This is a genomic window from Gymnodinialimonas ulvae (genome assembly GCF_037543845.1).
Taxonomy (GTDB): domain Bacteria; phylum Pseudomonadota; class Alphaproteobacteria; order Rhodobacterales; family Rhodobacteraceae; genus Gymnodinialimonas; species Gymnodinialimonas ulvae.
In genome coordinates this window covers 1-228,628 of the sequence record NZ_JBBIFX010000002.1, presented here as the reverse complement: position 1 = coordinate 228,628, position 228,628 = coordinate 1, and the positions used below count along the sequence as shown (strand labels likewise).

General features: G+C 60.3%; 210 protein-coding genes, 2 tRNA genes and 1 pseudogene (1 of these 213 cut by a window edge). 95 read left to right on the top strand and 118 right to left on the bottom strand.

Features of this window, described 5'->3' with window-relative positions:
• Both V8J83_RS10875 and V8J83_RS10870 read right to left on the bottom strand, forming a co-directional pair.
• Window positions 1–987 carry the 5' portion of a mucoidy inhibitor MuiA family protein gene (locus V8J83_RS10875; RefSeq protein WP_339986321.1) on the bottom strand. Its footprint begins 711 nt before the window's first position, so the window shows 987 of its 1,698 coding nt (coding positions 1–987); its start codon is at window positions 985–987; the stop codon falls past the left edge of the window.
• A 170-nt stretch (window positions 988–1,157) separates the two neighbouring features.
• Window positions 1,158–2,180, bottom strand: a complete 1,023-nt coding sequence (locus tag V8J83_RS10870) for an aspartate-semialdehyde dehydrogenase (protein WP_339986319.1) — start codon at window positions 2,178–2,180, stop codon at window positions 1,158–1,160.
• A 349-nt stretch (window positions 2,181–2,529) separates the two neighbouring features.
• On the opposite strand from V8J83_RS10870, the gene V8J83_RS10865 reads away from it, so the two are divergent.
• The gene (locus tag V8J83_RS10865) at window positions 2,530–3,834 is read left to right on the top strand and encodes a DEAD/DEAH box helicase (protein ID WP_339986318.1); all 1,305 of its coding nucleotides are present in this window, start codon (window positions 2,530–2,532) and stop codon (window positions 3,832–3,834) included.
• Here V8J83_RS10865 and V8J83_RS10860 read toward each other — a convergent pair.
• Window positions 3,831–4,999 (bottom strand): annotated as a pseudogene (locus tag V8J83_RS10860) (MFS transporter). The gene V8J83_RS10865 and the pseudogene V8J83_RS10860 overlap by 4 nt on opposite strands.
• Before the next feature lie 167 nt (window positions 5,000–5,166).
• Here V8J83_RS10860 and V8J83_RS10855 point away from each other — a divergent pair.
• The gene (locus tag V8J83_RS10855; protein ID WP_339986317.1) at window positions 5,167–6,186 is read left to right on the top strand and encodes an extracellular solute-binding protein; all 1,020 of its coding nucleotides are present in this window, start codon (window positions 5,167–5,169) and stop codon (window positions 6,184–6,186) included.
• An 18-nt stretch (window positions 6,187–6,204) separates the two neighbouring features.
• Here the strand turns inward: V8J83_RS10855 and V8J83_RS10850 are convergent, their stop codons facing one another.
• Both V8J83_RS10850 and V8J83_RS10845 read right to left on the bottom strand, forming a co-directional pair.
• A complete protein-coding gene (locus tag V8J83_RS10850) occupies window positions 6,205–7,443 on the bottom strand; it encodes an MFS transporter (protein ID WP_339986316.1) in 1,239 nt (412 codons plus the stop codon).
• Window positions 7,440–8,534, bottom strand: a complete 1,095-nt coding sequence (locus V8J83_RS10845; RefSeq protein WP_339986315.1) for a HupE/UreJ family protein — start codon at window positions 8,532–8,534, stop codon at window positions 7,440–7,442. Before V8J83_RS10845 ends, V8J83_RS10850 begins: the two co-directional genes overlap by 4 nt.
• A gap of 46 nt (window positions 8,535–8,580) precedes the next feature.
• Here V8J83_RS10845 and V8J83_RS10840 point away from each other — a divergent pair, with 46 nt between their 5' ends.
• Window positions 8,581–9,387, top strand: a complete 807-nt coding sequence (locus tag V8J83_RS10840; protein WP_339986313.1) for a DUF4198 domain-containing protein — start codon at window positions 8,581–8,583, stop codon at window positions 9,385–9,387.
• Between the two features lie 69 nt (window positions 9,388–9,456).
• Window positions 9,457–10,062, top strand: coding sequence for a 3-isopropylmalate dehydratase small subunit (leuD, locus tag V8J83_RS10835; protein ID WP_339986312.1), 606 nt, complete (start codon window positions 9,457–9,459; stop codon window positions 10,060–10,062).
• A gap of 45 nt (window positions 10,063–10,107) precedes the next feature.
• Here leuD and V8J83_RS10830 read toward each other — a convergent pair whose 3' ends face one another.
• The gene (locus V8J83_RS10830) at window positions 10,108–10,371 is read right to left on the bottom strand and encodes a hypothetical protein (RefSeq protein ID WP_339986311.1); all 264 of its coding nucleotides are present in this window, start codon (window positions 10,369–10,371) and stop codon (window positions 10,108–10,110) included.
• Here V8J83_RS10830 and V8J83_RS10825 point away from each other — a divergent pair.
• Both V8J83_RS10825 and V8J83_RS10820 read left to right on the top strand, forming a co-directional pair.
• A complete protein-coding gene (locus tag V8J83_RS10825; RefSeq protein WP_339986310.1) occupies window positions 10,355–11,164 on the top strand; it encodes a hypothetical protein in 810 nt (269 codons plus the stop codon). The genes V8J83_RS10830 and V8J83_RS10825 overlap by 17 nt on opposite strands.
• A gap of 41 nt (window positions 11,165–11,205) precedes the next feature.
• On the top strand, window positions 11,206–12,168 hold the full coding sequence (locus V8J83_RS10820) for an endonuclease/exonuclease/phosphatase family protein (protein ID WP_339986309.1): 963 nt from the start codon (window positions 11,206–11,208) through the stop codon (window positions 12,166–12,168).
• 70 nt (window positions 12,169–12,238) lie between these two features.
• On the opposite strand, the gene V8J83_RS10815 is transcribed toward V8J83_RS10820, so the two are convergent.
• The 5 genes from V8J83_RS10815 to leuB all read right to left on the bottom strand — a co-directional run bounded on the left by V8J83_RS10815 (window position 12,239) and on the right by leuB (window position 15,303).
• Window positions 12,239–12,505, bottom strand: a complete 267-nt coding sequence (locus V8J83_RS10815) for a DUF6525 family protein (RefSeq protein WP_339986308.1) — start codon at window positions 12,503–12,505, stop codon at window positions 12,239–12,241.
• Between the two features lie 142 nt (window positions 12,506–12,647).
• Window positions 12,648–12,724: transfer RNA gene (locus V8J83_RS10810), tRNA-Pro, on the bottom strand.
• A gap of 56 nt (window positions 12,725–12,780) precedes the next feature.
• On the bottom strand, window positions 12,781–13,755 hold the full coding sequence (locus tag V8J83_RS10805) for a DMT family transporter (protein WP_339986307.1): 975 nt from the start codon (window positions 13,753–13,755) through the stop codon (window positions 12,781–12,783).
• A gap of 25 nt (window positions 13,756–13,780) precedes the next feature.
• Window positions 13,781–14,140 (bottom strand): hypothetical protein, encoded by a 360-nt coding sequence (locus V8J83_RS10800; protein WP_339986306.1) that lies wholly within the window; start codon window positions 14,138–14,140, stop codon window positions 13,781–13,783.
• Between the two features lie 62 nt (window positions 14,141–14,202).
• Window positions 14,203–15,303: a 3-isopropylmalate dehydrogenase gene (gene leuB / locus V8J83_RS10795; RefSeq protein ID WP_339986305.1), complete on the bottom strand. Its 1,101-nt coding sequence runs from the start codon at window positions 15,301–15,303 to the stop codon at window positions 14,203–14,205.
• Window positions 15,304–15,640: 337 nt separating this feature from the next.
• Here leuB and V8J83_RS10790 point away from each other — a divergent pair, with 337 nt between their 5' ends.
• Window positions 15,641–16,447, top strand: coding sequence for a sulfotransferase family 2 domain-containing protein (locus V8J83_RS10790; RefSeq protein ID WP_339986304.1), 807 nt, complete (start codon window positions 15,641–15,643; stop codon window positions 16,445–16,447).
• 150 nt (window positions 16,448–16,597) lie between these two features.
• Here V8J83_RS10790 and V8J83_RS10785 read toward each other — a convergent pair whose 3' ends face one another.
• Window positions 16,598–17,485, bottom strand: coding sequence for a LysR family transcriptional regulator (locus V8J83_RS10785; protein WP_339986303.1), 888 nt, complete (start codon window positions 17,483–17,485; stop codon window positions 16,598–16,600).
• A 94-nt stretch (window positions 17,486–17,579) separates the two neighbouring features.
• Here V8J83_RS10785 and V8J83_RS10780 point away from each other — a divergent pair, with 94 nt between their 5' ends.
• The 3 genes from V8J83_RS10780 to V8J83_RS10770 all read left to right on the top strand — a co-directional run bounded on the left by V8J83_RS10780 (window position 17,580) and on the right by V8J83_RS10770 (window position 21,118).
• The gene (locus tag V8J83_RS10780) at window positions 17,580–18,479 is read left to right on the top strand and encodes a Rossmann-fold NAD(P)-binding domain-containing protein (protein ID WP_339986302.1); all 900 of its coding nucleotides are present in this window, start codon (window positions 17,580–17,582) and stop codon (window positions 18,477–18,479) included.
• A 70-nt stretch (window positions 18,480–18,549) separates the two neighbouring features.
• Window positions 18,550–19,368, top strand: coding sequence for a phytanoyl-CoA dioxygenase family protein (locus V8J83_RS10775; RefSeq protein WP_339986301.1), 819 nt, complete (start codon window positions 18,550–18,552; stop codon window positions 19,366–19,368).
• Window positions 19,369–19,438: 70 nt separating this feature from the next.
• Complete coding sequence (locus V8J83_RS10770) at window positions 19,439–21,118, top strand: ABC transporter permease (RefSeq protein WP_339986300.1); 1,680 nt, start codon at window positions 19,439–19,441, stop codon at window positions 21,116–21,118.
• An 18-nt stretch (window positions 21,119–21,136) separates the two neighbouring features.
• On the opposite strand, the gene V8J83_RS10765 is transcribed toward V8J83_RS10770, so the two are convergent.
• Entirely contained in the window at window positions 21,137–21,502 is a 366-nt protein-coding gene (locus V8J83_RS10765; protein ID WP_339986299.1) for a hypothetical protein, read from the bottom strand.
• On the bottom strand, window positions 21,503–22,906 hold the full coding sequence (gene leuC, locus V8J83_RS10760) for a 3-isopropylmalate dehydratase large subunit (protein WP_339986298.1): 1,404 nt from the start codon (window positions 22,904–22,906) through the stop codon (window positions 21,503–21,505). It lies immediately after the preceding gene.
• Window positions 22,907–23,152: 246 nt separating this feature from the next.
• Here leuC and V8J83_RS10755 point away from each other — a divergent pair, with 246 nt between their 5' ends.
• On the top strand, window positions 23,153–24,493 hold the full coding sequence (locus tag V8J83_RS10755) for a mechanosensitive ion channel family protein (RefSeq protein ID WP_339986297.1): 1,341 nt from the start codon (window positions 23,153–23,155) through the stop codon (window positions 24,491–24,493).
• Here the strand turns inward: V8J83_RS10755 and V8J83_RS10750 are convergent.
• Window positions 24,490–26,109 (bottom strand): thiamine pyrophosphate-binding protein, encoded by a 1,620-nt coding sequence (locus tag V8J83_RS10750; protein WP_339986296.1) that lies wholly within the window; start codon window positions 26,107–26,109, stop codon window positions 24,490–24,492. The two genes, V8J83_RS10755 and V8J83_RS10750, sit on opposite strands and share 4 nt — an antisense overlap.
• Window positions 26,110–26,163: 54 nt before the next feature.
• Between V8J83_RS10750 and V8J83_RS10745 the strand changes: the two genes are divergently transcribed.
• The gene (locus V8J83_RS10745; protein ID WP_339986295.1) at window positions 26,164–26,703 is read left to right on the top strand and encodes an NADPH-dependent FMN reductase; all 540 of its coding nucleotides are present in this window, start codon (window positions 26,164–26,166) and stop codon (window positions 26,701–26,703) included.
• Here V8J83_RS10745 and V8J83_RS10740 read toward each other — a convergent pair.
• Window positions 26,700–27,731: an NAD(P)/FAD-dependent oxidoreductase gene (locus V8J83_RS10740; protein WP_339986294.1), complete on the bottom strand. Its 1,032-nt coding sequence runs from the start codon at window positions 27,729–27,731 to the stop codon at window positions 26,700–26,702. The two genes, V8J83_RS10745 and V8J83_RS10740, sit on opposite strands and share 4 nt — an antisense overlap.
• Before the next feature lie 54 nt (window positions 27,732–27,785).
• On the opposite strand from V8J83_RS10740, the gene mnmC2 reads away from it, so the two are divergent.
• Both mnmC2 and V8J83_RS10730 read left to right on the top strand, forming a co-directional pair.
• On the top strand, window positions 27,786–28,451 hold the full coding sequence (gene mnmC2, locus V8J83_RS10735) for a tRNA (5-methylaminomethyl-2-thiouridine)(34)-methyltransferase MnmC2 (protein ID WP_339986293.1): 666 nt from the start codon (window positions 27,786–27,788) through the stop codon (window positions 28,449–28,451).
• Window positions 28,448–29,317, top strand: coding sequence for a DMT family transporter (locus V8J83_RS10730; RefSeq protein WP_339986292.1), 870 nt, complete (start codon window positions 28,448–28,450; stop codon window positions 29,315–29,317). The genes mnmC2 and V8J83_RS10730 overlap by 4 nt, the downstream gene beginning before the upstream one ends.
• Here the strand turns inward: V8J83_RS10730 and crtB are convergent, their stop codons facing one another.
• Entirely contained in the window at window positions 29,318–30,331 is a 1,014-nt protein-coding gene (crtB, locus tag V8J83_RS10725) for a 15-cis-phytoene synthase (RefSeq protein ID WP_339986291.1), read from the bottom strand.
• Between the two features lie 3 nt (window positions 30,332–30,334).
• Window positions 30,335–31,876 (bottom strand): phytoene desaturase, encoded by a 1,542-nt coding sequence (locus tag V8J83_RS10720; protein ID WP_339986290.1) that lies wholly within the window; start codon window positions 31,874–31,876, stop codon window positions 30,335–30,337.
• A gap of 133 nt (window positions 31,877–32,009) precedes the next feature.
• Here V8J83_RS10720 and crtA point away from each other — a divergent pair, with 133 nt between their 5' ends.
• Genes crtA through bchO form a run of 4 tightly spaced genes read left to right on the top strand, consistent with a single transcriptional unit; the run spans window position 32,010 to window position 36,314 of the window.
• A complete protein-coding gene (crtA, locus tag V8J83_RS10715; RefSeq protein WP_339986289.1) occupies window positions 32,010–32,744 on the top strand; it encodes a spheroidene monooxygenase in 735 nt (244 codons plus the stop codon).
• Window positions 32,741–33,760 carry a magnesium chelatase ATPase subunit I gene (gene bchI, locus V8J83_RS10710; RefSeq protein ID WP_439649782.1) on the top strand — a complete coding sequence of 340 codons (1,020 nt, stop codon included), beginning with the start codon at window positions 32,741–32,743 and terminating at the stop codon, window positions 33,758–33,760. Before crtA ends, bchI begins: the two co-directional genes overlap by 4 nt.
• Window positions 33,757–35,451, top strand: coding sequence for a magnesium chelatase subunit D (locus V8J83_RS10705; protein ID WP_339986288.1), 1,695 nt, complete (start codon window positions 33,757–33,759; stop codon window positions 35,449–35,451). Before bchI ends, V8J83_RS10705 begins: the two co-directional genes overlap by 4 nt.
• A complete protein-coding gene (bchO, locus tag V8J83_RS10700; protein ID WP_339986287.1) occupies window positions 35,448–36,314 on the top strand; it encodes an alpha/beta fold hydrolase BchO in 867 nt (288 codons plus the stop codon). The genes V8J83_RS10705 and bchO overlap by 4 nt, the downstream gene beginning before the upstream one ends.
• A gap of 63 nt (window positions 36,315–36,377) precedes the next feature.
• On the opposite strand, the gene V8J83_RS10695 is transcribed toward bchO, so the two are convergent.
• The 15 genes from V8J83_RS10695 to bchF all read right to left on the bottom strand — a co-directional run bounded on the left by V8J83_RS10695 (window position 36,378) and on the right by bchF (window position 52,478).
• Window positions 36,378–36,836, bottom strand: a complete 459-nt coding sequence (locus V8J83_RS10695) for a c-type cytochrome (RefSeq protein WP_339986286.1) — start codon at window positions 36,834–36,836, stop codon at window positions 36,378–36,380.
• Window positions 36,837–36,921: 85 nt separating this feature from the next.
• Complete coding sequence (gene hemA / locus V8J83_RS10690) at window positions 36,922–38,136, bottom strand: 5-aminolevulinate synthase (RefSeq protein ID WP_339986285.1); 1,215 nt, start codon at window positions 38,134–38,136, stop codon at window positions 36,922–36,924.
• The gene (gene puhE, locus V8J83_RS10685) at window positions 38,133–38,945 is read right to left on the bottom strand and encodes a putative photosynthetic complex assembly protein PuhE (RefSeq protein ID WP_339986284.1); all 813 of its coding nucleotides are present in this window, start codon (window positions 38,943–38,945) and stop codon (window positions 38,133–38,135) included. Before puhE ends, hemA begins: the two co-directional genes overlap by 4 nt.
• Window positions 38,945–40,072 (bottom strand): magnesium-protoporphyrin IX monomethyl ester (oxidative) cyclase, encoded by a 1,128-nt coding sequence (acsF, locus tag V8J83_RS10680; RefSeq protein ID WP_339986283.1) that lies wholly within the window; start codon window positions 40,070–40,072, stop codon window positions 38,945–38,947. The genes puhE and acsF overlap by 1 nt, the downstream gene beginning before the upstream one ends.
• Window positions 40,069–40,365: an O2-dependent cyclase accessory protein gene (locus V8J83_RS10675; RefSeq protein WP_339986282.1), complete on the bottom strand. Its 297-nt coding sequence runs from the start codon at window positions 40,363–40,365 to the stop codon at window positions 40,069–40,071. The genes acsF and V8J83_RS10675 overlap by 4 nt, the downstream gene beginning before the upstream one ends.
• Window positions 40,366–40,368: 3 nt before the next feature.
• Window positions 40,369–40,878 carry a photosynthetic complex assembly protein PuhC gene (gene puhC, locus V8J83_RS10670; RefSeq protein ID WP_339986281.1) on the bottom strand — a complete coding sequence of 170 codons (510 nt, stop codon included), beginning with the start codon at window positions 40,876–40,878 and terminating at the stop codon, window positions 40,369–40,371.
• 16 nt (window positions 40,879–40,894) lie between these two features.
• Window positions 40,895–41,548: a photosynthetic complex putative assembly protein PuhB gene (gene puhB / locus V8J83_RS10665; protein WP_339986280.1), complete on the bottom strand. Its 654-nt coding sequence runs from the start codon at window positions 41,546–41,548 to the stop codon at window positions 40,895–40,897.
• Between the two features lie 37 nt (window positions 41,549–41,585).
• Window positions 41,586–42,368: a photosynthetic reaction center subunit H gene (puhA, locus tag V8J83_RS10660; protein ID WP_339986279.1), complete on the bottom strand. Its 783-nt coding sequence runs from the start codon at window positions 42,366–42,368 to the stop codon at window positions 41,586–41,588.
• A gap of 27 nt (window positions 42,369–42,395) precedes the next feature.
• On the bottom strand, window positions 42,396–43,826 hold the full coding sequence (locus V8J83_RS10655; RefSeq protein ID WP_339986278.1) for a PucC family protein: 1,431 nt from the start codon (window positions 43,824–43,826) through the stop codon (window positions 42,396–42,398).
• Window positions 43,823–44,512 (bottom strand): magnesium protoporphyrin IX methyltransferase, encoded by a 690-nt coding sequence (gene bchM, locus V8J83_RS10650; RefSeq protein WP_339986277.1) that lies wholly within the window; start codon window positions 44,510–44,512, stop codon window positions 43,823–43,825. The genes V8J83_RS10655 and bchM overlap by 4 nt, the downstream gene beginning before the upstream one ends.
• Before the next feature lies 1 nt (window position 44,513).
• Window positions 44,514–45,434, bottom strand: coding sequence for a ferredoxin:protochlorophyllide reductase (ATP-dependent) iron-sulfur ATP-binding protein (gene bchL, locus V8J83_RS10645; RefSeq protein WP_339987003.1), 921 nt, complete (start codon window positions 45,432–45,434; stop codon window positions 44,514–44,516).
• A gap of 50 nt (window positions 45,435–45,484) precedes the next feature.
• Entirely contained in the window at window positions 45,485–49,063 is a 3,579-nt protein-coding gene (locus tag V8J83_RS10640) for a magnesium chelatase subunit H (protein WP_339986275.1), read from the bottom strand.
• Window positions 49,035–50,615: a ferredoxin:protochlorophyllide reductase (ATP-dependent) subunit B gene (gene bchB / locus V8J83_RS10635; RefSeq protein WP_339986273.1), complete on the bottom strand. Its 1,581-nt coding sequence runs from the start codon at window positions 50,613–50,615 to the stop codon at window positions 49,035–49,037. The genes V8J83_RS10640 and bchB overlap by 29 nt, the downstream gene beginning before the upstream one ends.
• Before the next feature lie 97 nt (window positions 50,616–50,712).
• Window positions 50,713–51,996, bottom strand: coding sequence for a ferredoxin:protochlorophyllide reductase (ATP-dependent) subunit N (locus V8J83_RS10630; RefSeq protein ID WP_339986272.1), 1,284 nt, complete (start codon window positions 51,994–51,996; stop codon window positions 50,713–50,715).
• Window positions 51,993–52,478 (bottom strand): 2-vinyl bacteriochlorophyllide hydratase, encoded by a 486-nt coding sequence (bchF, locus tag V8J83_RS10625; protein WP_339986271.1) that lies wholly within the window; start codon window positions 52,476–52,478, stop codon window positions 51,993–51,995. Before bchF ends, V8J83_RS10630 begins: the two co-directional genes overlap by 4 nt.
• Before the next feature lie 253 nt (window positions 52,479–52,731).
• Here bchF and V8J83_RS10620 point away from each other — a divergent pair, with 253 nt between their 5' ends.
• The 6 genes from V8J83_RS10620 to idi are packed head-to-tail and all read left to right on the top strand — an operon-like array spanning window position 52,732 to window position 59,027.
• Window positions 52,732–53,616, top strand: a complete 885-nt coding sequence (locus V8J83_RS10620; protein ID WP_339986270.1) for a cobalamin B12-binding domain-containing protein — start codon at window positions 52,732–52,734, stop codon at window positions 53,614–53,616.
• A gap of 27 nt (window positions 53,617–53,643) precedes the next feature.
• Window positions 53,644–55,113 (top strand): transcriptional regulator PpsR, encoded by a 1,470-nt coding sequence (gene ppsR, locus V8J83_RS10615; protein WP_339986269.1) that lies wholly within the window; start codon window positions 53,644–53,646, stop codon window positions 55,111–55,113.
• A gap of 50 nt (window positions 55,114–55,163) precedes the next feature.
• Window positions 55,164–56,075 carry a chlorophyll synthase ChlG gene (gene chlG / locus V8J83_RS10610; protein ID WP_339986267.1) on the top strand — a complete coding sequence of 304 codons (912 nt, stop codon included), beginning with the start codon at window positions 55,164–55,166 and terminating at the stop codon, window positions 56,073–56,075.
• Complete coding sequence (locus V8J83_RS10605; RefSeq protein WP_339986266.1) at window positions 56,072–57,322, top strand: BCD family MFS transporter; 1,251 nt, start codon at window positions 56,072–56,074, stop codon at window positions 57,320–57,322. The genes chlG and V8J83_RS10605 overlap by 4 nt, the downstream gene beginning before the upstream one ends.
• Window positions 57,323–57,324: 2 nt before the next feature.
• Window positions 57,325–58,506: a geranylgeranyl diphosphate reductase gene (locus tag V8J83_RS10600; RefSeq protein ID WP_339986265.1), complete on the top strand. Its 1,182-nt coding sequence runs from the start codon at window positions 57,325–57,327 to the stop codon at window positions 58,504–58,506.
• Entirely contained in the window at window positions 58,503–59,027 is a 525-nt protein-coding gene (idi, locus tag V8J83_RS10595; RefSeq protein ID WP_339986264.1) for an isopentenyl-diphosphate Delta-isomerase, read from the top strand. The genes V8J83_RS10600 and idi overlap by 4 nt, the downstream gene beginning before the upstream one ends.
• A 19-nt stretch (window positions 59,028–59,046) precedes the next feature.
• On the opposite strand, the gene dxs is transcribed toward idi, so the two are convergent.
• The 14 genes from dxs to V8J83_RS10525 form a co-directional block, all read right to left on the bottom strand.
• Window positions 59,047–60,963, bottom strand: a complete 1,917-nt coding sequence (gene dxs, locus V8J83_RS10590; RefSeq protein WP_339986263.1) for a 1-deoxy-D-xylulose-5-phosphate synthase — start codon at window positions 60,961–60,963, stop codon at window positions 59,047–59,049.
• Between the two features lie 106 nt (window positions 60,964–61,069).
• The gene (gene pufC / locus V8J83_RS10585) at window positions 61,070–62,218 is read right to left on the bottom strand and encodes a photosynthetic reaction center cytochrome PufC (protein ID WP_339986262.1); all 1,149 of its coding nucleotides are present in this window, start codon (window positions 62,216–62,218) and stop codon (window positions 61,070–61,072) included.
• Between the two features lie 3 nt (window positions 62,219–62,221).
• On the bottom strand, window positions 62,222–63,229 hold the full coding sequence (gene pufM, locus V8J83_RS10580; RefSeq protein WP_339986261.1) for a photosynthetic reaction center subunit M: 1,008 nt from the start codon (window positions 63,227–63,229) through the stop codon (window positions 62,222–62,224).
• Window positions 63,229–64,146 carry a photosynthetic reaction center subunit L gene (pufL, locus tag V8J83_RS10575; protein ID WP_339986260.1) on the bottom strand — a complete coding sequence of 306 codons (918 nt, stop codon included), beginning with the start codon at window positions 64,144–64,146 and terminating at the stop codon, window positions 63,229–63,231. The genes pufM and pufL overlap by 1 nt, the downstream gene beginning before the upstream one ends.
• A gap of 145 nt (window positions 64,147–64,291) precedes the next feature.
• The gene (gene pufA / locus V8J83_RS10570; protein ID WP_068361690.1) at window positions 64,292–64,459 is read right to left on the bottom strand and encodes a light-harvesting antenna LH1, alpha subunit; all 168 of its coding nucleotides are present in this window, start codon (window positions 64,457–64,459) and stop codon (window positions 64,292–64,294) included.
• A 12-nt stretch (window positions 64,460–64,471) separates the two neighbouring features.
• On the bottom strand, window positions 64,472–64,624 hold the full coding sequence (gene pufB, locus V8J83_RS10565; RefSeq protein ID WP_339986259.1) for a light-harvesting antenna LH1, beta subunit: 153 nt from the start codon (window positions 64,622–64,624) through the stop codon (window positions 64,472–64,474).
• Window positions 64,625–64,833: 209 nt separating this feature from the next.
• Window positions 64,834–65,055: a cytochrome PufQ gene (pufQ, locus tag V8J83_RS10560; RefSeq protein ID WP_339986258.1), complete on the bottom strand. Its 222-nt coding sequence runs from the start codon at window positions 65,053–65,055 to the stop codon at window positions 64,834–64,836.
• The gene (gene bchZ / locus V8J83_RS10555; protein ID WP_339986257.1) at window positions 65,048–66,529 is read right to left on the bottom strand and encodes a chlorophyllide a reductase subunit Z; all 1,482 of its coding nucleotides are present in this window, start codon (window positions 66,527–66,529) and stop codon (window positions 65,048–65,050) included. Before bchZ ends, pufQ begins: the two co-directional genes overlap by 8 nt.
• Window positions 66,523–68,091, bottom strand: a complete 1,569-nt coding sequence (bchY, locus tag V8J83_RS10550) for a chlorophyllide a reductase subunit Y (RefSeq protein WP_339986256.1) — start codon at window positions 68,089–68,091, stop codon at window positions 66,523–66,525. Before bchY ends, bchZ begins: the two co-directional genes overlap by 7 nt.
• Window positions 68,088–68,246, bottom strand: coding sequence for a hypothetical protein (locus V8J83_RS10545; protein WP_339986255.1), 159 nt, complete (start codon window positions 68,244–68,246; stop codon window positions 68,088–68,090). Before V8J83_RS10545 ends, bchY begins: the two co-directional genes overlap by 4 nt.
• On the bottom strand, window positions 68,236–69,234 hold the full coding sequence (locus tag V8J83_RS10540; protein ID WP_339986254.1) for a chlorophyllide a reductase iron protein subunit X: 999 nt from the start codon (window positions 69,232–69,234) through the stop codon (window positions 68,236–68,238). Before V8J83_RS10540 ends, V8J83_RS10545 begins: the two co-directional genes overlap by 11 nt.
• Window positions 69,231–70,172 carry a chlorophyll synthesis pathway protein BchC gene (gene bchC, locus V8J83_RS10535; RefSeq protein ID WP_339986252.1) on the bottom strand — a complete coding sequence of 314 codons (942 nt, stop codon included), beginning with the start codon at window positions 70,170–70,172 and terminating at the stop codon, window positions 69,231–69,233. The genes V8J83_RS10540 and bchC overlap by 4 nt, the downstream gene beginning before the upstream one ends.
• A 144-nt stretch (window positions 70,173–70,316) precedes the next feature.
• Entirely contained in the window at window positions 70,317–71,453 is a 1,137-nt protein-coding gene (locus V8J83_RS10530) for a methyltransferase (protein ID WP_339986250.1), read from the bottom strand.
• A complete protein-coding gene (locus tag V8J83_RS10525; protein WP_339986249.1) occupies window positions 71,454–72,326 on the bottom strand; it encodes a polyprenyl synthetase family protein in 873 nt (290 codons plus the stop codon).
• A gap of 202 nt (window positions 72,327–72,528) precedes the next feature.
• On the opposite strand from V8J83_RS10525, the gene crtD reads away from it, so the two are divergent.
• The 5 genes from crtD (at window position 72,529) to hslU (ending at window position 77,921) form a co-directional block, all read left to right on the top strand.
• A complete protein-coding gene (crtD, locus tag V8J83_RS10520) occupies window positions 72,529–74,088 on the top strand; it encodes a 1-hydroxycarotenoid 3,4-desaturase CrtD (RefSeq protein ID WP_339986248.1) in 1,560 nt (519 codons plus the stop codon).
• Window positions 73,998–74,906: a carotenoid 1,2-hydratase gene (crtC, locus tag V8J83_RS10515; protein WP_500796467.1), complete on the top strand. Its 909-nt coding sequence runs from the start codon at window positions 73,998–74,000 to the stop codon at window positions 74,904–74,906. Before crtD ends, crtC begins: the two co-directional genes overlap by 91 nt.
• Before the next feature lie 65 nt (window positions 74,907–74,971).
• Entirely contained in the window at window positions 74,972–75,529 is a 558-nt protein-coding gene (gene hslV / locus V8J83_RS10510) for an ATP-dependent protease subunit HslV (RefSeq protein ID WP_339986246.1), read from the top strand.
• Entirely contained in the window at window positions 75,526–76,614 is a 1,089-nt protein-coding gene (locus V8J83_RS10505; RefSeq protein WP_339986244.1) for a hypothetical protein, read from the top strand. Before hslV ends, V8J83_RS10505 begins: the two co-directional genes overlap by 4 nt.
• Window positions 76,611–77,921, top strand: coding sequence for an ATP-dependent protease ATPase subunit HslU (hslU, locus tag V8J83_RS10500; protein ID WP_339986243.1), 1,311 nt, complete (start codon window positions 76,611–76,613; stop codon window positions 77,919–77,921). Before V8J83_RS10505 ends, hslU begins: the two co-directional genes overlap by 4 nt.
• 123 nt (window positions 77,922–78,044) lie before the next feature.
• On the opposite strand, the gene V8J83_RS10495 is transcribed toward hslU, so the two are convergent.
• The 3 genes from V8J83_RS10495 to V8J83_RS10485 are packed head-to-tail and all read right to left on the bottom strand — an operon-like array spanning window position 78,045 to window position 80,327.
• The gene (locus V8J83_RS10495; RefSeq protein ID WP_339986242.1) at window positions 78,045–78,653 is read right to left on the bottom strand and encodes a Smr/MutS family protein; all 609 of its coding nucleotides are present in this window, start codon (window positions 78,651–78,653) and stop codon (window positions 78,045–78,047) included.
• Window positions 78,654–78,656: 3 nt separating this feature from the next.
• Window positions 78,657–79,673, bottom strand: coding sequence for a murein transglycosylase A (mltA, locus tag V8J83_RS10490; protein WP_339986241.1), 1,017 nt, complete (start codon window positions 79,671–79,673; stop codon window positions 78,657–78,659).
• Window positions 79,674–79,676: 3 nt separating this feature from the next.
• Window positions 79,677–80,327, bottom strand: coding sequence for a Tim44/TimA family putative adaptor protein (locus tag V8J83_RS10485; RefSeq protein ID WP_339986240.1), 651 nt, complete (start codon window positions 80,325–80,327; stop codon window positions 79,677–79,679).
• A gap of 123 nt (window positions 80,328–80,450) precedes the next feature.
• Here V8J83_RS10485 and V8J83_RS10480 point away from each other — a divergent pair, with 123 nt between their 5' ends.
• Window positions 80,451–80,915, top strand: a complete 465-nt coding sequence (locus V8J83_RS10480; RefSeq protein WP_339986239.1) for an FxsA family protein — start codon at window positions 80,451–80,453, stop codon at window positions 80,913–80,915.
• Between the two features lie 56 nt (window positions 80,916–80,971).
• Window positions 80,972–81,487, top strand: coding sequence for a protein-export chaperone SecB (gene secB / locus V8J83_RS10475; RefSeq protein WP_339986238.1), 516 nt, complete (start codon window positions 80,972–80,974; stop codon window positions 81,485–81,487).
• A 1-nt stretch (window position 81,488) separates the two neighbouring features.
• Here secB and dnaQ read toward each other — a convergent pair whose 3' ends face one another.
• From dnaQ to V8J83_RS10455, 4 genes are read right to left on the bottom strand one after another with little or no spacing between them, the layout of a single operon-like run.
• Complete coding sequence (gene dnaQ / locus V8J83_RS10470; RefSeq protein WP_339986237.1) at window positions 81,489–82,187, bottom strand: DNA polymerase III subunit epsilon; 699 nt, start codon at window positions 82,185–82,187, stop codon at window positions 81,489–81,491.
• Window positions 82,184–82,759, bottom strand: coding sequence for a dephospho-CoA kinase (gene coaE, locus V8J83_RS10465; RefSeq protein ID WP_339986235.1), 576 nt, complete (start codon window positions 82,757–82,759; stop codon window positions 82,184–82,186). Before coaE ends, dnaQ begins: the two co-directional genes overlap by 4 nt.
• Entirely contained in the window at window positions 82,756–83,592 is an 837-nt protein-coding gene (locus V8J83_RS10460) for a shikimate dehydrogenase (RefSeq protein WP_339986233.1), read from the bottom strand. The genes coaE and V8J83_RS10460 overlap by 4 nt, the downstream gene beginning before the upstream one ends.
• Window positions 83,589–84,188, bottom strand: a complete 600-nt coding sequence (locus V8J83_RS10455) for a Maf family protein (RefSeq protein WP_339986232.1) — start codon at window positions 84,186–84,188, stop codon at window positions 83,589–83,591. Before V8J83_RS10455 ends, V8J83_RS10460 begins: the two co-directional genes overlap by 4 nt.
• Window positions 84,189–84,722: 534 nt before the next feature.
• On the opposite strand from V8J83_RS10455, the gene rho reads away from it, so the two are divergent.
• The 6 genes from rho to V8J83_RS10425 are packed head-to-tail and all read left to right on the top strand — an operon-like array spanning window position 84,723 to window position 91,486.
• The gene (gene rho / locus V8J83_RS10450; protein ID WP_339986231.1) at window positions 84,723–85,994 is read left to right on the top strand and encodes a transcription termination factor Rho; all 1,272 of its coding nucleotides are present in this window, start codon (window positions 84,723–84,725) and stop codon (window positions 85,992–85,994) included.
• Window positions 85,995–86,010: 16 nt separating this feature from the next.
• Window positions 86,011–87,291, top strand: coding sequence for a tRNA uridine-5-carboxymethylaminomethyl(34) synthesis GTPase MnmE (mnmE, locus tag V8J83_RS10445; RefSeq protein ID WP_339986230.1), 1,281 nt, complete (start codon window positions 86,011–86,013; stop codon window positions 87,289–87,291).
• Window positions 87,292–87,293: 2 nt separating this feature from the next.
• Entirely contained in the window at window positions 87,294–89,168 is a 1,875-nt protein-coding gene (gene mnmG, locus V8J83_RS10440; protein ID WP_339986229.1) for a tRNA uridine-5-carboxymethylaminomethyl(34) synthesis enzyme MnmG, read from the top strand.
• The gene (gene rsmG / locus V8J83_RS10435; protein WP_339986228.1) at window positions 89,165–89,800 is read left to right on the top strand and encodes a 16S rRNA (guanine(527)-N(7))-methyltransferase RsmG; all 636 of its coding nucleotides are present in this window, start codon (window positions 89,165–89,167) and stop codon (window positions 89,798–89,800) included. The genes mnmG and rsmG overlap by 4 nt, the downstream gene beginning before the upstream one ends.
• Window position 89,801: 1 nt before the next feature.
• Window positions 89,802–90,578, top strand: a complete 777-nt coding sequence (locus tag V8J83_RS10430) for a ParA family protein (RefSeq protein ID WP_339986227.1) — start codon at window positions 89,802–89,804, stop codon at window positions 90,576–90,578.
• Window positions 90,578–91,486, top strand: a complete 909-nt coding sequence (locus V8J83_RS10425; protein ID WP_339986226.1) for a ParB/RepB/Spo0J family partition protein — start codon at window positions 90,578–90,580, stop codon at window positions 91,484–91,486. The genes V8J83_RS10430 and V8J83_RS10425 overlap by 1 nt, the downstream gene beginning before the upstream one ends.
• Before the next feature lie 3 nt (window positions 91,487–91,489).
• Here the strand turns inward: V8J83_RS10425 and hemW are convergent, their stop codons facing one another.
• Genes hemW through rph form a run of 3 tightly spaced genes read right to left on the bottom strand, consistent with a single transcriptional unit; the run spans window position 91,490 to window position 93,961 of the window.
• Window positions 91,490–92,644, bottom strand: a complete 1,155-nt coding sequence (hemW, locus tag V8J83_RS10420) for a radical SAM family heme chaperone HemW (RefSeq protein ID WP_339986225.1) — start codon at window positions 92,642–92,644, stop codon at window positions 91,490–91,492.
• Entirely contained in the window at window positions 92,637–93,248 is a 612-nt protein-coding gene (gene rdgB, locus V8J83_RS10415) for an RdgB/HAM1 family non-canonical purine NTP pyrophosphatase (protein ID WP_339986224.1), read from the bottom strand. The genes hemW and rdgB overlap by 8 nt, the downstream gene beginning before the upstream one ends.
• Window positions 93,248–93,961, bottom strand: a complete 714-nt coding sequence (gene rph, locus V8J83_RS10410; RefSeq protein WP_339987001.1) for a ribonuclease PH — start codon at window positions 93,959–93,961, stop codon at window positions 93,248–93,250. Before rph ends, rdgB begins: the two co-directional genes overlap by 1 nt.
• A 97-nt stretch (window positions 93,962–94,058) precedes the next feature.
• Here rph and hrcA point away from each other — a divergent pair, with 97 nt between their 5' ends.
• Together hrcA and V8J83_RS10400 are read left to right on the top strand one after the other, a co-directional pair.
• Window positions 94,059–95,123, top strand: coding sequence for a heat-inducible transcriptional repressor HrcA (gene hrcA / locus V8J83_RS10405; protein WP_339986223.1), 1,065 nt, complete (start codon window positions 94,059–94,061; stop codon window positions 95,121–95,123).
• Between the two features lie 9 nt (window positions 95,124–95,132).
• Window positions 95,133–95,720, top strand: a complete 588-nt coding sequence (locus V8J83_RS10400) for a nucleotide exchange factor GrpE (protein WP_339986222.1) — start codon at window positions 95,133–95,135, stop codon at window positions 95,718–95,720.
• On the opposite strand, the gene mutS is transcribed toward V8J83_RS10400, so the two are convergent.
• A complete protein-coding gene (gene mutS / locus V8J83_RS10395) occupies window positions 95,704–98,343 on the bottom strand; it encodes a DNA mismatch repair protein MutS (protein ID WP_339986221.1) in 2,640 nt (879 codons plus the stop codon). The two genes, V8J83_RS10400 and mutS, sit on opposite strands and share 17 nt — an antisense overlap.
• A gap of 118 nt (window positions 98,344–98,461) precedes the next feature.
• On the opposite strand from mutS, the gene V8J83_RS10390 reads away from it, so the two are divergent.
• A complete protein-coding gene (locus V8J83_RS10390; RefSeq protein ID WP_339986220.1) occupies window positions 98,462–100,726 on the top strand; it encodes an NADP-dependent malic enzyme in 2,265 nt (754 codons plus the stop codon).
• Between the two features lie 164 nt (window positions 100,727–100,890).
• Here V8J83_RS10390 and dnaJ read toward each other — a convergent pair whose 3' ends face one another.
• Both dnaJ and dnaK read right to left on the bottom strand, forming a co-directional pair.
• Window positions 100,891–102,045, bottom strand: a complete 1,155-nt coding sequence (gene dnaJ, locus V8J83_RS10385; RefSeq protein ID WP_339986219.1) for a molecular chaperone DnaJ — start codon at window positions 102,043–102,045, stop codon at window positions 100,891–100,893.
• 71 nt (window positions 102,046–102,116) lie between these two features.
• Complete coding sequence (dnaK, locus tag V8J83_RS10380; protein WP_339986218.1) at window positions 102,117–104,045, bottom strand: molecular chaperone DnaK; 1,929 nt, start codon at window positions 104,043–104,045, stop codon at window positions 102,117–102,119.
• 170 nt (window positions 104,046–104,215) lie between these two features.
• Between dnaK and V8J83_RS10375 the strand changes: the two genes are divergently transcribed.
• Window positions 104,216–104,815 carry an alpha-ketoglutarate-dependent dioxygenase AlkB family protein gene (locus V8J83_RS10375; RefSeq protein WP_339986217.1) on the top strand — a complete coding sequence of 200 codons (600 nt, stop codon included), beginning with the start codon at window positions 104,216–104,218 and terminating at the stop codon, window positions 104,813–104,815.
• Window positions 104,816–104,818: 3 nt separating this feature from the next.
• On the opposite strand, the gene V8J83_RS10370 is transcribed toward V8J83_RS10375, so the two are convergent.
• Window positions 104,819–105,643: an ABC transporter permease gene (locus V8J83_RS10370; protein WP_339986216.1), complete on the bottom strand. Its 825-nt coding sequence runs from the start codon at window positions 105,641–105,643 to the stop codon at window positions 104,819–104,821.
• A 134-nt stretch (window positions 105,644–105,777) separates the two neighbouring features.
• On the opposite strand from V8J83_RS10370, the gene cysQ reads away from it, so the two are divergent.
• The 8 genes from cysQ (at window position 105,778) to V8J83_RS10330 (ending at window position 115,010) form a co-directional block, all read left to right on the top strand.
• Window positions 105,778–106,575 (top strand): 3'(2'),5'-bisphosphate nucleotidase CysQ, encoded by a 798-nt coding sequence (cysQ, locus tag V8J83_RS10365; RefSeq protein ID WP_339986215.1) that lies wholly within the window; start codon window positions 105,778–105,780, stop codon window positions 106,573–106,575.
• On the top strand, window positions 106,572–107,405 hold the full coding sequence (locus tag V8J83_RS10360) for a 3-deoxy-manno-octulosonate cytidylyltransferase (protein WP_339986214.1): 834 nt from the start codon (window positions 106,572–106,574) through the stop codon (window positions 107,403–107,405). The genes cysQ and V8J83_RS10360 overlap by 4 nt, the downstream gene beginning before the upstream one ends.
• Window positions 107,303–108,604, top strand: a complete 1,302-nt coding sequence (locus tag V8J83_RS10355) for a glycosyltransferase family 2 protein (RefSeq protein ID WP_339986213.1) — start codon at window positions 107,303–107,305, stop codon at window positions 108,602–108,604. The genes V8J83_RS10360 and V8J83_RS10355 overlap by 103 nt, the downstream gene beginning before the upstream one ends.
• Window positions 108,605–108,716: 112 nt before the next feature.
• Entirely contained in the window at window positions 108,717–109,610 is an 894-nt protein-coding gene (gene galU, locus V8J83_RS10350; protein WP_339986212.1) for a UTP--glucose-1-phosphate uridylyltransferase GalU, read from the top strand.
• Between the two features lie 358 nt (window positions 109,611–109,968).
• Entirely contained in the window at window positions 109,969–110,865 is an 897-nt protein-coding gene (locus V8J83_RS10345) for a glycosyltransferase (protein ID WP_339986211.1), read from the top strand.
• Window positions 110,862–111,872, top strand: coding sequence for a glycosyltransferase family 2 protein (locus V8J83_RS10340; protein WP_339986210.1), 1,011 nt, complete (start codon window positions 110,862–110,864; stop codon window positions 111,870–111,872). The genes V8J83_RS10345 and V8J83_RS10340 overlap by 4 nt, the downstream gene beginning before the upstream one ends.
• On the top strand, window positions 111,869–113,569 hold the full coding sequence (locus V8J83_RS10335; protein ID WP_339986209.1) for a DUF5927 domain-containing protein: 1,701 nt from the start codon (window positions 111,869–111,871) through the stop codon (window positions 113,567–113,569). Before V8J83_RS10340 ends, V8J83_RS10335 begins: the two co-directional genes overlap by 4 nt.
• Before the next feature lie 4 nt (window positions 113,570–113,573).
• Window positions 113,574–115,010, top strand: a complete 1,437-nt coding sequence (locus V8J83_RS10330) for a nodulation protein NodH (protein WP_339986207.1) — start codon at window positions 113,574–113,576, stop codon at window positions 115,008–115,010.
• Window positions 115,011–115,050: 40 nt separating this feature from the next.
• On the opposite strand, the gene V8J83_RS10325 is transcribed toward V8J83_RS10330, so the two are convergent.
• The 9 genes from V8J83_RS10325 to V8J83_RS10285 form a co-directional block, all read right to left on the bottom strand.
• Window positions 115,051–115,515: a PTS sugar transporter subunit IIA gene (locus V8J83_RS10325; RefSeq protein ID WP_339986206.1), complete on the bottom strand. Its 465-nt coding sequence runs from the start codon at window positions 115,513–115,515 to the stop codon at window positions 115,051–115,053.
• A 51-nt stretch (window positions 115,516–115,566) separates the two neighbouring features.
• Window positions 115,567–116,142, bottom strand: coding sequence for a ribosome hibernation-promoting factor, HPF/YfiA family (gene hpf, locus V8J83_RS10320; protein WP_339986205.1), 576 nt, complete (start codon window positions 116,140–116,142; stop codon window positions 115,567–115,569).
• Window positions 116,143–116,339: 197 nt separating this feature from the next.
• Complete coding sequence (lptB, locus tag V8J83_RS10315) at window positions 116,340–117,089, bottom strand: LPS export ABC transporter ATP-binding protein (protein ID WP_339987000.1); 750 nt, start codon at window positions 117,087–117,089, stop codon at window positions 116,340–116,342.
• 1 nt (window position 117,090) lies between these two features.
• Complete coding sequence (locus tag V8J83_RS10310) at window positions 117,091–117,576, bottom strand: LptA/OstA family protein (protein ID WP_339986204.1); 486 nt, start codon at window positions 117,574–117,576, stop codon at window positions 117,091–117,093.
• A 9-nt stretch (window positions 117,577–117,585) separates the two neighbouring features.
• Window positions 117,586–118,182 (bottom strand): LPS export ABC transporter periplasmic protein LptC, encoded by a 597-nt coding sequence (gene lptC, locus V8J83_RS10305; RefSeq protein WP_339986203.1) that lies wholly within the window; start codon window positions 118,180–118,182, stop codon window positions 117,586–117,588.
• A 21-nt stretch (window positions 118,183–118,203) separates the two neighbouring features.
• Complete coding sequence (locus V8J83_RS10300; protein WP_339986202.1) at window positions 118,204–118,815, bottom strand: ribonuclease D; 612 nt, start codon at window positions 118,813–118,815, stop codon at window positions 118,204–118,206.
• Window positions 118,816–118,872: 57 nt separating this feature from the next.
• Window positions 118,873–118,959 (bottom strand) — tRNA-Leu (locus tag V8J83_RS10295).
• Window positions 118,960–119,001: 42 nt separating this feature from the next.
• Window positions 119,002–122,628, bottom strand: a complete 3,627-nt coding sequence (locus V8J83_RS10290) for a translocation/assembly module TamB domain-containing protein (protein WP_339986200.1) — start codon at window positions 122,626–122,628, stop codon at window positions 119,002–119,004.
• Window positions 122,628–124,406 (bottom strand): autotransporter assembly complex protein TamA, encoded by a 1,779-nt coding sequence (locus tag V8J83_RS10285; RefSeq protein ID WP_339986199.1) that lies wholly within the window; start codon window positions 124,404–124,406, stop codon window positions 122,628–122,630. The genes V8J83_RS10290 and V8J83_RS10285 overlap by 1 nt, the downstream gene beginning before the upstream one ends.
• Before the next feature lie 166 nt (window positions 124,407–124,572).
• Here V8J83_RS10285 and V8J83_RS10280 point away from each other — a divergent pair, with 166 nt between their 5' ends.
• Window positions 124,573–125,556, top strand: a complete 984-nt coding sequence (locus tag V8J83_RS10280; RefSeq protein ID WP_339986198.1) for a complex I NDUFA9 subunit family protein — start codon at window positions 124,573–124,575, stop codon at window positions 125,554–125,556.
• Here V8J83_RS10280 and V8J83_RS10275 read toward each other — a convergent pair.
• Window positions 125,553–126,356 carry an undecaprenyl-diphosphate phosphatase gene (locus tag V8J83_RS10275; RefSeq protein ID WP_339986197.1) on the bottom strand — a complete coding sequence of 268 codons (804 nt, stop codon included), beginning with the start codon at window positions 126,354–126,356 and terminating at the stop codon, window positions 125,553–125,555. The two genes, V8J83_RS10280 and V8J83_RS10275, sit on opposite strands and share 4 nt — an antisense overlap.
• Window positions 126,357–126,559: 203 nt before the next feature.
• Between V8J83_RS10275 and V8J83_RS10270 the strand changes: the two genes are divergently transcribed.
• The 4 genes from V8J83_RS10270 to gltB all read left to right on the top strand — a co-directional run bounded on the left by V8J83_RS10270 (window position 126,560) and on the right by gltB (window position 133,915).
• Complete coding sequence (locus tag V8J83_RS10270) at window positions 126,560–128,059, top strand: NAD(P)-dependent oxidoreductase (RefSeq protein ID WP_339986196.1); 1,500 nt, start codon at window positions 126,560–126,562, stop codon at window positions 128,057–128,059.
• Window positions 128,060–128,211: 152 nt separating this feature from the next.
• The gene (locus V8J83_RS10265) at window positions 128,212–128,925 is read left to right on the top strand and encodes a hypothetical protein (protein ID WP_339986195.1); all 714 of its coding nucleotides are present in this window, start codon (window positions 128,212–128,214) and stop codon (window positions 128,923–128,925) included.
• On the top strand, window positions 128,922–129,377 hold the full coding sequence (locus tag V8J83_RS10260; protein ID WP_339986194.1) for a GFA family protein: 456 nt from the start codon (window positions 128,922–128,924) through the stop codon (window positions 129,375–129,377). The genes V8J83_RS10265 and V8J83_RS10260 overlap by 4 nt, the downstream gene beginning before the upstream one ends.
• Complete coding sequence (gltB, locus tag V8J83_RS10255) at window positions 129,377–133,915, top strand: glutamate synthase large subunit (RefSeq protein WP_339986193.1); 4,539 nt, start codon at window positions 129,377–129,379, stop codon at window positions 133,913–133,915. The genes V8J83_RS10260 and gltB overlap by 1 nt, the downstream gene beginning before the upstream one ends.
• Before the next feature lie 33 nt (window positions 133,916–133,948).
• Here gltB and V8J83_RS10250 read toward each other — a convergent pair whose 3' ends face one another.
• Window positions 133,949–134,173 (bottom strand): hypothetical protein, encoded by a 225-nt coding sequence (locus V8J83_RS10250; RefSeq protein WP_339986192.1) that lies wholly within the window; start codon window positions 134,171–134,173, stop codon window positions 133,949–133,951.
• 231 nt (window positions 134,174–134,404) lie between these two features.
• Window positions 134,405–135,286 carry a phosphoserine phosphatase SerB gene (serB, locus tag V8J83_RS10245; protein WP_339986191.1) on the bottom strand — a complete coding sequence of 294 codons (882 nt, stop codon included), beginning with the start codon at window positions 135,284–135,286 and terminating at the stop codon, window positions 134,405–134,407.
• A 106-nt stretch (window positions 135,287–135,392) separates the two neighbouring features.
• Here serB and V8J83_RS10240 point away from each other — a divergent pair, with 106 nt between their 5' ends.
• Complete coding sequence (locus V8J83_RS10240; RefSeq protein WP_339986190.1) at window positions 135,393–136,880, top strand: alpha/beta hydrolase; 1,488 nt, start codon at window positions 135,393–135,395, stop codon at window positions 136,878–136,880.
• Window positions 136,881–137,018: 138 nt separating this feature from the next.
• Here V8J83_RS10240 and V8J83_RS10235 read toward each other — a convergent pair whose 3' ends face one another.
• Genes V8J83_RS10235 through V8J83_RS10220 form a run of 4 tightly spaced genes read right to left on the bottom strand, consistent with a single transcriptional unit; the run spans window position 137,019 to window position 141,643 of the window.
• Window positions 137,019–137,546, bottom strand: a complete 528-nt coding sequence (locus V8J83_RS10235) for a pyridoxamine 5'-phosphate oxidase family protein (RefSeq protein WP_339986189.1) — start codon at window positions 137,544–137,546, stop codon at window positions 137,019–137,021.
• Complete coding sequence (locus tag V8J83_RS10230; protein ID WP_339986188.1) at window positions 137,539–138,594, bottom strand: lipocalin-like domain-containing protein; 1,056 nt, start codon at window positions 138,592–138,594, stop codon at window positions 137,539–137,541. The genes V8J83_RS10235 and V8J83_RS10230 overlap by 8 nt, the downstream gene beginning before the upstream one ends.
• Window positions 138,591–140,981, bottom strand: coding sequence for an FtsX-like permease family protein (locus tag V8J83_RS10225; protein WP_339986187.1), 2,391 nt, complete (start codon window positions 140,979–140,981; stop codon window positions 138,591–138,593). The genes V8J83_RS10230 and V8J83_RS10225 overlap by 4 nt, the downstream gene beginning before the upstream one ends.
• A 2-nt stretch (window positions 140,982–140,983) precedes the next feature.
• Window positions 140,984–141,643 (bottom strand): ABC transporter ATP-binding protein, encoded by a 660-nt coding sequence (locus V8J83_RS10220; RefSeq protein WP_339986186.1) that lies wholly within the window; start codon window positions 141,641–141,643, stop codon window positions 140,984–140,986.
• A 94-nt stretch (window positions 141,644–141,737) separates the two neighbouring features.
• Between V8J83_RS10220 and V8J83_RS10215 the strand changes: the two genes are divergently transcribed.
• Window positions 141,738–142,535: a hormone-sensitive lipase gene (locus tag V8J83_RS10215; protein ID WP_339986185.1), complete on the top strand. Its 798-nt coding sequence runs from the start codon at window positions 141,738–141,740 to the stop codon at window positions 142,533–142,535.
• 108 nt (window positions 142,536–142,643) lie between these two features.
• On the opposite strand, the gene V8J83_RS10210 is transcribed toward V8J83_RS10215, so the two are convergent.
• Window positions 142,644–143,078: a MarR family winged helix-turn-helix transcriptional regulator gene (locus tag V8J83_RS10210; RefSeq protein WP_339986183.1), complete on the bottom strand. Its 435-nt coding sequence runs from the start codon at window positions 143,076–143,078 to the stop codon at window positions 142,644–142,646.
• Window positions 143,079–143,370: 292 nt separating this feature from the next.
• Here V8J83_RS10210 and V8J83_RS10205 point away from each other — a divergent pair, with 292 nt between their 5' ends.
• From V8J83_RS10205 to V8J83_RS10185, 5 genes are all read left to right on the top strand, one after another.
• Complete coding sequence (locus V8J83_RS10205; RefSeq protein ID WP_339986181.1) at window positions 143,371–144,537, top strand: phosphoserine transaminase; 1,167 nt, start codon at window positions 143,371–143,373, stop codon at window positions 144,535–144,537.
• 75 nt (window positions 144,538–144,612) lie between these two features.
• Window positions 144,613–146,208, top strand: a complete 1,596-nt coding sequence (gene serA, locus V8J83_RS10200) for a phosphoglycerate dehydrogenase (RefSeq protein WP_339986180.1) — start codon at window positions 144,613–144,615, stop codon at window positions 146,206–146,208.
• A gap of 39 nt (window positions 146,209–146,247) precedes the next feature.
• Window positions 146,248–147,024 (top strand): metallophosphoesterase, encoded by a 777-nt coding sequence (locus V8J83_RS10195; protein WP_339986179.1) that lies wholly within the window; start codon window positions 146,248–146,250, stop codon window positions 147,022–147,024.
• 11 nt (window positions 147,025–147,035) lie between these two features.
• On the top strand, window positions 147,036–148,211 hold the full coding sequence (locus tag V8J83_RS10190) for an acetyl-CoA C-acyltransferase family protein (protein WP_339986178.1): 1,176 nt from the start codon (window positions 147,036–147,038) through the stop codon (window positions 148,209–148,211).
• Between the two features lie 212 nt (window positions 148,212–148,423).
• A complete protein-coding gene (locus V8J83_RS10185; RefSeq protein WP_339986177.1) occupies window positions 148,424–150,583 on the top strand; it encodes an ATP-binding protein in 2,160 nt (719 codons plus the stop codon).
• Here the strand turns inward: V8J83_RS10185 and V8J83_RS10180 are convergent.
• Window positions 150,580–151,593: an asparaginase gene (locus V8J83_RS10180; protein ID WP_339986176.1), complete on the bottom strand. Its 1,014-nt coding sequence runs from the start codon at window positions 151,591–151,593 to the stop codon at window positions 150,580–150,582. The two genes, V8J83_RS10185 and V8J83_RS10180, sit on opposite strands and share 4 nt — an antisense overlap.
• A gap of 173 nt (window positions 151,594–151,766) precedes the next feature.
• On the opposite strand from V8J83_RS10180, the gene V8J83_RS10175 reads away from it, so the two are divergent.
• The 3 genes from V8J83_RS10175 to rlmN are packed head-to-tail and all read left to right on the top strand — an operon-like array spanning window position 151,767 to window position 154,047.
• Window positions 151,767–152,300, top strand: coding sequence for an invasion associated locus B family protein (locus V8J83_RS10175; RefSeq protein ID WP_339986175.1), 534 nt, complete (start codon window positions 151,767–151,769; stop codon window positions 152,298–152,300).
• The gene (locus V8J83_RS10170; RefSeq protein ID WP_339986174.1) at window positions 152,275–152,808 is read left to right on the top strand and encodes an invasion associated locus B family protein; all 534 of its coding nucleotides are present in this window, start codon (window positions 152,275–152,277) and stop codon (window positions 152,806–152,808) included. The genes V8J83_RS10175 and V8J83_RS10170 overlap by 26 nt, the downstream gene beginning before the upstream one ends.
• Before the next feature lie 60 nt (window positions 152,809–152,868).
• Window positions 152,869–154,047: a dual-specificity RNA methyltransferase RlmN gene (gene rlmN / locus V8J83_RS10165; protein ID WP_339986172.1), complete on the top strand. Its 1,179-nt coding sequence runs from the start codon at window positions 152,869–152,871 to the stop codon at window positions 154,045–154,047.
• A gap of 102 nt (window positions 154,048–154,149) precedes the next feature.
• On the opposite strand, the gene V8J83_RS10160 is transcribed toward rlmN, so the two are convergent.
• Window positions 154,150–154,347, bottom strand: a complete 198-nt coding sequence (locus tag V8J83_RS10160; protein WP_439649781.1) for a hypothetical protein — start codon at window positions 154,345–154,347, stop codon at window positions 154,150–154,152.
• A gap of 54 nt (window positions 154,348–154,401) precedes the next feature.
• On the opposite strand from V8J83_RS10160, the gene V8J83_RS10155 reads away from it, so the two are divergent.
• Window positions 154,402–154,569, top strand: coding sequence for a hypothetical protein (locus V8J83_RS10155; protein ID WP_339986171.1), 168 nt, complete (start codon window positions 154,402–154,404; stop codon window positions 154,567–154,569).
• A 55-nt stretch (window positions 154,570–154,624) separates the two neighbouring features.
• Here the strand turns inward: V8J83_RS10155 and V8J83_RS10150 are convergent, their stop codons facing one another.
• The 5 genes from V8J83_RS10150 to mtgA are packed head-to-tail and all read right to left on the bottom strand — an operon-like array spanning window position 154,625 to window position 158,495.
• Window positions 154,625–155,110, bottom strand: a complete 486-nt coding sequence (locus V8J83_RS10150; RefSeq protein ID WP_339986169.1) for a L,D-transpeptidase family protein — start codon at window positions 155,108–155,110, stop codon at window positions 154,625–154,627.
• A 60-nt stretch (window positions 155,111–155,170) separates the two neighbouring features.
• Entirely contained in the window at window positions 155,171–156,028 is an 858-nt protein-coding gene (locus V8J83_RS10145; protein WP_339986168.1) for an SDR family oxidoreductase, read from the bottom strand.
• Window positions 156,016–157,056 (bottom strand): tRNA epoxyqueuosine(34) reductase QueG, encoded by a 1,041-nt coding sequence (gene queG, locus V8J83_RS10140; RefSeq protein WP_339986167.1) that lies wholly within the window; start codon window positions 157,054–157,056, stop codon window positions 156,016–156,018. The genes V8J83_RS10145 and queG overlap by 13 nt, the downstream gene beginning before the upstream one ends.
• Window positions 157,053–157,718: an FtsZ-binding protein FzlA gene (gene fzlA / locus V8J83_RS10135; RefSeq protein WP_339986166.1), complete on the bottom strand. Its 666-nt coding sequence runs from the start codon at window positions 157,716–157,718 to the stop codon at window positions 157,053–157,055. Before fzlA ends, queG begins: the two co-directional genes overlap by 4 nt.
• Window positions 157,719–157,769: 51 nt before the next feature.
• Window positions 157,770–158,495: a monofunctional biosynthetic peptidoglycan transglycosylase gene (mtgA, locus tag V8J83_RS10130; protein ID WP_339986165.1), complete on the bottom strand. Its 726-nt coding sequence runs from the start codon at window positions 158,493–158,495 to the stop codon at window positions 157,770–157,772.
• 117 nt (window positions 158,496–158,612) lie between these two features.
• Between mtgA and speB the strand changes: the two genes are divergently transcribed.
• Window positions 158,613–159,563 carry an agmatinase gene (gene speB / locus V8J83_RS10125; RefSeq protein WP_339986164.1) on the top strand — a complete coding sequence of 317 codons (951 nt, stop codon included), beginning with the start codon at window positions 158,613–158,615 and terminating at the stop codon, window positions 159,561–159,563.
• A 9-nt stretch (window positions 159,564–159,572) separates the two neighbouring features.
• Here speB and V8J83_RS10120 read toward each other — a convergent pair whose 3' ends face one another.
• Window positions 159,573–160,298, bottom strand: coding sequence for a class II aldolase/adducin family protein (locus V8J83_RS10120; protein WP_339986163.1), 726 nt, complete (start codon window positions 160,296–160,298; stop codon window positions 159,573–159,575).
• Window positions 160,299–160,509: 211 nt separating this feature from the next.
• Between V8J83_RS10120 and V8J83_RS10115 the strand changes: the two genes are divergently transcribed.
• Window positions 160,510–161,415 (top strand): LysR family transcriptional regulator, encoded by a 906-nt coding sequence (locus tag V8J83_RS10115; RefSeq protein WP_339986162.1) that lies wholly within the window; start codon window positions 160,510–160,512, stop codon window positions 161,413–161,415.
• A gap of 143 nt (window positions 161,416–161,558) precedes the next feature.
• Here V8J83_RS10115 and V8J83_RS10110 read toward each other — a convergent pair whose 3' ends face one another.
• Genes V8J83_RS10110 through V8J83_RS10100 form a run of 3 tightly spaced genes read right to left on the bottom strand, consistent with a single transcriptional unit; the run spans window position 161,559 to window position 164,001 of the window.
• Window positions 161,559–162,542, bottom strand: coding sequence for an OmpA family protein (locus tag V8J83_RS10110; RefSeq protein ID WP_339986161.1), 984 nt, complete (start codon window positions 162,540–162,542; stop codon window positions 161,559–161,561).
• Window positions 162,539–163,276: a GNAT family N-acetyltransferase gene (locus tag V8J83_RS10105; RefSeq protein ID WP_339986160.1), complete on the bottom strand. Its 738-nt coding sequence runs from the start codon at window positions 163,274–163,276 to the stop codon at window positions 162,539–162,541. The genes V8J83_RS10110 and V8J83_RS10105 overlap by 4 nt, the downstream gene beginning before the upstream one ends.
• A complete protein-coding gene (locus V8J83_RS10100) occupies window positions 163,273–164,001 on the bottom strand; it encodes a competence/damage-inducible protein A (RefSeq protein ID WP_339986159.1) in 729 nt (242 codons plus the stop codon). Before V8J83_RS10100 ends, V8J83_RS10105 begins: the two co-directional genes overlap by 4 nt.
• Window positions 164,002–164,047: 46 nt before the next feature.
• On the opposite strand from V8J83_RS10100, the gene sfsA reads away from it, so the two are divergent.
• Together sfsA and map are read left to right on the top strand one after the other, a co-directional pair.
• The gene (gene sfsA / locus V8J83_RS10095; protein WP_339986158.1) at window positions 164,048–164,770 is read left to right on the top strand and encodes a DNA/RNA nuclease SfsA; all 723 of its coding nucleotides are present in this window, start codon (window positions 164,048–164,050) and stop codon (window positions 164,768–164,770) included.
• Window positions 164,771–164,867: 97 nt separating this feature from the next.
• The gene (gene map / locus V8J83_RS10090; RefSeq protein ID WP_339986157.1) at window positions 164,868–165,677 is read left to right on the top strand and encodes a type I methionyl aminopeptidase; all 810 of its coding nucleotides are present in this window, start codon (window positions 164,868–164,870) and stop codon (window positions 165,675–165,677) included.
• Between the two features lie 46 nt (window positions 165,678–165,723).
• On the opposite strand, the gene V8J83_RS10085 is transcribed toward map, so the two are convergent.
• From V8J83_RS10085 to secA, 3 genes are all read right to left on the bottom strand, one after another.
• The gene (locus V8J83_RS10085) at window positions 165,724–167,274 is read right to left on the bottom strand and encodes a phosphate ABC transporter substrate-binding/OmpA family protein (RefSeq protein WP_339986156.1); all 1,551 of its coding nucleotides are present in this window, start codon (window positions 167,272–167,274) and stop codon (window positions 165,724–165,726) included.
• A gap of 21 nt (window positions 167,275–167,295) precedes the next feature.
• Window positions 167,296–168,291: a hypothetical protein gene (locus tag V8J83_RS10080; RefSeq protein ID WP_339986155.1), complete on the bottom strand. Its 996-nt coding sequence runs from the start codon at window positions 168,289–168,291 to the stop codon at window positions 167,296–167,298.
• 130 nt (window positions 168,292–168,421) lie between these two features.
• Complete coding sequence (gene secA, locus V8J83_RS10075; protein WP_339986154.1) at window positions 168,422–171,127, bottom strand: preprotein translocase subunit SecA; 2,706 nt, start codon at window positions 171,125–171,127, stop codon at window positions 168,422–168,424.
• Between the two features lie 218 nt (window positions 171,128–171,345).
• Here secA and V8J83_RS10070 point away from each other — a divergent pair, with 218 nt between their 5' ends.
• The 3 genes from V8J83_RS10070 to mutT are packed head-to-tail and all read left to right on the top strand — an operon-like array spanning window position 171,346 to window position 173,885.
• The gene (locus V8J83_RS10070) at window positions 171,346–172,188 is read left to right on the top strand and encodes a peptidylprolyl isomerase (protein ID WP_339986153.1); all 843 of its coding nucleotides are present in this window, start codon (window positions 171,346–171,348) and stop codon (window positions 172,186–172,188) included.
• A gap of 21 nt (window positions 172,189–172,209) precedes the next feature.
• A complete protein-coding gene (gene argJ / locus V8J83_RS10065; RefSeq protein WP_339986152.1) occupies window positions 172,210–173,481 on the top strand; it encodes a bifunctional glutamate N-acetyltransferase/amino-acid acetyltransferase ArgJ in 1,272 nt (423 codons plus the stop codon).
• Window positions 173,478–173,885: an 8-oxo-dGTP diphosphatase MutT gene (gene mutT / locus V8J83_RS10060; RefSeq protein ID WP_339986150.1), complete on the top strand. Its 408-nt coding sequence runs from the start codon at window positions 173,478–173,480 to the stop codon at window positions 173,883–173,885. The genes argJ and mutT overlap by 4 nt, the downstream gene beginning before the upstream one ends.
• 389 nt (window positions 173,886–174,274) lie before the next feature.
• Here the strand turns inward: mutT and hemH are convergent, their stop codons facing one another.
• Window positions 174,275–175,333 carry a ferrochelatase gene (gene hemH / locus V8J83_RS10055; RefSeq protein WP_339986998.1) on the bottom strand — a complete coding sequence of 353 codons (1,059 nt, stop codon included), beginning with the start codon at window positions 175,331–175,333 and terminating at the stop codon, window positions 174,275–174,277.
• 10 nt (window positions 175,334–175,343) lie between these two features.
• A complete protein-coding gene (locus V8J83_RS10050; protein WP_339986149.1) occupies window positions 175,344–176,213 on the bottom strand; it encodes a methyltransferase domain-containing protein in 870 nt (289 codons plus the stop codon).
• Window positions 176,214–176,251: 38 nt separating this feature from the next.
• Between V8J83_RS10050 and V8J83_RS10045 the strand changes: the two genes are divergently transcribed.
• The 3 genes from V8J83_RS10045 to V8J83_RS10035 are packed head-to-tail and all read left to right on the top strand — an operon-like array spanning window position 176,252 to window position 177,785.
• Window positions 176,252–176,986, top strand: a complete 735-nt coding sequence (locus V8J83_RS10045) for a double zinc ribbon domain-containing protein (protein WP_339986148.1) — start codon at window positions 176,252–176,254, stop codon at window positions 176,984–176,986.
• A 38-nt stretch (window positions 176,987–177,024) separates the two neighbouring features.
• Window positions 177,025–177,285: a glutaredoxin 3 gene (gene grxC, locus V8J83_RS10040; protein WP_339986147.1), complete on the top strand. Its 261-nt coding sequence runs from the start codon at window positions 177,025–177,027 to the stop codon at window positions 177,283–177,285.
• A 56-nt stretch (window positions 177,286–177,341) separates the two neighbouring features.
• A complete protein-coding gene (locus V8J83_RS10035; RefSeq protein WP_339986146.1) occupies window positions 177,342–177,785 on the top strand; it encodes a MarR family winged helix-turn-helix transcriptional regulator in 444 nt (147 codons plus the stop codon).
• Between the two features lie 27 nt (window positions 177,786–177,812).
• On the opposite strand, the gene ubiG is transcribed toward V8J83_RS10035, so the two are convergent.
• Window positions 177,813–178,559 (bottom strand): bifunctional 2-polyprenyl-6-hydroxyphenol methylase/3-demethylubiquinol 3-O-methyltransferase UbiG, encoded by a 747-nt coding sequence (gene ubiG, locus V8J83_RS10030; RefSeq protein ID WP_339986145.1) that lies wholly within the window; start codon window positions 178,557–178,559, stop codon window positions 177,813–177,815.
• A 58-nt stretch (window positions 178,560–178,617) separates the two neighbouring features.
• Here ubiG and pip point away from each other — a divergent pair, with 58 nt between their 5' ends.
• Complete coding sequence (gene pip / locus V8J83_RS10025) at window positions 178,618–179,607, top strand: prolyl aminopeptidase (RefSeq protein ID WP_339986144.1); 990 nt, start codon at window positions 178,618–178,620, stop codon at window positions 179,605–179,607.
• A 3-nt stretch (window positions 179,608–179,610) separates the two neighbouring features.
• On the opposite strand, the gene V8J83_RS10020 is transcribed toward pip, so the two are convergent.
• Window positions 179,611–182,634, bottom strand: coding sequence for an error-prone DNA polymerase (locus V8J83_RS10020; protein ID WP_339986143.1), 3,024 nt, complete (start codon window positions 182,632–182,634; stop codon window positions 179,611–179,613).
• 239 nt (window positions 182,635–182,873) lie between these two features.
• Here V8J83_RS10020 and V8J83_RS10015 point away from each other — a divergent pair, with 239 nt between their 5' ends.
• Window positions 182,874–183,197 (top strand): BrnA antitoxin family protein, encoded by a 324-nt coding sequence (locus tag V8J83_RS10015; RefSeq protein ID WP_339986142.1) that lies wholly within the window; start codon window positions 182,874–182,876, stop codon window positions 183,195–183,197.
• Between the two features lie 21 nt (window positions 183,198–183,218).
• On the opposite strand, the gene V8J83_RS10010 is transcribed toward V8J83_RS10015, so the two are convergent.
• A complete protein-coding gene (locus V8J83_RS10010; RefSeq protein WP_439649780.1) occupies window positions 183,219–184,442 on the bottom strand; it encodes a Coenzyme F420 hydrogenase/dehydrogenase, beta subunit C-terminal domain in 1,224 nt (407 codons plus the stop codon).
• A gap of 325 nt (window positions 184,443–184,767) precedes the next feature.
• On the opposite strand from V8J83_RS10010, the gene V8J83_RS10005 reads away from it, so the two are divergent.
• From V8J83_RS10005 to V8J83_RS09985, 5 genes are all read left to right on the top strand, one after another.
• Window positions 184,768–185,868: a helix-turn-helix domain-containing protein gene (locus tag V8J83_RS10005; protein ID WP_339986141.1), complete on the top strand. Its 1,101-nt coding sequence runs from the start codon at window positions 184,768–184,770 to the stop codon at window positions 185,866–185,868.
• 237 nt (window positions 185,869–186,105) lie between these two features.
• Complete coding sequence (locus V8J83_RS10000) at window positions 186,106–187,458, top strand: plasmid recombination protein (RefSeq protein ID WP_339986140.1); 1,353 nt, start codon at window positions 186,106–186,108, stop codon at window positions 187,456–187,458.
• Window positions 187,455–188,129 (top strand): hypothetical protein, encoded by a 675-nt coding sequence (locus V8J83_RS09995; RefSeq protein ID WP_339986139.1) that lies wholly within the window; start codon window positions 187,455–187,457, stop codon window positions 188,127–188,129. Before V8J83_RS10000 ends, V8J83_RS09995 begins: the two co-directional genes overlap by 4 nt.
• Window positions 188,130–188,221: 92 nt before the next feature.
• On the top strand, window positions 188,222–188,470 hold the full coding sequence (locus tag V8J83_RS09990; RefSeq protein WP_339986138.1) for a helix-turn-helix domain-containing protein: 249 nt from the start codon (window positions 188,222–188,224) through the stop codon (window positions 188,468–188,470).
• The gene (locus tag V8J83_RS09985; RefSeq protein WP_339986137.1) at window positions 188,470–189,753 is read left to right on the top strand and encodes a type II toxin-antitoxin system HipA family toxin; all 1,284 of its coding nucleotides are present in this window, start codon (window positions 188,470–188,472) and stop codon (window positions 189,751–189,753) included. Before V8J83_RS09990 ends, V8J83_RS09985 begins: the two co-directional genes overlap by 1 nt.
• Here V8J83_RS09985 and V8J83_RS09980 read toward each other — a convergent pair.
• Window positions 189,750–189,995: a helix-turn-helix domain-containing protein gene (locus V8J83_RS09980; RefSeq protein WP_339986136.1), complete on the bottom strand. Its 246-nt coding sequence runs from the start codon at window positions 189,993–189,995 to the stop codon at window positions 189,750–189,752. The two genes, V8J83_RS09985 and V8J83_RS09980, sit on opposite strands and share 4 nt — an antisense overlap.
• An 82-nt stretch (window positions 189,996–190,077) precedes the next feature.
• Here V8J83_RS09980 and V8J83_RS09975 point away from each other — a divergent pair, with 82 nt between their 5' ends.
• Window positions 190,078–190,710 (top strand): hypothetical protein, encoded by a 633-nt coding sequence (locus V8J83_RS09975; RefSeq protein ID WP_339986135.1) that lies wholly within the window; start codon window positions 190,078–190,080, stop codon window positions 190,708–190,710.
• Window positions 190,711–190,779: 69 nt separating this feature from the next.
• On the top strand, window positions 190,780–191,343 hold the full coding sequence (locus tag V8J83_RS09970; protein ID WP_339986134.1) for a metallophosphoesterase: 564 nt from the start codon (window positions 190,780–190,782) through the stop codon (window positions 191,341–191,343).
• A 31-nt stretch (window positions 191,344–191,374) separates the two neighbouring features.
• Here the strand turns inward: V8J83_RS09970 and V8J83_RS09965 are convergent, their stop codons facing one another.
• From V8J83_RS09965 to V8J83_RS09930, 8 genes are all read right to left on the bottom strand, one after another.
• The gene (locus tag V8J83_RS09965; RefSeq protein ID WP_339986133.1) at window positions 191,375–192,091 is read right to left on the bottom strand and encodes a M48 family metallopeptidase; all 717 of its coding nucleotides are present in this window, start codon (window positions 192,089–192,091) and stop codon (window positions 191,375–191,377) included.
• The gene (locus V8J83_RS09960) at window positions 192,088–195,318 is read right to left on the bottom strand and encodes a type I restriction endonuclease subunit R (RefSeq protein ID WP_339986131.1); all 3,231 of its coding nucleotides are present in this window, start codon (window positions 195,316–195,318) and stop codon (window positions 192,088–192,090) included. Before V8J83_RS09960 ends, V8J83_RS09965 begins: the two co-directional genes overlap by 4 nt.
• A complete protein-coding gene (locus V8J83_RS09955) occupies window positions 195,315–197,015 on the bottom strand; it encodes a DUF6119 family protein (protein WP_339986130.1) in 1,701 nt (566 codons plus the stop codon). Before V8J83_RS09955 ends, V8J83_RS09960 begins: the two co-directional genes overlap by 4 nt.
• Complete coding sequence (locus V8J83_RS09950) at window positions 197,012–198,241, bottom strand: restriction endonuclease subunit S (protein WP_339986129.1); 1,230 nt, start codon at window positions 198,239–198,241, stop codon at window positions 197,012–197,014. Before V8J83_RS09950 ends, V8J83_RS09955 begins: the two co-directional genes overlap by 4 nt.
• Entirely contained in the window at window positions 198,234–199,754 is a 1,521-nt protein-coding gene (locus V8J83_RS09945; RefSeq protein WP_339986128.1) for a type I restriction-modification system subunit M, read from the bottom strand. The genes V8J83_RS09950 and V8J83_RS09945 overlap by 8 nt, the downstream gene beginning before the upstream one ends.
• A 56-nt stretch (window positions 199,755–199,810) precedes the next feature.
• Window positions 199,811–200,116, bottom strand: coding sequence for a hypothetical protein (locus V8J83_RS09940; protein WP_339986127.1), 306 nt, complete (start codon window positions 200,114–200,116; stop codon window positions 199,811–199,813).
• A 7-nt stretch (window positions 200,117–200,123) separates the two neighbouring features.
• Window positions 200,124–200,795 (bottom strand): restriction endonuclease subunit S domain-containing protein, encoded by a 672-nt coding sequence (locus V8J83_RS09935; protein WP_339986126.1) that lies wholly within the window; start codon window positions 200,793–200,795, stop codon window positions 200,124–200,126.
• Between the two features lie 89 nt (window positions 200,796–200,884).
• A complete protein-coding gene (locus V8J83_RS09930; protein ID WP_339986125.1) occupies window positions 200,885–201,532 on the bottom strand; it encodes a helix-turn-helix domain-containing protein in 648 nt (215 codons plus the stop codon).
• 680 nt (window positions 201,533–202,212) lie between these two features.
• Here V8J83_RS09930 and V8J83_RS09925 point away from each other — a divergent pair.
• Window positions 202,213–203,226 (top strand): tyrosine-type recombinase/integrase, encoded by a 1,014-nt coding sequence (locus V8J83_RS09925; protein ID WP_339986124.1) that lies wholly within the window; start codon window positions 202,213–202,215, stop codon window positions 203,224–203,226.
• A 69-nt stretch (window positions 203,227–203,295) separates the two neighbouring features.
• Here the strand turns inward: V8J83_RS09925 and V8J83_RS09920 are convergent, their stop codons facing one another.
• The 3 genes from V8J83_RS09920 to V8J83_RS09910 form a co-directional block, all read right to left on the bottom strand.
• On the bottom strand, window positions 203,296–204,003 hold the full coding sequence (locus V8J83_RS09920) for a tyrosine-type recombinase/integrase (protein WP_339986123.1): 708 nt from the start codon (window positions 204,001–204,003) through the stop codon (window positions 203,296–203,298).
• A gap of 27 nt (window positions 204,004–204,030) precedes the next feature.
• Window positions 204,031–204,390, bottom strand: a complete 360-nt coding sequence (locus V8J83_RS09915) for a hypothetical protein (RefSeq protein WP_339986121.1) — start codon at window positions 204,388–204,390, stop codon at window positions 204,031–204,033.
• Window positions 204,391–204,655: 265 nt separating this feature from the next.
• The gene (locus V8J83_RS09910; protein WP_339986120.1) at window positions 204,656–207,787 is read right to left on the bottom strand and encodes a P-loop NTPase; all 3,132 of its coding nucleotides are present in this window, start codon (window positions 207,785–207,787) and stop codon (window positions 204,656–204,658) included.
• A 261-nt stretch (window positions 207,788–208,048) separates the two neighbouring features.
• Here V8J83_RS09910 and V8J83_RS09905 point away from each other — a divergent pair, with 261 nt between their 5' ends.
• From V8J83_RS09905 to V8J83_RS09890, 4 genes are all read left to right on the top strand, one after another.
• Complete coding sequence (locus V8J83_RS09905) at window positions 208,049–208,330, top strand: type II toxin-antitoxin system RelE/ParE family toxin (RefSeq protein ID WP_339986119.1); 282 nt, start codon at window positions 208,049–208,051, stop codon at window positions 208,328–208,330.
• 12 nt (window positions 208,331–208,342) lie between these two features.
• A complete protein-coding gene (locus tag V8J83_RS09900) occupies window positions 208,343–208,633 on the top strand; it encodes a HigA family addiction module antitoxin (protein ID WP_339986117.1) in 291 nt (96 codons plus the stop codon).
• Window positions 208,634–208,874: 241 nt separating this feature from the next.
• Window positions 208,875–209,300, top strand: coding sequence for a hypothetical protein (locus V8J83_RS09895; protein ID WP_339986116.1), 426 nt, complete (start codon window positions 208,875–208,877; stop codon window positions 209,298–209,300).
• Window positions 209,284–210,099 carry a hypothetical protein gene (locus tag V8J83_RS09890; RefSeq protein WP_339986115.1) on the top strand — a complete coding sequence of 272 codons (816 nt, stop codon included), beginning with the start codon at window positions 209,284–209,286 and terminating at the stop codon, window positions 210,097–210,099. The genes V8J83_RS09895 and V8J83_RS09890 overlap by 17 nt, the downstream gene beginning before the upstream one ends.
• A 61-nt stretch (window positions 210,100–210,160) precedes the next feature.
• Here the strand turns inward: V8J83_RS09890 and V8J83_RS09885 are convergent, their stop codons facing one another.
• The 6 genes from V8J83_RS09885 to V8J83_RS09860 all read right to left on the bottom strand — a co-directional run bounded on the left by V8J83_RS09885 (window position 210,161) and on the right by V8J83_RS09860 (window position 216,567).
• Window positions 210,161–210,460: a hypothetical protein gene (locus V8J83_RS09885; RefSeq protein ID WP_339986114.1), complete on the bottom strand. Its 300-nt coding sequence runs from the start codon at window positions 210,458–210,460 to the stop codon at window positions 210,161–210,163.
• Complete coding sequence (locus tag V8J83_RS09880; protein WP_339986113.1) at window positions 210,461–210,733, bottom strand: hypothetical protein; 273 nt, start codon at window positions 210,731–210,733, stop codon at window positions 210,461–210,463.
• A 905-nt stretch (window positions 210,734–211,638) separates the two neighbouring features.
• Complete coding sequence (locus tag V8J83_RS09875; protein ID WP_339986112.1) at window positions 211,639–212,604, bottom strand: ATP-binding protein; 966 nt, start codon at window positions 212,602–212,604, stop codon at window positions 211,639–211,641.
• Window positions 212,601–214,820 (bottom strand): Mu transposase C-terminal domain-containing protein, encoded by a 2,220-nt coding sequence (locus tag V8J83_RS09870; RefSeq protein ID WP_339986111.1) that lies wholly within the window; start codon window positions 214,818–214,820, stop codon window positions 212,601–212,603. The genes V8J83_RS09875 and V8J83_RS09870 overlap by 4 nt, the downstream gene beginning before the upstream one ends.
• Window positions 214,820–215,551: a hypothetical protein gene (locus V8J83_RS09865; RefSeq protein ID WP_339986110.1), complete on the bottom strand. Its 732-nt coding sequence runs from the start codon at window positions 215,549–215,551 to the stop codon at window positions 214,820–214,822. The genes V8J83_RS09870 and V8J83_RS09865 overlap by 1 nt, the downstream gene beginning before the upstream one ends.
• A gap of 446 nt (window positions 215,552–215,997) precedes the next feature.
• Window positions 215,998–216,567 (bottom strand): transposase, encoded by a 570-nt coding sequence (locus V8J83_RS09860; protein ID WP_339986109.1) that lies wholly within the window; start codon window positions 216,565–216,567, stop codon window positions 215,998–216,000.
• 684 nt (window positions 216,568–217,251) lie between these two features.
• On the opposite strand from V8J83_RS09860, the gene V8J83_RS09855 reads away from it, so the two are divergent.
• The 5 genes from V8J83_RS09855 to V8J83_RS09835 all read left to right on the top strand — a co-directional run bounded on the left by V8J83_RS09855 (window position 217,252) and on the right by V8J83_RS09835 (window position 223,895).
• Window positions 217,252–218,211, top strand: coding sequence for a DNA cytosine methyltransferase (locus tag V8J83_RS09855; RefSeq protein WP_339986108.1), 960 nt, complete (start codon window positions 217,252–217,254; stop codon window positions 218,209–218,211).
• 66 nt (window positions 218,212–218,277) lie between these two features.
• Window positions 218,278–219,183: a NaeI family type II restriction endonuclease gene (locus V8J83_RS09850; RefSeq protein WP_339986107.1), complete on the top strand. Its 906-nt coding sequence runs from the start codon at window positions 218,278–218,280 to the stop codon at window positions 219,181–219,183.
• A gap of 60 nt (window positions 219,184–219,243) precedes the next feature.
• On the top strand, window positions 219,244–220,476 hold the full coding sequence (locus V8J83_RS09845; protein WP_339986106.1) for a DUF3644 domain-containing protein: 1,233 nt from the start codon (window positions 219,244–219,246) through the stop codon (window positions 220,474–220,476).
• A gap of 513 nt (window positions 220,477–220,989) precedes the next feature.
• Window positions 220,990–221,805: a HamA C-terminal domain-containing protein gene (locus V8J83_RS09840; protein ID WP_339986105.1), complete on the top strand. Its 816-nt coding sequence runs from the start codon at window positions 220,990–220,992 to the stop codon at window positions 221,803–221,805.
• Window positions 221,802–223,895, top strand: coding sequence for a DEAD/DEAH box helicase (locus V8J83_RS09835; RefSeq protein ID WP_339986103.1), 2,094 nt, complete (start codon window positions 221,802–221,804; stop codon window positions 223,893–223,895). The genes V8J83_RS09840 and V8J83_RS09835 overlap by 4 nt, the downstream gene beginning before the upstream one ends.
• A 161-nt stretch (window positions 223,896–224,056) precedes the next feature.
• Here the strand turns inward: V8J83_RS09835 and V8J83_RS09830 are convergent, their stop codons facing one another.
• Window positions 224,057–224,977 (bottom strand): hypothetical protein, encoded by a 921-nt coding sequence (locus V8J83_RS09830; RefSeq protein ID WP_339986101.1) that lies wholly within the window; start codon window positions 224,975–224,977, stop codon window positions 224,057–224,059.
• Between the two features lie 159 nt (window positions 224,978–225,136).
• Between V8J83_RS09830 and V8J83_RS09825 the strand changes: the two genes are divergently transcribed.
• A complete protein-coding gene (locus tag V8J83_RS09825) occupies window positions 225,137–227,071 on the top strand; it encodes a TniQ family protein (RefSeq protein ID WP_339986099.1) in 1,935 nt (644 codons plus the stop codon).
• 337 nt (window positions 227,072–227,408) lie between these two features.
• On the opposite strand, the gene V8J83_RS09820 is transcribed toward V8J83_RS09825, so the two are convergent.
• A complete protein-coding gene (locus V8J83_RS09820; RefSeq protein WP_339986097.1) occupies window positions 227,409–228,197 on the bottom strand; it encodes a MauE/DoxX family redox-associated membrane protein in 789 nt (262 codons plus the stop codon).
• 17 nt (window positions 228,198–228,214) lie between these two features.
• Window positions 228,215–228,628 (bottom strand): DUF305 domain-containing protein (locus tag V8J83_RS09815; protein WP_339986095.1); only part of this gene is annotated, 414 nt, incomplete at its 5' end.

Below are 228,628 nucleotides of genomic sequence, written 5' to 3'. Positions count from 1 at the left end.
CGCGATCCCGACCCCGCTGTCCGCGTCCTGCATACCCATGAGACCGCCCCCGCGGGCCTCCGGACGCAGGTCGACCGGGTCCATGATCCGCGCCGGGATCGAGGTCAGCGTGGACGGGCGTCGTTCGCGCCCGGGCGTTGCGGTCGAGAATGTGACCGACACGTCATCCCACGTTGCAGCCCCCCGGTTGCGCAAGACAACGAAGCGCTCCATCTGCAGATCGCCGGTTTCGGAATTCAGCTCCAGCTCGTAGGTCGGCGTCCATCCTGCCGCATAGGACAGGTAATCCAGCTCAAAGCTCAACTCACCCGCCTCGGCCACTTCCACATCAATGCCATAGGCCATGATCTGCGTCCCAAGCGGGCGCAGCGCCTGTAACCCCTGCGCGGCCAGCTCCAGCTCCGCCTGCGCCTCCGTCACCGCTTCTGCCAGCGCGCGGCGCGCCACCGTGGCGGCCTGCCGTTCCTGCGACAGCCGCTCGGTCTCGGCCCCCAGGGTTGCAAGGAATTGCGGCACAAGCGTCGGATCTTCGGGCATGGCCACCCCGTCGTCACCGCCCCGCAGGATCGCGGCAACATAGGACTGCTGCGCATCGATCGCTCGGATCGCGGCATCGGCCTCCGCCAGCGCGTCCCCTGCGGCCAATAGCGCCTCTTCCGCCGATTCTACGCCCGCACGCGCCGTGGCCTGCGCCGGAGTGTCCAGCACGCCTTCCGAAATCGGGTGATCAAACAAACGCTGCGGTACCCCCAGGCGGGTGCCGTCAGGGCCCGTTATCTGCGGCAAACCCGCTTCGTTCAGGTCGGGCATCGCGACGATCAAACGGTGTTCACCGGCAGGCAGCGACACCGTCCCGCTGCGCGTCAGTTCGGCCCCGTCGGCAAAGACCAAGGCTTGGGTCAGGTCGGCGCGGATCAGGATATCGTCGGCATGGACCGCAAAGGGCAGGGTGGCGCAAATCGCCGTGGTCAAAAGAAAGCGTTTCATCTCAAGGGTGGTCCTTCACATAAATACAGCGCCAGAATCGGCCGGTTTCCGCCAGTAGACAAGCGGCGGAACTCCGGCTTCCAGGCGGGTCATATGTATAGGACGGCAGCGCGCCCCCGATCCTTGGGTGGGACGCGCAGTTTTTTTTGATGGCCGGGAAAAAACGCCGGCTACCCCTTCTTGAGCACTCGCTTGCCAAGGGTTTCGGCGATCTGCACCGCGTTCAATGCGGCCCCCTTGCGCAGGTTGTCGGACACGCACCACAGGTTCAGGCCGTTTTCGATCGTGCTGTCCTGCCGGATCCGGCTGATGAACGTGGCGTAATCGCCGACGCATTCCACCGGCGTCGTGTATCCACCGTCTTCGCGCTTATCGACGACCAGAATACCGGGCGCTTCGCGTAGGATATCGCGGGCCTCATCTTCATCGAGAAACTCTTCAAATTCGATGTTGATCGCCTCGGAATGGCCCACGAACACCGGAACCCGTACGCAGGTTGCCGTGACCTTGATCGACGGGTCGACAATCTTTTTCGTCTCGACCACCATCTTCCATTCTTCCTTGGTGGTGCCGTCTTCCATGAACACGTCGATTTGCGGGATCACGTTGAACGCGATTTGGCGCTGGAACTTCGACGGGGCCTTTTCCTGACCGGGAACATACATGCCCTTGGTCTGGTCCCACAGCTCATCCATGCCCTCTTTGCCCGCGCCCGACACCGATTGATAAGTGCTCACCACGACGCGCTTGATCCGCGCGCGATCGTGCAGCGGCTTGAGCGCGACGACCATCTGCGCGGTCGAACAATTCGGGTTCGCAATGATATTCTTCTTGGCATAGCCGTCCACCGCCTCGGGGTTCACCTCAGGCACGACAAGCGGGATCTCGGGGTCGTAGCGGTAAAGCGACGAGTTATCGATCACGATGCAGCCCGCCTTCGCAGCCTTGGGCGCATATTTCTTGGTCGCCTCCGAGCCGATTGCAAACAGCGCGATATCCCAACCCTCGAAATCGAAGGTATCAAGGTCCTTGGTCTTCAGGGTCTTGTCGCCAAAGCTGCATTCGGACCCCAGCGAGCGACGCGACGCCAGCGCCACGATCTCATCGACGGGGAACTGGCGCTCGGCCAGAATGTTCAGCATTTCGCGGCCCACGTTGCCCGTGGCGCCCGCGACGACGATCCGGTAACCCATGACGGTGTCCTTTCTAATGGGATGGCGGGCGTGTACGCCAAGGGCTGCGCCATGAAAAGGGGGGCGACGACACATCTTCGGATGGGTGTCATTCCGAACCCGAATGACCGGTTTCCCTTGACTTGTGGTCCGGGCTACTCCATCTGCCTCTCATCGGATGCTGCACTGCCGCGTGAGCAGTCGCCCCTAACACCGGGCCTACAGCGCCGATAAAATTCCCAAGACCCCCATCACGCAGGGTTCTGACGATCGGCGGATGAGCCGCCCGGTCGCACCCTAGCTTCGCCGCACCTCGATGTGCGGCCCCCTCGGCTCGTGCCCTTTTGGCGCGATCCCGAAAGGATACGTATTGTTTGATTTTGACATGCTCGGCCTGAAGCCAAGCCTTTCCAAAGCCCTCAAGGAAAATGGGTTCACCGAACCCACTCCGATCCAGAACCAGGCCATTCCGCTCGCTCTGGAAGGCCATGACATCATGGGCCTCGCCCAAACCGGCACCGGCAAGACGCTCGCCTTCGGCCTGCCCCTGCTGGAACATCTGTTGGGCCTGCACGGCAAGCCCGAGCCCAAGACGGCGCGCGCGCTGATCCTGGCGCCGACCCGCGAATTGGTGAACCAGATCGCCGAAAGCCTGCGCGTTTTCACGCAGAAAACCCCGATCAAGGTTGCCACCGTTGTGGGCGGGCAAAGCATCGGGCGGCAGATCTCGACGCTGGCCAAAGGCATCGACATTCTCGTCGCCACGCCGGGCCGCCTGATCGACCTGATGGACCGCAAGGCGATCCGCCTCGACACCGTGCAGCACCTGGTTCTGGACGAGGCCGATCAGATGCTCGACCTCGGCTTCATCCACGCACTGCGCAAGATCGCCCCGCAACTGGGCACCCCGCGTCAGACAATGCTGTTCTCGGCCACCATGCCCAAGCAGATGGAAGAGCTGTCGCAGGCCTACCTCAACAATCCCAAGAAGGTGCAGGTTTCGCCCCCCGGCAAAGCCGCCGACAAGATCACCCAAAGCGTGCGCTTCATGTCCAAGCCCGAAAAGGGCGACGCGCTGCGCAAGATCCTCAGCCAGGATCCCGAAGCTCTGGTTCTGGTCTTTGGCCGCACCAAGCACGGTTGCGAGAAGCTGATGAAAAGCCTTGTCGCGGATGGCTTCAACGCCGCCTCCATCCACGGAAACAAATCGCAAGGCCAGCGGGATCGCGCCATCAAGGCGTTCCGCGACGGCGCGGTGAAGATCCTCGTGGCGACCGATGTGGCCGCGCGTGGCATCGACATCCCCGGCGTGTCTTACGTGATCAATTATGAGCTTCCCGATACGCCCGACAATTATGTGCACCGCATTGGCCGCACCGCCCGCGCCGGGCGCGAAGGCGAGGCGATTGCCCTCGTCTCCGCAGAAGAGGTCGACCTGCTCAAGGACATCGAAAAGCTGATGAAGATCAGCATCCCCGTGGCTTACGGCGAACGGCCCGCGCCGGTGAAGGTCGAAAAGCCCTCGCGTGGGGGTGGTCGGCGTCGCAGCTCCGGTGGAGGTGGCGGCGGTGGCGGTGGCGGTGGCGGCCATCGCAACCGCTCGGCCAAGCCTGCAAATGCCGATGGCAAACCGCGTCGTCCCCGGCGCAACCGGCGGCGCAAGCCCGCGGCCTAAGCGTCCCTCGACCGCGCGTAGACGGTGAGCCCGACAAGGATCACCACCGCGAAGATCGCAAACAGCACCCCATACGCAGCCTCTGCGCCCATCGACCCCGCCAACCCGGCGTGGGTGGGGCCGGAGGCGAACTGCATCACCCCGGCGCCCCCCATCCCAAACAGGTTCAACAGCGTCACACCGCGCCCCGTCAGATGCGGCGGCAGGAAGGTGCGGCCATGGGCCATGACGGCCGGGTAGGACGCCCCGAACAGGCCGATCGCCGCAAAGATCCCGACCGCCATCGCAAAGCTGACCGGTGGCCAGATCCACAGCGACAGGCACAGCAGGGCCACCATCAGGTTGCCACCCAGAATCGCGCGTTTGTGCCCCCCCATCAGCTTGTCGACCGGCCCATACACGAAATTTCCCAGCACCATCGCAACGCCCATGATCAATGTCGCAAGACCCACCTGATCCAACGGCGCCGCGAAACGATCCGTCACGTAGGGGCTGATCCAAAGGCCGCGGATGCCCGCCATCGGTGCGTAGCAGATGAACATGCCCGCAAGGATCGGCCATAGCGCGCGGATGCGAAGAAGCTCCGCAAACGAGCCTTGGCCTTCGTCCTTGGGCTTTTCGGGATTGCGCACGCACAGGCCGATCCCTGCGGCAATCACCCCGGTAAAGGCGCTTGTCGCCCACAGTGTCTCGCGCCAGCCGTAGGCCTCCACCGCGGCGGCAAGCGGGGCGGCGGACAACAGGTTGCCAAGCGAACTGACGCCAACCGTAACCCCCGCGAGCGTCCCGAACAGGCCAGGGAAAACTGCCGCGCGAAGATGAAATAGGCAGACATCAGGATCGGTGCGCAACCGATGCCGATCATCGCCATGGCCAGCGATATGGCGCCGGGCGTGGTGGCCGTGGCAAAGACCACGCAGCCCCCCACCGCACCAATGGTGAACAAGGTAAAGGCTGTGCGCCGCGGCCCAATGGTGTCGAGCGCCCACCCGACCGGCAATTGCATCATCGCAAACGCAGCAAACCAAAGCCCCGACGCCTGTGCCATGTCGGCGGTCGTGGTGCCAATCTCGGCCTCCAGAACCGGGCTCAGCACCGCTAGGAAGGCGCGGAAAAACTGACTCAGGCAATAGGCGATGATCAGAAAGATCAGACCCGCACGCATCGGGACCTCCCTTCCGCTCCGCCGCTCCTGGCGACCCTGCCGCTCCCTCTTCGCATCTGCAAGCGCGCGCTTATCCGATGATTTTTGTCGGAAACATCTTGACGATGCGGTCCGCATCCGCTTCAAGGTTCCCGACGAAATCAGTCAGGTAATAAGAGGGACCCATCATGACCCGTACACTCGCCGCGCTTCTGGGCACCACAATCGCCGTTTCCGCCGCCACCGCTGCGCAGGCCCAGGAGCTTAACCTTTACTCCTCCCGCCACTATGACACCGACGAGCGGCTCTATTCCGATTTCACTGACGCCACCGGCATCACGATCAACCGCATCGAAGGCAATGCCGACGAACTGATCGCGCGGATGGAGGCCGAGGGCGCCAATAGCCCTGCCGACGTCTTCCTGACCGTCGACACCAGCCGCCTGCAACGCGCCGCCGATCTGGGCCTGCTACAGCCCGTCGAAAGCGACGTTCTCGCCGACCGTATCCCCGCGAACCTGCGCGATGACGACAACCTGTGGTTCGGCTTCAGCCAGCGCGCGCGGATCATCTTCTACGACACCGCCGATGTCGAAAACCCGCCGCAGACCTACGTCGATCTGGCCGATCCCGCCTATGAGGGCATGGTGTGCCACCGCTCGTCCGGCAACGTCTATTCGCAGACCCTGCTGAGCGCGGTGATCGAGCATTACGGCGAAGAGGCCGCCCGCGATTGGGCCGCCGGTGTCGTCAACAACTTCGCCCGCGATCCGCAGGGCGGCGACACCGATCAGCTGCGCGGCCTGGTGTCGGGCGAATGCGATATCTCGATCTCCAACACCTACTACATGGCCCGCGCCATCCGCACCGAGGTCGACGGCCTCAGCGCCGAGCAGCGTGAAAACATCGGCTGGGTGTTCCCCGATCAGGGCGGCAATGGCGCGCATATGAACCTGTCGGGCGGCGGCATCGCCGTGAATGCGCCCAATGCCGACGCGGCGGTGGCGTTCCTTGAATACCTCGCCTCCGATCAGGCGCAGGAGTATTTCTCGGCCGGCAATGACGAATATCCGGCCGTTGTCGGGGTTCCCGTGGCCGACGCGCCCGCGTCGCTTGGGGAATTCGAAGGCGATGACGTCGATCTGGCCGCCGTGGCGGAAAACGTCGCGCTGGCGCAGGAAATCTTCAACGACGTCGGCTGGGAATAAATCCCGTTCGATCCAAGATCAAAAGGGGCGCTCGGAAACGGGCGCCCCTTCGCGTTGCAGGCGCAAGGTCCACCGCATCACCGGAATAAACGCGGCACTCAACGCCACGCACCACAGGGCCTGCGCCATGCCCTGCTCGGGGTAGGTCACGCCCTGATCAATGAACCACCCCGTGATCCCCGGCCCGATGGCCGTTGCAAAGACCATCAACGCCGTCGCGATCGACCGGACGGAGCCCAAATGGTTCGTCCCGAAAAGCGTCGGCAACAACGTCCCCGCCAAAGCCGCGGCACAACCTTGCGTCACCCCCACAAGCGCCAGTGCCGCCGCCCATTGCCACGGCGCCTCTGCCGGGCCGATCAACGCCATGCCCGCCGCCATCGGCAAAAGCACAAAGGGCAGCAATCGCGGCGGTCCGAACCGGTCCACCGCCCATCCCGCCAAAAGCCCCGTGGTCACGCTGGCTAAGGCATAGGTCGCGTAGCTTGGGGCCATTTGCGACAGGCTCCACCCCTTCACCTCGCCGACATGCACGGCGTGAAAGAACACCACCGTTCCAATGAACCCCGGTGTCAGAAGAAGCGGCACAAACGCGTAGAACAACGGGTGGCCCAAGACCTCGGCGCGGGTCCAATGCTTGCCGTAGAGGCCCGGCGCGCCCTGGCCACCGTTCGATCCCTTCGGCGCGCGATCTTGCGCCAGCAACAAGATCAACGCCGGGATCAGGGCAAAGGCAATCACCGCCGCCGCCACGCCCCATGTCGCGCGCCACCCGACAAGGGATATCACCGCGATGGCCACCACCGGCAAGATCGCCTCTCCCATCGGGTGGCCCAGATTGGTGATCGACATCGCGCGGCCCCGGGTCGCCACAAACCACCGCGCCATGGCCGTCATCTTCATGTGGGTCATCATGCCCTGCCCGCAGAACCGCAAAAGGAACACCGCAAGGAGCAGCGTCCAAACCGCCTGCCCCACCGCCATCAGCACCGCCGCCAACGCAAAGAACGCGGCCACGATCACCGCAAGGCGCGACAGGCGCATCGTGTCAGCGCGGCCTCCGAAGCCAATCAGCAGAGCGGCCGAAGCGACAGTTGCGATCGTGTATATACCGCCCCATTGCCCATCGGTCAGGCCATAATGCACCCGGATTTCACCGGCAAAGAGGGAAATGAAATAGGTCTGTCCGAACGACGACCCGAACGCCAGAAGCAGGCCGGTGGCCAGCCACCGGGCGTTCTCTTGCAGAAACCTCACAGAAGCGTCCGCTCAACCACCCAAAACGCACCAATCGCCGCGATGATCAACGACGCGGGGATCGCGATCACCTTGCGATACCATGTGGCATGCAGGAACCACCCCACCAGCGCGAAGGCGATGGCGATGACGGCCAACTGGCCAAACTCCACCCCGATGTTGAACCCGATCAACGCCACCGCGAAACGCTCGGACGCGATGCCGTAGTCGCCCAGAACGCTCGCGAAGCCGAGCCCATGCAACAAGCCGAACACAAAGACCAACGCCGTGCGGCCCCGCGTGCTGCCCCAGCCGAACGTGTTCTCGATGCCCACATAAACGATGGACGCCGCAATCATCGGCTCCACGATGCTGGCCGGGATGGTGACAACCCCCGTGGCCGCCAGCGCCAGTGTGATCGTATGTGCCACCGTGAAGGCGGTGATCTGGAACAGAAGCGGGCGCAATTGCGTGGCAAAGAAGAACAGGCCAAGCACGAACAGGATGTGATCAAGGCCCAGGGGAATGATATGTTCGAACCCCGCCCCGATGTATCGCACGAACACATCCAGCCAGCCTTCGGTCAGAACGTCCGCGCGCGGCAGTTCCGGGGTCAGCTCACCCCCATCCAGAAAGCCCTCATAGGCATCCTCTCCACCGCCGATCTGGCGCGGGATGAACGTGCCGAATTGCGGCGCGAGGCCGATCTGCACACCCGCCTCGCCCTCGGGCAAAGCCGCCGTGACGGTCAAAAGGCTATCCCGCGGCAGTTCGACATTGCCCACCGGCGGGATCTGCACCGCCGCGATCTCGGGCGACAGGGCCGCGCCGCCGGATTGCAGGATGAAGCCCGCGCTGATCCGGGGCCATGCCTCACGCAACGCGGCCTCCAACGCATCGGGATCCAACGCGCGCAATCGGTCATAGACCGCCGCCTCGGGCGCGTCGTTGGTGTTTTCCACCGCGCTCAGGTCAATGCCCGCAATCAGCGTCTCAAGCGTGACCCGCAGGCTCAGGGTGACGGCGGTCTCTCCAACCTCGATATCCGCGATGGTCGGGCGGATTTCATGGGCGGTTGCTGGCAAAACCGTGAAGACAACGGCGATTGACATCAGGACGCGCCGAAGCATCGTTGCAACACCCATTGGAGGACCTTTCATGAAACCCGTGTTTCTGGCCGCGACACTTGCGCTTCTGGCGCTGACTGACAAGGGCGTGGCCCATGAATTCTGGATCGATCCGGGCACTTACACGATTGCGCCGGACGCGGTCCTGTCCGGCAACCTGCGCGTCGGTCAGGAGTTCGTCGGCGCCTCCATGAGCTATCTGCCCCGCAATTTCGAGACCTTCGTCGTGATCAACGGGGGGCAAACGCGCGAGGTCGAGGGCCGCCTTGGCGATATCCCCGCGCTCAACATCGACGCATTGACCGATGGGCTCGCCGTTGTCGTGCACCAGACCGGCGTCAGCGACCTGACATGGTCGACATGGGAAAGGTTCCTGAATTTCGCCAATCACAAGGATCTCGGCGATGTGACCGCGATGCACGACGCCCGCGGCCTCAGCCAGGAGAACGTTCAGGAAGATTACATCCGCTACGCCAAGTCGCTGGTCGCTGTTGGTGAAGGCGCGGGCACGGACGCGCGCTTCGGGATGCGTGCGGAACTGGTCGCGCTCGACAATCCCTATACCGACGATCTCGGCGGCGCGGTCACCATGGAGCTGTGGTACGACGACGCCCTGCAACCCGATTACCAGGTCGAGCTGTTCGCGCAGGACCCCGACGGCAATGTCGAGATCACGCTGCACCGCACCGATGCCGAGGGTGTGGTCACCCTGCCGGTCGAGGCGGGGATGATCTACATGGCAGATGCCGTCTTTCTCGAACCGGTGGAACCCGCCGCCGAGGGCGATGCGATCTGGGTCACCCATTGGGCCAACATGACCTTCGCCGTGCCCCAATGAATTAAACTGGGATGACCTTGTAGCGCTCCGCCCCGCGCGCTACTCCACCCCCGACCGAAGGAGACGCCCATGGACAAGTTCACCAAACTCACCGGCATTGCCGCCCCGATGCCCCTGATCAACGTCGACACCGACATGATCATCCCCAAGCAATTCCTCAAGACGATCAAACGCTCGGGCCTTGGCGTGAACCTGTTTGACGAGATGCGCTTTGACGATGACGGCAACGAGGTCGCGGATTTCGTGCTCAACAAACCCGCCTATCGCGACGCGCAGATCCTTGTTGCGGGCGACAATTTCGGCTGCGGCTCGTCGCGTGAACACGCGCCTTGGGCGCTGCTGGATTTCGGCATCCGCTGCGTGATCTCCACCAGCTTTGCGGACATTTTCTACAACAACTGCTTCAAGAACGGCATTCTGCCCATCGTCCTGCCACAGGAAGACGTGGACAAGCTGATGGATGACGCCGAACGCGGCGCAAACGCCGTGATCACCGTCGATCTGGAAAGCCAGACGATCACCGGCCCGGATGGTGGCACAGTCACGTTCGAAGTCGACGCGTTCCGCAAGCATTGCCTGCTCAACGGACTCGACGATATCGGGCTGACGCTGGAAAAGTCCGCCTCCATCGAAGCCTTCGAAGCCAAGGCGTCGCAGGAGCGTCCCTGGGTCTGACCCCCTCCTAATCCCCCTCTCGCGGTGGTGCAAAACTGCGACAGGTCAGCCACTTAACCGGCGCGTCTCAGTCCGGGGCGCGCCGTTTGTATTGCCAGCTTCGGCCAACTTGGGCACAAATGTGTCAAAATCGTGCCAGCAATGGGTGCATTTGAACCAATTCTCACGAAATTGGACAGATCGCACCACGAAGCGGGCCAAAAGGCAGAACAAGGTGTCAGCATGAACTGGCATCAGCATTGAGGTAGTACCGGTGGTTTCCAGGTTGGTCGGCGCAATTTTGCGGGCGGTTATGATTGTCGTCGTCATTTTGACGCCGTCCCTGCTCGCCCCAGGGTCGACTGCGGAAAATGCGCAGGTCATTACCCTCGTTTCCCTCGCATTCGCCCTTGTGGTGGCCTTCGAATACGGCGCGAAATATCCCGGGCTGATCGAATTCCGGGATGCTCCTCCGCTCAACAGAATAAGGGTTATCGCCCTGTTCCTGATGCTGTTTGGCCTGTCCGTCATCATGGGCGTGGACCGCGAAGGCTCGACCCTCGCCGTGGTCGTCACCGCGCTTGGCTATCTGGTCGGACACGCGCTGGATTTCCCGTCCAGCCCGCTGCGTCTGGTGCTGGATCATCTGCCTGACGACGTGAACCCGGCCATCGCGGGCCAGGTGCAGGCCATGGCCGGGTTGGCCGTCCTGATCACCATCATCTCGCTGTTCATTTTCTCGGCCCTGATCCGGACCGAGAACTGGCCCAACCGCGGCACCGCCTTCAATGTCTGGGTCAACCTGCCCACTTTTGACCCCACGGCGGGCGGAGATGTTATCAAAAGGTTAGTTCGCGACGCCCGCGTTAACGTAATCTTTGGAATTTGCAGCCCATTCATTATCCCAGTGGTGGCGGTCATGGCGGCGAACCAGCTTCAGATCCCCGTGCTTGGCTCACCGCAGACCATGGTTTGGGCAGTGGCGATATGGATGTTCCTCCCCCTCAGCCTCGTGATGCGCGGGCTGGCAATGTTGCGCATCGCGCGGATGATCCGCGCCCGGCGCGCACGCCTTGTGGCCAGCGTCGACGCAGACGCGCCGGGATCGGCTGTGCCCTCCTGATCGCATCCGGCCTCGGGGCCACCGGCGCCTTCGCCGAAACCTTGCGCCTTGCCACCTTTCACACCGACCTCTCTGGGCGCGGCCCCGGTGTTGTGCTGCGCGATATCCTGCGGCTCGACGATATCCCCGCCGCCAGCATCGAGGTCATTCTCGCCGCGGGGGCCGATATCCTCGCGCTTCAGGACATCGATTATGACGGTGGCGGCGCGGCCATCACTGCACTGCGCGACGCGCTGGCAGACCGTGGCCTCGATTACCCCCATATCGTCTCGCTCAGGCCCAACGCCGGCTGGCCGACCGGCTTTGATCTCGATGGTGACGGATCGACCCTTGGGGCCCGCGATGCGCATGGCTATGGGCGGTTCAATGGCGCGGGCGGCCTTGCGCTATTGTCTCGCCATCCCGTTGGCGAGATACGCAATTTCTCGGATCTGCTCTGGCGGGATCTGCCGGACAACAACGCCGCTGGCGTCACGCCCGACGCCGCCATGCCGGTGCTGCGTCTACATCCGGTTGCGGCCTGGGATGTCGAAATCTTGCTGCCCGACGGCCCGTTCCATATCCTGACTTCGCATGCATCGGCCCCGGTGTTTGACGGACCCGAAGACCGAAACGGTCTGCGCAACGCCGATGAGCTGCGGTTTTGGGAGCTTTACCTGCATGGCGAGTGGAGCCCCGATGGTCCGCCCTTCGCCGCCGACACCTTCGCCTATCTCGGCACCCTCAACCTTGATCCCGAGCGTGGCGAAGGGCGGCGTGGCGCGCTTCATGCCCTCTTGTCCCATGACGCACTGCAAGACCCGGTCCCGCAAAGTCCGCACGGTGTCGCGACCGCCGATTGGCGCGATCCCGTTCCGGGCGACTTGCGCGTCGATTATATCCTGCCATCGGCCACGCTTTCCGTAACCGGCTCGGGTGTTATCTGGCCCGAGGACGGCGACCTGGCCGATGCGGTTGAGCAGGCGTCGGCCCATCGATTGGTCTGGGTGGATATCGCTTATTAAGCAATTCGAGACAAAGCCGAGACATCAGCATGCCCCGGAACGCGCGCAACATCCAATTGTCCTGGGCGCTTCAGGCACGTGAACGCCTGAGCACACCGCCATCGCGCGCAAGGGTGCGATGCTCCAGCTCCGTCAAATGATGCAGCACGTCCTCAGGAGCTTGCCCGTCCGCAATCGACTGTGTCCAGATCCGCCGGACCGACCGCGGCGACCATGGCAAAGCCGCTTCCGCCAGCCAATGGCGCAGAGGTTTGGGCAATGTGTCATAGGCCTTCATCGGATCGCCCGGCCGCCGCCGTCGGCGCAGGCTGGTGCTGCCAAGGTTCTGGTTCGTCATGCGCTGCTCGGTCCGTCGGATCGCAAGAATGCCGTTACAGACTGCTATGATATAACATTCTTTTCTATGTGCAAGATGCAGCTCGCACAGTCCCAAATCCCGTCAATCCGGGGCGGATCAGTGATCAGAAAAGGTGGTTAACTGGTCGGGCTGAGAGGATTCGAACCTCCGACCCCCTGCTCCCGAAGCAGGTGCGCTACCAGGCTGCGCCACAGCCCGACCGTGTCGCGCGGCATAGCCTTGGCCGACGCGGATGGCAAGGGGTCTCGCAAGGCTCACTCGGGGTTGGACGGCCCACGCGGTCCACGGGCGTCCGGGTCAAGGAACGGCGCCACCCGCGTTGACGACGGCGTGCCCAACCGCATGCGCGTGCGCAGAACCGGCGTCGTACTCGACCCGCCGCCCTTGCCCTCGCGCAAGACGATGTAGATGCCCGAGGCGATGATGATCCCCGACCCCACCAACGTCGGTAACGTCAGCCCCTCGTCGAACAGAACCACACCGAAAAGGCTCGCCCACAGGATCTGCGAATATTGCATCGGGGCGACCGTCACCGCCGGCGCCGTTCGATACGCCAGGATCAGGCAGAACGTCGCCACAAGCGCCAGCGCCGCGATCACCGCCAACGCCAGGGCATCTACCCCCGCGATCGGCACGTAAACGAACGGCATCGCGGCGCCCATCAACACGAAATTCGCCACCATCGGATACAGGATCAGCACGACAGAGCGTTCTTCCCGACCGATCTTGCGCACCACCAGCGACGCGAACGCCCCCGTACACGCCGCCACCATCGCCGCCGCATGCCCCAGCGACAGGTCCGTGGTGCCCGGCTGCAGCACCACAAGCACCCCCGCCAGCCCGACCATGACCGCAAGGCCCCGCCGCCAGCCCACCGTTTCGCCCAGCATCGGAATCGCCAACAACGTGATCAGCAACGGCGCCGCAAACAGGATCGCGTAGGTCTGCGCCAACGGCAGCACCGAGAAGGCGTAAAACGCGCAAAACCCAGTCACCACCGAAGCCAACGTCCGCGCTGCGACCCAGCCCGGATGCCGCGGGATCAGGTTCGCCTCCTTCGCGTCTCTCAGCAGAAGGATCGTGACGATCGGAAAACCGAACAAGACCGAGAAAAAAACGATCTGGAACGGCGAATAGGTGCCGCCGAGATATTTGATCAGGACGTCATGGGTGGCGAAAATCGCAAACGCGACAAGCGCCAGGATCGATCCGCGAAGCGATGCTGACATGGAACCTCCAATAGGCGCTGTAAGCTCAAGGGCAAAGGTCGGTCTGCCAGGTTACGGTGTTGGCCCCACGACGGCAGAGGTATTGCGTCAGGGTGAATGTCATCGTCCAGACACCGTTGAGCTGGCTCAGAACATATTGATCCCGCTGCCCGGCCACCGAATCATCCGCGAACCCGGCCTGCGCCACCAGAATGGTCATCTGCCCGAAGAAATCCGTACTGACCTCGACCGCAACGCCCGGACGCCCCTCCTCACCCGGCGGGAAGCCCGCAAAGGCCTCCTGCGCGATGAGCATCGGGTCATCAAACGTGTCCCCGACAGCATAACCCTCGGCGTGGATCGGGCTGGTCAGCAAGGCGGCGGCAACGGCAATACGGCAAATCATCAAATGCTCCTTCGGGTTGGAATGCCCCAACCCTGCCACGCCGCGCGCCCCGACGCGAGGGGTCAGGCGGCGAGCTTCGCGATGATCGCGTCGCCCATCTGCGCCGTGGACATCGCCGTGCCCCCCTCCGGCCCCATCAGATCCGCGGTCCGCGCGCCATCGGCCAGAACCGCCTCCACCGCACGCTCCAGCCGCGTCGCCTCCTCGCCCAGATCGAACGAATACCGCAACGCCATCGCAAAGCTCAGGATGCAGGCAATCGGGTTCGCCTTGCCCTGCCCGGTGATGTCGGGCGCCGACCCATGGACCGGCTCATAGAGCGCTTTCGGCCGCCCGTTCTCCATCGGCGCGCCAAGGCTTGCGGACGGCAGCATCCCCAACGACCCCGTCAACATCGCCGCACAATCGCTCAGGATATCGCCAAACAGGTTATCGGTCAGGATCACGTCGAACTGCTTGGGCGCCCGCACCAACTGCATCGCGCCGTTGTCGGCATACATATGCGACAACTCCACATCCCCGTATTCCGCCGCGTGGACCTCATTGACGACATCGCGCCACAGGATGCCGCTCTCCATCACGTTGGCCTTTTCCATGGAACACACCTTGTTGTTCCTCCGCCGCGCCAGCTCGAACGCCGACCGGGCCGCCCGCGCAATCTCGCTCTCGGTGTAACGCTGCGTGTTCACGCCCACGCGCTCGTTGCCTTCCTTGTGGATGCCGCGCGGCTCGCCGAAATACACTCCGCTCGTCAATTCCCGCAGGATCATGATGTCGAGGCCTGACACGATATCCTTCTTCAAGGATGAAAAATCCGCCAAAGCGTCAAAACACTGCGCAGGCCGCAGGTTCGCGTAAAGGTCCATCTCCTTGCGCAACCGCAACAACCCCCGCTCGGGCTTCACTGAGAAATCCAGATCGTCGTATTTCGGCCCACCGACCGCGCCGAGCAACACCGCATCCACACCCTGCGCCTGCGCCATTGTCTCGTCCGTCAGAGGCGTGCCATGCGCGTCGTAAGAGGCCCCGCCGACGAGGCCCTCCGACACCGTAAACCCGATCCCGCGCGCCGCGCCGAACCAGTCAATCACCTTGCGGACCTCGGCCATGACTTCGGGGCCGATCCCGTCACCTGGAAGTATAAGCAAGCTGCGGTCGGACATGGTCTGGGTTCCCTTATAGCGGAGTTGCCGTTCGGGTAGCGTGGCGGGAGGGGAAGTTCAAGCAAGGGCGGGCAATGCCCGCTTATCGCCCCAACAGAGTTTTTTCACGGCATTACGGTCTCGAGAGGGGATCCAATGCGGGCTGAGCGGACCCCAAAAGCATCGCATACACGAACGCAAGGCAGCATAAATGTCGCGCCGGGATCTGCCAACTGAACACGTGTTCCACGATAAGGCCCGAGATAAGCATACACACCCGATAGGCGAGCGTCTTTGCCCTCTGAATCTTACTTTACGGCATCATAAAGACCGCTTACGTCTATTGTCGGCATAAACCATGCAGAATAGGTGCACTTTGATTATTAGCCATCGCCACAAGTTCATCTTCCTTCATTGCCGGAAAGTAGCAGGCAGTTCTATTACAGCACTCCTGAATAGGTTTCTTGGTCCTGATGATCTTCAAATTGGGGCTTGGCACGACAGTATTCGGTTGGGCGGTGCGTATAATCGAAAGGCAATTCGCACGTTGGCATTCGAAAACTCTGCACGATCAAATTTGATAAAATCAATTGGAAGATCCTTTTTATCTGGGAAGAAAGTAGATTTGGCCGCGTCCATAAACTTGGCACTCAAAAAGCCCTATCGAAAGGTCCTATCAAATAACCCGCCTCATGCACCAGCTGAGCTCGTACGCGATTTCGCGCCTGATGCATGGCGAGATTATTATAAGTTCTGTTTCGTTAGAAACCCGTATGAGCATGCAGTTTCGGACTTTTTTTGGCGACAATCCTTGGCAAAAGGCGTCGATTTCGTGGAATTCCTGAAGCGAAAACAAGATACCACTCGCCCCGACCCAGAGAGCGTTTTAGCCAGACCTGTTACAAATTGGCCAATTTATACAATACATGATGAAATTGCAGTCGACTTTATTGGCCGCTTTGAAAATCTGAGCGAGGACTTGGACAAGGCGCTCCAAGATATTGGTTTGGATTTGGGAGAGTCGCACCTTCCGGTTGCAAAAGGTAATACTCGAAGGCAGAATTTTTCTGAGATTTATAATGATGAAACGCGAGCGCTCGTAGCAGATATCTATAAGAACGAATTGGCTGAATTCCAATATAAATTCTCGGATCTGCCTACCTAGACTCTATTTCGGCAATCGAATTTATCTCGCCAGACAAAGAGCCTGGTGAACGTTTCGTTTTCCAGTATTCGAATAAAGAAACCGCATCGCAGACCCCCACTTCCTAAAGACATATCATCGGGACGTAATGGACGCGAACGATAAGCGGTTTCACCCACACACCCCACCAACCCCGTCCGCCAGCACCTCCCACACCGCCGCCACCCGCGGCTGGTGCCGCAACCTCTGATGCGCCGTCAGCCACACCGGCAGCGCGGGCAGTTCCAACTCCGGCAGCACCCGCACGATCCCCTCTGTCCGCTCGGCCACCGCCACTTGGCCCACGCCGATCCCACACCCGGCCAAAACAAAATTCCAATAGGCCACCTGATCGTCTGTGCAGGTCTGGAACCAGCGCGGCGTCGCCAAAAACCCCATCTCGCGCATCGCGCGGATGATGCGGTCGTCGCGGTCATAGCCCACCATTGCGTGCGCGCGTAACTCGTCCGCGTGCTCCGGCACGCCATGGGCCGCCGCATAGCCAGCCGAGGCGTAAAGCCCCAGCGGCAAATCCCCCAGATGTTTCGTCACCGTATCGAGCTGCGTGGGCCGGTACATGCGCAGGGCGATATCGGCCTCGTGGAACAGCAGATTGTCCGTCGCATCGCTGGCCACCACGTCCAGCGCGATAGACGGATACTTCGCCCGGATATCGGCAAGGATCGGCGGCAGGATATGCGTCGTCACGAAGACCGACGCCGTGATCCGCACGCGCCCCTCCAGCCCCGGCTGCTCCCCCGCCACGGTCAGCGAGACACGGCGCAGCGCATCGCGGATCTCGCGCGCTTCGGGCAGCAGGCTTGCGCATATCCCGGTCGGCTCGAATCCGCGTTCGTTGCGCGCAAAGAGGTAGTCGCCCACCTCTTCCTCGGCGGCGCGGATCAGGCGGCTGATCGTGGGTTGGCTTTGCCCCAAAACCCGCGCCGCCCCACTCATGGAACCCTCTTCCGCCACGGCTAAAACGGCCCGCAGCATGGGCCAGTCGATCACGTTGCTCATTCATAAATGAATAGCAGAGCTCAGGATTTTGGCAATTTCTATTCATCGATGAATGAGCAACATGAGATGGGAGACATCAACGAAGGAGGCTCCCATGCAAAAAACCGCCCTCATCCTCGGCCATACAGGCCGCTTCGGCCGCCACATGATGGCCGCCCTGAAGCGTCACGGCTGGCAAACCCGCCCCTTCAACCGCGCCACCGATACGCTGCAAGACGCGGCGCGCGGAACGCAGCTTATCGTCAACGGGTGGAACCCAATCTATTCCGATTGGGCCGCTCAGATCCCCGGCCTCACGGCCCAAGTCATCGCCGCCGCCAAAACCTCCGGCGCCGCTGTGATGATCCCCGGAAACGTCTACGTCTTTGGTGAGGACATCCCGGCGATCATCGGCCCCGACACACCCCATCGCGCCACGAACCCTCTCGGCCAGATCCGTCGCCGCATGGAAGCCGCCTACCGCGACGCGGGCGTGAAAGCCGTGATCCTGCGCGCCGGCGACTACATCGATACGGAAGCTTCGGGAAACTGGTTCGACATGATCATCGTCGCCAAGCTCGCCAAAGGCCGCGTCACCTACCCCGGCCCGATGGACCAACCCCATTCATGGGCGTACCTGCCCAACCTGGCAGAGGCCGGTGCGCGGCTGGCGGAAAAGCTCGATGATCTGCCGATCTTCAGCGATTTCATGTTCGACGGCTACACCCTGACCGGCGCCGAGCTGGCCCAGGCCGTGGAAGCCGCCACCGGCCAGCGCCTCAAGGCCAAGACGATGTCGTGGCTCCCGATCCATCTGGCGCGTCCGTTCTGGGCAGAGGCGAAACACCTCGTCGAGATGCGCTACCTCTGGAACCAGCCCCATCGGGCGGATGGGACAAAGCTGGCTCAGGTCATTCCAAACCTATGCCAGACAACAGTGCCGGATGCATTGGCCGTCGCGTGCGCACCGCTGTCTCCGGCCGCAAGGGATAGGCTCGAACACGTTCATCCGTAATTTTCCGACTTGCGCCGGAGCGCGGGTTCTCTTTCAAGGGATCGTATCCCATACGCAGAGATTGAAAGACATGTCCGACATCGCACCCCACCTGTCCCAGCAAGACGTCGAGGCGTTTCAACGCGACGGCGTGATCGTGATCCGGGGCCTGTTCGCCGATCATATCGAGACGATGCGCGCGGGCATCCAGCGCAACATGGACACACCCGGACCCTACGCGGCAGAAAACCTCAAACCCGGGGATCAGGGCCGCTTTTTCGACGATTATTGCAACTGGTCCCGCATTCCCGAGATCGAGCACGTGATCCGCACCTCCCCCGCGGCCCAGGTCGCGGCGGATTTGATGCGCTCCAGAACCGCACAGCTGTTCCACGACCATGTGTTGGTGAAAGAACCCGGCACTTCGAAACCCACGCCCTGGCATCAGGACGGGCCCTATTATTTCGTTGGCGGACAACAGACGGTCAGCTTCTGGGCCCCCGTCGATCCGGTCGCGGAGGCATCCCTACGCTGTGTTGCAGGCTCTCACTTATGGGCCAAACCCGTGCTTCCGACCCGGTGGTTGAACGAAGACAACTTCTACCCCGACGATAACACCTACATGCCGGTGCCCGATCCCGACGCGGAGGGTATGGATATTCGCGAATGGTCCCTGCAGCCCGGCGATGCAGTGGCGTTCAACTTCTGGATCCTGCACGGCGCGCGGGGCAATACCTCGGAGCAACGGCGTCGCGCTTTGTCGGTGCGATTTGTCGGTGACGATGCGCGCTATGTTGAGCGGCCCGGCCCGACGTCGCCACCGTTTCCGGGGCACGGAATGCAGGCCGGAGAGCGTCTGCGCGAGGATTGGTTTCCGGTGATCTTCAATCGAAGCGACGCACAGGTGTAACCCGTTTGTCCCCTTCATACGGTGAACGGGGTTGCATTGCGGCCTGATCCCGACAAAAACGCTTGCGATCATGGCCAAAACGTATCGCGTCCCTTCTGCCTTCCACCTCGGCAGCCTGTCATGGCTGGTTGCTGGAATGTGCCTGTTGCCGATGGTGGCCGCCGTTCTGGCCGCCTTTTCCGGTGGGTTCGACACGTTCCGCAGCCTTTGGACCAGCGTTCTGGGCGAGTTTGCCCTGACGACCGCGATCCTGATCGTCGCGGTCGGAACGGGCACAGCGGTAATCGGAACTGGCGCGGCGTGGTTGGTGACGGCCACGCGCTTTCCCGGACAACGCGTGTTGGAAATCGCACTGGCGCTGCCGCTGGCCTTTCCGGCCTATGTCCTGGCCTACGCTTACACCGATTTTCTCGATCACCCCGGCTGGGTGCAGACCACGTTGCGCGACCTGACCGGGTGGGGCCCGCGCGAGTACTGGTTTCCCGAGATCCGGTCACTTGGCGGCGCGGCCGCGATGTTGACGCTGGTTTTGTATCCGTACGTTTACCTTCTGACGCGGGCGGCGTTTCTGCAGCAATCGGCGACCGCCTATATCGCGGCACGCACCCTTGGTGACGGCGCATGGCGCGCGTTCTTCCGTGTAAGCTTGCCCATCGCGCGCCCCGCGATCGCCGGGGGCGTTCTGTTGGCGTTGATGGAGACGCTGGCGGATTACGGCACGGTGTCCTATTTCGGCGTCCGCACGTTCGCGACCGGCATCTATCAGGCTTGGTATTCCTTCTTCGACCGCAGCGCAGCAGCGCAGCTTGCCTTGTGCCTTCTGGTCGTGGCCCTTGTCATCGCGGCGCTGGAGCGGCGGCAAAGGCGTGATCAGCGGCACCACGGCGCGGGTCGTCGGTTCGAGGCGATGCAGACAGTGCAACTACACGGTTGGCAGGCCCTTGGAGCATTCACGTTTTGCGCCCTGCCAGTGCTGCTTGGCTTCGGGTTGCCGGTTGTGTTGTTGTTGGACCTCGGCTGGACCTCGTTCGACAACCTTCTGACCGAACGGTATCTGGGTTTCTTGCGAAACTCCGTGACGCTTGCGGTGATTGCGGCGGTGCTTACGGTTGGTGCGGCGGTTCTTCTGGGCTTCAATGCGCGTCTGCATCCGACGCCTGCGGCGCGGGCCAGTATTCGGATCGCGAGCCTTGGCTATGCGGTGCCGGGTGGTGTGATCGCGGTTGGGCTTCTGGTGCCATTTGCCGCCTTCGACAACGCACTCGACGCGTTCATGGAAGCACGGTTCGGGATTGATACCGGTCTTCTGATCACCGGGTCGATCTGGCTGCTGGTGGCGGCCTACGCGGTGCGGTTCATGGCGGCAGCGTTAAGTGCCTATGACGCCGGTTTGAGTACGATCAACCCCAACGTGGACGCCGTTGCGCGGACCCTCGGACGCACGCCGAGATCAATGTTGCGCGGGGTGCATTTGCCGATCCTGCGGCCGTCGATCCTGACCGGGTTGTTGATCGTGTTCGTTGACGTGATGAAAGAATTGCCGGCGACCTTGATCATGCGACCGTTCAACTTCGACACGCTGGCGGTGCAGGCGCACCGGCTGGCGGCGGATGAGCGGTTGGGGGAGGCGGCGGTGCCATCGCTGGTGATTGCGGTGGTCGGGTTGCTGCCGGTGGTGATCCTGTGCATGGGGTTGGGCCGCGAACGGACGGCGCGTCGGTTCGTGCCGGAGCCAGCCGAGGCGGGTTAGGCCGCTTTGGTCGATCCGCTATTCGCGCGTTTCGATCAGGAAGCAGCCGTATTGTTCGTCGATCTGACGGGCCAAGGCCTCCCCCGTATTTGTCGAGAGGCGGACCAAGTCAGTGGAACTGAACCGCTCGCCGCCCGAAGCCGCGGCATCGAAACGACGACCGATTTCCTCTTCTAGCGCGTCGAACCCCTCATCGAGAACACGCCCCGAACTGGTGGCGCGGGATCCGGCGTCCGGCCCGTCTTCGCAGGCCAGCACATAGACATCGCCGTTGTTTGCGGCACGCTCAAAGGGAACCAACCCGGCGGCGCCGAGGTCGGCGCTGGTCGGCGTGCAGGCGGAGATGCCGAACACGCAAAGGAGGGCAAGAGTGGACCGCAACATCTACATCATCTCCCGTACATCGGTCAGCTTGCCGGTCACAGCAGCCGCTGCCGCCATGGCGGGCGACATCAGGTGGGTGCGTCCGCCGCGGCCTTGCCGCCCCTCGAAGTTGCGGTTGGAGGTGGCAGCACACCGTTCGCCGGGCTGAAGCTGATCGGGGTTCATCGCAAGACACATGGAACAGCCCGCGAGGCGCCATTCGAAACCGGCGTCCTTGAAGATATCGGCGAGACCTTCCTCTTCGGCCTGCGCGCGGACGAGGCCAGAGCCGGGCACGACCATGGCGCGCTTCACGGCGATCTTCTTGCCCTTGAGAATCTCTGCCGCAGCGCGGAGGTCTTCGATGCGGCCATTTGTGCAGGAGCCGATGAAAACGGTGTCGATTTCAACATCGCGCAGCGCAGTGCCGGGGGTCAGACCCATGTAATCGAGCGACCGGGCGGCTGCGTCGACTTTGCCACCAGTGAAGGCGTCGGGCGCGGGAATGTCAGCGGTGATCGGAAGCACGTCTTCGGGTGAGGTGCCCCAGGTGACGACCGGCGCGATGTCTTCACCGCGAATGGTCACGACCTCGTCCCAATGAGCGTCATCGTCGGAATAGAGTGTCTTCCACCACGCAAGTGCGGCCTCCCACTGCGCGCCTTTGGGCGCGTGGGGGCGACCCATGCAGTACTTGAACGTCTTCTCGTCCGGCGCAATGATGCCAGCCCGCGCGCCGCCCTCGATGGCCATGTTGCAGACGGTCATGCGGCCTTCCATGGAAAGATCGCGGATCGCTTCGCCCATGTATTCAATGACGTAGCCGGTGCCACCCGCGGTGCCAGTCTTGCCGATCACGGACAAGGTGATGTCCTTGGCCGTCACACCTGGCGCAAGCTTGCCCGTGATCTCGACCTTCATGTTCTTGGATTTCTTCTGGATCAGCGTCTGCGTGGCCAGAACATGCTCGACCTCCGACGTGCCGATACCGTGGGCCAGTGCACCGAACGCACCATGGGTCGCGGTATGGCTGTCGCCGCACACGACGGTCATACCCGGAAGCGTCCAGCCCTGTTCCGGGCCAACGATATGCACGATGCCCTGACGAACGTCAGAGACGGGATAATAATGGATGCCGAAATCCTTGGCGTTCTTGTCGAGGGCTGCGACTTGAATTGCGCTGTCCTCGGTCATGTTCTCGGGGTTTTCGCGGCCCGGTGTCGTCGGCACGTTGTGATCGGGCACGGCGATGGTCTTGTCGGGCGCGTGCACCGAGCGTCCCGCCATGCGCAGCCCCTCGAAGGCCTGCGGCGAGGTCACTTCGTGCACCAGGTGACGGTCGATATAAAGCAGGCAGGTGCCGTCGTCGGCCTCGTGGGCGAGATGGGCATCCCAGATTTTGTCGTAAAGTGTCTTGCCGGTCATGGGTGTGATCCTCGGTTCCCCGGGCAGATGTCCCGGGTTTGTCTGGCAGGTCGAAATCGGTGCGGAGACAGGGCCTATAACCCGCCCAGACGCGAGGCGCGGACACCATGGAACCGCCAAGGCAGGCGCGCGCGGTCGCCGATATCGAAAAAGCTGGTCATGGCGGAGGGATTACACCGCCCCAACAGGCTTGCCAAGGTGGCCGTGTCCGCGCGTAAGGTGGGACAACCGACGTACGGAGCGCAGATGGAACCAGAGATCGAACCACCCCCTGACGGACAGGCGGTCGACGCCGCCCTGGGTGAGATCACAAGCCTTTGGGAACAGGCGCTCACCTTTGCGGAAAGCCTGCTGCGGCCCTGGAATGCCTATCAGGTCGGGATCGCCTTGGCCGTCTTGCTTGCCGCGTTTGTCTTGCGGCGGACACTAGGGCCGCGCATTCGGGCTTGGATGGCATCACGCGAAGGGTGGCCGACCTGGCGCATGCGCATTCTGGTGGTCGTCCACATCCGCTTGCAGATGATCTTTTTCGTCGCGCTGATGTGGCTTGTCGTCCTGATCATGCGGGAGGTGACATGGCCGTCGCGGTCTTTCCTTTTGATGGTGATCGCGGAATTGGCGACCGCGTGGCTTGTGGTTGCCTTCGCGACGCGGCTGATCCGGTCGGCACTGTTGCGTGCGATTGTGCGCTATGGCGCCTGGATTTACGTCACCCTGGCGATCCTGGACCTGCGGGATGAAACGGCTGCGATCCTCGATTCGGTAGGCTTCAACCTCGGTGACGCGCGACTGTCGCTTCTGACGTTGCTGCAGGCGGTGCTGGTTGTCGCAACCCTTGTAATCATCGCGCGGTTCCTGACCGGGACGGCGACCACCCGCATCCAACGCAATGAAGAGATGTCGCCATCCATGCGGGTGCTGGCGATCAAGTTCCTGCAAGTCGCATTCTACGGGGTCGCGATCTATGTCGGCCTGCGCCTGACCGGGGTGGATTTGACGGGGCTTGCGGTCTTGTCGGGCGCGATCGGCGTGGGCCTTGGTTTTGGCCTGCAAAAAGTTGTCTCAAACCTCGTGTCGGGCGTGATTATCCTGCTGGACAAGTCGATCAAGCCGGGCGACGTAATCTCATTGGGCGAAACCTTTGGATGGATCAATTCGCTCGGCGCACGATACGTCAGCGTGGTCACGCGCGACGGCAAGGAATACCTGATCCCCAACGAGGACCTGATCACCAATCAGGTGGTCAACTGGTCCCATTCGAACGATTTCGTGCGCCTCGATATCTATTTCGGCACTGCCTATGGAGATGACCCGCATAAGGTCAGGCAGCTTGCAATCGAAGCGGCCGAGGGTGTGGATAGGGTTCTGAATGACCGGCCCCCGGTCTGCCATATCGTGGGCTTTGGTGACAGTTCGGTGGATTATATCCTGCGGTTCTGGATCAAGGATCCGACCGGTGGCCTGACCAATATCCGCGGCAAGGTGTACCTTGCACTATGGGACGCGTTTCAGCACCACGGGATCAACATTCCCTTCCCGCAACGCGAGGTTCGGATGTTGGATGATCGACCCGAACCCGCGGATTAAAGGCTTTTCGTGGTGGCCAGCATCCTTGGGTCGAGCTTGAGTTCGATGATGTGCAGCCCGCCATCTAGGGTCATTTTGTAAGCATCGGGGAATTCGGAATTGGTGGTAATCGTGTGGCCGGTTCCGCCATAGGCCTTGGCCAGCGTCGCATAATCGGGGTTGTACAGATCGGTGCCCGAGACGCGGCCGGGATAGGTCTTTTCCTGATGCATGCGGATCGTGCCGTAGCGCCCGTTATTGGCCACGATCACGGTGATATCGGCCCCGTGCTGTCGCGCGGTCGAAAGCTCTTGCAGGGTCATCTGCAGGCAGCCGTCACCGGCAAGACAGATGACCGGGCTTTGCGGGTTTTGCAGCTTGGCCGAGATCGCAGCAGGCAAGCCGTATCCCATTGAGCCCGACGTTGGCGCGACCTGCGTCCCATAGCGACGGAAGCGGTGATAGCGATGCAGGAACGCCGCATAGTTCCCGGCCCCGTTGGTGATGATGGTTTCGGGGGCCACGTTGTCGCGGAGCCAGGAGATCACCCATTCCATCTGCACCGTGCCGGGGGTTTCCTGCGGCCTCTGCCAGCCCTCGTATTCAGTGCGTGCCGACGCGGCACCACGGTCGCCCGCTACAGGGTCGACCGCTTCGAGCAGATCCTGCAAAATCGCGCCCGGAATGGCCGAGACGGCGTGGGTTGCGGGGTAGACCTTGCCGATCGCCTCGGCTTCGGGGTGCACCTGAAGGAGCGTCGGCGTTTGTGCGGGATCGAGCAGGGTGAAATCGGCGGTTGTGATATCGTTCAGTTCGGCCCCCAGAAGCAGGATGCAATCCGATGCCCCCAACCGTTTGGCCAGGGCCGGGTTCATGCCAACCCCGAAATCGCCCGCGTAATGGGGATGGTCATTGTCGATGTAATCCTGCCTGCGGAAGGTTACAGCGATAGGCGCGCCAGTGCGCGCGGCGAGGGCCTCGGCTTGCTGGCGCGCAGTGTCGGACCATTGCGATCCGCCGCAGATGATCAGCGGATGCTTGGCATCGTTCAGGCAAGTGGCGAAGGCGTGGATCGTATCGGGTGCCGCGCCGAGCATAGCCAGGGATCCGGGGCGCATTTTGGGCGGCTCCGCCATTGCGGATAGAATGTCTTCGGGCAAGGCAAGAACAACCGGCCCGGGACGGCCCGACTGGGCAACCGCAAAGGCGCGGTCGATGTATTCGGCCAGTCGATCCGTGCGCTCGACCTCAGCCACCCATTTGACCAGCGGCCCGAAGAAAGCACGGTAATCAACCTCCTGGAACACGCCACGGTCGCGGTGTTTGAGCGGCACCTGACCGACAAAGCAGACCAACGGCGTGGCGTCATGCATAGCGATATGTAGACCCGCGCTGGCATTCGTGGCGCCCGGTCCGCGCGTCACGAAAACGACACCTGGCTGGCCGGTCATCTTTCCATGGGCGTCGGCCATCATGGCGGCCCCGCCCTCTTGTCGGCAGACGATGTTGGGGATGTTCGCGTCGTGCAGACCGTCCAGCGCCGCAAGGAAGCTTTCCCCCGGCACCGAAAAGACCCGTGTCACGCCATGCAAGGCCAATCGCTCTGCGAGAATTTTTCCGCCGTGTTGCTTGGCCATCGGCATCCCCAACCTAACTGCACACGGGTCGATTAGTGTGACGGAGAGATGGATATGTCCAGCGGAAGACTTTTGGGGATTTGTGGTTCCCTGCGTGCGGGATCGTTGAACCGCAAGCTGCTGATGGAGGCAAAGGCGGCGTTTGATCCGGCAACGTTTGACGACGCCGATCTTCGGTTTCCGCTTTATGACGGCGATCTGGAGTCCCGCGACGGCATCCCGGAGGCCGTTCAGACGCTCTCCGACCAAATCGCGCAGGCCGACGCCGTCGTGATCGCCAGCCCGGAGTACAACAAGTCGATTTCGGGTGCCTTGAAGAATGCGCTGGATTGGGTGAGCCGGACCGAAGGCAACCCATGGGGTGACAAACCACTGGCGATCATGTCGGCCACCGCCGGGCGCGCCGGCGGTGAGCGTGGGCAGTTGATGATGCGCGAAAGCCTTGTTGCGTTTCGCCCACGATTGGTGACCGGGCCCGAAGTTCTGGTCGGCGCGGCACAGGATCAGTTCGAGGGCGAGGTTTTGACCAACGAGATCAATCGCAAGGCGTTGAATGGGCTGATGGACGCACTTCGGACCGCCGCCGGGCTCTAGAGGCTTGCCTCGGGGCGGAAGCCGTCGGGGATGCGATCGTTGGTGTCGAGGATCAGATCGGCCAGCATTTCGGCCACGACGGGGGCCATGGCGAGGCCGATCTTGAAACCGCCGTTCGCGATGTAAGCCTCGGCGCGCGTCGGATGTGCGCCGACCATGGGCGCACGGCTGCGCGCGCGAGGGCGCAGACCGGCCCATCGCTGGATCACGGGCGCATCGGCCAAAACGGGAAGGGCACGGCGGGCGCGATTGATAAGCGGATCAAGCTGTTCGTCGGTGGCCGTTGGGCTTTCGAACTCCCGTTCCGTAGTGGAACCAACCGCAACGGTGCCGTCTGCGTGGGGCACGATATGCAGCCCATCTACAAACACCTGCGGCACATTCGGCAAGGCGCAGCGCAGCAGAGCGGCCTGACCCTTGATCGGCGCACCGATGGATCTGCCAAGGGCTTGCGAGATTTCTGATAAGTCCGCGGCACCCGTGGCCAAGACTTCTATGCCGCGAGCTTCGCCATCTGAGGTGATATTGACGCCCCTTGCAATGAGGGCCGCAGAAAGGCTCAAACATGCCTGTTTGGGATGAATACGGGCTGTCAGTGTGTCGTGAATGACGAGGCCTGTGGGGCTATTAACTTCAACAGCGGCGCAGGCGGCTTCGATCACCTCCCACCTATGACGACCCTGCCAGAGATCTTGCGATGTCACCGCGCGCGCGCGGGCCAATTCCACGGCGCGGGCATCGAGCAAGGGTTGCAGACGACCGGTGCGGCCATAGCCGGGATCCTGGCCACCTGCTTCAGCGATGGTGGCCCAAAGCGCGTTCGCCTTGTCGAGCGCTTCGAACTGCATCGCCTTCTTCGGGTTCCAGTTCTCAGGGACATGCGGCGCCAAGGCGCCGACGATACCGCCAGATGCCCCGGCGCCGACACCATGCGGGTCGATCACCTGAACCGCAGCACCCCGCGTGCGCAACATCCATGCGCACATCAGCCCCATGATACCAGCGCCGCGTATCGTGATGTCGACCATTGAAACTTCACCCACCTTGGCAGATCGTCCGCCGGTCAGGTGATAGGACGCGGCATGGCTCAGGACCAGCACAAGATCGAATGGAACGGGGATGTGCCGGTCTCCACTCAATTTGATGATCCTTTTTATTCTTTCGATAACGGTTTGGCGGAAAGCCAGTACGTTTTCTTACAGGGAAATGACCTTCCCGACCGGTTCCAGGACGGGTTTCATGTCGGCGAATTGGGTTTTGGAACAGGGTTGAATTTCCTCACCACCTTGCGCGCGTTTCGGGAGGCTGGCGGGCCCGGCACGCTGCGGTTCACGTCATTCGAGGCCTTCCCCATGCCGCTTGCGGATTTGAAGCGTGCCTTGGGCGCGTTTCGCGGTCTGCCGTCCGACATTTTCACGAGCCTGACGGACGAAACATTGCCTTTACGGATGGAAGGGAATGATTTCGATCTGCGGATCATTCCCGGGCAGGCAGGGCGGACGTTGCCACCGTGGGAGGGGGTGGTGGATGCCTGGTATCTCGACGGGTTTGCTCCGGCGAAGAACCCGGGAATGTGGACAGCCGAAATGATGGCAGAGGTCGCGAAACACACCGCGCCAGGGGGCACGTTTGCGACCTATACTGCCGTTGGGGATGTGCGGCGCGCGTTGGAGGCTGCAGGCTTCGCGGTCACACGCTGCGCAGGGTTCGGACGCAAACGCCACATGACCAGGGGGCGCCTGAGATGACCGAAAACCCTCGGCTCGGCATCTTATTGATGATCGCCACCACGTTTGTCTTTGCCATGCAAGACGGGATCAGTCGCCATCTGGCGGGGGAATACAACGTTCTGATGATCGTGATGATCCGGTACTGGTTCTTTGCGGCCTTCGTGATCACGGTGGCGTCGCGGCAAGCCGGCGGGATCGCTGCCGCCGCACGCACCAAGCAGCCTGTGTTGCAGGCGTTTCGGGGCCTGCTTTTGGCGACGGAAATCTGCGTCATGGTCGGCGGGTTCGTGTTGCTGGGGCTGGTGGAGGCACATGCTATCTTCACCTGCTATCCGCTTCTAGTGGCCGCGTTGTCCGGCCCTATTCTCGGCGAAAAAGTCGGCTGGCGGCGGTGGACCGCGATCGGGATTGGGTTTGTTGGTGTCCTGGTGATCCTGCAGCCGGGCATCGCTGTGTTTTCGGTCGAGGCTTTGGTGCCGCTCTGCGCCGCGTTTCTGTTTGCGCTCTACAACTTGCTGACACGGTATGCTGCGCGGGAAGATCGTGCCGCAACAAGCTTCTTTTGGACCGGAACCGTAGGCGCCGTGATGATGACCTGTGTTGGCATCTGGTTTTGGGAGCCGATGATCGGGCGAGATTGGGTCTGGATGGGGGCGTTGTGCATCACCGGGGCCAGCGGGCATTTCCTGCTGATCAAGACGTATGAATATGCGGAGGCCTCTACCGTGCAACCCTTCGCCTATCTGCAACTGGTGTTTGCGGCGACGCTCGGGTTGGTCGTGTTCAACGAAGAGCTTGCGACCAATGTGGTCATCGGCGCGTTTATCGTGGTCTGCGCGGGGCTGTTCACGCTGTGGCGAACAAGGGCCCGCGCGCAGGATTGATCATTCTGCGGCGGTCATGTGGTCTTGTGACTTCAACTGTCCAAGCATGGCGATGACGGAGTCGCTCCAAACCGGCGCATTGGGCTTTGGATGCGCGGCGGCCTGCACCAGATAGGCCGTCTCGGGCAGGGGTTTTGCGAAGATCACCGGGCTTTCGGGTGTGACGGTGGCCCAACCGGCCCGCAGCACCGACAGGGCCAGAAGACCCATCTTGTGCCGACCGGTCGTCGTCGCGCGGCGCGAAATGCTGTCGTAGCCGGACCGCGCCAGGTTGCGCCCGATGGCGTCATAGCAATGCCGCGCGGCGAAGATGCCGGGGCGCGCGGCGAACGGCAAACGCCCGATCCCCGCCTCGCTGCGCAGGTAAAGCCGGTGCGCCTCGGCCAGAAGTCGCTTGGTCAGCCGTTGAAGATCACGCGACGGTATTGGGTCGGCGAACAGCGTCTCAGCCTCAAGCCCGATCTCATCAAGCCAATCGGTCGGCAGGTAAAGCCGCCCGGCGCGCGCATCCTCACCGACATCGCGAGCGATATTGGTCAACTGCATGGCGACACCAAGGTCACAGGCACGCGCGAGCGCCTGTTCATCGCGCACCCGCATCAGGACGCACATCATCGTCCCGACGGCGGATGCGACGCGGGCAGAATAGCCGCGCAGCTCCGACAAAGTTGCGTAACGCCGCTCCATCCCATCCCAGGCAAGGCCTTCCAGAAGCGCCTCGGGCAAGGCGCGGGGCATATCGAATTCCTCGATCATCGCGGTGAAGGCCCGATCTGTCGGAGTGTTCCGGGGCGTGCCGCGATAGGCCGCTTCCAAACGCTCGGACAGGGCGAGGACGGCGGCGGGTTTGTCTGTGCCGAAATCAACCTCATCATCGGCGCAGCGGCAAAACGCGTACAGCGCCAGGGCCGGATCGCGCACCGACGCCGGAAGAAGCCGCGAGGCGGCATGAAAGGAGTAAGAGCCTTCGCGGATCGCGGCGCGGCAATGCTCCATATCGTTTGGGTCAATCATATTTCACTCGGCTGCAAGACGTTGGTCGGGGCGCGTCATCGGATGCGGGGCGTCGGGAACGAGGTGCGTCAAAACCTCGGACGAAGTGACGACGGAAGGGATACCGGCGCCCGGATGGGTGCCCGCCCCGACAAGGAACAGGCCCGGCACCTCCTCGGAGATATTGTGCGGACGGAACCAAGCGGATTGAAAAATGCGCGGCTCAAGCGAAAAGCCGGCCCCATGCGGAGAACGGTAGCGCGACACGAAGGTGTCGGGTGTGAAGACATGCGACGCGCTCAGGTGGTCCTCGAAGCCGGGCAGGAGATGGTCGTTGAGAACACCGGCAAGCCGCGCGCGGTAGGTCTGCTGCATCTCTTCCCAATTGACAGCACCCGCACCATGAAGGTTCGGCACAGGAGACAGGGCATAGAACGTATCATCGCCGTCTGGTGCGGCGCTGGGGTCGGTGATCGAGGGGCGGTGCAGGTATACGGACATGTCCTGCGCGAGCTTGCGGCGGATGAAGATGTCATCGAGCAATCCGTTGTAGCGCGGCCCGTTCAGGATCGTGTGATGCCCGACATCGGACCATTTCCCACGCGTACCCTTGGTTCCGAAATACCAGACGAACAGCCCCATCGACCAACGCGACCGGTTCAGGCGCTTGGGTGTCCACCGCTTTTTGGTATGCTTGGACAGGAGGTGTTCATAGGTCGTGCCGGGATCGGCGTTGGACACGACAATATCCGAGGTGAGGCGTTCACCGCCTGCCGTGACCACGCCGGAGGCCCGCCCGTTATGCACGGTGATCTCGGCGATATCTTCGTTCAGCCGCACCTCGCCACCCTGATCCTCGATCACACGGACCATGGCATCAGCCATCGCCTGCACGCCACCCATGGCGTAATGGACGCCGAATTCCTTTTCGAGGTGACTGACGAGGATATACATGCTGGTGACACGGGTCGGATCGCCGCCGATGAACAGCGGATGGAACGATAACGCCATGCGAAGGCGCTCGTCCTTCACCCGGCGCGCGGCGTGGCGGTAAACCGACCGATCCGCGCGAAGACGGACGAACCCGGGAAGCTCCTTCACAAGGTCCATAAGCTTGTTCATCGGACGCCGGCCAAGGCCTTCGAATCCAAATTCGTAGCGCGCCTCGCTGTCGGCTAGGAACCTGCGATAACCGGGAAGATCATCGGGCGAGAGACGCGCAACCTCGGCCTCCATCGCGGTTTCGTCCTGCTGCACGCGCAAGGCCGAGCCATCACGCCACCGGATTTCGTAATACGGATTGACGGGCCGCAGATCGACATCGGCGTCAAAATCGCGGCCGCACTCGGCCCAAAGCTGACGAAAAACCTGCGGGACCGTCACGATGGTCGGGCCAAGATCGAATCGGTGGCCGTTCTGGGTGATCGACGAACCACGCCCCCCGGCCCGGTCCAGCCGGTCGAGCAGCGTGACACGATATCCTTTGGCACCGAGGCGCATCGCGGCAGACAGGCCGCCCAAACCGGCGCCAATGACAATCGCGCGGGAGGGATCAGGGGAGGGCATTTGGATCGCTCGCTTCCATAAAGTGTCCACTCTTCTTTACACTATGTGGAGCGTTCGCACATTGCAAAGGCGATTTGACTTTCAAACCTGCGACCAATGTGTCAGACTAAGTTGACACATGGAAAGACCGGCCATGAAATCGACAACCCTTAGTTTGTTCCGCTTCGGCGCGCTGAACGCGCGCCTTTGGGCATTTGCGCAAATGGGGCTGGCCCGGCGTGGCCTGGCCCAGATCCGTGATATCGGCGCGTGGAAGCTTTGCGGTTCCGGCACGGGAGAGGGCTTTACCCCGATTCCCAACACCGCCGTCTACGCGATACTGGCCACCTGGCCTGACCACGATTCGGCGAGGCGCGCGATGCATGGAAGCCCCGTTTTCCGCCGCTATCAAGCGCGCGCCACCGAAGCGCGAACCCTGTTTCTAAGCGCGACATCGGCGCGCGGCACCTGGTCCGGAACAGAACCGTTCGCAGCCGACGCTAATCCAAGTGGCGGCCCTATCGCGGCGCTGACGCGCGCGACGGTGAAGCCAAGGCTGGCCGCGAAATTCTGGAAACGCGTCCCCGATATTTCCACCGTGATTGGGCAAGACCCGAACGTCCTGTTCAAGATCGGAATTGGTGAGGTGCCATGGCTCCACCAGGTGACTTTTTCCATCTGGCCCGATTCGGAGTCGATGGCGGCTTTCGCACGCCATGACGGTCCCCATGCACAGGCCATTCGCGCCGTACGCACCGAACAATGGTTCAAGGAAGAGCTTTACGCGCGGTTCAACATAGATGCCGTCGACGGCATTTGGGACGGCCAGCAACTGAACCTGAACCTGACTGAGACCCTACAGAGAAGCACAAGGATGGCCGCCGAATGAAAGATATGAAGCGCCCCGGCCCGTTCCCGTTTTCCGCAATCGTGGGTCAGGAAGAAATGAAACGCGCGATGGTGTTGACCGCAATCGACGGTGGTATCGGCGGCGTTCTGGTGTTCGGCGATCGGGGCACTGGCAAGTCCACCGCCGTGCGCGGATTGGCGGCGCTGCTGCCCGAAATCGACGCGGTCGCCGGGTGCCCCGTGAACTCGGAAACCGTCTCTGATGTGCCGGATTGGGTCGCATTGAAGGACGGCACGGTGATCGCCAAGCCGACTCCGGTGATCGACCTGCCGCTCGGGGCAACCGAAGATCGGGTGGTCGGTGCGCTTGATATCGAAAAGGCCCTGACCAAAGGCGAAAAGGCGTTTGAACCCGGCCTACTGGCGCGTGCGAACCGGGGCTACCTTTACATCGACGAGGTCAATCTGCTGGAGGACCATATCGTCGATCTTCTGCTCGACGTCGCCCAATCGGGTCAGAACGTGGTGGAACGCGAGGGGCTTTCGATCCGTCACGCGGCGCGGTTCGTGCTGGTCGGGTCGGGGAATCCCGAAGAGGGAGAGCTTCGGCCTCAATTACTCGACCGGTTTGGCCTGTCGGTGGAAGTCGAGAGCCCCAAGGATCTTGATGTGCGTATCGATGTGATCCGCAGACGCGATGCCTATGACCGCGATGCCATGACCTTTTGCACGGAATGGGAAGCCTCGGACGCCGATCTCCGGGCGCAGATCGTGGCCGCGCGCAAACGGCTGGCATCGGTCGATGCGAGTGACGCGATCATTCGCGATTGTGCCGCGCTGTGCGTGGCGCTTGGATCGGACGGGTTGCGGGGCGAATTGACATTGCTGCGCGCCGCCCGCGCCCTGGCCGCGTTCAACGGGGACACAGCCGTAGACCGCCGCCATCTCCGGATGGTCGCCGCAAGTGCCCTGCGCCATCGCCTGCGCCGCGATCCACTGGATGAAGCGGGGTCCACGACCCGCGTGACGCGTGTGGTCGACGAGGTCCTGGGGTGAGCGCGCATGAAGCCCGGTGGCATTCGGTCAATCTGGCCGTTGCCTGCTTCGCACTTGATCCAACATCGCTTGGTGGCATGCAGGTCCGCGCGCGCGTGGGCCCGGTGCGCGATCGGTTCGAAGCCGGATTAAGGGTTGCACTGGCGGGGCAGGCGTTGTCGCGCATGGCACCTACGATGGGCGATGAAGCGTTGTACGGGGGGCTCGACCTCGCCGCTACGCTGCAGGCGGGGGCGCTGCACCGGACGCAGGGCATCCTGAACCGCGGTGGGACGTTGCTTTTGCCGATGGCAGAACGGGTTGAACCGCGATTGGCCGGACGCTTGGCGACCGCGCTCGATACGCGGCGTGAACTGGCCATCGTGGCGTTTGACGAAGGGGCGGAGCCGGGTGAACACACGCCGGACGCCCTGCTCGACCGGTTGGCCTTACATATCGACTTGTCCGACCATCCACTCTCCGCGGCCCCGGATCTGCAATTCGACATCGACGCCCTTGCCGAGGCGCGGAATGCCCTGCCGCAGATCATAGTCCCGGAAGATGCGATCACCGAATTGGTCTTCGTTGCCGCGCGCCTTGGCGTGCAGTCGCTCCGCGCACCATCGCAGGCGCTTGCCATGGCCCGCGCCTCCGCCGCTTTGTCTGGTGCAGAGCAGGTGGACGAAGCCGATTTGCTGTTGGCCGTGGAACTGGTCCTGGCTCCAAGGGCGACGCAAATCCCTGAGATGGAAACACTTCAGGACGACGTGCCACCCCCGCCACCCCCCGCCCCCGAAAATCAGCCGGACGATGCAGCCGAGCCCGACGCGCAGGCCAATCAACCGCCTGCCGAGGTCCTTCTGGACGCCGCGCGCGCGATGCTACCCCCCGATCTCCTGGCGCGGTTGGCGGCCGCAAAGGCCAGGCGCGCCGCATGTGGAAGCGGCTCGGGCGCCAAGCAAACCGGCAACCGGCGAGGCCGTCCCTTGCCGCCGCGACCCGGACGTTTGGGCGGCGGCGCTCGTATTGACCTGGTCGCCACCTTACGCGCCGCAGCGCCTTGGCAAACCATTCGACGCAAGGTCTCGGGCGACGAAGGGCGTATCCATGTGCGGACGTCCGACCTTCGCATTCGGCGTTACCAAGAAACCTCCGACCGCGCGATCATCTTCGTGGTGGATGCCTCGGGCTCGGCCGCAATGGCACGACTGGCCGAAGCGAAGGGCGCAGTCGAGCTGTTGTTGGCCGAAGCCTATGCGCGGCGCGACCACGTGGCGCTGATTGCGTTTCGCGGGGATGGATCAGACGTGCTTTTGCCGCCAACGCGCTCGTTGGTGCAAACGAAGCGGCGTTTGTCGAGTTTGCCGGGCGGCGGCGGGACACCTCTTGCCGCGGGCCTCAAATCGGCGTTGGATCTGGTCGGCCTGGCGCGCGGCAAAGGCATGACACCGTCGGTCGCGCTTCTGACGGATGGGCGTGCGAATGTGGACCTGAGTGGGGCCGCAAATCGCGCTCAGGCCTCTGAAGACGCAAACCTCATGGCGCGGTTCCTGCGCTCGGAAGGTGTCCCTGGGCTGGTGATCGACACCGGCTTGCGGCCGACCCGTGGACTGGACGGTCTGGCCCGCGAAATGGGCGCGCCGTACCTGCCGCTGCCCCGTGCCGATGGCCGCAGCCTTTCACGCGCCGTGGACGCGGCGCTGACCCCGTGACAGCCCACCTTCCTCCGCCGAATTGGCCCAATCGCGCGGCCAGCCAAAGCATACCCGTTGCACCGCATCGTTGGCATGTTCAACGCACGGGCGGCGGCCCTACGGCGTTGCTTCTGCATGGCGCCGGAGCATCCGCCCATACGTGGGCACCCTTGTTGCAGGCGGGGAATGATGGCTGGGATGCCATTATGCCTGACCTTCCGGGTCACGGCTTTACGCAAAGCCCCCGTGGGCGGGCGCGTTTGCCGGACGTTGCAGCGGACATCGCGGCGCTTTTGACGCATCTGGGTGCAGAGCCAGAGCTGATCATCGGGCATTCCGCGGGCGGAGCCGTGGCGTTGGAGATGATCAGAAGTGGCCTATCCAATCCACGCAAGCTGGTCATCCTGAACGGAGCGTTGGAGGATTTTCGCGGCGCCGCCGGTTTGCTGTTTCCGGTCATGGCAAGGGTTCTGGCCCTCAATCCGCTGACCTCGTTCTTCCTGCCTTCGGGCGCACAGGCGATGAAGCAAGCGCGATCCGTCATCTCCTCGACCGGCTCGGACCTTCCGGACCCCCTGCTTGCGCCCTATGCGAAGTTGATCAGCCAGAAGTCTCACGTCGACGGCACCTTGGCGATGATGGCGCAATGGTCGCTTGCGGATCTGAGCCGCGCTTTGCCGCAGATCGACACACCCACGCTGTTCATTCACGGTGCCAAAGACGAAGCGGTTGGCGTTGCTTCCGCCCGGCGCGTGGCCGACCGAATGCCGAATGCGGATCTGGTGTTGCTTGAGGGCGCCGGTCATCTGGCCCACGAAGAAGCGCCAGATCAGGTCGCGTTCGAGGTACGGCGCTTTTGCGAGATGACCGAGGCAAACTGAAACGGGCGACCCTTGGGCCGCCCGTTTGCACATCCTGAAAAAGCGCGCCGTCCGCGCCGGGTCTTATTCCGCTTCCGGCCCGCCGAGGGACACGAGATACGCATAGAGGTTCACTGCGTCCTCTTCCGAACGAACGCGGAAGCTCATCGCACCACGCAGGCTGTCATCGCCCGTAGTCTCGCGGATCCAGCCGGTCGGGTCCTGCACATAGGCCACGAAGGACGCTTCGTCCCAGACCGTTCCCGCTTCCATCAGGGCGGTCAGGCCGTTGGAGTAGCGGAAGTCTTCGACACCGCCAACAGTGCGACCGTGGATACCCCAGAGGTTCGGGCCAGTGCGTGCGTTGCGACCGGCCAGTGTTTCGCCTTCTGCATCGACGACGACGTGGCAGGAAATGCACTGGCGGAACGCGCGTTCGCCCGCTTCGGCGTCACCCGTTGCATGGCCGTCCGCAAGGGCCGGCACGGCCATCGGAACGGTGAAAAGTGTGGCTGCCGCTGCAAGAACGGAAAGTCGTTTCATAGGTAGCTCCCTTCGAGTGTGCTCACATGAGTATACCTAGCTGTATACAAATTGCGTCCACACCTTTTTGTGACGTTTTGATAACTTAGGCAACAGCATGCGCAATGGCGCACTGCTTCCAGAGGGTCTTGAGGGCCATCACGAGGTATTCGATATCCTCATCGGTGTGAAGCGGGCCGGGAGTGAATCGCAGCCGTTCGGTGCCTTTGGGGACCGTCGGATAGTTGATCGGCTGCACATAGATCCCGAATTGATCCATCAGAATATCGGCCAGCATCCGGCATTTCACCGGGTCTTTCACCATTACCGGGATGATGTGTGATGGGTTATGTTCATGGGGGATGCCCTCGGCGTCCAGACGGGCGCGCAGGCGTTCGACCTGCCGGCGCTGCATGGCGCGCTCCCAACCGCTTTGCTTGAGATGACGGATCGATTCGGTTGCCGCCGCTGCAACTGCGGGCGGCAGGGCCGTGGTGAAGATGAACCCGCTGGCAAAGGACCGGATGAAATCCACCAAAGCCGCAGAGCCGGTGATATACCCGCCGACGCACCCATAGGCCTTGCCAAGCGTGCCTTCGATCAGGGTGATGCGGTCCATCAACCCCTCACGTTCCGCCACACCACCGCCACGCGGGCCATACATGCCAACGGCATGGACTTCGTCGATGTAGCTCATTGCGCCGTGCTTTTCGCAAACGTCGAGAATTTCGGCGATTGGAGCGATATCACCGTCCATGGAATAGACCGACTCAAACGCCACGATGGGCGTTGCATTGGCAGGCAGCGCGGCCAATTTGCGATCGAGGTCCTTGGGGTCGTTGTGTTTCCAGATCACCTTGTCGCATTTCGCGTGGCGGATACCCTCGATCATCGACGCATGGTTCAGCGCGTCCGACAGGATCACCGCGTTGGGCAAGCGCGAGCCCAATGTAGACAGCGAGGCCCAGTTCGACACGTAGCCCGAGGTGAACAGAAGCGCTGCTTCCTTGCCGTGAAGGTCGGCGAGTTCGGCCTCCAACAACTTGTGATGATGCGCGTTGCCCGAAATATTGCGCGTCCCGCCAGCGCCCGTGCCGCAGGTAGCGACCGTGTCCATCATCACCTGCATGACTTTCGGGTTCTGACCCATCCCGAGGTAGTCGTTCGAGCACCAGACAGTGACCTTGTCCTGTTCGCCGTTACCGTGGTTCTTCACCCGTGGGAAATCCCCGGTTTCGCGTTCAAGTTCCGCGAAAATGCGATAGTTCCCCTCTTCCTTGAGTTGGTCGAGCTGGGATTGGAACAGCTGGTCAAAGTTCATTGGACTTCCTCGCTTAGTCTTGTCGCTTGGGCAGGCTGGGGCCTTTCGGGCAGCATCCATCGCCATAGTTTCTCATCGGGCAGCGGGAGCACCATGAACCAGTGTTCCAGCAGGGCGAGCGCGCTCAGCGCGCTCAGGAGGGCAAAACCGACGACATCGGCTTGGGCCTCGGACACCAAAAGCCGTTCCAGCCAACAGGCGGCTGTGAACGACAGGGCAGTGATCGACATCGGGAACAGCCAGTTCATCCGCGCGGTGCGGAAATGGCTGGGAAGATGTTCAAGGGTTTCGGGAATGAACTCAACATTCACCTTCCGTACCCCGAGGTAGAGGTTCAGCTTGGCGCTGATCCGGGCCGCAAACAGCACGGCGAAGGTCCACATGCCATAGTGGTTTTCGGCCCCCCAGGCCAGGACAACCATGGCCACAAACACCGCAGCCAGAAGCATCTCATGGTAAGCGATTGTGCCCCAGGCGCGAATGAAACGCTCCCACTCCGGGACACCTTCGCGTGCATCACTGCGCACGGGGCCGGTGATCGTACCGGTCAGGAACGTCAATTCGATCCACCCCCACAGCGCCAGCGCCGACAAGAAGGCCACGTAGACGCCCGCGATTGTGCCGTTGCCCAAAGTGTCCAGAAAACCGGCCGCCCCCAAAACCAGGAACGGCAGGGTCATCAGGCACGCCCAAAGCCGCGCCTGTGGGCCGCCCTGATCCGCCCGGCGCACAGCCAGCAGGATCGCTCCGGTGGAGAACCACCAGACGAACAGGGCCGCGAGGGCCGCGATCCAGGGCGAGCTGAGCATCAGTAGGCGGGCTCCAGTCGGACATTTTCCAAAGTGTCCCGCCGGATTGCAGGGATGGACATCAGGCTGGCGAACGCCAAGCCGGCACGCATCTGCGCCTCGATCTTGCGCAGGAAACGCCCCTGTTCGGTGGCCTTCGCCAGGTCCTCGTTGGCCTTCTGCAGACGCTCCAGGGCGGGCTGCCAACGCGGATGGTCGATATCGAGCGTGATCGGATAGACTTGCCGGGCAATCTCGAACGTCTTGCGAAACACCTCGTGCGCGTATTCATCCGGGTCGACGCCAAGCGCTGCGTGGAAGGCTGGACGCTGGTGATCACGGACATACATCGTAGCGCAGAACGCAACGAGGAAGAACTTGATCCAATAGACGTTCAGTCCCTGTGTCAGCTTCGGGTCCGTCTTCATCAGAAGGGCAAAGGCTTCCCCGTGGGAGAACTCGTCGTTGCACCATTCCTTGAACCACTTGAAGATCGGGTGGAACCGATGTTCGGGGTGTTTCTCGAGATGGCGGAAGATGGTGATGTAGCGGGCATAGCCGATCTTCTCGGACAGATACGTCGCGTAGTAGATGAACTTTGGGCGGAAGTAGGTGTACTTCTTGTTCTGCGTGAGGAACCCAAGATTCACGCGCAGACCAGCCTCCCGCAGCGCGTCGTTGATAAAGCCCGCATGGCGCGCCTCGTCCCGGGCCATAAGCTGAAAGAGCTGCGTGATGTCCTCGTTATTGCCGCGGCGCTTCATCTCCTTGTAGAGAACGCAACCCGAGAATTCGGCCGTGCAGCTTGAAATCAGGAAATCGATGAACTCCTTCTTCAACTGCGGCTCCATCCCGTCCCAGTCGACGTCGTCCCAATCTTCGTTTTTCTTGAAGTGACCCTTGTTCGGGTCCGAGACCATTTGCGCGATCAGGGCATCCCATTCTGCGCGCACGGGCGATACGTCGATCGAATCCAGCGCCTCGAAATCGGTGGTGTAGAAGCGCGGCGTCAGAAGCGTATCGCTCATCGCCGTGGTGGTGGCGAAATCGTCGTCGTATTTCGCCTGCTCTTCCTGGATCGCCAGACCTTCTTCGACGGTCGTGGCATCGGCAGTGTGCAGGGCGGATTCGTTGGCAAGATCTTTCATAGCTTCACCTCCTCGGAGAATGAAAATTCACACAGTTCCATGAACTCGAAATCGCCGGTCATTCGGGTCCAGAGCTGTTCCAGTTTCGAGGCGCGGGTGATGCGGGCGACGCGTTCTTCCCGCACAACTTCGCCGTAAGGGGCCATCACGGGCGGCCCTTTCACCTGCACTTCGTCACCTGGATTGATGGTTGTGCCATCCAGGAACTTCACATGCGCATGGAGGCTGTCGAAGCAGTGGCTGACCTCGACTTCGCAGGGATGCGTTTCGAATTCACGTGTCAGAAGACCCATAATTTATTCCTCCAAGATGCGCGCGAACGCGGCTTCGTTGGTAGCGCCGAAGCCAACAAGCTCGGCACGGAAATCAGTGAATGCATCGCGTAGGCTGATGCGCCCATCGGCGTAGCGGACCACGCGGATCGGATCGGAGGCCTCAAGGCCAACGGCCCCGCGCTCCCGTTCCAGAACGCGGTAGATCCCGGCGACAAAGCCGCCTTCATCCGCCGCGAAATCGGCAACAACAGTGCCATCGAGCGCCATAACGCGGGCGGACCCGTCAAGCTCGGCAAATATGCGCACGGTGCGCTCGGTCACGATGGGCACTTCGGCTTCGCTTGGCGGCATGGCCGACAAGGGTCGGTCGGTCAGGCGCGCGTAGCTAACGATGATCAAGATACAAAGGCAGAGGATGAACATCGCGCGGATCAGAACCGTCGGGATCATCTCCTTGTCGCGTTCAACCAGTTTCTGCTCCGCACTGGTGCGGATCATCTGGCTTTGGGCGGGTGTGGAATCGAGGGTCATTGGTCGTTCTCCTCCTTCATTCCGCGGGTTGTGCGGCCATTTCAGGCACGCGGGTGATCTGGATATCGGGCACGGAAACGGCGGTTTCGGCCGCATCCGACAGCATCATGGCCACGCGCTTTGCATCGGGAATGCACCGCAACGCGGGCTGGGTGTGCTTCATTTTCCACGGCCGGACATGGGGCCATGTCATGATGTAGGAAAAGCCCATGCCGCCTTCCGGGCTCATCTCAAGCGCGATGGTGCCATGGCCGGATTTGCGCAGGCCGAGGGTGGCGTTCATCACATGTTTGAACGGCAGGTTCAGCGTCATGGTCAGTGCGGCGCCAATGCGCATGGCAACGCGCCTGTTGGTGATCGTGTAGACGGTGGCCTTGGCCTGAACCAAAGCCACCAGAATCAGGAGGACGCAGACGATCGCACCCAGAACCAGGAAGAACGACGCGGCCGTGGCGCTTTGTACCCACGTCTCGGTCGCTGCCCCGCCCGTGGTACGCCACGCGAAGAGGAAGACAAAGTAGCCTGCGACCCACCACAGGCTGAGGGCCTCTTTCGCCAGCGTCCACCAATGGGGCTGACCCTGCCAGAGGATGTGTTCCCCCTCCGGCAGCATCTCGGGAAGGCCACGGACAGGCTCGGTCTGAAAGTCGTCGTGGTGGTCGTGGGGCATCGGTCATTGCTCCTTGGTTACGGTCGGGCTGCTTCGGTCAGAGCAGCGGTTCGGCCCGATTTTCATCGGCGTAGAGAATGCCCGCACCGTAGTAGGCGGAGATCTTCTCTTCCTCGAGTTTGGTGATCTGGGTGGCGGATCTGGTCACCGGAACATCGGCAAAATGCCTGCCGTGGATCGAATTGATCGTCACCCGTGTCCAGATCTGGCAGAAGTGAATCGGCACAAGTCGCTTGCCGCCGCCATGGGCCGCGTCCAGTTCGATCTCGAGGTAACGGACAAGCTGTTCGGGCGCGTCGATCCACATGTCGGAAATCGTGCCAACCTCTTCGCCGTCGCCGCCGCGCACAACCTTGCCACGCGGGTCTTTCCCGGCACTGACGCGGTAGGCCTCGGTTGCACCCATCGGCACGATCTTGGCATGGCCATGGCCATCAAGTTCGGGCTCATCGCGGCGCGGAGTCCAGGCGCCGGAGCCGACACCGGCCTTCATCGGATCGCCAGTCACATCCCAGGGGTAGCCAGTGGACGGACGCTCGCGCTCCATCACATCGTCAAGGTCGGTGCGCCTATGCTCATCCTCGTTCTCGACAGAGGGCACCACGACCTTGCCGCGCCCGTGGGGCAGCTCGAAGGTCTTGGGGTTCGGCACGGGGAACGGACCTTGGTTGGCCGCTTCACCGCCTTCTTCGCTTTCCAGCGGGTAGCCTTCACGCATGTTTTCCGTCTGCAGGTAATAGATCAGCAGGGCGAAAAAGATCCAAAACAGCCAGATCGAGAGGCTTGCGAGGTCAAAGTTACCAAAGAATGCATTTTCCATGGCGTGGGTCCTTTCAGGTGGGCCCGATCAGGTGGGCAAATCGGCGAGGCCGATCTTCGCCCCCCCATCTTGGGTTTTGGTCGTTCGAGTGCGCACCAGCGGCCCGAGGGCCACCAATGTTGTGAAAAGCAGAAAGATTTCGAGGTGGTAGACGACGGAATACCCCGTCGCCGCGGTCCCGAGTGCTTCGCCAAGTTGTCCAGACATGGCGATGGAATTGACGCCATCGCGGATCGCGCCGCCCATGGCGATAGAGAGACCGGCGGCTGTGGCTTGCGCAGCACCCCATGCGCCGAGGGCAAGGCCCTTACCCGCGCGGTTGCTGGTCGGCATGGTCATGGCGGCGGTAAGCGTCGCGACAGAGAACAGACCACCACCAAAGCCGATGAAGCAGGCGCCGACAAAGAACAGCTCGGACGACGCCCAGGGGTTGGAGAAGATCACCGCCGAGAACGCCAGAACCCCTGCCAGAAGACCGCGCGCCGCCATGCGGTAGGGGTTGATACCCTGGCTCAACCAGCGTGCGGCCAGTGCGAATCCGGCCAGCGCGCCCGCGGCCCAGGTGGCCGTCAGAAGTGTGGTCGAGGAAACAGACAGCCCGAGGATTTCGCCGCCGTAGGGTTCAAGGAGGACGTCTTGCATGTTGAAAGCCATGGTGCCGAGGAACACGACGACCAGCAAACGCCCGGCGCTGCCACCGTTGGCGTAATCGGCCCATGCCTCGCGAAAGGTCGGGCTGGCCTCGGCGCGCTGCGCCTTGGTCATGGGTTGCACGCGCTCTTGCTTCCACAACGCAGCTACGTTCAGCACGAGGGTCAGGACGGCGCAGGATTGGATGACCTGGATCAGTTCGAGCGGCGTGAATTCCCGCAAGAACCAGCCGATCACAACGGCGCTGACGCCCATGCCGACAAGGAACATGACATAAAGCAGTGCAACCACGCGGGGGCGGGTTTCGTCGGTGGCGCGGTCGGCGGCCAACGCGAGGCCGGCGGTCTGCGTCATGTGCATGCCGATACCGGTCATCACGAAGGCGAGCGCGGCGAGGATCTCACCGGCAAAGGGGATATCGTAGGTGGTTTGCGTGACCTCTCCGCCGAGGACCAGAAGGCAGGCGGGCATGATGGCGAGGCCACCGAATTGCCAGAGCGTTCCAAACCAAAGGTAGGGCAAACGCTTCCAACCGATGGCGGATTTGTAGGTGTCGGACTTGAAGCCAAGAAGGGCGCGGAAGGGCGCGATCAGGACCGGCAGCGCGACCATGCAGGCGACGAGGAAGGCGGGGACCTGAAGCTCCACGATCATGACGCGGTTGAGCGTGCCCAACAGAAGGACAGCGGCCATGCCGACGGAGACCTGAAACAGCGAAAGGCGCAGGAGCTGGCCGAGGGGGAGATCATCGGACGCGGCATCTGCGAAGGGCAGATAGCGGATGGATATGCGTTTCAGCATACTCATGCACGGATCTCCATGCATTTGGAGATGTAGAAGCCGGATGAGACGGTTGCAAGGTTGCAACCAGGGGTTAAGCAATTGTTTTTCAACAACTCTCGCCGGATTGCTTTTTCCGAATGCGGGATCATTACGGGCGAGCGGTCGCTGCGCGGGAAGAGTTTTCCAAGACCAAAGAAAGCCATCAGGAAGGGCGTCTTGGGGGCGACGGTAAAGACGATATGGGGGCAGCGTTCGGCCAGACCCGCCAACGCGCGGCCCAGATCGGGCGCAGCGTAGTAGATCATCGAATCCATCGCCATGACATGATCGAAATCACCCAGATCGGCGCTCAGCATATCGCCCGAACGGAAGGTCACGCGATGGGCAAGATCTTCGGGCAGGCGCTTGGCGGCGATGTCGATGAGTTGCGGCGAGATGTCGATGGCCACGACCTCGGCCCCGCGTTTGGCGAGTTCTTCGGTCATCGCCCCGGTGCCACAGCCTGCGTCCAACACACGGCGACCGGTCAGATCCTCGGGCAGAGCGGCCAGCATCGTCGCACGCATCCGGTCCCGGCCCGCGCGCACGGTCGCCCGCACGCGAGACACCGGCGCGTCAGAGGTCAACCGCTCCCACGTTTTGGTCGCGGTGCGGTCGAAATAGGCCTCTACCCGGTTGCGGGTGGCGTCATATGTGGGCGTGTCCACCAAGTCAGTCGAACCCCAGCAATTCAAAGATATCGCGATCTTCCAGCGGCGCGGGCGCAAGCGGATCGGTGCCCGCGTAAAGCGTCTGGGCCAGACGGATGTATTCGGCGCGGCATTGCACGATGTCTTCTTCATCGGGCATCTCGAACAGGGTCTTCTTTTTGAGCCTGGAACGCCGAATAGCGTCGACATCGGGCATGTGGCCGATGCGTTTGAAGCCCACCACATCGCAATAGCGATCCACCTCATCGGTGTTCTTGGAGCGGTTGGCGACGCAGCCTGCGAGGCGCACGTTGTAGTTCTTGGACTTGGCCTGCACCGCGGCAATGATCCGGTTCATCGCATAGATGCTGTCGAAGTCATTGGCAGTGACAATCAGCGCACGGTCGGCATGTTGCAGAGGGGCCGCAAAGCCACCGCAGACGACATCGCCCAACACGTCGAACAGCACCACATCGGTGTCTTCCAGAAGGTGGTGCTGCTTGAGGAGCTTGACCGTTTGGCCGACGACATAACCGCCGCAGCCGGTCCCGGCGGGGGGGCCACCGGCCTCGATGCATTGCACACCGTTGTAGCCTTGGGTGACGAAATCTTCGGGGCGCAGTTCTTCGGCATGGAAATCGACGTCCTTGAGGATGTCGATGACCGTGGGCTGAAGCATGCCCGTCAAGGTAAACGTGCTGTCGTGCTTGGGATCGCAGCCGATTTGCAGGACCTTCTTGCCGAGCTTGGAGAAGGCGGCGGAGAGGTTCGACGAGGTCGTCGATTTGCCGATCCCGCCCTTGCCGTAGACGGCGAAGACCTTGGCGCCTTCGATCTTCATGTCATCGGATTGATGCACCTGAAGCGAGCCTTCACCATCCTGACCCTTCAGGATTGGCGGCGATTTTAGACCGCGCGCCTCTAGCCCGGCGGCTTCGCGCATCGCGGCGCGCGCGGCGGGGGGATTCTTTTCGTCCAGCATCGGGTCGTCTCCTATTCCGCAGCCACGTTGAGGCCTTCGAGGGTGTCCTCGAGTTCGTCCGCGCCAGCCTGAAGCGCGGCCAACGTGGCCTCATCGGGTTGCCAGTAATTCCGTTCGTGTGCCTCGAGCAGGCGGTTCGCCATGCGGGCCGAGGCCTGTGGGTTGAGCGCGGCCAAGCGGCGGCGCATCTCTTCGTCGAGAACAAAGGTCTCGCTGAGGCGCTGGTAGACCCAGGGGTCGACCTGTCCGGTGGTGGCGGACCAGCCCATGGTGTTGGTCACTTGCGCTTCGATCTGCCGGACGCCTTCGTGGCCATGCTTGAGCAGGCCTTCGAACCATTTGGGGTTGAGGCTGCGCGAGCGGGTTTCGAGCGCGACCTGTTCCTGCAGGGTGCGCACCTTGCCATCACCGCGGGTATGGTCACCGATGAACACCGGCGCTTCCGCGCCGCCCTTGGCGCGTTTCACGGCGCGTGAAATGCCGCCAAGTGTGTCGAAGTAATGGTCCACGGTGGTGACGCCCAGTTCGACGGATTCGAGGTTCTGGTAGGCGAGGTCCACGTCCTTGAGCGCGCTTTGCAGCATGCCCGCGTTTTTCGAGGCCTTGCCCGTCACGCCGTAGGCGAAGCATTTGCGGGCTTCATAGGCGTCGGCAAGTTCATCTTCCTCGCCCCAGGCACCGCTATCGACCAGCGCGTTGACGTTGGACCCATAGGCCCCTTCGGCGTTGGAGAAGACCCGCAGCGCGGCCTCTTCCATCGGAACGCCCATCTTTTCGGCGTAGTCGAGGGCATGGGCGCGGACGAAGTTCTGATCCAGCGGTTCATCGGCAGTGGCGGCCTTGAAGGCGGCTTCGGCCAGCATCCGGGTTTGCAGGGGCAGGAGATCGCGGAAGATGCCCGACAGGGTCATCACCACGTCGATCCGGGGGCGGCCAAGGTCCGAAAGCGGGATCAGGTCGGCCCCGCAGAGGCGGCCGAATTCGTCAAAGCGCGGCGTCGCACCCATAAGCGAGAGGGCCTGGCTGATCGGGCCGCCGTCGGATTTGATGTTATCGGACCCCCAAAGCACCAGCGCCACGGAGCGGGGCATTTCGTCGGCCGCTTCGATCAGTTTCTGCGCCTGCTTCGCGCCGTCCTGCAGCGCGAAGGCGGTGGGCATGCGGAACGGGTCGAAGGCGTGGATGTTGCGGCCCGTGGGCAGAACCTCGGGCGAGCGGATCAGGTCACCGCCGGGCACGGGTTCGATGAAGCGGCCTTCGAGAGCCCGCATGAGACCCAGCATTTCGGATTGCTGCCGCAGCAGGCCGGCAATGCGGTTGCGGGTCTCTTCGGTGGTGTCGACCATAACGCGGAGATGTTCGGCCAATTCGGCCTCACCCATCGGTTTGCCGAGGATATGAAGGCCGTCTGGGATCAGCGCGTCTTCGGTCTCCAGTAGGGTCAGCCAGAGCGTATCGGCATCGCCCGCGAGGTCGACGGCTTCGGCTTGCGTCGCGATGAGGGCTTCGAGGTCGGCGCGTTCCGGGGCGTCGGGGGGAAGCCCACGCCAACGGGTCAGGCTGTCTTTCAGCTCCTGCAGGCCCTTGTAGAGGCCGGAGGCGGCAAGCGGCGGGGTCAGATGCGTGATGGTTACGGCGTTGGACCGACGCTTGGCCAGCGTTGCCTCGGACGGGTTGTTGGCGGCGTAGAGGTAGACGTTGGGAACCTCACCGATCAGGCGATCGGGCCAATCGCGCGCGCCAAGACCCGCCTGCTTGCCCGGCATGAATTCCAACGCGCCGTGCATGCCGAAATGCAGAAGGACATCAGCCTGGAATGTGTTGCGGAGCCAGAGATAGAATTGCGTGAAGGCATGGGTGGGGGCGAAACCCTTCTCGAACAGAAGGCGCATCGGATCGCCTTCATATCCGAAGGTGGGCTGCACGCCGACAAAGACATTGCCGAAATGTGCACCCAAAACGAAGACGCCGCGCCCGTCCGATTGCACCTTGCCGGGTGCCGGGCCCCAGACGGCTTCGATGGCGGCGAGCGGCGGGGTGTTGGCGACGATCGTGTCGGCATCGACATGGGCCGCGACGTTGGCTTCTTGACCGTATTGTTTGGCGTTGCCTTGCAGAACCGCAGCGCGCAGATCATCGACGGAGGCAGGAACCTCGACGTTGTATCCGCGTGTTTTCAGGCTCTGCAATGCATTATAGAGGCTTTCAAAGACGCTCAGGTAGGCAGCGGTTCCGACGGCACCGGCATTCGGCGGGAACCCAAAGAGCACCACGCCGACCTTCTTTTCAGCATTCTGCTTGCGCCGCAAAACCGCAAGGCGGCGGGTCTTTTCGACCAGGGAAATGATCCGCTCCGGACACGGGGCCATGGCCTTGGTGTCGGACACGCCCTTGCAATCCATGTGGCAGCCCTGGCAGCCATCGGTGCCGTGCCGACCGCCGAAGACGGTGGGGTTGGTGGCGCCGTCGATCTCGGGCAAAGCGACGAGCATCGTGGTTTCGACCGGGCCCAGACCCCCCTCACAGGACGCCCATTGGCCGAGAGTCTGAAACTCGATCGGATGGGCGGCGATGTAGGGCACGTCGAGGGATTTGAGCGTTTCGACCGCGGCGGCGCTGTCGTTATAGGCCGGGCCACCGATGAGGCTGAACCCGGTGAGAGAGACCAGAGCGTCGATCTTGCCGTCGGCGAAGTAGGCGTTGATCGCAGGACGCCCGTCAAGTCCGCCCGCAAAGGCAGGAAAGACGGCAATGCCCGCTGCCTGCATCTGCCGAATCACGGCATCATAATGCGCGGTATCCGATGCGAGGACGTAGCTGCGCATCATCAGAAGGCCGACTGTGGCCACGGGATTTTCCGGCTGCGGCAGGTTGGCGGAGTCGGTGGTGATGTGATGGTCCGGCAGGTCCGGATGGTAGAGGCCGACCTCTGGGTAATCGATGGGGGCTGCGGCCTCCGCCCCCTTGAAGGCGGCGTCACTGGCGTAACGACCCACGAGAAAACGGATCATCTGCTCGACATTGTCGTCGGAGCCACCCAGCCAATATTGCATGGTCAGGAACCACGCGCGCAGATCCTGCGCCTTGCCGGGGATGAACTTCAGGATCTTGGGCAGCCGGCGCAGCAGCTTCATCTGCTTCTCGCCGGAATTGGCAGACGGCTCTTTGGAGCCGCGCAGTTTCTTGAGCAACTTCATCGGCCCGGACGCGGGCTTTTGCATGTCCAACTCACCCATGCGGGTCTGTTGCACGACTTCCTTGGCCGAAATCACACCGATCATCGCATCGCAATGATCTCGGCGTGCCTTGAGGTCGGGCAGGATGGCATTGATGTGTTCTTCGATGAACAGAAGGTTGGTGACGATGATGTCGCCATGCTTCACCGCAAGGCGCGCCTCGTCCAATGCTTCGGGTGTTTCGGCCCATTCGGCAGCGGCGTGTACCGAGACGTTCAGGCCCGGGAATTCCGCGGCCAGCCTGTCGGACACGCGCGTGGCGGGACCGGCCACGTGGTTGTCCAGCGTGACAATAACAACCCGGTAGCCGGGGATATGTGTGTCATCACCGCGCAAAGTGTGCCTTCGCCTCATAGAGGGTATCGAGGGAGATTTCCTGCAGGCCTTGGTCGGCTGCGAATTTCTCGGTGTTGCGGCGGGCCTTGCCGCGCACGAAGAAGGGGATCTTCTTGAGCTCTTTTTCGGCGTCCGCGAGCCAGACCATCACGTCGGAGCCTGCTTCGGCCTCGCACGGCGCGCCCGCCTTCTTTGCTTCCGAAATACCTTGGGGGGAGGCCTCCGGCCGGGGGACAAGGCCCCCCTCAGCGGGTCGGGGTGCATGTCCGCCATGGTGGCTTGGACCGGCTTCGTCGTGGAATTCGAAATCCTCGCGGAACATGGCAAGCAGATGTTCTTCGAGACCCATGACCAGCGGATGAATCCAGGTGTCGAAGATCACGTTCGCGCCTTCCCAGCCCATCTGGGGGGAATAGCGCGCTGGGAAATCCTGCACATGGACGGGGGCGGAGATGACGGCGCAGGGAATGCCCAGGCGCTTGCCGATATGGCGCTCCATCTGGGTGCCGAGGATCATCTCGGGCGCGGCATCGGCGATAGCCTGCTCTACCTCAAGATAATCATCGGTGATCAGTGCCGGAACGCCAAATTCCTTGGCCAGTGCCCGGATGGGCCGAGCGAATTCACGGTTGTAGCATCCGAGGCCGACAACCTCGAACCCCATCTCATCGCGGGCGATGCGGGCGGCAGTTTGCACATGGGTGGCATCGCCGAAGAGGAACACGCGTTTGCCGGTCAGGTACGTGCTGTCGACGGATTTGGACCACCAGGGCTGGCGCAGGCGCGAAAGGTCTTTCTTCGGCTCTACGCTGCAGATTTGAGCCACTTCAGCGACGAAATCGTGTGTGGCGCCGACGCCGATCGGAACGATCCTGGTGAACGGCTGATCGCAGGCGCGTTCGAGATGTCGCGCAGCGGTTTCGGCATGCTCGGGATACATCAGGACATTGGCATGGGCCGCGCCGAGGCGGGTGATGTCCTCGGGCGTGGCGTCGAAGGGGGCCACGACATTCACGCGGATGCCCATTTCGTAGAGCAGGCCCTTCACTTCTTCGATGTCATCGCGGTGACGGAAGCCGAGCGCGAGGGGTCCTAGGAGGTTCACGCTGATGTCCGGCGTGCGCTCCATCGGCTGCGCGAGGTGGCGGACGATCTGGTAGAAGGTCTCGTCCGAGCCGAAGTTTTCCTTGCGCTGATACGACGGCAGTTCGAGCGGGATAACCGGAACGGGGATGTCCATCGTTTCGGCCAGCCCACCGGGGTCGTCCTGGATCAGTTCGGCGGTGCAGGAGGCGCCAACGATCATCGCCTGGGGCTTGAAGCGGTCGTAGGCGTCCTGACAGGTCGATTTGAAGATGCCGGCAGTGTCTTCGCCCAGATCCCGGCCTTCGAACGTGGTGTAGGTGACGGGCGGGCGGTGGTCGCGCCGTTCGATCATGGTGAAGAGCAGGTCGGCGTAGGTGTCGCCCTGCGGCGCGTGCAGGACGTAGTGCAGGCCGCGCATGGCGGTTGCAACGCGCATGGCGCCGACATGGGGCGGGCCCTCGTATGTCCAGACGGTCAGTTTCATCGCGCGACCACGCGCGTGCGCGCAAGAGGCTGGCCGCCGGGGGCGCTGCCCCCGGACCCCCGAGGTTTTTCTGGCAAGATGAAGGAGGGGGCGCGTTTCATTCGGCGGCCTCCAATTTCAGGAGGGCGCGGCGGCGGACGGGGCGGGAGAACAGGCCCGCGAGGTCGCCGGCCTGTTCGTAGAAATGGACGGGCGTGAAGACGAGTTCGATGGCCCATTTCGTGGTGAGACCTTCGGCTTCGAGCGGGTTGGCGAGGCCGAGGCCGCAGACCGTCAGATCAGGCCGCGCGGCGCGGACGCGGTCGAGTTGTTTGTCGACATCCTGCCCTTCGGAGATCGTGGGACCAGCCGGGATCAGGTCCATGTCGGGACCGACGAGGCCTTTGTGGATGTAGGGTTGGCCGATCTCGATCGCCTCCATGCCGCATTCCCGAGTCAGGAAGCGTGCGAGGGGCAGTTCGAGTTGGCTGTCGGGCAAGAAGAAGATCGTCTTGCCGTTGAGATGTTCGCTCACGTTCGCGATGGCCTTGCGTGCGCGGGCGCGGGGCGCGTCGGTGACGCGGGAGAAGGTGTCATCATCGACGCCGAATTCATCGGCAATGGCGCGGAGCCAGAGCGTTGTTCCCTCTTCACCGAAGGGAAACGGGGCCTGGATATGGCGCGCACCGCGACGGGTCAGGGCGGCGGCGGTGTCACCGAGGAACGGCTGCAGGCAGGCGAAGACGGTGTTGGGGCCGACGCCGGGGGTCTCGGCGGTACGAGGGGCGGGAAGAACGCGGATCGGGCCGATGCCCATCTGGGTCAGAAGGGAGACGGCTTGATCCTCGACCACGTCTGGCAGAGCGCCCACGAGCATCAATTCGCGTTGATCGGTCGACGGCAGGACGGGGACCATGGAGGCCAGGCAGGCGTCTTCGCCCTGGGTGAAGGTCGTCTCGATGCCGGAGCCGGAATAGTTCAGGACGCGGACATGCGGGGCGTGAACCTGGGTCAGGCGTTCGGCGGCGCGGGCGAGGTCGAGCTTGATGACTTCGGACGGGCAGGAGCCGACGAGGAAGAGCTGCTTGATGTCCGGGCGGCGCGACAGAAGACGCGCCACTTCGCGGTCAAGTTCCTCGTGGGCGTCGGCCATACCGGCCAGATCGCCCTCTTCGAGAATCGCGGTGCCGAAGCGGGGTTCAGCAAAAATCATCACGCCCGCGGCAGCTTGCAGAAGGTGCGCGCAGGTGCGCGAGCCAATCACAAGGAAGAACGCGTCCTGCATCTTTCTGTGCAACCAGATGATGCCGGTGAGGCCGCAGAAGACCTCGCGCTGACCACGTTCCTTGAGGATCGGAGCGTCGCGGCAGGTGGTGGCGGGAACGTTGCTTGGGGAGTTCATGCGCGGGCCTCCGCATCGAGGCGTGCCATGCGGAGTTTCCACAGGAACTGCGCCGCGTTTATGACGTAGGCCGCATATGCCGCAAGCGCGATCCACATCTGCGTGTCGACCGGCCACCTCGCAAGGAGCGCCCAGACATAGGTCAGGTGCAGCGCGATGACCGCGAAGGAGAACACATCTTCCCAGAAGAAAGCAGGCGCGAAGAGGTATTGACCGAAAACGACTTTTTCCCAAATCGCGCCGGTGACCATGATCGTCAGGAGGATCGCGGTTTTGACGATGATCGACGCTGTGGCGGCCGTGTATCCGACATCGGTCCAGAGGTAGCGCAGGACAAGCGCCAGAGAGATCAGGAACACCAGGAACTGCAATGGCGCCAAAACGCCCTGAACCATGGTCCAGATCGTCGCGTCACGGCGCGCGCGCTCCTCAGCGGTGTACAACTGCCGGGAAGGCAGATCGGTTAAGGTGTCGCTCGGCATTCGAATTCGATTCCTCCGGTCCCTGCTTGAAAGTAGGGCTGTAAACCCGAGAGTGTCAATCCAAACTTACACTTTTGCAGGAGAGTGCAAACGTCGCTGTCAAACTGGGAAGCCGCGGTTTTCGCCTTTGTTTCATTTGCTTTTCGGCGCTGAAGTGGTAAACGGTATGACCTTCGACGGGGTCTAAATCGTTGCAGTGTCAATTTCCTTTGACATTTGGCTACAGTGTCGGCGACACTGGTAAAACGACGGCATGCTCCCGTATGAGCGCAACCTGCACGGGTTTCCGTGCTTCGTGAGCAAAGGCAAAGGCATCACGATGGCCGACGATCGCAGAGACGCTTATCCCATGCCCGCCACTGTGGCGGGTGTCGATGTACGCCGTCTTGCACGCGAAGCGATCCGCGTGCTGGCCGGTCAAAGCGACAGGCGGCCCGCTCCTTTGAGGGCGCGGCTGGATGATCTGTGCGCTGCGTTCTTGTCGGAAGACGAGGAGCTGCGTCACGAGGCGATTCAAGACCTGCGTAAAGATGGCGTTACGATCCCGGAAATCATCGACTATGTCATTCCGGAAGTCGCGCGTATCCTCGGCCAGCGCTGGGCAGATGACGAACTGAGCTTTGCCGAGGTTTCCATCGGGTCGGCGCGCCTGCAGGAATGTGTTCGCTCGCTGATCGCGCGGGACATCTCGGCCACCGGCGATACGGCGGGCACGAATGCACCGCGGATCCTGATGATCATTCCTCGGCCAGAGGATCACACACTGGGGACTTTTGTCGCCGCGGATCAATTTCGTCGCTATGGCTATGCGGTCGATATTGCCGTCGATACGGATGTACGCCAGTTGGCAAATGACTTGCGGACCCAACGTTATGTGATGGTCGGAATTACAATTGGTGGGCGGAGAACGCTTGCATCAACAAAAGAATTGGTCGAAAAAATCAGGGCGATGGTGACGCGTGTCACGCCCATCGCAATTGGCGGTTCCTTCGTAAGTGTCGGGACAGACTTGAAACAGACTACGGGCGCGGACCATGTCGCTGTCTCGGCGATGGACGCGTTGATGAAGTGTGGATTGGACATTGCGAGGGCAGACCCCTCTCAGAAGACGGTGCCAAGTCATGAAGAGCAATGGTGAACGATCTGTGACGGAAAGTAGGTTCTTATGAACACGCGCGGATCAGATTTCTGGGATCAACCTTCGACCCCCCCGATTGGGCCGGAGCAATTCAATGACATCGTCACGACCGCAGCGGATCTTGCGATTGTGCTCGATACCGAAGGCAAAGTGCATTCGGTCATCACAAATCCGCTTAACCCGACTCTCGGGCGGCTCGACCATTGGAAAGATCGCGACATCCGCGAATTCATGGCCGAGGACAGCCTGTCGAAGCTTGAGGCACAGCTTGAGGCTTATCGGAGCGGAAAGAAGGCGAAGATCGATGCGATCGAGGTGAACCACTTCGACAATGCGAATTGGGAATTCCCGATCCGCTACACGCTGCACAAGACCGGGCGGGAGAATATCATCCTGATGCTCGGTCGGGATCTTCGCCCGATTGCCGAGCTGCAGCATCGCCTGGTGAAAGCGCAACTGGCGCTTGAGAAGGATTACGAGACCCACCGCGATTACGAGACGCGGTACCGGGTCATCATGGAAGCCGCGCGTGACGCGATGGTGCTTGTCGATGTCGGAACGGGTCGGATCGTCGACCTGAACTCCGCCGCCGCGCGTGTTCTTGGGGCCGAGGCGGATACGCTGACCGGGGCTGCGTTCACGCAGGAATTCGACGGCAAGCGGCGCAGCGAGTTCATCGAAGGGCTGGTTCTGGCCGCCGGTGACGAGGCCGCACGCACGGTCACGGTACAGACAAAGCGCACCGAAGCCGATGTGGTCCTGCACCCGATGGTGTTCCGGGCTGCCGGTGACAAGACGCTGCTGTGCCGGATCGAGACCGCGGGCAACGCCGATTCACTGGCGCTTGAGCTGAGCCAGGTTCTATCGGCGCTGTATCGTGATGGTGCGGATGCGGTTGTGTTCACCGATTCCCATGGGATGATCCGGTCGGCCAATGACGCGTTCCTTGGCCTGTGTGATGTTGGCCAGTTGTCGGATGTCAAAGGGAAATCCTTGGGTGATTTCCTTGCGCGCGGGTCTGTTGACCTGAAGGTTCTGATCGACAACGCGGCGCGCAACAAGCGGATGCGGCTTTATTCGACCCGGTTGGAAGGCGTGTTTGGCGCGCAATTGTCGGTCGAGATGTCAGCTACGCATCTGGCGACGTCCGGCAACACCGGTTTTGCGTTCATCATCCGCGATACCAGTCGTATGGAGGTTGTGCGCGAGCCAAACGGCACCGCCAATCCCGGCACTCTGCCCAGTGCAGGGCCAATGTCCGACGATGCCATGCGTAACGTAATGGACCTTGTTGGCTCCGCTCCGCTGAAGGATATCGTTTCGGCCACGACGGATGTGGTTGAAAAGATGTGCATCGAGACGGCGGTGGAGTTGACGGACAACAACCGGGTTGCCGCCGCAGAGATGCTTGGCCTGTCGCGGCAGTCGCTTTACGTGAAGCTGCGCAAATACGGGTTATTGGCACGGAACGACGGTGGATCAGGCGATCAGTCGTAAACTGGAGTTTACACTTGCCGACTCGTGGGGTGTCAGACTAATCTGACACTATGAGTGTAACGACCGACCTCAGCACATCGGAAGCGCCCCGCACGTTACCCGAACCCCGGGCCGTCCTGACGCTTCTCAAACCCCTCACATGGTTTCCGCCGATGTGGGCGTATCTGTGCGGGGCCGTCTCGGCCGGCGTTGCGCCGTCGGGGCATTGGTTCGTGCTTGGCCTTGGTGTGGTTCTGGCCGGCCCCGTTGTCTGCGGGATGAGCCAGGCTGCAAACGATTGGTGCGACCGCCACGTCGACGCGATTAACGAACCCAACCGGCCGATCCCCTCCGGTCGCATTCCGGGGCGATGGGGGCTTTGGATCGCGCTCATCATGTCGGTGTTCGCGGCGCTGCTTGGGCTTGCGCTGGGGCCGTGGGGCTTTGGCGCGACGCTTGTGGCGATTGCAGCGGCCTGGGCCTATTCGGTGGAGCCGATCCGACTGAAGCGCTCGGGCTGGTGGGGGCCGGGTCTTGTGGGTCTGTCCTATGAAAGCCTGCCATGGTTCACCGGTGCCGCCGTTCTGGCCGCGGGCGCGCCGTCCTGGCCGATCGTTATCGTCGCGCTGCTTTATGGGATCGGCGCGCATGGCATCATGACACTCAATGATTTCAAAGCTTTGGAAGGCGACCGGCAGATGGGTGTCAATTCCCTTCCGGTGACGCTCGGCCCCGAACGCGCGGCAAAACTGGCCTGCGTGGTAATGGCGGTCCCGCAGCTTATCGTGATCGGGCTGCTGATTTACTGGGGCGTGCAATGGTACGCGCTGGCGATCATCATCTCCGTCGTTCTGCAGCTATTCGCGATGCGTGTGCTGCTGCGGGATCCGAAGGGCAAGGCGCCCTGGTACAACGGCACGGGCGTCTCGCTTTATGTGCTAGGCATGATGGTCACGGCCGTCGCAATCCGGGGGCTGACATGACGCTTGGCTGGGGTGGGATCGCGCGACTGTGCCTGTGCAACATGGCGATCGGAGGCCTCGCCGCCCTGCCTGTGAACCTCTTCAACCGGCTGATGACGGTGGACCTTGGCTGGCCTGCCATCCTGCCCGGCCTTCTGGTGGCCTTGCACTATGGTGTTCAACTGACGCGGCCCATGTGGGGACATCGATCTGATGCCAAGGGCGGTCGAACACCCTTTATTATCGGCGGGATTGTCTGTGTGGGCATCGGCCTGGTGATGACGGCCTACGGGATCGGCTATCTCGACGGTTTGGTGGCGCTTGCGGTTTGGATTGTCGCCTACGCGCTGATCGGGCTTGGGATTGGGGCGGCTGGAACATCGTTCCTCGCTTTGCTGGCCACCGCATCGCCGGACGACAGGAAGCCTGCTGCGGCGACGTTCGCCTGGCTGATGCTGATCTGCGGGGCTATCGTGACGTCCATCGGAACAGGCTTCGCGCTGGAGCCTTACTCGGAAGAGCGTTTGATGGCGGTGGTTCCGGTTGTAGCCCTCCTCGCTACGCTCCTCGCATTTGTTGCGACTTGGGGTGTGGAAGCAAAGCTTGGCCCCGCGCCCGCACCGGAATACCCAAGGCTTGGCCCTGCGATCGCCGCGACGTGGGCCGATCCAGCTGCTCGGTCGTTCACCGGGTTTGTCTTCCTCTCCATCTTCGCCTTCTATCTGTCTGAGTTGGTGCTGGAACCCTTTGCGGGCCATGTGCACGGGCTTTCGCCGGAGGATTCCACCAAGCTCAGCGGCGGGAAAGACGGCGCGGCTTTGCTGGGTATGCTTCTCGCCGGCGGGCTAAGCCAGTTCCGCATCGGCTCACTTCGGATCTGGGCGATGGTAGGGTGTATGATCTCTGCCGCTGGTTTGGTTGGTCTTGGTGCGGGGCTGCATCTGCTGGCGTTCACCATGGTTCTCGGCCTTGGCAACGGGTTGTTCGTTGTAGGTGCCATCGGGTCGATGATGCGGCTGGCGTCCGAGCGGCGCGGCGCAGCTGGTACACGCATGGGTGTCTTCGGGGCTGCGCAGGCCGTTGCAGCGGGCCTTGCGGGGCTACTGGCCACCGGCATTCTCGACATTGCGCGGCTCGCGCTGCCGACACAAACCGCCTACGCCACCGTCTTCGGACTTGAGGCGATCCTATTTCTGGCCGCGGCGCTGGTCGCTGGACGGCTTCTTCATGCACGGCCCCTAGAGCCGCAGCTTCAACCGGGAGAATAACCATGATCTATGACGCCATCGTCGTGGGCGGCGGACCGTCCGGCGCAACCGCAGCCGAGGATCTGGCACGGTCCGGCCACAGTGTTGCGATGATCGACCGCGCGGGTCGGATCAAACCCTGCGGCGGGGCCATTCCCCCGCGCTTGATCAAGGATTTCTTCATTCCGGATGAGCAGATCGTGGCAAAGATCACCACGGCGCGCATGATCTCTCCGACCAAGCGCAAGGTGGATATTCCCATCGAAAATGGCTTCGTCGGCATGGTCGATCGGGAGCATTTCGACGAGTTTCTGCGGGGCCGCGCCGCGCTTGCCGGGGCCGACAGGTTGACCGGGACCTTTACGAAGATCAGCCGCGATTCCGACGGGACCCATGTGCATTACCGCGACAAGGAGAGCGGTGAGGAACGGGTTCTGACCGGCAAGATCATCATCGGAGCCGATGGCGCGCGGTCGAATGTTGCCCGGGCCGAGGTCGAGGGGGGGGACAAGATCCCCTATGTCATTGCGTATCACGAAATCATTGAAAGCCCCGGAGCGCGTGGCGAGTATGATCCCAAGCGCTGCGACGTGATCTACGACGGGGCGATTTCGCCCGATTTTTACGGCTGGGTCTTCCCGCATGGCAATTCGGCCAGTGTTGGGATGGGATCGCTTGTGAAGGACGTGGACCTCAAGCAGGCCACGGCGGCGCTGCGGGTGGCGTCGGGCCTTGATGATTGCAAGACGATCCGCAAGGAAGGCGCGCCCATTCCGCTAAAGCCTTTGGATCGTTGGGATAATGGGCGTGACGTTGTGCTTGCGGGCGATGCGGCGGGCGTTGTGGCGCCGTCTTCGGGCGAAGGCATTTACTATGCGATGGTCGGTGGACGGGTCGCGGCAACGGCTGCGGCGGCGTGTTTGCAATCGGGTCGGGTGAAGGATCTGCAACTGGCGCGGAAGCTGTTCATGCGGGAACATAAGAGTGTTTTCAAAGTGTTAGGCGCCATGCAGAACGCCTATTACAAGTCCGACGAACGCCGGGAACGCTTCGTGAGCCTGTGCCATGATGTGGATGTGCAGCGGCTGACGTTCGAGGCCTACATGAACAAGAAGCTGGTCAAGGCGCGGCCGATGGCGCATATCAAAATTGGTATCAAAAACCTTGCACATTTGACCGGGATTGTGAGCGCGACGCGGGCATGACTATTCATATTCCAACATGGGTGGATGGCACCTTGCAGCCGGTTGAAAAGCTGGAAGCGCATCAGCGCGGGCTGCGGCACAAGGCGATTTCGGTGTTCATTCTGCGTTCGGGAAAGGTGTTGTTGCAACGTCGGGCGCTGGGAAAATACCACACGCCAGGGTTGTGGGCGAATACCTGCTGCACACACCCGCATTGGGAAGAGGATCCGCTGACCTGTGCGACACGTCGTTTGGATGAAGAGCTTGGAATCAATGGAGTTTCCCTGACCTTCCGCGATACTGTGGAGTATCGGGCCGACGTGGGCGGCGGCCTGGTTGAGCATGAAGTTGTGGATATCTTTGTGGGCGAAATGCCCATGGGGGTCGAGCCGGTCGCCAATCCCGATGAGGTGATGGACACGATCTGGACGCCTTTGAGCGGCCTTGCAGATGAAGTTTTGCGCAAGCCCGAGACGTTCACGCCCTGGCTACAGATATATCTGCGCGATCATGCGAGCGTGATTTTCGAACCTTCGACCTGAAAGGTTAACGGTTCCGGCATCACGCGCCTTTCACACCTCGAAAGTCACCCACCGCGACCCCAAGCGCATCAAGCGCCTGCGCCGCGATATCATCGGCCGTCAGGCCCGCGTCGGCGTACATGTCTGCCGGGCTGGCTTGATCAATGAAGCGGTCTGGAAGATGAAGCGTGCGGACGGCGCATCGGCCATCGAGTTGCCCGGTGGCAGCTAGGTGATGCAGGACGATACCGCCGAAGCCGAGCATCGCACCCTGTTCAATGGTGAGCAAAGCACCGTGGTCTGCGACGAGGCGGTCCACAAGATCGGTGTCGAGCGGTTTGGCAAAGCGTGCGTCCGTAATCGTCACCGTGAGGCCGCGAGCCTCCAGTGCCTTGGCGGCGTCTTTGGCCTCGTCCAGATGCGCGCCAAAGGACAGGAGCGCGACATCGTGACCTTCCTGGATCACGCGGCCTTTGCCGATTGGAAGGACGTCACCGATCTCGGGCATGTCAACGCCGGTGCCTTCGCCGCGCGGATAGCGGAGCGCGATCGGGCCGTCATCGTGGGCGGCGGCGGTAGCGAGCATGTGGACGAGTTCAGCCTCATCGGCGCAGGCCATAACCGACATGTTCGGGAGCGCGGCGAGATAGCCGATGTCGAAGGCGCCCGCGTGGGTCGGACCATCGGCTCCGACGAGTCCCGCGCGGTCGATCATGAAACGCACCGGCAGGTTTTGCAGGGCGACGTCATGGACAACCTGATCATAGCCGCGTTGCAGGAAACTGCTGTAGATCGCGCAAAAGGGTTTCAGGCCCCCCGCGGCCATCCCGGCGGAGAAGGTGACGGCATGCTGTTCGGCGATGCCGACATCGAAAACGCGGCGCGGCATGGCCTTCTGCAGGGTCGCGATGCCGGTGCCGCCGGGCATAGCGGCGGTGACGCCGACGATGCGATTATCTGTCTCTGCCATGCGTAACAGGGTCTGTCCAAACACGCCGGTGTAGCTTGGCGCATTGGGGGCGGATTTCTTCTGCTGCCCGGTGGCCACGTCGAATTTGGCGACGCCGTGGTAGCAATCATCGCTGAGTTCGGCGGGGCTGTAGCCCTTGCCCTTCACGGTGACCGCATGGATCAGGATCGGGCCATCGGCGCGGGCCTTGGCGGCGCGCAGCGTGGTCAGGAGTTCATCCATGTTGTGGCCGTCGATGGGGCCGACATAGGTGAAGCCCAGATGTTCGAAGAGGGTCGCAGAGGGCTGATGCCCGGTGACGAGTTCGCGGGCACGTTCGGCCCCTTTGCGAATCGGTTCGGGCAGATGCGAGGCGACGCCATCGGCGATGTCCTTGAGGGTCGCGAGCGGGCTTTGCAGGTCCGTGAGGTAGCGGGACATGGCGCCGACGGGGGGTGCGATGGACATTTCATTGTCGTTGAGGATGACGAAGAGGCGCTTGCCGAGATCACCGGCGTTGTTGAGCGCCTCGTAGGCCATGCCGGCGGAGATCGAGCCGTCGCCGATAACGGCAATCGCGTCGCCGGTCGCCTCGCCCAGGTCGGAGGCCATGGCGAAACCGAGCGCTGCGGAGATCGAGGTGGAGGAATGCGCCGCGCCGAACGGGTCGTATTCTGATTCCGAGCGTTTCGTGAAACCGGAGAGGCCATCCTTCTGCCGAAGCGTGCGGATACGGTCGCGGCGCCCGGTCAGGATCTTGTGCGGATAGCATTGGTGACCGACATCCCAGACGAGCTTGTCATAGGGTGTGTTGAAGACGGAATGGATGGCGACGGACAGTTCGACGACACCCAGCGAGGACCCGAGGTGCCCGCCGGTTTCCGACACGGCGGAAATGACCTCGGTGCGGAGTTCGTCGGCGCATTGTGCGAGGTCGACGTCGGAGAGCCGCCGCAGATCAGACGGATAGGTGACTTGGTCAAGCACGGGGGTGTGGGGGCGGGTCATTGGTCATTCTCCGTCTCTGTTGGGCTGTTTGAGCCCGGTACCGGTGGGGTCTGACGTCCACCGGATCGAGAAACGGCGGCAAGTGTAACCCTGCCGCCGTGTTCGCTTATTCAGATGCAGCCTCTTCCCAGGCCGAGTAATCCGGCGGGCCGTCGATCACGTTCAGCTCGGGCCAGTTCGCGATCACGTTGAGGCCCTGCATCGGCTGCTGGTAGCCCTGGTGACAGGTGCGGCAGGCCGCAAGCGGCGCGTCGCCAAAGACCGGGCCGAGGCGATTCTCGGGATACACGTCTTCCAGCGGGAGGAGGTATTCCGAGATCATCTCCTGCACCATGATGATGCCAAGCGATGCAGTGCCCCATTGCGGCGTGTTCTGCGCACCGTCGTAGAAGGCACGGGAGTTGTGACAGAAGACACAATTCACACCCAGCGAGTTCGAGAAGTAGTTCATGAACGCATAGGTCCGCTCGGTCTGCTGGATCAGGGGGTCGCCGGGTTGCTGCTGCACACGGCTTTCGAGGTCGTGCACGGCGATCTGGTTATACCCGCCGTCCTCGGCTTCGAGCAGGTAATGCTCCAGGTAATCGGACGGCAGCGACGTGAAGTTCGACGTCATCGTCGCCCGGTTCTGGATCGCGGGCCAGCCTTCGGCGTTGGAATTGACCTGCCCGACGCGGAACCAGACGTTATTGGGCACCGGTTGGCCGCGGTGACAGGTGTAGCAGGTGACCCCAACTTCGTAATTGGCGTTCACATGCGCGTCCCAGTTCACGTTGATGTTGCGGGTCATCAGCAACATGTTCCGCGCGACGACCTTGGTATAGAGGTCATCGTCGGCGTAGTTGCCGTCAGCCGCACCGGCGTGGCAATAGGTACAGCCTTCTTCGGGGGCCACCCATTGGGTGATCGCACCCATCAGGCGGTTGAAGTTGGCATCCGTGAGATCGCCAAGCACCTGCACGTTTTCGTAGATATCACCGGCCAGTTCTTCGCCCTCTTCGGGAACGAAGGGCTCGTCGGTGTAGTAATCGATGACGGTGGGATCACCGGCTTCGAGGTCGGACACGAATTCCTGCACATGCATACCGGTGCCACGAGGGCCGGTTTGCTGCGCGGCCGTGGCGTAGGGTTGCCCCCAGGCCACGATCATCGCCGCGACGAAGATGGCCCCACCCAAGGCGCCGACCGCGATGGCGGGGCCGAAGATATTGGTGGGGTTGTCGTCATTCCATTTATCGAACCACTTGGGAAACATCTCTTACTCCTCCCCACGTGCGATGCCGCCGAAATCCTCATACGAGCCGTAGGCTTCATAGCCATAGGGTTCGAGGTAGTCGGGAGCGAAGTTGTGTTCCTGGGCCCAGATGAACCAGTTATCCACGACCGTACCGGTCAGTAGGATACCGATCCCGCCGGTGATCGGGGTCAGAACCGCGAACCACCAGGCCCACCGGTGAATGCCTTCCATCGTGGCGTTGAAGCCCATGGTCCAGCGCCAGAACAGGCCAGCCCGTTCGGATGCCGTGCCGCGGTCGATGATCTGTTCCAGCTCGCGGTCGCCGCCGTAGCGGGAAACAGCGAGGATGGTAGCGCCGTGCATCGCGAAGAGCAGGACGGAGCCGTAGAGGAAGACGATCGAAAGCGCGTGGAAAGGGTTGTAGTAGAGGTTGCCGTACCGGATCGAGAAGGCCGTGGTCCAATCGAGGTGCGGGAAGATGCCGTAGGGCACGGCCTCGGACCAGCTCCCCATCAGGATCGGGCGGAAGAGGCCCAGCACGAGAAACAGCCAGATCGCGGCGAGAAACGCCCATGCGATATGTTTGCCCATCTGGTGCTGCACCGCCAGAAGGTAGGTCCGCAGCCACCAGAACATCACCGAGATCAGCAGGAAGAAGCTGGAGATGATGTACCAGCCGCCGTCATTGAGCGGTGGCATGGAAAGGCCGTGTTCCGGACCGGGCGGTTCAAGCGCGAGCCAGAAGAGCTGCCGGATGAACTCCGGGATCGACCAGTCGACCTGAGACAGCATGTTGAAGCCAACGATGTTGAACCAGGCGAGGCCGGTGGCGAGGCTGATCAAGCCGGCCCACCCAAGGTAGATCGGGCCAAGCTGTGCATTGCCTAACCAGCCGGCGAGGGTCGAAAAACCACCATCGCCATAGCGCTTGCCACCAAGGATGTTGTCGTCGGTGAACTCCATCCCTGCTTCGGGTTCGCCTTGAACCTGAACCTGGGTGAAGATGTTTTGGTATTCGAAGTAGGCCATTATTCGGTCGCTCCCTCGGCTGCGGTCACGTCGGCATAGCCGGCTTCGGTACCGTAGGTCTCAAGACCGGTGGTGTCGTAAACCGGGCCATGATCCGGCCAGATCGGAAGATCGAGCCACCAGTTCCACCATTCGGGCCAACCGGCGGTCCAGACGGGACCGGAGATGATGATACACACGGCGCTCCAGAAGCCTGCGGCCAGCGCCAGAAGTAGACCCACGCGGTGGATGCCGAGGGTGCCGACGGAATAGCCGATGAAATCGCGGAAGAACGTGTCTTCGTGATCCGGCGTCTTCATGATCGTGCCCTTCTGCGGGTTCGCAGCCGAGAGGATCAGGCCGCCGTGCAGGGCTAGGGCGAAGGTCGTGGTGAAGAACAGCGTCACCGCGATCATGTGGGCCGGATTGTAGTGGAAGTGCAGGTAGGCGTAGCCCACGTTGCTGACCCAATCGAGGTGGCTGAAGATGCCATAGGGGAAGCCGTGACCCCAGGCGCCCATCAGTAGCGGGCGGAACACCACCAGCGTGACATAGGCGAAAATCGCGAAGCCAAAAGCGATGGGCACGTGATAGCCCATGCCGAGTTTGCGGGAGATTTCGACCTCACGCAGGGCCCAGGACACAAAGGCCCCGACCGCGCAGAAGGTGATGATCTGCCAGAGCCCGCCTTCGAGAAGCGGTGCAAACCCAAGGCCGTAGCTGAGGTCAGGTGGTGCGATGTTGATCGTCCAGGGGTTGAACGTGCCTTGCATGGCCGCCCCCCAGAAAATCAGGATGGTGCCCAGAAGGGCAAAGAAGGCAGTCGTGACCCCGAAGAAGCCCACGTAAAACGGGCCCACCCAGAAGTCGAACAGATCGCCGCCAATAAGCGTCCCTCCGCGGACGCGATATTTCTTCTCGAAGCTCAGCAAAGCCATGCGCTCTCTCCGCGTTTGGCGGCCTGTCCCTTGGTCGGTGATCAGCCGTCAGTCATCTTGCGTTTTTGTTGGTTTGCCGCGGGCGAGACGGTCAGGCCCCGCCCGCAGCTGTTGTCGTATGCCGTCAAAGCATGGGGTCGGGGGCTTACTCGCCGCCAAAACCCATGTTCATTGCGGCGGACTCGAACCAGTTCATGCCGGACGACAGAACCACCAGGTGGATCATCGCCGCGAGCAGGAAGAGGAAGACGCCCTGCGCCACGAAAACGCGACGCGGGTCGAAGATGAGCCAGATCTTGTAGAACTTAGCCATGTCTCGTCTCCCTCAACCGAACCAAGGGGCCCAGAAATACGTGGCGATATGAGCAACGAGGGCGACGGCTGCGAAAAGCCAGAGCCCGCTCATATACACCGCGTGCAGTTCCTGCGCCTGTTCGTCGGTGAGACCTGTGAATGACAGGTCGGAATTATCAGCCATATTTTCCTCCGGAACGTCAGACTGATGCCGCAAACCCTGCGGCCGGGCCCCGACAAGGCCTCATTGCCCTGCCGGCATTTCACTGCGCCACGTTAAAACGCTGTGAAAGCTTGGCCCCGGCTCCGGTCGTCACGCCGAGAAATTCGTGTGGCTCCGATCTGCACACCTGGGTCTAGTCAGGCTCTAACGTGCGGATCAGGGCATGTTTATCAGGCGGCGAAGATCATCGGAGTGATGAGGTTCGCCTGCCGCCAGGCCCGCTTGACCGGGCCCTTTTCCGGCAGCGATGCCGATTTGATCGCCGCCAGCGCCCAGGTGAGCGTTGCCAGGGGCAAGGTCGCGGCAAAGATGATCGCGAAGTAGATCATGAACTCCGTCTTGGGCGGCTTGGCCGACCGTGTGACGGGGCTGTTCGAGGTCATATCACTCATGACGCGTCTCCCTTTCGAAATCGAATCCGGCCGGCGCGAGGCGCTTGACCGTGTCTTCCACAACCCGTTCCGCACCCTCTTCGAGCGCGGCTTTTTCGGCTGCATCGCGAAGGGTCTTCGCGGCCGAGATACGGGTCAAAATCGGGTGTTCGGCCACGATCTGGTCCAGAAGCGCCTGCGCCTCCGGGTCCCACGGGAAATCGCGGCGCAAGGTGGCGGGTGTGGCAGCGGCGCTATCCATATCGGAAGCCAGCGGCAGGATATGGAACAGGGCGTCAAACAGGCCGTTGCAGACTTCCTGCAACAGATACGTCGCCCCCGCGTAGCCCATCATTGGCGTACCGGTGGCACGACGGATCGCGGCGCCGGGGAAGCTTGCGGGGATAAACGCGGGCTTGGGTCCGTGCCCTGCGGCCATTTCCGCGAGGTACATCTTTTCGTTGATCGACCCCATCAGAACGAGGGGGCGCTTTTCGCTGACCATGGCGCGGACCTGTTCATTGTCGGTCTTCTTGCCAGCCACACGGGCCACGGCGAAGGCGCAGGGAAAGCCCAGATCGTCTTCGAGGAACTTGCGGATGCCGCGGGCATAGGTCTCGTTCGCGACAATCCCGAAGGAGGCGGTGGCGAAGAAATCCTGCGTGACCGAGCGCCACAGATCCCAGACGGGTTTGATGGTGGAATGCTTTTCCGTCTCGATGAACGGTTCGGGATCGAGGCCCGTCATCTCGCCCAGCATGCGGAGGAATTTGGTGGTGCTGTCCACGCCGATGGGCGCTTGCAGGTAGGGCTTGCCCAGAACCTCGCAAAGGCCGCGGCCGAATTCGCGGTACATGCAGATGTTGACGTCTGCATTCACCAGATTGCGCATTTCGGCAACGTGGCTGCCCAGCGGCATGACCATGTTGATCTCGGCGCCGATGCCTTCGACGAGGCGGCGGATTTCGGCAAGGTCGGAGGGCATGTTGAACGTGCCGTACATCGGCCCGAGGATATTGACGCGCGGAGTGGCCCCCTCGTCACGTTTTTTCTCGGGCGGCATGCGGCCCTTGGTCATGCCAAATTCGGTGAAGATCCAGGTCATGGCGCGATCAGCGCTTTCCCATTGGTCTTCGTCGATGGTGCGCGGCAGGAAGCGTTGGATATTCGTGCCCATGGGCGTGACGCCGCCGCCGATCATCTCGGCGATGGAACCGGTCACAACTACGGCGGGCAGAGCGGGATCAAGCGTGCCCCAGGCGCGTTTCATGGCGCCTTCGGTGCCGTCGCGGCCAAGCTCTTCCTCGCCCAGCCCCGTGACAACGATCGGCAGCTCATGGGGCGGCAGGCCATCGGTGTAGTGCAGGACCGAGGTCACAGGCAGGTTTTCGCAACCGACCGGACCGTCGATAATGCATTGCAGGCCCTTCACGGCGGTGAACGCGTAAATGCTTCCCCAATAGCCGCCTGCCCTATCGTGATCCTGGATCAGCATTTCACACCGCCATTTGCGGCGAGACGGGCCTTTTCGGCGCGCTCCAGCTTCTTGAGGTTCTGAGCGCGGAATTCAGGGCGCAGGTTCGGCGCGCCTTCCCAAACACCGGCGGTGTCTGCGGTTCCGACGCCTTCAAAGAATTCGCGCATGTGGGACATACGTTCCTTGTTGGCCATGGCGGCGTTGACCACCTGACCCAACGACCCGGCCCCGGCAGGACCCATAAGGGGACGCGCGGAAATAAGGTTGGTGAAATAGAGGCTCGGGATACCGAGTTCCTTACCCTTTTGCACAACGGGTGTGGTGCCGATGGCAAGGTCGGGCTGGATCGCCTCCATCGCAGCGCAATCGTCTTCGAGCGAGGCGCGGAATTTGACCTTCACGCCACGCGCTTCGAGCCATTCGAGATCATGCGCGGACCACGGCGTTTTGGCGCAGGCGGTGCCAACATAAGGCACATCGGCGCCAGATTCGATCAGCAGGCGCGCAACGAGGAGTTCAGAGCCTTCATAGCCTGACAACGTGATCGTGCCGTTGATCGGAACGGAGGCCAAGGCCCCCTTGATCGCGGGCAGAAACGCGTTTTGCGCCTCGGCCACCTTGGCGGCGGGCACATTGTAGGCCTCGCCGATCGCGGCGAGCCAAGCGGCGGTGCCATCGTGGCCCACGGGCGCGGAACCAACCACGGTACGACCCGCGGCCTGAAACTCGCGCACGGCGCTGGTGTAGAAGGGATGGATTGCGGCCACCACCTGACTGTCCAACGCGGAATAGAGCTCACGCCACTCACGGCAGGGAACGACCGGACCTGCCGCCAGACCGAGTGGCGCGAGCATCCCTGCAATCCCCAAGGGGTCCGCAGGGAACATTTCGCCCAACAACGTAACTGTCGGACGGTCTGAAACACCCGAGACAGGAGCCATAACTGGACCGGCCTCCACTTCCTGTCGGGCATATTTGAGCATCGCCCCGGCGAGGACGTCTTTCGCCTCGGCATGGGTCGGTACTCCGAAGCCCGGAACGTCGATGCCGACGATCCGAACTCCATTGATTTCGTCAGGCAGAAGCCTGAGCGGTACACCGGACGCCGTGGGCACGCAGAGGTTGGTGACCACGATGGCGTCGTAACGCTCAGGGTCGGCCATCTCGTGCACAGCGTCGCGGATATCTTCGAAGAGTTTCCCTGTGACCAGGGTCTCTGAATTGAACGGGACGTATCCGACTGACCGGCGCGCGCCGTAGAAGTGGGACACAAAAGTCAGGCCGTATACGCAGCAGGCCGACCCGGACAAAACGGTGCCAACGCGGCGCATCCGCAGGCCCACGCGAAGCGAGCCGAACGCCGGGCACATCGACTGCGGTTTGTCATGCGGGCCTTGCGGGTAGTCCTTGGCAAATTGATCGAGGATCTCGGACTTGCCAGCGGACCGCGCCGCCGCTTCCATTTCCGCGGCACCGCCGTGGCAGCCCATACCATCGGCAGATCCGGGCGGGGTCGAGACGGCTTCGCCTTCGATCACGTCAACCTGTGCGGTGGTGTCATATGTCAGCTCGGAACTCACGCCTGACGATCCACTTCAGCGGATTGCGCGTAGCACCTTTGAAGGGGTGCGGCAGCTTTGAGCTTTTGTGAGAGCGCCGCCTCGACAGCAGCACGGGACATTTCAATGCGGCGCGTGGAGCGGGCGATCATGTCGTGGAGGAGATCATGCTTCATCGTAGACGACCTCCAGCGATTCCTTGGCGGTGGCGTTCTTGCCGCGCATGTCCATATCGCTGGCCGGGACCAGTTCGATGCCAGCGCCGGTTTCGGACCCGTCGAACAATTCGAGTAGCTCGTCTTGGTTCAGGGCCGTTGGACGCATCGGCGGCGCGACGGCGACGTTTTCGCCAAGCGCGGCAAAGAGTGCGCCCCATTGCGATTCCGCCGTGCCGACGATCTGATAATTGGCGGATTTCTTTCGCAGGTCATCGTCCTGCGGGATAGACGCCAACACAGGGATGTCCACGGCCTTGGCGAAGGCCTGCGCCTCACCGGAACCGTCGTCCTTGTTGATCACAAGACCGGCGACGCCGACATTGCCGCCAAGCTTACGGAAGTATTCGACAGCGGAACAGACGTTGTTGGCCACATAAAGCGATTGCAGGTCGTTGGAGCCGACCAGGATCACCTTCTGCGCCATGTCGCGGGCAATCGGCAGACCGAAGCCACCGCAGACCACATCGCCGAGGAAATCGAGCAAAACGTAGTCGAAATCCCAATCGTGAAAGCCCAGCTTTTCGAGGAGCTCAAACCCGTGGATGATGCCACGCCCGCCGCAGCCGCGACCGACCTCGGGCCCGCCGAGCTCCATCGCAAAGACACCGCCGCGCTTGAAGCAAACGTCACCAATGGCAACCTCTTCGCCGGCGAGTTTCTTCTGCGTCGAGGTCTCAATGATCGTGGGGCACGCCTTGCCACCGAACAGCAGCGAGGTCGTGTCGGATTTCGGATCGCACCCAATCAGAAGCACACGCTTGCCCTGTTCGGCCATCATGTGGCTGAGGTTGGCGAGGGTGAAGCTCTTGCCGATGCCGCCCTTGCCGTAGATCGCGATGATCTGCGTTTTTGAGGTCGGCTCGCCCTGCGGCACTTCAAGGGTCGGCTCAGCCGCTTCATCGCGCAGGGTCTGGTCGTAGTTCTTGAGGTCAGGAATATCTTTCATGCCGTGGCCTCCCAATTCAGAATCATTTTCAGGCAGGCGGGATCCTCGAACGCGGTCTGATACGCGTTCGCCGCGTCGGTCGCGGGCCGTGTATGTGTGATCAGCCCATCGAGGCTGAGCGCGCCGTGGTCGATCAGGTCGCGCGTTGCGACGAGGTCGTCGCGCGTCCATTCGGCGGCAATGCGCAGCCGCGCCTCGCGCATGAAAGCGGGCGGGAAGCCAAAGGACAGCGGCTCGGGGTAGAACCCGGCCAGCACGATTTCGCCGCCTTTGGTCAGGCGCGAGATCAGCGTATTGAGCAGGTCGGATTGCCCGGAGGCATCGTAGATGCAGGTGTAATCGCGGCGCTCATCCTCATCGGGATGGACGACGTTGTAGCCGGTGGCTCCGGCCTGACGATCGGTGTCGATTTCCCAGACGGTGGGCGGCTTGCCACCGGCGGCGATGGTAAGCCGCGCCAGCAGGCGGCCAAACACGCCGTGACCGACGATGAGTTCCGGCAGTGCCTTGTCGAGGCCCGCCATCGCGTGACGTGCCGTGGCGGCCAGCGCGAGGAGCGCGCCTTCGGCCTTGAGCGCGGCGTCGATTTTCACGACGCGGTCCGAAGCAGTCACAAGGCGATTGGACGCTCCGCCGAACAAGCCCTTCACATCGCCGTAGCAATTGGCGCCGGGCACGAAGACAAGATCGCCGGGTTTGAAGGCAGTGCCGGGAGCGGCTTCGACCACTTCGCCAGCGGCCTCGTAGCCGGGCACAAGCGGATAGCCCATTCCCGGGAACGGCGGCATCTGGCCGGACCAGAAGAGCTTTTCGGTCCCAGTGGAGATACCGGAATGGCGCACGTCAACGACCAGATCACCCGCGCCGGGCGCGGTGAGGTCGATGGTGCCAAGGCTCAGTGCCTTGGGGCCTTCCAATATGACGGCCGAGCTCTGCAAGTGCCGTATCTCCCCTTGATGGTCGTTGGTGCGCCGGACTGGTGAGACAGAATCTCGGGGCGCAATTCCTTAGGTGTCAGTTTAACCTGACACTATGTGATGTCAATCAGAATAGACATTATCTGAGAAACTGTTCGCCCAGGTTTACAGTTTGCGGGCATCGACAAGGCCCGTCACGAAGGGGCGTCTTGTTTTCACAGGGGAAATCCCAACAAAACCGGCGGCTTCAAGATGCGCCGCGATCTCATCGACGGAGCGGGCGCGACCGGTTTGCATGGCCATGCAGTAGATCCCGAAATACGCGTCCCCCGCGCGGGTCGGGGTCGCGCCACCGGACATCGGTTCGGCCACGATGATCCGCCCGCCGGATGGCAGGGTGTCGTGGACCTTAGCGAGAAGGGCGGTAATCGTTTCGTCGGCGTGATCGTAGAGCACGCGCACGAGGCTGATCGTGTCGGCACCGGTGGGAAGGGGATCGCTGCGGAAGGATCCGCCGGTGATCGTGGCGCGGGCGGAGAGGCCTTCGCGCTCGAACCGGGCGGTGGCGGGGTCAACGACTTCGGGCAGGTCAAAGAGTTGCAGCGACAGGTGGGGATTAGCATGGGCCGCGGCGGTCAGGAACACGCCGGTGCCGCCGCCGACGTCGAGGAGCGTGCGGGTCTTGGAGAGGTCCAGATGGGCGAGGGCTTCTTCGGCGACGAGGGTCTGACTGTCGGCCATAAGCTCGGAATAGGTGGCGGCGACTTCGGGGTCGGCTTTGCCGGTGGCACCAAAAACATAGGGCCAGAACTGCGCCAGCTCGGTGTCGGAGCCATCGCGGAAAAACGCGACCGGATCGGAAAGATCGCGGTAGAGGACATCGTGGTGCCGGATCATCTGTTGCAGGCCGGGAATGCCGGGCAGTGCGGCACCCAGACGGCCCAGCGCATAGCGGCCATCGGATTGACGCGCCATCAGGCCAAGAGCACTGGCGGCTTGGGCCAGACGTTGTAGGCGCGGCTCTGTTATGCCGGTCCGGGTCGAAAGATCAGCCAATGTACGAGGTTGAGACGCGAGGTGATGGGGCAGGTCGAATTGCACAAAGGCCATCAGGACCTGACTGTGCACAAAGCCCGCAACCAGATCGAAGAGTGCTTCGCCATCCTGTCGCGCGATGGTGCGGGCGATGGGCAGGCGCGCGGCGCGTTGTTGGAACCGGCGCGACCCGATGAGCGCGGTGCGCCAAGCGTAAAGGCGATCCTTCAGGGACGGGCGCGGAGTGTCGGGGTCGGCAAGTGCCATCTACTCGGCGGCCTGAACCGGGGGCATGACGGGGGTGAGCCGCTCGGCCGTTTTGCGGACCATTTCGGCGAGCATTGCTTCGCCGGGGCAGGATGGTATCGACGAAATCGCGCCGGATAGAATGTCTTCGAGATGGGTAATCGCGCCGCGCACGCCATAGGTGCTGACGGCGTTGGGGCGGTCGTGAATTTCATCCTGATGGGCGGGCTTGCCCAGGGTGGCTTCATCATAAAGTGCGTCGCGCAGATCATCCGCGACCTGGAAGGCTTCGCCAATGCGGGCGCCAAGCTCGGTCCAGGGTTCGGGATACTCACCGGCGCTTGCCGCACCCATACGGGTGGCGGCCGTAAAGAGCGCGCCGGTCTTGGCGCGGTGATAGGCGGAGAGGTCGATCTTATCCTCACTCTCCCAGCCCTGACCCGCGCAGATCCCGCCCGGCATGCCGGTCGATTCGCCCAATACCCGCAGCAGCGTGATGGCGCGCATCGGGTCGGCTTCGGCAGCGCGGGTGAGCGTTTCAAACGACGCAATGATAAGCGAATCGCCCGTGAGCAGCGCAAGCGGTTCGCCATAGGCCTTGTGGACGGAGGTCTTGCCGCGGCGGGTGTCCGCATCGTCGAAACAGGGCATGTCATCGTGGACGAGGCTGGCGCAATGGATCAGCTCGATCGCGGTAGCGGCAGCGTTCGACAAGGTGGGCTGATCATCACCGCAGGCCAAGGCAACCGAGAGACAGATCGTGGGCCGGATCCGCGCGCCACCCGGGTTCACGGCATAGTCGAGTGCCGAGGCGAGCCTGGGCGGGGCAAGCGCGCCCTGCCCTTCGGCGATGGCCGCCGCGATGGCGCTTTCGATGCGGGATTTCAACGGCATGGCCTGACCTCCGGTCACGAGATTCGGGGGCGTCCTGTGACACCCGATATGTAAATCAGACTGGACATATCAGAGCGACGTGTCAACATAAGCTGACACATATGCGTTCTGGAAAAGCCGCAAGAATGGATCTTTCGTCAATGTCCCTACAGCACCGAAATCGGTGCAGGGCATTGGTAATGCGTCTTTTTCCAGACCCGGCGTGGAGGACAAGCGACTGACCCGAGTTGTGGTGATCGGCGCCGGAATCGGCGGGCTCTCGGCTGCTTTGCGTCTGGCGGCGCAGGGGTTGGACGTGCATGTCATAGAAATGGCGGATCACCCGGGGGGCAAAATGCGCACCGCACCTTCGGTGGCGGGGCCGGTCGATATCGGGCCAACGGTTTTGACGATGCGGCCGGTGTTCGAGGCGCTGTTTGCGGATGTGGGCGAACGGCTGAGCGATCATGTGACGCTGCACCGCGATGCACTTTTGGCGCGGCATTGGTGGCGGGATGGATCGACGCTGGACCTGTTTGATGAGCCGGAGCGGAGTGCGGAGGCGGTTGGCGATTTCGCCGGGGCAAAATCCGCGCGCGAATTTCGGGCGTTTTCAGCGGAGGCGAAGCGGCTTTACGAGGCGTTCGATGCGCCGGTGATGCAGGCGGGCGCGCCTGCGTTCGGGCAATTGGCGGCGCGTGTGATGAAGAGTCCGCGTCTGATCCCCGCGATGGCGCCGGGGCTGAGCCTTGCGCGGAAGCTTGCGATGCGGTTCAGCGATGCGCGGTTGCGGCAATTGTTCGGGCGGTATGCGACCTATGTGGGCGGCTCGCCGTATCAGAGCCCGGCGGTTCTAGGCCTGATCTGGCATTCGGAGGCGCAGGGCGTCTGGGCGGTTGACGGCGGACTGCACGGGCTGGCGCAGGCGATGATGCGGGTGGCGCAGGCGAAGGGTGTTTCGTTTGAATTCGGGACGGCGGTGGAGCGGATCGAGGCCGGTGAAGGTGGTGTTCGCGAGGTGCGCCTGGGGGATGGACGCGCCCTGCCCTGCGATCTGGTTGTGTTCAACGGCGATCCGAAGGCGCTGCGTGACGGGTATCTTGGCGAGGCCGTGACAGGGGCCATACCGAGGGTGGGCACGGAGCCGCGAAGCTATTCCGCCTTTGTCTGGGGCTTTGCGGCAGAGCCCAGCGGCGTCGATCTGGCGCATCACAACGTGTTCTTCTGCGCGGATCCCAAGGTTGAGTTTGGCGATCTGTCGAAGGGCAAGATGCCGCGCGACGCGACGCTTTATGTCTGCGCGCAGGATCACGGGACACCCGGGCCGCAACGGTTCGAGATTATCATGAACGGACCACCCGGCCACAAAACGACCCAAGAGGAGAGAAATACATGTCGAACACGCACGTTCGAGACGTTACAGGCGATGGGTCTGACCTTCTCCCCTCGGCCCGGGACGACCGCGCTGACCACACCGCTGGACTTCGACCGAACCTTTCCGGCATCGGACGGTTCCCTTTACGGGCGGAGCCCGCACGGGATGAACGCGACGTTTCAAAGACCCACGGCGCGGACGGCGATCCGAGGCCTGTACCTGGCGGGGGGCGGGGCGCATCCGGGAGCGGGGATTCCGATGGCCTGCCTCTCCGGGAAGCACGCGGCAGAGGCGATACGGAGCGACCTTGCTTTGATATCGACGTCCCAAGCGACGGCTACGCTTGGTGGTATGTCGACGGGATCAGCGATTGCGGCACGCGCGCCATCTCGATCATCGGCTTCATAGGGTCGGTTTTCTCGCCCTGGTATCGCTGGAGCGGGCGGGAGAACCCGGCCAATCACTGCTGCCTGAACGTGGTGACCTATGGGCGCGGCGGGCGGTGGACGATGACGGATCGGGGTGAAGAGGCGCTTGGCCTGTCGCGGGACAGGTTGCAGATCGGGCCAAGTGCGATGGTCTGGAAAGGCGACCGGCTGGAGGTGCAGATCGACGAGATGAGCACGCCGCATGCGCAGAAGGTAAGCGGAACGGTGACGGTGCATCCGAGCGCGTTGACGGATCGGGAGATGTTGTTGAGCGAGGATGGCGCACATGTCTGGCGCCCATTTGCGCCGACCGCGCGGATCGAGGTCGATCTGAACCGGGCGGGGTGGAAATGGTCCGGGCACGGGTATTTCGATGCGAATTTCGGCACGCGCGCGTTGGAGGCGGATTTCAATTACTGGACCTGGGGGCGGTTTCCGTTGCGGGACGGGTCGGCGTGTTTCTACGACCTTGAGCGGCGCGACGGGACGACCCTTGCCACGGGGGTCGGGTTTGCCAGCGATGGGACGCCACATGCCATCAAGATGCCGCCGAAACAGAGACTAAACCGCCCTTTGTGGATGGTTCGGCGTGAGACGCGGGCCGATGCGGATTTCCGCCCGCATCAGGTCAAAGCCATGCTGGACGCGCCGTTTTACAACCGCTCGGCGATCAAGACGAAGATCAACGGGGAAGAAACCGTTGGGGTCTATGAAGCGCTGGATCTGGATCGGTTTCGGGGGCCGTGGTTGATGCCGATGTTGGCCGTGCGGGTGCCGCGACGCAGACGGTGGGCATAAGGCGCACTGCGCTTGCGACCATCCCGGCGGCCCTCCATATAGACGGTCAACGAATGGAGGCCCCGATGGCACGAGACGAATTCCCCGGTTGGCACGGCACGACGATCATTGGCGTGCGCAAGGGTGGCAAGGTGGTTGTCGCCGGTGACGGGCAGGTGAGCCTTGGCCAGACCGTGATCAAGGGCAGCGCGCGGAAAGTGCGGAGGCTCCAGCCCGGCGGATACGAGGTTGTCTGCGGGTTTGCGGGATCGACGGCGGATGCGTTCACCCTTCTGGAGCGGCTGGAGAGCAAGCTTGAAGCGACACCGGGGCAATTGCAGCGCGCGAGCGTGGATCTGGCCAAGGATTGGCGCACGGACAAGTACCTTCAGAAGCTGGAAGCGATGTTGATCGTGACGGATGGGGCGGAGCTTTACATCATCACGGGTGCGGGCGACGTGTTAGAGCCGGAGCATGGGATTGCCGCGATCGGATCGGGCGGAAACTTCGCGCTGGCCGCTGCGCGCGGGATGCTCGACACCGACAAGGATGCCGAAACGATTGCGCGCGAGGCGATGCAGATTGCGGCCGATATCTGCGTTTACACCAACGGCAACCTGACGGTTGAAGTGATCGAGGCATGAGCCAGATCACCCGCGATGATCTGCGGGCGGCTGTGGGCGCCGGTCTGATGAGCGAGGCGCAGGCCGCGTCGTTGATCAGCCTGGCCGAAGAGCGAGACGGCTTGCGGGCGCGGCGGACCGGGCTTGATGAACCGTTCGAGTTGTTCAAGGGGTTCAACGAGATCTTCATCGTTGTGGGCCTGACGGTGCTTTATCTGGGCTGGTCGGGGGCGACGGGCTTTTCGCTTCTGGCCGCAACCAATGGCTGGGTTCTGGGCATGGTTTTCGGCTGTGTCTCGATGATCGGCGTGGCGCTTTTGGCGCGGTATTTCACGCTTAGGCGGCGCATGGTGGCACCGTCGATTGCACTGGCGATCATGTTCGGGCTTTCGGCGGTGCAGTTCAGCGGATCTTTTGGTGCGATGCTGGACCTGAACCTGCAGGGGGTCCTGATCACCTCAGCCGGTTTGGCGGGGCTTGCCCTGGTTGGATATTACTTCTTTTTCCGCGTGCCGTTCACCGTGGCCCTGATCGCGGTCAGCGTTGTGGTTGTGGCCTTTGGCGTTGCGACCTTGAACGGAGCGTTGCCCACTTCGGTTGAAGATATCTTTCTGCTGTCGGCGGATGGGCCATTTGCGGTTTTGACCATCGTTTTGGGCTTGATCGGCCTGATCATCGCGATGGCCTTCGACATGAGCGACCCGCACCGCGTGACGCGGCGGGCGGCGTCGGGCTTTTGGCTGCATGTGATTGCGGCGCCAGCGATTGTGAACACTGTGGCGCTGACGTTGTTCGAGAACGGCGATGCCGGATCGAAGGTGGCGCTTGTTATGTTCGTCACGGCGATGGCGGTCTTTGCCGTGATCATCGACCGGCGATCGTTCCTTGTGTCGGGTGTCGGATATGTCGTCGCGCTTTCCATCTCGGTGGTGGAGGGTGAAGGTGCGTTCTTCGTCATCCTGCTGCTCGGAGCGGGCCTTGTCTTGCTTGGTGCGCAATGGGAGGCGATGCGCGGCGCGATCATGCGCGCCCTGCCCGTCTTTCCCGGAAAAAACAGATTGCCCCCTTGGTCTAATCCCGGGGCCCTAAAGGAGACCTCTGCATGAGTGACCTGACCCCCCGCGAAATCGTCAGCGAATTGGATCGCTTCATCATCGGCCAGAAAGACGCCAAGCGTGCCGTGGCCGTGGCCCTGCGCAACCGCTGGCGCCGAAAGCAGTTGGGCGATGATTTGCGCGACGAGGTGTATCCGAAGAACATCCTGATGATCGGGCCTACGGGTGTCGGCAAGACGGAGATTTCCCGGCGGTTGGCCAAGCTGGCGCGCGCGCCGTTCATCAAGGTGGAAGCGACGAAGTTCACCGAGGTGGGGTATGTCGGCCGCGACGTCGAACAGATCGTGCGCGACCTGGTGGATGCGGCGCAGGTGATGATCCGCGAGAACATGCGCGAAGAGGTGAAGGCCAAGGCCCATGACGCCGCCGAAGAGCGGGTGATCGAAGCGCTGGCCGGTGACGGGGCGCGCGATCAGACGCGCGAGATGTTCCGCAAGAAGCTTCGTGATGGGGAATTGGACGACACGATTATCGAGCTGGAAGTCACGGACAATTCCAATCCGTTGGGCGGCTTTGAGATCCCCGGTCAACCCGGCATGGGGCAAATGGGCGGGATGATGAACCTGGGCGATCTGTTCAAGGGGATGGGCGGACGCAAGGTGAAACGGCGACTGTCAGTGGCGGCGAGTTACGACATCCTGATCGACGAGGAGGCCGACAAATTGCTGGACCCGGAGATGGTGACGAAGGAAGCCATGCGCGCGGTGGAGCAGAACGGGATCGTGTTCATCGACGAAATCGACAAGGTCTGTGCGCGGTCCGATGCGCGGGGGGCGGATGTATCGCGCGAAGGCGTGCAGCGCGATTTGCTGCCACTGATCGAAGGGACGACCGTGTCCACCAAGCATGGGCCAGTGAAGACCGATCATATCCTGTTCATCGCTTCGGGGGCGTTTCACATCGCCAAGCCCAGTGATCTGCTTCCGGAATTGCAGGGGCGTTTGCCGATCCGGGTGAACTTGCGGGCACTGACGGAAGAGGATTTCGTGCGAATCCTGACGGAGACGGACAATGCGCTGACCCGGCAATACACGGCGTTGATGGCGACCGAGCAGGTGGAGGTGACTTTCACCGAGCAGGGCATTGCCGCGCTGGCGAAGATCGCGGCGGAGGTCAACGAAAGCGTGGAGAACATCGGGGCACGGCGGCTATATACCGTGCTTGAGCGCGTGTTCGAGGAGCTGAGTTTCACTGCGCCGGACAAATCGGGGCAGGCTGTGACGGTCGATGCGGGATTCGTGGAACAGAACCTTGGCGAATTGACGCGGAGTACGGACCTGAGCCGGTACGTTCTTTGAACGGTACGCCTAAAGCATTTCGAGACAAACCCGCGACATCGGCTTGTGTTGGAAAGCGCCCTTTATCCAACCGTCGTAGGCGCTTCGGTTTGATCTGCTGACGCAGGCTCAAACCGAAGCGCTTTAACGGCTGCGCTTGAGGTAGACGTAATAGGCGCCGCCACCGCCATGGCGTTGGTGGGCTTCGCGAATATCGAGCACCATCAGCCCGAGCGGCGGAGCGTGCAGCCAACTTGGCACCTGATGCTTGAGAACGCCGCGCCGGATCGGGATCGGCCCACCACCATCGCGATCCTTGCCCTTGCCGGTGATCACCAGAACCAGACGCAGGTTGCGTTCATAGGCGCTGCTGATGAAGGAAATCAGCGCCGGATGCGCTTCAGCCAGAACCATGCCGTGCAGGTCGATGCGGTCTTGGGGCTTCAGCTTGCCGCGGACCATGCGCTTGTGCGTGGCCTGATCCATTCGAACCGGCGCATGGGCGAGCCGCGCGGAGAGCGTCGGCGAGTGATTGACCGGGTTGGCGGCGAAAGACGCTTTTTCCCCGATGCGGAACGCCGGGAGCCTGTCGGCGGTGGTCGATGTCTCGCGGCGGATTGAGGGTTTCGGTTTGGCGGGCTCGGGCGCAATTTTCGGGGCACCGCTCCGGTCCATCGGCGTGGCGCTGGCGGCGACCCTTTCCCACAGGGCCTTATCCTCTTCGGACAGGCCACGTTTGCCGCGCCGCGCCACGGGTCAGGCGTCCGGGATCAACTGGTGGGCCAGTTCGACCGGCAAAAGCACCATCATACGGCCGGGGTCGCGGATCACGCCGGCCGCTTCGCCCGCATCATCACCAAAGCCAAAGAAGATATCTGCGCGCTGCGGGCCCTGGATGGCACCGCCGGTGTCCTGCGCGATCATCAAGCGGCGGATCGGTGTTTCACCGTCCTTTTCGATCCAGACCGGCGCACCGAGCGGTGTGTGATCCGGATCGATTGCGATAGAGCGGTGCGGGGTGATGTTGCGGTTCATCGCACCCAGGGGGCCAAGGTCGGGGTCGTCGATGTCGACCTCGCGAAAGAAAACGTAACTGGGGTTGTGATACAGAAGTGTCTGCCCGGCGACGGGATTTCGGCGGACCCAGGATTGAATCACCTGAGCGGAGACCTGATGCGGTTGATACACGCCCCGTCGGACAAGCTCTTGTCCGATTGAACGATACTCGTGGCCGTTCCGCCCGCCATAGCCGACGCGGATTACGCCGCCTTCGGCCAGACGGATGCGACCTGAACCCTGGATTTGAAGGAAGAACAGTTCGACCGGATCATCGACCCAGGCAATTTCAAGGTTGCGGCCTTCCAACACGCGGCTTTCCTCGATCTCCTGGCGGGAGAGCCATTGGCCATCGACTTCCGGTGGCAGGCGATAGACCGGATAGCGAAAGCGGGCGCTGCGTGTGCGAGAGCCTTCAAGCTGCGGCTCGTAGTAGCCGGTGAACAACGCAGGCGCTTCGCCGCCGATCAGCACCGGGCGGAAGAACAGTTCAAAGAAGGTGCGCGCGTCGCTTGTCGTTTCGGACACAGCACAGATCGCGTCCCAATCGGACCCGTTGAGATCGATGCAGGTATTGCGGAACACGGAAAGGGCCGCGGAATGGTCATCCTCGGCCCAGCCGTCCAGTTCATCGAAGGTCAGAAGCTGCACGGGTTCATCTGCCGAAGCCGCGGTAGCAAAGATCGCCAAAGCCATCGCAACGACGCGCAGTCCCATGGATCATCCGTCAGTTGCCACCAGGGCCCAGTTCGGATCATCCGCGCCCATGGTGCGCGCGAAGGTCCAGACATCGCGCTGCCGCTTGATCTCAGAGGCATCGCCTTCGATGATCTCACCGTCGGAATTGCGCACCACGCTGGTCAATTCGCCGACGAAACGCACGACAATCTCGGCCTCGCCGGAAGACCGGTCGAAGGTGGCGTTCTGCAGCGCCATGTCACGCACGCCAACGAATTCCGCTTCGATCGTGAGGCCTTGTTCGTTGCGCTGATTGATGACGGTCTCGAATGTTTCCATCACGTCATCGGCCAGGAATGGCTTCAGCCCGTCGACATCGCCGCGCTCGAACGACATCAGGATCATCTCGTAGGCTTGCCGCGCGCCGCCAAGGAATTCGCTAACGTTGAAGCCGGGCTCTGCCATTTTCATCGCGGCAAGGGCCTTGGCGCTGTCGGACCCGTCTTCGACATGGTCGGTGATATCTTCATCCGGGCCGCCTTCAATGACTTCAAAGTCACGGCGGGGCGTGCCATCGGCACGGGCGGATGGGCGTTCGAACCCCTCGCGCGACCCGAGAACGGAGCGCAGGCGCAAGATCAAGAAAATCGCGACGCCGGCCAGAACCAGCAAGGACAAAAGGGACGAGTTCATGGCACCTCGGCGGGGGAATGGGTTAAAAACCTGTGTAGACGCCACATATGTAAGGCAGGGGTGGGGTCAAGTCCATGACAGCCCATCCGCGGCAATAGGCCGTTGTTAGGAAGGAAGGGTGATATGCGCCTGCTTTTGTTGTTCATTGCGGTTCCGTTGATCGAGATCGCTTTATTTATTCAGGTCGGTGGATGGCTTGGCCTTTGGCCGACTTTGGCCATTGTCGTGGTGACGGCGATTGCGGGGACGATGTTGGTGAAAAGCCAGGGCGCGCGCGCTATGCAACAATTGCGCACGTCATTTGACGATTTGCGGGATCCGACGGAGCCGCTGGCGCATGGGGCGATGATCCTGTTTTCCGGTGCGCTTTTGTTGACGCCGGGGTTTTTCACCGATGCGGTAGGCTTTGCACTTCTGGTGCCGGGGGTGCGCAACCGGGTGCTGCTTGAGATCAAGAAGCGGGTAAATGTGCAGACCGTGCGAACGGATCGGGGATGGCAGCCGCAGGATGAGACGATCATCGAAGGCACCTACAGCGACTCCGATACGGATCGGCCTGCGGGTCCATCGGGCTGGCGCAGGCATTGAGGCCTGTGCGCGGGCCTGTTATGTCGCCCGCAACCATAGATTCAGGAGAACGATCCATGTCCGACGCTTCGGCCAATGGCGAAACCGAAAACGGCGCTGCACAGCCTGCGGTTCAGCTTCCCAAGATGCAAATCCTCGGCCAGTTCATCCGCGACCTGTCGTTTGAGAACGCCGCGGTGCAAAACGCCGTCGCCGCACAGGGCCAGCCGGACATTCAGGTTCAGGTGGCGTTGGATGCGCGCAAGCGGACGACCGAGAACCAGTACGATGTGATCATGAAGCTAAAGGTCGAATCCAAGACCAAGGAAGACGAGCCGAAGTCGGTTTTCCTGATCGAGCTGGAATATGGTGGGGTGTTCTCGATCGACAACATCAACGAACAGCAATTGCATCCGTTCCTGATGATCGAATGCCCTCGGATGCTGTTCCCGTTTGTGCGCCGGATCATTTCGGACGTGACCCGCGACGGGGGATATCCGCCGCTGAACCTTGATCAGATCGATTTCGTAGCGTTGTACCGGCAGCAACTGGCAGCACGTCAGGCCCAGCAGCAACCGCAAGGCACTGCCTGACTTACTGGAACCGCGTCCAAAGGGCGTCTTCCCCAAGCTTCTCGACAAAGGCCGCATGCGCGGCCTTTTCGCTTTCGGACAGACGCGACGGAAGTGCAGCCGCGCGCTGGGTCGGTCGCCAGTTCTGATCGCGATCCGAGGCGGATTGACGGGATTGGGTTTGCGCCAGCGCGAAGTCGGGCTGCTTGCCACCGGTCAGTTCAAGATAGACCTCGGCCAGGATTTCAGAGTCGAGCAGGGCGCCGTGCTTTTCGCGGGCCGAATTGTCGATCCCGAACCGGCGGCACAGGGCATCCAATGATGCCGGCGATCCAGGGAAGCGGCGACGCGCAATTTTGAGCGTATCAAGCGCCTGATCATTGGGGAGGAGCCGGTGGCCGGACCATTCGAGTTCAGCATTGAGAAAGCGCATATCGAATTCGGCATTGTGGATGACCATCTTTGCGTCACCAACAAAATCCAGGAATTGCGGCGCAATATCGGCGAACGCCGGTTTGTCGGCGAGGAAATCCATTCCGATGCCATGCACCTCGAACGCTTCGGTCGGCATGTCGCGGTCGGGGTTGATGTATTGGTGGTAAGTCTTGCCGGTGGGAACCTGATTGAACAGCTCGACCGCGCCGATTTCGACGATCCGGTGACGAGGCGTGTCGAAGGGGTTCAAACCGGTGGTTTCGGTATCGAGAACGATTTCTCTCATGTCAGCTCAGCAATGATGGAGTTCACTGCATCTTGTGCCACATCAATTGTGGAAGTGTCTATGATGTAGTCGGCTTTGCGCCGCTTCTCGGCATCGGGCACTTGACGCGATAGGATGGCGTCAAAATCTTCGTCGGTCATTGTGCCACGCGCCAAGACGCGCGCCTTTTGGGTTTTGGCATCGACACTGACCACGGCAACCTTGTCACACCGCGCTTCAAGGCCGGTTTCGAAAAGCAGTGGAACGTCCAGGACGACCAATCCGTTATGGCGTTTCAGGAAATCCGCACGGACTTGCGCGACGAGGGGGTGAATGATGGCGTTGATCTGATCCAAAACGCCGGGATCTTTCGCGATCAAGGTGCGGAGGTAGGCTCGATCAACATGCCCGTCGGGCCCGACGCTTCCGGGAAAAGTGGCGTGGAACAGCTTTGGCGCAGGACCGGTTGGGGCGTAGAGCGCATGAACAGCGGCGTCCGCATCCCAGACCGGAATGCCGGCATCGCGAAACATCTGGGCGGTGGTGCTTTTGCCCATCCCGATCGACCCTGTCAGGCCAAGGATCGTTGTCATCCGCCAAGTACCGCGGCGCGGAGGTCGTCATCGACCATTGGGGTATAGCTGAACCAGCGTTCGAAGCCGGGGACAGCTTGGTGCAACAACATGCCCAACCCGTCGACGGTTTCGCAGCCCCTCTCCGCCGCATTGCGCAAAAGATCGGTTTCGAGCGGTGCATACACGATGTCGGTGACAACGGTGGGCGGCGATAAGCGCGACAGGTCAATCGTAAGCGGGGCCTGGCCAGTCATGCCTAGAGCCGTTGTGTTCACGATCAGGGCCGTATCACGGATGAAATCGGGGATTTGCGTCCAGTCGATAGGAGAGACCCGCGCGCCGAATTGCTCACGCAGAGCGTCGGCGCGCAGCCGGGTTCGGTTGGCGACATGGATAACGGGCGCGCCATCGGAGATCAGCGCGGAGACAATCGCCTTGGCCGCACCGCCAGATCCAAGGACCAGCGCAGGACCGGCGGATGCGGTCCAGCCGGGCAAGGATTGGCGAATGTTCGACAGAAACCCCATACCGTCGGTATTGTCGGCCTGAATCAGACCATCCGACCGAACGGTTAACGTATTTGCAGCCCCGATAAGGGCGGCGCGATCTGTGACGGTATCGGCCAGCGCCAGCACTTGTTCCTTGTGGGGCAGCGTAACGTTTGCGCCGACGAACCCCATCCGGGGCAGAACGCCCAGCACTTCGGCCAAATCCTGATGACCGACGTGGAGCGGGACGTAATGACCGGGCAATCGATAGCGCTTGAGCCAATGGCCGTGCAGCTTCGGGGACAGGGAATGCGAAACCGGGTCGCCAATCACGCCGGCCAGAGGGATGGAAGGTTTGGTCATGGCGATAACATACCGCGCAATCGCAGATGGGAAAGGACATCAAGCAACGGCAAGCCCAGAACCGAGAACCAATCGCCTTCGATCCGAGAGAACAGCCGGGCACCGACGGCTTCGGCCTGATAGGCGCCGACGCAATAGGACACGTTTGGCCAGGCGGTATCGAGATAGGTGGCAATCTGATCGTCGGAGAAAGTGTGCATGGTCATACGAACAACGCCGACATGACGCCAAACCGGTTTGTTTTCTTCATAAAGCACGGCTGCGGACATCAGATGATGCGTTTGACCTTGTAGCTGTTTCAGCTGCTCGAAGGCCTCGTCCTTATTTGACGGTTTGGCGAAGACACGGCGCTTGACGGAGAGGATTTGATCACACCCAAGCACGAGCGCATCAGGCGGTGCGCTCTCGGCCACGCGGCGCGCTTTGAATTCGGCCAATGTGTCAGCGATGTCCCTTGGTCCTGCGTCTTCTGCCTGCAACGATTCGCGGATGGCGTCTTCATCTATGCGGGCAGGGCGCGATTCGATGTTCAGGCCGGCATTTTCAAGAAGCTGCCGTCGGATCGGAGAGGCCGATGCTAGGATAAGATCGATCATCTTTTGGGGAACTCTGTGGAAATTTCACGGGACAACGCTGGAGCCAATGTGAAGGACTCCGCCCGTTGCCGCGTCAAGTCGGAAGTTACGCGATTTTCGCCTCGCGCTTCCGCAATTTACCCCCGGGTACGATTGTGAAAGCGTAGAACATGGTTAATGGTTTCGCCCACAAACGTTAAAGGGCTCAAGAGAAGATATTCTCAGGAATACTTCACATATGTTATTGATTTTTATGTATTTTAACTCGTTATCCACATATTCAGGTCAGGTGCTGAAGTTTCACACACCTCAGAAAACCTTGTGGATGAAACCGGGAAATCTGGGTTCTCCCGGAAATCCACGGCCCTACTACCAACAACAATAAAGATTCTTTCTTTCTTGTTTTATAGGGTGGATGGAGAGCATCGCGCGAGTTGACAGAGAAAAGCGAAGTCCTTACCTGCAACCTTGCGCTCCGTTCGGAGTGGCTGCTTCTCACATTGAATGATGGACACCACGCTCCTGTAAAGGACGTCGTGCGTTGGATGACCCCCTATGACAACTGAATCCCTGAGCCTTGCTGATCTGAAAGCGAAATCCCCAAAAGACCTTTTGTCTATGGCGGAAGAGCTTGAGATCGAAAATGCCTCGACCATGCGCAAGGGCGACATGATGTTCGAGATCCTGCGGGAGCGTGCTGAGGAAGGATGGGAAATCTCCGGTGACGGTGTTCTTGAGGTGCTTCAAGACGGGTTCGGATTCCTGCGCAGCCCTGAAGCGAATTACCTGCCGGGCCCAGATGATATCTACGTCTCGCCTGATATGATCCGTCAGCATTCGCTTCGCACGGGCGATACGGTCGAGGGCGTTATCACCGCCCCTAAGGAGAGTGAGCGGTATTTCTGCCTGGTGAATGTGTCATTGATCAATTTTGAGGCACCGGAAAAGGCTCGGCACAAGGTGGCGTTCGACAACCTGACCCCGCTTTATCCCGATGAACGCCTGACGATGGAGATCGAGGACCCGACGATCAAGGATCGCTCGGCGCGAATCATCGACCTTGTTTCACCGATCGGGAAAGGCCAGCGGAGCCTGATCGTGGCGCCGCCGAGGACGGGTAAGACGGTTCTGTTGCAGAACATCGCCAATTCCATCGAGAGCAACCATCCTGAATGTTACCTGATTGTTTTGCTGATCGATGAACGGCCCGAGGAAGTTACCGATATGCAGCGGTCGGTGAAGGGCGAAGTGATTTCGTCGACCTTCGATGAACCTGCAACGCGCCACGTGGCGGTGTCGGAAATGGTAATCGAAAAGGCCAAGCGTTTGGTGGAGCATAAGCGGGACGTGGTGATCTTGCTGGATTCAATCACGCGTCTGGGCCGTGCGTTCAACACCGTTGTCCCGTCGTCGGGCAAGGTTTTGACCGGTGGTGTTGATGCCAACGCGCTACAGCGTCCAAAGCGTTTCTTTGGTGCCGCGCGAAACATCGAAGAAGGTGGATCGCTGACCATTATTGCGACGGCGCTTATCGATACCGGCAGCCGGATGGACGAGGTGATCTTCGAAGAATTCAAAGGCACCGGTAACAGCGAGATCGTTCTGGACCGCAAGATTGCGGACAAGCGAGTGTATCCGGCGATGGATATTCTCAAGTCGGGGACGCGGAAGGAAGATCTGCTCGTCGATAAGGGTGATCTGCAGAAGACCTTCGTGCTGCGCCGGATTCTGAACCCGATGGGGACGACGGATGCCATCGAGTTTCTGATTTCGAAGTTGAAACAGACGAAAACGAATTCGGAATTCTTCGATTCCATGAATACCTGAACCAAAGGGTGATGTGATGCAGACCATTTTCGCCCTGGCAACGGCCCGGGGGAAGGCGGGCGTTGCAATCATGCGGGTGTCTGGACCGGAGGCGTTTGCCATCGGGTGCGCGCTGTGTGGGAGCTTGCCGGGCGCGGGGCGTCATGGTTTGCGGGTTGTCATGTCGGAAGACGGCGCGATCCTTGACCAGGCTTTGGTGCTTGTCTTTGAGGGGCCCAACAGTTTTACCGGAGAGGACGTTCTGGAGCTTCACTTGCACGGCAGTGTAGCCGTCATCCGGGCTGTTGAGCGTCGGATCATGGCGACCGGGCTGGCGCGGGAAGCGGAGGCTGGCGAGTTCACCAAGCGAGCGCTTATGAACGACCAGCTTGATCTTGCGCAGGTCGAAGGTCTTGGCGACCTGGTTGAGGCGGAAACGGAAGCGCAACGACTTCAGGCGCAGCACGTGTTTTCCGGTGCTTTGTCGAAGAAAATGAATGACTTACGGGCTACTGGACTTCGAGCAGCCGCGCTTGTAACCGCGACGATTGATTTTGCGGATGAAGAGGTTCCTGTGAATGTAGCACCGGAGGTTCTGGATCTCTTGGATCAGCTGAATAGCGAGCTTACCGCGGAAATTGACGGGTCCCATATTGCAGAACGGGTTCGGGATGGCTTTGAGGTCGCTATTCTTGGTGCACCGAATGCAGGTAAATCAACATTGCTCAACGCTCTGGCAGGCCGCGATATCGCGATTACGTCCAATGTGGCCGGCACGACGCGTGATATCATAGAGGCTCGGTTGGATATTGCCGGGCTTGCAGTAACGTTTTTGGACACCGCCGGTTTGCGTGAAACGGCGGATGAGGTGGAAAAGATTGGTGTGTCTCGTGCGATAGATCGCGCGATAGATGCGGATCTGAGGATTCTTTTGGCATCCAACGGGTTTGAGCTTCCGGCGCGACTTCAGGACAAGATTGATCTCACCTACGGAGCGAAGGCCGATGTGACCGGCGCAGGTGGTGTATCTGGTCTGACGGGAGAGGGCCTTGATCGTCTCATCTCCGATGTGTCCGCACTTTTGTCGGAACGCGTGGTGCAGGTTCGAGCTACGATCTCGGCGCGACAAAGAGGCGGAATGCAGCGTGCGAGATCGGAGTTTATCGCGGCGGGTGAGGTTATGCGTGGCGTTGGCGAAGTTGAGATTGTGGCGGAGCATATTCAAGATGGGCTGCGGGCGCTTGACTCGGTAATTGGTCGCGTTGATGTAGAGAATATCCTTGGCGAAATTTTCTCTCGGTTTTGTATCGGGAAATAGGAGTGTTTCACGTGAAACATCCAAGCTTCGATGTTGTTGTCGTTGGTGGAGGCCATGCTGGCGTGGAAGCCGCCGACGCGGCTCGGCGGGCTGGTGCGCGCACTGCACTGGTCACTTTGCGACAGGCTGATCTTGGAGTCATGTCCTGTAATCCAGCGATTGGTGGTTTGGGGAAGGGCCATCTGGTACGTGAGATTGACGCGCTCGGCGGTGTCATGGGCCGTGCTGCTGATGCATCCGGTATCCAGTATCGTTTGCTAAACCGGCGAAAAGGTGCAGCGGTGCAGGGCCCGCGAACGCAATCGGACCGGGTTCTGTACGCTCAGGCCATCCAGGATCATGTTGCCGTGTTGGATGACCTTACGTTGATTGAGGGCGAGGTTGCTGATCTGCTTGTACATGACGGCCGCTCCGTTGGCGTCACCTTGGCAGACGGTAGTGAGGTCGGTGCGCGTGCTGTGGTTCTGACGACGGGCACGTTTCTGCGCGGGATTATCCATATCGGGGACCGGAAAATCGAAGGCGGCCGTATGGGGGATCGCCCTGCTGTTAAGCTTGCGGAGCGGATGGACGCGATGAGCCTTCCTATGGGGCGCCTCAAGACGGGAACCCCGCCCCGCATAAAAAGCAGCTCTATCAACTGGGATATACTCCAGGAACAGAAAGCGGATGAGGATCCAACGTTTTTTTCATTCCTGACCAACAGGGTTCAGGCGCGGCAAGTTGCTTGTGGGATCACGCATACCAATAGTCGAACGCATGACATCATAGAGAAAAACCTGTCCCGTTCCGCGATGTATGGGGGCATGATCGAAGGTGTGGGGCCGCGGTATTGTCCGTCGATTGAAGACAAGATCGTTCGGTTCAGTGATAAGGAGTCACACCAGATTTTCCTGGAGCCTGAAGGTCTGACTTCGGATGTCGTCTATCCAAATGGGATCTCAACGTCGCTTCCAGAGGATGTGCAAGACGCCTATGTGCGGTCGATCGCTGGCCTGGAGGCGGCTGAGATACTGCAGCCGGGTTATGCAATTGAATATGATTACGTGGATCCGACTTGCTTGTCAGCTCAGCTGGAGCTTCGCGCCTGTCCCGGGTTGTATCTAGCGGGTCAAATCAATGGGACAACGGGATATGAAGAGGCGGCGGCGCAAGGGTTGGTGGCCGGTTTGTCCGCCGCTTTGGAGTCTCAGGGGCGCGATGCGGTGCACTTTAGGCGCCGAGAAAGCTACATCGGAGTAATGATCGACGACCTGATCACGCGTGGAGTGGCTGAGCCTTACCGAATGTTTACCTCGCGTGCGGAGTACCGATTGTCGCTTCGTGCCGACAATGCCGATGAGCGATTGACGCCGATTGCTTCTGATCTGGGACTTATCGACCAAGAGCGCCGGACGGTGTTTGAGGCCAAGATGGACCGATTGGAAAAGGGTCGGGAGCTTCTTGGTGGGTTTACCGCAACACCCAAGGAGGCGAATGAAGCCGGAATTTCGGTTAATGCAGACGGTAAGCGCCGCACAGGTATGGAATATCTTGCGTTTCCGGATGTTCAGGTTTTCGATCTTGCGCCGATTGCGCCGAGGATCAAGGATTTGGATGCATCGACTGCGAAGCAGCTTAAGATAGAGGCGACCTATGCGACTTACGTTGCGCGCCAGCAGAGGGATGCGCAAGCGTTGGAGCGCGATGAGGCAAAGCAAATTCCCGGTGATTTTGCCTATGAGGACGTGATCGGATTGTCGAACGAATTGCGGTCGAAGTTATCGCGAGTACAACCTGCAACGCTTGCTCAGGCCGGCCGGATCGATGGGATGACTCCAGCGGCACTTGCCTTAATCTTGACGCAGCTGCGGAAGATTGATCGGAAATCGGCGTGACCGAAGAAGACGCCAAAGCTTGGCTGGCACATCATGTTTCACGTGAAACATTGGAGCGGCTACAGGTCTATTACGACCTCCTTCAAAAGTGGCAGCGCACGGTCAATCTAGTCGCGCCAGCAACCTTGGATGAGGCATGGAGCAGGCACTTTGTCGATTCGGCACAGCTTTTCCAGATCGCACCACGTTATTCAACGAACTGGCTTGATCTCGGGTCGGGCGGTGGTTTTCCGGGCTTGGTGATTGCGGCCATGGGCACCGAAAACGATCCCGACTATCGTGTGACATTGGTCGAGAGTGACATCAGAAAGTGCGGTTTTCTAAGGGAAGTGGCGCGAAAAATGGGTGTCACAGTTCATATCCTTTCGCGTCGCATCGGTGATATCCCGAAGCAATTACCGGATGTCGTGTCCGCGCGTGCTTTGAGCGATCTATCCACGTTGATCGACCATGCCAAACCGCATCTGACACCGAAAACGCAGCTGCTGTTTTCAAAAGGTCACGCTTGGCGGGAAGAGGTTGAAACGCTACCGATACGCTGGCAAAGCATCTGTGAACCCGTGCCGAGTGTCACCCATCCTGATGCGGTGATCCTGAGATTCGATACCAGCCAGTTGAAAGACGAGGCCTGAAATGCGCATCGTTGCGATTACAAACCAAAAAGGCGGCGTCGGAAAAACGACGACGGCGATCAATCTTGGCGCGACGCTTGCTTCGATGAAGTTCAGGGTTTTGATCGTCGACCTGGATCCTCAAGGCAATGCGTCCACGGGATTGGGAATCGATCCGGCGGATCGTGTGAAATCTACATACGATTTGCTTTTGGACGGTGCCGATCTTGCCGACGTTGCCCAGAAAACACAGGTCGATGACTTGTGGATTGCCCCTGCGACGACGGATTTGAGTTCAACCGATATTGAGCTCGGCCAGCGAGATAACCGGGTATTTCTTTTGAAAGAGGCATTGGCGCAAGCAGTTCCGTACGACTACGTGTTGATTGATTGCCCGCCCTCGTTGAGCCTTCTGACGTTGAACGCGCTGACCGCGGCGCATTCCCTACTTGTGCCATTGCAGGCGGAGTTTTTTGCGCTTGAGGGGCTCTCGCAGCTGATGTTGACGGTGCGCGAGGTGCGCGAAACGGCCAATCCAGCGCTTCGGATCGAAGGTGTAGTTCTGACGATGCATGATGCGCGGATGAACCTTAGCAAGCAAGTCGAGGATGACGCGCGCGCAACACTAGGGGAGTTGGTGTTCGACACGATTGTTCCCCGCAACGTGCGTCTGAGCGAAGCGCCATCATTTGCCCTGCCCGTGATTTCTTATGACCCTGCGTCAAAGGGCAGTCAGGCTTACATTGATCTGGCGAATGAGTTGCTTGATCGCGAACCTCAGACCCAGGAGACCGCATAATGGCACGATCAACCGAGAAACGGGGTCTGGGCCGGGGATTGTCTGCGCTGATGGCGGATATTGACGCGGGAGGCGATACGCCGACTCCAACGAGTGCAGCGGGTGTTCAAGCACGCCCGGACCGCACGTTGCCAATTGAGGACCTGCGTGCCAACCCGGATCAACCCCGTCGGATGTTCCGCGATGATGAGTTGCGGGAGCTTGCGCAATCGATCGAAGAGCATGGAATCATTCAGCCGTTGATTGTGCGTCCGGATCCAAACGATTCGACCAAATTTCAAATCGTCGCGGGTGAGCGCCGGTGGCGTGCCGCGCAAATGGCGAAATTGCATGATGTGCCTGTGGTGGTTCGTGATTTCGATGAAGATGAACTGCTTCAGGTCGCCATCATTGAAAATATTCAGCGCTCTGATCTGAACCCGATGGAAGAGGCGCAAGGCTACAAGCAGCTGATGGATCGGTTTGGGCACACGCAGCTCGAGCTTTCGACTGCGATGGGCAAAAGCCGTAGCCATCTGGCGAATGTGATGCGGTTGCTGCAGTTGCCCGATGAAATTCAAACCATGGTGCGTGACGGGCAACTTAGTGCAGGTCATGCGCGGGCTTTGCTGACCGCCAATGATCCAATCGCCCTGGCGCGCCGCGCCATTGCAGAAGCGCTTTCGGTCCGTGCGGTTGAGAAGGCTGCAAAGTCCTCTGCCGAAACAGGTGCCTCAGGTGCCGCTGGTAAGCGGACCCCTTCAGAGAAGGATGCCGATACGCGTGCGCTGGAGGCTGATTTGACCGCCGCACTTTCGACAAAGGTGAGCATTGATCACAATACGCAATCTGGTACGGGAAAAATATCTATTCATTACAAAGACTTAGAGAAGCTTGATGACTTGATGAAGCTCCTCAGTGCGCCTTGAAGTCTAAGCAAGAAGCTCTCTGAGAATAGCGTTCAGGACGGGGCGGCCAGGCCTGGTGGCTTTGAGGCGCTGACCCGCGTGCTCGACAAGCCCAAGTTCTTCGAGGCGCTCTATGCGATGGCCGTCAATTGGACCGCTATTCAAGCGCGCGAAACGGGCAAGATCAGAGCCTTCCGCGAGCCTTAACGACATCATCAGATATTCCTCAGCCTGTTCCTGCGCAGTGATCGGAACGGCAGCGCGCTCCCCCGTACCATCGGTCTTGACTGCGTCAAGCCAGCGCTTTGGTGCAAGATATGTCTCGGTTGCGACGCGTTGGCCGTTTTGAGTGATCCGCCCGTGAGCACCGGGGCCAATACCGACAAAGTCACCGCAACGCCAATAGATCAGGTTGTGCCGCGATTGATCCATGTCTGCCGCGTGGTTGGAGATTTCATAAGCGGGCAGGCCAGCCGCATCACACAGCTCCTGGGTCAGGTCGTAAAGATCGGCAGACAGATCTTCATCGGGCAACCCTTTCAGTCCACCGGCATTGTGCCGGGTGCCAAAAGCCGTCCCTGGTTCGATCGTGAGTTGATAAAGGGAGAGGTGATCGGTTCCCCAAGACAGTGCCTCGGACAATTCAGAACGCCATTGCGACAGCGACTGATCTTGCCGCGCATAGATCAGATCGAAACTGACCCGGTCAAAGCACGCCCGCGCAACATCGTAAGCTCTGCGGGCCTCCTCCACCGAATGAAGCCGGCCAAGCCGACGCAGATCTTCGTTGTTGAGCGCCTGGATCCCCATGGAAACGCGTGACACGCCCGCGTCCCGAAACGCCCGGAATCGACCCGATTCAACGGACGATGGGTTCGCTTCGAGCGTGATTTCAATATCGTTGGCAACAGGCCAGTGTGCGCGGACAGCGGAGAGAATCTGATCAACCGTTTCCGGCGCCATAAGCGATGGCGTTCCACCGCCGAAAAAGACGCTTTGCAAGGTTCGGTCAGCGGTTCGGAATTTGACGCGTTCAAGTTCGCCCAGATAAGCGGTTAGCCAGGCGGCGTGATCGATCTTTGCGGCGACATGGCTGTTGAAGTCGCAATAAGGGCATTTGGCCTCGCAAAACGGCCAATGGATGTAGAGCCCAAATCCCCCGGCCTCCCAATCAGCCATCGCCGAAGAGTTTCACCAACTGTGCAACGGCGCGCGCGCGATGACTGATCTTGTTTTTCTCCCAACGATCCATCTCTCCGAACGTGATGTCATAGCCATCGGGCTGAAAGATCGGGTCATATCCATGGCCCTGATCCCCGCGCATGGGCCAAACGACCTGTCCTTCCATGACGCCAGGACAAACTTCGTCGTGCCCGTCAGGCCAAGCCAGAACAAGCGTGCAGCAGAACCGTGCGGTGTGCGGCGTGGGCGCGCTCGTTTCGATCAGTTTTTGGTGGGTCAGACGCATGGCCATGTCGAAATCGCGCCCGTCTGGGGTTTCGGCCCAATCCGCCGTGTAGACTCCTGGCGCGCCGCCGAGAGCATCGATTTCGATCCCGCTGTCGTCGGATAGCGCTGGCAGGCCGGTTGCCTTGGCCGCGGCATGGGCCTTGATCCTGGCGTTTTCGACAAACGTGGTGCCGTCCTCGGGCGGTTCGGGCAGGTTGTGATCCTTGGCGCCCGTCACAGTGATGCCGAACGGGTCGAGCAAGTGCTTCATCTCATCAAGCTTGCCTTGGTTGTGAGTTGCCACCAAAAGCTCGGATCCGGTAAAACGTCGCATCAGGTCGTTGCCGCATTTTGTGCGGTAACAAGTTCGGCCACGCCTTTTTCGGCCAGCGAGTAGAGCTGATTGAACTCCTCGCGCGAAAAGGTTGCGCCCTCGGCGCTGGCCTGTAGTTCGACCACCTGACCTGCGCCTGTCATGATGAAATTGCCATCGGTTCCCGCTTCGGAATCTTCCGGATAATCCAGATCCAGAACGGGTTGCCCGGCAAAAATACCGCAAGATACGGCTGCAATGTTGTCGGTGATCGGATCGGCGATGATGTCGCCTGCCTTGAGCAGCTTGTTCACCGCAAGGCGCAGCGCCACCCAACCGCCGGTGATCGATGCGCACCGCGTGCCGCCGTCGGCTTGGATCACGTCGCAATCCACAGTGATCTGACGTTCGCCAAGCGCGTTGCGATCGACACAAGCGCGCAAGGAACGACCGATCAGGCGCTGGATTTCCTGCGTCCGACCCGATTGCTTGCCAGCGGCGGCTTCCCTGCGGCCCCTGGTATGCGTCGCACGGGGCAGCATGCCGTATTCGGCAGTCACCCACCCCTGACCGGAATTGCGCAGAAACGGGGGAACACGCTCTTCCAGAGACGCAGTACACAGGACGTGTGTATCGCCACATCGGATCATGCAAGATCCTTCGGCATGGCGCGTAACGCCGGTCTCAATGGAAATCGGGCGCATTTCGTCTAGGTTTCGACCGGAAGGGCGCATAAATATCTCCTGATATTTCTTTGGCGTTGCTGTGCGGGGATAATCCGGCAGGCTGACGGCTCGCAACCCTGAATGGACGAGTTCAACGATTGAAACAATGACCGAGCAAGGCAAAATCCTCGAAGAGTTGAATGACCGATCCCGCGAAGTATTTCGGCGGATCGTCGAAGGCTACCTGGACAGTGGTGTACCGGTGGGTTCGCGGACCCTGACGCGTACGATGTCTGAAAAGGTGTCTGCGGCGACGATCCGCAATGTCATGCAGGATCTTGAATTTCTCGGGCTCCTCGACAGCCCGCATACCTCCGCGGGGCGCGTGCCGACGCAGACCGGTCTGCGGATGTTTGTGGACGGCTTTCTGGAAACCGGCGATCTGTCGAATGACGACAAGACGGCCCTGCATGAGACGCTTGGAAACAACGCATCTGACGTGCCTGCACTGCTGGATAGGGTCGGTTCCGCGCTATCGGCGGCCACCCATGGTGCCAGTCTTGTGCTGACCCCGAAACACGAAGCACCGATTCAGCACATCGAATTTGTACCGCTGTCGCCTGATCAGGCGCTGGTGGTTCTGGTGTTCTCGGATGGGCATGTTGAAAACCGGCTGTTCACGCCGCCCCTTGGAACGACACCCAGCGCGATGCGCGAGGCGGCCAATTTCCTCAACGCCCGGATCAGTGGGACAACGGTCACCTCAATCCGGGCGCAGCTGGAAGCGGATATGGAAACGCGACGGCGTGAGATTGATGATCTCGCCTCCGGGCTTATCGATTCCGGTTTGGCCGTTTGGGACGAAAATGATCAGCAATCGGCCCGTCTGATCGTTCGGGGGCGAGCGAATCTTCTTTCTGACACGCCCGAGGCCGAGGACCTGGACCGAATCCGGACGCTGTTTGATGACCTCGAACGCAAACGTGATATCGCTGAATTTCTCGAATTAACCGAAGAAGGCGACGGCGTGCGCATTTTCATCGGCTCAGAGAACAAGTTGTTCTCACTTTCGGGTTCCTCTCTGGTGGTGTCTCCCTATATGAACGCTGATCGAAAGATAGTTGGTGCCGTGGGTGTCATCGGACCCACGCGCCTGAATTACGGCCGTATCGTCCCGATCGTGGATTATACGGCGCAGCTGGTCGGGAAATTGATATCCGACCGCACGTGAGAGGGTGACATGGGCGAGCCGAAAGAAGACGAGTATTCCGAACCGAAAGTGACGCTGGCCGAAGACGGTCTGGGCGACGCGCCGGATATCGACATCGGGGACGACGATATCGCCGATCCCGGGGCCGAGGCGGTGATCAAAGCGCTGGAAGCCGAGCGAGATGAACATCGCGACCGTATGTTGCGCGCCTTGGCGGATGCCGAAAACATGCGCAAACGCGCAGATCGGGATCGGCGTGAGGCCGAGCAATATGGCGGCTCAAAGCTCGCGCGGGATCTATTGCCGGTCTACGATAACCTGCACCGTGCACTTGAAGCCTCCGACGACGCCTCGAAAGAGACCGCGGGTGCGCTTATCGAGGGTGTGGAGTTGACGCTGAAAGAGTTGCTGAACGTCTTCGGCAAGCACGGCATTACGCCGATCCAGCCGGAAGTTGGCGATGCCTTTGATCCACAACTGCATCAGGCCATGTTTGAAGCGCCGGTACCGAACACCAAGGCTGGCGATATTATTCAGGTCGCCGCAACGGGGTTCATGCTTTACGATCGGTTGCTGCGTCCCGCGCAGGTCGGGGTGTCGTCTACTCCGGCGGGCTAAGTTTCGCCTTGAGCTCATAAAGCAAGGTCAACGCCTCGCGCGCCGTCATCTCATCGGGATGTACGGCGCGCAGTTTTTCCTCTACCTCGGATGGTTTGCTGATCCGTGGTGGTGGCGCAGGGGTCGCCCTGAAGAGCGGCAGATCATCAATCACCGCCTTGCGCTTCCCGCCTTCCCGGTCCCCTTCTTCCAATGCGTCCAACACCACCTGCGCACGGTCTATGACCGCGTCGGGTAGACCCGCAAGCTTCGCGACCTGCACCCCGTAAGAGCGATCCGCAGCGCCGTCGCGGACCTCATGCAAAAAGACAACGTCGCCCTCCCATTCCATCACGGCCATGGTCGCATTTCTCAACCCGTCCAGCTTGGCAGAAAGTGATGTCATCTCGTGGTAATGCGTGGCGAACAGCGCGCGACAGGAATTTGTGTTGTGCAGATATTCCAAAGTGGCCCAGGCGATGGACAGACCGTCATAAGTCGCCGTTCCTCGACCGATCTCGTCGAGGATGACAAGCGCCCGGTCGTTTGCCTGGTTCAGGATCGTGGCTGTTTCCACCATTTCAACCATGAAAGTCGATCGACCCCGTGCCAAATCATCGGAGGCCCCGACACGACTGAACACCTGGCTGATCAGACCGATTTTCGCCCGATTTGCAGGCACGAAACTGCCGATCTGAGCCAGAATCGCGATCAAAGCATTCTGGCGCAGATAGGTCGATTTACCTGCCATGTTCGGACCGGTGAGAAGGCTGATCGCCGCGCCATCCTCTGCGGTCAGTTCGCAATCATTGGCAACAAAGGGCTGCCCGTCTCGGGCAAGCGCAGCCTCAACCACCGGGTGGCGTCCGCCTTCAATTTCGAATGCGCGGTCCTCGGTCATCTCGGGCTGAACCCAATCCCCTTCGCGTGCCCGGCGGGCCAGACCACCGGCCAGATCAAGTTCCGCCAGACCACGTGATGTATCGCCGACCCGATCCTGTTGATCCAATATTGCGTCGCGCAAGGACGCGAACAGCGTGCGCTCAATCTCAAGCGCGCGGTTCCCGGCATTCAGGATTTTGGTTTCCAGTTCCGACAACTCGACGGTCGTGAAGCGTACGGCATTTGCTGTGGTTTGCCGGTGAATAAAGCGGTCTGAAAGCGGCGGGTTCAGCATCTTTTCGGCGTGTGTTGCCGTTGTTTCGATGAAGTAGCCCAGAACGTTGTTGTGTTTGATCTTGAGGCTCTGGACCCCAGTTGCCTCGGAATATTCGGCCTGCATGGAGGCGATGACGCCGCGCCCTTCGTCACGCAGGGTTCGCGCTTCGTCGAGCTCATCGTGATATCCGCGTGCGATCATGCCACCTTCGCGCAGTTGAACGGGCGGCTCAGCAACCAAGGCGGCGTCGAGAAGATCAATAAGACCAGCATGTCCCGCAAGGCCGTCGCTGGCATCGGCCAGAAGCGTGGGGAGGTCAATGGTTTCGAGCCGTTCGTGCAAGCGCGCGGCCCCTATCAGGCCATTGCGAATGGCTGCGAGATCCCTTGGACCTCCGCGGTCAAGCGCGAGGCGCGAGAGTGCGCGATCAAGGTCTGGGATGCGGCGCAGCTCTGCTTCAACATGATCTCTAATCAGCGTATCAGAGACAAAAAACGCAACAGCGTCATGCCGTCTGCGGATCGTGTCGAGGTCTGTAGATGGGCCTGTAAGCCGCCGCTCCAAAAGGCGGGCACCACCAGCGGTCAATGTACGGTCAATGACGGAGAGTAAGGAATTCGCACGGCCTCCAGACAATGCATGCGTCAGTTCCAGATTGCGTCGTGTCGCGGTATCAAGCTGCAACAACCGATCCGCCACTTGTTTGCGCGGAGCCCGAAGAAGCGGCAATGCCCCTTTCTGCGTAAGGTCCAGATAGTCGATCAGCGCGCCCATGGCGCAAAGCTCGGGCCGAGTGAAGAATCCGAACCCTTCGAGCGTCGACACATTGAACAAACTGGTTAGCCGTTTTTCGGCGGACGACGAGTCGAATGAACCGGGGGACAAGGGCGTCACGGCTGCGCCGAGTTCAATCATCGCATCTTGGCGCATGACCTCCATTCCATTGGAAACCAGAACTTCCTTCGGCGAAAGCCGCGCCAGTTCCGGGCCAAGACGTACCGACGGGCAGGTCATCACACGAAAATCGCCAGTGGAAATATCGCACCAAGCGAGCGCTCCATCGCCACGGACTTCGGCATAGGCGGCAAGATAGTTGTGCCGACGCGCCTCAAGAAGGGTATCTTCGGTGAGCGTACCCGGCGTCACGAGCCGAACGACATCGCGTTTTACAACCGATTTCGAACCGCGCTTCTTGGCCTCGTCGGGGCTTTCCAATTGCTCGCCTATGGCGACGCGGAATCCCTTGCGGATCAGGGTCAAAAGGTAGGATTCGGCACTATGGGCGGGCACGCCACACATCGGTATATCATCGCCGTCGTGTTTGCCGCGCTTGGTTAACGCAATGTCCAGCGCCTCGGCTGCGGCGACGGCATCATCGAAGAACATCTCGTAGAAGTCACCCATCCGGTAGAACAGGATCGCATCCGGATGCTGCGCCTTGATCTCAAGATACTGCGCCATCATCGGCGTGACTTGCGCGTTCATGATCCGCACCCCCCGGTCAGAAACTACGAAACGCCGCGCCCGGATTGAAGCGCAATCGGTTGCGAATTCGGCAAGGGCCGCGCTATGCCGGTCCGGCACCGCAAAGAAGGGCAATCACATGGCCGACAAGCAGAAGATCACGCGTGAAGAGGCGCTGGCCTATCACCTTGAGCCCACTCCGGGAAAGATTGACATCAACGCGTCCACACCGATGGCCACGCAACGCGACCTTTCGCTAGCCTACTCGCCCGGTGTGGCCGTGCCTTGCGAAGTGATCGCGGAAAAGCCCGAGACGGCGTATGATTACACGACCAAGGGGAACATGGTTGCGGTGATTTCCAACGGGACGGCGGTTCTGGGCCTCGGAAACCTTGGTGCGCTGGCGTCGAAGCCAGTGATGGAGGGAAAGTCGGTGCTGTTCAAACGGTTCGCCGATGTGAACTCCATCGATATCGAGCTTGATACCGAGGACGTCGATGAATTCGTAAACGCCGTGAAACTGATGGGGCCGACATTTGGGGGAATTAACCTTGAGGATATCAAGGCGCCCGAATGTTTCATGATCGAACAGCAACTCAAAGAGATCATGGACATCCCGGTGTTCCACGACGATCAGCACGGCACGGCGGTCATTTGTGCGGCGGGGTTAATTAACGCGCTGCACCTCAGCGGGAAAAAGATCGAGGAGTGTCGAATCGTACTGAACGGCGCCGGAGCTGCCGGGATCGCATGTATCGAGCTTTTGAAAGCCATGGGCGCGCGGCATGAGAATTGCATCGTTTGCGATACGAAAGGCGTGATTTATCAAGGCCGTACCGAGGGTATGAACCAGTGGAAATCGGGCCATGCGATTTCTACGAAGCTGCGCACGCTCGAGGACGCGATGGAGGGGGCGGACGTATTCCTGGGTGTCTCGGTCAAGGGTGCCGTTACGCCGGATATGGTAAAGAGCATGGCCGACAATCCGGTGATCTTCGCGATGGCGAACCCTGATCCTGAAATCACGCCGGAAGAGGCGCAGGCGGTACGCGCGGATGCCATCGTTGCAACTGGGCGCTCGGACTATCCGAACCAGGTCAATAACGTGCTCGGCTTCCCGTATCTTTTCCGCGGTGCTCTGGACGTCCACGCGCGTGCCATCAATGACGAGATGAAGATTGCCTGCGCGCGCGCTCTTGCGGAACTCGCGCGAGAGGACGTTCCCGATGAGGTCGCGATGGCCTATGGCCGCAAGCTAAGCTTCGGGCGGGATTACATTATTCCGACGCCGTTCGATCCACGGCTGATCTATACCATTCCGCCCGCTGTGGCGCAGGCGGGGATGGACACGGGTGCTGCGCGGCGGCCGATCATTGATCTGGATGGCTATGCGCAAGATCTGCAGGCGCGCATGGACCCTACATCTTCGATCCTTCAGGGCGTTTATGCGCGGGCCAAAAATGCGCAGGCGCGGATGATCTTTGCCGAGGGCGATGATGTTCGCGTGTTGCGTGCTGCGGTGGCGTATCAGCGGCAGGGTCTGGGCAAGGCGTTGGTTGTTGGGCGCGACGCGGATGTGAAGGAAAAGCTCGAAGGGGCAGGTCTTGGCGATGCGGTGCGTGAACTGGAAATCGTCAATGCGGCCAACACGCGTCACTTGGAGACCTACAAGAATTTTCTCTATGAGCGGCTGCAGCGCAAGGGGCATGATCCGAGCGATATTCACCGCCTCGCGTCGCGGGATCGGCACGTCTTTTCCAGCTTGATGCTGGCCCATGGGCATGGCGATGGATTGGTAACGGGCGCGACGCGGAAATCAGCGCAGGCGCTTGAAATGATTGGAAAAGTCTTTGATGTCCGGGCCGAGGATGGCGCGGTTGGAGTGACGGCGCTTTTGCATAAGGGGCGTATCGTGTTGATCGGGGATACCTTGGTGCATGAATGGCCGAGCGATCAGGACCTCGCGTTGATTGCGGAGCGGGGCGCGGCGGTTGCGAAGGGCCTGGGGATGGAGCCACGGGTGGCGTTCGTCAGCTTCTCGACCTTCGGGTATCCGGTGTCGGAACGGGCCGAAAAAATGCACCATGCGCCTCGGGTTCTGGACGAAAAAGGTGTGGATTTTGAATACGATGGCGAGATGACGGTCGATGTTGCGCTGAACCCGGCGACGCGGGAGCAATACCCGTTCAACCGCTTGTCCGGGCCCGCGAATATCCTTGTTGTACCGGCACGGCATTCGGCGTCGATCTCGGTGAAATTAATGCAGGAAATGGCCGGTGCCACTGTGATCGGGCCGATTCTGACAGGGTTGGATCGGCCGGTTCAGATTGCGTCGACGGTTTCGACCGCGAATGACATTCTGAATATGGCGGTGATGGCAGCGTGCGAGATTGGGCGGGTCTGAGGCCCGAAACCGGCATGCATTTTTCTGTAGTTTATTTGTAGTTTTTTCGTAACTCATCGCGCAGGCGTGCCGCGGATACGAGAAGGCCCCCGACCGGTGACGGCGGGGGCCTTCTTCGCGTGAGTGAGCGGGATTTCACCTACCCCGCGAAGATCGTGCTTCGGTTAATCCTTGATTGAATCCCAGAAGGTTTTGACCTTGTCGAAGAAGCCCGACGCGTTCGGGTTGTTGGATTTCTTCAGACTGTCATCAAGCTGGTTCAGCAGCTCCTTTTGCTCGGTGGTCAGGTTCACCGGCGTTTCGACCTGCATCTCGATATACATGTCGCCCTGACCCGGACCGCGCAGGGCGGGCATGCCCTTGCCGCGCAGACGCATTTGGCGACCCGATTGCGATCCTTCGGGGACGCGCACGCGGGACCGGCCCCCGTCGATCGTGGGCACTTCGATCTCGCCGCCAAGTGCTGCGGACACCATCGAGACGGGCACACGACAGAAAAGGTCCATGCCTTCGCGTTGGAACAGGGTGTGATCTGCGACTTCGACAAAGATGTAGAGGTCGCCCTGCGGACCACCGCGCAGACCGGCCTCGCCTTCGCCGGACAGACGGATGCGGGTCCCGGTTTCGACACCGGCGGGGATGTTCACGCTGAGCGCGCGTTCTTTCTCGGTGCGTCCCGCGCCGCCACAGGTGCGGCACGGGTTCTTGACGATCTGCCCCATACCCGAACAGGTCGGGCAGGTGCGTTCGACGGTGAAAAAGCCCTGCTGCGCGCGGACCTTGCCCATGCCGGAACAGGTCGGACAGGTGGTGGGTTCGGCGCCCGCCTCGGACCCGGTGCCATCACAGGCCTCGCAGGCGGTGGAGGCGGGAACGGTGATCTGCTTGGTCAGGCCCGAAAATGCATCTTCGAGAGAGATTTTCAGGTTATAGCGCAAGTCCGAGCCACGGCTGGCACGGCTGCGCCCGCCGCCGGGGCGACCGCGTTGACCGCCCATGAAATCGCCGAACAGATCTTCGAACACGTCCGAAAAGGCGCTGGCGAAATCGCCCTGCCCGCCGGCATTTGGACGCGGGCCACCGCCCATGCCACCGTCGAAGGCGGCATGACCAAAGCGGTCATACGCGGCTTTCTTGTCGGCATCCTTGAGGACGTCGTAGGCCTCGTTCGCTTCCTTGAACTGCGCCTCGGCGTTGGGATTGTCGGCGTTGCGGTCGGGATGCAGTTCCTTTGCCTTCTTGCGATAGGCCTTTTTGATCGCATCCGCATCGGCACCTTTGGCGACGCCCAGCACTTCGTAATAATCGCGTTTTGCCATGGTTTTCCCTTTTGAAAACACATGAGCCGGCCGGGGACATCCCCAGCCGGCCGCATGGGGTCAAACAGCGATCAGCCGCGTTTGCGGTCGTCGTCGAGGTCTTCGAAATCGGCATCCACGATGTCTTCGTCGACACCGCGCTGCTCTTCTTCGTCCTCGGCGTCATCGTCGGAGGCGGCCGCTTCGGCGTTCTCCTGTTCCGACTTGTAGATGGCTTCGCCCAGACGCATGGCCGCTTCGGTCACGTTCTGAATGCCGCCCTTGATCTTGGCGGTTTCGTCGGTCTCCAGCGTCTCTTTCAGAGCGTTCACCGCCAGTTCGATGGCCTCGATCGTGGAGGCATCGACCTTGTCGCCATGCTCTTCCATCGACTTCTCGGTGCCGTGGATGAGGCTTTCGGCCTGGTTGCGGGTTTCCACAAGATCCTTGCGATCCTTGTCGGCCTCGGCGTTGTCCTCGGCTTCGCGGACCATCCGGTCGATGTCATCATCCGACAGACCACCGGAGGCTTGGATCGTGATCTGCTGCTCCTTGCCGGTGCCTTTGTCCTTGGCGCCGACCGACACGATGCCGTTGGCGTCGATGTCGAAGGTCACCTCGATCTGCGGCACGCCGCGAGGGGCGGGTGGGATGTTTTCAAGGTTGAACTGGCCGAGCATCTTGTTGTCTGCGGCCATTTCGCGTTCGCCCTGAAACACGCGGATCGTCACGGCGTTCTGGTTGTCTTCCGCGGTCGAGAAGATCTGCGACTTCTTGGTCGGGATCGTCGTGTTGCGGTCGATCAGGCGGGTGAAGACACCACCCAGCGTTTCGATGCCAAGCGACAGCGGCGTGACGTCGAGCAGGACAACATCCTTGACGTCGCCTTGCAGAACACCGGCCTGAACCGCGGCGCCCATGGCGACGACTTCGTCGGGGTTCACACCCTTGTGGGGTTCCTTGCCGAAGAAGTTGGTCACCTCTTCGATCACCTTGGGCATACGGGTCATGCCGCCCACGAGGACGACTTCGTCGATCTCACCCTTCGACAGGCCCGCATCCTTGAGGGCGGCGGCGCAGGGCTTGAGCGAAGCCTTGATCAGGTCGGAGACCAGGCTTTCCAGCTTGGCGCGGGTCAACTTCATGACCATGTGCAGCGGCTGTCCATTGGCGCCCATCGAGATAAACGGCTGGTTGATCTCGGTCTGGGTCGAGGAGGACAGCTCGATCTTGGCCTTCTCGGCGGCTTCCTTCAGGCGCTGCAGGGCCATCTTGTCCTGCGTCAGGTCGGTGCCGTGTTCCTTTTTGAACTCGTCCGCGAGGTAGTTGACGATGCGCATGTCGAAATCTTCACCGCCGAGGAACGTGTCGCCATTGGTGGATTTCACTTCGAAGAGGCCGTCGTCGATTTCGAGGATGGTCACGTCGAAGGTGCCGCCGCCGAGGTCATAGACCGCGATGGTCTTGGTCTCTTCCTTGTCGAGGCCATAGGCGAGCGCGGCTGCGGTCGGTTCGTTGATGATGCGCAGCACTTCGAGACCAGCGATCTTGCCGGCGTCCTTGGTGGCCTGACGCTGGGCGTCGTTGAAATAGGCGGGCACGGTGATGACCGCCTGCGTGACGTCTTCGCCGAGGTAGGATTCTGCGGTTTCCTTCATCTTCTGAAGGATGAAGGCGGAGATCTGCGAGGGGGAATATTTCTCACCCTTGGCTTCGACCCAGGCGTCACCGTTGCCGCCGTCGATGATGGCGAACGGCAGGTTTTTCTTGTCCTTCTCGAGGTGTTCGTCGTTGATCCGGCGCCCGATCAGGCGCTTGACGCCGAAAATCGTGTTCTCCGGATTGGTGACGGCCTGACGCTTGGCCGCCTGGCCCGCGAGGCGTTCGTCATCCGTGAAGGCGACGATGGAGGGGGTCGTGCGCGCCCCTTCGGAATTTTCGATCACGCGCGGCTGCGAGCCGTCCATGATTGCAACGCAGGAATTGGTTGTACCGAGGTCGATACCGATAACTTTGGCCATGTGTCATGTCCCTTTCTTAAAGCGAACTGGCGGGAGCGGGTCCGACCCTGCGGCCCCCGTGCCGCCATTGCCAATGACTGAAGTGGGCGCATAGGTGCCCGTGCGAGTTTGGAGGGTATATAAGTAGCGGGTTTTGGGGCTGCAAGCGTCGCGGTGCAGGGGATTTTACAATGAGTGTCGATGTTGGCGGGATCACGGTGCATCAAGGCTTGCTGGAGCCGTCGCAACAAGAGGCGCTGGTGGAGCAGGTGCGCCGCGTTGCGCAGGCCGCGCCGCTGTTCCGGCCGGAGACGGCGCGGGGTCGGAAAATGAGCGTTCGGATGACCTCGGCCGGGCGGTATGGGTGGATTTCGGACCGGGCCGGGTATCGCTACGAGCGGAGGCATCCCGAGGGGTTGGAATGGCCACCGATCCCCGCCATTGCGATGGATGTCTGGCGCAATGTGTCGGGCGTGGCCCGTGATCCGGAAAGCTGCCTGATCAATTTCTACGACGCGGACGCGAAGATGGGGATGCATCAGGATCGTGACGAGGCGAATTTCGAGATGCCGGTCGTGTCGATTTCGCTTGGCGATGAGGCCTTGTTCCGCGTCGGCGGGCCTGGGCGCGGCGGGAAGACCCAATCGATCTGGCTGAGATCGGGGGATGTCGCGGTGATGGGTGGCGCGGCGCGTCTGAATTACCACGGGATCGATCGGCTGCGTCCCGGGTCGTCGCGCCTGTTGCCGAACGGGGGGCGGATCAACCTGACCCTGCGGGTTGTCGACTGAGCATCAGCGCTTTGCGTTCCAGCTCGCCGAGGCATGCAGGCGGGTGTAATGTTCGAGCATCATGCCGATGAGCAGGAACACAAGCGACATGTAAAGCGGGTAGTCGGCGCTTGTGTTGTGCGGCACGTAATTCACGAAAACATGGCCGCGCATCTGGTCGATGATGTGGAACAGCGGATTCCAGGTGAAAACCGGAAGCATCATCGCGGGCATCATGTTTGCCACGAACATCTTGCCCGAGAAGATCATGTTGGCGCGGATATAGACCATCGACAGGATGTTGATGAATTCCGGGAACCAGCTTTTGAGCGCCATGAAGATGATGCCAAGAACCACACCTGAAAACCACACCAGCAGGAACATGCCGAGCGCGCCGGGCCAGTAGTGAATTTCGACGGGTTCGATCAGCGTATGGATCAGCAAAAGGATGCACAGAAGCGAGACGAATTGCGTGTAGAGCGAAGCCAATCCGGCGGAGGCGATGGAGACAAGCGTGTTCATCGGGGCGTGCTGCATCATGTCCGACGTTGGCCCATCGGCCATCATCACCTGTCGCAGCGTCTGGATATGGGTCAGGTAGATGAAGATCCCCGACATCAGATACAGCAGGTAATTGCCACGGATCGCCATGCCGCGCCCGCCCAGAATGCTGAACATGAAGTAGAATGCGGCAATGAACAGAAGGCTTTGCACCACCGAAAGCGCAATGGCGAGGATGGCATTGCCGTGGGTCTTGCGGACTTTGCGCGCCGTCGCGTGAAACGTGACCTCACAGAAATTGAAGATCAGCCCGACCATCGACCGGGTCTTTCGGGAGGATACGAACATCGAAAATCCTTGCCTGCCTAGAGCGGGTCGTGCGGTGCCCTTGTTTTCGCCCGAAGGCGACACTTGCCGTTCCCACCTGCGCAGACGATAACGCGGCAGGTGTTAATTTTCAATTCAATCGCAAGTGAGGCGGAATGGATTATCAGAAACTTCTTGATGTGATGCGCGAGGCGGCGCTTGAGGCAGGCCGCGTGATCATGGAGGTCTACGAGGCCGACGATTTCGACGTGAAGGTCAAATCTGACGACAGCCCCGTCACGGAGGCCGACGAAAAGGCCGATGCGGTGATTTCCGCCCATCTGCGCGCGGCGTTTCCCGATGTGGCGCTGGTGACCGAAGAGCAATCCGACAGTCATGACCTGAACGCGTCGTCGTTCCTGATCGTTGATCCGCTGGACGGCACGAAGGAGTTTATCAAGCGGCGCGGCGACTTCACGGTCAACATCGCGCTGGTCGAAAACGGAATTCCGGTGCGCGGCATTGTCTATGCGCCCGCCAAAGGGCGTTTGTTCTACACCGATGCCGAGGGCGTGAGCGTTGAAGAACAGGGCGCGTTTGACCCTAAGACGCCTGGCCGGGTCGAAAAAATGGCCGTCTCCAGCCCCGACAATGGGGCGTTGCGCGTGGTGGCGTCAAAGTCGCATCGCGATCAGGCGACCGATGATTACATCAACAAATATGCCCATGCCGACATGAAATCGGCGGGTTCGTCGTTGAAGTTCTGCCTTGTGGCAACCGGCGAGGCTGACATCTATCCGCGGCTTGGCCGCACGATGGAATGGGACACCGCCGCGGGCGATGCTGTGTTGCGCGGCGCGGGCGGCAAGATGGTCCGGTTCGAGGACCATGCCACATTCGATTACGGCAAGGATGGTTTCGCCAACGGGTTCTTCATCGCCTATGCACCGGGGGTGGAGCTGAAGGCGCCGTGAGCGATACGGCCGACACGGGGTCGAAGCCGCGCGGGGGTGTCGTTTGTGTCATCCCGGCGCGCTACGCGTCGCGCCGGTATCCGGGTAAACCGTTGGCGATGTTGCGGGGAGCGACGGGTGAGGCCCGCAGCCTGATCCAGCGCTCCTGGCAAGCGGCGCAATCTGTTGCCGGGCTTGATGCGGTTTACGTGGCCACGGATGATGACCGGATCGCAGAAGCCGCGCGCGGGTTTGGGGCGGAGGTTTTGATGACCTCGTCCGACGCGCGCAACGGCACCGAACGCTGCGCCGAGGCGCTTGAGATCCTTGGTGATGTCGAGATGGTCGTGAACCTGCAAGGTGACGCACCTCTGACGCCGCATTGGTTCCTGGAGGAATTGGCGAGCGGTTTGCGGGCCGACAGTCAGGCGGCTTTGGCGACCCCGATTCTGCGATGTGACGGGGATACGCTGGCGGCTTTGAAAGCGGATCGGGCGGCGGGCAGGGTCGGGGGCACGACAGCGGTGGCCGATAGCAAACGGCGCGCGCTTTATTTTTCAAAGGAAGTGGTCCCGTTCACGGCGGAGGCCTATGCGCCGGAGGCGGATACGCCCGTGTTCCATCACGTCGGTGTCTATGCCTACCGGCCCTGGGCCTTGCGGGCCTATCCGCATTGGCCGGTGGGCCCGTTGGAAATGCTCGAAGGGCTAGAGCAGCTGCGGTTTCTGGAGGCCGGACACCCGGTGCTGTGTGTCGAGGTGGAGGCGCGGGGGTCGAAGTTCTGGGAGTTGAACAACCCCGAGGACATCCCGAGGATCGAGGCGATGATGGCCGAGATGGGCACGGTGTGACGCCCTCGGCGCTGAGCGTTGTTGTTGTCAGCACCGGGCGCCCGGAGGCCTTGCATCGATGTCTTCTGGCGCTGAGCCAATTGCGCCGTGCCGGGTGCGAGGTGGTGGTGGTTGCCGATCGCGCCGGGCGGCACGCGGTGCAAGACTTCGCGGGCCGCATAAAATTGCTGCCGCAGGACATCCCGAATATCTCCGCCGCGCGCAATGCCGGGATCGCGTCGTCGTCGGGGCAGATTGTTGCCTTCATCGACGACGATGCCGTGCCGGAGCCGACCTGGGGCGATGCGATTGTGCAGGCGTTCACGCAGCCAGGGATTGCCGCCGTGACCGGGCCTGTTCTGGGGCGAAACGGCATTGGCCTGCAATGGGGGCCGCAAGCCGTAAACGGGCAGGTCGATGAGGTTGAAACAGAACCTGCCACGCCATTTAGAGACGGTTTCGTGCGCAAGTTGCACGGGACGAACATGGCGTTCCGGCGCGCTGTCTTTGACCAGATTGGCGGGTTTGACGAGGCGATGCACTTCTACCTCGACGATACCGACATGGCGCTGCGGATCGGGCATGCGGGGTTGCCGACGGCATGGATCGAAGCCGCTATCGTGCATCACGGGTTTCAGGCCAGCGTTCGCCGGACGGCGGATCGCGTTCCGACAAGCCTTCATGACATCGGTTCCTCGACGCGGGTGTTTCTGCGCAAACATGCCGGTGAAGCGGACCATGCGCGCGCTGTTCGGAGGTTGGAGGCAGCGCAAAGCAGTCGGTTGTTGAGGCTGGCCAAGACCAAAGCGCTGGACGCCGAAAAGATGCGGGCGCTGATGGAAAGCCTGCGTGCCGGATTGGATGAGGGGCGTGACCGCGAGAGCCTTGCGCCCCGGATCACGGCTTGCGGGGACAGGTTTCAGCCGTTTTGTGCCAGCGATCCGCCGAAGCCGCTGGTTCTGTCGGGCCGCCCATTCCAACGGATGCGGCTGCATCGGGTTGCGGCGGATGCCGTGGGTGCGGGACAGCCCGTCACCCTGTTCATCTTCGAGCCCACCCCGCGCAAGCATAGGGTCCGTTTTACAGATGGCGGTTGGTGGGAGCATAGCGGCGGTCTTTTTGGGCCAGCGGATCGGACAGAATCCCGCATTCAACTGCATTCCTTTCGCGGACGTGTGTCGCGCGAGGTTTGCCGTATTTCTGCCATGCGCGGTTTGTAGCTTGCGGGGAGGTAAGATGGGCATTTCCCAGCTCATGACGTTTCATTAATATCCAACACGTTATAGAATGCGCACGCGCACCGAAGGTCGGGCGATGCACAAGAGGCAAGGCATGAAGAAGAAAGTAACCAAAGCTATTTTTCCGGTCGCGGGTCTTGGAACGCGATTCCTTCCGGCAACCAAGTCGGTCCCGAAAGAGATCATGACATTGGTCGACCGCCCGCTGATCCAATATGCCATCGACGAAGCGCGCGCAGCCGGGATCAAGGAATTCATCTTTGTGACGAGCCGCGGCAAAGGCGCATTGGAAGATTATTTCGACCATGCGCATGAGCTGGAAAACACGTTGCGCAAGAAGGGCAAGACAGACCTTCTGCAAAAGCTTAAAGCGACCAATATGGACAGCGGCGAAATCGCCTATATCCGTCAGCACAAAGCGCTGGGTCTGGGGCATGCCGTCTGGTGCGCGCGCCGTCTGTTGTCCAATGAGCCGTTCGCGGTAATCTTGCCTGATGATGTGATTGCGGCCGAAACGCCGTGTCTTCAGCAGATGGTCGAGGCCCATGCAGAGCTTGGCGGCAACATGGTCGCCGCGATGGAAGTGCCGGATGAAAAGACCTCCTCCTATGGTGTCCTCGATATCAAGGAAGACATGGGGAGCGTTGTGTCCGTGAAAGGCATGGTCGAGAAGCCCGAAGCCGATAAGGCGCCGTCGAACCTGGCGGTGATCGGGCGTTATATCTTGTCGCCGGACGTGATGGGGCACCTGAACCGGATCAAGACCGGTGCCGGTGGAGAAGTGCAGCTGACCGATGCCATCGCGCAGGAAATCACCAGCGCCGACAACGTGTACGGGTTCCGGTTCAAGGGGCAGCGGTTCGATTGCGGTTCGAAGGCCGGGTTTCTGCAGGCTACGGTCGCCTTCGGGCTGGCGCATGAAGAGTTGCGCGACGAATTCCAGGATTACCTCACGGACCTCGGGTCGGTGAGAAACGCGGCGCAATAGCGCGCCGCGGCGTATGACAGGGGGTGCGTTGTCCGACGTTCCGGCGATTTGGCTGGACGTGACGCGCACCTTGACCCGCATTGGACGGGGCCCGCCAACCGGTATCGACCGGGTGGAGTTGCAATACATCAAAACATGCCTGGCTTCGGGATGTGATCGGTACTTGTGCCGTACCACCCGGGGATATCTGTTGATGGATGCGCGTGGGGGGCAATGGCTACTTGATGTTGCCGAAGGGAAGCGCTCCCTGGGGCGGGCGGATCTTCTGTCACGGCTAAGCTTTCGGTCCAATCGGCCAAGGCACAGGGCGGAAGCCGGATTGCGGGCGTTTGCCATGGATCGCTGTGCGCCCGGTCGATTGAATCGCCTTGCGCAGCGTCAAGGCGTTGATGGTGCAACCTATCTCAACATCGGGCATGCCAACCTGTCGGGCGACGTGCTCTCCGTTTTTGGCGGCGGGACGGCTTGCGTTGTGATGGTCCATGACCTGATCCCGATCACGCATCCCGATCTGGTCGCACCGACACAACCGGCGAATTTCGCGGGCCGGATCGGGCGTGTGCGGCGCCATGCGAGCCATGTCATTGCCAATTCCCGGGCCACCGCAACCGCGCTTGGCGATCATTGGACAGGGACGGATCGCGTGCCACCGATCACCGTTGCGCCATTGGGCGCCGACCATTTCACGCGCGTTGATGCCGCGCGGGACCCTCTTCATTTCGTGATGCTCGGGACCATCGAGCCACGGAAGAACCACGGCTTGATGATTGATGTCTGGGAGGCGCTCGCCACCGAATACCCTGCGGATCAGATGCCGCAATTGCACATCATCGGACTGCCCGGCTGGAGGGGCGAGGCGCTGATGGATCGGCTGGAAAGGCATATGCTGCGCGGCACGGCGATACACCTGCATGGCGGCTTGCCGGATACGGAAATGCGTGCGCACCTCGCCCGGGCCAATGCGTTGCTGTTTCCCTCGATCACCGAGGGCTATGGCTTCCCGCCGCTGGAAGCCGCGATGGCCGGCGCGACTCCGGTTTGCTCGGACCTTGCTGTTTTCCACGAAACACTTGGGGATTGTGGCGTTTACGTAGACAATCCCACCGCCTATCACTGGAAGGAAACCATTAAGCAACTCATTGATGATAAGGTGAGGGTGCCGGATCCGACGGACGTTAAGGTTCAGACCTGGCAGGAGCATTTTGAGATCGTGGCAGAGAGTGTCATTTCACAGGATGTGCGAGGCCGATCATGAAGGTTATTCGCCGCTATGGATTGCGTCTGGAACGCAAGCGTTACCTCGTGCGCGCCTGGCGGAAGTCGCAGGCCCTGGACGAGATCGCCGACCGCACCGACACGATCCGCGAGGGCGATATCCTGTGTTTCGTGACCCTGCGCAATGAACAGGTCCGGCTGCCGTATTTCCTGAAGTATTACCGCGAGCGCGGCGTTCGCCATTTTCTGTTCGTGGATAACGACAGCGGTGATGGCAGTCGCGAGTACCTGACGGAACAACCAGATTGCTCGGTCTGGTGGACGGACCAAAGCTACAAGCGGGCGCGGTTCGGGATGGATTGGATGAACCGCCTTCTGCGCCTTTATGGCCATGGCCACTGGTGTCTGACCGTCGATCCGGATGAATTCCTGGTTTACCCGTTTTCCGACACGCGCCCGATCCCTGCGTTGACGGATTGGCTGCAGGCGTCGTCGATCAAATCCTTCGGGGCGATGCTTCTGGACATGTATCCGAAGGGCCCGATCAATGCGCAGACCTATCGCGAGGGGCAAAATCCGTTCGATATCGCGTGTTGGTTCGATGCGGGCAACTACGCGATCGAGCGGAATTGGGATTACGGAAATCTCTGGATCCAGGGTGGGCCAAGGGCGCGGGCGTTTTTTCAGGACAATCCCGAGCGTGCACCTGCGTTGAACAAGACGCCGTTGGTTCATTGGCAAAAGCATTATGCCTATGCGTCCTCGACCCACATGTTGCTGCCGCGGGGGTTGAACCTTGTGTACGACGAATGGGGGGGTGAAAAGACGTCGGGCGTTTTGCTGCATGCGAAATTCCTCGACACGTTTTCCAAAAAGGCCGCGGAGGAGCTTGCGCGAAGGGAGCATTATGCGGCCTCGGCAGAATACAAAGCCTATGCCGAAGGGCTGCGGGAAAACCCGGATTTCTGGACCAAGTGGTCGGAGAAATACATCAATTGGCGACAGCTTGAAATTCTGGGCCTCATGTCCAAGGGCAATTGGGCATGAGCACGCTGGGGTTCGTGATGATGTGCCACACCGCGTTGGAGCGGGCGGCACAGGTCGCACGCCACTGGGCCGAGCGCGATTGCCCGGTCGTGATTCATCTCGACAAACGCGTTCCGAAAGCGCGGTTCGATTGGTTCAAGGCCGAGATGTCGGATTTTGAGAATGTACGGTTCTCCAAACGGCACAAATGCGAATGGGGCACCTGGAGCCTTGTGGCCGCAAGCCAAACCGCAAGCGAGGTGATGCTGGAGACATTTCCCGGTGTCCGGCATGTGTATCTGACTTCCGGTTCGTGCCTGCCGCTGCGGCCGGTGGACGAATTGCGCGCCTATCTTGCTGCGCGACCGATGACCGATTTCATCGAAAGCGTCACGCTGCGTGACGTGGATTGGACGGTCGACGGGCTCAACACCGAACGCTTTCAGCTTCGGTTTCCATTTTCGTGGAAGCGGCACCGGTTTCTCTTCGACCGCTATGTGGAGTTTCAGCGCAACATCGGATTCCGGCGCAAGATCCCCGACGGCCTCGCGCCGCATCTGGGCAGCCAATGGTGGTGCCTGTCGCGTCAGACCCTGAGCGCAATTCTGCAAGATACCAAGCGCAAGGAATTCGACCGGTATTTCAAGCTCGTCTGGATTCCCGATGAAAGCTATTGGCAGACGTTGGTGCGCAATTACTCCCGCAAGATTGAAAGCCGGTCACTGACCCTGTCGAAGTTCGACTTTCAGGGAAAACCGCATGTTTTCTACGATGATCACCTGCACCTGTTGCGGCGGTCGGATTGCTTTGTCGCGCGCAAGATCTGGCACCGGGCGGATCGATTGTACCAATCGTTTCTCGACGACGGAGGGGGGGACGAACGCCGCGCTGAGCCGACTCCGGGCAAGATCGACCGGGTGTTTGCAAAAGCGCTGGAACGCCGGACGCAGGGCCGCGCCGGTCTGTACATGCAGAGCCGGTTTCCAAACGTCGAATGGGAAAACGGCAAGACCGCCGCACCTTATTCGGTGTTCCAGGGGTTCAATGATCTGTTCCTGGATTTTGAGCCATGGCTGTCACGGCGATTGGGGACTTCGGTTCATGGCAACCTGTTCGATCCAAAACGGGCCCGGTTTGCCGGCGATGCCGACACTTTTGCCGGATGCCTCTCGGCGGCTCCTGCCCTGCGGGATTACAATCCGGAACGGTTTTTGACGAACCTGATCTGGAATACACGCGGCGAACGGCAGGTGTTCATGTTCGGCCCGCAGGACAATCAACGCCCGGGCGCGTTCATGGCCAGTGATTCCAACGCCCAAATCAGCGTGATCACCGGCGGGTGGGCGGTGCGATTGTTCACCGCGAACCGCAATTTCAGCGATATTCGCACGGAAGCGGCGCGCCTTCAGCGGCGCGAGGTGGATTATGTGAACACGCTGCGTCATGTGCGTAGCCGGGCCGAGATCCGCATTTGGTCCTTGGCGGAGTTTCTGGAAGAACCGATGGAAAACCTGCAACGTATTCTGGATGGGATGGAAGGGTCACAGGCCAGTCGCCTGACCGAGGCGCCGCGTATGGCGGATTTGACCGGGCTTCCGAAATTCCTGCAGAACCTGAAAAACCAGGGGATGAATCCCTTCGCCGTGGGAGATTTCCCACCAGAGGGCGTGGCGCCGCTTCCGGTTGGTGCAAACAATCGCCCCTATCTTGTGAGGTAAGATCTTGGTCCGTCGATACGACGCATTCGTTTTGTTTGCCGAGATGCGGACCGGATCGAATTACCTTGAAGAGTCGTTGAACAAATTCGACACCATCCAATGCCTGGGGGAGGTCTATAACCCGACCTTCATTGGCCATCACAACACATTCGACTTGCATGGTTACGACATGGACCGGCGTGAGGCGGATCCACTCGGCTTGTTGGATGCGATCATTGAAAACGCCGATGGCGTGGTGCCCGGGTTTCGGTTGTTCCATGACCATGACGCGCGTGTGGTGTCGCGTGTCTTGCCCGATCCGAGGATTGCCAAGGTGATCCTGACGCGAAACCCGCTCGAAAGCTATGTGAGTCGCAAGATCGCTTCAGCCACAGGGCAGTGGCGGCTGACGGATGTGAAACATGCGAAAACGGCCAAGGTGCGTTTCGATGCGTCGGAGTTCCGGGACCTTGTCGATACGCTTGGCGGCTTTCAGGATCACCTGCGGCGCGGCATGCAACACACCGGTCAGGTCGCGTTCCAGATCCGCTATGAGGACATCAATGATACGGCTGTGCTCAACGGGTTGGCGGCATTTTTGGGGTTGGACGAGCGGGTCGACGCGCCGTCGAAGAAGCTTAAACGACAGAACCCCAGCCCGCTTGGGGATAAAGTCGAGAACTACGATGAGATGGTCGCAGCGTTGGCCGATCTGGATCGCTTCGGCTTGGAGCAGGTGCCCGAGCTCGAGCCGGACCGTGCCGCACAGGTTCCGAATTTTGTCGCCCATCCGACGCGGGGGCTCTTGTTTTGCCCGATCAAGGGTGCACCGGAGGCTGCGGTGCTGGATTGGATGGGTGCGATTGACAGTGTTGGCCGTGACGCCCTGATCCGCAAAATGAGCCAGAAGCAACTGCGCCATTGGATGAAGGACAGGCCCGGATTTCGCAGTTTCAGCGTGCTGCGCCACCCGGTGGAACGTGCATATTGCAGCTTCAATCGCTTCATCCTGCCCGACAACCGGCCCATGTATGCGGACCCGCGAAAGATTCTGCGCCAACGCTACAAGGTGCCGATCCCGGGCAAGACGCCGGGAGAGGATTGGACCGAGGAGGCGCAGAAGGCGGCGTTCGTCGGATTTGTCGGGTTCCTGAAAGGCAATCTGAACGGACAGACCAGCATCCGTGTCGATCAGGCCTGGGCCAGTCAGATGGCGATCTTGCAAGGGATTTCACAGGTTGTTGTGCCGCAAGCCGTCGTTCATGAGCGCCAGATGAAACAGGTGCTGCCGACCCTGGCGCATGAGGTTGGGATCGAAGACGTGCCGGAGGTCGGCGACGATCTGATGCCGGGCGTGTTCGGATTGAAGGTTGTCTACGATGGCAAGATCGAGCAGGCGCTGATCGACACCTATCGGCGCGACTACGTCGGGTTCGGTTTCAAACGCTGGAACCGGTCGTAGGGTTCGAAATGCGGCAAATGCGGCGAGTTCGGATCGTGGATCAGGCGGCTTTGCTGGCCTCATGATCCGTCATCAGGGCGTAAAGCGCGGCAGGATCGGAATTTGCGCGGAGTTTGGTGCAAAGCTCGGTATTGCGCAGGGTCCGCGATACGAGCGCCAGCGCCTTGAGGTGATCCACACCGGATTCCTGCGGCGCCATAAGGGCGAACACCAGATCGACGGGCATCCGATCGGCGGCATCAAAGTCGATGGGCCGTTCCAGACGGATGAAAACACCGCTGACCCGGGTCAGATCAGGGAGCCGCGTGTGCGGTAGCGCGATCCCGTTTCCGACACCGGTGGGCCCAAGGCTTTCGCGCTCCTGCAACGACTCGAAAATACGTGCGGACGGCACGCCGACAATCTGCTCCGCCAGGTCCGAGATGGATTGGAACAAGCGTTTCTTGCTGCTGACGTCACTGACGACTTTCACGGCCTGCGGTGCAAGCAATGTCGGTAGATCCATGTGTCACAGTTCCCCGTGTCTATCGGGTGCGCGCCCCGATCACCGTCTGTTTCATTCTGTGGCGGGGTCGATCCAGCCTACGTTACCGTCTTCGCGGCGGTAGACCACATTCACCCGGTCGTGTCCTTCGTTGCGGAACACCAGAAGGGGTGCGCCGGCGATCTCCATCTGCATGACGGCCTCACCTACGGACAGGGATGGAATGCGTGTCTCCATCTCGGCCACGATAATCGGCTGCAGGCTTTCGGGTTCGGGGGTCTCGTCCGACCCTTCAGATGACGCGAGGATATAAGAGGAACCCCCAAAGACATCAATGGGCTGCGTGCGGTCGCGGTGGTGATCTTTCAGGCGACGCTTGTACCGGCGCAACTGTTTTTCGAGCTTTTCGGCGGTCGCTTCGAAGGCAGCGTAGATTTCGTGGGCGTGACCCTTAGCGGAGGCAGTGAGACCGGTGGACAGATGGACAGTGGTTTCACAAACGAATTCCGACCCCGATTTGGAGAAGATGACATTCGCGTCGGTGGGACGCTCGGCATATTTTTGCGCCACGCCGCCGAGATTGTCCTGCACATGGGTCTGCAGAGCCTGGCCGATCTCGATTTGCTTTCCACTGATCTGATACCGCATGAAACCTCCGTTTATGTTGCTTGGTGGCAGTTTGTGCACGCGTGCACAAAATCGCAAGCCTTTGTTTTACTTGAATTTTCAAGATAAAGGCGATCGTGTGCTTGCATCGGGATGCAGCTTTGGGATCGGGATGAAGCGAACGCAACCATCGCAGCCATTTGGCGACGAGTCGCCCCCGTCTGTCAACGAAAACCGGGTTAAGAAATGCGGAAGCTTTGCCCGAGATAGACGCGACGGACGTTTTCGTCTTGCACAACTTCCTCGGCGGTGCCCGACATGATGATCGACCCGTCATGCAGAATATAGGCGCGATCCACGATGGCCAGTGTTTCCTGCACATTGTGGTCGGTGATCAAAACGCCGATGCCGCGGGTCTTGAGTTCGGACACGAGGGCGCGGATGTCGCCCACGGCGATGGGATCGACGCCCGCGAAGGGCTCATCCAGCAGCACATAGCGGGGGTTGGACGCAAGGCAGCGGGCAATCTCCGCACGCCGACGTTCGCCGCCGGACAGCGACAGGGCAGGCGCACGGCGCAGGTGTTCGATGGAAAAGTCGCTTAGCAATTCTTCCAGACGGTCGCGCCGCTTCTTGCGGTTCGGTTCGACAATTTCGAGGATCGCCATGATGTTGTCTTGCACACTGAGGCCGCGAAAGATGGACATCTCCTGCGGCAAGTAGCCGACCCCGGCGCGTGCGCGGCGATACATCGGAAACAGGGTCACGTCCTGCCCGTCGATGGTGACGCGCCCGCCATCGGGCGTGATCAATCCGGCGATGCAATAGAAGCTGGTCGTTTTGCCGGATCCGTTTGGCCCGAGCAGGGCGACGACCTCACCCCGGTTCAATTCCAGTGTCACGTCACGGATCACCGGGCGCTTGCGGTAGCTTTTGCGCAGTTTCTCAACGCGGAGCCCGGCGGAGCCTTGTGTGACGTCGAGCGGCATCTCAGTCGCCACCACCCAGAACCGTGCGCACACGGCCATCGACCGAGCCGCTTCCGGTGCGCATGTTGACGACCATGCTATCGCCTGCGATGGCGGTCGCGCCCTGGGTGACCAGAACGTTGCCCGAAAGCGTCAGCAACGACGAGTTCACGTCGAAGCGCGCCTGCCCGCCTTCGGCCGCATCAGAGCCGCGTGTGACAAGAACGCCGCCGGTTGCCAAGACCTCGCGCACTTCCTGGGTGCCGCCTTGCCCGGCGTAAACCACACGAACCGCGCCGGCGGCCATGCGCAGATCGCCTTGCACGACAATGACATTCCCGGAAAACACGGCCTCTCCGGTGGATTGATCGACGGTCAAGTTGTCTGCCGTGACCTCAATCGGGGTGCGGGCGTCGTAGTTCACGCCGCCGAAGCCGATATTCACCTGCGCAGTGACCGGTCCGGAGAGCCAGAGAAGAAGAGCCAGAAAGATAAAGAGACGCTGCATGGAAACCCCTTAATTCTCCGGCTGATATAGCATCCGAACCGAGCCAGTGAAACGAAGGATTGGCGCGCCGTCCACTTCTTCCATTTCCATCGTGTCCGCGGTCAGATCAAGGCCCGGCCCGGTGATGTGCACCGGGGTGGGCGTGGAGAAGCGCACCGCGTCCAAAGCCATGACAACGGTCTCGCTTTCCATGCGGTAGCCGCGCGTTGTTTCGACCGCGACACCGTTGCTGAGCGAAGCCAATTGCGCCGCCATGTCGATATCGCCCTGCGCAGCCTGCAGGGTCATGACCTCGGACATGGCCAAGTCCACACGCCCGTCGATGGCCTGCGCCCGAATGCGGTCGATCTGACCGGTGTCGGCTGACACGGCTTCGGCAAGCAGGATGATTTCGCGCCCTTCCTCGACGACACCGGCAAAGCGCGGTTCGGTCACGCGTTGTTCGCGGGTGATTTGTTCGATGTCGACCTCTGCATAGGGCAGGGCGGCATCCGGATCAGGCGGGCTGGACAGCAGGAACAGGGTCGACAGGAGACCCAGCGCAATGAGCGGCAGAGTGACTTTCACCCAGACCACAAGTCTCGAATAAAGATCGCCGCGCGCCATGTGATAGGCCCTCCCGACTGATCAATGCGAGAAGATGTCGATCTCGGGCCAGCCTGCGAGGTCGAGTTTCGCACGGGTCGGCAGGAAGTCAAAGCAGGCTTGCGCCATCTCGGTCCGGCCTTCGCGGGCCAGCATGGCGTCGAGCTTGTCCTTCACCCGGTGCAGATACAGCACGTCGGAGGCGGCGTAGGCCTTCTGCGCCTCGGTCAGCGTATCCGCGCCCCAATCCGAGCTTTGCTGTTGTTTGGAGATGTCGACTTCGATCAGCTCCTGCAGCAGGTTCTTCAAGCCGTGGCGATCCGTGTAGGTGCGCACGAGTTTCGAGGCGATCTTGGTGCAGTAGACCGGTGCCGTGAGCGCACCGAACGCATGGTACATCACGGCGATATCGAAGCGGCCAAAGTGGAACAGCTTCAGTGTTTCGGGATCGGTCAACAGGCGGGTCAGGTTGGGCGCGTCGCGTTGCCCCTTGGCGACCTGGATCAGATGCGCGTTGCCGTCGCCATCGGACAACTGGATCACGCAGAGCCGGTCACGGTGCGGATGCAGGCCCATGGTTTCGCAATCAATGGCCACAACCGGACCCAGCGAGAGGTCATCGGGCAAATCGTTTTGATAGAGATGGATGGTCATCGGCGCGGCCCCTCCGTCGGGTCATGTGATTCACATTTGCGGAAGGAAAGGTGCGACTGGTGCCCAGGAGAGGACTCGAACCTCCACGTCCATACAGACACCAGCACCTGAAGCTGGCGCGTCTACCAATTCCGCCACCTGGGCAGGTGTCGTGTGGGCGGCTGATATATCCGGTGGATTGCGCCGTCAATAGTCCTGCTCGAAGAAGATGCCGATACTTGAGTTGCCATCCGATCCCACACTGCCGCGCGCAGTGAAATTGGGTGTCAGATCGATGTTGAGCGACAGGTCCGCATCCCCTTCGGCATTGATTGTGACGTCGGTGTAGATGTTTTCCGACAGGTAGCGCCCGGCAGTGACGGCGGCGTTGCCTTGGTCATCGGTGGACAGGTCAAGATCGTCGAGGCCCAGACCATCCCGCAGACCCGCGATGAAACCGGAGTTGGTGGATCCCCCGGCCAGTGACGTGGCCGCATCGGCCAGTTGCAGAAGTTGCAGCGGCGACAGGCCCGAAACGCTGCGCCCAAAGAGAAGCTGCGCAAGCACCTCATCCTGAGGAAGGGAGGGGTCGGAGGAGAAGGTGATATCGGGGTTCGACGCAGGGCCTTCGACCCCGATCGTGATCTGGTAGCCTGAGGCGCGGCTGACGGCGGCAAGGCGCAAGAACGGGTCGAAACTGCCTTGCAGGGTCGCTTGCCCCTCCACAAAGTCAAGCCGCGTTCCAAGCACGGAAAGGCGGCCGCGGACCAGTTCGAACTGTCCGGTGGGGATCACGTTGGCGGTCGTCCCGAACAGCCGGATCGCACCGCCGAACTCCGCGTCGATGCCGCGCCCGCGCAGGAAGATCCGGCCCGGTGCGTTTATCGAAATGTCGAGGGCTGTTGTGGCGCTGCCACCGCTCGAAGCACCTGTCGCCCCGCGCCCGAGCAGGCCCGCAAAGCGCCGCGTCGCGCGTTCCTCGGGTGTCTCGCCGATGTGGCGGATGTTGGGGATTGCGGCGCTGCCGGCAAGGCTGGCCTCGGGAACGCGGATCTCGGATTCGCCCAGGGTGATGTCCCCGGACACGCGGGGGCCGCGCGCGAGCGGGCCGCTGATCGATAGGTCAGCACGGGAAATGCGCGCATCATAAAGTGTCGGGTCGATGATGCGCCCATCGACGAGTGCGACGTTGATCTGCCCGTCAATGCCGGGGCTGATCAGATTGATGGTGCCCTGCGTCGTCAATTGCCCGCCGGTCGACAAGGCGCCGTTGGCGTTCAGGTTCAACTGACCACCGGAGATCTGCGCGTTCAGGTCGAGGTTTTCGACGGCGAGGGCCAGTGTGGGGGCAGAAACGCGGGCATCATTGCTGAAGAGGCGGCCGCTGAGCGCGGGAATGCCCGGGGTGCCCAGCATGGCGAGATCGAAGCCAAGCGTGCCGCGGATCGAGCGGGGTTGGATGTATTGGTTCGCCAGCGCGAGGGGGGCCTGCCCATTGAGGCGCAGATCAACCGTGCCGTTCGGAAGGCCGACCCGGCCCGCAACGTTTGCGTTCATGCCGCCGGGCCCGCCGAGATCCGCCGCCACTTGCCATGGATCCTCCCCCTGCCGGGTCAGAAGGGCATCGGCACTGACCGGGCCGGAAAGCGCATCGGTGAAGAGCCCGACATTGGCCAGGCGCGCATCGACATCCACACGGCTGATCGTCGGGCTGACGCTGGCCTCGCCACTGAGCGTGAGTTCCGGGTTGCGCAGGCTCAGGTCGGTGAGGCTGAGCACATCGCCGGTGCGCGCGGCAACGGCAGACAGTTCTGTGCGACCCGAAAGAAGCTGCGGCGGGATGCCGTTTCCGACGTTCAGGCCCTCGGCGGAGGCCGCAACATCAAGCGCGAAATCACCGCTTTCGGCATCAAAACTGCCAGTTGTCGTGGCGGCGATCTGATTTGGACCGGTGAGCGCGACATCGACATCGAACGGTGCGGTTCCCGTGCGGGCGACGTCGGCGGTGATCGCAACCGGGCCCGATAGGATATCGGTGAAATACCCGACCTCGCGCAAGTCGAACGCAAGCGAGGCATCCGTATCGCCGGATGTGACGGAGGCCTCGCCGGTCAGGTTCAGTTCGGCATTTTGCAGGGTCAGCGCGCGGAGCGTGAGGCCGCCGGTCGACCGTGTGACATTGGCAGACAGTTGCGTGTTGCCTGCGAAGATCTGGGACGGGAGCGCATCGACAAAGCGCAGGTCAGTGCCGGTGCCGTCGATTGCCAAGTCAAACGCGCCCGAAAGCGGCTCTACACCGCCGGATAGGGTCACATTGGCTGCGCCATCGAGCGGCTGGTTTGCAAGCGCGGCAAAGCGTGACAGCTCGGCGATTTCGGCGGCCAGATCGAGGGTGACGTTGACGCTGTTTTCGCCGCTTTGGGCGGAAATGGCTCCGGCGAGGGCGACATCGCCAGATTGGAAGATGAGGTCCGACAGGATCAGTGGCGCGCCGTTGATCCACGACAGATTGGAGGTCAGCGAGATGCGGTCTCCAAGCGTTTCGGCCAGCGCGGGGTCGTCATGCTGCACGCCCGAGAGCGCGGCGGAGAATTCCGCGGCGGCCGCATCAAGGCCCGCGTCGGTGATGTCGGCGGCCCCCTCGAAGCGCAGCTCGCCGGATTGGATCGCAAGGTCATCCACGGTCAAACCGGCCAGATCGACGATCAGGCTAAACGCGTCATCAGCAGCCCGGTCAAAGGAGATAACAAGATCGGCGGACGCGAGATTGGCCTCCGTGCCGCCGACGGGAAGGCGCACGCGGTCACCGTCAGGCGGGGCGATCCGACCGGACAGATCCACCACATCGGGCAATCCGCCGGGCGTCAGGGCAAGGGTGCCGCCGAGGGTGAACGCGGCGGAGGCAAGTTCAAGCTCTTCCAGCATCACGCCGCCTTCGACCTGCTGGCGCACCTGAGCCTGAAGCCGTGTGTCTGCGCCGAAAAAGTCCTGATAATCGGGCAACAGGAGGGGCCGGATATCACCGCCCAGGTCCACAGTAACCAGTTGATCGCCATCGTCCGCCGTGGAGGAAATCACCTGCCCGGCGAAGCGGTCTTCGCCGTCTGTTTGCAAGGTGATCTGGCTTGTGAAGTCGGTGATCGGACCCGCGCCGTCAATCGAAAGACTGAGGTCCGGGCGACCCGGCAGGCCAAGGAGATCGGCGGCCAACCCATTGGCGGGCTCGCTGAGTTGCAGTGCCAGGGCGAGGTCGCGATTGGCATTGTCATAAGCGGCGGACAGCGTGAATGACCCGCCCGGACCATCCAGCCGCGAGAGCGCGATATCGGTCGACCCGGCCCCGCCGATCAGTTGCGCGGACCCTTCGACCGCAAGCGTCGCGGGCTGACCAAGAATGGCCTCGCCCAACACGACCTCGGCAATGGCGAGTTGTCCCAATTCGATGCTGACGGGAAGGTCGGGCAAGGCAAAGGGCGTAGCCTCGGCATCCGCCAATTCGACGCTGTCGTCGGGAAGCGGCGGGCGGAGGATTTCGAGGCGGTCCGCGGTCAGGGCATCGACCTCCAGCGCGCCGGTCAGAAGGGCGGACCGCGACCAATTCAGCGTTGCGTTCTCAAGCGTCAGCCACACGCCATCGGCGTCGGAAATGGTCAGGCGGTCAAGTTGAGCCTCGGACGAAAGGACCCCGCGAAAGCCGTCTATGCTGATCTGCCGGGCGGCGCCGTCGGAGAGCTGCTCTTCAAGGAAGCGCACAAGGCGGGAGCGGTCATCGTCCTGCGCGAAGAGCGATGTTGGAACCAGGATCAGCAGAGCGATACAAAGGACGCGGCGCATCAGAAGCTGTGCCCGATACCGATATACAGGAACAGGTCCTCGCCCACACCTTCCCCACGCAGGGGCGTTGCCACATCTACGCGGATCGGCCCGAACGGTGTCGCGTAACGGACGCCAAGCCCGCCGCCAGCGTGCCAATCGCCATCCGTACCGATGGCGTCGGCGCCAACGAACCCGGCATCCGCGAAGGCCACGAGTCCGAAGTCGGTTTCCCCGATATCCTGGCGGAATTCGGTGGACAGACCTGCAAAGCTACGGCCCCCGGCGTCTTCGCCAAGCTGCGTCGCGCCGAGCGATTGAAACGCCTGACCCCGAACCGTACCGGCACCGCCCGAGAAGAACAGGAAGTTCGGCGGGATCTCGGCGATATCGCCGCCCACCACGCTTCCGGCCTGGGCGCGCAGGGCGATGCGGCTGGCGCGATCTTCTCCAAACCCAAAATAAGCGCGGCCATCGATGAACCCGCGGGCGCCTGCATTGCCGCTATCGCTCAGGAAGGGTGTGGCAGAGGCTTCGATGAAGAACAGACGGCGCGCATCAAGCGGATCTTCGCGCCGATCCCAGGTCAGCATGCCGGGCAGCGACAGCAGTGTGACCTGCCGGTCGCCGAACTGGTCGTCGATGTCGAAATAGGTCAGGCCAACGCCGGCGGACCCGGTCAGCGTCCGGGTGAACCGATGCTCGACCCCCGCTTCGGCGCCGATGGTAGTCAGGGTGAAGGCGGGTTCATCGAGGAATTCGGCGCCAAGTTCGGCGTAGAATGTCGTATCCGGCGTGAACGTTGCGGGCCGTGAATAACGCAGGCCAACGGACGCATCGATACCGCCGACCTCATCGGCTGTGATCCCTTCGGAGCCGACGCCGCTGATCTCGCCTTCAACGCGCAGGCGCTCTGCCCCACCGAAGAGATTGCGGTGCAGCCAATAGGCACTTACGCCGAGGCCATCATCGGTCGAAAACTCAACGCCCGCACCAAAGCGGCGCGGCAGGCTTTCGACCAGCGTGGCGGTGATGTCCATCGTACCATTTGGGCCGACGTCCCCCTCCTGCAGGGCGATCCCGGAAAAGACGCCGGTGTCTTGCAGGCGGGATTCGACCCGATCGAGGATTTCGGGCGAGAAGACCTCGCCTTCCGGTAGCCCGGCGATGGCGCGGATACGGTCGGGGCGCATCCGTTCATGGCCTTCGGGATCAAGCGTGCCGAAGCGCACGACTTGCCCCGGTTCGATCCGCACGCGTACGTCGAGGATGGCCTCGCCATTGCGCGCGGTGATCTGTTGATCGGCGACATCGGCATTTGCCCGCCCGGCCATACGCCAGGCGTCAATCGCGGCGGTGGTCGTATCGCGCAACAACGGCGTCGATGCGGGACCGCCGGTGCGGAAATCCTCAGGCAGTTCCGTGGAGGAAGCGAGAGGGCCAATCTCGGCGGTACCGAGCACAAAATCCGGACCGGTCGAGACACGGATCGTGACGTTGGACACTGATTGTGGGGCGCCGAAGGGCGGAATGCGCGCGGCTTCGCGCCCGTCGACATCGATCCGCACCACCGGGGAGAAATGGCCCGCGTCGTATAGTGCTGCGACCAGACGGCCGTAGTCGGCTCGGGCCGCAGCCACGATATCCTGTGCGGTGCGCGCGTCCTCGGTTTCCTGCAGCAAGAGGGACGCCGACCGCAGGCGCTCCTGTAGCTCCTCGTCGGCATCCGGCGCCAGAAGTTGGACGTTTTGGGCAAGGGCCGGGCCCATCCCGAGGCTCAACACAGTTGCAAGTAACAATGATTTTCGTGCAGACATGCTGACTTGGTAGTTTGCCATGGGCGTAAACGCCAGCCGTATAGCTCCGGTTCCCCGCCAGCGCGCGAAAAGTTGAGACGTTTTGCGCCTTGCTGCAACCAGAGCGGGACCGTATCACCGCAAATGAACGCGACCAAAGGAGCCTGAAATGGCCAAACTCGTCACGATTTTCGGCGGCTCGGGCTTTATCGGCCGCTACATCGCCCGCCGCATGGCCAAAGAAGGCTGGCGTGTGCGGGTTGCCGTGCGCCGCCCGAACGAGGCACTTTTTGTCAAACCCTATGGCGTTGTCGGGCAGGTCGAACCGATCCTTGCCAATATTCGCGATGATGTGTCCGTGCGGGCTGCTGTTCATGGCGCGGATGCCGTTGTGAATTGCGTCGGTACGTTTGATGCACGCGGGAAAAACAATTTCGATGCGGTGCAGGACGAAGGTGCCGCCCGCATCGCGCGGATCGCGGCGGAGGAAGGCGCATCGGCGATGGTCCATATCTCGGCGATTGGCGCGGATGTGGACGGCTACAGCCTCTACGCCAAGTCAAAGGGCCGTGGCGAGGCGGCTGTGCTGGACGCGTTCCCCAATGCGATGATCTTGCGCCCGTCGGTCGTTTTCGGACCCGAGGATCAATTCTTCAACCGCTTCGCCGGGATGGCGCGGCTTGGTCCGGTCCTGCCGGTCGCCGGGGCCGATACACGGTTCCAACCGGTCTACGTGGACGACATTGCGCAGGCTGCAGTGCAGGGCATCACCGGTCAGGCGCAGGGCACGTTCGAGCTTGGCGGACCCGATGTCGAAAACTTTCGCGACCTGATGCAGCGCATGCTGCAGGTGATCCGGCGGCGCCGTATGGTCTTGAACATTCCGTTCTTCGTGGCCTCCATCATGGGCTTCGTGTTCGACACGGTGCAGACGGTGACCGGGGGTCTGATCCACAATGGTATCCTGACAAGCGATCAGGTGCGTTCGCTGCGCAGCGACAATGTGGTGTCTGATGGGGCGAAAGGCTTTGCGGATCTGGGGATTGCGCCGACCGCGATGGATGCTGTTCTGGAAGAATACCTCTATGCATTCCGTCCGTCGGGGCAGTATTCCGACATCAAGGAAAGCGCGCAGAACCTTCGCGAAAGCTAGGTGTACGCGATCCCCAGAAGGATCACGCCAAGAAGGACGCGGTAGATCACGTAGGGCGTGAAGCTGACGCTTTTCAGAAGCTTGAACATCAAGATCAACGCGACCAGTGCGGCGAGGAACGAAAAGCCCGCCGCGATGGCGCCGTCCCGTGCGGCGCTTGCGTCGGCGGTTGCGATCACTTCGGCGCCCGCGAAAACGCCCGATGCGATGATCGTCGGGATCGACATCAACATGGCAAGCCGCGCCGCACTTTCGCGGTCATACCCAAGGTAACGCCCGGCGGTGATCGTGATGCCGCTGCGCGAGGTGCCGGGGATCAGGGCGATGGCCTGCCATAGTCCCATGATCACCGCATCGCGTGTCGTCCAGGTTTCGGAATGTTTGTCCTGTGGTCCTTTTTGGTCGGCCCAGTACAGGACAAGCCCAAAGATCAGCATGGTCCAGCCGATCACGGCGATGGACCGCAAGCTGTCGTAGAGGCCGGTCAGCTCAAGTACGAGGCCAAACAGAATGACGGGGATCGTGGCGATGATGAGCAGGAAGGCCAGCTTGGCGCCTTGGGTGTCAATTTTCCCGGTCAGAAGGCGGGGGAGGCCCATGAGACCCATTTTCACGTCGCCCCAAAAGTACAGGATAACGGCGCCCAGGGTGCCGACATGAACGGCGACGTCGATGACCTGTCCCTGATCCTCTGCGCCGGTCAGCGCGGGCAAGAGAATCAGGTGGCCGGAGGAAGAAACCGGCAGAAATTCAGTGACCCCTTGGATCAGAGCGAGAATAAGGAGGTGAAGGAGGCTCATGTTGATCTACCGGACACGATTTCTAAATACTTGATTATCATGACAATTTCAAAAATAAGGTAAGCATAACTGTCTTTTTTAGGCAGACTTTTCCGATGAAATGTGAGGCAGCGAAGCATCTTCCTGCAAATAGGTAAGTATATCTGTCTTTTTATCCTGAAAAACGGTCGATATACGGACGTTTCAAGATAGGGAGCGGTGGATTGAGTGAGCAACCGATGTTGAAATTTGTTTCTGTTGGCAAGGAGATGCCTGAAAAGCGGGCGGCGGACCAGCGGAAAGAGGACTTTGCCGAGATTTATGGCGAGTATGCGCGCGAGAAGGCGGCGGAGCAGGCGGGGCGGTGCAGCCAGTGCGGTGTGCCCTATTGCCAGTCGCATTGTCCGTTGCACAACAACATCCCCGATTGGCTGAAGCTGACGGCGGAGGGGCGGTTGCGCGAGGCCTACGAGATGAGCCAGGCCACAAACACCTTCCCTGAAATCTGTGGCCGCATCTGCCCGCAGGACCGCCTGTGCGAAGGCAATTGCGTGATCGAGCAATCGGGCCACGGCACCGTCACCATCGGCTCGGTCGAGAAATATATCACCGACACCGCGTGGGACGAGGGCTGGGTCATGCCGATCGCGCCGTCGGTGGAACGCCCTGAATCCGTTGGGATTATTGGCGCGGGGCCCGGCGGGCTTGCCGCCGCCGACATGCTGCGCCGCGCGGGTTTGCAGGTCACGATCTATGACCGGTACGACCGCGCGGGCGGGCTGATGACCTATGGCATCCCGGGGTTCAAGCTGGAGAAAGACGTCGTGATGCGGCGCAACAAACTCCTCGCTGATGGCGGCGTTACATTCGAGCTGAACACCGATGTGGGTCAGGACATCACGCTTCAGGAAATCCGCGACGAACATGACTTCGTGATCATCGCCACCGGCGTCTACAAATCGCGCGACCTGCCCGGACCGGGCGCCGGATCGACCGGGATCATCCGCGCGATTGATTACCTAACCGCCTCAAATCGCAAGTCTTTTGGTGATGCGGTGCCGGAATTCGATAGCGGCGAATTGAACGCCGAAGGCAAGCGGATTGTGGTGATCGGTGGCGGCGATACGGCAATGGATTGCGTGCGTACGGCCACGCGGCAGGGCGCGACCAGCGTGAAATGCCTGTATCGGCGCGACCGGGCGAACATGCCGGGATCGCAGCGCGAAGTACAAAACGCGGAAGAGGAAGGCGTTGAATTCGTTTGGCTTTCCGCGCCGAAAGGCTTCACGTCGGGCGGCCCCGCCGGACGCGACCCCGCGGCTTTGGAAGGCGTGGCCATCGAAGGTGAGCATCCCGAGCAGGTGGCCGGCGTGATGGTGCAGAAAATGCGCCTTGGCGCACCGGATGTGACGGGCCGCCAAAGCCCAGAAGTCATTGAAGGCGCTGATTATATTGAAGATGCGGACATGGTGATCAAGGCGCTGGGCTTTGAGCCGGAGGACCTTCCGACGCTGTGGGACACACCGGAGCTTGCCGTGACGCGCTGGGGCACGGTGAAAACCAAACCGCTGACCCATGAAACCGACCTCGAAGGCGTGTTCGCGGTGGGCGATATCGTGCGGGGCGCGTCGCTGGTTGTGTGGGCGATCCGCGACGGACGCGAGGCCGCGACCGCGATCCTTGAGCGGGTTGCGACGGGCTCGGCCACGGTGGCCGCCGAATGATTTGGTCCGGCGGTATCAGTCGCGGGACCGGTGTAATTTACCTGTAGTTTTTCTGTCGTTCTTTTGTAGTGCATCTGCGGTTGAACGACGGTGTCGTGAAAAATTCAAAGGACAGGAATGCTGACCTGATGTGGCCCATTCGTAAACACTTGATGAACGCTGCCGTGTTCGTGCTGCTGTCGGCGGTGCCTGCCGCCGCGCAGACGGGCGCCGAGACGTTCCCGGTGCCGGAAGGCTGCACCGCGTTCCTGACGGTGCAATCGCGGTCGTGTCTGGTGTCGCATCACTGGCGCTGCGAGGGCGAGCCGGAGGGCAGCCACTGGCGCGTGACACTGGATCAGGACGGGCCATTTTACCTGAACTACACGGATGCGGAGTTCCGGTGGCTCAGGGCGTTCAACTTGCGCTCGGGCGGTCAGGACACGCTGGTCGAGCCGGAGGACGACCCCGCAAGCCTTAGCGAGCTTCTGGAGACGGGCAACGACACGATGGTGTTCTCGATCCGCGAAGAGCGCGCCGAGGGCACGTTTCGGCGCGATTACACCGGGTTCGACCGGCTGACCGGCGATCAGGTCACGATTGACGGGCGTCCGCTTCTGGTGACGGAATTCGCGTATCAATGGGAAACGACCGCGGGTCCGCGCCGCACCGAGGGCACGCAATTCGTCTGGCGCGAGCGGGGGTTGTTCTTTGGCGGGCTGGAAACGGTCACGACACCCGGCGGCGAGACCTTCGAAGGCAATTACAGCCCGGTGGAGTTCCACGAACCCGGCGATCCCGGATTCCTGACGACAGAGCCGGAATACGATTGCGGGTCGATCATGAGCGCGGCGCCGGCCGCGCCGGTGTGGAGGGTTGCGCAATGAGCATCGCCGATCCGTTCCGCACCAAAGGGCGGCTTGAGGGCGCGTGCCTGTGCGGGGCCGTCAGGATTACCGTGGACGGCGATCACATCGCGGCCATCGGCGTGTGTCATTGCGGGATTTGCCAACGCTCCAACGGCGTTGTGTGGGGCGCGTTTCAGGCGAATGCCGAGGCGGTGACGGTGACGGGTAAGGTGGCCCGATATGCCTCCACCGCGTTTGCGACGCGGGTATTTTGCCCGACCTGCGGCAGCAACCTGTGGCTGCGCGATAACGACGAGGGCGCGGCCTACGAGCTGATGCCCGCGCTGTTCCCGGAGGCATCGGATTTTCCGGTGATCTCGGAAATCTACATCGACTGCGCCCCGGCCTATGCGGCTTTGGCGGGCGATCACCGGCGGGCCACCCGCGCGGAATATGAAGCGAAGCACCCCCATATCGAGGGAGACCTGTGATGACCCAATTCGACACAAGCTGGGCGAAGGCCGAGGCCGAAAAGCGCGCGTGGATGGAAGAAAACGCCTTGTTCCGGGAGGAGCATGAGCATGCGTCCTGCGGTGTGGGGCTTGTTGTGGCGGTGGATGGCAAGCCGTCGCGCAAGGTGGTCGAGAACGGCATTGATGCGCTGAAGGCGGTCTGGCACCGGGGCGCGGTGGATGCCGATGGCAAGACCGGGGACGGTGCGGGTATTCACGTGCAGATCCCGGCGCATTTCTTCTATGATCAGGTGCGGCGCACGGGTCACGAGCCGCGCATGGACGAGTTGATGGCCGTGGGTCAGGTGTTCCTGCCGCGCAATGATTTCGGTGGTCAGGAGACGTGCCGGACGATCGTGGAAAGCGAAGTGCTGCGGATGGGGTATTACATCTACGGCTGGCGTCATGTGCCGGTGGATGTGACGGTTCTGGGCGAAAAGGCCAACGCGACGCGGCCCGAGATCGAGCAGATCATCATTTCCAACGCCAAGGGTGTCGACGAAGAGACGTTCGAGCGGGAATTGTACGTGATCCGGCGGCGCATCGAGAAGGCGGCGGCGGCGGCCGGTGTCGGGCAGTTGTATCTGTGTTCGTTGTCGTGCCGGTCGATCATCTACAAGGGCATGATGTTGGCCCAGGATGTGGCGGCGTTTTATCCCGACCTGATGGATGAGCGGTTCGAGAGCGCGTTTGCGATTTACCACCAGCGGTATTCGACGAACACGTTCCCGCAATGGTGGTTGGCGCAGCCGTTCCGCATGTTGGCCCATAACGGCGAGATCAACACGCTGAAGGGCAATGTGAACTGGATGAAGAGCCACGAGATCCGGATGGCGTCTTCGTTCTTTGGCGACATGGCCGAGGATATCAAGCCGATCGTTGCCGGTGGGTCGAGTGACAGCGCCGCGCTCGATGCGGTGTTCGAGGTTCTGGTGCGCGCCGGGCGCAATGCGCCGATGGCCAAGACGATGCTGGTGCCCGAGGCCTGGAGCCAGACGGCGACGGAACTGCCGCAGGCGTGGCAGGACATGTATTCGTATTGCAACTCGGTGATGGAGCCGTGGGACGGCCCCGCGGCGCTGGCGATGACCGACGGGCGTTGGGTCTGCGCGGGGCTGGACCGGAACGGGCTGCGTCCGATGCGGTATGTGGTGACGGGTGACGGGTTGATGATCGCGGGATCGGAGGCCGGGATGGTGCCGATCGACGAGGCGCGCGTGGTCGAGAAAGGCGCGCTGGGCCCGGGGCAGATGATTGCCGTCGACATGCAGGAACAGGCTCTGTTCCACGACACGGAGATCAAGGATGCGCTGGCGGCCTCGCGCCCGTTTGGCGATTGGGTTGACCGGATCACGGACCTTGAAGCGGAGATGAAGGGGGCGACGGAAACGACCCTGTTCGGCGGTACAGACCTGCGCAAGCGGCAGATCGCTGCGGGGTATTCCATCGAGGAGCTGGAGCAGATCCTGGCGCCGATGGCGGAGGATGCGAAGGAGGCGCTGGCGAGCATGGGGGACGACACGCCGAGCGCGGTGTTGTCGAGCCAATATCGCCCGCTGAGCCATTACTTCCGGCAGAACTTCAGCCAGGTGACGAACCCGCCCATCGACAGTTTGCGCGAATACCGGGTGATGAGCCTGAAGACGCGGTTCGGCAACCTGAAGAACGTGTTGGACGAGGATTCGTCGCAGACCGAGATCCTGGTTCTGGACAGCCCGTTTGTGACCAATGCGCAATTCGACAAGATGGTGAGCTATTTCCAAAGCTCGGTCATCGAGATCGATTGTACGTTTGACGCCGGTGCGACGGAGGGAGCGCTGCGCGAAGGGCTGTCGCGGATCCGGGCCGAGGCGGAAGACGCGGTGCGCTCGGGCGCGGGGCATATCGTGCTGACCGATCAGCATCAGGGCGAGGGTCGCGTGGCGATGCCGATGATCCTGGCCACGTCTGCGGTGCATTCGGGGCTGACATCGAAGGGACTTCGGACGTTCTGTTCGCTCAACGTGCGGTCGGCGGAATGCATCGACCCGCATTACTTTGCCGTGCTTGTGGGCTGCGGCGCGACTACGGTGAACGCGTATCTCGCGCAGGACAGCCTGGCCGACCGGATCGAGCGCGGCCTGATTGATACGAACCTGACCGAGGCGATGGCGCGGTATCGCGCGGCGATTGATGCGGGCCTTCTGAAGATCATGGCGAAGATGGGGATCAGCGTGATCTCGTCCTATCGCGGTGGCCTGAACTTCGAGGCGGTGGGCCTGTCGCGCGCAATGGTGGCGGAATATTTCCCCGGCATGCTCAGCCGGATCAGCGGCATCGGCGTCTCTGGCCTTCAGCGCAAGGTCGAAGAGGTCCACGACAAAGGCTGGCTGCGCGGCGAGGGCGTTCTGCCCATCGGCGGATTCTACAAGGCGCGGCGCTCGGGCGAGACCCATGCGTGGCAGGCGACGACGATGCATATGTTGCAGGCGGCCTGTGATCGGGCGAGCTATGGCCTGTGGAAGCAATATTCCGCGAAGATGCGGGAGAACCCGCCGATCCACCTCCGCGATTTGCTGGACTTCAAGCCGATGGGCGCGCCGGTGTCGATTGACGAGGTCGAAAGCGTCACTTCGATCCGCAAGCGGTTCGTGACGCCGGGGATGAGCCTTGGCGCGCTGTCGCCCGAGGCGCATAAAACGCTGAACGTGGCGATGAACCGGATCGGCGCGAAATCCGATAGCGGTGAGGGCGGCGAAGACCCGGCGCATTTCGTGCCCGAGCCCAACGGCGACAACCCGAGCGCGAAGATCAAGCAGGTGGCCTCGGGGCGTTTTGGCGTGACGGCCGAATACCTGAACCATTGCGAAGAATTGGAGATAAAGGTCGCGCAAGGCGCCAAGCCCGGCGAGGGCGGGCAGTTGCCGGGGATGAAGGTCACCGACCTGATCGCGCGGCTGCGGCATTCGACGCCGGGGGTGATGTTGATCAGCCCGCCGCCGCACCACGATATCTATTCGATCGAAGACCTTGCGCAGCTGATCTACGATCTCAAGCAGATCAACCCGCGCTGCAAGGTGACGGTGAAGCTGGTGGCAAGTTCCGGCGTCGGCACGATTGCCGCCGGTGTGGCCAAGGCCAAGGCGGATGTGATCCTGATCTCCGGGCACAATGGCGGCACGGGGGCGAGCCCCGCGACGTCGATCAAATACGCCGGTCTGCCGTGGGAGATGGGCCTGACCGAGGCGCATCAGGTTCTGGCGATGAACAAATTGCGCGACCGGATCACGTTGCGCACCGATGGCGGTTTGCGCACGGGCCGTGACATTGTGATGGCCGCGATGCTGGGCGCCGAGGAATACGGCATCGGCACCGCCGCATTGATCGCAATGGGCTGCATCATGGTGCGGCAGTGTCAGTCGAACACCTGCCCAGTGGGTGTGTGTACGCAGGACGAGGCGCTGCGCGAGAAGTTCACCGGCAATGCCGACAAGGTGGTGAACCTGATCACGTTCTATGCCGAAGAGGTGCGGGAGATCCTCGCCTCGCTTGGGGCGCGGAGCCTTGATGATGTGATCGGGCGCGCGGACCTGTTGAGCCAGGTGTCACGCGGATCGGCGCATCTGGATGATCTGGATCTGAACCCGATGCTGATCACCGTCGATGGCGCGGATCGGATCGTTTACGACCGCTATAAAGAGCGGAACGCGGTGCCCGATACGCTGGATGCGCAGATCGTGAAAGATGCGCATCGGTTCCTTGAGGACGGCGAGAAGATGCAGCTGTCTTATGCGGTGCAGAACACGTTGCGCACGATTGGCACGCGCACCAGCAGCCATATCGTGAAGCGGTTCGGGATGCGCAACGATTTGCAGCCCGATCACCTGACGGTGAAGTTGAAGGGGTCTGCCGGGCAATCGCTGGGCGCGTTTGCGGCGCCGGGCCTGAAGCTGGAGGTCAGCGGGGATGCCAACGATTACGTTGGCAAGGGTCTGTCGGGGGGCACGATTGTGGTGCGTCCGCCGATGGCGAGCCCGCTTGTCGCGGCGGAGAACGTGATCATCGGGAACACGGTGCTTTATGGGGCGACGGACGGCTACCTGTTTGCCGCCGGTCGGGCCGGGGAACGGTTTGCGGTGCGCAATTCGGGCGCGAAGGTTGTGATCGAGGGCTGCGGATCGAACGGGTGTGAATATATGACCGGCGGTGTTGCGGTGATCCTTGGCGGGATCGGTGCCAATTTCGGCGCGGGCATGACCGGCGGGATGGCGTATTTGTACGATCCTGATGGCGAGGCGTTGGTCAATATGAACCTTGAAACGCTGGTGACCTGCCCGGTGACGATGGCGCATTGGGAGGCACAATTGCGCGGTATGATCGAGCGTCATGCCGACGAGACCGGGAGTGCAAAGGCGCGGGACATCTTGCAGCATTGGGAGACGGAGAAGGCGAATTTCCTTCAGGTCTGTCCCAAGGAGATGCTGAACAAGTTGGAGGTGCCATTGGGCGTCGAGGACGCGGCGGTGCCGGCGGAGTGATTTGCGGGCGACTATTGCCGCCCGCAATTCGTGCTAGCTAGCACGAAGAGCTTGTGCGTCCATGCGTGAGCCTTCGTGTTTCTTTTCGGTCAAGACGTCAGCGATACGTCCTGGGTTTGTGCCAAACTTTGCTGCGATCAGGTGCTGCTTTTCCCCAGACCAATGCATGAGCCAAACGGCCACAGCCTCTACATAAGAGAGGCCTTTGCGCTGAACGTTGATTTCGTTAAGTTGAAAGTTACCGAAAGGTGCAGTCATTTTGGGCTCCTATGCCAATGATTGTATGAGCGAGGCAGGTGCAACTGCCTCGCTCAATCAATTCTAGGTCGGTGCCTTGGTGAAGAAAACCCTGTTGATCTAGTAATTAATCTACTCTTATCAATAAGATACATCAGAAAAGCCAATTGAAAACCTATGGGGTGGCACCATTAGTTGGTGATCCCAACGCCAATACCACAAGATATTCCAGCTCTCCGAATCGGTCAGTGGCTATGACCCACCTACAACGAAATCGGCCTTGGTGTAGCCCTGCAGGAACAGAAGCGCGGTCAGGTCGCCGTGGTTGATGCGGATGTCGGCCTGAGCCTGCACGGCGGGTTTGGCATGCAGCGCGACGCCGGTGCCCGCGAGTTCCAGCATGCCGAGGTCATTGGCCCCGTCGCCCACGGCGAGCACGTCGGACGGCGCGAGGCCCTGCGCCACGCTGATCGCCTGGAGGGCTTCGACCTTGGCATCGCGTCCAAGGATGGGGCGCGCGACTTCTCCGGTCAGGGTGCCGTTTTCAACCTTCAGGGTGTTGGCGTGGTGTTCATGGAACCCGAGTTGTGCGGCGATGGCGGCGGTGAAGGCGGTGAACCCGCCCGAGACCAGCGCGCAATGGGCACCGTTTGCGCGCATCGTGGCCAGCAGCGTGGGACCGCCGGGCATCAGGGTGATGCGGCTGTCGAGGACGCGTTGGATCGTGGCCTCGGGCAGGCCCTTCAGGAGGCCGACGCGCTCGGTGAGCGCCTTTTCGAAATCGAGTTCGCCGTTCATGGCGCGGGCGGTGATGGCCGCGACGCGATCACCGAACCCGGCCTCGGCGGCGAGTTCGTCGATGCATTCCTGCTGGATCATCGTGCTGTCCATATCGGCGAGCAGCATGCGCTTCTTGCGACCGTCGGAGGGCTGCACAACCAGATCGACGCCTTCCGCGGACAGGCTTTGCCAGACGGTGTCGATGCCTTTGGGAACCTTTTGGACGTCGAATTCCGCGGCGTGATTGGGGTCGAGCCAGATCGCGTCGCCGCCGCCCATCGCATTGCGCAGGTTCGCGACCATTTCGCGGTCGAGGAACATCGCGGAATTGGTCATCAGGGTCACGGTGAACATGGGCCAGGCGTCCGTCGCTATCGGTGGGTTTGGAACACCATAGGTGGTGCGGCTTTTGGGGACCAGCGGATTGGCGCGGGCGCGCCGCCGCGCTATCTGGTGGGCGATGGAACACAGGTGGAAAAGCTGGGCCTTCGGGGTGTTTGCGGTGCTGGCGCTGGTTGTGGGGGTGGTTTTGCTGGAACGCCCGCGCGCCGGTCTGGAGATTACGCATGATCGGGTGGGCACGACGCCCGTGACCGTGACGCGCAGCGCGGAGGCTGGGCCGGTTGCGGTGATCGTGCATGGCTTTGCCGGATCGCGGCAGATGATGGCCGCCTGGTCGGAAAGCTTTGCGCGGGCGGGCTATATCGCGGTGGCGCTGGATCTGGAGGGGCACGGGCGCAATCCGGTGCCGATGTCGGGCGATGTGACATCGATCGACGGGACCACGCGGATCCTTTTGGAGGAGATCGCGCGGGTGACGGATTGGGCGGTGGCGCGCCCCGGGGCGGAGCCGCAGGTGGTGATGGTCGGGCATTCGATGTCCTCGGATCTGGTGGTGCGGGCGGGCATTGCGGATGCGAGGGTGGTGTCGGTCATTGGGATATCGGTTTTTTCACAGGCGGTGACGGAAGACGCGCCGGAGAACCTTCTGATCCTGAACGGGGCCTGGGAGGGCGCGCTTCGGGCAGAGGCGCGGCGTGTGATGGGCGATTTGGACGCCGTTGAGGGCGAGACCGTGGGCCAGCCCGGAAACGGGTTTGCGCGGCGGGCCGTGGCGGTGCCCTTTGCGGAACATGTTGCGATCTTGTGGGCGCCCGAAGGTCTGCGCGAGGCGGTGGATTGGGCCAATGCGAGCCTTGGGCGCAGCGGCGAGGCGGAGGTTGCGCGGCTGGGCCTTGGGATCATCCTGATGCTGGCGGGGGCGGTGATGTTGGCGCGCCCGTTGGCGGGGTTGCTGCCGGAAGGCGCGGCGCCGGAGGCCGTGCCACGGCGGGTGTTCTGGGTGCTTGCGCTGGTGCCGGCGGTGATTGCGCCCTTGGTGGCGGTGCAGATCGAGGTCGGTGTCTTGCCGGTTTTGGTGGCGGATTACCTTGCCGTGCATCTGGGCCTGTACGGCCTTTTCGTGTTGGGGGGCGCGTGGATCGCGGGCTGGCGACCGGAGCTGCGCGGTTGGCTTTGGGGCGTGTTGCTGGCCGGGTTCGGGATTGGTGTGTTCGGCTTGTTGATGGACCGCTATGTGGCGTCTTTCGTGCCGCATGCGGGACGGGTGCCGATCATCCTGGCGATTGTGCCGGGCGCGGTGTTGGCGATGTGGGGGGACGCGGTGCTGACGCGGGGGACGGCGGCCGTGTTGTGGCAGCGGATTGTCGTGCGGGGCGCGTTCCTTGGGTCGTTGGCGATGGCGGTGGCGCTGGATTTCGAGCGGTTGTTCTTCCTCGTGCTGATCTTCCCGGTGATCGTGTTGTTCTACGCGACCTTCGGGATGATGGGGCGTTGGGTCGGGCGGCGCACGGGATCGGTTCTGGCGGTTGGGATCGGTCTTGGCCTTTTGTTGGGCTGGGCGTTGGGAGTGTCGTTCCCGATGTATGTGGAGCGGTTGGGCGCGTGATCTGACGGGGCGGGCATGGCCCGCGATTTGTTTGCCTCGCCGTCGCGCCGTCGCGCTTTGGGCTCAGGCGGTGAGGGGCCAGCCCCTCACACTCCCCGGAGTATTTTTGAAACAAGGAAGCAGGGCACCGGGCATTTGTCAGGGCGCGATCCACTGGCCCTGCCAGGTGTCGGCGGCTTGGAAGAGCGCGCGCTGGTGCGGATCGGAGAGGGTCAGCGCGTCGATCTCGGTCAGGGTGCAGAGGAGGCGGGCGAAGCGGGGCGCGGTTTGCGCGGCCTTGGCTGGCAGAGGTGTGCCGGGGGTGGGGCCGGTGTAATTGGCCTGCGCCTGTTCGGGGAGTTGCGCGAAGAGGGCGGGGTCGCCTTGCGCGATCCGGGCGGTTCCGCGGGCGCGGATTTGCAGGCGGGCTTTGGGCACCCAGACATGGAGCGCGATGGCGGGATTGCCAGCGATGTGGGCGGCCTTGGGGGAGGCGGCATCGGTGTGGAATTCGAGCGTGTTTTCGGCGCGGTCAATGGCGCGCAGCACGAGGGTGCGGAGGTCGGGGCCATCGGGCGTCAGGGTCGCCAATGTGGGGTGACGCGCGGGGTGATGACGGTCGGCGGTGCCGCGTGCGAGGTGTTGCCAGACAGTCTCTAACAGGCCGTTTAGGGATGGATCACTCATATCCTGTCATCTCTAGGTAGCCGCGCCCTGCGTGGGTGCCGGTGAAGGTGATCGGGCCTTCCCAATAGGGGAAACTGGTGTCCATCCAGCTTTGCGCATTCACCGGAGCGGTGCGGATGTCGATGTCGCGGTCGGGGAAGGTGATCTGCCATTCGGTCGGAATGGTGCGGTCGGCGACCTCGGAGGTGGCGAGCGGTGTGAGGTACACATGGCCGTCGCCGTAGGATTGCGTCGTGCCATCGGGGTTGATCCAGGTGGCGGAGGTGAAGGCGGGCCCGGCATCGGAGCGCAGGGCGAAGGCCATCATGCGCGCGCCGTCTTCGAATTGCAGGGAGAACCAATCCCAGCCCAGTTGATCCTCGCTGAGCGGTTGCGAGGACCATTCGCGATCGAGCCATGCGGTGCCGGTGACGGAGATATCGCCATCGGGAAGGGAAAGCGTGCCCGTGGCGGTGTAGAAGGGTTGGGAATAGTAGTAGCTGGCCTGCCCTTCGGCGCTTTTGACGGAATAGCCATCTTGGCCGTGGAAGATCAGGGGGCCCTCCGCCGTCAGATCGAGGTCGTAGGCGAAATCTGGTCCGCGCGCGGTCAGGTGGAGGGCGTCGTAGGCGTCGCCATCGGGCGCGGTGGGTGCCATTTCCCAATCGTCGATATGGGCGCGGAACGGGTCAGAGGTGACGCCTGCCTGCCCGGTGCCGCCGCGCGCGAGGCGTTCGGCGTGGAAATGCGCGGTGGGCGTGGTGAGACCCGCGTGGCCCATGAAGAGCTGCGGCGCGGTCCAGGTGTCGGACGTGTCGGGGGCAAGCGCGCTGCGGAACAGGGTCCATTGCACGCCATATTCGGTGCCATCGGGGCCTTGCAGGGTTGCGGTCAGGTACCACCATTCGATGCGGTAGTCGGGATGTGGGCCGTGGTCGGTGGGGAAGGTGAAGGTCGGGTTTGGTTGCGGCACGGCGAAACGCTCGTCGGCGGCAGTGCCGAGGCCGGCGAAGCCTTGGGCGTTGGCGTGTGTGAGGGTGAGAAGGAGGGCGAGGAGAAGGCGCATCATCGCTCCTGTGCGAAGATCTGGGTGAGGCGGGCCGGGGGGATGCGGGCGAGACGCAGGGCCGGGCCAAGGGCGGCGAGGCCTGCGGCGATCAGCGCGAGGCCGAAGAGGCGGGCCCAGTCGCCGGGGAAGAGTTGCATCGGCAGGCGCCAGCCGAACGCCTCGACATTGACGAGGGCCAGCAGGACCCATGCGAGGGCGAGTCCAACCGGCAGGGCAAAGACGAAGGTGAGGATCGCGAGGCCGAGCGCGCGGATCAGTTCGACGCGAGCGAGGGTGGCGCGGGAGGTGCCGATGGCCCAGAGCGGGGCCAATTGCGGGAGCCGCAGGTTGGCGAGTGTCAGGAGGCTGGTCAGGAGTGCGATACCAGCGACGCCGAGGGTGAGGATGTTGAGCGCGCCGGTGACGCGAAAGGTTTGGTCGAAGACGTGGAGGGAGAAGGCCTTTACCTGTGCTTGATTGGTGACGGCGTCGGTGGGCAGGCCGAAGTCTTCGCGCAAGCGGGTGGCCATGGCGGGGGCGTCATCGGGGGGGATGCGGAGGGCGAAGCGGAAGGCTTGGGTGTCAGGAAACGTCTCTGCAAAGCGGTTTAGGGACACAATCGCCTGCCCGTTGGGATTGCCGTAGTCGGAGTAGACCCCGACGATGGGCAAGCCCCCCGCGAAGGGAAGGGTATCGCCGGGGGAGAGGTCTTCGCGGCGGGCGAGTTGTTCGTTGATCAGCACCGCGTTGCCGTTTGCGAGTTGATCCCACGGGTTTTCGGATTGCGACAGAAGCGGCCAGGCGTCGCGATAGGTGGGGTGATCGACAACGCCGAAGATCTGCGCGGGACGGTCGAAGAGGCGCTGATCGGCGGAGATGATCGGCAGGATCGCGTCGACGTCGGGTTCGATGGCCTCCATGATCCGGGCGGCCTCGGCGGGATTTGCGGCGGTGACGTAGAGTTCAGACGCGAGGCGTTGATCCAGCCAGCCGGTGAAGGTGCTGCGGAAACTGCCGACCATGGTGGAGACACCGATATTGGCCGACAACGCAAGCAACAGTGCCATCAGGGCAAGGGAGAGGCCGGGAACCTGTTGGCGCGTGTCGGCAAGAACCCATTCGCTGAACGCGCCACGGGTGGGCAGGAGCCGCAGGGCGGCGGTGGTCAGCGCGGGGAGGATGAGAGCGGCGCCGATGAGGAGCGCCGCGAGGCAGAGGAAGGCTGCGATGAGGCCTTGGCCGACGCCCGCGAGGGCTATGGCAAGGGCGAAGAGGGCGAGGGCCGCGACGGCTTGCAATCGGATCATGCGGCCCGATGCCTGCGCCCAGGCACGCGGCAAGGCGGGAGCGAGAAGCGGCATGCGCGCGGTGCGGATCATGGCCTGCACGGCGGCGGCGGCGGCGCCGATCCAGGTGATCAGAAGGGCGGAGATTGCCCAGGTCGGGTCGAACCGCAGGATGCCCTCGATCTCGGCGCCATAGAGGCCGCGCAGGGTTCCGGCGACACCCGGCATGAGGGCGGCGGCGATCAGATAGCCGAGCAATATGCCAATGATCCCGGCCACCAGCGCGATCACCGCAAGTTCCAGCGCAAGGGCCAGAAGAACGGTGCGCAGCGGCGTGCCGAGCGCGCGCAAGGTACGAACCGAGGCGCGGCGTTGTTCGAAGGCCAGACCGATGGCGGCATGCACGATGAAGAGGCCGACGCCAAAGCTGAGCAGGCCGAAGGCGGTCAGGTTCAGATGGAAGCTGTCGGTCAGGCGGGAGATATCGTCGGCGGTCTCGGGCGCGCGGAGGCGAAGGTCCGTCGCCTCGGCCAGGGGGGGCAGGCCAAAGGGTTGCTCGGGCGCGACAAGAAGGTAGGTCGGATCGACCTGTTCCAGCAGGCGCGCGGCGGTGGAGATATCGGTGATCGCGGCGGCCGGGGGGACGGTTTCGGAGAGCACGAATTCGGGCAGGCCCGCGGGCAAGGGGCCCGACGCCGTGGCCTCGGTCATGAGAAGAAGGCCGGGGTCGGTGAAGAAGGTGGCGAGATCCAGATCGCCGTCGAGTGCGGGGCCTTGCGCGGCAGCGGGCGCGGTCAGAGGGTCGATCCCAAGCACGCGCAACCGCCCGTCGCCGTCGCGCAATTCGCCCGATATCACCGGAGACACGAGGTAGCCCTGCGCGCGCAAGGCGATAAAATCGGCCAGGGGTACGGGGCGACCATCCGGGCCTTCAAGGCGAGCCAATTGATCCTGCCCCAGGGTCGCGGCGGCGCGGTCATAGGCGGCGCGGGCCTCGGCGTTGATGGCTTGCACGCCGGACCAGAGGGCCGTGGCCAAGGCGAGGCCGATGGCCAGCATGGCCAGCTGGCCGGGGCGATGCCGCCAGTGCGACGACAGGCTTTGGAGAGCGGTCAGGAACATGGTCACGCGGCGGCCAGCGCCCCGCGCGACAAGTGAATGCGGCGCGACAGACGCCCGGCCAGACGCGGGGAATGGGTGACCATCAAGAGCCCCGCGCCGGTTTCCGATACGAGGTCCAGAAGCAGGGACAGCACCGCATCGCCGGTGTCTTCGTCAAGGTTTCCGGTCGGCTCATCCGCGAGGATCAGGGCCGGTTTCGGAGCAAGGGCGCGGGCGATGGCAACGCGTTGCTGCTGCCCGCCGGAGAGCTGTTCAGGGTAGCGCGTGGTCAGGTCGGACAGGCCGAGCCGATGGCCAAGCGTGGTGCAGAAGGCGGCATCATGGCGCCCGGCGAGGCGGGCCTGAAGCGCGATGTTGCTGCCGACGGTGAGCGAGGGGACAAGGTTGAACTGCTGAAAAATGAGGCCGATGTGCAGGCGACGGGCCTCGGCCCGGGCGGTATCGTCCATCTGCCCGATGTCCTGCCCGTGCAGCAGAACGCGCCCTGCGTCGGGTTGGTCCAGCCCCCCGGCCAGATGCAGCAACGTGGATTTGCCGGAGCCGCTTTCCCCGGTCAGGGCAAGCGTTTCGCCCGCGGACAGGGTGACGGAGACGCCGGCCAGCACCGGGGTCGCGTCATAGGATTTCTGGATGTCCTGTAGGTCGAGCAGCGTATCTTTCATGGCCGATGATGTAGCAGCCCGAGATGCGATCTCCACGCCCCATTGCATCGCGTCGCCCTTTCGCCGAACGCTTTAGGCAAAGCGGAGGGGTGGGATGATCACGGATTGGGACGATGCCTATGCCAACGGGGCCTATATCGCGGATGCAGAGGTCATCGTTGCGGGCTGGGCCGAACGGGCGGCCGAGACACGGGCGCGGCATGCGTCGGAGGCGGTTTCGACAGGGCCGGGCGCGCGGCAGTTTTTCGATCTGTATCGTCCCGAACAGGCGGAGCAGGGTCTGACGATCGTGATCCATGGCGGATATTGGATGGCGTTCTCGGGTCGTGATTTCGCGCATCTGGTGGAGGGGCCATTGGCGCGGGGGCAGGCGGTGGCCGCGTTGAGTTACACGCTGACGCCCGAGGCGCGGGTGTCGGAGATCACGGCGGAAGTTGCGCGTGCGGTAGAGGCAGCCGCGACGCGGGTGCCGGGCCCGATTCGGCTGATCGGTCATTCCGCCGGGGGGCATCTTGCGATGCGGATGGTTTGCGACGGGTGTTTGCCGCCCGAGGTCAGCGCCCGGATCGAACGGGCCGTGTCGATTTCCGGGCTGCATGATTTGCGACCGTTGCGGCGGACCGCGATGAACGAGACGTTGCGGTTGAGTGAAGCCGAAGCCGTGGCGGAGAGCCCGGCGTTGTTGCCCCCCATCGAAGGCGCGCGGGTGCATTGCGTTGTCGGCGCAGAGGAGCGCCCGGAGTTCCGGCGTCAAACCGCGCTGCTGCCCAACATCTGGACCGGTATGGGCGCCGATGCCCACGCCATCACGTTGAGCGGGGAGACCCATTTCAGCATCATCGGGGGTCTGGAACAGCCGGACGGTGCCTTGACGCGGCTTCTGTTGGATTAAAGCGTCCGGCCTTTAACCTGCGCCATCGGCGAAAGGCTCGGCGCGCGACGTTCATATGGTGCACGGCGTTCGGCCAGAAGCTGTGACCCGGGTTTTTAGCCGAGTGCCTTAGCCTTTGGCGAAGAGGGCCGAGATCGCGGTCTTCAATTGCGCGCGATCTTCTGGGCCGAGGGTGTCGAGCAGGCGGCTTTCGGCGGCGAGGGCGGCGGATTTCAGGCGCGAGATTTCCTGCGTTCCGTGAGCGGACAATTGCACAACAAGCCGGCGGCGGTCGGCCTTGTCGCGGATGACGGAAATCATGTCGAGATCTTCAAGGCGGCGTTGCGCGCGGCTGACCCGGGCGGCATCCATGGCCGTAAGGATGCACAGATCGTGCGACGAGCAAGGTTGATTTGCGGGCAATGCCATCATGATGCGCCATTCCGGCACCTGGAGCCCGGCGTCTTCAATAACGCGCGAGAACATGCGGGCCGACAGCACCGACATCTGGAATGGCATGTAGTCGGCAAGGTCGAAGGTCAGGGATTGCGATTGGTCTTTCATGGGCCCTACCTAGGTTCCTTGCACGGCATACAACCTAAAGGATAGCGACGTGTCCGACCCACACGCAAGATAAATGTCAGGAAAGGTTGACAATTGTTGGGTCAATCTATCGGTTTTCACATTTTGATAGTGGTAGGGACATGTTTCCGATCGTGAACGTGGACCTGCGCGAAATATGCGTCCATGCCGAGTTCGGGGCGTTTTACGGGTTGTCGGATTGAGGCCCCCCGCATATCCCCGGCGGTGGGACACCCTTCCCCAACGAAGGGCGCATATCTGTGAGGATACCATCATGAATACGACTCAACCGGCCCAGAGGCCGGTCACGAAGCCGTTGAACCCACGTTTTTCGTCGGGCCCCTGTACCAAACCCCCCACCTGGACCCTGGATGCCTTGCGCCAAGCGCCGCTTGGACGGTCGCATCGTGCTGCCGTTGGCAAGGGTCTTCTGAAGTCGGTCATCGACCAGACCGCTGCGATTCTTGGCGTGCCGGACGGCTATAAGGTCGGCATCGTTCCGGCGTCTGACACCGGTGCGGTGGAGATGGCCATGTGGTCGTTGCTCGGGGCACGGCCCTGCACGATGCTGGCATGGGAAAGCTTTGGCGCGGGCTGGGTCACGGATGTGGTGAAGCAGCTGAAGCTGGATGCCACGGTCACGACGGCCGAGTATGGCGAGCTGCCGGATCTCGCGGCTGTCGATTGGGATACGGATGTCGTGTTCACCTGGAACGGCACGACCTCGGGCGTGCGGGTGCCGAATGGCGATGTGATCCCTGCAGATCGCGCAGGTCTGACGATTTGCGATGCGACCAGCGCGGCGTTTGCGCAGGACCTGCCTTGGGACAAGTTGGATGTGACGACCTTCTCCTGGCAGAAGGTGATGGGGGGCGAAGGCGCGCACGGGATGATCATCCTGAGTCCGCGCGCAATTGAACGACTGGAAAGCTACACGCCCGAATGGCCGCTGCCGAAGATCTTCCGCCTGACGAAGGGTGGCAAGTTGATCGACGGGATCTTCACGGGCGCGACGATCAATACGCCGTCGATGCTTTGTGTCGAGGATTATCACTTTGCACTGGAATGGGCCGAAAGCCTTGGTGGCTTGCCTGCCCTGCACGCGCGGGCGGATGCCAATGCACAGGCGGTCTGGGACTTCTGCACGGATCGGGACTGGATCGAGAACCTGGCCGTTGATCCGGCGACGCGGTCAAACACGTCGGTGTGCCTAAAATTCACCGACCCGCGCATTGTTGATGGGGCGGCGTTTGCCAAAGCCGTCGCCAAGCGGCTTATGGAAGAGCACGCGGCGTTCGATGTGGGCGCTTACCGCGACGCTCCGCCGGGTTTGCGCATATGGTGCGGCGCTACCGTTGAGCTTGCAGATATCCAAGCGATGCTGCTCTGGCTCGACTGGGCCTTCCACGCCGAGATCGACGCGCAGGCGGCTGCGGCCTGATCCCCGTCTTTGTTCCAAAATACGCAAATCTTCGGTCTGCTCCATGCGCAGACCCCCGAATAAGGAGTGCCTGACATGGCCCCCAAAGTCCTCGTTTCAGACAAGCTGAGCGAAACCGCCGTCCAGATCTTCCGCGACCGTGGCATCGACGTGACCTTCGACCCGACAATCGGCAAGGATAAGGAGAAACTCCTGTCCGTGATCGACCAATATGACGGCCTCGCGATCCGGTCGGCGACAAAGGTGACGGAGAAGATCATTGCGCAAGCCGCGCGCCTCAAGGTTGTCGGGCGGGCCGGGATCGGGGTCGACAATGTCGACATTCCCGCCGCATCGAAGAAGGGCATCATCGTGATGAACACGCCCTTCGGCAATTCGATCACCACGGCGGAACATGCGATTGCGATGATGTTTGCCGTCGCGCGGCAGATCCCGGAGGCGAGTGCCTCCACCCATGACGGCAAGTGGGAGAAGTCGCGGTTCATGGGGGTCGAGTTGACGGGCAAGACGCTGGGTGTGATCGGGGCCGGGAACATCGGGTCGATTGTGATCAGCCGTGCGCTGGGCCTGAGGATGAAGGTGCTGGCCTATGATCCGTTCCTGAGCGAAGAGCGCGCCAAGGAGATCGGTGTCACCAAGGTGGAACTGGAAGAGCTTCTGCCGCGCGCCGATTTCATCACGCTGCATGTGCCGTTCACCGAGAAGACGGCGAATATTCTGAGCGCCGAAAATCTGGCCAAGACCAAGAAGGGCGTGCGGATCATCAATTGCGCGCGCGGCGGGTTGGTGGATGAAGCTGCCTTGGCGGAGCTTCTGAAATCCGGCCATATCGCGGGCGCTGCGTTTGATGTCTTCGCGCAGGAACCGGCAACGGACAATCCGCTGTTCCATCTGCCCAATGTCGTGGTGACCCCGCATCTGGGGGCTGCGACGACAGAGGCGCAGGAGAATGTGGCGTTGCAGGTGGCCGAGCAGATGTCGGATTATCTGCTGACCGGGGCGGTGTCCAACGCGCTCAACATGCCGAGCGTCACTGCGGAGGAAGCCGCCGTGATGGGCCCTTGGGTCAAGCTGGCCGAGCATCTTGGTGCGTTTGTGGGGCAGCTCACCAACGAGCCGATCAAGAGCATCGACGTGGTCTATAACGGGGTTGTCACGGCGATGAACCTCAAGGCGCTCGACTGTGCGGCGATTGCCGGTGTGATGAAGGCGACGAACCCGGATGTGAACATGGTGTCGGCCCCCGTGATCGCTAAGGAACGCGGGATCGAGTTGTCGCAGACGACGCAGGACAAGACCGGAGTGTTCGACGGGTATATACGCCTGGTCGTGAAGACCGATGAGCGCGAGCGGTCGATTGCCGGGACGGTGTTCAGCGACGGCAAGCCGCGCTTCATCCAGATCAAGGGCATCAACATCGACGCGGAGATTGGCGAGCATATGCTCTACACCACCAACGAGGACATGCCGGGGATCATCGGGACGTTGGGCCAGACGATGGGGGCGAATTCCGTGAATATCGCGAACTTCACGCTTGGGCGGTCCGGGCCGAAGGGGGAGGCGATTGCGCTGTTGTATCTTGATGCGCCGCCGCCTGCGAAGGCGTTGGATGATCTGATGGCGACGGGGATGTTCCAGCAGGTGAAGCCCCTGCAATTCGACGCGGCCTGAGACGCGGGCGTGCGTGGGTTCGGCGGCAGGCCAAGGGTGGTGCGCTATGAGGTGTGCTCGACCCTGTGGCGGGCCCCGACCCTGCGCATTGCACTTCTGAGCGACTTTCACATTTGCGATCCGTGGTCGCCGCTGGAGGCGATGGCGCAGGTGGTGGAGGCGGTTCAGGATGAGGCGCCGGATCTGGTGTGCCTGGCGGGGGATTTCCTTTCGCGGCGCGTGATGGGGGGCACCCCCGTTCCTGCGGAGGATATCGCGCAGGTATTGGGCGGCCTTCGCGCGCCAAAGGGTGTGTTCGCGAGCCTCGGGAACCACGATTGGAAGGATTGCCCTGAGGCGCGACGCAACGGGTTCACCACGACTGGTGTCGTCGGCGCCTTGGAGGCTATGGGCATTCCGGTTCTTTCAAACGCGGCGGTCGATCTTGGGGAAGACGCCTGGCTTGTGGGGTTCGATTCGCAGCAGGGCATTGGCCGCCCGAAGCGCCCGGATGCGCGGCATGATCCCGACCAGGCATTCCGCGATGTGCCGCCCGATGCCAGCGTTGTCTTGATGGCCCATGAGCCGGATTACTTCCTTGAGCCTCAGCACCGCGATGCGGCCTTGCAGCTGAGCGGGCATATCCATGGCGGGCAGATCAACCTTGCCGGTTGGCGCCCCGTGACGCCGTCACGTTATGGTGGACGGCTGGCCTATGGTTTGCATGCTATGGAGGAACGGCGGCTGATCGTGTCGGGGGGGTTGGGGTATACGACCTTTCCCCTTCGCATCGGCGCGCCGCCGGAATGGGTGATGGTTTCGCTGTCGCCCGCATGAGGGAGTGAGAGATGGACGAGATTGTTATCCTATCGGGTGCGCGGACCGCGATTGGCACCTTTGGTGGATCGCTGGCGGGGACCGCGCCGATTGAGACCGGCACCGTGGTGGCCAAGGCCGCGCTGGAGCGCGCCGGGGTCGAAGGCGGGCAGATCGGCCATGTGACCTTCGGCCATGTCATCAATACCGAGCCGCGCGATATGTACCTGAGCCGCGTTGCCGCGATGCAGGCCGGTGTCCCGGAAACGGTGCCGGCGATGAATGTGAACCGCCTTTGCGGATCCGGCGCGCAGGCGATTGTATCGGTGATCCAGTCGCTGGCGATGGGCGATGCGGAGTTCGGCCTTGCAGGTGGCGCCGAGAGCATGAGCCGTTCGCCGTACGTGATCCCGCAGGCGCGGTTTGGCCAGAAGATGGGCGATGTAAAGACGCTCGACATGATGCTGGGGGCGCTGAATTGCCCGTTCGGGACCGGGCATATGGGTGTGACGGCCGAAAACGTCGCCGATGAGCATGACGTGACGCGCGCGCAGATGGATGCTTTCGCGATGGCCTCGCAGGAGCGCGCGGCGCGGGCGATCTCCGAAGGCCGGTTCGCGGATCAGATCGTGCCGGTGGAGATCCGGGTGAAGCGCGACATGGTGCCGTTCGAGGTTGATGAACATCCCAAGGCGACGTCGATGGAGGCGCTCGGCGGGCTGCGCGCGGTGTTCCAGAAGGACGGCCGTGTGACGGCGGGCAATGCCAGCGGGATCAACGACGGTGCGGCGGCGTTGGTGTTGGCACGGAGCGACGCGGCTTCGAGCGCCGGATTGACGCCGAAGGCACGGGTTCTGGGGTATGCACATGCCGGTGTGCGGCCGGAGGTGATGGGGATCGGTCCGGTGCCCGCTGTAGAAAATTTGCTGTCGAAGACGGGGCTAAAGATAAGCGATTTTGATGTGATCGAATCCAACGAAGCCTTCGCGGCGCAGGCGATTGCGGTGAACAAGGGGCTGGCTCTGGACCCCGAAAAGGTGAACCCCAACGGCGGCGCGATTGCGCTGGGACATCCGGTTGGGGCGACCGGGGCGATCATCACCGTTAAGGCGCTTTATGAGCTGGAGCGGATCGGTGGGTCGAAAGCGCTGATCACGATGTGCATTGGCGGGGGGCAGGGGATTGCCCTTGCGATCGAACGTCTATGAGAATCATCGCTTGATCCGTCGCTCTGCGATGGATGTATATACATCGAAACAGATGAATACGAAGGCCCCTTGGCCGTCCGGATGCCGTGTGCGCCGCCATGGTTTCAACGATGCAAGGGTACAGGGGGAGCTTTCTTCCGCAATTAACCTGATTTTCAGCGACTCCCCTCACAACAAGGGGCCGTACAACCCTTAATTGCGTGACGCAGGACATGACTTCGAGCAGCACGATGGAGCGTTTGGCGCAGGAACGCCGCGCCCGCCTCCAGGCCGAGCAATTGCTCGCCCTGCGCTCGGAGGAATTGTACGCAGCGAACCGGAAGCTGGCCGAACACGCCGAGGCGCTGTCTTACCAGGTCATCGAACAACGTGAGGAAAACGCCAGCCTTCTGGGGCGCGCGGCGCAAAGCGAAGCCAGGCTTGAGGTCGCGACCGAACGCGCGGTGACGGCGCAGCGCAGGCTTTGGGACGCCCTGCGCGCCACGGATGATGGGTTCGCGGTATTTGACCGCGACTGGCGTCTGGTCGCCGGCAACCCCGCCTTTTTCGGTGCTTTCGATGGTGTGGGCGATGTTGCGGAGGGAGCCAGCTACGAGGCGATTCTGCGCGTTGCGGTTGATGAGGGGGTTGTCGATCTGCAAGGCGAAAGCCCGGAGGATTGGGTGGATCGGATGGTCGCGCGTTGGGAAATGAACCCGATCCCGCGCGTCGACATCAAGCTGTGGAACGGCGCGTCGATCCGGTTGGATGACAAGCAAACGCCTCAGGGTGATTTCGTTTCGATTGCGGTTGATATTACCGCGAATGTCCGGCGCGAGCGTCAGTTGCGCGCCGCGCGCGATGCCGCCCTGGCCGCAAGCCGCGCGAAATCGACGTTCCTTGCGAATATGAGCCACGAGATACGAACGCCGATGAACGGCGTGATCTCGATGGCCGAATTGCTGCGTGAGACGGATCTGACCGAAGATCAGCAACTCTGTGCCGATACAATTCGCAATTCCGGTGAGGCTCTGCTCGTCATCATCAACGACGTGCTGGATTATTCGAAGATCGAGGCGGGCAAGCTGGAACTGCGCAAGGAAAGCTTCGACCTCAACGCGATGGTTCTTGAGATTTTCCGCCTATTGCGGCCGGGGATGGAGGGCAAATCGCTTGAGATGAAGCTGGATTACGACATCTTCCTGCCCAATCGGATCATCGGGGATCCGGGTCGGGTGCGTCAGATCCTGACCAACCTTGTGGGGAATGCGATCAAGTTCACCGAAGAGGGCGGCGTGACGGTGCGCGTCATGGCGGGACTGCCGCCGGATGTGGAGGGGGAGCTTAACCTGCAGGTCATCGTCGAGGACACCGGCATCGGCATTCCGCATGACAAGCAGGCCCACGTGTTCGGAGAATTCAATCAGGTCGAGGAAGAGGCCAACCGCCGCCATGACGGCACGGGCCTGGGCCTCGCAATTTCGCAGCGTCTGGTGCAGTTGATGGGCGGGTCGATGTGGCTGCAGTCGGAGCCGGGCGAAGGCGCAGCGTTCGGGTTTGACATGTGTCTTGAGGAGGATCCCGAGGCGCGGATCGAGCCGGTGGCGGGGCTTCCGCCCGAGCAATCCCGCATCCTGATGATTGGCGGGGCCGGAGAAGCGGTGGATCAGGTGATGGACGCCCTGACGCGCCTGCATGCCGAGCCGTCGCAGGTTCGGCGGATGCCGTCGGAGCGAGATCTGGACGGCACGCAGGCGGTTGTTCTGTGTGACGATACGGTTCCGGTGGCGGAGGTGCGGGCCACCCTGGACACGGTCGGTTTCAGCGGCCCGTTGCTTTGGATTGGATCAGCAGAGGACGCCGCCGATGTCTTCACGCCCTTCCAGCCGGATATGGATCTGGCGGAGCTGCGGGCGTTGCTTCTTGCGGTGGTTGATCCCCCGGTCGCGCCGGTTGTGGCCGTGGTCGAAGAGGTATCGACGCCTGAGCCCGTCAAGCTTCGCCTTTTGGCGGCGGAAGACAACAAGACCAATCAATTGGTATTCAAATCGATGATCAAGGGCCTCGATCTGGAGCTTGAACTTGTCAATGACGGTGCAGAGCTGGTCGCGGCTTACAAGGCCAATCCGCCGGATTTGATCATGACGGATATCTCCATGCCGGGCATGGATGGGCTGGACGCGGCGCAGGCGATCCGCGCGGAGGAGACCGCGCAGGGATTACCGCGCGTCCACATCATCGCGATGACGGCGCATGCGTTGGAAGGCGATCGCGAGCGGATCCTTGAAGCGGGCATTGACGATTACATCACCAAGCCCCTGAAAATGCCGGTGATCCATGCAAAAATCGCCGAAGCCCCGAAGCCGGGTGTGGATGAAGCGGACGCCGCCTAAGCGCGCCATTTCTCCAGATCACCGACGATCCTGTAATGCCCGGTGTCGACCTCGCGGCGGTTGCGGATCGGCCCATGGGTCAGTTCGGTGAAAACCGGATCGACCGTATCCAGGATCCCGAGGTTTGCAAGGATTTGAGCCAAGGCGGCCTCAGATCCGCGGGTTGCACCATCGCTGATCTTGAGAGCGACGCCGATCCTGAGCTCGGGCACGATGGCGAAGAACACGCCTTCCGCCCCGGTCTTGACCGCCGCCCTTTTGGATGCGGCCCGCATCAGGCGGCTGCAGGCGCGACCCTCACCGGCGACAAGATCGGGATGTGTCATCATCGCTTCGCGCAGCCGAACCATCGCGCTCCCGCGTGTTCCCTGATCCTCGTTGGCCGCAGCGAAATGTGCCATGGCGCGGGCAAATCCACTCAGCGATCCGGCGAAGTTCGGCGCGGAACAGCCGTCGATGGCGTAGTCCGTGATCGCTTCGTCCGTCACGTCTGCGGTCGCGGTGGCGATGGCGCGTTGGATCGGGTGGTCTGGGTCGATGTACTCCGGTCCGGCCTTCAGATAGCGGGTCAGCGTGAGGAAGCCGCTGTGTTTGCCCGAGCAATTGTTATGCCGTTGATCGGGCGTTGCATGCTGGCAGATCAGGTCATTGCGCGCGGGCACATCGGACGGTTCTTGCGGGCCGCAGCGCAGGTCCGTCTCGTCCAACCCGAGATCGGCCAACCAGCGCGTCACCCGCTCGGTGTGGATTGCGGCGCCGTTGTGCGATGCGCAGGACAGGGCGAGATGTTCCGGCGTCAGGCCAGCCGCGTCTGCCGCGCCGCTTTCCACAAGCGGAAGCGCCTGGATCATCTTGGCGGAAGAGCGCGGAAGGACATGGGCCTGCGCATCGCCCCAGGCCCCGATCAAGCCCGTGTCAGCGTGCCAGATCGCGACGTGCCCGCGGTGGACACATTCGCGAATCGGGCCGCGATGCACCTCAACCAATGGCGTATCTGATGTGTTGGCCATCCCGTCTGCCTCCCATTCCCTTTGTTGCCCGGTAAAATTCCGCCAGCGGGGCTTTTTTCAGCGACGCGTTTCAGCTAACTTATCCCCAGTAACGGTCGGACGTTCGACACTTTAGTGACCCAAAAACAGGGCGCCGACCAGAGGCAGACCAGGGGCTGGAGGCTCTGACATTCATGAAACACTATCTTGCTGGTCTTCTGGCGGGCGCGTTCTTCGTTTCGGGGACACTTGCCTACGCACAGGAAGGCGAAGAATCCACCAACCGCGTGAATGCTGAAACCGATTGGTCGGTATTCATCGAGGACGATCCGACGCAATGCTGGGTCGTGTCGACCCCGTCGGAAACCGTGAACACCCGCGATGGACGCGTTGTGTCGGTGCGGCGTGGCGAAATCCTGATGTTTGTCTCGTTCTGGCCGGGCCAGGAGCGTCTTGGAGAGGTCAGCTTTACCGGCGGCTATCCGTTTGCCGATGGCTCTACGGTGACGATCGAAATCGGCTCGACGACGTTTGAATTGTTCACCGAAGGCGAAATGGCTTGGGCCGCGTCACCGCAGGATGATGACCGCATCATCACGGCGATGAAGCGCGGGGCCGAAGCGGTTCTTACGGCGCGGTCGTCGCGGGGTACGCAAACGCAGGACACCTTCAGCCTGTTGGGCTTTACCGCCGCCGTCGAGGATGCGGAAACCCGCTGCGGAAGCTGATCGGGTGCGCGTTGGCCTTGCCTTGGGGGCTGCTTTTGCCCTGACCCTCGGGTCCGCCCATGCCCAGGACCGGACGGCGTGGTCGGTATATGTGCAGGAGAACCCGACGCAATGCTGGGTGACGTCGACCCCGGCCAGTACGGTCGCGACCCGTGACGGCGAGGACGTCACGGCGAGCATCCGGAGGGACGAGGCGGTTCTGTTTATCTCGTTCTGGCCCGCTGACGGTCGCTTGGCCGAGGTCAGTTACACCGGCGGGTACCCGTTTGCGGACGGCAGCACCGTTTCCCTACAGGCCGGCGAAACCACGTTCGAATTGTTCACCGAAGGTCCAATGTCCTGGGCTGGATCCCCAGCCGCGGATGCCCGCATCATCGCGGCCATGCGGGACGGTTCCGAAGTGGTCGTGACCGCCGTTTCGTCGCGCGGCACACAGGTCGCCGACACCTTCAGCCTGACCGGGTTTTCGGCGGCGATGGACGATGCGCAGGTCCGGTGTAGCAACTAGGGCATTTGCGCGAGCGCGTATGATCCTATATGTCGGCGCGACTTCCCAAGGAATTTCGCCATGACCGCCACTGCGCCCATCACGCAAGACGTCGCCACGATCAAACGCAAGCTGCCCGACGGGCCGGTCAATTTGATCGGACTGACGCGGGACGGGTTGCGTGCGGCGTTGATCGAGGCCGGAACGCCGGAGAGGCAGGCCAACATGCGGACCGGGCAGATCTGGCAATGGCTGTATCAGAAGGGTGTCCGCGACTTTGCGGCGATGACGAACCTGTCGAAAGACTACCGCGCGATGCTTGCGGAAACCTTCGTGGCAGAGGTGCCCGAGGTTGTGTCCAAGCAGGTCAGCGCCGATGGGACGCGGAAATACCTTGTCCGGATTGCGGGCGGCCATGAGGTCGAGGTTGTCTATATCCCCGAAGTCGATCGCGGGACGTTGTGCATTTCGAGTCAGGTTGGCTGCACGTTGACCTGTTCGTTCTGTCATACCGGAACGCAGAAGCTGGTCCGGAATCTGACCGCCGGAGAGATCATCGGACAGGTGATGTTGGCGCGCGACGATCTGGATGAATGGACCGCCACCGGGGAAGGCAGCGATGCGAAGCCCCGGCTGGTGTCGAACATCGTTTTGATGGGTATGGGCGAGCCGCTTTACAATTTCGAGAACGTACGCGACGCGATGAAAATTGCGATGGATCCCGAAGGCATCAGCCTGTCGCGGCGGCGGATCACCTTGTCGACCTCTGGTGTGGTGCCCGAGATTGCGCGCACGGCGGAAGAGATCGGTTGCCAACTGGCCGTAAGCTTCCACGCGACGACCGACGACGTGCGCGATACGCTGGTGCCGATCAACAAGCGCTGGCCGATTGCCGAGTTGCTGGATGCCCTTCGCGCCTATCCGAAGGCGTCGAATTCCGAGCGGATCACGTTTGAATATGTGATGCTGAAGGATGTGAACGACAGCGATGAAGATGCCCGGCGCTTGGTAAAGCTGATCAAGGGGATCCCCGCGAAGATCAACCTGATCCCGTTCAACGAATGGCCCGGCGCGCCTTATGAGCGGTCGGATTGGGAACGGATCGAGCGGTTTGCGGATATCGTCTACAAGGCCGGCTATGCGTCGCCAATCCGGACGCCACGCGGCGAGGATATCATGGCGGCGTGCGGTCAGCTGAAGTCAGCGACCGAGCGTGAGCGAAAGTCCAAAAAGCAGATCGAGGCGGAAGCGGGGCTCTAACCCCTCGGGCGGCACCGTCGGTTTGGCGGCAGAGTTTTGCACAAAAGAAAAGGCGCCGCCCGAAGGCAGCGCCAATTCAATGTCGTTCTCGAGATCCGAAGATCAGGAGTGATGCAGTGCCAGAACCAGCAGGAGCACGGCGATGGCGGGCACCAGGATGCCGCCGGCCGAGGAGCCGGTGTCTTCAACGATGACCACGGGCTCGATGTGAGCCGGTTCTTGGTAGCCGCCTGCGAATGCGCCAGTGGCGACAACCGACAGAGCAGCAGCGAGAGCAAGTTTCTTCATAATATCCTCCAAGATACGCCCCTTTTGCGCACAATGCACAGGTTAGGGCACCCAAGACTGTACCTCGTGACCATCTATACCCAGCAACGATCAGAGATTGCAATGGCGGGAAAATCGGGCGTTCGTATCGAAATCACCCGTGTCGTCAAATTAGCAACACTTCTGGGGCAACTACGCGAAATCATGCTGATCTGCGGCCGATCTGGCATGGCGCGGCGTGGAAACTGCCCCTGAGGCAGGCTTTGTAAACCAAGCGAATCAACGGTTTGTCGTCGGTACTTGTTAAGTTTTACGGGTGGATGGTGATCGGCGTGCCATTAGGCACCATTGCGAAGATCTGGCGCATCTCGCGATTCGTCACTGCGATGCACCCAACGGTCCAATCGTCCGTGTTCCGGAACGGGCGGGGGGTGCCGTGGATGAAGATATCACCGCCCGGATCGACCCCGGCCTCTTGCGCGCGGGCGATATCCTCGGCGTTGGGGTAATTGATCCCGATGGACAGGTAGAATTCGCTGTCGGGATTGCGTCTGTCGATCAGGTACTCGCCTTCCGGGGTCCGCCCGTCGCCATATTCGAACTTGTGCCCGTCCGGGGCAAAGCCAAGCTCGACCTCGTAACTTTCCAGGACGACCTCACCGTGGAACAGCGACATCAGGCGGTCGTTTTTCCAGACGACCACGCGGGTCACTTCGGGGCCGTCATAATCGACGAACCGAGAGCACGCGGCCATCGGTGTCAGGGCAAGAAGGGCAAGAAGCGCGCGACGATTCATGGGACTGCTCGGAAGTAGGTTTTTGGAAATATATACATGTTTTCGCGCTGCGCGCGAGGTTCAGCTTGTCGTTTCGATCGAAAGAAGGTGGGCCAACCCGCAGCGGTAGTCGGGGTAGCGCAAATCGACGCCAAGTTCGGTCTTCATGCGAGTATTATCGACCCGCTTGGATTCCGCATAAAAGCTGCGGGCCATGGAGGACATGTCGGCGTCTTCAAAAGCGACCGCCGGTGGTACAGGCAAGCCAAGCAGGTCGGCGGCATGGGCGATGACGTCTTGCGGCGGGGCCGGGTCGTTGTCGCAGACGTTATAAGCCGTGCCCGGGTTCGGTCGGTTGATCGAGGCGAGGATCGTTTGCGCGATGTCGTCCACATGGATGCGGCTGAACACCTGCCCGTCCTTGATGATCCGGCGTGCGGTTCCGGAGCGGACCTTTTCGAACGGCCCGCGGCCCGGGCCGTAGATGCCAGCCAAGCGAAACAGATGCACCGGCAAGCCGTGGGCGCGGTGCAGATCCATCCATTCGCCTTCCGCGTCAATGCGCGCCTGCCCACGTTTGGTTGACGCTTTCAGCGGCGTCTCTTCGGTGACCCAGCCCCCGTCGTGATTGCCGTAGACGCCCGTGGTGCTCAGGTAGCCGACCCAGCGGAGGTGCCGCGCTGCGGCGAACATCCGACGCAATTCGGCCAGCACCGGATCCCGCCCGTTTTGCGGCCCGGCCGAGATCAAGACGTGGCTGGCCCAGTCGATATGGGCCGTCATGTCAGAGCCGGGAAACAGCAAGGGTGTCACGCCATCGCGTTGCATTGCGCCGATCTTTGCGGGTTTTCGGGTGGTTGCACGCACATCCCAGCCGCCCGGAAGGGCACGTGCGATTGCCCGCGATGAATAGCCATAGCCAAAGATCAGAAGTCGCATGTAAGCCTTTCCACCGCCCAGCGAGCCGCATCGGCGACGGCTTCGTCAGGGTCATCGACCAAGCCACGCGCCGCATCTGCCAGCGCAGGTTTCCCGGAATTCCCGATGGCGTAAAGCACGTTCCGCACGAACCGATCTCGCCCAATACGTTTGATGGGGGAGCCCGAGAACAACGCGCGGAACCCTGCGTCATCGAGCCGAGCAAGATCGGTCAGTTCAGGCGATTGCAATTCTGGGCGCGGATCGTAGCGGATGTCGCGGGCGGTCTGCGCGAATTTGTTCCAGGGGCAGACGGCAAGGCAATCGTCGCACCCGTAGATTCGATTACCCATCTTGCTGCGCAACGCCGTATCGACGGGCCCTTTGTGTTCGATCGTCAGGTAGGAGATGCATTTGCGTGCATCGAGCCGAAATGGCGCCGGGAAGGCGTCGGTCGGGCAAATGTCCAGGCACGCCGTGCAGGATCCGCAATGGTCCTCCTGCGGGGTGTCGGGGGGCAGCTCGACACTCGTGAAAATCGCGCCCAGAAAGAACCAGTTGCCCAGATCGCGCGCGAGTAGATTGGTGTGCTTGCCCTGCCAGCCCAGACCGGCGGCTTGCGCCAGCGGTTTTTCCATCACCGGCGCGGTGTCGACGAATACCTTGATCTGTTCGCCCGGCACGCGGCTGAGCAACCATCGCCCGACCCGCTTGAGCCGCTTTTTGACGAGGTCATGATAGTCTCTATTCTGCGCGTAGACACTGATCGTTGCGCGATCCTGAGCTTTAAGCGCGACCAGGGGATCGGCATCGGGTGTGTAAGGCTCGGCCAGCATGACAACGGATTTCGCTTCCGGCCAGAGCGCGTCCGGGGCGCCACGCCAATGCATACGCTCCGCCATCCAGCCCATTTGCCCGTGATACCCGGCAGCGACAAACGCGGCCAAACGTTCGCCCAATTCGGGCACGGCATCTGGCCTGCAGATCCCCATTTTGGCAAAGCCCGCATCGAGGGCTTCCCGCCGCAGGGCCTCTTTGAGATCGCTCAAAAGTCGAGGTCGGCGTAATGCGCCGGTTGCGGGAAGCCGAAGATCTGATCGGCGAGGATCGACCGGAAGGCGGGCCGCGATTTCACCTTTGCGTACCAATCCTTGACCGGGGCGCTCAGGCTCCAGTCGACGTCCGAGATATAGTCGAGGCAGCTAAGCTGTGCGGCGGCAGCGAAATCGGCCAGCGTCATTTGATCGCCCGCGAGCCAACGACGATGATCGAGAAGCCAGTGCATGTATTTGATGTGAAATTTCACATTCGTCGCGCCGGATTTCATGGCGCGCCCGTCTGGATAGCCCGACCGCATCAGCTTCTTGTGGACACGTTCGTGGACCAGATTGACCGTGACATCGTGGTGAAACTTGTCGTCGAACCACGCAACAAGCCTGCGCACCTCGGCCCGCTGCGCCGGGTCACGCGGCAGAAGCGCCGGGTCGGGCATGGTTTCTTCAAGGTATTCGCAGATCGCCTGACTGTCGCTTAACGTCATGCCGTCGATTTTGAGAACGGGAACCTTGCCGGCAGGGTTGCGGCGCAGGAATTCCGTGGAGGGTTCCCAGTATTTCTCCTCAACCAGCTCCACTTCGATCTTCTTCTCGGCCAGCACAAGACGGACCTTCCGGCAAAACGGAGAGAGAGGAAAATGATAGAGGCGGTTCATGCGTCTGCTCGGTCTGGTGCGTGTTTTCTTTGCGCGTTTGCTCGGAGAAAATCAATTCGCAAAGCAATCGTCCCGGCCATCGGCGCGGATCGTTGCCGCACCGCTTGCAATTGACCGGGCGCGGCGGTCGACGGATCCGGACGGTGCGCTGGCGTTGCGTTGCTGCGGATTGGGCAGCACAGCCGCCAGAAGCGAAGCCTGCCGTTGGGTAATAGCGTTGGCGGAAATACCGAAATGGTGCTGCGCGGCGGCCTCCGCGCCGAAGACGCCGGGGGCGAATTCAGCGACGTTGAGATAGACTTCAAGCACGCGCCGCTTGGGCCAGATCAGCTCCATCACCGGCGTGATCGCGGCTTCCAGCGCTTTGCGGACCCAACTCCGCCCGTGCCAGAGGAACGCGTTTTTCACTGTTTGCTGGCTGATGGTCGATCCGCCGCGTGCGGCCCCATCGGCAATCGCATCGCGGATCGCGGACATATCGAAGCCCCAGTGCAAGCAGAAGTTGGCATCTTCCGCGGCCACGGCTGCGCGCGCGAGGTGGGGCGAAATCTCTTCCATCGGGACCCAGTCGCGCTCCAACGCGGTCCCAATGCGCGCGCGTTCCTGCATCATGTAGATCGTGGTCGGCACGGGGACGAACGCGTAGAGAATGATCCAGACAAGCATAACGGCGGCGGCGCCGAATACGCCTCGCCACAGCCATCGCCGCAGCGCCCGCGCCCATCGGCGTGGTCGCGAATCCACCCGTTTCTTCGTTTTCCGTGTGCGCTTCGCCAATCTGCTCTCGCGATCTGCCCATCTTTGTTCATCAAATATGCGCGGAGCAGCCTTCCACACCAGCCCCGGGCAGAACATCTGCTTGAAGGCGCGACCTTCCCGCCGCACCCTCGCACCATGTCACATGGTTACGAATCTGGTCGCCTGAACCTGCCCTTCGTGGGCATCGCCACGTTTGGGAAGTATGAATACGTCTCGGATTGGTCGAAGATCGACGCCGATGTCGCCGTATTGGGGGCCCCTTTTGATTTTGGCACGCAATGGCGGGCGGGGGCGCGGTTTGGCCCGCGCGGGATACGCGAGGCCTCGACACTGTTCGCCTTTGGCCATGCCGGGGCCTACGACCATGAAGATGACGCCACCTATCTTGGGCCCGGCACAAGGATCATCGACATGGGTGACGCCGACATCGTCCATACGGATACCGACGCGTCGCATGCTAAGATCGAAGAGGGCGTCCGGGCTGCCCTGGCGGCTGGTGCCATGCCCGTCACTTTGGGCGGTGATCATTCGATCAACATCCCCTGCATTCGCGCGTTTTCCGATCATGGCCCGATCCATATCGTGCAGATCGATGCCCATCTGGATTTCGTCGATGAACGCCACGGGGTTCGCCACGGCCACGGCAACCCGATGCGGCGCGCGGCAGAGCAGGACCATGTGACCGGCCTAAGCCAGTTCGGCATTCGCAACGTCAGCTCGACCGCGAAAGAAGGGTATGACGACGCGCGGCGTTTCAGCTCGGATATACAATCCGTTCGTCAGATCCGCGCCATGGGGCCGGTGGCCGCCGCCGCCCGCGTGCCGGAGGATGTGGATCTTTACATCACCATCGATATCGACGGCTTCGATCCGTCGATTGCGCCGGGCACCGGGACGCCATCGCACGGCGGGTTCTTGTACTACGAGGTGTTGGAGTTTCTGGCGATTCTGGCCAAGCGGGGTCGGATCGTCGGCGTCGATCTGGTCGAAGTTGCGCCGGATTACGATCGCGACGGAACGACGGCGATCCTTGCGGCGCAGGTGTTGCTCAACCTGATTGGCCGGATCCTCCACGCGCGCTCGTAGAGTTCGGCGTCATTCCACGTAATCCGGCGCGTCGTGGTCCAACACGTCGCGAATTCCGCGCAGCAGATCGACGTCGGCACCATGGTCTTCGTCCAGCTGTTGGGCGGTTCTCTCGGCCACGTCATCGGGCAGAACGCGCAAAGGCTGGCCAGTTTGCAGTGCCAGAATGTAGTTTCGCGCGGCCCGTTCGAAATAATACATACGCATGAAGGTCTCGGCGACGGTCTCCCCGATGAACAACACACCGTGGTTGCCCATGATCATCGTGCGCACGGACGGATCCTGGAACATCTGCGCGCAGCGCGTGCCTTCATCTTCAAGCGCCAAGCCACCGTAGCCGTCGTCGATCACCTGGCGGTTGTGGAACATGGCCGAGTTTTGGTCGATCGCGGGAAGCCGAGACTCCGTCAAAGACGCGAGAACCGTGGCGTAGGTCGAATGAACATGCATTGCGCAGCGCGCATGGGGCACATGGCGGTGCAATGATCCATGCAGGCCCCAGGCGGTCTGATCGGGCGCGTCCTTGCCCTTGGCGCTGTCGGGATTTTTGGCATCCAAGACCCAAAGGTCCGACGCTTTCATCCGGCTGAAATGGATCTTCGGGTTGATCAGGAATTCGGTGCCAGCGTCATTCACCGCGAGGGAGAAATGGTTGGCGACGCCCTCGTGCATATCCTCACGAGCGGTCCACCGGAATGCAGCCGCCAGATCGGCCCGTGCCTCTGCGTGATCCATGTCGATTCTTTCTTTTCCGCGCTTTGCGCCTTTGTTTCCGCATAGCTATCTGCCTGCGTCCATCCCCTGCAATCGTTAATGGCAGGTAAACGTTTGTTGTCGTGCCATGAACGATCCGCGGAATAATCGTTCTTTGGTCTCCGCGGCATCCCAATTGCGCCCCAATTGATCGGCAGAAAGTTGCTTACAACAAGTTAAAAGTAGGCCTGGTATGGATCGTCTAACGGAAATGGAAGCCTTCGCCACGGTTGTGGATCAAGGTGGCTTCACGGATGCCGCGAAGAAGATGGGGATTTCGAAATCCGCCGTCTCGAAACACGTGTCTTCGCTTGAGGCACGGCTTGGCGCACGTCTGCTCAATCGCACCACGCGCCGTGTTTCTCCGACGGAAATCGGACTGGCCTATTATGACCGCGCGCGTCGGGTCCTGAACGACGCAGGCGAAGCCGATGCGCTTGTTACCGCGATGCAATCCGCGCCTTCCGGAACATTGCGCGTGTCGATTGCCACCGATTTCGGCGTGAATCATGTCTCGCCCATTTTGGGAGAGTTCCTGCACAATTATTCCGACATCACCGTCAACATGGTACTGAACAACCGGTACGTTGAACTGATCTCGGAAGGCTTCGATATGGCCATCCGCGTCGGGGAGTTGGAAGACAGCTCCCTCATGGCGCGCAAGATTTGCGAGACGCAGCGCCGCATGATTGCTGCTCCAAGCTATTTCAAGGAATACGGTCGGCCCGAGCGGATCGACGATTTGAATGAACATAAACTTCTGCATTACTCAAATTCGTCCTCGGGCAATGTCTGGAAGCTGACTGCACCGTCGGGTGAGCTGCGCCAGGTGCGCACCGCCGGATGGTTGACCGTCAATGATGGGCAAAGCCTGCTGAACGCCGCGATTGGCGGTCTTGGCATCGCGTACTTGCCCTCTTTCCTATACGCGGATCCGATGCGCGAAGGTTTGCTGGAAGATGCCATGCCCGACCTTCCGGTCGACGTCCAAGGCGTCTACGCGGTCTATCCGCCGGGTCGCTACATCCAGCCGAAGGTTCGGGCCTTCATCGACTACCTGGTCGAGAGCTTTCGCGACAAAGGCCCCAACGACTGGTGATCTGACACGTTTCGCTTGCCGTGCGCGTACCGTCTCTGCCTTGGCGGTACGAGCCAAACTTGTCCCGGGTTGATGCGCGTCATCGCCCGGGATTTTTTGGTTTACATGTTGCAGACGGCGTTGGCCCCGACGGTGACGCGGGATCAGCCCGGGTTGGTCAGAACCGCTTCGACCCGACGATTGGCCTCGCGCCCGTCGGGGGTCGTATTCGACGCGCGCGGGGCGAGGAACCCAATCCCTTCGGCCTGAACCTGCGACGGATCCACCCCAAGTTCGCGGGTCAGGAATTGCCGCACCGCTTCGGCGCGCGCCTGCGACAATGCGATGTTTCCCGCGAGAGAGCCGCTGGTGTCCGTATGTCCGACCAGGACGATCCGGCGCGTCGGGTCGGAGTCCAAAAATGCGGCCAGCGCCACCAGTGAAGGATACGTCGTGCCGGAAAGCTGGGAGGCGCCGGTTTCGAACCGCAGATCATCAAGCGGGGCGCCGCCGTTGCGGGTCAGTCGCTCTACCAGATCCCCGGTGTCGCGCGTCAGGTCTGTCACTTCGTCGACCAAGCCCTGCGGCGTCCGACTGGATAAGACCACGGGGTTGGCGTCGACGGCATCGGCGGGAGCAACCCGCGCGACGTGAACGAATGTTGTGGCCCCGCCCGCGCTGATCATGACGGCGACACGCTCGGTGCCGGTGTCTTTGTCGATGGACGCGCTGAGGTAGTGAAAATTCCCCAGATCGATGTGCATTTCGGGTGCCTGTCCGACCGGCAACGCGTGGCGGAAATCGAACCCGCCACAGGCATCGGCGGAGCAGTTGAACGATATCTCATAGCTTTGCGCAGTGAGCTGATCGGTGACGGTGTTCAGGATCGTCGCGGTGGACACGTCCGATCCCGTGATTTGCCAGACCAGGGTCTGAACCAATCCGTCGGTCTGTATGAGAGGCACGACGGTGCCGTCGAAAACGCCATCGGCAATCGGATGTTGGCCCCGTGTCGGGCCGGTGTTTTGCACCAATTCCGCGGTGCCCGGAAAGGCCAGATCGAGCGCGGATGCTCCGTGTGGCAGGCAAAACGAGGCCAGGCACAGCAACGCCGTGCCGCCTGCTTTGCGTGCGCCGTGAAGGGTCACCGGGTTGGTCCGCCTGTTTTCACTCGATAACAATACGTTCCCACAGCTTTCAGGCCCAAGGAAGCATAAAGCCGCTGAGCCTGTGTGTTTTGCTGCGTTACGAGGACGGAAAACCATTCTGCTCCCTGTTTTCGGGCCCAATCGGCGGCGGCACGCATCATCGTGCTGGCCAAACCGGCACGCCGCGCCATGGGCACAACCTCCAGCGCGTGCAGCATTGCGACGTTTCCGCTCATTCCGACAAAGGCCGCACCGGCAGGTTTGTCGTTAATGCGCCCGAAGAGCGAGGTCTTGGGGAAAGTCGCCCGGTCCATCACCGCACGGCGTGGCGCGTCGATGCCACCGGCGTCCCATATCTCGGTCTGGATGGCCAATGGCGGCCAAATGGTAAACGCCGTGACGGGCGGTGGCGCGGCGGCCAGATCTGCGGCCTGGATTAGCAGAAGATCGGTGTGGTCGCGGGCGATATAGCCGCGCGTGTCCAGCGCATCCGACAGGCCGTCCTGATGGTTCAGAACTTGAAACAGGGGAAGCCGCCCCTGCGCCTGCATGGTGGCTTCGGCGTCGTTCAACTCCGCATCGGTGATGCCAAGGGCGGTCGGATCCTTCAGGCGCGCGGCGCTGACCCGGTTGCCGCCTGCATCGGCGTTGGGGACCATAAATGGCCCAACGCGCTGCGCCGTGCGGGGCGGCCAGGAGACTGCGATTGTCGGGAAGAGGTCCGTGGCGTTCATGTCGCCTCGGGAAACAGAGCGCGCAACTTGGCCATCACGGTTTCGACCGCGTCGGCGTCCTGGCTGCGCACGACAACGTTCGAGCCATGCTTGCCGTTGCTTTGGAACGGATAGGATCCGATGGACACGTCGGGACGAGCGTCGGCCAAATCGCCAAGCGGCGCGGCGATGTCGCCTTCCCCCCGCTCCACCCGCAAACTGGACGATATCATTGGCGCGCCGCCGGTCAGTGTGGGCAACAGCCCTTCCAACATCGCTTCAAAGATCTTCGGCACGCCGGCCATGACGTGCACATTCGCCAGCGTGAAGCCTGGCGCGGCGCTGACCGGGTTGTCGATCAGCGTCGCGCCGTCCGGGATCCGCGCCATTCGAAGGCGTGCCTCGTTCAGCTCCTGTCCCGAGCGATCGTAGTGGGCTTGCAGGATCGCGCGCGCATCGTCTCGCACCCCGCAGGGAGCGCCCATCGCATCGGCCACGGCTTCGGCGGTGATATCATCATGGGTCGGCCCGATCCCGCCCGAGGTAAAGACGTGGTCATGGGTCTTGGCCATGTCACGGACATGGCGCGCGATGGTGTGGTGATCATCGCTGATCATGCGCGCCTCTTGCAGAGCGATCCCATGATCCGTCAGTGCCTTGGCGAGGTGGTTCATGTTGGAGTCGCGCGTGCGCCCAGACAGGATCTCGTCCCCGATCACAAGCATCGCGGCGGTGGGATTGGGCATGAGCGGCTCCTTGGCTAATGGCCTGGCACGGTATAGGTCCGCGCCCATGCGCTTTCCATCCCCTCTTGTGCCCGCCCGATTGATCCGCCGCTACAAACGCTTCTTGGCCGATTGTGTTCTGGAAGACGGCACGGAGGTCACGGCGCATTGCCCCAATCCCGGCTCGATGATGGGGTTGAAGGACGACGGTGCGCGGATCTGGTTGCTGCCCAACACGGACCCCAAGAAGAAGCTGAAATATGGGTGGCGGTTGGTGGAATTGCCCGGTGGGCATTTCGCGGGCATTGATGCGGGCTTGCCGAACCGATTGGTGAAAGATGCTTTGGCGCAGGGTCGGATTCCGGCTCTGATCGGCTATTCAGAGACGAAACCAGAGCAACGCTATGGGTCCGAGAACAGTCGCATTGATTTCATGTTGAGCGACGCCGGACGGCCCGATGCGTATGTTGAGGTCAAGAATTGTCACCTCCGCCGAGATGGCGATTGGGCCGAATTTCCCGATTGCGTCACCGAACGCGGTGCCAAGCATTTGCGCGAACTGACGGCCATCGCTGAGGCCGGTGGCCGTGCGGTTATGCTCTACGTCGTGCAACGCACTGATTGCGCGCGCTTCCGCCTCGCGCCGGATCTTGACCCCGGTTATGCGATGGCTTTCGATACCGCGCGTGATGCGGGTGTCGAGATGGTGTGCCACGGCACCGACATCACGCCGGAGGGGATCCGCTTGACCGGCGCTTTGCCAGTGGATCCGTCGCCGCAGAGCCGATGACGAGACGCGACGGAATGCGCGCGCTGGCGGCGCGGCGTCACTGGCAATTTCCCCATGAACGGCCTAAATTGACGGAGGTTCCAATCGGAGAGACCCCGTGGACGATTTCAAAGGCCGTTTGACCAAGGACGGGATCCGCATTCACCAAGTTGATGACTTCGCCGGTATGCACCGGGCGGGGGCACTTGCGGCTGACATTTTGGATCGTATCGCGCCGATGGTTGAACCTGGCGTGACCACCGGCGCGATTGATGCTCAGATCGAGGCCTGGGTGAATGAGGCGGGCGCCAAATCCGCGACGATCGGATATCGCGGGTATCAACATGCCTCCTGCATCAGCGTTAATCATGTGGTTTGCCACGGCATTCCGAGCGACAAGCGGCTGAAGGATGGAGATATCCTCAACATCGACGTGACGGTGATTGTCGATGGTTGGTTCGGTGACACATCGCGCATGTATGTCGCGGGGGTGATGCCGCGAAAGGCCGAACGGCTTGTGCAAGTCACCCATGATGCGCTTTTCAAGGGCATCGAGGCGGTCAAACCCGGGAAGACGTTTGGCGACATCGGCCATGCCATCCAAAGCTATGTCGAAGCACAGCGGATGTCGGTGGTGCGTGATTTCTGTGGACACGGGTTGGGCCAGGTGTTCCATGCGCCGCCCAATGTGCTGCACTACGGGCGTCCGGGGACGGGGCCGGTGCTGGAGGAAGGCATGTTCTTCACCATTGAGCCGATGGTGAATCTCGGCAGGCCCGAGACCAAGGTCCTTGGAGACGACTGGACGGCGGTGACACGCGACAAGAGCCTGTCGGCGCAGTTCGAGCATTCCATCGGCGTTAGGGCCGACGGAGCCGAGATCTTTACGCTGTCGCCAGAGGGACGGTTTCACCCGACACGCCTCTAGGGCATTTGTCGCGCGGCCTGGCCTTGTTGAAAGCTTTGCCGCGCCTTCAGTCCAGCCAAACCTCGACACGACGGTTCACGGCGCGGCCCCAGTCGCTGTCGTCACAGGCCATCGGCATGGCCTCTCCAAACCCATGGATCAGCAGTTCCACGCGATCACGTGTTGCGACCCCGGACGCGGCGACAAAGGCATCTCTCACCACCCCCGCCCGGCGCAGGGAGAGGCGTGCGTTGACATCGGCCGGGCCGTTTCCATCCGAGAAGCCCACAAAGATCAGGCGTCGTCCATCGAACGCGCCGCGGTCCACCGCCGATGCGAGCCGGGCGATTGAGGCGCGCGATTGGATGTCCAAATCCGCGCCGCCCGGGTTGAAACGCAATGTGGTCGACAGGCGTTCGGCACTGCCGAGAACCTCGATCATTTCCTGCAGGTCGCTTAGGGTCACGTCCCGCCCACTGGCCCGAATGGCGCTGGCCAATCGTTCACCCTGCAACGCCATGGGTGTCCGGGTCAGAAGTTGATCGACATAGCCCGCCTCGCGCACCCGTCTCTCGGCCTCATCGGTTTCGGTGAAGTCGAGGAATTGCCGTACCAGAAGCGGAAGGCGACGTGGGGCGAGGTACATGTAAACCGGCGCGGTGAGCGGGTAATCCTCGGCCTTCACCGCATCAAGTGTTGCGCTTTGCGACAGGCCGCAGGTGCCGCTCAAAGGCAGGGCGCGCGTTTGTGCAATCCCTGATAGGGCTGTTATTCCAACGGCATAGGCGTCTTGAGTGACGGCGTCGGCAAGGGCTGCGGCGCTTGGGTGACGCGTGATCGCACCCGATAGTCCGGCGTCCGATGGCAGCAGAACCTGCGCCGAGAATGCCTGCGCCAAACCCAGGCCCGGCTCCAACAGGTGCAGCGCCACCGGGGCATCCGGCCCGCCCAAATCCTGCCAATTGTCCGCCTCGCCCGAGAACAGACGCGCGATTTGCGGAAGGCTGAGCGTGTTGATCGGGTTCTCTGGCGATACGACCGGGATCAGCGCATCAAGCGCCAGTATGCGCACCCGGTCGTCGAGTGGCGGGTCGTCCGGGTTGGTGGTTTCAGCGGCCCGTATCTCGGCGGGTGAGGGCGCACGCAGGGCAAGTGCGATGTCCGCGTCCCCATTCAGGAGGGCCAAAAAGCCATCGTCGGTCGAGCCGGGTGTCACAATGAACCGCGCCGCAGCACTGCCGTCCGCGCGGCGGAGGACGTAGGTGGGGGCGTCGCCGTCACTCTCGACCGAGACATCCATGAGGCGGCTTTCGCCGAAGGCGTCCAAAAGCGTCGGAAGCAATCCCTCTGCAATTGTCGCGGCGCCGGCGATCCGCGCTTCGGCGACAAAGGTCGCGAGGTCCGGGCAACCCGGCCCGGCGCAGGAAACGCCTTCGGCCGCAATCGTCAGCGCCCCGTATTCCGTGTCGATCCGGTAGAACGCGCCATCGTAGGAGATCAGGTTTCCCTCAAGCTCGACCGCTCCGTCGAGCGAGCGCAGTTCCACGTCCTGCGACATCGCCGCGCTGGCGTAAAAGGAAAGGGCGACCGCGATGGCCGCCCCGATCCGGTATCCCATGGGGTGTCCCGTGAACTGACCTTAATTCGACGCGAGTCTCAGGTCGGCCAGCAGGTTTTGCAAGACCAGAATGTCTCCGATGGCGTCACATCCTGGAACGGTAAAGCTCAAGTCGGTCGTATCTACGGGGCCAGCGGCCTCGGCTCTGAGCGTGCGTGCCCGAATGTGCGCTTCACAGTTTTGTGCGGTGACCGGCGCATCAATGGATAAGCGCACACTTTCACCTTCCTGCAGGGTTGCGCGCGGCAAGGTATAAACCTGCGCATAGGTGTCGCCGAGGGCGATCTGCGAGAGAAACCCTCCTTCGCCCGAAACGGCCGCGTCGACCTGTGCGGGGTGTTCATGCCAGACATGGCCGGGCTCGCCAAAAGTGGCGCCAAATTCCATGGCGTGCAATTCAAGCCCCAGATCGCCGTCCCACATCAGGCCAATCCGATCGAAGTCTTCGAGGTCCGGCACGGCAACGGAGGCGGTGTGCGTGATGCCATCGTCGAAGGTGACGGTGAAGTTGGCATTTGCCTCGAACGCAGGAATATCGATTGCCAGAAAGCCAACGGTGTCTGTTTCGGCGTCAAGGACAAGGTCGGAATGCGTGATTTGCACAGACGTACCGGCGCGGCAGGGGGCCATCACGTCGAGTGCGACGATTGCGGCGGGCATTGCGGTTGCGGTCACGGCAATTTCGCAGGGCAACCCGAGGTAGCTGAGGCCTGTAGGCGTCGTCAGGTTCGGGGTTTCTTCCGGTGCTTCGAAGGAGGCGGGCACAACCATGGCTTCGGGGGCGACAGGGTCCATTGCGACCGGCAACCGGACATCGGAACCGGTCACGATCTGGGCGAATTCGGGCGCCAGGCGATGCGGCTGAGCCGCCCGCGAGTCGGAGGTCAGTGTCTGTTCCCCCGCGGTCGCGTCATCGGTTTCGGACGACCCGATCACGCCGGTTTCCATTGCATAAAGCACTCCGCCAGATGCCAAAATCCCGACGGCCGCACATCGGATGACCAATGTGTTCAACATATCCCAATCTCCACATCATCTACCCAATACCCATGGACACAATGACGTGAGATTCGGGCCGCAATGGGCCAGAAATGTTTGGAATCGAGGGCGCGAGTTCGACCCGCACCTCAATTCTGCCGTAATCGCCTCAGGTCAGGCGCCCGTGGCAATGCTTGAATTTCTTGCCCGACCCGCAGGGGCACAAATCGTTCCGGCCCGGGTTGCCCCAGGTGCTTGGATCATCCTCAACAAAGCCCGGAGCCGCATTCGCGGTCGGGGCCGCAGGCGCGGTATCGCCAGCGGTGGCCGCCGCCATCTGCTTTTGTTGCGCCTCTTGTTGCTGACGCAGCTGCGCCATCAACGCTTCCTGCTGTTCCGGGGTCAGCGGCTGAATGCGGGCGAGCTTTTCCGAGACGTCGGTGCGCAATCCGTCCAGCATGCTTTCGAACAATTGGAACGATTCCGTCTTGTATTCATTCAGCGGATCGCGCTGCGCATAGCCGCGGAACCCTACGACCGACCGCAAGTGTTCCAGCGTCAGAAGATGTTCCTGCCATTTCTGGTCGATGGTCTGCAGCAACACCTGCTTTTCGATGTTGCGCATTTGCTCGGGCCCGAACTGCGCGGCTTTGGACGCCATGTATTCGTCGGCAGCCTTCTCCAGCCGCTCGGTCGCGACCTCTTGATCAACGCCATCTTCGGTGGCCCAAGTCTCGATGGGCAGATCCACACCCAGGACTTTTTGCGCGGCCTCTTTCAGGCCATCGACATCCCACTGATCCGCGTAGGTTTTCGGTGGCATATAGGTGTCGATCATGTCTTCGATCACTTGATCGCGCATGTCTTTTGCAACCTCTGAAATATCCTCGGCACCCATGATATCGCGGCGCTGCCCGAAGACGACCTTGCGCTGATCGTTCATGACGTCGTCGAACTTCAGAAGTTGCTTGCGGACATCGAAGTTGCGCCCCTCGACCTTGGCCTGAGCGCGCTCCAGCGACTTGTTCACCCATGGGTGCACAATCGCTTCGCCTTCCTGCATGCCAAGGGTGTTGAGCATCTTGTCGAGGCGATCCGACCCGAAGATCCGCATCAGGTCATCTTCGAGGCTCAGGAAGAAGCTCGACTTTCCCGGATCCCCCTGACGCCCCGAACGACCGCGCAGCTGGTTGTCGATGCGGCGGCTTTCATGGCGCTCGGTGGCCAGAACATAAAGACCCCCGGCATCCTTGACCGCCTGTTCATCGGCGGTGTGGGCGTCCTCAATACGGCGACGGATCTCATCGGGATCGCCATCGGGATCGGCAGCGATGGCTTCCATCACCTTGAATTCGATGTTGCCCCCCAATTTGATGTCGGTACCGCGCCCGGCCATGTTCGTGGCGATTGTCACGGCGCCAAGTTTGCCCGCATCGGCGACGATCTGCGCCTCTTGCTCGTGTTGGCGCGCGTTCAGGATATTGAACGGCAAACCCGCTTTTTCGAGCATCTGTCCCAGCATCTCGGACTTTTCGATGGAGGTCGTACCGACCAGCACGGGTTGTCCGCGCCCATGCGCATCGGCGATGGCTTTGACGATGGCTTCATATTTCTCGCGCGCGGTGCGGTAGACGGCGTCGTCTTCGTCGATCCGGGCCACTTCGCGGTTCGTGGGGATCTCCATCACACCCAGCCCGTAGATTGATGCGAATTCTTCGGCTTCGGTGGCCGCGGTCCCGGTCATGCCGCCCAGTTTGTTGTACAGACGGAAGTAATTCTGGAACGTTACAGAGGCGAGCGTCACATTCTCAGGCTGAATCTTGCAGCCTTCCTTTGCCTCGATCGCCTGGTGCAGGCCTTCCGACATGCGGCGGCCCGGCATCATCCGTCCGGTAAACTCATCGACCAGAACGACTTCGCCGTCGCGGACGATGTATTCCTTGTCCTTGGTGAACACCTTATGGGCGCGTAAAGCGTTTGTGATGTGGTGCACGATGGTCGTGCTTTCGGGATCATAAAGCGATTGACCTTCCGGCAGGATCTCTTCCGCGTGCAGCAGATCCTCAAGGAAATCGTTGCCTTCGTCGGTGAAGGTTGCCTGGCGCGTCTTTTCGTCCAGCGTGAAATGGTGATCCTCGATCTTCGGGATGACCTTGTCGATGCTGATGTAGAGGTCGGATTTGTCCTGCGTCGGCCCGGAGATGATCAACGGCGTCCGCGCTTCGTCGATCAGGATCGAGTCGACCTCGTCGACAATCGCGAAATTATGACCGCGCTGCGCCATCTGATCGATCGACCCGCGCATGTTGTCGCGCAGGTAGTCGAACCCAAGCTCGTTGTTGGTCGCGTAGGTGATGTCGCAGGCGTAGGCCTGCTTCTTTTCGTCTTCCGCCTGACGTGGATAAACCACGCCGGTGGTCATGCCGAGCGCGGTGAACACCTTGCCCATCCATTCGCTGTCACGCTTGGCGAGGTAATCGTTGACTGTCACGACATGCACGCCCTCGCCCGTCAGCGCGTTCAGATAGGCGGCGAAGGTCGCGACAAGGGTCTTGCCCTCACCCGTCTTCATCTCGGCGATGTTGCCTTGGTGAATGAAGAGCGCTCCGACCAGTTGCACATCGAACGCCCGCAGCCCAAGCGCGCGTTTTGCGGCTTCGCGGCAATTGGCGAAAGCTTCAGGCAACAGATCGTCCAACGCTTCGCCGTTTTGCGCACGGGTTCGAAATTCACCGGTCTTCGCAACGATTTCGGTGTCACTGAGCGCTTCGAATTCCGGTTCGAGCGCATTGATCTTGTCGATGATCGGTCTGACGGCTTTTACCTTGCGGTCATTGGGTGTGCCAAACACCTTCTTCGCCAGCTTTCCGAACATATCTCGCCCTCTTTTCAGGCCGGTCTGGGCGGCCCATCGCATCTGAACACTTCGTGTGGGTGTCGTGGGTTGTTCGGCCCATCGCGGCGGTCTACATCTTCCGCCAACGGCCAAGGCCACGACGTGAAACCCATCCGCGAGATAAGGGTCGGCCCGATGATAGTCAACGTAAGGCGGTCTGGCCTCGATGCGGTCCCGCTCCCAACAAGGAAATCCCGATGAAACGCATTCTGATGTCCGGCGCGATGGCGCTTGTGCTTTCCGCCCCGACCTATGCCGATGGTCATCTCGATGGCGAGACCGTTCTGGCCACCGTAAACGGCGAGGCGATCACAATCGGTCACCTGATTGCGATGCGCCAGATGCTGCCCGCAGAATACCAGACCCTGCCGGATCAGGTGCTCTTTGATGGCATGTTGGAACAGCTGATCCAGCAGCAGGTTCTGGCCGAAGCTGCAGAAGCCGGAGAGTTGAGCCGCGAGATCGAGCTGGGTCTTGAAAACGAGCGTCGTGCCTTCCTTGCCGCCATGTTCATGGACGATGTGGCCATGGCCGAGCTGTCGGAAGACGATCTGCAGGCCGAATACGATGCCATCTATGGTGAGGCCGAGCCGGTCGTCGAATACAACGCCGCCCACATTCTGCTTGAGACCGAAGAAGAAGCGCAGTCCATGATCGACCAATTGGCCGAAGGCGCCGACTTTGCCGAGCTGGCCGCCGAGAACTCCACCGGGCCGTCAGGTCCGAACGGCGGTGCCCTGGGCTGGTTCGGCGCAGGCATGATGGTGCCGGAATTCGAAGAGGCGGTCTTTGGCCTTGAGGTCGGGGAAGTGTCCGCGCCCGTGCAAACGCAATTCGGCTGGCATGTTGTGCTGCTCAACGAGACCCGTGAGCAGGCGCCGCCGACGCTTGAAGATGTTGCGGCGGAGCTGGAAGACAGCCTGCGCCGCGCCCGCGTAGATGCCCGGCTTGAAGAGTTGACCCAAGCCGCCGAGATCGAGCGTCCCGAGGTCGAGATTGACCCCGCCGTCATCCGTGACCAAGGTCTGATCGCGGAATAAACAACGGCGGACGAGGCCACCATGTCGGACACTCCAAGCAAGGTGGCCCCTGCCACGGGCGCAAAGACACACACGCGGTCGCCCTTGGCTCCGGATCGGTTTCCGGACCTTCCCGCCATCGATGGCGTCCGTTTCGCAGCGGGCGCCGCTGGCGTGAAATACAAGAACCGTGTCGATGTGATGATCGCCGAAATCGCGCCGGGCTCCACGATTGCGGGCGTCTTCACACGCTCGGCAACGCGGTCTGCGGCGGTTCTCGATTGCCAGTCAAAACTGCCGCAGGTGACCAGTGACGCGGGGTTTGGGATTGTGGTGAACTCCGGCAACGCCAACACCTTTACTGGCATGCGCGGGGTCACGGATGTCGCCCTGATCACGAAGGCCGCCGCCGGGGTGCTTGATCTGCCAGCCAGCCATATCTTCACCTCTTCGACGGGTGTGATCGGTGAACCGCTTCCCGCGCAGAAGATCACCGATGCTTTGCCCGGCATCGCCGCGGCACTTGACGGCGCGGCTGTGGAACCTGCGGCCCGCGCCATCATGACCACCGACACGTTTCCCAAAGGCGCGGTTGCGACCTGCGAGATCGACGGAACGCCGGTGACGATCATGGGGTTTGCGAAAGGCTCAGGCATGATCGCACCCGACATGGCCACCATGTTGGGCTACATTTTCACCGACGCCGCCGTCACGCAGCCCGCCCTTCAGGAGATGCTGTCGGCGACAAACCAGATCAGCTTCAATGCCGTGACAGTCGACAGTGATACATCGACATCCGACACGGTTCTGCTTGCTGCCACTGGGCGTGCCGGAAATACGCCTCTCACCGGCCCGGACCAAACCTTCCAGACGGCCCTGCAAACCGTCATGCAGGACCTTGCCCATCAGATCGTGCGCGACGGCGAAGGGGCCACGAAATTCGTTGAGGTGCGTGTGAGCGGTGCAGTCACGGACGCGGACGCCCGCAAAGTTGCCAGTGCCATCGCCAATTCACCGCTCGTGAAGACCGCGATTGCGGGCGAAGATCCGAACTGGGGGCGTATTGTCATGGCAGTCGGGAAATCCGGCGCTCAGGCCGATCGCGATCGGCTCACCATCCGTTTCGGAGATATCCTTGTAGCCGAGCAGGGTTGGGTCGCAGACAGCTATTCCGAGGAAGCCGGAGCAAGCTACATGCAGAATGCGGAGCTTCTGATCGATGTTGATCTTGGGCTCGGGCCAGGCGGCGCTACCATGTGGACCTGCGACCTGACCCACGGATACATACAGATCAACGCGGATTACCGGTCGTGACAGACAAAAAGATCATCCTTGTCTCTGTTGTTGCCCTGATCGACGCCGATGGCCGCATCCTTCTGGCGCAGCGACCCGAAGGGAAATCCATGGCCGGCCTATGGGAATTCCCTGGTGGAAAGGTTGAGCCAGGCGAAACACCGGAAGTGGCCTTGATCCGCGAGTTGCAGGAAGAGCTTGGCATCGACACCTGGGAAAGCTGTCTCGCGCCGCTGACCTTCGCGAGTCACGGTTATGACGATTTTCATCTACTCATGCCCTTGTTCGCATGCCGCAAGTGGCAGGGCATTCCACAATCGCAAGAGGGTCAGACGCTGAAGTGGGTGCGTGCCGCTGAGCTTCGTGACTACCCGATGCCACCGGCGGATATCCCCCTGATACCGATTCTTCGTGACTGGCTCTGATTGTAACAATTGGCCGGTGTATCAACCCTAAGTCAGCCCAAGATTCAGAAATTGTGGGAAAAATTGTCGAAAAATCATGGTTAATGATGAAATTTTAAGTGATTTGTTAACTAAATTGGGTATGATGGTGAAGGAAGTCTAGGGGGGATATGGCTTTGTTAACCACTGTGATCATCGGGACCTGTGTGTCCATTCAAGGAAACTTTGTTCGGAAGCTGGCCAACGGCATGGTGACCGTTCGGGTAGGAGAACAGCTTTTCACCGGACGGCCCGTTGGCTCGGGTGTGATGGCCTGAAACTCAACCTAAAGCGCTGAGCAAAGAAAACCCCCGACAAACCAAACGGTACATCGGGGGTGGAAATCGTTGATGATTGCCGCTCAAGCGGTGTCAGTCGATCCAGCCCTGCAGGTTTTCTTCAACCACAGTCGATAGCGCGCGCATATGTGCGTCATCGTCATTCAGGCACGGAATATAGGTGAATTCCTCGCCGCCGGCTTCCTCGAAGCTTTCGCGGATTTCTTCGTTGATTTCTTCGAGGGTCTCGATGCAATCCGCACTAAAGGCCGGTGCACAGACGGCGATCCGCTTCTTGCCCTGTTCGGCCAGATTGGCCACTTCCTCAACCGTATACGGCTTCAGCCATTCTTCCGGCCCGAACCGGCTCTGGAACGTCGTGACAATATCGGTATCGGACCAGCCCAGACGCTCTTTCAGAAGGCGCGTCGTTTTCTGACACTGGCAATGGTAGGGATCGCCCTCCATCAGATACCGCTTCGGCACCCCGTGGTAGCTGCAGACCAGCACATCGGGTCGCTTCTCAAGTTTGCCATAGGCGCGCTCAATCGACTGCGCCAGAGCCTCAACATAAAGCGGATGCTCGTAATAGGGCTCGACCGTGCGGACCTGCGGCTGCCATTTGATGTTTTCGAGGCTGCGGAAAAACTGATCACAGGCGGTGGCTGATGTCGCGCCTGCATATTGCGGATAAAGCGGAAAAAACAGGATCTTGGTGCAGCCTTGCGCGACCAGCTCATCTACCTTGGATTTGGTCGACGGGTTGCCGTAACGCATGCAGAAATCGACAACCACGTCGTCGCCGTAGCGCTCTTTCATCAGCGCGGTCATCTTCGCTGTCTGATCCTTGGTGATCGTCATCAGCGGGCTTTCCCCCGCCTCTTCGTTCCAGATCGACTTGTAGGCCGCGCCGGATGAAAACGGCCGCTTGGTCAGGATGATCAACTGTAACAACGGCTGCCAGATCCATGGGCTGTAATCGATGACCCGCTTGTCGCTGAGAAACTCGTTCAGATATCGGCGCATCGACCAGTAATCGTAATTGTCCGGCGTGCCCAGATTGGCCAGAAGAACGCCCACCTTACCCATCTTCACCCGGGGGTGATCGGCAGGGGCATGTTCGAGCACTGGCGCGGGGCTGGCTTGCATCATGTTCATCGGCTTACAGGCTTTCGTCGTCAGGCCGGTCATGGACCGGTTTGGCGGTTTCGTCAAATTCTTGGACCCCCAGTACATCCGCGAGGCGGTGTGTCGAGGCACCCGGGCGCAGCGGCTGCTGCTGGCTTTCGTGTGGCGCCCATCCTGTAAGGAATACGAGCTCGAAGGTCGCTTGGATGCGATTTTCTTCGGCAGAGTGTTTTTTGGCATAAAGAGCGGCTGCCGTCGGGAAAAGCGCGCGGGGCGGAATACTGCGATGCCGATCCACCAAAGCGTTGGCTTCGCCCATCGCGCGAAGGTCGTGCATCAAGGCGATTGCGTTCACGTAGGTCACGGTCTTGCGCAGGCTGTCGGCGACCGGAAGGGCAAGCCCCGCGCGTTGCAGAAGGCTGCCCATGTCGCGCACTTCGGCCATCGGCGCCACGCGCGGGCTGATGCCGCCCATCACCTGCGCTTCGGATTCTGCCATGACGGCGCGTAATTCGGTCAATGTCGCACCGCCGAAGCCGACCCCGAGGAACAATCCATCGGGCTTCAATGCACGGCGGCATTGCACGATCTGCCCCACGGGATCATCCGCCCAATGGAGTGACATGGCGTGAATCACCAGGTCATGCGCGGCGGCTTTCAACTCAAGAGTGTTTCCGGCCGCAACGCACTTCGCCTCTGGGAGAAATTCGCGCCAGATTTTCGGAAAACCGGTCACAATCGCAGCGGACTTAAACCTTCTGTTAACGTCGATGAGTCTTTCCTGCAGTTCCAGCATGGCTTCGTCATGAAGGAAGCGCGCGGGATCATTCTCGGTGCGCTTGCGATGCGCGGCGAGGGCTCTGGCGTCGGTCAGGTGAGGGCGATCTTCGCGCACGACGTTCATTCCGGTGTCCGTATCCGGGCGCAACCTAGGGGTCACAAATGAGATTGCAATCCATGCTCCACACGGTCTTTCCACCGGAATGCCTGAGTTGTGCTGACCGCGTAGAGGACCCCTTTGCAATCTGTGGGGATTGTTGGGCCGAGACGGCGTTCATTTCGGGCGCGGCCTGCGATCTATGCGGCACGGGGTTGCCGGGACAAAGCCGCGATGGACCAGAAGCGCTGATTTGCACGGAATGTGAAGCCTTGGCCCGGCCTTGGGATCACGGGCGCGCCGTGTTCGGCTACGAAGGTGTGGGGCGCAAGTTGGTGTTGGCGATGAAGCACGGCGACCGTGCCGATATCGCGCGCGCGGCTGGCCCTTGGTTGGCCCATGCCGGTGCTGATCTGTTTGACGACAGTCCGATCATCGTTCCGATCCCGCTGCATTGGCGACGCCTTGCGCGCCGACGTTTCAACCAATCCGCGCTTCTTGCGTGGGCGCTGGTGCGTCATACGCCCAAACCCCTTGAGGTGGAGCCGATGGCTCTTCTTCGTGTCCGCCCGACGCCGACGCAGGAGGGCCGCGATCACGATGCAAGGTACCAGAATGTGGATGAAGCGATGATCGCCCACCCCCGACGCGGGGGGGCGATGGGCGGGCGTTCGGTTGTGCTGGTCGATGATGTGATGACGTCCGGCGCAACCTTTGCCGCAGCGACCGAAGCCTGCCGGTCGGCGGGTGCCGAAAAAGTGTCTGTTCTGGCTCTGGCGCGGGTGGGCCGCGACGCCTAGGCTAACGTTTAGTTAACGTTTGATAACGGGTCAGGACCATGACGCAGATCGAAATCTATACATCGCCGCTCTGCGGTTATTGCCACGCCGCAAAACGCATGCTCACCGAAAAGGGCATCAGTTATTCCGAGATTGACGTCGCGGCGGATCCCGCCAAGCGGCAGGAAATGATGGCCCGCGCCAGTGGTCGACACACCGTGCCGCAGATTTTCATCGGTGATCAGCATATCGGCGGCTATGATGACATGGCCGCGCTGGAGCGAAACGGAAAGCTTGATCCGATGCTCGCGGCTGACTGACGCTGCGGCACCTTTGAGACTTGTGTCATGCCGCGTTGCGGCGTCATATCCCGCTCATGTCGCATGCCGATGACCCACTTTCCGTCGCGTTGTTCAGCGAAGTCTTCATGGTCGATCAATTGGCCCGCGCCCGCTTGTCCAAGGCATTACCAAAGGGCATGGAGCTGAGCCATTTTTCGGTCCTGAACCACCTGGCTCGCGGCAACGAAGAAAAGTCTCCGGCCCAACTGGCCCGCGCCTTTCACCTGACCCGCGGTGCGATGACGAACACGCTGAACCGATTGGAATGGGCGGGTCATATTCATGTGCGCCCTGATTGGGACGATGCACGGCGCAAGATGATCTCGATCAGCCCCGCAGGTCGCCGCGCACGGGATGCCGCGATTTCCGCTATCGCTCCGATTCTGTCGGAAGCCGTATCTGAGATCGGGGCAGAGCGCGTGCGCTCCACCCTTCCCGTCTTACGCGAGATGCGCATCAAGCTTGAGGGCGAGGACTAAACCACGCATCGCAAAAGCAGGCAGGCTCTAGCGCTTCACCGACGCCGTCACGTAATTCACGCTCATGTCGCGATCGCTGATGCCCCAGGTCCACAGCACGGGGTTGAACACGAAGCCTTTCCGATCCACCGGGTCGAGGCCCGCTTGCCGGATCAGGTCGAACAACTCATCCGGCGTGATGAATTTCGACCATTCATGCGTGCCTTTCGGAAGCCACCGCATGATGTGCTCCGCCCCGATGATCGCCATCAGATAGCTTTTCGGGTTCCGGTTCAGGGTCGAGCAGACCATCAGCCCGTCAGGCTTCAGCAATTGCTGACACGCCGTCAGATACGCCAGCGGTTCTGAGACATGTTCGACCACTTCCATGTTGAGCACGACATCGAACTGCTCACCGTCTGCCGCCATTGCCTCGGCAGTGGTGTGCCGGTAGTCGATCTCAAGCCCGGATTGTTCCGCGTGGATCTGGGCCACGGGAATGTTCCGCTCCGCCGCGTCCGCGCCCACAACATCTGCGCCCAGACGTGCCATCGGTTCGGCCAGCAGGCCGCCGCCGCAGCCAATGTCGAGGATACGCAAACCGGCAAACGGCGCATCTTGCGTCAGGTCGCGCCCGTATTCCGCTGCGATCTGGCTGGTGATGTAGTCGAGCCGTGTCGGGTTGAGCATATGCAACGGCTTGAATTTGCCCTCAGTGTCCCACCATTCTGCGGCCATCGCCTCGAATTTGGCGACTTCGGCGTCATCGACGGTGGTTTGTGGCGCGGTGCTCATGGACATCCCCTCAAACTTTGGTCACGCTTTTGCTCGTGACGCTCTATATAGGATCGGCATGGACAAGTTCTCCGGCCAAAAGCGCGCAGCCGCGCATTTGTTTCCCCCAATCGACCCGTTCGATCAGCGCATGCTGGATGTGGGCGATGGTCATCACGTCTATGTCGAGCAGTGCGGCAACCCGCGCGGCGCACCGGTTGTGGTACTGCACGGCGGCCCTGGCGGTGGATGCAGCCCTGCGATGCGGCGGTATTTCGATCCGTCGGTCTGGCGGATCATCCTGTTTGATCAGCGTGGCTGCGGACGCTCTCGGCCCCATGCGTCGACCAACGAGAACACGACCTGGCACCTCGTCGCGGATATTGAGCGTATTCGGCATACGCTCGGGATCGAGCGGTGGGCCGTCTTCGGCGGGAGCTGGGGGGCGACACTGGGTCTGATCTATGCCGAGGCGCATCCCGATGCGGTTGCCTACCTCGCCCTTCGCGGTGTGTTCCTGTCGATGCAGCGTGAACTGGACTGGTTCTATGGCGGTGGCGCCGGGCAGTTCTGGCCCGATCAATGGGCACGTTTCGTCAGCCTGGTGCCCGAAGAAGAGCATGGGGACCTGATCGCGGCCTACAACCGGCGGCTTTTTTCCGGCGATCTGATGCTTGAAACCCGGTTTGCCCGCGCTTGGGCATCGTGGGAGAATGCCTTGGCCAGCATGGAAAGTGATGGGCACGGCGGCGAAAGCCCTGCTGATTACGCACGCGCCTTTGCGCGGCTTGAAAACCATTATTTCGTCAATAAGGGGTTTCTCGAAGAAGACGGTCAAATCCTTCGCGATGCCCACCGCATTGCCCAGATCCCAGGCACCATCGTGCAGGGGCGCTATGACATGATCTGTCCGCCTGCCTCGGCCCATGCCTTGGACCGTGTCTGGTCTTCGGGACGTCTTCACATGATCCGTACCGCTGGCCACGCGCTGAGCGAGCCGGGCATCAGTCAGGAACTTGTGCGGGTGATGAAATCGGTTGGAGAGAAGCGGCCGAAATACGGCCTGTGACGCTTACCCCTTTCGACTGCCCCAGCTTTCCACACGACCTACGGGAAATTTCTCGCCAATCGCTTCCACCGGTACGGGTGGCAGCGTGCCTTGGGGTTTGGGAAAATCCTGCCGGATGGGTGCCTTTCGGGCTGGTGCGGGCTCCAACAAACGCGGATCGATCCGCGGGCTGAGCCGATCCCGGATCAGGGCCACCGGATGCGTGCGGAGCGTCAACCGCATCGAGACGTAATCCTCCACCACCTCTTCGCCCTCACTCATCTGTGGAAGCAAGACGGCGGGCTCCACGATTCCCTCGCCATCCAGATCGCCCGCAAACAGCGGCAATTCCTTCTTGGGCGTCAAGGCACGGGCCGCCCAAAGCGCATCGCGGCGCGACAGGCCCAGAATCGCAAACGCATCCGCCTCGGCCAGAACCGTCAGCATGCGCGCCTCAACGCCTGCGCGCCGCCACACATCATCCACCGCGCGGTAGCCATTGGCGCGCGCCGCCACGATCCAATCGGCTTCGTCCTCGCGCATTGACTTGATCTGCCGAAACCCCAGACGCAGCGCCAGATCTCCCGCTTCCGTCCGCTCCATCGTGTTGTCCCATTGGGATTGGTTCACGCAAACGGGCCGCACCTCCACCCCGTGCTCGCGGGCGTCGCGTACAATCTGGGCGGGGGCGTAGAACCCCATCGGCTGCGCATTGAGAAGCGCGCAGGCGAAGATGCCGGGATGATGGCATTTCAGCCAGCTCGACGCATAAACCAGCAGCGCGAAACTTGCCGCATGGCTTTCGGGGAACCCATACGATCCGAACCCTTCGATCTGTGAAAAACACCGCTCTGCGAAGTCGCGGTCATAGCCCTTTTCACCCATCCCCTTCAGGAACCGGGTCCGGAACTCCGACACGTTGCCATGCTTCTTGAACGTCGCAAGTGACCGCCGCAGCCGGTCCGCTTCATCGGGGGTAAAACCTGCGCCGGTGATGGCGATTTGCATGGCCTGTTCCTGAAACAGGGGCACGCCAAGCGTTTTGCCCAACACCCGCCCCAGCTCGTCGGACGGGAACTCCACCGGCTCTTCGCCGTTTCGCCGCCGGATGAACGGATGCACCATGTCGCCCTGGATCGGCCCGGGCCGGATGATCGCGACCTGAATGACCAGATCGTAGAAACACCGGGGCCGCATCCGGGGCAAAAAATTCATCTGCGCCCGGCTTTCCACCTGGAACACGCCCAGGCTGTCGGCGGCACACAGCATGTCATAGGTGACGGGATCTTCGGGTGGCAGGCTCGCCAAGGTATACTCGATCTGATGATGCTTTTTCAGCAAATCAAATGCCTTGCGCACGCAGGTCAGCATCCCCAGCGCCAGAACATCCACCTTCAGGATACCCAGCGCGTCGATATCATCCTTGTCCCAGCAGATGACCGTGCGATCCGCCATGCTGGCATTTTCAATCGGTACCAGTTCATCAAGCCGCCCCTCGGTGATCACGAAGCCGCCGACATGTTGCGACAAGTGGCGGGGGAAGCCGATGACCTCTGCGATCAGGCGGATGGTTTGCTGCAGGCGCGGGCTGGTCGGGTCCAGCCCGACCTCGGCCAGCCTTTCGAACTCCGGCGCGGTTTTTGACCATGATCCCCAGATTTGACTGCTCAGCGCGGATAAAACATCGTCGGACAACCCCATCGCCTTGCCGACCTCACGCACCGCGCGCTTGCCACGATAATGGATCACCGTGGCGCAGATCCCCGCGCGGTGCCGTCCGTAGCGCTCGTAGATATGCTGGATCACCTCTTCGCGGCGCTCGTGTTCGAAATCGACGTCGATATCGGGGGGCTCATTGCGCGCCTCGCTGACGAAACGTTCGAACACCATTGTGCCGATCTCGGGGCTGACGCTGGTTACACCCAATGCAAAACAGGTGATCGAATTGGCCGCCGACCCGCGCCCCTGGCACAGGATGTTACGCGAGCGGGCGAATTTCACGATGTCATGGACCGTCAGGAAATAGGGCTCATACCCCAGCTTCCCGATCAGGCGCAGTTCATGCTCCATCTGCCTTTGCGCATAATCCGGGATGCCCTGCGGGTAACGCCAGTTCAGACCCGCCTGCGCCAGCCGGGCCAACCGTTCGCTGGCGGTTTCGTCCTCGGTGATCTCGGACGGATATTCGTAGCGCAGGCTTTGAATGTCGAACTGACAACGCGCGGCCACTTCAAGCGTGCGCGCCACCGCGTCTTCATGGCCTTTGAAGATGCGCGCCATGTCCTCCGGCCTGCGCAGGCGTTGTTCTGCATTGGCTTGGGCCGCGGTGCCAAGCTGCTCCACGCGAAGGCCCAGGCGCACACAGGTCAGCACATCGGTCAGGCGCCGCCGCCCACCGTGGTGCATCAACGGCCTGGCTGAGGCGACGGTCTCAAGCCCCAGGCTTTTGGCGAGGCGCGCCTGGCTTGCAAACCGCCTCCGATCCTGTCCGTCGTAAATCGGCGATAGGCACAGCAAGGGCCCGAGCCCCGCAACCCGCTTTGCCTCCTTGAGCCATCCCGTGGTGACCCGAGCCGGTGCATGCAGTAGTAACTCCAGCCCATCGTGTCGCGCCAGAAGGTCGTCAATCCGCAGATCGCAGGCGCCTTTTTCGGTCCGCAGTCGACCGGTCGATAGCAACCGACACAGGTTTGCCCAACCGGTCCGGTTGCGGGGCAGGGCCGTGACCTCGATGCCCTCCGCGAATACCAGCCGACTGGCGGGCAGCAGGCGTGGAACGTGATCAATCGGTGCGCGTGGCGCAGGCGGGACGTGGGCGGGCCGAGGTGGACCGATGGGATCTTTGGCGGCCTGCCTTGCATCCGCGATCTCGGCCTCGATCTTCTTCAACTCCGACCATGCGCGGACAACACCAGCCACGGAGTTTTCATCGGCAATCGCAATCGCGTCCAGCCCGAGAGCGGTCGCGCGCTGCGCGTATTCGTCAGGGTGAGAGCCGCCCGTCAGGAAGGTAAAATTGGAGGTGATGCTCAGTTCGGCGAATCCCATAGCATAGAAGTATATTCATGTTTTGTTCTCATTTGGAGTCGCTATGAGATGCAGTTGAGTTTTTAGTGCACCATGTATATACAGGTATGGCACTGCAAAGATGATTCCCGGGTCCCGCATAAATTTGGTGACTCAACGCATTATTAAATAACACGAATTGAAGATCTTCATTGATCGCGCTGTGTATACAATCGCAGCAAAACGGTCCGATTGATCACAACCTGAAACAGGAGTGCGACGTGGCTGAAAAAGATACAGATACCGCCTCTCTTGAGGTTTTGCGTCGCCTGGTCGGCCAGGGTGAGACCAAGACCAAGCCCAAGCCCAAGGTGGAAGACGCCCCCCTCGTTCTGACCAACCCGACTATGGACGATACCTCGTTTGCAAAGGTTCCGCCGAACGAGGACGACGCCGATGCCAAACCCGTCACCAAGAAGCAGGTCAACATGCGGGTCGATCCGGACATCATCGCCTTCTTCAAGGAGGAAGGTCCAGGTCACCTAACGCGGATGCATGCTGTCTTGCGTGACCATGTCGATGCAGAGTGCAAGAAGCGCAAGTGATTGTGCCGCATGGCGGCGACCTTACTCGCCGTCTTGCCGCGTCAAACCGTACTTTTCGGCCACCTGCCAGACGTGATCCGGCACCATATTCTTGACCCGTGCCGGATGCGCGCGACGCAGGTGCAGGATGCTCTCAATGGCCTTCATCTCCACCCGAGCGCGCGAAAACTCCAAGCCACGCGGCCCGATGCGCGGCTGCAGAAAGGACACCACGGGCCGCAGCCAATCGGGCATCGCGCGCAATGGCATCCCGCCGGCGGCGCGCTCCGTATTCGCAAGAAAGCCTTTCACGGCGCCCTCCCGCTTGCCCTTGTCGGTCAACGGTTTGACCTTGAGCCGATCCCCAAGCGCGTCCAGCATTTCCGTCCCACGCGCGTTGCGCGTGATCACCCATTGATCGCCGTCGCCGCCCATGTAACCGACTGTGATGTCCGCCAAGCGGTTGGTGTAATCCACGCAGGTCTTGCAGGTTAGCGGGAAGAAATCATCGGCAAGCTGACTGATCGGCAGGCTTAGAAACGGCACCACACGCGGCTTGCGCCCATCGTCGAACCGCAATTCCACGCGATAATCGGCCCGGAATTCCAGGTAGCTGATGGCCTCTGGGTGGTCGTCCAAAAGACTGAGGAAATGATGAAAATTTTCGGTCGTCGTATTGTCCGAGCAAGGAGTTCCAATGACATACAGCCGCTCCAATCCCAATTCGGCCTCGATCTGCCGAAGCGCGTAAACCTGACATGGGATGCCGATCACCGCGATGCGTCGATGTCCGTCCGCTATCGCCGGTTCCAGTGCTGCCAGCGTCGGGGCGTAGCCCATCCGCATCCCACGACATGACGCGAGGTCCTCGGGATGGGTAACGATCACCGGCATCGGCTTCCACCGATCGTCCGGGTCCGGCGCCACCGCGAGAACGGCGGTCACAGCCCCCGACCGCAGCAGCTCCGCGGCCAATTCTGTCGTGATGCCCGTCCACTGCGCCCCCTCGGCCGGCACGGCCATCCGCGCGCGCTGCATGGAACGCGTGACCCCAAAGAACGCCTCTTCGCCAACATTTGCACCGGCAATGCGACCGTGGACCCGACGTTCGGATGTTGGGTAATCCGGCTGAATAAACTGGCAGGCTTTGCCACACGCTTTACCGTCGCCCATGCGGCTTATCCCGCAATCCGTGCACAGGCCGTCGCGCGCCTTACCGCCGAGCTCCGGGGCAAAAATACTGATTTTCTTGAAGTCTTTGGCCAATATAAGCGCCCCTGAACAGCACTTTATACTCCGCCGATACGGGGGGTGTGTCAACAAAACATGACAGAGCGCAAGCGTTGGCGACCCCGGCAGAACGGGGTGCATTTCGAAGTATCAATGCCTTAGTCGGAAAAGTTCCAACTTCCGCCGTTATAGGAAATCAAGGGCTTACAAGGCGGGGTTCCAACTTTTTGGAGGGGCCGACCTCCAAAAAGAAAATCGCCGGAGGGGTTGCAGCCCCATCCGACGACAAACAAAAGATCAATGCCAGACCTGAATACCAGAACGCACTAAATCCCGCAAGCTTGGTGTGTGAGGTGCGGGTATGACGCAGCACCTCACACATGGCGGTTTGCCGGATGGTTTGACGCGTTGGCAGTTCTTTGGATTGATCGAGCGCGGTCGTCGTCAGCTGGGTCTGAGCAAGGGCGCAATCGCCTACCTGAAGGTGGCAATCTCCAACACCATGGACGAAGATTTCGTCGCTGGTCGGATTTGCAGTTTCTGGACATCTGTCACGAAAATCGCGGCTCAGGCTGGACTGGACAGGCGACAAATCGCGCGCATCGAAGGTGATCTGGTACAGCGTGGGCTGCTAGCGAAAACGGCCTCTGACCACAGTCGCCGTGCTGGCTCCCGCAGAGACGGCAAGATCGGCAATGAGTTTGGGATCAACCTGGCACCTCTGATTGCGCGGGCAGCCGAGATTCAAGCTGCGGCTCAAAAGGCTGCCTTTGAAGAGGAAGAGGCCGAACGGCTTCGCTGCCGGATCAAAAAGCTGTTCGGTGACATCCGTAGGCTGTGTTCCGGTGTTGCAACTCAGGCCGCCGAGGAGGTTTTGCCCAATCGCCGTCCGTCGACCATTCAGAGCTTTGAGCGACTGCGGCAGGTAGCCGAGGCGCTGGAAGCTGTCTGGGAGGATTTTTCTGTGCAGATCGGTAGGGGTGAAAAGTCCCACCAGTGCGACATTTCACCCGCACTCAATACAAGTAAGGAAAATATCAACAAAACCTGTAGGCCTGACGGGCAGGATGATGTTCCGCCGATCCGGACAACACCTGCACAGGTGGCGCTGCTGGCCAGCGAACCGCTGCGAGAGATCATCGAGCTCTATTGGAACGCGTTCGACAACCGAAGCCGCCTTAGCTGGCAATCGGTCCAATTGGCTGCCAGAGATCGGGCTGATCAACTTGGGATAAGCGGTGGTATCTGGCAGCGACAATGCGGGGCGTTGGGCGAGGAAAGGACCGCCCTGTGCCTAATGATCGCTGATCGCAATTCAGACCGCTCTGACGCCTATCGGGTCAGGGATGCCGCCGCCGCGTTCATCGGAATGGCACGCTCAGAGGCGCGCCGGGGCGCTATCGTCAACAGCCTGCTTGGGGAACTGATCGGCAACCAAGGAGGTCAAAGAAATGGCCTCTGAGCTAGCGTGTCCACAGGCCCTCACTTACCATCGAGACCTCATCGCAACATCAGACCGCGCGCCCACCACAAGGCTGGCGCGGGCTGGTGTTGCAGTCGCCGAAGGCGGCTTCGGTCCACTTGGGACCGGCGGCGCAGCCGCAAGCTGGGTACAGGGGCGCAGCGTCTTGTCCGATGTGTTGCTCGCCAACACAATAGTCGGTCAGTATTGTGTTGCGCCATCGCAGGGGGTGTAGCGATGGCAGGCCCCCAATTCGTACACCTTCAAACCTTCTCACGCAAAGCCAACAAGGCGGGGCAAAGTGTGCAGCAGGTCCTTGATGAGGCCGCTCGCCGCCCCGAGTTTTCTCAACATGTCGACGAACCCCAAGCGCCAAAAATCATCGAAGGCCTCGCCCCAACTCAGGTGCTTGAGATGCACGATGAAATGGTCGCGGCTGGTTTTGTCGAGGTCGTGACGAAAGAAGGCTCGACCGTACGGCGAGGGGTTCGAAAGGACCGTCATACCTTGCTCACAGCGGTCGCTTCTTACCCTGTGCCGCGCCACCTCGTCGAAGGGGACCAAGCCGCGAGTGACGCTTACAAGCGTTGGATGGAATTCAATGTTCGGTGGTTGAAAAACCATTTTGGGGACAAGCTGGTCTCCATCATCGAGCATGTCGATGAACAGCATCCGCATTTGCATGCCTTCGTGTTGCCGCTGGACGACCCCGGCTGCAACGCGCGTCGATTGAATCCTGCGTGGCAGGTCAAAGAGGAAGCGGAGGCCCTAGCCAAAGAGAGTGGCAAACCTGCGCAAGAAGCCGTCAAGTTTGGCAACCGCGCTTATCGTGCGAAGGGACGTGAGATTCAGGACCACTACTTTCAAGAAGTGGGGCTGCCCTCCGGCCTCACACGTACAGGGCCCAAACGGGAACGACTTTCGCGAGAGCAATGGCGGCAACGCAAAGAGCAAGCGCGCCGGGATGCAAAGCTCCACCAAGAAATGGAAAAACGGGTTGAGGAGTTATCAGAGCTTCAAGAAGCACTCGAGGACGCGACCGAACGAAAAGCCAGACAGCTAGCGGAAAAAATGGCTTTGGTGGATCAGGTTCACCAAGATGCCGAAGAAGCAAAGAAACGCTCAATGCACCGTTCCCGGGCAGAAGTCGAAGCAGCAAAGCAAGAGGCCAACCTGCTGCGCCAGAAGGTTCGAGAGGAATTGGCTGGTCAAACGGCCAAGACGGAAGCCCATCAGGCCGAGCTGGAGCAAGATCGGCGTGCTTTTGAGTTGGAGAAGCGACGAGTTGTCAAACGGACCGTTCGCGATGTAGCCAAAGCCACCGTGCGTGTGCTCACGGGGGTTTTCACCGGGACTATTCAGCTCGACCCAGAGCGGTCCTCTTTCACGATTGATGATCGGGATCTGGCCAAAACCATCGATGACTATGGCATCAAGCCGTATCTCGAAAAACCCATTATGGTCATCCATTCGGTCTGGCAGAAGGTGTCGTCACTTTTGCCTCGGGTTCAAGTCGTTCACTTAGAACAGGACTTGAAAGAAGAACTTGCACCCAAGCTACCGCCTTTCGATCAGGGGGCTGAGCCATGAGCGACGATTTAGATGACCGGATCGCCTATCTTCGGCAGCAGCGTCAGCTTGAAGGCACGGCACAAACACAGAAGGCCGCTGATCTGATCAAAGCAATTGACGAACTGCAAGAGCTTGTGCGGACCACATCCTTCAAAGCGACAACTGTTCAGGGCCAGATGCAGGTCGTTGAGGCGGAAATGAGCGCGCTTGAGAGCCGGGTAATAGGCACCCGACGTGTTCTGATTGGTGGCATTGCTGCCGCCGGTTTGCTCGGTGCATTGGTCTTGGTGGCTGCGCTATGGTCAAGCAGCAACTTGAAGACTGCCGCACGGGCCGAAGCCGACGCCCTGCGCATCCTCTACGCTGACCAGATCGAGGCTGCGCGGCTGGAAGGCAATGCAGAGTTGGCTGCACTACAATCTGAGATATCGACCCGACGCTCTGATATCGAGCGCCAGATTATCGAGGTAGGAGCCGAGCTCTCTGAAATTGCGGATGAACGCGATGCGACTCGTGTTGCGCTGGAAGAATTATTGGACCTGCGCGACCGGGTTGGCGTGGAGTTTGTCGAATACCGTGGCCGCGTGATCTTTGTGGTTCCAGACGGTAGCGAGCTTGTGGCCTGGCGCGCGCCGGGTCTATCAGAGATCGCCAGCTACAATGGGCGAATGTATAGGCTCAACCAGTGATGCGAAATTGTTGCGCCATGGCGTAATTTTTCATTTTTTACGTTGAAGCGTAAAATCTCAAGATATACGCTCCAGCGTAAATGGAGCGCATCATGGAAACCTTGGCCCGCACACCAGAACAGATCGGCACCGCCTTGCGGCGCGCCCGCAAAGCAAAAGGGCTGACCCAGAAAGAGGTCAGCTCGCTATCTGGCTTGCGCATTGCCACGATCTCCTCGGTCGAGAATGGCGACGAAGGCACGCAGCTCAAGACGATCCTCGCAGTCATGATGGCGCTCGGCCTGGAATTCCGGATCGGTGAGCGACGAAAGGATCAGCCGGATATCGAGGATATCTTCTGATGGCACGCAGACTGACGGTTCTTTTGAACAGCCGCCATGTGGGCGAGATCGACATGGCGCGCAGCGGCGCGATTTCGTTCCACTATGCGCCGGACTGGCTGGCATGGGAGTACACGCTTCCCGTCTCCCTGTCCCTGCCATTGCAAGAGCAGGTCCATCAGGGTGCGCCGGTCATTGCCTATCTGGAGAACCTTTTGCCGGATAATCCAGTGATCCGGGAACGCGTCGCAGCTAAGACAGGAGCAGACGGCACGGATGCCTACAACCTCCTTGAAAAGATCGGTCGCGACTGTGTGGGGGCCTTACGATTTGTCGTCGGTAATGATCTTCCGGAGCCGAAAGGTCTAGAAGGAGAGCCGGTTTCGGACGCAGAGGTGGCAGAGGTGCTCCGCAACCTTGCCACGGCTCCACTAGGGATTGACGATGACGATTTTCGGATTTCACTCGCCGGTGCGCAGGAGAAAACTGCGCTCCTGCGAAAAGACGGAGAATGGATCAGGCCGGTCGGCATGACGCCGACAACCCACATACTGAAGACACAACTCGGGGTACTGCCAAACGGGATCAACCTGTCCGACAGCGTCGAGAATGAGTTCCTCTGCATGACGTTCTGCAAGGCTATGGGGCTTGATGTGGCCGAGGTGGAGATCGCCGATTTCGAAGATGTGCGCTCACTGGTGGTCACGCGGTTCGACAGGCGCTGGACGCGCGATGGCAGGCTGATCCGCCTTCCGCAGGAGGATTTCTGCCAAGCGCTTGGTTACCCGCCAAGCCAAAAGTACCAGATGGATGGCGGGCCTGGCATCGCTGACGGTATGAAACTGCTATCGGCGAGTGACGGCCCAAACGACGACCGTCTGGCTTTCTTCACGGCACAGATCGTCTTCTGGCTACTTGGGGCGACCGATGGCCATGCGAAGAACTTTAGCATTGCCCTGCGCCCCGGCGGCGGGTTTCGCATGACCCCGCTCTATGACGTCCTCACGGCGCAGAAGGCAGTGGTCGACGGACAAATCCGCCATAATCGGATGCGCCTCGCAATGTGCGTTGGCGATCAGAACCACTATCGGATCAACGAGGTGGTCAAACGCCACTTCCTTGAGACGGCCAAAACGGTTGGGCTTGGGGGCGACTTAGCTGAAAATGCAATTGATGAGCTTCTAGGTCGTATTCCGGCAGCTATGGCGGAGACGGAACGTGCCCTCCCTGGGGACTTTCCGCGTGACCTAATGGCATGTACCTGGGAAGGAGTTGAAGCTCGGATGGCGGCTCTCGCACCTTAAGCGGACACCACATCCGAAATTGCTGAAACCGCCGCTTTCGGATCGGCGTTCAGTGCCTGAAACCACTCTACAAACTCAACAACGTCTAGCCGTCGTTCACCAGTTTCTATTTTGGCGACATAGGACTGCGGTCGCTGTAAGCGGTCGGCAAGCTCCTGTTGTGTAACGCCTTTCGACTTTCTTGTTTCTACCAGCACCTGCATCAACGCCTGGTGCCCCGGCGTTCGCAGACTTCTGGTCATGCGGCATCTCCATTCGGGCTAAGCCCTTGCCGCGTAATCCTGTTCTGGTATTATCCCATTATAGGATATTGCGGAGGAAACTGTGTCTGGTTCCCCAAAGAAAAAGCCGAAAATGCCGCACGGATACAAAGTCATCCGTGGCAATGTCGTGGACATCGTTGATCGCGTCGAACGGGAGGTGAACCGCCGCACCCGGCGCGTCGAACGTTCGCGGCAGTGGCGGGAAATGACGCTTCGGGAAACGGGTGGGCAAGAACACACATTTGTCGGTGAAGTGTTGGACCGCGCCCGCCACGGAGATGATGTCGCCGTTGTCTGGGCACCAATTGGGCGGGAGCCAGTCGCCCTGGCGAACCTGACGGCTCAATGCCTGCAACTCCACGGGTCAGCCGATCCGGACACGCCGGAAGGAAAACTCTCTACTGCTTTGTTGGTTGCGGTCGTTGGGGCTCTACCGGGTTTGTTGGTCTACTACGCGATCCTGGCCATGTTTTTTTCGAACCTGAGCGACAGCATGTCGGCGACGGCGTTGAAGTTCTATCCTCTCGTCCTGTTGCCTGCTGCTTGGTGGATTTCTACCAAGCTTACCGGATGGGCGCATGACCGCGCAGAGCGTGTCTCAAAGGAGGTTGAACAAGCGTTGGTGGCAGCTGGAATAACATCGGAGACCGAAGTTCGTGACATCCACGGCGTCAGACAGGTGGCACTGGCCTAGCCAGAGTAGGCATTGGGTGCTAGACGGCGGTCCCCGCCTTTCAGCGCGTCGCAGAATTTGAGATCAGCCATGAAGCATTGGTATACCGCCGACACGCATTTCGGCCATGACAACATCATCAAGCATTGCGCTCGCCCGTTTGAGTCCGCAAGCCACATGGATGCCGTCTTGCTCGAAAACCTGGTATCGAAGGTTGGCCCGCAAGACACGCTTTGGATTGTTGGAGATTTCGCCTTCGGGCCGAAGGCCAAAGATCGCAAGTGGTTGTCTAACCTGTTTTCCCGCCTACCGGGCGCGGAGAAACACCTTATCGTCGGCAACCATGACGGCGAAGCTACCCAGGCTTTGCCTTGGACTTCAGTCACGCATTTGACTGAGGTGGCAGATGGTGCGGGCGCGCCTTCCGTCCTCTGCCACTACCCAATGATCACATGGCACAAAGCCCGGAAAGGCGCTTTGCAACTGTTTGGCCACGTCCATGATCAGTGGATGGGAAGTAGAAACGCAGTGAATGTCGGTGTGGATGTTTGGGGATACGTGCCTGTGACGATCAGGGACATTCATCAGAGGGCTAAGACATTGCCCGTTAACAAGCATTGGGACGACGTGGAGCGCAATGCTGACTTCTTCTGAAAATGAACCCGATAGCCAACAAGGACCGTAATCATGCAAGTTGACGTTCAAGCTTAGATTTTCGTTTCTCCCAATCGGGCATCACTCGTCTCAATTGGTCAAAGAACGCGGAACCATGATGTGGGTGGTCTATGTGGCACAACTCATGAGTGATCACATAGTCGATAGCTTCTGTGGAGGCTCCGATCAGCGAGCGGTTGAGCACTAAATTCCGTCTTCCTGTCATTGATCCCCAGCGTGAGCTCAGCTCTCGAATGATGACGCCATTCGGAATCACGCTTTCGGGATCTGGGAAACGCTCTCGGCAAATGTCCAAGCGTTCCGCGAATTTGATCTGGGCGCGTTGCAACATCCAACCTCGCACCATCTCACGGGTCTGGGAGATTTGACCAGGTCTCGTGCTCAGAACTATCAACTGACCACGTTGCATCTTCACGCTGTTCTTTATGCTGGGGATTACTTTGAGCTTGTATTGTCGTCCCAAGTACAAGTGGGTCTCGCCTCCGACATAGCGACGTTCTGGCGTTTTGGGTTGAAACTGGTCGTAGTAGCGAAGCTGTTTGCATATCCAAGGCGCACGGTTACGAACCTTTTCGATGATGCGTTCAGAACTCGCATCCTCCGGCGCGACCACCTCAACCTGTTGATCAGGTAATACGCTTATGGACAGGGTCTTGCGAACCCGTCTTACCACAGAAAAACGGATCGTTTCGCTGCCGAAGATCGTCTCTAGAACCTCTGCGCTCATCCAGGGAACCTCGCCCGCGCGATATCCATGATCCGCAGCTCGATGTCGTCAAGAAGGTCGAGGGAAATGTCGATGCCCTTCTCGTCGCGCACAACGTCGAAGAAATAGTCGTCGATTGCGTTGCGCATGTTGTTCTGCGCCATCTCGTTCGACCAGACATCGACAATGTGGTGATCCTTGATGATCCCAACAATCGACTGCGCGACATCGGCTGTCACAGTGTCCTCAACGCCCCCATTGATCTCCTTCAGGATCGGCTCAAGGACGCCGAAAACGGCCTGAGCGTCCGTGTCAACCTTGATGCTTTCGGGCATTTCTCGGCCATGATCGCGGCGCGCAACGCGCCCCGCCAAATCGATGACAGCCTTGAGGTAGTCCTTCTCCGAAATCCGCTTCTCTCGGTAGTCGCGGATCGTCTCTGCTAGCATCTCGGAAAACTGCCTGTAGAAGGACGGGTCTTCATCCATCTTTTCCGTGATCGTGCGTTTGGTGGCGCTTGCAATGCGGTCCGCCTTGGAGGCGGCAGTCTTGCCCTCTTCTTCGATCAGAGCGTTCAGCGCATCCGGATCGTTAATGTTCACTATGTCGATGATGACTTCGGCTGGTTTTGCCGTGACATGATCATCCAGCAATTTCTGAATTTTGGGCTCGAACTCCTTTACATCGACTGTTTCCTGATAACGAAGCTGAACAGAGCGCTTTAGCTCCGAGAAGGCTTTCCAATCCTTCGTGAAGGTGACAACCGCCGCCTCATCAAACACGTCATAGAGCTTCTCGGAGGAAAGCGAGATATGCAGGCAGCGGCCATAGTCCTTCAGCCGAGAATAGAAGTCTGCCCTTTTGGCATCGTCCGCCAAGAGCTGTTCGAACTGCTCCATGTCCTTCTTGTTCCGAACCTCCTTGAAGACGTCCCACAGCTGGTCATGCAGCTGCGGTAACCTTCGTATTTCCTCCCGAATGTCGTGCAACGATCCTGCGACATCATCACCGTCGAAACCTTCAAAGGCGCTATAGGTTGTCAGAGCCGCATCGAGCTCACCAAGCAGCCCCTCATAATCGACGATGAAGCCGAACTGTTTCTCTTGGTCGTCGTCCTCGTAGAGGCGGTTCACGCGGGCAATGGCTTGAAGAAGATTGTGCTCCCGCAACGGCTTGCATACGTAGAGAACCGTGTTCCGGGGGGCGTCAAAGCCGGTCAACAGCTTCGAGACGACAATCAGGATTTCAGGATCGCCTGAGCCCTTGAACGCGTCGATGATCTGGCGATTGTATTCGTCCTCGGTTTTGTGCCTGGCCATCATCTTGTCCCAGAACTTACGCACCAAGTCTTTGGATTCCTGATCAACCTCCTCGTTCCCCTCTTTGTCGTCAGAGGCGGAAATGATGATATCGCTTGTTACGTGGCCTATCTCATCTAGGGCCTCCTTGAAACGCACGGCAGCAGCCTTTGAGGGTGCCACAAGTTGCGCCTTGAAGCCCGTGCCCTGCCAATACTGGCGGAAGTGCTCCGAGATATCGAACGCCTTTGCTCGGATGGCTTGGCTCGTCTTGGACAATGCATCCATTCGCGAGAATTTCCGCTTTAAGTCGGCTTTCTGCTTCTCTGTCAGTCCCTGGCTGATCTTGTCGAACCAGGTATCGACGACATCGCCACTAACCTGCTGCTCAACCAAGCGCCCTTCATAGAGCAGCGGGACAACCGCCTCGTCCTTCACCGCCTGATCAATCGTATACTTGTGGATGAGCCCCCCAAACGTATCGAGGGTGTTCTTGTCCTTTTTCAGAAGAGGCGTGCCAGTGAAGCCGAGATAACATGCGTTCGGCAAGATGCGCCGCATCTTCAAAGCGAACTTGCCATGCCCGCCATAGCGGCCTGTCTGGCTACGGTGGCTCTCATCAACCAAAACGAAGATGTCGGCGCTGTCATCCTGGAAATCTCCTGCCTTCATGGCAGTATCGAACTTGTTGATGATCGTTGTAACCAAGGGCGCACGATTCCTGATCAGCTCGATCAGATTCGCCCCCGTGGCTGCGCGCACGGGTTCAAGGTCGCAGGACTTGAAGGTGCCTTTGATCTGCTTGTCCAGGTCATCCCGATCCGTGACGATCAGGATACGGGGGTTTTTCACGTTCTTGTCGAGGGCAAGCGCACGCCCAAGCATCACCATCGTCAGGCTCTTCCCTGAGCCTTGTGTATGCCAGATCACTCCTCCCTTGCGGCAACCTTCCGGTTCAAAACTCTTCAAGCGGGTAAGAGCGGTTTTGATACTGAAAAATTGCTGATGGCGGGCGATTTTGCGCACACCTCCATCAAAAACCGTGAAACGCCTTACGAGGTCGAGAAGGCGCTCCGGTCGGCACAACGCGTAGATGGCGCGATCCTGTTCACTGATCGACCTCTCCCCGCCCGCCGCCAGCTCTTCGAAGAATACGCGCGCATCGGCTAGATCGCCCGAGAAGACAGCACCTTTTTCTTCTGCCGTCAGAGGTCGATTGATCGCGGCTGAGATATCTGCGTTCTGATCCTCTTCATCGCGCCAGATTTGCCAGAACTTGCGCGGCGTGCCGACGGTGGCGTAGCGGGCTTCCTGGCGCTTCATGCTCATCAAGAGCTGTGCATAGTGGAAGAGCTGCGGGATATTATCTTCGTTCTGATATCCGATCAGCTGGCTGTCGGCCTTCTTGAGTGACTCCGTAGGACGCTTGTTCTCAATCACGATGAACGGGATGCCGTTCACGAAACAAACAATATCGCAGCGCCGTGTCGCTGTGCTGGCTGTTCGCTCTACAGTCATCTCAGCCGTCACATGGAAGACGTTGTTCTCCGGTGTCTCCCAGTCAATGTACTTGAACGAATAGCTCTTGCTGTCGCCATCAATGGTCTTTGAGATCGTGGTGCCCAGAACCAAGAGATCGTAGACATCCTGGTTCGTACCCTTCAGCCCTTTGAGCTTGTCAGGCGTTGGCTTAAGGCGGCGGAGCGCCTCATGGGCGTCCTCTAGATCAAAGGCATAGCTCTTGCCCCGGTAGCTATAGCCATTGAGCGTCAACAACTGTTCAACGACAATATCGTCGAGGATCACGCCGCGAGTTTTACCCCGCAGCTGATCGACCTCTGCCTGCGACAAAGGCTGGAAGCCCAACGCGACTAGGGTTTGGATTGCGGGTATCTGGGACTGATACTTTTCGGCGGGGTTGAAACCTTGAGGTGCAGAGTGCTGATTCATGCGGCCTCCTCAATGACATCATCGTTGTCATTTTCGTCGACATCGTCACCATCGTCCGCATCAGAGGCAGGTTTTTCGATCAACTCGACAGCTACAGGAATTCCAAACTGCGCGAGCCGATCAACGGCTGCTTGAAAACTCACCTTGCTAAAGAATGGCAGACCGATTGTGCCGTTTGCATACGGCGGTCTCATAATACCATAGACAACCCGATAGTCCTCTCGAACCACTTTGTCGGTGCTCTTGGGGAGATGAGCCTCGAAGCCTGCTTTGACGCTTTTGACTTTGGCGCGCAGCTTCTTTCGGAACTCTTTGTCAGAGATAAATGCATCGGCACTGACAACACCTTGCGACCAAAGATGGCTGATTGGTCCTGATGAGTTTCCATCCTTCAGATGTATGAAGTCCTTCTTATCGGAAAAGAAGTCGCAGGGCTCGATATTGGCGTATCTTACATTCTCCGGATTGATCTTGGTCCTGTCCAGCTTGACGAGATCATCCCGACTTGCCTCGAGTTGATCGATAAGTTCTTCCTCGTTGCGGCAAGTCGTTTTGCCCACGATGGTAACCCGCTCAATGGCATCGAACGCGGCTTCAATCCGGTTCTTGAATGACTTTTCGACCTTGTACCAATCCCCGGCAAACAGTACGTAGTGCTCCTGGTTTGCACCGGTACCGAGCGTCGTCTCAGAAACAAAGCAATCATACACTCGCCACTTCTCGGAAAAATCACCCTCATCATCAGCCTTCGCCTTGACCCGGTGCTTCTCTTTGATATCAGCGATTCCGCCCTCAAAAGCGCAGCGGTTGAGCTCTGAAACATAGTCATTGATCGAGAGGCTGTGAAAATTCGTGCCGTGGCTCCCAAAGCCATTGTAGTGCAGCAAAGAGCCCTCGGTGTAGTTAACGATCTCGGGTGGCGTCATGTGCAGATCGCTGGCCTTGCCCGCCATCAGGTCTTTGATTGCCTTTTCAATACTCTTATCGAGCGTTTCGATTGTGTCCTTTTCTTCGACCCTTCGCATGTTATCGACCCAAGCGAACTCTTTTTGATATGTCGTCTCGGTGTACTGCGCGACAATTTCTGCACACTTCTCATGGAACTTGTCAGGATCGACTCGACAGGTGATCGACAGGCTATCTTTGCCCGCAACAAAACTGGCAAAAGCAGAGTTTCGCGGCGTACCACCTGCAACGCGCGCGAGGTCGCGGAGCATGTCCACACCAAAGGCCCGGACATCGCTGTCCTTGCTCGCTTGTACGCGTTTTTGAAACGTAACGGCATCTGGAGTCGCGAGGTCAATGGACCGAAGCTTGTCTCTCGGAACGCTATTGAGTGTGACCCGCAGCCCGAACTGCCGCTCGAAGGCGTGATCGTTCAGCGCGATATGGACATGACCAAAACAAACGGCAGCGAAGCGTTCTCCAACAGGGATGAAGACAACCGCACCAGCACCACTTGTGAAAATGCCTTCCGGCAAATCCGGGCTGACCTGTAGCAACAGATCACGCCAACCTGGGGGGTTGGAGTAAATCTGTCCGATGAACAGCCGTGCTCCTTCACCGGCGCCCCAGGGGCGTTCTTCGAGCGCTCGGTCAGAATCTGGACCAAATGTTTCCGTGAAAGCCTCTTCTGGTGTTCGCCCTTTGCGAAGAAGACGGACGTTGAGCGTGCGCATTCTTGTTTTGTCGGTCATGCAGCAGCCTCCTCATCGTCCGAGACTTTGACGCGCCACTCGCCTGTCAGGAGCTTCTGCATCAGGCCGCGCTTTTGGTCGGTCAGGGCTTTGATCTCGGCATCCAGACAAGCCAGCTCGGCATGCGAGGCGTTCACGACATTGGCGATTGCTGCTTGCTCGTCGGGGTCCATTGGCAGGTGGAGCTTCCCTTCGAGGAACTGCTTGTTGGTCACGGCAATCGTGTTCTTGGCACCTTTCTGCACCAGCGGATGCAGGTAATTGCGCGCCGCCAACGGTGACTCGAAAAGCGCGTCCAGGATGACACCAAGCGCATAACTCTCAGGCGTGAAAACACCGTAGAGCGGTGAGACGATCACCTCGCTGTCAATCTTGCTCTGCTTGATGATGCCTAGCGGGAAGTCGCCCGTGGGGCTCTTAGTGTAAACGATATCGCCGGGCAGAACACGGTTGTAATGATCCGTGTTCGCCGCCGAGAACGACCGTCCGAGATGTTCCACTTGGTTGACCAGCCCTTTGTGCACCGAGACGGAGTAGACCTCCTCAGCACCGGTGGACTTGGAGCGGTGCTCATGCAGTACGTCGCTCAGGCGCACCTTGCGCCATTCACCGGTGAACCCCGGCAAGCGCACCTTGCCCGTGAAGAGATGGGTGCGCAGCCAGACACGGCGGCGAATGTTTAGTGACCGCAGAGCGTTGAGCTTTTCGATCGCCTCATCCCAGGTCTGCAGGATCGCGGCGATCTTGCGCTGTTCTGCAAATGGCGGAATCTTGAGTGGCACCTTGGATAAGTCTTGTTGTCCAATGTTTGCACGGACAGCCCCTTGGCAACGCCGCACGGTTTCTCGGCGCACATTGTCTGTCCGAAAGACATACTTGCAGAACTCAGGATCAAGGAGCTTTCGGGTCTGCCTGCCTCTAATCACAAAGCCCCCGAAGGTGATCGGCTCAGCGTCCATATAAACCGACGCAAACGCTATGTCTTCGGGAGTTTCCGAAGTTCGGTTGAACAAAATATCGCCATGAACCACGCTATATTCGGATGCGGCCTTGGGAGACGCCTGAACGGAGCCCGTGATTTTGTCGGCGTGAAGCTCAGGGCTCCGGAAGATGTCCATCACGTTTACAAATTTGACACCGCTACCGTACGCATCCTTGTTTGCATTCAATCCATTCTTGAATTCCATGAAGGAACCAAGCTCAACGCTTTGCCATCCTTCACGCATTAATCCCGAGCTCCTTCAGATAGCCTGACATCTTCGCGCGTACGTCTGCCAGCTCACCCTCGATCCGCACGATATCCGCCTGCACCGCGGCGACGTTAATCTCTTCCTCCGGCTGGAAGGTGTCCACGTAGCGCGGGATGTTGAGGTTATTGCCGTTCTCAGCAATCTCATCGGTGCTGGCGAGGTGGGAATACTTCTCGACCTCTGCGCGGGCGCTGTAGGTGTCGAGCACCCGCTTGATGTGGGTTTCTTCCTCCATCACGTTCTGGGCTTTGCCAGGCGTGAATTCCTTGCTGGCGTCGATGAAGAGCACATCCTTACGATCCGCATTTGCACCGCCCGCTTCGCGGGATCTATCAAAAATCAGAATGGCGACAGGGATGCCCGTGGTAGTGAAGAGGTTGGCAGGCAGGCCGACAACGGCGTCGAGAAGGTTTTCCTCAATCAACTGCTGACGAATTTTGCCTTCTGCCCCGCCGCGAAACAGAACACCATGCGGGACGATCACTGCCACACGCCCTGATTGCCGCTTGGCGATCTCGATCATGTGCGTGATGAAGGCATAATCGCCCTTGGACTTGGGCGGGATACCCCGCCAGTAGCGATTGTACTGATCTGTATCCGCATCGTCCGCGCCCCACTTATCAAGAGAGAACGGCGGGTTGGCGACGACGACATCAAACTTTTGAAGTTGATCGCCTTCGATCAGGGCGGGGCTGTTCAAGGTGTCACACCATTCGATGCGTGCGGCGTCCTTGGCGTGCAGAAACATGTTCATCCGTGCCAGTGCCCAAGTCGCTCCGTTTACCTCCTGTCCGTAGAGAGCGAAGTTGTCAGAGCCGATAGCCTCCGCTGCCTTGATCAGAAGTGAGCCGGAGCCGCAGGCGGGGTCACAGATGGTGTTGCCATCCTTCGGTGCAGCCAGCTTTGCAAGCAAGCCTGAGACGGCCGCAGGAGTGTAGAACTCCCCTGCTTTCTTGCCTGCGTCCGAGGCGAAGCGAGAGATCAGGTAAATGTAGGTTTCCCCGATGATGTCCTCTTTCACCCGCGACGGTCGCAGGTCGAGTGCAGGTTTGTTGAAGTCTTCCAAGAGGTTCTTGAGGCGACGGTTGCGATCTTTGGTCCGGCCAAGGTTCGACTCCGAATTGAAGTCAATATTGCGGAATACGCCTTCAAGCTTGGCGCGATTTTTGTCTTCAATGTCCTCAAGCGCGATGTTGATCAGCTCGCCAATGTTGGGCTCGTTGCGCTGCTCATAGAGATCATAGAAGCTTGCACCTTTCGGCAGGTAGAAGCGCTCACGCTCCATGCGGCGACGGATGCGCACATCATCGTCACCGTATTGCTTGCGGTATGTCTCGAAATGGTCGTTCCAGTTGTCCGTGATGTACTTCAGGAACAACATCACCAAGATATAGTCCTTGTATTGCGCGGGATCGACCGCGCCACGGAAGGTGTCGCAGGCCGCCCATGCGGCGTTGTTCACTTCCGCCTGTGTAAGAGTATCGTTCATTTTCAAATCCTAATGTGTTTCTTGGTGGGGCGGGTCGTTGGCCCGCCCCAAGTTTCTCAAATCAATCCACAGGGCGGGTTGAACTCGTTACGGAGCTGGCGCTCGATCAGCATCCGGTTTTGGGTGTCTGCATAGATTGCCGCGACGGACAGTTCTGCATGGCCTTGGCCGCGCCAGCATGGCGCGCGATCATGGTTCGAGACGCGCTCCTGAATATTCCGGGACTCGCCGATATCGACGACATTCCAGTTGGACGCTGTGCTGCTCCGTCCAAGGATTAGATACACACCGGAGCGCGCCTGTAAGTTGTTTGCATTGCCGAATGGACCTTCGGCGTGGTAGTTACTGATGTTGATAGACATTGATCACCTATGATTTTGTCTGTTGCGATTTGCCCGTGCTTTTGAAGGAGTCTTGGGCGTCGTTATGCCGGGCTTCATTGGCGTGAAGCTCGGCGTTCCGCACCTGATCAAGCAGGGCGAATCTCGTGAATTTTCTTTTTGTTTCGGCAAGCTCGTGCAGAAGTCGCGCCTCAGTTGCAGACAGTGCGTCGAGCTCGGTAATGGATCGCTGAACAGCCAAACTTGGAATGTGAATTGGCATCGTTTCGAGGCACTCGCGCGGTATCATCCGGAGCTTTGTCCCGCGCGCACCCAAATCGAGGTGCCTCTGTGCTTCATGCTGATTGATCGACCATGCAACGTATTCTGGAAGGAGCTTGTCTCCTCTCGGCTTGATCACCATCACTGGTAGCAGGGCCACCGCTGTCTCGCCCGCACGCCCGACTACTATGCTGGCGGTGTTGTTTTCTCCGCGAGAACGGAACAGCACATCGCCGGGCCCGACGAAGTATCGCTCAAGCTTGCCCTTGAGATCGTATTTCGTGGCAGTTGCCAAACGGACTTGATCGCCCTGCAAGTCACGCAACTGGATTGCAGGGACGCCGCTCTCGGCATCCTCTGTGAGTGCGCTCCTTGCGGCAAAACCTGCTCCGATCTCACAGGTTTCGCCAAGGGTTGTATTTTTTGTGTAGTAGGTCATGCTCATGCATATAGAAAGCTGAGCCATCTATGTCAATTAAATTTTGCTGTAGAGCTTTTACTGCAATAAATTCAGATTGACCCGACACTTTATTCTTTGGCCTCGTCCGGCGGTGGGCCGAGGTCTTCATCGACCTCTCTCTGCCACTGAGCCATGTCCGCTTCGTATTGCGCTTGATCTTCATAGTCTTCCCAGTAGGGCGGGGCAGGAATGGTCTCCGGATGGAAGCGGTAGCGGGTCGTCATTTTGACCGCATCACGGATGACTTCGGGATGAACGCGCGGCATACCTTGCCAATCGTGCGTCAAAGCGAAACGCGCAACTTCCGCTCGTGTGCTCATGTCCATCGACGAATACTCTGCCGCGAGGAACCTCAAAATGGTGCAAAAGTCGTTGATCGCAATCTCGATGGTCTTCGGTCGAGTCTCTGCCGGTCGGCCAAGGAGTATTTCATTAAGGTCTCCACCTGTTAGCACCGCCAACCGAACGAGTGCATCCGACGGGATCGGACGGTTGCCTTCTTCATAGTCGTAATACGTTCGTGTGGTCACCTCCATCAACGCGGCGACTTCTTGTTTCTTGAGGCTGCGTACCGTCCTGAATTGACGAAGGTTCTCGTGAACGGCACCGCTTGGCGCATAGCGCCGCGCCATTTCTTCCAGATGATACTCGTATTCCTGTTCGGCCTCTGCTCTTGCCTGTTCCTTTTCCGACGTTTGAAAATAAAACTTTGGCAATGTGATATCCCTTTATCGGAAGTATGTTTCTGGTTTTTTTCAAATAACAAGAAGCTCCTAGCTTGCAACCGAAAACTGTAGTTACTTGCAGCAAGAAGCCAATTGATGAGGGAAGGATGTCAGAGCTTTTGACAAAGGGCCAAACGCCTGAAGCTTGGAGCGAAAAGCTGAGAGCGCACGGCGTTCACGTTTCGCCGCGCCTCATTCGCACAAAGGCTCGAAAGTCGGGCCATTTCCATAAAATTGGCCGGTTGATGCTTTTGACCCCCATCCAAATGGAGTTGCTTCTGGAGCCGGGATCAGCAGACCAGCAAATTAAAATGACCTTTGAGGACTAGGATGAAAGCCGCTCGAACCATTGTTGACTGGGGCGCTGCACTTCGCCGAATAGAGGCCGCGCGTTATTGCGGGCATTCCCCGGGCCATTTTGATAAGCTGGTCAAAAGTGGAGTCTACCCCCCAGGCCGTGACGCGGATGGTGTTGTTTTGTGGCTTCGTTGGGAACTTGATTCCGCACTGGCTGAGCTTCCGACAATAGGAGACCAGGTGTGGAGCGAAACAAACAGCTGTGATGAGGCATTTGGTTGTACGTGAAGTTGAAACACCTCAATCCGTCCGGGCACTTTCCAAGCGGCAATGTTCGGTACTACTACCGCCCGAAGGGCCAGAAGGGCATTGCCATGCCCGATCTTCCCCCAGATGATCAGCGCTTTCTTGATGCGTACACGGCGGCTTCAGGTGGCGAGGCACAAAGCAATCCCCGACCGAGACAAGGCAGTCTCGCGTCAGCCGTACCCAGATACCTCGCATCCGACAGCTTTGCGGCGCTGTCTAATGAAACTCGGTCCTCCCGACGTCGAATGTTGGATGAAATTCGCCGAAACCATGGAACAGGACTGGTTCGCGATCTCCGGACCAAACATGTCGAGGCAGCACTCAGCAAATTCTCTGGGCATGCAAGAAATAACCGTCTCAAAGTTTGGCGCGCTTTTGGCAAGTGGCTTGAAGACGTCTACAAAATTGAAGACCCTGCTCAGAATGTGAAGAAATCACCGGTACCCAAGTCAGACGGCCATGTTCCCTGGTCTAAAAAAGAGGTTAAGAAGTTCCGCGAGTTCTGGCCCATCGGAACCTCAGAACGTCTCGCATTCGAGGTTATTTTCTTCACGGGTGCGCGAATTTCGGATGCCTTCCGGCTTGGACAGGGCAATGTCGATCAGGAAGGCTGGTTGGTGTTCAATCAACAGAAGACAGGCGGCGAGGTTGCAATTCCATTTAGCCGCCCCCTTCCAGATTTCGCCTCCGGTATGCAGAGCGACCTTCAGTACCTTCGTGCGGCGCTGGACGCGCGGTCGGACAAGCATATTACCTGGATCACAACTGCGTTCGGGACTTCACGAAGTGTGAAGGCTGCCGGGCAGTGGTTTGCAGCCAAAGCGCGAGCGGCTGGCATACATGGTCGAACCGCGCACGGTCTCAGGAAAAGCCGGTCACAAGCATTGGCTGAAGCAGGCGGAAACTCTGTTCAAATCGGTGCATGGACAGGCCACGAAAGCCTCTCCGAGATCGAGCGCTACATTCGCGGCCTCAACAAAAGAAAGGTGCTCAGCGGCACGGAAACAGAACAAAAAGTTCCAACTTCCGCGACCAAAGTTCCAACTCAACCAAAAAAGACAGGAGAATCAAATGCTTGAGAAAGTGCTGGCGACCCCGGCAGGATTCGAACCTGCAACCTGCCCCTTAGGAGGGGGCTGCTCATAGCGTTATTCCTTCTGTGATTTCTTGCTCTTGGGTGTTTGTACAGTGTCCGCCTGTACGTGGTTTGTACGAAAACGGGCCCTGAGCTCGGCCTCATCCGTCTCTGCATGGGCATAGATGCGCATGGGCAAATTAGGGTCAGACCAGCGGCCAGCCTTGGCGGCTGTGACCGGATCGACGCCTTGGCGCACGACCAATTCAGTGAAGAAGCCATGCCGTCCTGCGGGATGTGCTGAGAGGTTTGGGATGCCCGCATTCTTGCAGATCGTCTTCCAGCGTGTGTTGTAGCCGGTGGAGCTGCCGTAGCCGAACACGCGTGGCTTCATGAACTTGCCAGTCTTGCGGTTCTTTGGCCGCTTGGGCGGCAAGGCCAGCAACTCGTCCATCATCTGAGGCGAAACGGTGATCCAGCCTTCGGGATGGCCTTTCTGTGCTTTCACTCGGACTTTGTGCTCGGCGGGCCGCAGATCGTCAGGCTCTATCGAGACAGCCTGATCGATCCGCGCCGCCGTCTCGAACATGAACCGAACCAGCGCAGCGTTGTAGGGATCAGCGGCTCCACAAAAGGCCTCGATCCATTCTTTGTCGGCGGGCTTGCGTTCAACACGGCTGGTCTTCCCCCGACGCTTGTCCTGTGCGATCCGCTCGAACTTGTCATATGGCTTCACTCGGATCAGCGGCGTGCCTTCCAGCTCGTGCGCGTTGTTGATCACCGCACTCGCCGGAGTCACGATCTCGCGCTACCAAGTGTCAGTCGATGCCTTGGGTTTCAGCTTTGGCCCGAGCCCCTTGAGAAGCGCACCAGAAATCGCGCCCAAAGGCATGTCACCGATCTCTTCAACAATGGGGATCAACTGCTTCGCGGTCTTGGGGGAGGCATTGTAGAGCATGATTGCATCCGAGAACGTCTTGCTCGGCTCGTCGCCAACGACATGGCGGCGTATCTGGAGCTCGGTCTCGCGGTTTATCCAGTCCCGTGCGCCCGCTTCTGTAGGTGCCTTAGTGCTTCGCCGGTATGGGCCTGCGATTGGCCTGCCGTTGTACTCGACCCAACCCTTAGCCCAGTAGAAGCGGCCCCTCTTGTAGATTTGGAGCGGCATGCTTGGCCTCCTTCAAATATCTTGTCGATCTGCGCGGGTGTGATCAGCATTGTCCGTCCGAGGCGATAGAACGCCCCAGTCTCATTTGCTCTCTCGCGGAGGGTCCGCTCAGAAATGTCGATGCCCATATCTGCCATCAGCTCGACCCATTCGGATGGCTTTTTCCCAAGGCCGAGGATTCCCAAGTTACTCAATGTCACTGACTAAGACACCTGATTTGGCGGAGCTTGCCACAGCATTTCGTACAACACCTGAGCTTGTGAGGCTATTTCCAGACCGCTACCGCAGTAGGGCCCTTGCGATTAAAACGCAGCTTGAACATAACAGGCATTCCAACTTGCAAGTCCTCAAAGTTCAAATCAATCAACGCTGACATGTGGGCGAAAATGGCAGTTGGGTAGCCGCCGAACCTCACAAAAAAGAAGCGATCTTTGATGCTCTCGATGGTGCCCGCGTACTCGCCAAGCTTGGACGTGATAGCATCATCTGAAGTCGAAGCGGCCTTGCGAAAACTATCAGCTGCCTTGGCATCAATTTCTTCGAAAAGAGCCTTCGACTCGTCCGTTTTTCCCATCCAGAACAGGAATTCAGCAAAGAAGAACCGAGCATCAAAGTTATGATCGCCAGGACTAAAGCTTGAGCGAAAATGAAACTCAGCTTCCGGTGCAACTTCGCGGCCCATATCGAACTTCAAGAGAGCCATCTGTAGATGGACCTGTTTGTCTTGGGGAAAGCGCTCGAGCGCCTTCTCAAGAGTAGCGGCCGCATCCTCGTCTGAACCTTCAGTCTTTTGAATCCGCGAAAGTCTCGCGAACGCTCCAGTATTTCGAGGGCGCACACTTATGGCCTTTTGGAACGCTTTGGTTGCTTTTTCGCTCTCGCCCAACCGTTGCCAAAGCTGCCCTTCGGCAACGGGAAACTCCGCTTCTCCAGGAAAATCCTGTTGAGCGCGCTTAAGACGCTCCACTGCTTCATGCACTTTGTCATCGAATTCGATGAGCTCATGGTCTTTAGCGTCCTCGGGAAGTGCCCTTAATAGATCGATGGCCTCATCAATAAGAAGACGGCAGAAACTAAGGTCTTTACGAGCATCTTTGAGCCAGATTTCGTTCAAGTAGGAGCGGGACTGCGCCCTGAGCTTTTCGCTAAGGACTAGTGAGTTTGCTGCGTTGGCTTGCCGCCTGGAAACTTCCGCCAACGTATGGATGTAGATGTGATTGTTGCCGTCAATTTCTCTGGCCTGTTCCGCAAGCTCCTGGGCTCGCTCAAGTGATCCATGGCCATGCAGATACTCAAGAATTGCAGCTTGTTGATACAAGAAGGCGGAGTTGGGCAGCGCACCAATCGCAGTCTCGAGTATTTCCCGCGCCGCTTCAATGGATGAGAACTCTTGGGAAAGCACTCTGCCCTTGCATATGTTTTCGATAACTCGCTTGTCAGATGAAAACCCAGCGTCAAGGCCTATCAAAATCCTCGAAAGCTGTCGCGATTTCTCTTCGTCGCCAGGGCAAGCCACTCCAAACAATATTCTAGATACTCTTGTGTGTCGGGCTTCATAACCGCGATCTCCAGTGTAAGGATCCGCTACTACACTCACGATATCCTTCAATGGGGAGAAAAAACTCTCCTCAAAGTCGCGAAACCTGATCCCGCTTATCCTTGATATGGCACCGGCTCGGGCAATTACGCCAAATTGGTGCAACGTGGCTATGTCCAGGTAGAGCTGTCTTGCCGCGTCTGGCGTGATACGGTCGAACTCGTCAAGGATGATACGTTCAAAAGGTTTGCCTTGCGTCAATTCATGCAACGCGACCAAGAGTTGGCGGTCTGCGCGGTCACTATCCAAAAACGCCGCTATTCTATCGGGTTTGCTCTTGTTTTGCAGCTGTCCCAAGCAGCCGTGACGTTCAAGCAGTTCGACCAAGTCTTCCGCCTCGCGTTCGCTCAAACGCCGAATCGTGAAAAGGTCCGGCTTGTACGCTTCCTCGAGAACACCACAATAGCTGCCCCAGTCTGCCTCTCGTTCTGCTGCGATGACGGTAATCGGAATTCCTTTGGCCGAAAGCCGCCTCAATAACAGGTCCAATGCTTCCGCATGGCGCGAGGCTTGATCAACGAACAGCAATGTGCGCTTTCCAGTCTGGCCAAAAAGCTCTTCCACGACTTCCGCTCTTGGTTGCCCCGTAGGACGCAACCACAATACGATTTCGTCTAAAGCTGTTGCCGCATCATATGCTGTTCTACGAAGAGCGATTGTTTTTCCAGAGCCCGCGGAGCCTTGGAGAAGGAGCATCTTTTGTTGACGGTCGTCAACTTCATCTAGCGCTGCATAGAGCATATTTTCAGCAGTTTTTCTGCGAAAATCGAAGTTGCGAACTGTGCCGCACCACCCCTTTTCATGACCGGAATAGAACTTGTCCGGGGTTATGTCATCGAATGCGACACCAGCGTGAACGTACTCAAAATCTGTTTGAAGGCTATGCCGAAGAAGGTCTGATCCTGCATCGTTTGATCGAAAGAACCGCTTGTATGGGGCATCCGCAGCATCCTCCGGAAGGCTGAGCGCCCTGAAAAGCTCGGGAATTTGCTCATCTAAAGCGCCGATAAAGTCGCCAAACGTTCCATTGATAACGTCTACGCTTTTGCTTGCCCAAAATCGTTGGTCGTGCTCGTCACCACCTGGCGACACAATATACCATTGAGGCCGCTTTCCCGGATCGATGTCGTAAATTAGTGATCGCAAGTGTGGGTCGGCTAGTCGATAGCCGATGAAGATCAGCGGAGAAGATTGAGCCCATTGTTGCAACCTGTTGAACAGGTGAAGCCGGTTTTCTTGGTACTGATGGTAGTGTTCGTTTGAAAGGACGAGTGGTATTTCAGGATCGAGCCTGTGATTGACACAGCCATGTAGCTTGAGAAATGGGACAGGATGGTTCTCGTTCTTTAACCGGTCATCGTATGGTTCAGCATCTTTGACAAAAGGAAGGCAAGTCTGCTTTCTCGAAAGATTTTCTGCATAGCCCTCTTCGATAAGAGTGTCGTAGTTGGTTGTCGCTAGCCCGCGCCAACGAAAATCGGGAAGGGCTTTGTGTGCATCTGAAGTTTTAAAACCTGACAGTTGGTTTGCGATTTCTTCGAAAACCATGGTTTGCCCAGCCCCGTTTGCAATTGCCATCTCTGCGACGGTTGCAAGGTCTCGCTGTTCGTTTGTCGTTCCAAGAAACTTAGCAGCTAAATGATCACGTAGCTGATCCCCGTTAGGCGGGGTGCTTCCGGCGGTGTTTCGGCATTCCTTTGATGCGCCAGCACCAAATACCATTACTGCCCGCTGATCCTTGATGGATTCGACTAGAATTCTTGGCAGCTCAAGTGAACTTTTCGTTTTCCGCTTTGCCATTCACAACTTTCTGTTCTTTGTTCGTCTCAGGTTAGCAACCCATGACAAACCTTAGAAAATTCTAGGGAGAGAGTAGAGGCGAACAGCGCAATAGGAAACACGTGCGCCAACTAATATTTGGTCTAACAGGCGAACACTGTCAGTTTTTCGAGAATCTTCCGAGACTCATGGCGGTTTACTCTCGTTGGCATCTTATACTAAGCACCATCGGAAAATGTATCAGGCATTGACACATGCATCATCTGCTGATACACAATCCGCATGATCCAAAGCACCAAGGGCAAACTCGCTGCCAACGCAGTCAAAGGCAAGTATGGCAAAGGCTTCCCGGGTGACTTGGTGAAGCGCACGCGGGCGATGCTTTCGGCGCTGGATGCCGCGGGTGTTGTCGAGGATTTGCGGTTCCCGCCCGGCAACCATCTCGAAGAACTGAAAGGGGACCGGGCCGGGCAACACTCCGTGCGGATCAACGGGCAATGGCGCATCTGCTTTGTCTGGACGCCGAATGGCCCCGCCGATGTCGAGATTGTGGACTACCATTGAGAGGATACGCTGATGAGCTTGCTTGAAGACCCAATGCACCCCGGTGAAGTCCTGAAAGAGCTTTACCTCGATCCCCTGGAGATGGGGGCCATCGCGTTTGCGCGGCGTCTGGGCGTGCCTCGGACGCGGATCGAACGGCTGATCAAAGGCACTACCGGGATCACGCCAGATACTGCGCTGCGCCTCGCTCGTGTGTTCAACACGACCCCGGCCTACTGGGTGAACTTGCAGACGAACTATGACATGGCACTAGCGGCGAAGGAGATCGACGTGTCTGAAATTGAACCTTTGGTTGCCGCCTAGCGCTTTGCCTTGCTTTCCGAACTCAAAAATCCAAACCAAACTATCTCGGCATTGGTTGTGGGGCTATCTTCCACGGCGCGCGCGCCGTAAGACAATCGATACCGAAGTTGAAACGGTTCTGTAATCGCTTGCTACTATGGATGCTATTTTGCATAAATTGGCGTCATCGAGCGCAGAGTTGCTTGATTTTTTGTGACATCAATCGTTGCTTTGTGCTATTGGGAAGTTGGGGCGAAAAAGAATGAAGATACGCAAGAAGCGCGCTCCAACCGAACAGGCAAGGGTTGGCGACATGATTGCTACCCAAAGAGCAGATCAAGTCGGATTGGTTGCGATGCTTCTTCGCCAGCCAGGGACCCTTAATACCCTTATGTCCCGAAGACCCCGCGAGGAGCTGGGTGAAGCTTTGGGAAGAGATAACCTCCTCGAGAGCGGTTCATTTCAGCTTGTATTCGAAGGTTGCGCTGTAGAACCTGTGAACGAATTCTATGAAAGAAAGCTGTTCGAATTCAGCATCTTTGACTATTCTTCCAAGCCTCAAAACAGGGGCAGCGTGGTATTCAGGGCATTTTACAAAAACACAGCCTCTAGACAGCAGCGCACTCATAGGCGGATAGACCGCATCATTTGGGATGGCGAGGAGGTGTACGTTGCAGACGGCATCTGAAAACCCACGCGGTGCTGGCCCTGACGCTCCGTTGTTTCAGGAGCGCGCCATCTGTTACATTGATCTCCTCGGCTTTAGCAATGCGGTGGTGTCAGGGGCAAAAAGCCAAGATCAGATCAACCAACTCGCGGGGCTTTTGCTTGAAGCTGAGAGTCTTGTTACGCGTTATGAAGCGTCGGAGTTGACCTTTCAGAGCTTGTCGGACTCGATTTTCATCAGCACGGTTAGTGACTCCGCTGAAAATATCAAAAATTTGGTAACCTGTTGCCAGGACTTATTCACGTTCTTCATCGAAAGAGGCTTTTTAGCTAGAGGTGGAATAGCGTCTGGGCCTTGCATGATTTCTAACTCGATTGTTCTTGGAGAACCCGTTGTGCGAGCGGTAAAATTGGAAGAGCAAGTTGCTGATTACCCAAGAATAGTCATCAACAAACGAACCATGGATATTCTCAAAGACTCCGACGCTGGCGAGTTCATTGAGGCAAATTTGGTGCGTGGCGAAGATGGGCCATACTGGATCAATCCGTTCGTGCCTTTGTTTGATTTCGCTTTACAGTCTGATGAGCGGTTCAAGGCTAGCCGTGGCGAGACTTCTGACGCCGCACTAAAAGAGCGGCAGCAATTCATCGACGAGATAAATCACATAACTGATTTTATTTCGAAAAGTATGTACTCTCTTCAGGAGAGTCGGCGGGCGTTTTCCTTTTACTATTGGATTTTTAAGTTCTACCGATCACGCTTGACGGTTGTTTCTGAAAGAATAGGCAGCGAAATTCGGCTTCCTGAGTTCACCGCTTGATGCGGCTGGCCAACACTGAATCAATGCCGCAACCCCCGCTCCGCATGCGCCTCCTGGCTGTCTAGCTGTCCTTCAACCTCTCGGCGGCGGCTTTCGCTAAGGTCAAGCTCTGCTGCAAGGTCTCGTCCAGCGTCTTGTAGCTCTCCTCGTCGTTCAGCAATCCGCTCAAGGCCTTCATGGATGCGGCTTGTGAACGAATGAGCAAGGTCACGCAGTCTTTCAAACCAGCCAGTTCCCTCTCGATCCTGCCGGTCGAGCGTGTCTCCAAGGCGGTCAAATCCTTCGCGGAGGCCTCTGAGGCCGTCACCAACCGCTCGACGCAGGCGAGCAAGTCGCGTTCCAATGCTGTCAGTTGGGTCATCTAATCCTCCTCGATCCGAATGCATGTCACGCTCTGACCGGCCATCGTGCAGGTGCGCAGCCGCGTCTTCGATGGGTCTAGGATCAACCAGGTCCCTTCGGGCCGTTCGATCCGTGTCAGGCCCATCTCGGTCAGCTCGGAGCGTGTCAGATGCACCGTCCAGAAAAAGCTCGCGGCCATCATCGAGGCGATCCCCATCAGCAGCATCCCGGCGATCAGCCATGGTGAGATCGTCAGCCAGAGGCGGATCGATCTCAGCCGCGTCTCGAACATGCTCGCCGTCTCGGTCTGGAAGCGGCGCGTAGGCGGCCAAAATCTTCTCAGCCCCTTCATCCTCCGCCGCCTCGCGCTTGCGCGTAGGTGGTTTATGGATGGTTTTAGGGTGGTTTGGGGGCCGTGGTGGCCCCGGTACCCCGGCCACTGTGGCCCCCGTACCGGGTCCAGTCTGGACGGGGTCCACAGTGGCCCCCGTCTTGATCTCGGGCTCAAGCGTGGGGTCCAGCGCCTCAACCTTCGCCAGATTGATCCGGTAGACGACGGTGAATCCGTTCTTGCAGCCGCGCGCACCGGTTTCGACCAGGATGCCTTCCTTCAGGAACTCTCTGATCGTCCGCTTGACCGTGGTCTCCCCCAGCTCCGTATGCCGCTGGATTGTCCCCTTCGAACACCAGATGCCCGAACCATCGTCTGAGGCTTTGTCCGCCAGAAACATGATGATCTGCTTGCGCGTCGCACTCCCGAACTTCCGCTCCGCACACGCATTCGCCACCCGCCAGCTCATCGGACGGCCTCAAAAGCCGCACAGACGTGCGAATTTTGTACAGGTTTTGTACGAGATTTCGCCCGTTTTCGGAGAATTCGGCAGAAAACGAAACGGGCGTTTCTACAGGCTCGGACAGAACCCCTTGCAAATAAGCCATATTTTTCAGGTGCCAGAGCAACCAATAGTACGCGCAAAAAGAACATTGCACGAACGCAAAGATCCGAAAAATCCCAAAATTTCAATCTATTGCGCGATTCGGAAATCGTCCAGAAACAAATAGTCCGCGCACGAAACAATTAGTCCGCGCAAAAATTCTCTGAACTTTTTTGCAGTCTGCAAGGATGATGCAGAACGCACGAAAAAGCCCGCGTCAGAGACGCGGGCTTACATGACAGACAGCTTGATGAGCGAAAGCTTATCCGGTCAAAGCTTCAACGAACGGATGCTCTTTCCTGTACATCGTCTGAAAACTGCTATGCGTGAAGGGTGTTGCTGCTCGATTGGTTTGGGTTTTCGAAACCCACTTATCAATGAAGTGCTCAATCCGGAGCTGTTGTGCTCCCGCTACCTTCGCTGCGCCAATAGCTCCGATCGTAAGCTTGAAAACCAGTCCCCAGCGATACGCCCCGGCGGCCGTCAGACGTTCGTAGAAGTCATGCGTCATGATCCCTGGGTCAACTTCGAGACCCGCTTTGATCGCATAGCTACCAACGATTTCATGAAGCGTCTCAAAGTTCTCCGGCAGCCTGATGTCTTCGAATGCGATACGATCTAGCAGGCCATAGAGCTGAGGCTCCATGCGCAGATAACCCTCCAGTTCAGGCACGCCGGAGAAGATCACAATCATTGGCCATTCATGCGATTTCATCATCTCCTTGAAACTATCGAGGATTCCGAGTCTATCTTCGTCTGACTTTTTCCGGAAGATATGCTGCGCTTCGTCAAAGTGAATCCCAATGGTACCCGCCAGCTTTGCTTCCGTAACTACGCGTTCCCATATCTCGAACTGTGTGAGCCTCGCTGAGCTGGCCAGTGGAAAACCGATAGAGCGAATTGTCTTGCGACCAAGATCTTTCCAACTAATCGTTCCATTCAGAATGCACTCTGCAAAACGAGCATGCCGGTCATCCGGCAGGGTGACACCGCTTGCGTTGAACCGCTTCAAGATCTCCGCGATCTCCTTGGTCTTTCCACTCCCTGAACGCCCGATGACGTAAAGGCCTTCAGTTTCAAATCTGGCTCGGCTGTCGAGACAACCGATGTGATGGCTAACCAGCCTTGAAAACTCCTTCTTCAGGGTTTCCGCCCGAGCGAGAGGAAAAGTTCGATCGCTCAGAGTTGTGGCGTTGCTGCGGATTTCAGGGATAATGAACTCACTCACAGTTTGCTCTCCGTGATGGGTTTGAAGGTGCGTGCTGATTGGATGTCGAATGCGGTGTCCGTAGCTGCGTTCTCGGCGTTCGGACGCGTACTCGCAGGGGCCGTATCGGGTTCGGCATTTTCAGAGTTCGTTTTCTCTCTCGGCGGAGAGGCATCCGAGACCATGGGAGGTGTTGAGGATCTGTCCATGATGCTGCCCGGGGCGATCGTCAGCCCGGTGCGGGCCATGGGGATGTACTCGACGTGAGCCAACTGATCTGCCTGCCTGCGAAGCTCGTCAATCCGCACGTAGGATGAGGGCAGATTGGAGTCGGGGAAAAACCCAGACTCTTTCACACGACGCGCGCGCGCCGCTTTCAAATGCTCATTGTGAAGCGCCCGCTTTTCAGGATTGTCTTCGACAGCGGCGCGCATGTCCGCGATCGCCTCTTCCAACGTCAGGTCGGCGAAAACGGTCATCCGCAGATCTGCCGTAATTATGTCGGTGTTCTGTTCGTTGAGAATAGTCACGTGCCGAAGGTCGTCCGGATCTAGGCAAACTGTGACCTTCTTCGCTTCGCTTCCAGCGAAATTCTGCAATTTCGTTGAATTGTACGGGATGTTGAAGGCCCTGACGCCTTCCGACGTAGTAGTGGCAGGAACTTTCTCACCGAAGTGAAGACGAAGCTGTTCCGCATCGACCGCGTCGATCGGCCCAAACTTTGCAATCGCCTCATCGAACGCCTGCCTTGGCGTGGCGCTATACATGCCGGTACCTCGATGTGAAGAATGAGGGACCTCATCGACAAAAAAGCGGGTCATCCTGCCCATCAGATCGTCGGGATCAATCTGTGCGTTCTTCTGCCCGTCGTAGCCATGAAGCTCGCCTGGGCGGCTCCCGGTATAACCGGGAAGGAAATTCAGCAACTTCCACTGCACGGGTGCAAGGGCTCGTTCAGCATAGGTGTTCTCGACCGAATGATAAGCGCGCCCGGTCATGATGTTGATACCCATCCCCAGCTGGCTGGCATACATGTCTGCATTGCGGGCAGCAGTGCCATTATCCGATCTCACCATTTTCGGCTTCACGGGTGGCGCAGGATCATGTTCGCATCTGTAACGGACCTTTTCCCGCGTTTTGTCACGCATTGCCATTCGAAGAAGTTTATTCTGATGATCACCATCTGCCGTCTCCGCCAGCAACCAGGCAAGTGGCATGCGGGTCGCCACATCAATCATGTAGAACAACCAGAGCCTGCGGATTTCCCCAGCCTCAAGAGGTGTACCTTCTTTATTCGCTTCGATCTTCTTGACCTCCACTTCCCCTTTGGAGTTCGTGAAGATCGAAAGATACATCTGATCCGTCGCGCAATACTCCCCAAATTTCAGGGCACGGATGTTTGTGGATCCGGCGCCATATTTGTTTCGAGAGTAGCGATGTCCATTCCGACCGATCTCCGTGATGAGTTTGCTGAGTGCGGCAGCTCGTTTCCGCACAGTCACGATAGTTGGGAACTTGAAGCCAAGTAGGATTGCATCCTCAGGCACGTCGAATGCCTCTTTGGCATCTTCATAAAGCGGTCCAAGTTGAACCTGCTTGGGATCCTCGAACAAGTTCAAAACGTAGTCGATAAACCGCTCGCCAACTAAGCAGAGACGACTGCGCCCCTTCTCCCACCCCTTTTTGTGATGGCGGCGCATAAGCACCACTGGGTTGCGATCAAATTCAAGGAAAGTACGGCGCATTTCCTGCAGCTTCCGTCCCTTAGGTAAAGCATGGGGCAGTGACGGGCTTCCGATTCGCGCCCAAAGAAAAAGCTTCTTGTCGTCCGTCAGCTCAGTTGCCACACGGCGGAGACGTTGACGCACATCGCGGCGATCAAGAAATCGCTGGGTGAGCCTAGAACCTTCTTCCTCGAGTTGCTCCATTGCTCTCACCAACCCAAGGCGGGCTCGAACATCGTGGCGCTCTTGCTCAGGAAGTTGCTCGATCCGCTCAAATCCACCCGTGAATTCAAGCAGCTTCTTTCTACTCTCCGCCATCTTCGGCGTGATGAGCTGAGCGTCTTTCGCAGCAATCGCCTGATCCACGCGCTCGAACGGAAGCGTCAGACATTCTCCGTCCTCAATGCCTTCCACGGCATAGCCATCTCGATCCTTACCGACCACGCGCCACCGCCGCTGATCGAGGATCAGTTCCGAGCCCTCGGGGACCCTGTAGGTCGGCGTGTTTACCATCAGGCGAGCCAAATCCGGGAGTGGTGGCAGATCGTGAGGTGATGATTTACGCCTAGAACACGCTGGCCAATCAGCCGGAGGATCGCATCGAATGCTTCACCTGGGTGGATGTCGCACTGAGCAATGAGATCCCGCATAAACCAGAACGAGATTTTTCTCGCTCGCTTCAAAACGTAAGCATCGACGGCTGCGTCATTGGTTTCCGTAGCATACCAAATCCGAAGCAGATTATCCCGGTAGGCCTGAGTGTAGTCATCGGCATTCACGACGATCTTGTCGTCCGCAAAGGACTTTGGCGTTGCCGCGAAAATCGCGTCAATTTCATTCTGGGTTTTCCACGTTTTCAAACTCGTGCCGTTCCGCACAAAAACAGCCCGCCGAAAATTGTCACGGAATGTAATACGCAGATCGAAGCTGTGCTTCCTCCGTTTCCCGTCGAAGTCACGAAACGCAACTGGGGGCAACTGAACTTCCAGATGATGCAGCTCCGGTGACAAGAGCGCCTCCAAAGCAACGGCCATTTCGCTGCCGCCATCAAAATGGAAAATTTGCCGCTGCCCCCTGGTCGCAGGCGTGGCGATGGTCATTGAGATCCGCTGTGTCGTTGCGCTACGGGTCAGTGGATTACGGTACCCATCGTAGGGCAGCACTTCATGAACGGCGCCGACTTCCAAAGCAGGCCGTTTTTCCTGTTCACCCGTCGATGTGTCCCAGTCCAGAGGATAAGTCATAGTTTTTCCGTTCTCGAAAGCGGGCGCAATCGAGGCATTCAGTTTCGTTTCACAGGGGTATTGCTCGCGCTTGCTCGGGCGCTTTGAAGCCGTAAACCTTGCAAGCAAAAGCGGGCGATCGGCCCCACCTTCATAGCACGCCCTAGTGCGTACTCTTTTCCTTCATCTGGCGTGCGCCGTAGTAATAATCCTCTCAATAGTTTCACAGGTAGGGTTCAGCGCACTTGTGATGGAGTCAATTCCTATTTTATTTCATACAGTTAGCTTTCATTCCCTTCACCAAATTCGCACGTCGAACTGCGCCGTATGAACGAGAATTCCTACCCGAACTCTTGATCTAAGCGCTTCCCGCCGGTGTGCTTTGAAGGGGAACTAGGAGGCGAAATCGGTTCCTGAAAGTCTTGGCAGTCGAGCTCGTTCTACAAACTGTGGACGCGCTGTCTACTTCACTCAAAACCAAGTGACTGCCAACGCCGACGTTCCAGTTCGCCTTGCAGCCATTGCAGGTGGTCAACCGAACCAAGCTCAACATCTTGCGGTATGGCCAATTCACACACGCAGATGCAGCGGCCCAGCAGGCCGCCATCCTCAGATGACAGCTCATCCGTGATTGCCTTCTTCAACCTGACCGCCGTCGCATACGCGATGCCGTAGGTGTCTTTGATGCCATGTCCTGTTGGACTAGAGCCTCTCGTTTCACGATCGATGATCTCGGCTGCCAGCTGAAAATACTTCTCTAAGCTGAGCCGTCGCCCGTGAAGGAACGTGCCGGAGGTTACGGAAAACTGTTTGTTGCAATTCCGGCAGCGGAAGGGTTTTCGCGTCGTCGGGTGGGCAATATTTTTTCCTGAGCACGAGGTGCAGATCGGGCCGTTCGGCCACCGAACTTCGGCAATTCGAGCCTCACAGGCGGCTTCCGTCGGAAAGTGAGTTGCGATTCCCTCGGCAGGCAACCCCAAGAACAGGGTAAGCCAGTGGACCCGTTCGTCAGTTTGGTTGAAGAAATGGCGCCTCATGTCTTGCAGATATCCGAGGCCGCGTGTTTTCGGTAGGCGTCATGCTATCGTTGCTGAACGGTCTCAGGACATGCATGGATGAACTTTGCGCTACATATGGTACACAGTGCTCGCCTAGGCACATACATCTGGGACACCAAAATGACGAAACGCCCGACATTCGATGACATCAGAGCGGAACGAGACCGGTTCATTGGGCCGCAGGAGCCCTACCATGTGCCGAAGCTCATTCCGGCTCCAGAGAAGGCTAGGCTGCGGAAGGTCTTAGATCGCCGACCGGCCGAGAATATCGCTCAAGGGACCGCTGTTCTTCGTAGAAGCATTTCGGATCGCTGAGTCTGAGTCCACGAAGGCAGAGGTTCAATGTACCAGGGCGAGGCAACCTTTGGTTACTCAGCATTCCTCGGGGAAGCGATCAGCGCAAGGGCGCACCTTCAATCGGAGAGTGCCAGTTCCGTCCACGAGCACCCCGGGTTGGGTCATAGCCACTCTCTCTGCCTACAATCTGACGGGACGGGCAAGCGGCAACACGGCTGAACCTGTCTTGCAGAAGCTATCGGCTCGCGAGCTTGCGATCTGTGGCAAAGAACAATAAGAACAAATTAAGAACATGTATGCACAGTGTGGCGTTACTTGATCTAGGCGACTGCAACAGGTTGTATGTGTAAAAAGAGGGCGAGCAACATGCTGACATCTGTAGAACTCTGTGCCGGTGCTGGAGGACAGGCACTTGGGCTAGAAAAGGCTGGGTTCGCCCACACCGCGCTGGTCGAGATCGACAAACACTGCTGCAATACGTTGCGCCATAACCGACCGGAATGGAACGTGATCGAAGAAGACATGCGCGTATTCAAGGAAGGTGCAGCCGACTATGCTGGCATGGACCTCTTGGCTGGGGGTCTGCCATGCCCACCTTTCTCGGTCGCAGGAAAGCAGCTTGGCGAGCAGGACGAGCGTAACCTGTTTAATGACGCAATCGACATTGTAGATGCGGCTCGTCCCCGCGCGGTGATGATTGAGAACGTCCGCGGATTCCTCGACGCAGTGTTCCACGATTATCGGGAGCGCCTGAAATCGCAACTTGAGAAGCTGGGCTACAAAACAGATTGGCGGCTGCTGAACGCGTCGGACTACGGCGTGCCTCAGCTGCGCCCCCGCGTGGTGATCGTCGCCATGCAGAAGGCGCGCGCAGATTATTTCGACTGGCCGGAACCTAACCCACACAACCCGCCCACGGTTGGCGAGACACTTCACGACCTGATGGCGGCGCGGGGTTGGCGTGGTGCCGAAGATTGGGCGGCCAAGGCCGACGAAATCGCGCCGACCATCGTGGGCGGCTCCAAGAAGCATGGCGGACCTGACCTCGGGCCGACCCGCGCGCGTGCCGCTTGGGCCACACTGGGCGTCGAAGGACGGACCATAGCGCCGGAAGCACCCGATCCGTTTCACAACGGTATGCCGCGCCTGACCGTACCGATGGTAGCCCGGATACAGGGCTTCCCTGACGACTGGCACTTCACCGGGGCAAAGACGAATGCGTATCGGCAGGTAGGCAATGCGTTTCCGCCCCCGGTGGCACAAGCCGTATCGTGTCAGATCGCCAAGGCGCTGCGCAAGCGCGTCCTGCGAGCGGTCAACAGCTAAACTTCCAACCGCGTCGGATTTGTGAGAGCTTACTGAGAATACGTGTATTTTCAGAGCGGCTGGCGATTGAAGAAGAACATTCCCGAAAGCGTGGTAGTTGCGGGTCACCCTGACCACCCGCTGTTACAAGCCATCGCAGCCGATATTGCCAATCGCGCGGGCGGCCGTGACGCCTTAGCGACCAAGTTTGCCGTGATGCTGCGCCAATGTGTCGATGACGTGATCATGACGCCCAAGACTGGACGGCGCTCCTACGACGAACTGGAAAAAACCGAAAAGACCTACATTGGTACGCGCGTAGAAATTGAATTGCGCGCAATGCTCAACCTGCCCAAAGGCAAACTCGACACCGTGATCCTGGGGCACGATGTGGACATCAAGAATACGATGGGCAGCAACTGGATGATCCCGACCGAAGCGGTGGACCATCCCTGCATCCTGGTCGCCGCCGATGAAGTTCGCGCTACCTGCTATCTGGGCCTGATCGTCGCCCGCCCCGACTATCTGACGCTGGGCCAGAACAAGGACTCGAAGAAGAGCATATCGGCGCTGGGGTTCGCTAACATACTTTGGCTTCTGCTGGACCACCCGTATCCGCCGAACTTCTGGCGCACCATCGCGCCCGATGTGATAGAGCGGATATTCGCGGGCAAGTCGGGCAATCAGCGCATGGCCAACCTGTTCCGCGAGGTGCAGCGCGAACCAATTACCCGCGACGTGGTGGAGGCGGTGGCGCAGCAACAGGACTTCATGCGGCGCATCAGGTCGGACAATGGCAGGGGCACGAGGGACCACCTCTCCCGCGAAGGTATCCTGCTGCTGTCGGGGCATTACGATGCCCCTCTGATCGCGGCGCTGGGCTTGCCCGATTGTTCCGGCAGCGAGTTTGTTTCCTACCGGCCCGTTTCGCAGCCCGAAGTGGATCTAGCGGCGGAGAACGGCATCACGCTTGATTGGTCGCCTGCCAACTGAAACCCATTAAGCGCCATATTCGGTTGAGCGGCGGCCCGCCCATACTCTATTTTGGGTGGTATGACCGACAGCGCCAAAATCCCAATAACAGATTCGGGACCGGTTCCGAAGATCAAACGGAAGCGGGGCAACCGGCTTGAGAAGTGGGAGGTCGCCATAATCAAGGCGATGCTGACGCGCGGAGGCTACGCCGATCAAGACATACAAGCGTACTTCACGCGCCCGATCAGGACAGTAAACCACCGAGCATTCAGTGAAATCCGCACAGGAGCAAAGCACAAGGCGGTCAAAGCAGCCACTGATGAAACGCTGGACGCCTTCCTCGCGGCGTGGCCAGACGTCGATCCTGACACGGGCCTGAGCCGTGCCGGTGACGAGTTGCTCATCAAGGCGCGCGAAGCGATGGTTGCGGCGGTCCATACTTTCAACGGCGCTGGCCTGACCTTTCGCGCCGAACTGTTTATCGTGACCAGCGTGATCGCGTGGACGTATTTGCTGCATGCATGGTTCCGGCGAGAAGGCATCGACTATCGCTATTCCGACAAGACGAAGCAGGGCGCAGACAAGTATTGGGAGTTGGGGAAGTGTCTGCGTCACGTGCGATGCCCCATTCCCGCAGGGGCGACGAAGAACCTCGAGTTTCTGTTAGAGATTCGGCACGAGATTGAACACCGCTCTACCAGCCGGATCGACGACGCAGTGGGCGGCGAATTGCAGGCGTGCTGCATCAATTTCAATGACGCACTAAAGTCCCTTTTCGGCCCGCAATACGGATTGGAAAAGCGCCTGCCCATCGCGTTGCAATTCGTATCATTCGGTGACGACCAAAGAACGCAACTCAAACGCGCCGCCGATCTGCCCGCTCACGTCGCTACGTCTATCAGTGCGTTTGAGAATGGGCTGACCGACGAACAACTCGCAGACCCCGCGTTCCGGTACCGGGTGGCCTTCGTTCCAATCACGAGCAATCGCGCGTCAGGTGCTGACCGGGCCATCGAGTTCATTAAACCGGGCAGCGCCGACGCCGAGGCCGTGAATCAGGTCTTGCTTAAGGAAGTGAACAAGAAGCGATACACTGCGACGCAGGTTGTGGATGCCGCAAAGAAAGCTGATTTCAAGAAGTTCCGCATCAGTGACCACACTGCCCTCTGGCAAAAGCTGGATGCAAAGGACCAAAGCAAGGGCTACGGGTGCCAAGGCGATTACAAGGGCACATGGGTCTGGTTCGACAACTGGATCAAGCGCGTGCTCGAACACTGCGAAGAGAATGGCGACAGGTACAAGTCGCCGTGACCCTTTTCCTCACCAAAGGCTGGGGCTGGCATGTGCCCGTGGGGCCGCTGCAGTTCAGCACGAGCGGTTGGCGGGACAACACGCTGCGCCAGCTACAGGATGGCGATCGGGTCGTGCTCCTCGGCAGCACTCGTAACAAGACTTCCGCCGCGAAACCTCCGGCGCGAAGGGAATGGCCGATCTTGCAAGCGGAGCCCATCTCGAATTTACTCGACGCAAGCTTCACCAACTGGTCCATCGTTCTGCCGCGCCGGTGGTTCGTTAGGTCGAACTCAACCTTGATATGGAGGAGGAAGTAAGTCTCAGGTCATTCTTCGTGGAGGGCGGATCCGAACGTTCACTGTCGGCGCTATTGGGGCATATATGGGCAGATAGCCCCAAGGTTGGTGTTAGTGCCCACCAGTCTTTACCTGCCCTCTTAAGCGGATAGAGTGGAATCGCTAATGCAGCAAGGAAGCTCAATAATTGAATCAGCCAATACCCACTTTCGAGTTTCCAATCCCTACAAAGCTCTTGGATTGCATCGTAGACTTAACGGGTGATCATTCGTCGATTGCAATGTGCCCTGACTATGCAGTTGGAGACTGGCGCTACAAGAAATTGTCGGACCACCTATTCGACTGGCTTCCGGACGCTGCACTCAAATCACAGGAACGTCGCGCTCTACTCGGAGACCCGATGCAAATGATTGGACAGGCGTGTCGCCGTGTCTTCGATGTATCCGACCCAAGCAAACGTGGGGAAATCGGCGAAATCCTACTCCACGCATTGTGTCGTCAGGAATATGACACCTCTCCGTTTGTCGCCCGCCTCTTTTACAAGATGCGAAGCAATGACAGCGTAACGAGCGTAGACATGGCGCACGTTTTGCAGAACGAGGAAACCGGTCTTCTCGAATTATGGCTGGGCGAAGCAAAGCTCTACGGGAGCGCCCGCGAAGCTCGCCAATCGGCATTGAAATCGATCAAGCCTCTTTGGGACACTGAGTTCCTTGAGGAAATGAAGGCTCTGATTGGACCGAAGGTAGAAACAAATGCGCCTTACGCCAATGAACTGACTTGGTTATTCGCCGATCAAACCTCGCTGGACAAAATCATAGAACGAATTGTCGTTCCAATCTGCATTGCCGCAGATTTCGACGCGACGAAGGGTGCAGCGTCGCGGGACAATGACTATGTTGCTGCGGTCACAAAAGAACTCCAGAAATGTAAGAAATACTTCGACAAGAGAGTGCCGGATAAGGTCCGGTTTGTCCTGATTTTCGTCCCACTCGACTGCAAAGCCAAGTTGGAAAAACGCTTCAATGATCGGGTTCAAAGTCTCCTATGACGCCAGAAGAAATGAAAGACGTAATCTCCGATGATCTCGAAGATGGCGATGAAGCCTTCAAGCTCTTGCGGTCCATCGCGTATTACTTCCAATCCCCAGACTCCGACACCGCGACTGCGCTGGACCTCATAATCCGGATGCTGGACAGACGAGGTGAGCTAGAGGCTTGTTTAGAGGGGGCGTCAATGATGATTGACGCGATCCTACGTGAGGCTGGGCTGTTCCCTTACATCGCCAAGAAGGGTAGTTGGCGGGACCAACTTGCGATGGAAACGATGCGCGTGCCGGGGATGAAGGACTACGTCTTTCATATTGAGCAAGCCTTAGTTTTCAACAAGCTCGCTCAAGGCAAGAGCATCATTCTTTCAGCACCAACCAGCTTCGGGAAAAGCCTTCTCATCGACGCGCTTATTTCGCAGAAACGCCCTTCTACGGTCGTGGCCGTGGTCCCGACAATCGCACTTCTTGATGAGTTCCGACGCCGGATGGAGAAGCGCTTTCCGGCGTATCAGGTCATCACGCGAACGAACGAAGTTCCTACGCAGAAACTCGTAATCTACATTGGCACGCAGGAACGGCTTCTTGAACGTGAGCGTATCGAAGATATCGACCTGTTCGTCATCGACGAATTCTACAAGCTGGACCTTGAGCGGAGTGACGAACGCTCGCTTGCCCTCAATACGATCTTAGCCCGCTACGGGAAGACCGCGAAGCAAATCTACTTCCTCGGCCCGTCAATCGACGAAGTTCCGAACGCGAATTCTTTTCGGGAGGACGTCGAATTCGTGCGCACCCGCTACAGCCCGGTAACTGCCGATATCATCGACAGGACCGGGAGCGGCCCGAGTGTAGAGCAGCTGGTGAAAGACCTGAGATCAGTCCGCCGAACGAACTCATTGATCTACGTGCAGTCACCGCCGTCTGCTTCCCGTCTCATGGAAGCATTACTGGATAAGAAGCTAACGCGGAAAAAGGATTTCACAGCGGAGCTTTCCGAATGGCTTGCCGAGAACTTCCATCCTGAGTGGTTCCTGGCGAAAGGGGTCAAGCGCGGTATTGGAATGCACCATGGACGAGTGCCGCGCTCCATTGCGCACCTGATGATTAGCCTTTTCAACGATGGAGACCTAGCCGCCATTGTCTGCACTTCGTCGATGATCGAGGGCATCAATACGGCTGCTGAGAACGTCTTTATCTACGACAGGAAGATCAACACTTCGAAGTTGGATCGGTTCACATTCGACAACATCAAGGGCCGCGCGGGCCGGATGTTCAAACACAACATCGGTAAAGTGTTCCTCTACAATCCGCCACCGCAGCCGGAACAGTTTGAGGTTCACGTCCCACTGTTCAATCCAGACGAAATGATGCGTCCAGAGCTTCTTATGCAGCTTGAGGATGATATTCTGTCTGACCCTGCGAGGCGCCGCAAGCAGGCAATCGTTCGCTCCAGTGAGCTGCCGCCGGAGGTACTGGCCCGTTGGGCAGAATTCGGCGTCGATGAGTTGAACTCTCTCGCGGAGTTGGTCCGACAAGAGTTAAGCAAGAAGGAATCGCTTCTGCGTTGGAAGGGCATCCCGGACTTCGATGAGATAGAAGCAACTTTTGAACTACCGTGGAGCGTTCTCCGTTTCAGCAAGCATGGGCTAAGAAGTGCCCGCCAAGTTGCCTATTTTGCGAACCGCCTTCGCGCAAGTTCTTCCATTCGGGAGTTCATGGACGGTCTTGTTTCTGGTACCGGCATTGGCGCGCAAACAGAGATTGATCGTTGTTTCAACTTTATGCGCGGGGCAGAGTATTCTTTCCCGCAGGTCCTTCGAGCATTCAATGACGTTGTGGATGTTGTCATCGGCGCTGGTGAGGTGGACTACCGGGTTTATGCAGCGCAACTGCAAGGGTTGTTCATACCCGGTGACTTGCGGGCGTTGGATGAATTCGGTGTTCCAATTCCAATCATTCAACGATTGGCCTCCGACCTTCCGCAAGAAGACTTCCGGGAGGCACGCGAGGCTGTAAGTGCCTTTGAAACAGAATTCCCCGACCGGTTTAGTGGGTTTGAAAGTGAACTACTGAGGCGCTGTTTGAACTAGGCTCGGAGTTGTGGATGCCAATACTACGCTCGTTGTGGCACGAATTGAATGAGGCGTTGTGACTTGAATTGCCTGTTGAGTATTAGCTTCTCAGAAGCGCCATAGTAGCATTCGGGTTTAGCTTTAACGGCAGCTTGAGACCGAAGAAGCAATGATGCCATTTAAGGTAGTTCTACGAGCCGGTTCCAGTGTTCGTCCGGATCAAACTCGTGGTCGGAGTCTCTGGTAGGTCCAAAAGCGTTAAAGAAGTCTTCCACTCCGCCTTCACTTATCATCCAGACAAATGGCAATGGTCGGCGAAGCGTGCGGGCGATTTTCACCACCCTGTGCTTGTCAGCGGAATCTATGTGGATGTAGTCATCATCTCCGAGAGTTCCTTTAAGGACATGCTCCCACAATTTAGAAAGTTCTCGTTCTTCCGTAAAGTAACCATCCCATTCACTTGGCTTACCAAACTTTCTGTCGATGGCTGCACCTAGGCAGAACGAGTTGAACAGAGCCAACTCCGCTGCAACCCTAGCGAAACGTTCAGCTTCATCGGGGTAGACAAAGAAGCCACCTCGGCCAGGAGCTCCTCTACTTGGAAAGCGATAGGAAAAAAGTTCCCTACCGCGTTTGGCCTGCACGAATAAATCGACTTCTTCTTTAACTTCATCAGGAGAGAGAAGGAGCTCGATTTCACTCTTGTATGCTTCAATTGCTTTTTCATGACCGATCGTCAGGCTATTTTTTCCCCACCCGGATCTAGGGGAACTCAATAAATTTGCCCGAACAGCATTGAACATTCCGTAGTAAGACAAATACGGGACGGCCATCTGAAGGTTCTGACGATACGCGTTTTCTGCAGTGCCAAACTGTAGTGTCGCACCCATAACAAGCTTTAGGCAAAGGTAGTGCCTCTGCAGCCATTCAGCATGCAATTCCGGCGACCAGCGATCGGCAATTTTTGCAAACAGGGGCTTTGTCTTTTGCGCATAACCAGACAGGCCTGGCCGACCCGTTCTTAGATCCTTTTGTAAGTTGCAAATTTCAAGAAAATCGTAGTTCCAATTGGTTCCAGCTAGGGCATTGATGTCCAGCAAAACAGAAGTCCTATCGCGGTTCGGTGATCGTGGATGCGCTCATCGACACTTTGGCGCGAAGTTGGCTGAAGGCCAACCTGTTCCACTTCCAGGTGGCAAGGCAATGTCGGCTTAAGCGAAGCCGCGGTTCTGCACTTTCCAACACACCGAAGGCACGCAATGGGCAGTCGTCAGATGCAGATCTCATCCGAGATGGCTTTGAAATATGCCTACAGACCACGTATCTCGTCGCTAATTGCATCAACCTGGACCAAGACCTTGCTTCGCTCGCTACCCGTTCGGCCCACCCCCCGCAGCCATGAGACGCTCTTTTCCCTCCTTTCTCGCACTGCGGCGATGCGAGGCCTTTCGACGTGGGAGCTTACGGCGGAGCTGGGGTTGTCGCAGAAACCACTCATCGCCGTTGAGGATGCAAGCGTTGACCAACTATCTGAACTCTTCGGCCTAAACCCGGCGGAGAGCGCAGCGCTGGTTTCTTGGACCCCTCAACCATTGGAGGGGGTGCGGATGCAGTTTCGCGGTGAGCCCGTCGTGTCCCGCGCTGTGATGAACCCCACTGTTCGCGGCTGCCCGCGTTGCCTTCGAGAGGATACCAATCGGTCCGAGTTCGCGACCGTAGATGGAATGGTCATGCGCGGCGACTGGCAGTTTCGACATGTGGTGATCTGCGTGTCTCATGCATCTCCGCTGGTCCCCCTGTGGACTGTTAAACGGATCGCCGATCGCTGCGACTACGCCACTCACTTGAGCAAAATCGAGAACGATCTGATGGAAGGGCGGCTGGATGTAGCGACTTGCGAAGTAACCGAATACGACAAGTGGATTGACCAACGCCTCGAGACCGGACGGGATGAAACTTGGCTGGCAAACCACTCCGTCGATGTCGCGGCGCAATTCTGCGAGCTACTCGGCGCGGAACTTGTTCGACGCGATCTAGCTCCGAGAGCGGTTGGCTTTGAGGTCGCGAGCCAAGGGCCAAAGTCCATAGAAAGGGCATTCCACGTTTTGGCCAAACGAGCGTCCGGCCCCCAAGATGAGATGCGCAGCGCGTTCGGTCGAATGTATGATTGGCTTGCCAGTACTGCCGCTAACGACCCGCGTTACGATCCGTTCCGCAGCTTGCTTCGCGAGGTCGCTTTGGACATCTGGGCGGTCTCTCCGGGGACCAAGGTGCTTGGACATAGGTTGAAGGCTCGCCGAATGCATTCGGTCCTTACTTCCGCCACCGACGCCGGAGTATCGCCCGCACGGATGCGCAGTCTTCTTGTGTCCGAAGGCGTGATCTGCGTGGACGATGATCGGAGCGATGCGCGCCTCACCTTTCCTTTGGCCAAAGTCGAAGGTCTCATGAACGTGTTTGAACAACTCGTCGGATCGAAGGAAATGCAAAGGCGCCTCGGTTGCGGCGAACAGCAGCTCGAAGCGCTGGTCGAGGCCGGGATCTTGACGCCACGGTTCCCGCCCGACGTCACTAGACGGCCCTGGAATCCAGCCGATGCCGAGGCATTCCTCGAACGGCTCTATGCCTTAGCACAAGACATTCCGACAGAAGACCAAGAATGGGAGCAGGTCCATCGCGCTTCGGTGCGCTGTCGTGTCAAGATCGACAAGGTATTGAAACCAATTTGGGATGGGGCACTTGCCGTTGGACGGAGACGTGATTTACGCGGATACGCCTCGGTGTTTGTCCGCAGGTCCGAGGTCGATGTGCTTGTACGGCCGGAACGCCCTGACCATCGCACCCTGTCCGAATTTGCGTCCGAAGTCGGCTTGAACAAGCACCGCGAGTTTCGCCTGCTAGTGGATCACGGTCATACGCCCGTGACGGTCATCTACAACCCGCAGACGCATCGCCGGGACCACTACGTTACCGAGGATGACGCGGCTGCATTTCACGCTCGGTTTACGACGCTCAAGCTTCTCTCCACAAGGCTTGGCCAAAGCAGCCGTTCGATCTCGCAGCGTCTGAAGGCGGCCGGGATCGAGAGGTTTCAGCCCAGCGACATCGACTTTGGTCCGGTGTACTTCTTGGAAGACGTTGCACCCCTCCTGCTTAGAATTAAGCCCCGGGATCTAGTCTCGAAGTCGAACTGAACGGCGATCGCATCGGTTGCCGATAGTTCGGAGAAGCAGACCTCTACGTTTCGCGCAGCGAAGGTCCTAAATGAGCCCGTTTCGGCCATTGTGATTTTGTGCTGCGTGCGCTCGAAGCGTGAAAAATGCGGCATGTGCGAAAAAGTTCCTGCTGCCGTGCAGCGGTCCAACCGGCCATTCGTGGATATCGCAGCATAGGTCAGGTGTCGAATTCACAAGATGCGGGACAAACCCGACCTACGGCATTGGCGATTGAACGCCCGCTCATGCTAAAACCTTTGTCTGGCACGCCTCTGAACACGCTTCAGGCAGCTAATCTATTTTCATTGAGTGAGCTTCAGACAACCGCCAACACCAACATGACTATCGCCATACCCATCATCATCAGGTTTTCGGTGAGGCTCACGAACCCGAGCGGCACGTTCGAGTTGCCGCCGACGCAGGCGCATTTCAGCTCCCGCTTGTCGATGTAGACGGCCTTGAACACGCTGGCAGCACCCACCGTAGCGATAAAGAGCGCAGCCGGGGCGGCAAGCGGGGTCAGCAGCATCCCCGTCATCAAAACGCCCGCGCCGGTTTCCACCCACGGATAGACATAGGCATAGGGTACCCACTTCCGCGCGAGCAGGTCGTAGTTGAGGAACATCGTCGTGAAACCTTCGATGTCGCGGAGCTTTTGCATCCCCAACAGGATCATCGAGACGGAGATGAACCAACCGAGCGTCTGCCACGAGATCGTGCCGACAAAGCCGATGGACAGCGCGAGCGCCGTCGCGGCGGCGACCGCGAAGAGATAGATTACCGGCGTATAGGTCGTCGCGTCAGGATCGTAGTCGGTGAGTTTCTGGCGCAGGGCGTCATATCTGCCGACCCGCTCGCCTTCGATCCACACCTGCGGTGTCGTGGGAACGTCGTACTCTTCCTTGAACGCATCGACCTCTGGGCGTTCGCGGAACAGGCGATCATCGACGTCATAGCCCTTGGACTTCAGAAGCCAGCGCGCCTTTTGGCCCGCCGGACACAGATGGTTCGGTAGCGCCATGCGGTAGAGAACGGCGGTCTTTCCGGTTGCGGCGGTGGCAGGATCGGTCGTTACGTCTGCGATGTCGCGGGTGTCCTTGGGCATGATGAATCTCCTTTGTCTCAGGGGTCGGTGCGGGGCGTGCCAGCGGGTGCATCCCCGTTTGCTTCGATATCCGCGATGTACCGCTGCATTTCGGCGATCTCGCTGCGCTGCGCCTCGATGATCGCATCGGCCAGCGCGCGCACACGCGGGTCGGATATGTTCGCCCGTTCGCTGGTCAGGATCGCGATGGAATGGTGCGGGATCATCGCCTTCATCCAGGCAATATCGCTTACCGTATCCTGTGACCGGACAAGGTAGAGACCGGCGGCGAAGGCGATGGCCGCGCCGGTGAAGATTGCGATGTTGGTTTTCCGGTTGGAATACATGCCGAGCATGAAAGCGAGCATGATGATCGCCATCATCCCACCCATGTAGAGCGCCATCCACATCCGCGTCTGCGAGAAGAAAACGTGATCAAGCGCATAGGTGTT

What these genes read in the sequence shown, in the direction of transcription:
- V8J83_RS10870 (WP_339986319.1), bottom strand. Translation starts at nt 2,180, where the DNA reads ATGGGTTACCGGATCGTCGTCGCGGGCGCCACGGGCAACGTGGGCCGC.
- V8J83_RS10855 (WP_339986317.1), top strand. Translation starts at nt 5,167, where the DNA reads ATGACCCGTACACTCGCCGCGCTTCTGGGCACCACAATCGCCGTTTCC.
- V8J83_RS10845 (WP_339986315.1), bottom strand. Translation starts at nt 8,534, where the DNA reads ATGTCAATCGCCGTTGTCTTCACGGTTTTGCCAGCAACCGCCCATGAA.
- V8J83_RS10840 (WP_339986313.1), top strand. Translation starts at nt 8,581, where the DNA reads ATGAAACCCGTGTTTCTGGCCGCGACACTTGCGCTTCTGGCGCTGACT.
- leuD (WP_339986312.1), top strand. Translation starts at nt 9,457, where the DNA reads ATGGACAAGTTCACCAAACTCACCGGCATTGCCGCCCCGATGCCCCTG.
- V8J83_RS10825 (WP_339986310.1), top strand. Translation starts at nt 10,355, where the DNA reads ATGATTGTCGTCGTCATTTTGACGCCGTCCCTGCTCGCCCCAGGGTCG.
- V8J83_RS10830 (WP_339986311.1), bottom strand. Translation starts at nt 10,371, where the DNA reads ATGACGACGACAATCATAACCGCCCGCAAAATTGCGCCGACCAACCTG.
- V8J83_RS10815 (WP_339986308.1), bottom strand. Translation starts at nt 12,505, where the DNA reads ATGACGAACCAGAACCTTGGCAGCACCAGCCTGCGCCGACGGCGGCGG.
- V8J83_RS10805 (WP_339986307.1), bottom strand. Translation starts at nt 13,755, where the DNA reads ATGTCAGCATCGCTTCGCGGATCGATCCTGGCGCTTGTCGCGTTTGCG.
- V8J83_RS10800 (WP_339986306.1), bottom strand. Translation starts at nt 14,140, where the DNA reads ATGATTTGCCGTATTGCCGTTGCCGCCGCCTTGCTGACCAGCCCGATC.
- leuB (WP_339986305.1), bottom strand. Translation starts at nt 15,303, where the DNA reads ATGTCCGACCGCAGCTTGCTTATACTTCCAGGTGACGGGATCGGCCCC.
- V8J83_RS10790 (WP_339986304.1), top strand. Translation starts at nt 15,641, where the DNA reads ATGCAGAATAGGTGCACTTTGATTATTAGCCATCGCCACAAGTTCATC.
- V8J83_RS10785 (WP_339986303.1), bottom strand. Translation starts at nt 17,485, where the DNA reads ATGAGCAACGTGATCGACTGGCCCATGCTGCGGGCCGTTTTAGCCGTG.
- V8J83_RS10780 (WP_339986302.1), top strand. Translation starts at nt 17,580, where the DNA reads ATGCAAAAAACCGCCCTCATCCTCGGCCATACAGGCCGCTTCGGCCGC.
- V8J83_RS10775 (WP_339986301.1), top strand. Translation starts at nt 18,550, where the DNA reads ATGTCCGACATCGCACCCCACCTGTCCCAGCAAGACGTCGAGGCGTTT.
- V8J83_RS10770 (WP_339986300.1), top strand. Translation starts at nt 19,439, where the DNA reads ATGGCCAAAACGTATCGCGTCCCTTCTGCCTTCCACCTCGGCAGCCTG.
- V8J83_RS10765 (WP_339986299.1), bottom strand. Translation starts at nt 21,502, where the DNA reads ATGTTGCGGTCCACTCTTGCCCTCCTTTGCGTGTTCGGCATCTCCGCC.
- leuC (WP_339986298.1), bottom strand. Translation starts at nt 22,906, where the DNA reads ATGACCGGCAAGACACTTTACGACAAAATCTGGGATGCCCATCTCGCC.
- V8J83_RS10755 (WP_339986297.1), top strand. Translation starts at nt 23,153, where the DNA reads ATGGAACCAGAGATCGAACCACCCCCTGACGGACAGGCGGTCGACGCC.
- V8J83_RS10750 (WP_339986296.1), bottom strand. Translation starts at nt 26,109, where the DNA reads ATGGCCAAGCAACACGGCGGAAAAATTCTCGCAGAGCGATTGGCCTTG.
- V8J83_RS10745 (WP_339986295.1), top strand. Translation starts at nt 26,164, where the DNA reads ATGTCCAGCGGAAGACTTTTGGGGATTTGTGGTTCCCTGCGTGCGGGA.
- V8J83_RS10740 (WP_339986294.1), bottom strand. Translation starts at nt 27,731, where the DNA reads ATGGTCGACATCACGATACGCGGCGCTGGTATCATGGGGCTGATGTGC.
- mnmC2 (WP_339986293.1), top strand. Translation starts at nt 27,786, where the DNA reads ATGGCTCAGGACCAGCACAAGATCGAATGGAACGGGGATGTGCCGGTC.
- V8J83_RS10730 (WP_339986292.1), top strand. Translation starts at nt 28,448, where the DNA reads ATGACCGAAAACCCTCGGCTCGGCATCTTATTGATGATCGCCACCACG.
- crtB (WP_339986291.1), bottom strand. Translation starts at nt 30,331, where the DNA reads ATGATTGACCCAAACGATATGGAGCATTGCCGCGCCGCGATCCGCGAA.
- V8J83_RS10720 (WP_339986290.1), bottom strand. Translation starts at nt 31,876, where the DNA reads ATGCCCTCCCCTGATCCCTCCCGCGCGATTGTCATTGGCGCCGGTTTG.
- crtA (WP_339986289.1), top strand. Translation starts at nt 32,010, where the DNA reads ATGAAATCGACAACCCTTAGTTTGTTCCGCTTCGGCGCGCTGAACGCG.
- bchI (WP_439649782.1), top strand. Translation starts at nt 32,741, where the DNA reads ATGAAAGATATGAAGCGCCCCGGCCCGTTCCCGTTTTCCGCAATCGTG.
- V8J83_RS10695 (WP_339986286.1), bottom strand. Translation starts at nt 36,836, where the DNA reads ATGAAACGACTTTCCGTTCTTGCAGCGGCAGCCACACTTTTCACCGTT.
- hemA (WP_339986285.1), bottom strand. Translation starts at nt 38,136, where the DNA reads ATGAACTTTGACCAGCTGTTCCAATCCCAGCTCGACCAACTCAAGGAA.
- puhE (WP_339986284.1), bottom strand. Translation starts at nt 38,945, where the DNA reads ATGCTCAGCTCGCCCTGGATCGCGGCCCTCGCGGCCCTGTTCGTCTGG.
- acsF (WP_339986283.1), bottom strand. Translation starts at nt 40,072, where the DNA reads ATGAAAGATCTTGCCAACGAATCCGCCCTGCACACTGCCGATGCCACG.
- V8J83_RS10675 (WP_339986282.1), bottom strand. Translation starts at nt 40,365, where the DNA reads ATGGGTCTTCTGACACGTGAATTCGAAACGCATCCCTGCGAAGTCGAG.
- puhC (WP_339986281.1), bottom strand. Translation starts at nt 40,878, where the DNA reads ATGACCCTCGATTCCACACCCGCCCAAAGCCAGATGATCCGCACCAGT.
- puhB (WP_339986280.1), bottom strand. Translation starts at nt 41,548, where the DNA reads ATGCCCCACGACCACCACGACGACTTTCAGACCGAGCCTGTCCGTGGC.
- puhA (WP_339986279.1), bottom strand. Translation starts at nt 42,368, where the DNA reads ATGGAAAATGCATTCTTTGGTAACTTTGACCTCGCAAGCCTCTCGATC.
- V8J83_RS10655 (WP_339986278.1), bottom strand. Translation starts at nt 43,826, where the DNA reads ATGAGTATGCTGAAACGCATATCCATCCGCTATCTGCCCTTCGCAGAT.
- bchL (WP_339987003.1), bottom strand. Translation starts at nt 45,434, where the DNA reads ATGCGCGAAGCCGCCGGGCTAGAGGCGCGCGGTCTAAAATCGCCGCCA.
- V8J83_RS10640 (WP_339986275.1), bottom strand. Translation starts at nt 49,063, where the DNA reads ATGAGGCGAAGGCACACTTTGCGCGGTGATGACACACATATCCCCGGC.
- bchB (WP_339986273.1), bottom strand. Translation starts at nt 50,615, where the DNA reads ATGAAACTGACCGTCTGGACATACGAGGGCCCGCCCCATGTCGGCGCC.
- V8J83_RS10630 (WP_339986272.1), bottom strand. Translation starts at nt 51,996, where the DNA reads ATGAACTCCCCAAGCAACGTTCCCGCCACCACCTGCCGCGACGCTCCG.
- bchF (WP_339986271.1), bottom strand. Translation starts at nt 52,478, where the DNA reads ATGCCGAGCGACACCTTAACCGATCTGCCTTCCCGGCAGTTGTACACC.
- V8J83_RS10620 (WP_339986270.1), top strand. Translation starts at nt 52,732, where the DNA reads ATGCTCCCGTATGAGCGCAACCTGCACGGGTTTCCGTGCTTCGTGAGC.
- ppsR (WP_339986269.1), top strand. Translation starts at nt 53,644, where the DNA reads ATGAACACGCGCGGATCAGATTTCTGGGATCAACCTTCGACCCCCCCG.
- chlG (WP_339986267.1), top strand. Translation starts at nt 55,164, where the DNA reads ATGAGTGTAACGACCGACCTCAGCACATCGGAAGCGCCCCGCACGTTA.
- V8J83_RS10605 (WP_339986266.1), top strand. Translation starts at nt 56,072, where the DNA reads ATGACGCTTGGCTGGGGTGGGATCGCGCGACTGTGCCTGTGCAACATG.
- V8J83_RS10600 (WP_339986265.1), top strand. Translation starts at nt 57,325, where the DNA reads ATGATCTATGACGCCATCGTCGTGGGCGGCGGACCGTCCGGCGCAACC.
- idi (WP_339986264.1), top strand. Translation starts at nt 58,503, where the DNA reads ATGACTATTCATATTCCAACATGGGTGGATGGCACCTTGCAGCCGGTT.
- dxs (WP_339986263.1), bottom strand. Translation starts at nt 60,963, where the DNA reads ATGACCCGCCCCCACACCCCCGTGCTTGACCAAGTCACCTATCCGTCT.
- pufC (WP_339986262.1), bottom strand. Translation starts at nt 62,218, where the DNA reads ATGTTTCCCAAGTGGTTCGATAAATGGAATGACGACAACCCCACCAAT.
- pufM (WP_339986261.1), bottom strand. Translation starts at nt 63,229, where the DNA reads ATGGCCTACTTCGAATACCAAAACATCTTCACCCAGGTTCAGGTTCAA.
- pufL (WP_339986260.1), bottom strand. Translation starts at nt 64,146, where the DNA reads ATGGCTTTGCTGAGCTTCGAGAAGAAATATCGCGTCCGCGGAGGGACG.
- pufA (WP_068361690.1), bottom strand. Translation starts at nt 64,459, where the DNA reads ATGGCTAAGTTCTACAAGATCTGGCTCATCTTCGACCCGCGTCGCGTT.
- pufB (WP_339986259.1), bottom strand. Translation starts at nt 64,624, where the DNA reads ATGGCTGATAATTCCGACCTGTCATTCACAGGTCTCACCGACGAACAG.
- pufQ (WP_339986258.1), bottom strand. Translation starts at nt 65,055, where the DNA reads ATGAGTGATATGACCTCGAACAGCCCCGTCACACGGTCGGCCAAGCCG.
- bchZ (WP_339986257.1), bottom strand. Translation starts at nt 66,529, where the DNA reads ATGCTGATCCAGGATCACGATAGGGCAGGCGGCTATTGGGGAAGCATT.
- V8J83_RS10545 (WP_339986255.1), bottom strand. Translation starts at nt 68,246, where the DNA reads ATGAAGCATGATCTCCTCCACGACATGATCGCCCGCTCCACGCGCCGC.
- V8J83_RS10540 (WP_339986254.1), bottom strand. Translation starts at nt 69,234, where the DNA reads ATGAAAGATATTCCTGACCTCAAGAACTACGACCAGACCCTGCGCGAT.
- V8J83_RS10530 (WP_339986250.1), bottom strand. Translation starts at nt 71,453, where the DNA reads ATGGCACTTGCCGACCCCGACACTCCGCGCCCGTCCCTGAAGGATCGC.
- V8J83_RS10525 (WP_339986249.1), bottom strand. Translation starts at nt 72,326, where the DNA reads ATGCCGTTGAAATCCCGCATCGAAAGCGCCATCGCGGCGGCCATCGCC.
- hslV (WP_339986246.1), top strand. Translation starts at nt 74,972, where the DNA reads ATGGCACGAGACGAATTCCCCGGTTGGCACGGCACGACGATCATTGGC.
- V8J83_RS10505 (WP_339986244.1), top strand. Translation starts at nt 75,526, where the DNA reads ATGAGCCAGATCACCCGCGATGATCTGCGGGCGGCTGTGGGCGCCGGT.
- hslU (WP_339986243.1), top strand. Translation starts at nt 76,611, where the DNA reads ATGAGTGACCTGACCCCCCGCGAAATCGTCAGCGAATTGGATCGCTTC.
- mltA (WP_339986241.1), bottom strand. Translation starts at nt 79,673, where the DNA reads ATGGGACTGCGCGTCGTTGCGATGGCTTTGGCGATCTTTGCTACCGCG.
- V8J83_RS10485 (WP_339986240.1), bottom strand. Translation starts at nt 80,327, where the DNA reads ATGAACTCGTCCCTTTTGTCCTTGCTGGTTCTGGCCGGCGTCGCGATT.
- V8J83_RS10480 (WP_339986239.1), top strand. Translation starts at nt 80,451, where the DNA reads ATGCGCCTGCTTTTGTTGTTCATTGCGGTTCCGTTGATCGAGATCGCT.
- secB (WP_339986238.1), top strand. Translation starts at nt 80,972, where the DNA reads ATGTCCGACGCTTCGGCCAATGGCGAAACCGAAAACGGCGCTGCACAG.
- dnaQ (WP_339986237.1), bottom strand. Translation starts at nt 82,187, where the DNA reads ATGAGAGAAATCGTTCTCGATACCGAAACCACCGGTTTGAACCCCTTC.
- coaE (WP_339986235.1), bottom strand. Translation starts at nt 82,759, where the DNA reads ATGACAACGATCCTTGGCCTGACAGGGTCGATCGGGATGGGCAAAAGC.
- V8J83_RS10460 (WP_339986233.1), bottom strand. Translation starts at nt 83,592, where the DNA reads ATGACCAAACCTTCCATCCCTCTGGCCGGCGTGATTGGCGACCCGGTT.
- V8J83_RS10455 (WP_339986232.1), bottom strand. Translation starts at nt 84,188, where the DNA reads ATGATCGATCTTATCCTAGCATCGGCCTCTCCGATCCGACGGCAGCTT.
- rho (WP_339986231.1), top strand. Translation starts at nt 84,723, where the DNA reads ATGACAACTGAATCCCTGAGCCTTGCTGATCTGAAAGCGAAATCCCCA.
- mnmE (WP_339986230.1), top strand. Translation starts at nt 86,011, where the DNA reads ATGCAGACCATTTTCGCCCTGGCAACGGCCCGGGGGAAGGCGGGCGTT.
- V8J83_RS10430 (WP_339986227.1), top strand. Translation starts at nt 89,802, where the DNA reads ATGCGCATCGTTGCGATTACAAACCAAAAAGGCGGCGTCGGAAAAACG.
- V8J83_RS10425 (WP_339986226.1), top strand. Translation starts at nt 90,578, where the DNA reads ATGGCACGATCAACCGAGAAACGGGGTCTGGGCCGGGGATTGTCTGCG.
- hemW (WP_339986225.1), bottom strand. Translation starts at nt 92,644, where the DNA reads ATGGCTGATTGGGAGGCCGGGGGATTTGGGCTCTACATCCATTGGCCG.
- rdgB (WP_339986224.1), bottom strand. Translation starts at nt 93,248, where the DNA reads ATGCGACGTTTTACCGGATCCGAGCTTTTGGTGGCAACTCACAACCAA.
- rph (WP_339987001.1), bottom strand. Translation starts at nt 93,961, where the DNA reads ATGCGCCCTTCCGGTCGAAACCTAGACGAAATGCGCCCGATTTCCATT.
- hrcA (WP_339986223.1), top strand. Translation starts at nt 94,059, where the DNA reads ATGACCGAGCAAGGCAAAATCCTCGAAGAGTTGAATGACCGATCCCGC.
- V8J83_RS10400 (WP_339986222.1), top strand. Translation starts at nt 95,133, where the DNA reads ATGGGCGAGCCGAAAGAAGACGAGTATTCCGAACCGAAAGTGACGCTG.
- mutS (WP_339986221.1), bottom strand. Translation starts at nt 98,343, where the DNA reads ATGAACGCGCAAGTCACGCCGATGATGGCGCAGTATCTTGAGATCAAG.
- V8J83_RS10390 (WP_339986220.1), top strand. Translation starts at nt 98,462, where the DNA reads ATGGCCGACAAGCAGAAGATCACGCGTGAAGAGGCGCTGGCCTATCAC.
- dnaJ (WP_339986219.1), bottom strand. Translation starts at nt 102,045, where the DNA reads ATGGCAAAACGCGATTATTACGAAGTGCTGGGCGTCGCCAAAGGTGCC.
- dnaK (WP_339986218.1), bottom strand. Translation starts at nt 104,045, where the DNA reads ATGGCCAAAGTTATCGGTATCGACCTCGGTACAACCAATTCCTGCGTT.
- V8J83_RS10375 (WP_339986217.1), top strand. Translation starts at nt 104,216, where the DNA reads ATGAGTGTCGATGTTGGCGGGATCACGGTGCATCAAGGCTTGCTGGAG.
- V8J83_RS10370 (WP_339986216.1), bottom strand. Translation starts at nt 105,643, where the DNA reads ATGTTCGTATCCTCCCGAAAGACCCGGTCGATGGTCGGGCTGATCTTC.
- cysQ (WP_339986215.1), top strand. Translation starts at nt 105,778, where the DNA reads ATGGATTATCAGAAACTTCTTGATGTGATGCGCGAGGCGGCGCTTGAG.
- galU (WP_339986212.1), top strand. Translation starts at nt 108,717, where the DNA reads ATGAAGAAGAAAGTAACCAAAGCTATTTTTCCGGTCGCGGGTCTTGGA.
- V8J83_RS10340 (WP_339986210.1), top strand. Translation starts at nt 110,862, where the DNA reads ATGAAGGTTATTCGCCGCTATGGATTGCGTCTGGAACGCAAGCGTTAC.
- V8J83_RS10335 (WP_339986209.1), top strand. Translation starts at nt 111,869, where the DNA reads ATGAGCACGCTGGGGTTCGTGATGATGTGCCACACCGCGTTGGAGCGG.
- V8J83_RS10325 (WP_339986206.1), bottom strand. Translation starts at nt 115,515, where the DNA reads ATGGATCTACCGACATTGCTTGCACCGCAGGCCGTGAAAGTCGTCAGT.
- hpf (WP_339986205.1), bottom strand. Translation starts at nt 116,142, where the DNA reads ATGCGGTATCAGATCAGTGGAAAGCAAATCGAGATCGGCCAGGCTCTG.
- lptB (WP_339987000.1), bottom strand. Translation starts at nt 117,089, where the DNA reads ATGCCGCTCGACGTCACACAAGGCTCCGCCGGGCTCCGCGTTGAGAAA.
- V8J83_RS10310 (WP_339986204.1), bottom strand. Translation starts at nt 117,576, where the DNA reads ATGCAGCGTCTCTTTATCTTTCTGGCTCTTCTTCTCTGGCTCTCCGGA.
- lptC (WP_339986203.1), bottom strand. Translation starts at nt 118,182, where the DNA reads ATGGCGCGCGGCGATCTTTATTCGAGACTTGTGGTCTGGGTGAAAGTC.
- V8J83_RS10300 (WP_339986202.1), bottom strand. Translation starts at nt 118,815, where the DNA reads ATGACCATCCATCTCTATCAAAACGATTTGCCCGATGACCTCTCGCTG.
- V8J83_RS10290 (WP_339986200.1), bottom strand. Translation starts at nt 122,628, where the DNA reads ATGCGCCGCGTCCTTTGTATCGCTCTGCTGATCCTGGTTCCAACATCG.
- V8J83_RS10280 (WP_339986198.1), top strand. Translation starts at nt 124,573, where the DNA reads ATGGCCAAACTCGTCACGATTTTCGGCGGCTCGGGCTTTATCGGCCGC.
- V8J83_RS10275 (WP_339986197.1), bottom strand. Translation starts at nt 126,356, where the DNA reads ATGAGCCTCCTTCACCTCCTTATTCTCGCTCTGATCCAAGGGGTCACT.
- V8J83_RS10265 (WP_339986195.1), top strand. Translation starts at nt 128,212, where the DNA reads ATGAACGCTGCCGTGTTCGTGCTGCTGTCGGCGGTGCCTGCCGCCGCG.
- V8J83_RS10260 (WP_339986194.1), top strand. Translation starts at nt 128,922, where the DNA reads ATGAGCATCGCCGATCCGTTCCGCACCAAAGGGCGGCTTGAGGGCGCG.
- gltB (WP_339986193.1), top strand. Translation starts at nt 129,377, where the DNA reads ATGACCCAATTCGACACAAGCTGGGCGAAGGCCGAGGCCGAAAAGCGC.
- V8J83_RS10250 (WP_339986192.1), bottom strand. Translation starts at nt 134,173, where the DNA reads ATGACTGCACCTTTCGGTAACTTTCAACTTAACGAAATCAACGTTCAG.
- serB (WP_339986191.1), bottom strand. Translation starts at nt 135,286, where the DNA reads ATGTTCACCGTGACCCTGATGACCAATTCCGCGATGTTCCTCGACCGC.
- V8J83_RS10240 (WP_339986190.1), top strand. Translation starts at nt 135,393, where the DNA reads ATGGAACACAGGTGGAAAAGCTGGGCCTTCGGGGTGTTTGCGGTGCTG.
- V8J83_RS10235 (WP_339986189.1), bottom strand. Translation starts at nt 137,546, where the DNA reads ATGAGTGATCCATCCCTAAACGGCCTGTTAGAGACTGTCTGGCAACAC.
- V8J83_RS10230 (WP_339986188.1), bottom strand. Translation starts at nt 138,594, where the DNA reads ATGATGCGCCTTCTCCTCGCCCTCCTTCTCACCCTCACACACGCCAAC.
- V8J83_RS10225 (WP_339986187.1), bottom strand. Translation starts at nt 140,981, where the DNA reads ATGTTCCTGACCGCTCTCCAAAGCCTGTCGTCGCACTGGCGGCATCGC.
- V8J83_RS10220 (WP_339986186.1), bottom strand. Translation starts at nt 141,643, where the DNA reads ATGAAAGATACGCTGCTCGACCTACAGGACATCCAGAAATCCTATGAC.
- V8J83_RS10215 (WP_339986185.1), top strand. Translation starts at nt 141,738, where the DNA reads ATGATCACGGATTGGGACGATGCCTATGCCAACGGGGCCTATATCGCG.
- V8J83_RS10210 (WP_339986183.1), bottom strand. Translation starts at nt 143,078, where the DNA reads ATGAAAGACCAATCGCAATCCCTGACCTTCGACCTTGCCGACTACATG.
- V8J83_RS10205 (WP_339986181.1), top strand. Translation starts at nt 143,371, where the DNA reads ATGAATACGACTCAACCGGCCCAGAGGCCGGTCACGAAGCCGTTGAAC.
- serA (WP_339986180.1), top strand. Translation starts at nt 144,613, where the DNA reads ATGGCCCCCAAAGTCCTCGTTTCAGACAAGCTGAGCGAAACCGCCGTC.
- V8J83_RS10190 (WP_339986178.1), top strand. Translation starts at nt 147,036, where the DNA reads ATGGACGAGATTGTTATCCTATCGGGTGCGCGGACCGCGATTGGCACC.
- V8J83_RS10185 (WP_339986177.1), top strand. Translation starts at nt 148,424, where the DNA reads ATGACTTCGAGCAGCACGATGGAGCGTTTGGCGCAGGAACGCCGCGCC.
- V8J83_RS10180 (WP_339986176.1), bottom strand. Translation starts at nt 151,593, where the DNA reads ATGGCCAACACATCAGATACGCCATTGGTTGAGGTGCATCGCGGCCCG.
- V8J83_RS10175 (WP_339986175.1), top strand. Translation starts at nt 151,767, where the DNA reads ATGAAACACTATCTTGCTGGTCTTCTGGCGGGCGCGTTCTTCGTTTCG.
- V8J83_RS10170 (WP_339986174.1), top strand. Translation starts at nt 152,275, where the DNA reads ATGCGGAAACCCGCTGCGGAAGCTGATCGGGTGCGCGTTGGCCTTGCC.
- rlmN (WP_339986172.1), top strand. Translation starts at nt 152,869, where the DNA reads ATGACCGCCACTGCGCCCATCACGCAAGACGTCGCCACGATCAAACGC.
- V8J83_RS10150 (WP_339986169.1), bottom strand. Translation starts at nt 155,110, where the DNA reads ATGAATCGTCGCGCGCTTCTTGCCCTTCTTGCCCTGACACCGATGGCC.
- V8J83_RS10145 (WP_339986168.1), bottom strand. Translation starts at nt 156,028, where the DNA reads ATGCGACTTCTGATCTTTGGCTATGGCTATTCATCGCGGGCAATCGCA.
- fzlA (WP_339986166.1), bottom strand. Translation starts at nt 157,718, where the DNA reads ATGAACCGCCTCTATCATTTTCCTCTCTCTCCGTTTTGCCGGAAGGTC.
- speB (WP_339986164.1), top strand. Translation starts at nt 158,613, where the DNA reads ATGTCACATGGTTACGAATCTGGTCGCCTGAACCTGCCCTTCGTGGGC.
- V8J83_RS10120 (WP_339986163.1), bottom strand. Translation starts at nt 160,298, where the DNA reads ATGGATCACGCAGAGGCACGGGCCGATCTGGCGGCTGCATTCCGGTGG.
- V8J83_RS10115 (WP_339986162.1), top strand. Translation starts at nt 160,510, where the DNA reads ATGGATCGTCTAACGGAAATGGAAGCCTTCGCCACGGTTGTGGATCAA.
- V8J83_RS10105 (WP_339986160.1), bottom strand. Translation starts at nt 163,276, where the DNA reads ATGAACGCCACGGACCTCTTCCCGACAATCGCAGTCTCCTGGCCGCCC.
- V8J83_RS10100 (WP_339986159.1), bottom strand. Translation starts at nt 164,001, where the DNA reads ATGCCCAATCCCACCGCCGCGATGCTTGTGATCGGGGACGAGATCCTG.
- sfsA (WP_339986158.1), top strand. Translation starts at nt 164,048, where the DNA reads ATGCGCTTTCCATCCCCTCTTGTGCCCGCCCGATTGATCCGCCGCTAC.
- V8J83_RS10085 (WP_339986156.1), bottom strand. Translation starts at nt 167,274, where the DNA reads ATGGGATACCGGATCGGGGCGGCCATCGCGGTCGCCCTTTCCTTTTAC.
- V8J83_RS10080 (WP_339986155.1), bottom strand. Translation starts at nt 168,291, where the DNA reads ATGTTGAACACATTGGTCATCCGATGTGCGGCCGTCGGGATTTTGGCA.
- secA (WP_339986154.1), bottom strand. Translation starts at nt 171,127, where the DNA reads ATGTTCGGAAAGCTGGCGAAGAAGGTGTTTGGCACACCCAATGACCGC.
- V8J83_RS10070 (WP_339986153.1), top strand. Translation starts at nt 171,346, where the DNA reads ATGAAACGCATTCTGATGTCCGGCGCGATGGCGCTTGTGCTTTCCGCC.
- argJ (WP_339986152.1), top strand. Translation starts at nt 172,210, where the DNA reads ATGTCGGACACTCCAAGCAAGGTGGCCCCTGCCACGGGCGCAAAGACA.
- hemH (WP_339986998.1), bottom strand. Translation starts at nt 175,333, where the DNA reads ATGATGCAAGCCAGCCCCGCGCCAGTGCTCGAACATGCCCCTGCCGAT.
- V8J83_RS10050 (WP_339986149.1), bottom strand. Translation starts at nt 176,213, where the DNA reads ATGAACGTCGTGCGCGAAGATCGCCCTCACCTGACCGACGCCAGAGCC.
- V8J83_RS10045 (WP_339986148.1), top strand. Translation starts at nt 176,252, where the DNA reads ATGAGATTGCAATCCATGCTCCACACGGTCTTTCCACCGGAATGCCTG.
- grxC (WP_339986147.1), top strand. Translation starts at nt 177,025, where the DNA reads ATGACGCAGATCGAAATCTATACATCGCCGCTCTGCGGTTATTGCCAC.
- V8J83_RS10035 (WP_339986146.1), top strand. Translation starts at nt 177,342, where the DNA reads ATGTCGCATGCCGATGACCCACTTTCCGTCGCGTTGTTCAGCGAAGTC.
- ubiG (WP_339986145.1), bottom strand. Translation starts at nt 178,559, where the DNA reads ATGAGCACCGCGCCACAAACCACCGTCGATGACGCCGAAGTCGCCAAA.
- pip (WP_339986144.1), top strand. Translation starts at nt 178,618, where the DNA reads ATGGACAAGTTCTCCGGCCAAAAGCGCGCAGCCGCGCATTTGTTTCCC.
- V8J83_RS10020 (WP_339986143.1), bottom strand. Translation starts at nt 182,634, where the DNA reads ATGGGATTCGCCGAACTGAGCATCACCTCCAATTTTACCTTCCTGACG.
- V8J83_RS10005 (WP_339986141.1), top strand. Translation starts at nt 184,768, where the DNA reads ATGACGCAGCACCTCACACATGGCGGTTTGCCGGATGGTTTGACGCGT.
- V8J83_RS10000 (WP_339986140.1), top strand. Translation starts at nt 186,106, where the DNA reads ATGGCAGGCCCCCAATTCGTACACCTTCAAACCTTCTCACGCAAAGCC.
- V8J83_RS09995 (WP_339986139.1), top strand. Translation starts at nt 187,455, where the DNA reads ATGAGCGACGATTTAGATGACCGGATCGCCTATCTTCGGCAGCAGCGT.
- V8J83_RS09990 (WP_339986138.1), top strand. Translation starts at nt 188,222, where the DNA reads ATGGAAACCTTGGCCCGCACACCAGAACAGATCGGCACCGCCTTGCGG.
- V8J83_RS09985 (WP_339986137.1), top strand. Translation starts at nt 188,470, where the DNA reads ATGGCACGCAGACTGACGGTTCTTTTGAACAGCCGCCATGTGGGCGAG.
- V8J83_RS09980 (WP_339986136.1), bottom strand. Translation starts at nt 189,995, where the DNA reads ATGACCAGAAGTCTGCGAACGCCGGGGCACCAGGCGTTGATGCAGGTG.
- V8J83_RS09970 (WP_339986134.1), top strand. Translation starts at nt 190,780, where the DNA reads ATGAAGCATTGGTATACCGCCGACACGCATTTCGGCCATGACAACATC.
- V8J83_RS09965 (WP_339986133.1), bottom strand. Translation starts at nt 192,091, where the DNA reads ATGAGCGCAGAGGTTCTAGAGACGATCTTCGGCAGCGAAACGATCCGT.
- V8J83_RS09960 (WP_339986131.1), bottom strand. Translation starts at nt 195,318, where the DNA reads ATGAATCAGCACTCTGCACCTCAAGGTTTCAACCCCGCCGAAAAGTAT.
- V8J83_RS09955 (WP_339986130.1), bottom strand. Translation starts at nt 197,015, where the DNA reads ATGACCGACAAAACAAGAATGCGCACGCTCAACGTCCGTCTTCTTCGC.
- V8J83_RS09950 (WP_339986129.1), bottom strand. Translation starts at nt 198,241, where the DNA reads ATGCGTGAAGGATGGCAAAGCGTTGAGCTTGGTTCCTTCATGGAATTC.
- V8J83_RS09945 (WP_339986128.1), bottom strand. Translation starts at nt 199,754, where the DNA reads ATGAACGATACTCTTACACAGGCGGAAGTGAACAACGCCGCATGGGCG.
- V8J83_RS09940 (WP_339986127.1), bottom strand. Translation starts at nt 200,116, where the DNA reads ATGTCTATCAACATCAGTAACTACCACGCCGAAGGTCCATTCGGCAAT.
- V8J83_RS09935 (WP_339986126.1), bottom strand. Translation starts at nt 200,795, where the DNA reads ATGACCTACTACACAAAAAATACAACCCTTGGCGAAACCTGTGAGATC.
- V8J83_RS09925 (WP_339986124.1), top strand. Translation starts at nt 202,213, where the DNA reads ATGCCCGATCTTCCCCCAGATGATCAGCGCTTTCTTGATGCGTACACG.
- V8J83_RS09915 (WP_339986121.1), bottom strand. Translation starts at nt 204,390, where the DNA reads ATGCCGCTCCAAATCTACAAGAGGGGCCGCTTCTACTGGGCTAAGGGT.
- V8J83_RS09910 (WP_339986120.1), bottom strand. Translation starts at nt 207,787, where the DNA reads ATGGCAAAGCGGAAAACGAAAAGTTCACTTGAGCTGCCAAGAATTCTA.
- V8J83_RS09905 (WP_339986119.1), top strand. Translation starts at nt 208,049, where the DNA reads ATGATCCAAAGCACCAAGGGCAAACTCGCTGCCAACGCAGTCAAAGGC.
- V8J83_RS09900 (WP_339986117.1), top strand. Translation starts at nt 208,343, where the DNA reads ATGAGCTTGCTTGAAGACCCAATGCACCCCGGTGAAGTCCTGAAAGAG.
- V8J83_RS09895 (WP_339986116.1), top strand. Translation starts at nt 208,875, where the DNA reads ATGAAGATACGCAAGAAGCGCGCTCCAACCGAACAGGCAAGGGTTGGC.
- V8J83_RS09885 (WP_339986114.1), bottom strand. Translation starts at nt 210,460, where the DNA reads ATGACCCAACTGACAGCATTGGAACGCGACTTGCTCGCCTGCGTCGAG.
- V8J83_RS09880 (WP_339986113.1), bottom strand. Translation starts at nt 210,733, where the DNA reads ATGTTCGAGACGCGGCTGAGATCGATCCGCCTCTGGCTGACGATCTCA.
- V8J83_RS09870 (WP_339986111.1), bottom strand. Translation starts at nt 214,820, where the DNA reads ATGGTAAACACGCCGACCTACAGGGTCCCCGAGGGCTCGGAACTGATC.
- V8J83_RS09865 (WP_339986110.1), bottom strand. Translation starts at nt 215,551, where the DNA reads ATGACTTATCCTCTGGACTGGGACACATCGACGGGTGAACAGGAAAAA.
- V8J83_RS09860 (WP_339986109.1), bottom strand. Translation starts at nt 216,567, where the DNA reads ATGAGGCGCCATTTCTTCAACCAAACTGACGAACGGGTCCACTGGCTT.
- V8J83_RS09855 (WP_339986108.1), top strand. Translation starts at nt 217,252, where the DNA reads ATGCTGACATCTGTAGAACTCTGTGCCGGTGCTGGAGGACAGGCACTT.
- V8J83_RS09845 (WP_339986106.1), top strand. Translation starts at nt 219,244, where the DNA reads ATGACCGACAGCGCCAAAATCCCAATAACAGATTCGGGACCGGTTCCG.
- V8J83_RS09835 (WP_339986103.1), top strand. Translation starts at nt 221,802, where the DNA reads ATGACGCCAGAAGAAATGAAAGACGTAATCTCCGATGATCTCGAAGAT.
- V8J83_RS09825 (WP_339986099.1), top strand. Translation starts at nt 225,137, where the DNA reads ATGGGCAGTCGTCAGATGCAGATCTCATCCGAGATGGCTTTGAAATAT.
- V8J83_RS09820 (WP_339986097.1), bottom strand. Translation starts at nt 228,197, where the DNA reads ATGCCCAAGGACACCCGCGACATCGCAGACGTAACGACCGATCCTGCC.